Origin of the sequence: Phenylobacterium parvum, assembly GCF_003150835.1 — a bacterium.
In the GTDB taxonomy this organism is placed as follows: domain Bacteria; phylum Pseudomonadota; class Alphaproteobacteria; order Caulobacterales; family Caulobacteraceae; genus Phenylobacterium; species Phenylobacterium parvum.
Genome location: NZ_CP029479.1, coordinates 1,668,637 through 1,892,500 on the forward strand (window position 1 = coordinate 1,668,637; position 223,864 = coordinate 1,892,500).

Consider the following 223,864-nt stretch of genomic DNA (forward strand, 5'->3'; position numbering starts at 1 on the left):
TATTGGTCCACCGTCCAGGTGCGGCCTGCATGGGTGAAGCTGGGATCGATTTTCCCCGTCGCCTGGGGAAGGGCGTGGATACGGGCTCCCGAGGCGATCGGGCGGGTCTCGTAGACCGTCTCCATGGCCGGGTACCACCGGGCCTGCTGTTCGGGGCTCCAGAACAAAAGGTTCGGCGTGTCCGGCTTGAGCGCGACCTGGGCCATCGCCGGCGCGGCGAAAAGGGCGCCGGCCCAGAGGGCGGCGGCGAACAGACGCTTCATGTTTCCTCCACGGCCCGCGGCAGGCGCGAGCCCCTACTCCGTGCGGAAGCCTTCGTAGTCCCGGGCCGCCACCTCATCGATCCGGATTTTGTAGCCCTCGCCGATGTACGGCATGAAGACCCGGGGCTTACCGGGCACGTTCGCGCCCATGTACCAGGAGGCGGCGTCGAGATAGAGACTGCCCTCCGCCGCTTCGTTGACATGCGCCACCCAGGCTTCCTGCGCCGAGGGATCCGCCTCCAGGGTGCGCGCCTGGCGGCCGTTCGCCCAGGTGATGGCGTTGTCGATCCAGTCGATATGCTGCTCGATGGACGAGATCATGTTCGACAGGACCGAAGGGCTCCCGGGACCGGTGACGGTGAAGAGGTTGGGGAAGCCCGCGACCATCAGGCCAAGATAGGTCTTGGGTCCTTCCGCCCAGGCCTCGCCAAGGGTGCGCCCGTCCCTTCCGCGGATATCCATCTTCAGGAGGGCGCCGGTCATGGCGTCGAAGCCGGTGGCGAAGACGATGACGTCGAAGGGTGTTTCCCCCGCGGTGGTGCGGACGCCCATCTTGGTGATCGTCTCGATCGGCGTCTCGCGAAGGTCGACGAGGCGGACATTGTCCCGGTTGAAGGTGGCGTAATAGTCGGTGTCGACGCAGGGCCGCTTGGCGCCGATGGCGTAGCCGCGCGGCACAAGCCGCTCTGCGACCTCGGGGTCGCGGACCATCTGCCGGACACGGTCGCGGACATGCTCGCAGACCTCTTCGTTGAGGTCGGGCATCCGCATGAGGTTGGGAATGGCGAACAGGGACATCAGGCCCATGCCGTTCCAGAGGCCGGACTTCAGGGTCTCCAGTTCCTCGCCCTGGACGCGATAGTCCGGCGGCGGCGCGGGGAAGATGGACTGCCCGCTCCGCAGCATGTCGCGATAGCCGGTGAAACCCTCAAGGTAGCCATCCACCTCGGCGTCGCTGAGCGGCGAGTTGAGGGCCGGCAGGGAGAAGTTCGGCGTCCGCTGGAAGACGGTGACCTGGGCGGCGTCCCGGGCGATCAGGGGAATGGACTGGATGGCCGAAGAGCCGGTCCCGATGACCGCGACCCGCTTGCCGGTGAAGTCCACCCCCTCATGCGGCCAGAGCCCGGTCAGGTGGGTCTCGCCCTTGAAGCGGTCCGCGCCCGGGATGTCGGGGTTCTTGGGCACGGACAGGCAGCCCGTCGCCATCACCACCCAGCGGGCGGACACCTCATCCCCCTGGTCGGTGCGGACCGTCCAGCGCGCCGTCGCCTCGTCGAAAACGGCGCTTTCGACGCGGGTGTTGAAGTGGAAGGCCGGCCGGAGGTCGAACCGGTCGGCGATGTGCTCGGCATACCTCAGGATTTCCGGCTGGGGGGCGTACTTCTCGCTCCAGCGCCACTCGCGCGCCAGTTCCTCGGACCAGGTGAAGGAATAGAAGAGACTGGGAATGTCGCACCGGGCGCCGGGATAGCGGTTCCAGTACCAGGTGCCGCCGACGCCGCCGCCCGCCTCGAAGCCCTGGACGCTCAGCCCCGCCTCGCGGGCCTTGTGGACCATGTAGAGGCCGCCAAACCCGGCGCCGACCACCACCACGTCGACGCTAGAGCCCTTGAGCGCCGTCCTCGGCGCCGCATTCCCGGCCATGCCCCATCCTCCCCTGGAAACGGTTTCTTCTCTGCAAGATAATGAGGCGCCCTGCGGAGAGGTCCAGTGGTCTTCGGCGCCCGGGCCTTGCCTTGCCGGTCGATCCCATTAAGTCAGGCGCAAATCCTGACGCGGCGCCCGGGCGTCGCCCTACCCCGGAGTTCCCATGACCCTCGCCGGACGGCTCTTCTCGGGCGCGAGCCTCGCACTGCTCGTCGCCCTCTCCTCGCCCCAGGCCATCGCGGCTCCCGCCAAGGCGCCGGCGTCCCAGAACGCCGGCCAGCCCGCCACCGCCGCCGAGTTGGCCCGCCTGGTCGACATTCCCTATGAGCGCTTCACCCTGCCGAACGGCCTCCGGGTCCTCGTGCACACGGACCGGAAGGCTCCGGTGGTCGCGGTGTCCATCTGGTATGGCGTCGGGTCCAAGCATGAGCCGGCCGGCCGCACCGGCTTCGCCCACCTCTTCGAGCACCTGATGTTCAACGGCTCGGAGAACGCCCCCGGCGACTTCTTCAAGCCCCTGCAGGAGGTCGGCGCCACCGACTTCAACGGCACCACCTGGTTCGACCGGACCAACTATTTCCAGACCGTCCCCACCGGCGCCCTGGACCGCGCGCTCTTCCTGGAAAGCGACCGGATGGGCCACCTGCTCGGCGCCGTGACCCAGGAAAAGCTCGATAACCAGCGGGGCGTCGTCCAGAACGAGAAGCGGCAGGGCGACAACCAGCCCTTTGGCCTCGTGGACTACCTGATCAACCAGAACCTCTTCCCAGCCGGGCATGGCTATCGCCACAGCACCATCGGCTCGATGGCCGACCTGGATGCAGCGTCTCTGGACGACGTGAAGCGCTGGTTCACCGACAACTATGGCCCGAACAACGCCGTCCTGGTCCTGGCCGGCGACATCGATGCGCCCACGGCCCGGAAGCTGGTAGAGAAGTACTTTGGCGCCATTCCGCGCGGTCCCCGCGTCGCCCCGGTGTCCGACGGCCCGGTGACACTCAAGGCGCCGGTGAGCCTGGCGCACAAGGATCGGGTCGCGACCACCCGGATCTATCGCAGCTGGTCGACGCCGGGCCTCAACGACCTGTCGTCCGTCGCCCTGGAGGCCGGGGTCAGCGTCCTTGGCGGCCTGTCTTCGTCGCGCCTCGACAACGCCCTCGTGCGGGACGAGAAGATCGCGGTCTCGGTGACGGCCGACTATGGCGTCTTCCAGTCCGTGGGAGTCCTGACCCTCGCCGCCGACGTCCGCCCCGGCGTGTCTCCGGACCTCGTGGCCAAGCGGATGGACGAAGTCATTGCGGGCCTCGTCCGCTCTGGCCCGACGGCGGAGGAACTGGACCGCGCACGCCGGGTCGAGATCGCTGGCAAGATCCGCCAGACCGAGGCCGTCGGCGGCTTCGGCGGCAAGGCGGTGACCCTCGCCGAGGGTGAGCTCTACGCCGACGACGCGGCCCTGTACCGCAAGCGCCTGGACGCCTGGGCGGCCCTGACGCCGGGCGCCGTGCAGTCGGCCCTGCAGGCCTGGCTGAGCCGCCCGGTCCTGGCCCTCCGCGTCGATCCGGGCGAGCGTGACCTGGACGGCGGCACGCTGGGCGGCGACACGGCCGCCAAGGGCGCGGTGATCGACCGGACCGGCGTGGCCCAGGCCGCCGGTACGCCCCGCGCCGATCCTGTCATGCCGGGGGCCGGCAAGGTCCCGGCCCTGGACTTCCCGGACGTAGAGCGCGCCACCCTGTCCAACGGCATGCCCGTGGTCTACGCCCGACGCGCGAGCGAGCCGCGCACCCTGGTGGCGGCGACCTTTGACGCTGGCACAGCCGCGGATGGCGTGCGTGACTTCGGCGCCCAGTCCATGATGCTGCGAGCCCTGACCGAGGGCGCTGGCGGGCTGTCCAGCCGTGAGATCGCCGAGCGCAGCGAACTGTTGGGCGCCAGCGTCGGCGGCATGGCGGGACCCGACCGCTCCAACGTGGTCCTCGACGCCCTGACCCCCAACCTCGCCCCTTCCCTTGCCCTCTTCGCGGACGTCCTGCGACGGCCGACCTTTGAGCCGGCGGTCGTCGATCGCCTGCGCGGCCAGCAACTCGCGCGGATCTCGGCTGAGGCGAACAACCCCTCCGCCATCGCGGCGGCGGAACTGTCGAAGCGGCTCTACGGCGGCGCTCATCCCTACAGCGTCCGCGCCGGTGGGGCCGGCGACGCCGCCGTGGTGGGCCGGCTGTCCCCGGCGGACCTCAAGGCCCAGCACGACCGCTGGATCCGGCCCGACAATGGCCGCCTGATCATCGTCTCCGACCGCCCCCTGGCCGAGATCCTGCCCAAGCTGAACGCCGCCCTGGGCGACTGGAAGCCGGAGCCGGGCGCGACGCGGGGCGCCAAGGCCTTCCCGGCGCCGCCTGCGCCGGCGGGCAACCGGATCGTGCTGGTCGACCGGCCGAAGTCGCCCCAGTCGGTGATCGCGGCCGGACAGGTCCTCGACGCCCGGGGCGGCGACGACCTCCTCGCCCTGCAGGCTGGCAACGAGATCCTCGGCGGCGGCTTCCTCTCGCGCCTGAACATGAACCTGCGCGAAACCAAGGGGTGGTCCTACGGCGTCCGCTCGGGAATTCCCGAGACGGTCGAGCGGGTCGCCTTCCGCGTCACCGCCCCGGTCCAGGCGGACCGCACGGCGGATTCGGTGACGGAAATCCTGAAGGAAACCCGGGACTTCACCACCACCCGCGGCGCTTCCGCCGAAGAGCGGCAACTGACCGTCGACGGGGCCACGCGGGAACTGCCCGGCCAGTTCGAGCGAAGCGCCTCCGTGCTGAACGGCCTGTCGACCCTGACCGAGTTCAAGCGTTCGGACGACTGGTACGAGCGCCTGCCCGAGCGGTACGGGGCGATGACGGCGGCGGACATGGATGCGGCGGTGCGCAAGGCCGTCGATCCCTCGCGCCTGACCTTCGTAGTGGTGGGCGACGCCGCCGTGGTGAAGCCGCAGCTGGACAAGCTCGGCCTGCCGGTCGAAGTGATCGCCGCCCCGCCGGCGGCAAAGTAGGCCGGGGGGGCGGGTCCCGGCCCGCCCCTCAGCCCTTCGGGAGGTCCCCGGCGACGGCCGGGGCCAGCCGACGGGCGATATCCTCCACCCCCTGGGCGTTGGGGTGCATGCCATCGGGCAGGAGCTTGCCCGGCTGGCCCGCGACCCCCTCGAGGAAGAAGGGATAGAGCCGCGCCCCGCTGGCGCGGGAGAGGTCGCCGTATATGGGATTGAAGGCCCGGGCGTAGTCCTCGCCCAGGTTAGGCGCCGCCATCATGGTGGTCAGGGCGGCCGGGATCCCGCGTCGTTTCAGCTCCTCCAGCATGGCCTGCAGGTTGGCCCGGGTCTGGGCAGGGCTGAGGCCCCTCAGCATGTCGTTGGCGCCCAGTCCGATGATGACCAGGTCCGGCTTGCGCGGCAGGCCGTCGAGGGTGAATCCCAGGCGCGCCAGTCCGGCGGCGGTGGTGTCTCCCGAGACGCCGGCGTTGATCACCCGGGCCTTCACACCCTGGGCTTCGAGGGCCCGCTCAAGCGCCGGGGCGAAGCCCTGGGAGGGCTCCAGCCCGTAGCCGGCGAACAGGCTGTCGCCAAAAGCAACGATGATCGGACCCGTGAAGGCCGCCTCCGCGGCGGAGCCGGCCTGTGTCTGCGGCGCCTCGGCGGCGGGTGAACAGGCCAGGACGAACTGGCAAAGCCCCGCCATAACCACATATAGCCATGATCCTGACCGCACCGGACACCTCCACGCATGACCGCCCACGCCGCCGACACCGACCTGATGATCCGCGCGCGGGGAGTGACACTTTCGCTTGGAAGCACCGACATCCTCAAGGGCGTTGACCTCGATGCGCCTCACGGCCAGAGCCTGGCCGTCCTGGGACCCTCTGGTTCCGGCAAGTCGTCGCTGATGGCCGTCCTGTCCGGACTGGAGCGCGCCACCGCCGGAGAGGTCCGGATCGACGGCCAGGACTTCGGCCCCCTGGACGAGGATTCCCTGGCCCGGGCCCGGCGCGGACGGATCGGAATCATCCTGCAGGCCTTCCACCTGCTTCCGACCATGACCGCCCTGGAGAATGTCGCCACGCCGATGGAACTCTGCGGCGCCGCCGACGCCCGCGAGCGGGCCATAGAAGAGCTTGCCGCTGTCGGCCTTGCCGACCGCCTCAGCCACTATCCGACCCAGCTTTCCGGCGGTGAGCAGCAGAGGGTGGCCATCGCCCGGGCCATGGCGCCCCGCCCCGGCCTCATCTTCGCCGACGAGCCCACCGGCAACCTGGACGGCGCCACCTCGCGGCGTGTGGCCGACCTCCTGTTCGAGCGCCGGGCCGCCGCCGGCGCCACCCTGGTCATGATCACCCACGACCCGGCGCTCGCCGCCCGCTGCGACCGGATCGTCGAGATGGCCGACGGGCGGATCGTCTCCGACAGGCTCGCATGACCCCCGCGCCCGTCCCCGCAGCCGTCCCCGCAGCCGTCCTCTGGCGCATTGCGCGCCGCGACCTTTCTGCCTCCTTCCGGGGGCTCAGGCTCCTGTTCCTGTGCCTCTTCCTGGGGGTAGCCGCCCTGGCCGCCATCGGCAGCCTGACCGCCGCCATCACCGGCGAACTGACCAAGCGCGGCCGGGAGCTCCTGGGCGGGGACATCGAGGTCGCCCTGACCCAGAGGTACGCCACCGCCGCCGAGAAGGAGATCATGGCCGGCCTTGGGCGGGTCAGCGAGACCGTCCGGCTGCGGGCCATGGCGCGGGGCGGCTCCGGCCCGCCCATGCTGGCCGAACTGAAAGGCGTGGACGGCGTCTATCCCCTTTACGGCGAACTGACGGTCCGGACAGCTGCTGGCGTGCGCGCCGCGCCCCGGCCGGGACCCGGCGAGGTCCTGGTTGAACGGGGCCTGGCCGAACGCCTGGGCGTCGGCCCCGGGGATGTCGTCGGCTTCGGTCGGGCGGAGTTCCGGGTCGCCAGCGTCCTGGACACCGAGCCCGACCGGGTCGGCGAGGGATTCAGCCTGGGCCCCGCCGCCCTGATCCGGATCGAGGACATTCCCGCCACGGACCTGATCCAGCCGGGCAGCCTTTACCAGGCTAAGTACCGGGTGAGGTTGCCCGAAGGACAACCGCGCTCCGACCGACTGGCGGAGTCCCTCAAGCGCGAACACGGCGAGGCCGGCTGGCAGGTGCGCGACCACAGCCGCGCAGCGCCTGGGGCCAGCCGCTTCTTCGAGCGCATGGGCCAGTTCCTGGGACTGATCGGCCTGGCCGCCCTGGTCATCGCCGGGATCGGCGTCAGCAATGGCGTCTCCGGCTACCTGACCGCCCGCCGGGGCTCCATCGCCACCCTCAAGGTGCTCGGGGCCTCGGGCAGGGACATTGCGGGGATCTACCTTCTGCAGATCGGGGTGGTGGCCGGGGCCGCCATCCTCACCGGCCTGGCCGCCGGGGCCGCGGCGCCCCCTGTCCTCCTGTCGCTGATCGGCGACCGCCTGCCCGTGCGGCCGGAATTCTCACTGCACCTGGCGCCCCTGCTCCTGGCCGCCGCCCAGGGCCTGCTGATCGCCTTCATCTTCACCTGGCTGCCCCTCGCCCGGGCGGGGGCGACCCCACCCGCCGCCATCTGGCGGGCGGCGCTGGAGCCACCGGGTCGGCCCGCGCGGCGGGACCTCTATGTGGTGGGCGGAGCGGCCGCCCTTTCGGTGGTCCTTGCGCTTGCAACCGCCGACAGGCCGCTGTTCTCGGCCGGGGTGCTGGCCGCAGCCGGCGGCGCCCTCCTGTTCCTGCTGGCGGTCGGCGTCGGCGTGCAGGCGATGGCCCGACGACTGCCGCGCCCGGCCTCGCCCCTGCTGCGACTGGCCTTGTCCAACCTGCACCGGCCCGGCGCACAAACCCCTGCCATGGTGATCGCCATGGGCCTGTCCCTGACCCTCTTCGTCCTGATCGCCGCCATCCAGACCAGCCTGGACGCCGAGATCGCCAGGTCCGTCCCGGCCCGGGCCCCGGCCCAGTTCGTACTGGACGTGCCCTCTGCCGGCGCCGACACCTTTCGCAAGGCCGTAACGGACGCCGCGCCCGGGGCCGAGGTCGACCTCGTTCCCGCCCTGCGGGGCATGATCACGGCCTATGGGGACCAGAAGGTCCGCGATCTCAAGGAGATCCCACGCGAGGCGTGGGTGCTGCGCGGCGAACGCGGCGTCACCTACGCGGCGGATCTGCCCGCAGGCAGCCGCATCATGGCCGGGGAGTGGTGGCCGAAGGACTATGCGGGTCCTCCCCTCGTCTCCCTGGATGACGAGATCGCCGCGGACCTTGGCCTCGGTGTGGGCGATACGCTCACGGTCAGTGTGCTTGGGCGGGAAATCCCCGCGCGCATCGCCTCCCTGAGACGGATTGACTGGGACACCATGGGCTTCAACTACCTGATGGTCTTCCCGCCCAGCACCCTGGCCGGAGCGCCCCACACCCTGGCGGGCGCCCTCAGCCTGCCGCCCGAGCGCGAGACCGCCTCGGCCCGGGCCATCCTCGCCGCCTTCCCCGGTGTTTCAGTGATCTCGGTCCGTGAAGTCCTGGGGCAGGCCAGGACCCTGCTGGACCAGATGGCCCTGGCGGTCCTGGCGGCGGCCTCGGTGACCCTCCTGGCCGGCATGGCGGTGCTGACCGGCGCAGTCGCGGCCGCGCGCCAGTCGCGGACCTACGACGCCGTGGTGCTGAAGACGCTGGGCGCCACGCGCGGCCAGTTGCTCGGCGTCCAGGCCCTAGAGTACGCCGTGCTGGGTCTCTTGCTGGCGGCTGTCTCCCTGGCGGTGGGGCTGGGCGGCGCCTGGTGGATCATCGTCCAGGTCTTCGAGTTCACCTGGGCGCCAGACTGGGGGCGTGTCCTGGCGACCCTGGGCGCAGGCCTTGGGGTCACCCTCGTACTGAGCCTCGCTGGCGCCCTGCCCATCCTGTCGGCCCGCCCGGCGACGGCCCTGCGGACCGTCTAGGTCGATCTTCCCGGTAAAGGGGTGCAGAGATGAGCGACTTCTACGCCCGGGACCTGGCCGAGATACATGCCGAGGGGTTCGGCGCCCTCGGCGCAGCGGCGGCCCAGGTCGTCCATGAGGCCCTCGGGGACCGGATCAACGGCGCCCGGGTCGTCGACATCGGATGCGGCGCCGGGGCGCTTTCCGCGCCGCTCTCCGAAGCCGGCGCGGAAGTCTGGGGCCTCGACCTGTCGCCAGACCTCCTGGACATCGCCCGCCGCCAGGCGCCGGGCGCCGTCTTCCGGCAGGGCTCCCTGCATGAGGTGGACCTACCCCAGGCGGATGTCGTCTGCGCCATCGGCGAGGTGGTGAACTACCTGGCAGACCCGAGGGCGGGCGAGACGGGGTTGGCGGACTTCCTGCACCGGGCGTCCGGAGCCCTGCCCCAGGGGGGACTCCTCCTGTTCGACGCCGCCGCCCCCGGCCGGGGCGCCAGCCGCAGCTTCACCGAGGGCCCGGGCTGGGCAGTGGGCGCCGTCAGCGAGGAAGCCGGAGGGATCCTGACCCGCAGGATCACCACCTTCCGCGAGACCGGAGGGACCTGGAGGCGCTCGCAGGAGCTCCACCGCCTGGCCCTGCTGGCCCCCGACCGGGTCCTGGCGGCTCTCGATGCAGCGGGCTTCAAGGCGGAGACCCTGCCGGGCTACGGCGCCCTAACCCTTCCCCCCGGCCTGCCCGCCTATCGGGCGACAAGGCTCTGAGCCCCCGTTATCAGCCGGACGGCCGCGACTCCGTCCGAGAGAACAGCCAATCGCTGACCTTGAGAGCGAGGACCGCTCCAAGTCCCTGGCCCGCCAGGAAGCCCGGGACTGAGATCGGAGCAATTCCAGCGAAGGTATCCGTCAGGCTCCGGGCAAGCGTTACGGCCGGATTTGCGAAGGACGTCGAAGCCGTGAAGCCATAGGCGGCGGTGATATAGAGGGCCACGAGGGCCGCCACACGGTCGGGGGCGAGGCGACCGGCCAGCCGGATCACCAGGATGAGACCGAAAGTCGCCACGGCCTCCGAGAAGGCCTGGCCGGCGCCTGAGCGGAGCTTGTCCGAGACCTGCAGCAGGGGCAGGTCGAACATGGCGTGCGCCAGGAGGACCCCGGCGAAGGCGCCAATGAACTGGACCGCGACCCGCAGGAAGCCCTCGCGCGCACCGAAGGCCCCGTCGCGAATCGCAGATGCGGTGGCCATGGGGTTGAACTGGGCGCCAGATATCGGCCCGAGCAGGGTGATCAGGACCGCAAGGCCCGCGCCCGTGGACAGGGTGTTGAGCATCAGGGCGACGGCCATGTTCCCGCCGGAAAGCTGCTCACCCATGATTCCGGAACCCACCACGATGGCGAGCAGGAGGGCCGTTCCCAGCCCCTCGGCGGCCAGGCGGCGATGAAGATCAAAGGCGGGCGCCGTCACGGCGACATGTCCCGGTTAGGGTCACGGCGACCGATCCGGTCCAAAACGGCCTTGGCGTCAGGCCCTTCCAGATCCTCCGGCGGCAGGGCGAGGAAGGCCTCGACCCGGTCCCTGAGGCGACGGGCCGCCTGGCCAAAAGCCTCCGCGACCTCCGCCTCTGAACCTGACACCGCCGCAGGGTCCGGCACCCCCCAGTGCGCAGTGACCGGATGGCCCGGCCAGACCGGGCAGACCTCGCCCGCAGCATTGTCGCAGACGGTGAAGATGAAATCGATCGGCGGCGCCCCGGGTGCGGCGAACTCGTCCCAGGACTTGGAGCGGAAGTCCGCTGGATCGAGGCCGAGGGCCCGCAGGACCGGAAAGGCGCCCGGATTGACCCGTCCGGTCGGGAAGGACCCCGCAGAGTGGGACCGGAACCGGTCGCCGCCAAGGCTCCGGAGGAGGCCCTCCGCCATGACTGAACGGGCGGAATTGCCTGTGCACAGGAAGAGGACGTTTCGGCGTGCGTCATTCATCGGCGCTTCTCGACAAAAGGGTTGAGTGCGCCGGCGCTGGGGCGCAGGCGGGGGAGAGGTCCGCGCAGATCTCCGGGCGTCCGTCGCAGCAGTCCTCCATCAGGTAGGACAGGAGCCCGCGCATGGCGGCGAAGTCAGCGGAGTAGATGATCGAGCGCCCCTCCCGGCGCGAACGGACAAGTCCCGCGCCCGCCAGGATGGCCAGGTTGGAGGACAAGGTGTTGGGAAGGCTGCCCGTCGCCCGAGCGATCTCTCCGGCGGCCAGGCCCCCGGGGCCCGTCCGGACGAGCCGCCGGAAGACCTCGAGCCGGCCAGGATGCGCCAGTGCGCTCAGGGCGGCGACGGCGGAGGCTGAATGCGTCGGGTCACGATCGGTCATCGGTCGATGATAAATCGATAATTCTCGAATTGTCGAATCTAAATCCAGACCCCAGTCTGGAAGTCAGGAAGACAGCGCAAGGACGGCCCATGCTGACGCCCTCCCCCCTGACCACCGCCGACGCCTGGCTCGGCCGCGACATGGCGCGGCGCGAGGACTGGAGGCGGGTCCTGACGGGGTCGGAGGTGCAGGAACTGGTGGCGGCGCGGGCGACGGCAAGGGTCCGGACCGTTGATCGGGCGGATTGGACCAAGGCGGACTTCCCCCTTCCCAGCCTGGCCGAAGAGGTCCGAGGCTGGCTTGAGGACCTCGACCAGGGCCGGGGTTTCCTGCTGCTGAGGGGGCTTCCGGTCGGGGAGCTGGGACACGAGGCGGCGGCCGACATTTACTGGGGACTTGGCCTGCACATGGGCCGGGCGATCTCGCAGAACACGGACGGGGACCTGCTGGGGCATGTCCGGGACACAGGCGCCGACCCGAACGCCTACGGGGTCCGGCTCTACAAGACCCGGGCCGAGCAGGACTTCCATACCGACGGCGCGGACATCATCGGCCTGCTCTGCCTGCAGGGGGCGAAGTCGGGTGGGGTGAGCCGCATCGCCTCCTCGGCCGCCATCTTCAATCGGTTGCTGGAAGAGCGGCCGGACCTCGTCCCCGCCTTGTTCAGCACATTTCCCTTCGACACCCAGGGCCAGCACAGGCCCGGGACGCCCGCCTGGTTCGTCCGTCCCCTCTGTCGCCTGGTCGAGGGCCGGCTGAACCTGTTCTTCATCCCCTGGTACATCGGCGAAAGCCAACGGCACGAGGACGCCCCGCGGCTGTCCGCAGAGCAGCAGGCTGTACTGAGCTTCATCGAGGCCACAGCCAACGATCCCGACCACTACCTGGACATGGACTTCCAGCCCGGAGACATCCAGCTGCTAAAGAACGCCTCCATCCTCCATAAGCGCACCGCCTACGAGGACTGGGACGACCCGGTGCGCAAGCGCCATCTCCTTCGCCTCTGGCTGGTGCAGGAGAGCTTCAGCGCCGGCGACGCCAGCCTGCGCGAGGGGGTGCAGGCCCCGGGCTAGGCGGCGGCCAGGCGCTCGGCCAGGCTTCGCAGGGCGGGATCCCGCTTGCGGGCCAGGAGGTCGATCGCGGTCCTGCCGTCCGGCCCCGGAATGTCACCACGGGCGCCGAAGCCAATGACTGTTGCGAGCGCCTCTGCAGGGCTCGACTTGCGGATCATCAGATGCAGGGCGGTCAGGCCGTCCCGGCCCCGGTGGTCCGGGTTGGCGCCAGCCTCAAGGAGCCTCTGGGCGCTGTCGAAGTGGCTTGTAGCGACCGCCCATAGGAAGGGTGTCGCGCCATCCTCCGAGGTGGTCTCGTCGACAGGTGCGCCGCAAGCGAGCAGGAGATCGATGGCGGCCAGGTCAGAGCGCCAGGCCGCCGCGTAGAGACAGAAGCCGGGATCGGCGCCGCGCTCCAGAAGGAAGCGCGCGAGGTCAAGGTTCCGCCCGCGGCTGACTGCATGCCAGAGCGGCGTGGCCCGCCAGGCGCCCTCGCAGAAGGCCGGCTCATCGAGGCCGAGGCCGAAATCGAGGAGGACCGACGCGGTGGCGATACCCGCCTCGGCGGGCCGTTCCGGCGGTCCAGGCTCCACCATGCAAGCGAGGTGAAGCCAGTTCCGACCCCGGGGATCGCGATGCCCGAGCAGGTCCGGCTGGGCCCGGAGGACCTCGCCCACGGCGGCGGTCTTCCAGGTCCGGACAAGATCGCGCAGGCGGCTGGGGGTCATCACGGGAGGGCTTCGACGGAGACGTCGGCACATGCTGCGCCCGACCCACCCGTTAGGCAAGAGATCGGGGAAGTCATTTCTGGACGGCTGAGTACACAACGGCTAAGTAATAGAAAAACCGTGGGAAAATCGCCTTCAACACGACATGGTCGCTTGCTCCCGCCCTGCATTGGGCGGAACATGTCCCTCAACAAGCGGACCCGGAGTCCCGCCCTAGTGGCGCCGCCACGGAACAGCACGATCAGACGGGGGAGGAAGGCGCGTGACCGACAAGGCGCCGGAAGGGCCAGCGGGCGGAGCCCGCAAGAGGGGCGGCGTCTCCCGACGCTGGATCGTGATGGCGGGCGGGCCCCTTGTCATCCTCGCCGCCCTGGCCTGGTACATCCTGACCCTGGGTCGCTTCCAGTCCACGGACAACGCCTTCGTGCAAGTGGCCAAGACGCCCGTCGCCCCCTCGATCAGCGGCAGGGTGATCGAAATCTACGTCCGCGAGAACCAGGCGGTGAAGAAGGGGCAGGTCCTTTTCCGCCTCGACGCCCGGGACGCCCAGGCCAACCTCTCGGCCGCCGAGGCCCAGCTTGCCGGCGCCGAGCAGATGGTGGCCCAGCAGCGCGCGGCCTTCGGTCGCGAGCAGGCCAATGTGGCGGCTGCCCAGGAAAACCTGAGACACGCCGAGGCCGAGGCCGCCCGGCAGGCGGGCCTTGCGGCGGCCGGGGCCGGTTCCGTCCAGCAGGCTGACCAGGCCCGCCACACCGCCCGCCTTGCGCGCGAGCAGTTGAGGGCGGCCAAACAATCCGAAGCCGCAGCCCTCGCCGCCCTTGGCGGTGATCCCCAGGCCGGCTCCAGGGCCGCCTCGGTCCTGCAGGCGCGCGCCCAACTGGAGCGCGCGCGCCTCAACACCTCCTACACTGAGGTCACGGCGCCCTCCGACGGCGTGGTGGCCCGGGTCGACCAGCTTCCGGCCGGCGCCTACCTCAACGCCTCCCAGCCGGCCTTCTGGCTGCTCTCTGGCCGCCCCTGGGTGGAGGCCAACTTCAAGGAAAGCCAGGTGGCGCGGATGCGTGTTGGCCAGCCGGTGGAGATCGATATCGACGCCTATCCCAAGGGCCGTCTGAAAGGTCGCGTCGCCAGCTTCGCCCCCGGGACTGGCCAGGCCTTTTCCGCCCTACCCGCCCAGAACGCCACCGGCAACTGGGTGAAGGTCACCCAGAGGCTTCCGGTGCGCATCGAGTTCGACCAGCCCCCGCCCGACATGGCCGCCCGAGCGGGCCTGTCCGCCATGGTGAAGGTCGACGTACGGTCCGGCCGTGACGGGAACTAGGGCCATGCCGGACAGGCGTGACCCGCCGCGTCTTCAGCAGGGAGCCCTCGGGCTGGCCGCGGGCCTGCTGCTCCTGGGCGGCTGCGCCACCTCCACAGACACCTTTGTCGCCCCCCCTGGGACCCCGACCCCGACCGGCTACGCCATGGCCGGAGAACGCGCACCGCCACGGGTCGTCCTGGAGGCCGGCGCCCGCTCCAGGGACTGGTGGACAGCCTTTGGCTCGCCCAAGCTGGATGAGGTGATCCGCCTCGCCCTGGAGGGGTCCCCGGACCTCGCCGAGGCCCGCGCGACCCTGGACCGGCACACGGCCGAGGCGGAGGCCGCGCAGGCCCTGCTGAAGCCCCAGGTCGGCCTCAACGCCCGGGTCGAGCGCCAGCTCTTCAACAGCGAGGCCTTTGGCTTCAGCGGTTTCCCCAGCCGGACCTTCAACATCTTCAGCCTGGGCGGGCTGGTCAGCTACGACCCGGACCTCTTCGGTGTCGGGCGCGGGCGGGCCGCCGAGGCCGGCGCCATGGCCGAGGCGGCGCGTTGGGAGGCCGACGCCGCAGCCCTGGCCCTCTCCGCCAATGTCGCCATCGAAGCCGTCCGGATCGCCGGCCTGAACGCCCAGATCGAGTCCGCCGAAAGGGTGCTCGACGATGACCGCAAGCTGGTCGAACTCGCCCACAGGGCCGAGGCCCTGGGCGGCCTGTCGCGTTCCGGGCGGGTCGAGATCGAGGCCCAGCTGGCCGCTGACGAGGCGCTCATGCCGGACCTCTTCCGCCAGAAGGACCAGGCCCGGCGGCGCCTCGCCGTCCTGGCAGGGAGATCCCCCGCCGAGTGGACCCCGCCGGATTTTCTTCTTTCGGATCTCAAGCTGCCCGCCGCCCTGCCCGTCGCCCTACCCTCGGAGCTGGTGAAGAGCCGCCCGGACATCCAGGCCGCCGAGGCCGAGCTGCGCGCCGCCCGGTTCGCCGCCCGGGTGGAGCAGGCGGACTCCCTGCCCAAGTTCCGGATCTCGGGCGACTACGCCCAGACCTCGAATGCGCTGGAAGAGCTCTCGAGCTCGGACTCCAAGGGATGGAACCTGTCCGCCGGTCTGACCGCTCCGATCTACGACGGCGGCCTTGCCAAGGCCAACCGCAAGGCGGCCGAGGCGGACCTTCGGGAGGCCGAGGCGCGTTACCGCAAGACCGTGCTGGCCGCCTTCTCGCAGGTGGGCGGGCTGATGTCGTCCCTTGAGGCGGGCGAGACCGAGGTCGCCGCCTTCCGCCGGGCCGTGGACAGCGCCCAGCAGGACGCCGACATCACCCTCGCCGGAGTACGGCTGGGCGGCACGCCCCTCCTCAGGGCGATCGATGCCCGACGGCAGCTCAGCCTTGCGCGGCGGAGCCTGGCTGCAGCGGAAGCGCGCCGCCTGTCCGACATGATCGGGCTGTTTGCAGCCGCGGGCTCGGACTGGCGGTCGGCGACCGATGACTGACGCGCCCGACTTCCTCGAAAAGGACAAGGCGAACCGAATCCCCATCACCGGCGCCCTGATGCTGGCGACGCTGATGCATACGCTCGACAGCACGATCGCGAACGTGGCCCTGCCCAACATGCAAGGCAGCATCTCGGCCTCGCCCGAGCAACTGACCTGGGTGCTGACCTCCTACATCCTGGCGACGGCGGTCATGACGCCGCTGTGCGGCTGGCTGGCGATGAAGTTTGGGCGCAAACGGATGATCGTCCTGTCGATCATCGGCTTCACTGCAGCCTCGATGCTTTGCGGCATCGCCACCTCCGTGCCCGAGATGGTGCTCTTCCGGAGCCTCCAGGGCCTCGCGGGGGCCTCGCTGATGCCGCTGTCCCAATCCGTCATGCTGGACACCTATCCGCCGGAACAGATCCCCCGGGTCATGAGCCTCTGGAGCTCGGCGGTGATCCTGGGGCCGATCCTCGGGCCAATCGTCGGCGGGTGGATCACCGAGCATCTCGATTGGCGGTGGGTCTTCTTCATCAACCTGCCGCTTGGGATCATCGCCGTGCTGGGGGTCTCCAGGTTCATGGCTGACGACCCAGGGGGGCGACAACGGCCATTTGATTTTATTGGGTTTTCCGCCCTCATTACCTTTGTCGTTGGCCTTCAGCTCCTACTGGACCGCGGGCCTGGCCAGGATTGGTGGGAGTCTCCCGAGATCTGGACATGGGCCGCCCTTTCCCTCGCCGGGTTCTGGGTCTTCATCACCCAGTCCGCAACGGCGCCCCACCCCTTCTTCCACCGGGACCTCGCGAAGGACGGAAACTTCGTGGGCACGACCGTCTTCAGCTTCTTCGTGGGCGTGCTCCTCTTTTCCACCACCGCCCTGCTGCCCGTGCTGATGCAGAACCTGATGGGATACTCGGCCATGCAGACGGGCACGGCCAGCGTCAGCCGAGGACTGGGATCGCTCATGTCCTTCCTGATGGTGCCGTTCCTGATCCAGCGGCTGGGGGCGAGGACAGTGCTCCTGGCGGGCACGGTGCTGAGCATCGTCTCACTGGGGGCCATGTCCAGGTTCGACCTCTCGATGACGGACGGCCCGATCATTGTCAGCGGCTTCCTGCAGGGAGCGGGAACGGGGTTGCTGTTCGCCCCCCTCAGCACACTCGCCTATGTCACCCTCAGTCCGGTCCACAGGGTGGAGGGGACAATCCTGTCGACCATGGCCCGCAGCATGGGCTCCGCCGTGGGCATTTCGATCGTCCAGGCCATGGTCCTGCGGAACAGCGCTCTGGCGCACAGTGAACTGGCCGCAAGAATGGACCCCAGCAGCCCCGTGCTGAACGACATCCTTCCTGTTCCTGGGGCCCTGACCACCACGGCGGGGCTCACCCAGCTGAACGGGGAGGTCACCCGCCAGGCGATGATGATCGGTTATGTGGACGTCTTCAGCTGGATGACCCTGCTCACGCTGGCCATGCTCCCGCTGATCCTGATCCTCCGGCCTCCGCCCAAGGCGCCCATGGAAAAGATCACCCAAACTTCCGACTAGAAAAATGCGCGCCAGGCGTCATCTTGGACCAAACACCAAGGGGAGCCCAGGAAAGCCAAATGACCGAGACAGCGAGCCCGTCGACGGACCCCATTGTCCCGCCGGCGACGGCGACCGTTAGCCAGGCGCCCTACTCCGCCGCGTACACGCGCTACGCCATGCTCCTGCTGCTGGCGATCTACACGATCAACTTCCTCGATCGGTCCATCATCAACATCCTGGCTGAGCCCATCAAGAATGAGCTCAAGCTGGCGGACTGGCAGCTGGGGCTAATGAGCGGCCTTGCCTTCGCGCTGTTCTACACCATCCTGGGAATTCCGCTGGCCCAGCTCGCCGAAAGGCGAAACCGGCCCATGATCATTGGCGCCTCCGTAGCGGTCTGGTCCGGGTTCACGGCCCTTTCCGGAGCCACGACCAACTTCGTCCAGCTTGTCCTGTGCCGGATCGGCGTGGGAATCGGGGAGGCGGGATGCACGCCGCCAGCCCACTCCCTCATCGCAGACTATGTGCCCAAGGAGAAGCGGGCCTCGGCTCTGGCCTTCTACTCGATGGGCACGCCCCTGGGCGGCCTTCTCGGTCTGGTCATGGGGGGCCTGATCGCGGATGCGTACGGATGGCGGTTCGCCTTCCTCGTCGCCGGCGTCCCGGGGCTCCTGTTCGCCGCCCTCTGCTTCTTCACCCTCCGTGAGCCGCGCAAGATTCTCGCTGAACACAGCGCCCGGATCACCTCGGCCCAGGCCACCTTCCGCGAAACCCTGTCCTACCTGATGAAGAAGAAGACCTTCTGGCTGATCGCCCTCGGCGCGGCCATCAAGGCCTTCATCGGTTACGGCCACGCGCCCTTCACCGCCTCCTTCTTCCTGCGGGTTCACAGCGAGGAGATCGCCCGGCTGGCCTCGATGTTCGAGCTCAAGTCGGTTGGTTTCATGGGCCTGGCCCTGGGCCTCATGGGCGGAACGGCGGGGATGATCTCCGCCTGGCTCGGGGGGCAGATCGCTGATCGCTTCGCCAAGACCGACCTGCGGGGCTATGTCGTCGTGCCCGCCATCGCTTCCCTGCTGGCGGTTCCGATCTACATCATCGCCGTCAGCGTCCCCTCGGCCTCGGTCGCGCTCTGGATCCTGGTGATCAACGGCCTGCTGGGTTCGCTCTGGTATGGCCCTGTCTACGCCATCGGCCAGTCCATCGTGCCGCCGCACATGCGGGCCACCACCTCGGCCATCCTGCTGTTCGTGATCAACCTGATCGGCCTGGGCCTCGGCCCGACGGTCGTGGGGATCATCTCCGACATCATGGCCAACGGCGTGGGCCTCGGCTCGGCCCAGGGCGTGCGCTGGGCCCTGATGATCTCTACCTGCTTCGGCGTGCTGGCCTTCCTGCTCTTCTGGATGGCACGGAAGACCATCCGGGAAGAGATGGAGTCCTGAGGCTGGGCGCACTGGCGGGGGCTCAGGTCCCCGCCAGGGTCCCGTCGTCCGCCAGGGCGACAGCGACCGCCATCATGGCCTCGCCCGTCGGTTGGCCATGGAACCAGCCCGCATACTGGGCCGCCACGCAGAAGGCCCAGGCCATGAGCCTGGCCTCGGTCAGCCCCGCCATTCCCGCTACGACGCTGATGCGCGCCCGGACCCGATCCGGCGCGGCGATCTCCCCCGGCATCTCCGACGGAAAGAGCATGACGGCGTAGTCGCACGCCGGATCGCCCACCAATCCCTTCGGATCGATGGCCAGCCATCCCCTGCCGCGGCCGCCGTCCAGGAGGTTGCCATGATGAAGGTCGCCGTGAAGCGGGACCTCGATAGCCGTTGTGGCGAGGAGTTGCTCCAGGACCCCTGCAGCCCGGGCGTAAACGCCAACCCCGCCGACGTAGGCGGCAGCCTCCGGGAGGATGGAAAACCAGGTCGCCAGTGGAATTGGCGCAACCGGAAAGGGGCCCGCCGCCGCCTGGAGGGTCGCAACGCCCCGAGTCAGGATCCGGTAGGCCTCCGCTTCCCCGGCCCCGGCGGCGATCCTTTCCAGGCTGAGCGGGCCTTCCGCACGTTCCAGAAGAACCGCATCAGCCTCACGCTCCAGGACCTCGACGGCGCCCTCGCCGGCATAGCCCGCCAGGAAGGCCGAGCCGTTGACTTCCTGATCGGCCATGCAGGCCTTCAGCATCAGCGGCCGACCATCGCGGCGGACGGGCAGGAGGCGGCTCCAGGTGCTGGAAAAGGGCTCACCATCAGGCGCCAGGCGCCAAGTCTCGAGCCAGGGACGGAAGTCGGCAAGGGACATGCCCCTTGCTGCCGTGTGCGTGGATCGCCCTCAAGACCAAACAAAAGTTGACGGGGGCGTCACTTTCACTTTCCATACCGCTGCATAAAAAAGGACACACCGTGGCGCGGCTCCTGACCCTGATCTTCCAGAACCTCCCCTTTCTGTTCGGCCTGGGGTTCCTGACCCCGCTGGTCACCCAGGTGCTCGAACGGACCACCCCTTCAGTTTCCGGCGCCGCCTGGCCGCTGGTCGCCGGACTGGTGATCGGCGGGGGTTGGGGCGCCATCGCCCAAAAGACCGGACGATGGGTATGACCGCTTACTCAGATTTCACGGTCGAGGCCCTCCAGGCCCTGCCCGACCGGGAGCTGAACCGACTGGAGGCCGAGGTGGCGGGCAGCTTCATGGGCGGCCTGCCCTGGGGCTCAGTCCTGTGGGGCCTGGGAAACCTGGCGGTCTGGCTGTCGCTCTGGCCCCTGACCCTGTCCGGCCTGATGCCCCTCTGGGTGGCCTTTCCCATCGCCACCCTGAACGTGGCCCTCTGCTACCTGCCCTCGCATGAGGCCCAGCACCGGATCATCGCCCGGGAGGGCGAGCCCCTGTTCTGGCTGAACGAGCTGGTGGGCCACCTGTCGCCCATTCCCATGCTGCTGCCCTATGGTGTCGCGCGCCTGACCCACTACGAGCACCACCTGCACGCCAACCATCCCGACCTGGACCCCGACATACACACCAAGGCGCCGAACGCCTGGCGACACCTCCTGAACACCATCGCCCACCGACAGCCGGGGTCGGCGACCGGCGGGAACTATGGCAAGGCGCTGGCGCGGATCGGCACGGACGAGGCCCAAAAGGCAGGGCTCGTCGCCGCCCTCTACACCCTGGCCTACCACGCCATCCTCTTCGGCCTGGCCTGGTCGGGGTTCGCCATTGAGGCCGCCCTGATCTGGTGGCTGCCCCGCATCCTGGGGACGACCTACATCCAGTTCTTCCTGAGCTGGGCGCCGCACCATCCGGCGCACGAGATGGGCCGCTACCGCGACACCCGCGCCTTCCGCAGCCGGGTCGGCAACCTGATGTCTTCCGGGATGCAGTTCCACATCCTGCACCACCTCTATCCCCGCATACCGTTGCTCAGGCACGCCAGGGCCTACGAGGCTCTGAGACCCTTCCTGGTGGTGCGGGGCTGCCGGCTGGACGGGCTCTAGAGGCTGCGGGCCAGGGTGGCGGCGTCCTCCCGCCGCGACAAGGCCCACTCGCCCAGGCGACGGGCCCACCAGGCCTCTCCCCCATGCGACAGGCGAAGGCGATGCAGGACGCCGGTATAGCGGTGCAGGGCGTGCTCGGCGCTGACCCCGATGGCCCCATGGACCGCGTGGGCGACGCCGGAACAGACGAGCGCGGCCTCCCCGCAGCGCAGCTTGGCGACCGCCGCGGCGGCCCCGGAAACCTCGAGCGGGGCGCCCATCAGGGCCGTCTCCGCCGCCATCCGCGCCGCCATCACCTCTTCGGCCATCACCGCGATCTGGTGCTGGATCGCCTGGAACTTGCTGATCTCGCGGCCGAACTGCCGGCGGGTCGAGGCGTGGTCCAGGGTCATGGCCTGGAGGGAGTCGATCAGCCCGGCCATCACGGCTGCGTCCGATGCGGCGCACAGGGCGCGGGCCGTCTCGGCCGGGACCCCACCCGCAGCCAGCACGGGAGCTGCATCCGCGCAATCCAGGGCCTCCGGGTCGATGAGGCGGGCCAGCAGGGTCTGGACGATCGCGGACGGCGCAGCCTTGCGCCCGGTCTCGAAGGCCAGGGGGAAGAGGCCGGAGAGGTCCAGCCCGGCCCCGCCGTCCGCCTCGGGCCGCAGGACATCCAGGAAGCCGGAGGCGGAAAGCTCCGGCCAGGGGTCGGCGCCCAGGCCGTCCAGGAGCTTGCGGAAGGAGTCGAGGAACAGGTCGTCGCTCATGGCCTCACCTCAGTCCAAGCCCGCGGGCGATGATGCCCCGCAGGATCTCGCGCGTACCGCCGCGCAGGGAGAACGTCGGGCTCATGCCCGCCAGATAGTCGAGCGTTGCCAGGAGCGGGGCCGGGACCGGCCCTTCCACCGAAGCCAGGTGATCGGTGATAAGGGCCGGAATCGACTGCTCGAAGCTGGCCCCCAGGTCCTTGACCATGGAGGCCTCCACCACAGGACTTTCGCCCCGGGCCAGCTGGCCGGTCACCGCCAGGGACATGTTCCGCAGGGTGGCGAGCCGCGCCAGCATCCGGCCCGCCAGCTCCGCCTCGGACTCTGTGGGCCCGCCCCGCGAGCGGATGAAGTCCATCCATTCGTCGACCAGGACAGTGGACGAGTAGAGTCGCTCGGGCCCGCTGCGCTCGAAGGCCAGCTCGGCGTTCACCTGGGACCAGCCCTGGCCCTCCTGGCCAATCAGGGCGTCCTCGGGCAGGTCGACGTCCTCGAAGAACACCTCCGAGAAATGCTCGTCCCCCGCCAAGTCGCGGATCGGCCGGGCGGTGACGCCAGGGGTCTTCAGGTCGATCAGCAGTTGGGAGAGGCCCGCCTGACGGTCATCCGGTCCGCCGCTGGTCCGCACCAGGGCGACCATGTAGTGGGCCTTGTGGCCGTAGGTGGTCCAGATCTTGGAGCCGTTCAGACGCCAACCGGTGGCGGTACGCTCGGCCCGGGTGCGGACGCTGGCGAGGTCGGAGCCGGAATTGGGCTCGCTCATGCCGATGCAGAAGAAGGCCTCGCCCCGGCAGATGCGCGGGACGATGTCACGGCGCTGGGCCTCGGTTCCGTAGCGCAGGAGGAGCGGGGCGCTCTGTCGCTCGGCGATCCAGTGGGCCGCCACGGGGGCGCCCGCCGCAAGAAGCTCCTCGATCAGCACGAACCGGGCGAAGGGGCTGCGGCCGCCGCCGCCGAACTCCACCGGCAGGGTCAGGCCCACCCAGCCGCGGGCGGCGAGGTCGCGGGAAAAATCAGCGTCGAAACCCATCCAGGTCCGCGCCCGCAGGGCGCCGGGGACCCCGGCGAGGCGCTCGGCCAGGAAGGCCCGGACCTCTGCGCGGAGGGCTTCGTCCTCCGGACCGATGGCGGCCGGAACGAGGGGAGCTAGCACGTCGGATCTCCGGGTCAGGCCGAGGGCGGATTGGTCTCGAAGCCGGGGGCGGCCAGCAGGGCCTTCGACCAGGACCGGGCGCTGCGGGTCCAGACCTGCAGGGCGGGCGTCACGTCCTCCTGGCTCTCCAGCGCTCCGACCTTGACCGCGACCATGCCGTTGCCAAGGCGCGAGGCCAGGGGAGAGCCGCACTTCGGGCAGAAGCAGCGCTCGACGGATCCGCCGCTCTCGCCCTGGTCGGCGAAGACGGCGTAGGCGCCGGTCAGCCGGAAGGCGGCGCCCGGGACGATCGCGTTGACCGAAAAGGCCGAGCCGCTGGTCTTCTGGCAGTGGGTGCAGTGGCAGGCGACGGTCACGACGGGGGCGGCGTCGCACTCGAAGGCGACTTCACCGCAGAGGCACTTTCCACGCATGGCGGGATCTCCGGGTCCGGGGCGCAGGACAGCGCCCGATCCGATGTTTGACAGACCCCCGGCAGGGCCGCCAGTAGGTGACCAAGCGGCAGGCTGCAGGTTTCTGCACCTTTCAGCCGTCTGGGGGGATGACAATGGGCGGATACATCCAGGACCGGGTGGTGATGGTCACCGGCGGCGGCGGCGGCTTTGGTCGCCTGATCTGCGAGAAGGCCGCCGCCCTGGGCGCAAGAATCGTCTGCACGGATATCGACGAGGCGGGCCTGACGGGAACGGCGGCCTCGGTCCTGGCGGCGGGCGGACGCATCCTTCACCAGCGCGCCGACGTCACCGCCCTGTCCGATCTCCGGGCGGCGGTCACGGCGGGGGTGCGCGAGTTCGGCCGGATCGACGTCCTGGTGAACAACGCCGGGATCATGCCCCTGGCCTTCTGGCGCGACCACGAGGCGGCGGCCCAGGCCTGGTCACGATGTATCGATATCAACATCAAGGGCGTCATGAACGGCGTGATGGCGATCCACGACCAGATGATCGCCCAGGGCCAGGGCCAGGTGATCAACATCTCCTCCATCTACGGCAACTTCCCGGTGGCGGGGGCCGGGATCTACGGCGCGACCAAGGCGGCGGTGAACTTCCTGTCCGAGTCGCTGAGGGTGGAATCCCAGGGACGCATCAAGGTCACGACGATTCGGCCAACCGGCGTGCCTGGCACCGGACTGGGCGGAGGCGTCATCAACCCCGAGGCCATTGTCGGCATACTGGGCCAGAACACCGCCAGCTACCTGGGCGCCCTGCAGGGGCGGGCCAACACGCCGCTGGATCCCCGACAGGGCGACCCCGGGTCGGTCGGCTATCTCGCGCTAGACCCGGAATTCATCGCCGACGCCGTGATCCACGCCATCGACCAGCCCTGGGGCGTATCGATCTCGGACATCACGGTCCGAGCGACGGGCGACCAGTACATCCTCTAGTCGCGGCGCCGCCCCCGCGGGCGCCCCGGACTGACACCAAACTGTCATCAAAACGAAGCCTGAGCGTCACTTCCCATGCCTAGACAGGGGCCGACAGGGGCGTTCCGGCGACCGGCCTGAGAAGGTCGCCACTCCCCGTTTGCGCGCCAAATGTCGACACGGTGGAGCCCGACACATGACAGCCCTCGGTAAGCTGAAGACCCTCGCCCTCTGCGCCGCGGCCAGCGCCCTGCTGGCAGCCTGTGGGGGCGGCTCCGACATCGCCTCGCCGGGCGAAGGCCAGTTCGCCACCGGCGGATCCGGGGGCGGCGGAACCGGCGGCGGGGGCTCCGGCGGGGCTTCGGCGGATTGCCCAACCGGCTTCATCAACCTCGGCACGATCGCCAACGGGACCCTGAGGTCCTGCGGCATCCCTCGCCTCGTCACCGGCAACCTGACCCTGCCCTACCGGCCAGGCACGGCCTACCGGATCGACGGCAAGACCGAAGTGGGCCAGGACCTTGGCCCTGACGCCCAGAACCCCCGGACCGGGGTGACTTCGGGGATCCTGACCATCGAGCCCGGCGTCACGGTCTTCGGCGGCATCGCCGAGTATCTTGTCGTCAACCGCGGATCGCGGATGATTGCAGACGGCACAGCCTCGCGCCCGATCATCTTCACCAGCCTGAACGACCTCAACGGCGGCCCTGACCTGAAGGGCCAGTGGGGCGGCATCGTCATCGCCGGGCGCGCACCGATCAACCGCTGCCCGCCGACCGTGACCAGCTTCCCCGCCAACCCCACGAACTGCGAGTACCGGTTCGAGGCCATCCAGACCATCAACTGGGGCGGTAACGCGACCAACGACAACAGCGGCGTGCTCCGCTACGTCCAGGTCAAGGAAGCCGGCTACGAAGTGGCCCCCAACGAGGAGCTGAACGCCATCACCTTCGGCTCCGTGGGTAACGGCACGTTGGTCGATTTCGTCCAGGTCCATGGCGCAGCTGACGACGCCGTCGAGTTCTTCGGCGGTTCGGTCAACGTCAAGCACCTGGTGCTTGACCAGTGGGACGACGACGGCTTCGACACCGACGAGGGATACACGGGCGCCGCCCAGTACGTGATCAACTTCTCGGACGCGCCGACCGAAGAGGCCCGCTGCTTCGAGGCCTCGTCCGCTGGCTCGACCTCGGGCGGCCTTCCGCTCCTCCGCTCGCACCCGAAGATCTCGAACTTCGTCTGCCGGCTGGGCGTCGCCTCCTCGACCTTCGACTCCCGCCAGCACCAGGGCATCGTGATCAACAGCGGCACCCGCTTCGACTTCGTGAATGGCGTGGTCTACTCGGGCCATCCGTCCATTCCCTGCCTGGACGTCGACGGCTCCGCCACGATGGTCGACCCGAAGCCCACCTTCTCCTCGATCGCCTTCTCTTGCCCCGGCGGCCCTTTCCGGACCACGGACAACGACCAGCCGACCGCGCCGGAAGCGCTCTTCACCGCCGGCCCGAACAACATCGCTACGGGTTACACACCGACCTTCTCCCAGGTCTTCATCAACGGCAGCAACGAGAGCGGCCGGGTCGCGACGAACCCGACGCCCTTCTCCAGCTTCCTGCAGTCGGCGGGCTTCATCGCCGCGGTCTCCGGCCCGAACGACAACTGGTACGTGGGCTGGACCTGCGGACTGGCCGGCGCGGCCTCCTGCTGATCCGCGAAGACGTCTTGGGCGGCGGGCCTTCCCGCCGCCCCTTCCCCTTCCTTCCTTGAAGGCTGAACCCGATGAACCGCACCCTCCGCACCCTGCTGCTCGCCGGCGCCGCCCTGACCACGGCCCACTCCGCCTTCGCGCAGACCCCGCCGCCTGCGGGCGGGGCCGAGGTTGAGGAGATCATCGTCAACGGCAGGTTCATCCCCGATGTGATCCGCGACACGGCCGAGGTGGCCAACTTCCTGAGCGTCGAGGACGTCCAGAGGGCTGGCGACGACAACGCCGCCCAGGCCCTGACCCGCATCACCGGCATCTCCCTGGTCTCTGGCAAGTTCGTCTATGTCCGTGGCCTCGGTGAGCGCTATTCGCAGGCCCTGCTCAACGGCTCGCCCCTGCCCAGCCCCGAGCCCCTCCAGAGGGTGATCCCCCTGGATCTATTCCCCGCCTCCATCCTGGCGGGAACCGTGATCCAGAAGACCTATTCGGCGAACTATCCCGGAGAGTTCGGCGGCGGGATCATCGACCTTCAAACCGTCGGCGCGCCCGACGAAAGCTTCGTCAAACTGGGCGTCGGGCTGAGCGTCGACACCGAGACCTCCGGCAACCGGGGATTGACCTATTTCGGCTCTGAGACCGACTGGACGGGCTTCGACAATGGCGCCCGCAAGCTTCCGGTGGGAATCCGCCAGTTCGCCGCCAGCCGGCCGGTCGTTCCCGGAACATCAGCGGGAGGCCTGACCACCGACCAGTACAAGGCCGTCGCCCGCAGCTTCACAAACGCACCCCTGAACGTGCTGCAGCGCGCCCGCACCCCCGGCAACGGGAACTTCGACATCTCGGCGGGCCACAGCCTCGACACCGACTACGGTCGCATCGGCGCCATCGGCGTGATGAGCTACCGCAACGGCTGGCAGACCCGGAAGGGCGTGCGCCAGACCACCGTTCCCGACATCGGCGGCCTGGCCCTGGCGACGGACGCGACCTTCGAGGCCAACCAGAACGACATCGCGTGGAGCGGACTGGCCGGCCTGGCCTGGGAAATGGACGAGAACGAGGTCCGCTACACCGGCCTCTGGATCCGCTCGACCTCCAAGCGGGCCCGGATCACCTCCAACTCGGCCCTCTCCCAGGGCAACACCAACGTGAACGCCTACTACAGCGAGTGGTACGAGCGGATCCTCCAGCTGAGCCAGCTGTCCGGCAAGCACCGGATCGGCGACTGGGACCTCCAGTGGAGGGGCACCTATGGCCGCACCGCCCGCCAGGCGCCCTACGAGCGCATGTACCGGTACGGCCTCGCCGCCGACGGCTCCCGCACGGCCCTCCTCTCGGGCGCGAACCAGCTGGTCTCCTTCTCGGACCTCGACGAGAACATCGGCTCGGCCAACGTCGACCTCGCCTACGACCTGCCCGTGGAATTCGTCCGCCAGGCCCAGCTCAAGATGGGCGCCGCCTGGCAGAAGAACAGCCGCACCTCGGTGCGCCGGGACTTCACCTACGACCAGGGCCGCAACTGGGACCCGGCGCGGTACGCCGGCGAGCGGATCGACTATCTGGTCTCGGACCGCAACATCAACGACGACATCATCATGCTGCGGGAGCTGACCGGCTCCTCCCTGACCGGGGACGCAGCGATGTACGACGCGGGCCTGGAAGTCGCCGCCGCCTACATCCAGGTGGACAGCGAAATCCGCCCCCTGCTCCGCGGAAGCCTCGGCCTGCGCTACGAGACCGCTGACCAGTACGTGAAGACCCTGGACATTTTCAACGAGGCCGCCGGTCCGATCTTCAGCCGGACGGTCACCAAGGACTACGTCCTGCCTGCTGCGACCCTGACCTGGAACTTCGCCGAGGACCAGCAGCTGCGCTTCGGCGTCTCCAAGACCATCGGCCGGCCCCAGTTCCGGGAAATGGCGCCCCAGAGGTACCGCGACACCGAGACCGACCGGATCCTCACGGGCAACCCGTATCTTGAGGATACGATCTTCATCAACGTCGATGCGCGCTATGAGCGCTACTTCAGCAACGGCCAGTACGTCACCCTCGGCGCCTTCTACAAGAACATGGAAAAGCCGGTGGAGGCCCTGGCTGTTCTGGGCTCGGACGGCGCCTTCCGGCAGACCTTCTACAACGCGCCCGCGGCCGACATTTACGGCGGCGAGTTCGAGTTCAAGAAGTTCTTCGACCTGGATACCGGCAGTGGCTGGGTGGACGAGCGGCGCTGGCTCGTGGCGCTGAACTACACCTACACCGCCTCCAAGCTGAAGGTGTCGGACGGCGACACCATCATCCTGGACATCACCGGCATAGCCACGACCCCGCCGGCCAAGGACTACCTGACCGGGGGTGAGAAGCTGCAGGGCCAGTCGGATCACCTGGCGAACCTGCAGCTCGGGTTCGAGAATGAGGATGCCGGCTCCCAGGCCACGATCCTGGTGACCTACACCAGCGAGCGCGTGGCGGCCCGGTCGAGCAGCCTCGACCTGCCCGACCTCGTCCAGGATCCGGGCGTACGGGTGGACTTCGTCTACCGCCGGAACTTCGAGGTCCAGGGCCGCGAGATGACGGCCTCCTTCGAGGCCCGGAACCTGACGGGTACGGACGCCCAGGAGTACCAGGAAGCGGGTGGTCGTCGCTTCGACACCAACAGCTTCGATGTCGGCCAGTCTTTCTCGGTCGGCCTTTCGGCCAAGTTCTGAGGTGAAGGCGCGGCGGCGGGAAGCATCCCGGCGGCCGCGTCCTCTCCTCCGTTTTGACCCTATCGGCTGAGGTAGCGGATGTCCGCGATCCGGCGTGCGCCGCCAGAGCGTTCGATCTGCACCACCACATCGATCACGCGGGACACGTAGGCCTGGACCTTGTCCCAGCCCAGCTCAAGGCCTGAGGTCAGGGCCAACAGGCCAATCTGGTCGAGGGCGCCCTCGGGACTGTCGGCATGGATGGTGGTGATGGAGCCCGGGTGGCCGCTGTTGACCGCCCGCAGGAAGGCGAAGGCCTCCGATCCGCGAAGCTCGCCCAGGAGAATCCGGTCCGGGCGCAGGCGCAGGGCCGCGGTCAGCAGGGCGTCGGCGTCGACGCGGGCCTCGCCCATGTCGCCGCGGACGGCGATGAGCCCCACGCTGTTGGGATGATCGAGGCGGATCTCGGGGGCGTCCTCGATCACCACAAGGCGTTCGGAGGCGTCGATCTCCTTGACCAGGGCGTTGAGGAGGGTGGTCTTGCCGCTTCCGGTGCCGCCGGAGATGACCAGCGTCTTGCGCCGGCGAACGGCCTCCCGGAGGAAACCCAGGCGGTCGCCGGCGTCGAGCAGGGCGGCAAGTTCAGGCCCGCTGGAGTCCAGGCCGGCGCCGGCTGCCGGCCGCTCGAACAGCCCCGAGGCGGACAGGTCCTCAAGGCTCAGGTCGGAAATGAGGTGCTTGCGGATCGCCAGCACGGCGCCCCCACGGGTGGCCGGGGGCGCCACGACCTGGACCCGGGCGCCGTCGGGAAGCGTCGCCGACAGCAGGGGGTGCTCGCGGCTGACCCCCTGGCTGCTGTGCGCCGCGATCTGGCGCACAAGGCGCTGGAGGGTCATCTCGTCAAGGCCGGGAGCCGGCTCGCACCGCATGCCGCCGGCCGCAGTCTCCACCCAGACCTCGCCGGGCGCATTGACCAGGAGGTCCGTAACCTCGGGACGCGCCAGCCAGGGCGAGAGCGGCGCCAGGAAGGCGCCGAGGTAGACCGTGGCGTTCATCAGGGGACCACGGCCGAGAAGTCGAGGTCGCGGGCGACATAGACCTGGATGGCGGCGCCCTGCTCCACCCTCAGGGTGGCGGGGATGTCGGACCGACCCGTCGCGGCGACACCCTGTCCGAGTTGTCCCGGCCAGCCCAGAAGCAGGGTGGTGTTGCCGCCGCTTGAGCCGCTGTTGGCCGCCGCCGTCACGCCGGCGTTGAGCACGGTCAGCAGGATGGAGGCCCCGAAGCGCTCGATGAAGTGATTGTCCACCTCGCCCTCGACCCCTCCCCGGCCCAGCCGGTCGACGGCGGGCGAGGCGATGTCGATGCTCACGCCCGTAGGGCTGATGATCCGGCTCCACACCACGAAGGCGCGGGTCTGGCCCACCGAGGCCGCCGACTTGTACTGGCCGATCAGCCGCGAGCCGCGGGGGATCAGGACCCGCTTGCCGTCAAAGCTGCGGACGTCCCGGCTGACGACGCCGCGCACGGCGCCGGGCAGGTCGGAATTGATGGCGGATTCCAGGACGGCGGCGATGAGCGTTCCCTGGGGCACCACCCGGCCGAGGTCCTGCATCTGCATCGCCCGCGCGCCGGTTGCTGTCCCGCCCATGGTGCGTGCGGCGAACCGTTCCTCGGCGGACCCGGGAAGCTCGCCTGGGGGTGCGGCGCCCGGCGCGGCGCCCGGGGCGGCGGCCGTGGCGGCAGAGGCGTCCGGCGGCGCGAGGTCGACGACCAGGGTCGGGGCGCGGAGATAGGCGTCCTCGTTATTGGCGGCGGGAAGCGGGGCTCCCGGAGGCGACTCCGAGGCGGCGGGTGGAGGCGCAGCGACGGCCGTCGCAGGCGTCTCGCCTGCAGGCATGGGCGCCGCCGGCGCGGGAGCGGGCGACGGTGGAACCTGGGCCCGGGCGCCGCGGGAGGCGTTCATGCCATTGAAGACCAGCAGGCCGGCCAACAGGGCGCCGCCCATGCCGCCCCAGAAGACGACTGGGGAGTCCGGCGCGCGGACCCTGGGCATGGCCTCCCCGGCCTGGGCGAGGACCTCGCTGGCCGGCGCTGACGACGGCTTGGACTGTCTTGCGAACATCTTCATCTCCGCCAGAACGAACGGGGCTTTTCCGGGACCTGGCTGGTCTCGGACTGGCGAAAGCCTTCATTGAAGACCCGGGTGATGTCGCCGCCCCGCCTCAGGACAAAGCCCCGGGCGATGCGGTCCGCGACGAAGAAGCCGTCGCGAAGGCGCAGGTTGACCACCGACTCCGCGCCATCGGAGTCGATGGCGAAGACGGCCGGGAGATCCTCGTCGCTCCGGAAGGCGAAGTAGGTATCCCGTCCGTCGTCAAAGATGCGGACGGGAAGCAGGGCCCGGGAGCCCTGGAAGGCGTAGGCGGCGTTGCGGACCTCGGGCGGAGGGTCTGGCGGCGGCGCCGACTCCACCACGGCCACGGGAGCGGCGTAGACGAAGCGGACCGTGAAGGGCATTCCCCGGACCGGCTGGCCGAGCGCCGTCAGCTGGAAGTTGTACCGGCGAAGGTTGGTCACCACGGTCATGTTGGTCTGGGGCCGGCGGGCCATGGGCTTGAGGAAGAGGAGGTTCGCCCTGCGGTTGGGGGTGACCTGCCAGGCCAGACTGTCGCCGATGGCGACGTTCTCGATCCGCTCGGAAGGGTCGAACTCGACGGTCAGCTGATGACGCAGGGCGCCCTTCAGCTCGACCACGACAAAGGGATCATAGTCGACGAAGTGGATGCGGGGATCGCCTGCGCCGGGCCGCGGCGTCACGGCGTGGGCCGTCGCCGCGCTGAGGGCCAGACAGGCTGCGATCAGGATGGAGCGGAACATCATGCGCCTCCTCGCCGCCGCGGCACGACGGGCCTTCTGTAACTGCCTCCGAGGGTATCGGAGGGACGCGGACCGGCCGCGGGAACCGGTCCCGCGCGGACCGAAGCCCCCGCCGCGCCGAACTCCCGGACCCTCAGTTCGGTCCTCTGCGCCTCCTGGGCCAGCGCCTGGGACAGGCGGTCCGCCCGGGAGACCGGGAAGGACGATGTCGCCGGCTCGGTCCGGGGCGCCGAAGCCGCGGCCGGGGCTGCGGCGGTTCGGGCGCCAAGACCCATCCGGAGCCCCAGGGCTGCGACCCAGGCGGCGGCGACCAGGATTCCCTGCCCCACCGCGAAGACCAGGACGAGGGCGGCGAGGCTGGTGGCCATGCGTGGCTGGAGGGCCTGGGCCTCCCTCTGCTCGGCCAGGGCGGCCAGCCAGGGGCCCAGCACCACAAGCAGGAGGACCAGAAGCGCCCAGCCCACCATCAGGCTGAGGGCGGAACCCGCCAGGGCGCGGACCCATCCATAGAAGACGCCGCGGGTGACGTTCAGGAGGGCCAGGGCGATGAAGACCGGCCCCACGGCGGTAAGGACGCCGATGGCCAGCTTGGCGCCGCCCACCACGCCGACGCTCATCACCATGAGGGCGTCTGCGGCCAGGGACAGGGCTTCGGCCGACGCTGCGTCCGCGCTGGCGTAGCCCTTGGCGTTGGGGGGCGCCTTGACGCCGAAGGCGACCGCCGACCGGCGAAGCTCGTCATGGGCCAGGTCCAGCCCGGCGATGGGCCGCGCGGCCAGGCTCTGCCCTCCCCCGGCGGCGGTCCAGGGCGACGAGGCGGCGGCGGCGATCTGCACCGGCGCCCGATCAGCGAGGTCGAAGACCAGGGTCTGGAAGACCGACCAGTTGGTGACCAGGGCCAGGATGACGCCGATCCTGAGCGCTGCTCCGGGCGCCTCCGAGAGCCTCGCGCCCTCGGGAGCGAACAGCAGCCGCCATCCGATCAGGGCCACGTAGATGGTCATCAGGAGGGTCAGGGCCGCACCAAACAGGCCGGACCCGCGGGTCAGGGCCTCATAGCCGCCCTGGGCGTAGACCCGGGTCTGGCAGTCGATGGTGGCCATCACGCCCTCGATGGCGCCGACGTCCATGTAGGAAGGGCAGGCCTCGATCATGGGGCGGACTTTCCGGCCATGAAGGGCTCGAGCCAGGCCGTGGGCGCATCGCCCACCACCGCCCGCAGCTGGTCGAGTCGGCGCACGGACCGCTCGGTTCCGGCCAGCACCTGCAGGGGCCCGGACAGGCCGGACAGGTCGAGACGGGCGACGATGCTGTGGTCGCCGCGCTTGACGAGGAAGCAGCGCGAGGTGTCCGGCAGCGACCGGACCAGGGAGAACTCGTGCTCGGACAGGCCGAAGCCGTCGATGTATTCCTCGGGCCGGGCGCGCGGATTGGGGAAGAAGATCTGGGTCGCGGCCTGCTCGATGATCGCCGAGGCGATCCGGCTGTCGAGGGCGTCTGAGGCGCTCTGGGTACAGAAACCCACAAGGCCGTTGCGCTTCCGGATCGTCTTTTCCCAGTCCTTGATCCGACGGATGAAGACCGGGTCGTCCAGGACCTTCCAGCCCTCGTCGACGACGAAGATGGCGGGCGTGCCGTCCAGCCTCTGCTCCAGCCTGTGGAACAGGTACATCATGGCCGGGGTGCGGACTTCAGGGGCGTCCAGGACCCGGGTCATGTCGAAGCCGAGCACCCGGGTCTCGAGGCTGAGCTGGTCCTCGGCATTGTCGAACAGCCAGGCGTGCTCGCCACCCTCGCACCAGGGGCCGAGACGGAAGGCGAGATCCCCGGGTGTGGGCCGCCGGCCGCCCCGGAACAGCTCGCGCAGGAACCGCAGGCGACGGTGCGAAGGGGGCTGGGCGAAGTTGGCGTCGAGGGCGTCGGCGATCACCGCCCGGTCGTCGGCGCTGAGGGTCGAGCCATCCGCCGAGAGCAGCTGGGCGAGCCATTCGGCCAGGAAGGCACGGTTGCCCGGCTCGTCCGGCAGCAGCAGGGGGTTGAAGCCCGTCGGCTCGCCGGGCCGCAGCACGTCGTACCGCCCGCCAATGGCTCGGATGAAAGGCTCGGCGCCGCGGTCCTTGTCGAAATAGGCCACACGAGGGCGAACCCGCTCGGCCTGGGCCAGGAGGAAGGTCAGGAGGACCGTCTTGCCCGAACCGGAGGGCCCGATGCAGGTGAAGTTGCCAAGGTCGCCCTGATGGAAATTGAAGTGGTAGGGGCCCGAGGCGGTGGTCTCGAGGACGGAAATCGCCGGCCCCCAGTGATTGCCTTCGGCCTGCCCCGTCGGATGATTATGGAAGCTGGCCAGGCTGGCGAAGTTGGCGGCGGAGATCAGGCCCTTGCGGGCGATGAAGCGGAAGCCGCCCGGGAACTGGGCCCAGAAGCTGGGCTCCAGGTTGGCGTCCTCACGTACGGCCAGGACCCCGGCTTCCGCGAGGGCCGACTGGACGTCGGCGACCGCATAGTCGAGCTCGTCCAGCTCCCTGGCCTTCACCAGGATCGACAGGTGGTGCTCGCCATAGACCGCGCGCCCCGCGCCGACGTCGTCACGGGCCTGGGCAAGTTCCCCACGCAGGCTGAAGGCGTCGTCATCGGCGGCCTTCAGGCGTCGAAGGGCCACGCCCATCCGTTCCAGCGAAGCCTGGCGATCCTGGAAGGCGAAGCTCTCGGTCAGGACCATCTCGTGCGGCAGGCGAAGGACGCCGTCGAGCAGCCCCGGCGCCGTACGCGCCGGATAGTCCTTGAGCCCGACGACGGCGCCGAAACTGCGCTCGCCGCCATGGCCGGTCCCGAGCTCCAGGGCGTCCAGGCCAAAGGTCAGGCGACGCTGGCCGAGGGCCGAGGCGATGTCGCCGGAAGGCGCGAGCACGGGCCGCGCCTCTCCGTTCAGGAGCAGGGAGAGAAACTCGCAGGGCTCGGAAAAGCGCGCGCCGCCCGCGCCGTCGTAGACGCCGAGGGTCCGCGCACCATAGGGGGCCAGGGCGGCGGCGAAGGAGTCCCTCAGGGCGTGAAGTTCGCGCAGGTCGCGCGCCGACTCCGACTGCCGCTGGCGCGGCCCCCGGAGGATCCGCTCCACAAGGCCGGCCCGGCCCTGGGTCGGGCGCAGGACCAGGGTCAGGAAGATGTCGTTGACGAAGAGTTGGCGGGTCTCGAGCTGTTCACGCCACTTCCGGTCGAGGTCAGCGCAGAAGGATTCTTCCGGCGGCGGCGGAAAGTCCGGCGTCACACGCCGGCGGACCACATGGTGCCAGAGGGCGAGGCGCGAAGTCGCGGCGCTTCGAAGGACGGTCTCGCGGACGGACTTGCGATAGTTCAGGTCCTCATCCGAGGCGGTCTCGAAGGGGAAGCCGGCGATGTGCAGGACCTGGACGAGCAGGCCGTCCCGCGTCTCCAGGGTCTGGCCGTCGAGGTGCCGGGCAAAGGCGAGGCGGTCGCCAATGGCCGCCTCCCTGGGCGCCAGGAGGCTTGCCGCGCGGGTGGTGATGAACCTGTTCACGGCGTGTACGAGTTCCCGCCCCAGAAGCTGAAGTTCCGTATCCTCGGGCACGACTGGACCCGGGTGATCCAGATGTCGAAGAAGCGGGGCTCCCGGACCGACCCGGCATAGCCGATGGCGTGGATCACCAGGGCGGCGAGGAGGACCCAGAACGACTTCGTGATCAGGAAGAGCTCGCCCGTCACGATCAGGTTGAGGATGGCGTAGGTGTAGGTGACGCCGCCGATCATCTGCGGCCGCGTCAGGGCGGCGAAGACAGGGTCGGAGGACAGCCGGCTCATCCTACATGGCCCCGGCGAGGCTGCGGATGCCGGCGACGATGGAAACGGCGCCGAAGATGATGAAGGCCCCGACGATCACGATCACGCCCCGCCGCCACTCCATGCGCCCGGACAGCATCATGAATCCGACCGCGGCGATCGCGATCACGGCGGCGGTGGTGGCCACCGTGCCCAGGAGCGTGCCCTGCACCCAGGTGAGGGCCGCGATCAGCGGCGAGGAGCCGGCGGGATCGGCCTGGGCCTGGGCGAAGGCCGGGGTTCCGGCGATGGCGGCCGCGGCGGCCAGGGCGAGGGTCTTGCGGTTCATGGTCCTACTGGGCTCCGTAGGTCGGGACGCGGGGCGCGCCGAGGCGCGAGACGATGGCCTGAACATAGGCCCGGGTTTCCTGGTACGGCGGCACATCCCCGTAACGCTCCACAGCCTCGGGTCCGGCGTTGTATGCGGCAAGCGCCAGGCGAACGTCGCCAAAGCGCCTGAGCTGGCGGGCCAGGTAACCGACGCCGCCGTCGATATTGCTCCTGAGGTCGTCGGGGTCCACGCCCAGGTCCCGGGCGGTGGCGGGCATGAGCTGCATGACGCCCCGGGCGCCTTTCGGCGATACGGCGGACTGACGGAACCGCGACTCCTGCCAAGCCACTTCCGTCGCCAGCCGGGGATCGACGCCATGCCGAGCCGCCGCCTCGGCGATCAGGCCGGCGACAGCGCCCGCCGGCGCTGAATCCGGCCCGGGTGCGGGCGGTGTAATCGGCCGGGGACCTGCAGAAGTGAAGACCATGGGCCCGGAATAGGTTGTCACGGAACCGTCATCTCCGATCTCCAGAACCTGCGCCATGGCGGCGCCGGCGGGAACGCCGAGCGCGCCGAGCACGGCGCTGATGGCGATGACGCTGGTCCTCACGGGAGATCCTGCCTGCCTTGATCCTTGACCCGGAGAAAGGGTCGGGACCGACGATATCCCGAAACGGGCGAACGAACGATTACAAAGGATCAGTGACGATTGGATGACAAGTCCCCTCCCCGGTCAGCCTCCGACGTTGACAGGAAGCGCCGCCGACGCGCCCACTGTCGCCCGGAAAGAGGAGACGCGGAATGACAGATCTGGTCCTGCGGGAGACCCGCGGCGAGGCGGTCCACCTTGTGCTGAACCGGCCTGACAAGCTCAACTCCCTGAACGTTCCTCTGTTCCAGGCCCTGGACGCCCATGTGAAGGCGATCGCTGCGGACCCCACCGGCGTCGCGGCGGTGGTCATTCGCGGCGCAGGTCGCTGCTTTTCCGCCGGCCACGACCTCGGTGACATCGCCGCGGGCGAGCGGCTTCCAGAGCCAAACTACCAGTCGAAGGTCATCGAGCGGCTGGCGGCCCTGCCTCTTCCCGTCATCTCTGCGGTCCATGGCCACTGCTACACCGGCGCCCTGGAGCTGGCGCTGGCCGCCGACATCATCCTGGCCGCGGAAGGCGCCAAGTTCGCGGACACCCACGCCCGTTGGGCCCTGACGCCGGTCTGGGGCCTCAGCCAGCGCCTGCCCCGACGGGTCGGGACCGCGAAGGCCCGCGAGATGATGTTCACCTGCCGGACCTATTCCGGGCGGGAGGCGGAGGCCATGGGCCTCGCCAACGCCTGCCTGCCGGACGCGACCTTCCTCGAGGGCGTCGACGCCTGGACGGCCGAGATCGCCGCGAACTCATCCTTCAGTCACGCCGCCAACAAGCGACTGCTGGACCAGACGGACGGCCTGCCGCTGCCGGCGGGTCTGGCCCATGAAGTCTATCGCGGAGAAGGCGTCGGTCCCGATATGCGCGAGCGTATCGCGGCGTTCGCCGCCCGGAAGAGCTGAGAACCGCCTCAGGGCTAAGGGCCTGCCCGCTCCTCCCGGGACTTCGCCCCGTCAAGCAGCTGGGTGAAGCCCGCAGGGGCGTAGGGACCGATGCAGAGCTGTTCCAGGACGCCGATCCCCGTCCGGCCCTCGTTGTCCCGGGTGCGGACCACCTGCTGGGTATGCAGGTGCGAGTGCGCCAGGGGATCGAGCTGGCGGGGATCAAAGGACTCATGGCCGATGGCCAGTTCCCCCTTCCACATGCCCTGCCCCCACTCCGGGTGGGTGTAGCCCAGGCCCTTCATCTGGAACTTCAGGATCGGCTCCATGCTTATGGTGCGGACTGTCCCGTCATGGTCGACGAGGTCCACCTCGGCGTAGCGGGCCAGGCGCGTGCCCGGATGGTAGTCGACCCGATGCCGGGCGGTGGCCATGCGGTGATCCCGCCCGTCCTCGACCCCCGGAATGTCCGCCTCGCTGTCGTAGAGCGGCGCGGTGAAGCCCTCGCGGACCAGGGGGCGGCCCTGGGCGTCATCGAAGAAGATGGCGTGCGAGATGTGGTCGTCCCAGAAGAGGGGCGTCCAGAGGAAGAAGACGCTGGGGATCTCCTTGCGGGGCGCACCGCCGGTCTCAGGCTCGCCCACGTTCCGGACCCCCCAGGACCGGTCCTTGGTTCCCAGGCAGACCTCTGCATCCACCTCGATGCGGCCCTCGGGCGTCTCCACCCAGCCGCTCCAGCGGCCGAACTGGTCGAAGCGGGTGGCGTCCATCACCCGGCGGGTCCCGGACCAGAGGGTCTGCCGGGCCTCCTGGAGGCTGGCCGTCCGGGCCGAGAAGACGAGATCGCAGGACAGGCCGCTTTCATTCGTCTCCAGCACGACCCGGGTGCGGCGCATGGGCTCCAGAACCTCGAGGCGGAAGGGGCCCACGGACATGTCCGTCCGCTCGGCGGGCGCCCGGCGCGAGCCGTAGAAGCAGTACTGCCGCCCACCGGGAGCCACGACGCTGAAGGCGCCGTCCAGGATTCCCCGAAAGGGATAGACCGCCATGCCGACGCCGAAATAGTAGCCACCGTCCTTCTCATAAGCGTTGAACCAGGTGCGGTCGTAGACGTTACGGTCGCTGGTCGCCGGGTGGGCGATGGGCTCCGGGGTCTGGTGGATCGGGAAGTCGTCAAGTCGGTTCAGCATGGTCGGATCTCCTCGGAACGGCGCGGTTCAGGCCAGGCCCAGGGCCCGCTTCATCGCCTTCAGGTTGCCGCGGCAGAACTTCCCCATGGCCTCGGTCGCCGCCTCAAGCTGGGCGGGATCCCGGGGCTGGAACCGGACCCGCAGCACGATGGCGCAGGAGTCCCCGTCACCGGGCTCCACCGAGACGGTGGAGAAGTAGGCCTCCATGTCGGGCCGATCGAGGGTGTAGGTGTAGTGGTGCGGCCCCTCGTCGGTCATCAGCTCCGAGACGGTCCGGCCGCCGGGCATGGTCAGGGTGCGCACCTTGCCCTGGGGCGTGACCTCGGTGCTCTCGGCCTCCACCAGCGTCGCCCACTTCCGGATTCCTGAAAAGTCGCCGATGACGGCCCAGGCCGCATCGGCGGCCAGCGGAATGTCCTCGCGGACGGTCATTTCCTGCATGAAGTCCTCCCAGTGTTTCGGCGGACTGCAGCACATCCGGTTGCGGACCGGAAGCGAGGAAAGCATGGATCCGGTTCTGCCGGGCGCCCGGGGAGCCGCGGCGGCCTGGACCTATTCCGTCACGTTGTGCCAGGACTCGGCGATGCCGAAGCCCTCGCGGCCGTCCATCTCGAAGCGCGCCAGCCCCTCATTGACGAAGGTGGCTCCCCCCGGGAAGGGGATCTTGGTCGGGCACATGTTGATCACCCGGCCTTCGATGCGGACCTCCCGGCCCTTGCCGGTGCGTGCGACCATCGACACCGTCTCGTGCAGGATGGAGCCCGGCCGGAAGGTGGTCTCGACACGGACGTCCTCCAGCGTGTCCATGTGCTCGCCGTCCTGGATCCAGCCGGCGCCCAGCATGGTCCCGTCGGCGCGGCGGAAGCAGGACCCTCCCAGGGAGGTTCCGGCGCCGAAGTTCATGGAGAACCAGAAGACGAAGGGGTTGGGGGTGGCGGCGGTCGAGAGGGCGGGGCCTGCTGAGGCGGCGCCCGACGAACCGCTGGAAGACCCGCTCCAGTTACGCGGGCCCCAGGACTTATCGCGCACGCCAAAGCCGTCGAAGGCGATTTCCTCCCCGCCGATCGCCAGCCGCCCCGTCGCGCGCAGGCTCTGCTCGAAGTGGCCGTGGGCGCCCTTCGCCGCGAAGTGCGGCTCGGTCAGGGCCTGGACGTCCACCTGCATGGAGAGGTGCGCCGGAGTGTGCCAGCCCTCGGGGCGGAGCTTGGCGCGGGTCATCAGGATGGACCCGTCGGGGATGTCCTGGGCCGGGCCCTCGTAACTCACGGTCCAGCGGCGGAAGGGGTCCTCGCAGGCCAGGGCCAGGTTCCCGACCTTCAGGTCGCCGTCGTAGGCGGACAGGTCCTTTCCGATGTCCCGCCGGCCGTAGGTGAAGGCCACCCGGCTGCCGCCCAGGTAGACGGCGTGCAGGGCGTCCGCCCAGCCATTCCCGGGCCGGAAGCCCATGCGGGTGAACATGCCGACCCCGGTCTTCGGATCGACGAAGTTGAAGTAATAGCTCTCGCTCCAGGCCCGGTCCTCGCCGGTGGGATGCATGGCCTCGTCGGTGCCGGTGACAGTACTCATGCGGGATTTCCCAGTCGGGGGCCGCCAGGGTCCGGGCGGGGTCAGGGAGAGGATAGGTCCGGGGCGTGACCGGCTCAAGCCGGGGCCGGCCCGGAGCCCGTCACCGCCAGGCTAGGTCTCGGCGGCGAGGGTGCGGAGCGCGCGCTCGAATGCGTCCGCCGGGTGGCCCCCGGAGATGACGTACGTGTCGTTGATGATCAGGGTCGGGACCGAACTGATCCCCGCCTCGTACCACTGACGCTCCAGGGACCGGACGTGTTCGGCGAAGCGGCCCGAGGCCAGAATCTCGCGGGCGGCGTCGGGATCGAGGCCCGCCCGCCCGGCCGCCGCCGCAAGGACCTCGGGGTCGCCGGGATTCTCACCCCGGGTGAAATAGGCCTCGAACAGGGCGTGCTTGAGGGGCAGCTGGCGCCCCATCAACCCTGCCCAGTGCAGCAGCCTGTGGGCGTCAAAGGTGTTGTAGATCCGGCTTTCAGGAGTGGTGGCGATGGTGAAGCCCACCTCGGCGGCGCGGGCCCGGATCTGCTCCCGGTTCGCCGCAGACTGCTCCGGCGTCGCGCCATACTTCTCGAACACGTGTTCCGCCAGGTTCTGCCCACCGGGCGGCATGTCAGGATTGAGCTCGAAGGGCTGGAGGATGATCGTCGCCTCGACGAGGTCGCCCACACGCGACAGGGCCTCCTCGAGCCCGGCCAGGCCAATAATGCACCAGGGACAGGCCACGTCGGAGACGAAGTCGATCTTCATGGGCTTGGTCATGCCGTCGCCTCCCCGGCGGTGGAATCCCCGACTGCCCGCCAAGAGATAGCCGAGCCCCCGGGAATTCCAATTCCTCCGGCGCCTATTTCAGCGACGCCATGACCGCCGCGTTCGGCGCGATCCTGTTCGCCACGAGGCCCTGCCAGGCGGCGATAACCGCATCCGCTCCACGTTCGTGGCGGATTTCCAGGGCGCCCTTCAGCTCCAGCGACATGCGGGCGGACTCCGCCTGGGCGCGACGCATGATCTCGCCCGGACCCCAGTCGACGTCGCGCTTTGCGAACTGGGCCGGCGCGAAGAAGAAGGCGTGGGGCGTGGCGGAGGTCTCGGGCCGATAGCGGCCGGCGCCCCAGTGGGTCGCGCCGACGGCGCAGCTGAGCTTGAGCTGGTCGCCGAACCGCGCGTGGATGGCGCTGACGACCTCACCCGCGCCGGACATGTCGACAAAGGCGGTCGGGACCGAGGGGTCCAGGGCGGCGATGGCGTCGTAGGTCACGACCTCATCGCAGGTCCCCAGGCTCGTGACGAAGCCGACATTCCCCGGAGAGGTCAGGCCGACGACCCGGGGACGCCCCTCGCCGTGACGTGAGAGCAGGTTCGCCAGGCCCAGGCCGGTTTTGGACGAGGCGCTGCCGACCAGCACCTGCCGGGCGCTGAAGAAGGCGTTGTCCACCAGGTAGTCGTAGAGCACGTAGGAGGTCGAGAAGAGCGGGAAGAGGAGGCAGCGCTCGTCTTCCATAGCGGTCAGGGCGGGCGGATCCCCCTGGGTGCGCTGGTAGGTGTTGTAGATGGCCGGCAGGTCCGCGCGATGCGCCGCGCCGTCGACAAAGCTCCGGTCCGTGGCGCCGGCGGGCCGCATCACGACGTGGCTGGCCATGGGCAGGAAGCCCCAGATGCGCTCGCCCACGGCGACCTCCGGGGCGCGAGACGCGACAACGTCGGCGAAGCCCCAGACGGGCACGATCCCCCAGGGCTCCTCGACCGGAAAGAACCTCCAGTACCCGATCATGTCGCCGGAAAGGGCGTAGCTGACGTTGTTCGCGGTCATGGCGAACTTGTCGATGGCGACCAGGACCTCGCCTTCCGCCAACTCCGGGATCTCTGTGGAAACCGTCCGAGCTTCGGCGAAGGCCGAGCGACGCACCTGAACCTGGGTGATCATGTTGTGGGTTCCTGTTGGACGCGACGATCGCGCAAGGAGAGCATGAAGAAGAGTGTCCCCAGCACGACGAAGGCGGCGCTCCCGTAATGCTCCGGCGGATGGTGGCCGCTGTGGGAGCCCTTCCCGAACCAACCCGAATAGGCGCCCAGCGCCTGCATGAGGATGGTGAGCAGCAGCACCAGGGGCACAAGCGGGCGGTATCGCAGGGCGATGATGAGGATGAGGATCCCGAACGGGATCTGCATGGCCCCGTACCAGGCAAAGATCGCGATGATGGCCTCTGCGCGGGTCGAAAGGTCGACGCCGCCGATGACTCCGGCGCCACCGTCGGGGAGAAAGTAGTGGATCAGACCCGGAACGATGGTTGCCACGGAGGACAGGGCCAGGAACCAAGCGGAGCTGGGGGCGCCGTGGTAATCTGAATTGGTGCTGGGGGGGAGCAGGGCCATGGAAGCCGCCTCGTCAGTTCACGTCAAGAAAGGGAAGGATGTGGGCGAGCAGTTCTTCGGGCGCGTCTTCCTGGATGAAGTGGTTCGCCATGGGAATGTTCTGGTGCTTCTGGCCAGCCGCGCCCGGAATGTGCGCCTGCGCCCGCTTGTCCCATCCCTGGGCGACCGGATCGAGGTCGCCGAACAGGGTCAGGAAGGGGCGATCGAACTTCGCCAGCTTCGCCCAGGCCTCGCGGTTCAGGGGCGCGCCCGGATTGTCGACCTGCACGGCGATCAGCACCGGGAACTGGATGATCCCCGCTTCATAGTCCGTTGAAGGGAAAGGCGCCCGGTAGGCGGCAACCTCCCCCTCGGTGAGCTTGCGCTGCATGCCGCCCTCGAGCATCTGCCATGGAAAGGCGGTCGCCGCGCGCATCATGCCGACCCACATCTTCATGAAGTCGCTTTCGCCCTCGCCGAGGGGCAGGCCGGTGTTGGCGGCGATCACCCGGGCGAAGCGCTCGGGGTGCTGGGCCGCCAGGTAGATGCCGATCGTGCCGCCCCAGTCCTGGCAGAAGAGGGTGATATCCGTCAGGTCCATCTGGGTGAGCCACTTGCCCATCCAGTCGTAGTGCCGGGCCAGGGTGTAATCGCTCTTCTCCGCGGGCTTGTCCGATCGCCCGCAGCCCACGAGGTCGACGGCGATCACCCGCCGGCCCGTCGCGAGCAGTCCGGGGATCATGCGCCTGTAGAGGTAGGCCCAGGTCGGATTGCCGTGCATCAACAGGATCGGGGGCGCGTCGCGCGGACCTTCATCGATGCAGTGAATGCGGATGTCTGTCCCGTCCTCGTCCCGGACTGTCAAGTAGTGGGGCGCCCAGGGGAAGTCGGGCAGGTTCGCGAACTGGGCGTCGGGCGTGCGCAGGATTTTCATTGAGAGTCCCGAGTCTGGAGATTTGGCGAGGCAGGCGCGCGGGTCAGTTCGCCGCGGCGGAAAGCAGGAGAGCGATCTGGGCCACCGCGGCGGCGAGGGCGAAGGTCAGGCCCACCCAGATCCCCGGACCGGCAAGGGTCTTGATCATCGGACGGGTCGGGAAGTTGAAGGTCTGCGGCATCGCCGCGAACTTGAACGCATGGGCGCCGCCGAACCGGGGGTTGCAGATCAGGTGTGCGAGGTCCCGCCGGCTGCGGTAGCGGATGTAGCCCATCATCGACCACTCGGGGACTTCCTTGAGCCCCCAGGTGTCGACCATGCCGCCGATCCGGCGAGCGGCCAGGGCCGGATGCCCCCCGCGGGCGAACAGGGCGGGCATGAACATGCGCGTGTAGCCCGCCATGACCTGGCGCGCCGGCAGCATTTCGCCGGTCACCGGATCGGCGACCTCGACCTCCGACAGGCGAATGACGTTGAGCATGAAGAATTCGCGCCCATCATCTTCCTCGAGGAATTTCCGGATCACGGGCATTTCGTCCTGGTCGCCGCGCCCCACGTTGTTGGCGCGCATCTGCGCCATGAGGGTCTCGACCTCGGCCTTCGAGAGCGGGCCGCGCCAGTTGAAGTACCAGGCCAGGAAGATCGCATAGCCCAGCAGGGCGACGCCCCACACCCAGAAGCTCGTCATTGTCCGGCTCCCCCGCGCCCGCACTCCCGGTCAGGACCCGGAGGACCTCGACCCGCAGAATGTATTGACATTATGAATGCCATTAAATGCTGCGGAAGGTTTTGGCAACGGGCGGCGGCGGCCATGTCGGTCAGGCTTGGAGCCGGCGGAGCCATCGCGAATGAGAGCGAGAGGTCTCGAAGTCGGCAGGACCTGAATGAGCGAGATAAAATGAACTGGTTCATTTAATTCCCGGGGTGCTAGGCTGCGGCATGCCAAAGCGGAGTGAAGTCATGTCGGGTGCGGAGATTATCGACCGGGGTTTCGCCAAAAAATTCCTGCGCGCAGCGGACGCGCCCCTCGACTATGGGGTGTACCTGCTCTTTCACGACTGGTGGGCGGAAGCGCCGCAGAAGGCGATCGACTCCTACAGCCGGGAATTGGCTTCCATTCCTGAAGCTGCGCCCCTGCTCGCCAGTCGCTACATCTCCGAGCCCCTGTCGCTGGAACGCCTGGCGGAATGCGCTCCGGGCACACTCGGCCATGCCTACCGTCGCTTCATCCTGGACAACAAGCTCGAGCAAAACCTCGGGCGCAACTATCGCCGGTTCAATGAGGAACTGACGAGTTCCGGCAAGCTCGACCGGCTGCCGCCGGACCTCAGCTACATGATGGTGCGTGGATTTCAGATCCACGACTTCCTGCATGTCCTGACGGGCTATGAGGCGGACAACTGGGGCGAACTGGCCCTGGCCGCCTTCTACCTTGCCCAGCTTCGGTTCCCCTATCACGCCATGCGGGTGGCGGTGACCACCGCACACATGGCGTTCGTGCGGCCTGGCCTCATCGTCGACGCCATGGACGCCTTTGTGGATGGGTGGAGCTATGGCCGCAGCGCCCGCAACCTCAACTTCGAACGCTGGGAGGACGAGCTGGATACGCCGCTCGACCAGTTGCGGGCGAGAATGAACCTGAACCGGGAAAAGTTCGCCGTATAGCGAACCCATGGCCCGACCCCCGGCGACAGACGCGCAGAAAACGGTTGCCCGTCGCCAGATCCAGAAGGCGGCGGCAAGCTTCTATGCGGAGCATGGCGCCGCTGCGGTCACGGCCAGGGCGATCGCCCAGCGCGCTGGAGTCAGCGTCGGAAAGATCTATGCCCATTTCGGGAGCCTTCAAGCGCTCATGCAGTCGCTTTGGATGGACCCGGTCGAGACCATCAACGCCCAGCTGGAAGCCATGGCCGCTGAAATCGCGGATCCGGTACAGCGCCTGAAGGCCTTGCTTGAGGCCTATGTCGAGACCGCATTGACCCGGCCGCAGCTCTTTCGCGGCGCCTTCCTCTTCGTTCGACCGGATACACTGCCCAAGCCGGACCGCGCGCCCCTGGACTCAGCCCCCTTCGCGACCCTCCTGACCTCGACGATCCATGACGGCCAGAAGCTGGGGGTCCTGCGCGAGGGCGATCCCCGGGGCCTGGCCCAGCTTGCCTGGGCTGGGGTCCATGGATGCCTGGCCCTCCCGGTCAACTTTGATCGTCTTGACCTCGCCAGATCCCAGGACCTCGCCGGGCTGATGATCGACATCCTCGTACGAGACCTGTCCGTCGTCCATCCGCCCGAGCCTGCAGCCTAGCGGATCTGCGCACGCCGTGGGCTCGGCCGGCATCATCGCTGCCCGACAGGTCTACGTGCCGGCCTGGCGGCCCGGGAGGGACTCGAACCCCCGACCTTCGCTTTAGGAAAGCGCTGCTCTATCCTGCTGAGCTACCGGGCCTGGCCGGGCGGAGCGATGCCACGGGCGGCGGCTGGCGCCAAGCCCGGAAAGGCGATGGCCATCAAGGGGCGGCGCCTGGGTCCCGGCAGGCATAGTCCGTGGTTTCGCAGAGCGGCTGCGAGGTGGCGGCGCTCACGACGAAAACCTGGTCCCGGGCGGGGCGGAGGCTGCCTTCCGCGGGCTCGAAGAACCCCTCGAGGATCAGGCCTGGCTTGAGGCGGGAAGGATCAAACCAGAGGGTCGGACCGGGCATGACCGGCGTGGAGGCAAAGCGGCAGGGCAGATTGAAACTCACCTTGTCGCCCGTCTTCACCGATCCGCGCCAGACGGCGAGCGCCCTGCCCTCGACGCGGCAGGCGTTCTCCCGGGTGACCTTGTGGACGCGGCTGACCCGGACCTGGAGGTGGACGTCCGCGGAGGCCCGCGCCTCAAGGTAGACATAAGGCGGCAGGACGGCGCTGGCCGGCCAGGCCATGGCAAGGCCTGCAGCCAGCCCAATGGCAGCGGTGATACGGCGAAGTCCCATTGGGTCAGGTTCCTTGAGCGGCCTTCCGGGCGGCGAGGGCCGCCTTGGTAGCCTCGAAGCGCGCCCTGGTGATCTTGTATCGAGCATAACAGACAGCGGCGATCAGGCCGGGAATTGTCGCCAGGATTCCATCGACGAACACCAGGTTGAAGAGCACATCGTCAGGCACGGAGCCGGGCTTGGCCTTGGGCGGAAAGCTGATCGCCCAGAGAGCGAGGCCTGCGAGGGCCGCTCCCAGGGCCTGGTCGATCTTAGCGGCCAGGTTCCGGGTCGAGTAGAGGACACCCTCCTGACGCACGCCGTGGGCCAGTTCGTTTTCGTCGGCGATGTCTGCGAGGGCGGACATGACCGTGATGCTGAGGACACTGGCTCCGGCATTGCCGACCGACGAGAAGGCGATCAGCATCGGCGTCAGGCCCGGAGTCTCGGAGCTCAGCACGCCGGTCAGACCAAGGATCATCGGTATCGCAGGCCCGATGGAAAAGACGACGGCCCAGATGATCATGTTCAGGCGCTTGTCGAGGCGCTGGTGCATGCGTGCGGAGAAGAGGAATCCTGTTCCGTAACCGACAAAGCTACCGAAGATGAACCACTTCAGCTGCTCGCTGGTCAGTCCCCAGAAGAAAGTATTCACGTACAGGTTCAGGCCGCCTCGGACCCCAATCATCATCGACAGGAAGAAGAAGGCGATGAGCAACCACATGTAATTGCGGTTCCCCAGCGCCTTGCCAACATCCTTTAGGAACTCAAGAGGGCTGAAACGAGGAAGGTTCTCGGGCGCCTTCGGCAGGCGGGGAATCTGGTCCCGGGTGTACCAGGCCGAGGCCAGCAAAAGCACCATGGCGGCCAGCCCGCAGCCAACAGCGAAGGGTCCGTATGGCTCGGGATTCAGGAGGCCCCTCGGGTACTCCGGCGTGGCCTTGAAGACGAAGTGAAGGGCGAGAAAGTTCATCCCCGCACCGCCGGCCCAGGTGAAGAAATTGTTCCAGCTCAGCACCTTGGATCGTTCGATATAGTCCGTCGAGAGCTCGCCGCCGAGGGCCAGGTGAGGCGTGTTGAACAGGCTGATGGAGATCCGCATAAAGCTGACGGACAGGGCGAACCAAAGGAACAGAACAAGGTCAGAGGCCCCTGGCGGCGGATTGAAGACTGCGATCACGGACAAGGCGATGGGAACGGGCGCCAGGAAGAGGTAGGCGTGCCGCCGCCCGAACCGCCCACGGGTCCGGTCCGAGAGCGAACCGATGACCGGATCCGCAAAGCCGTCGAAGAAGAGGCTGGCGGAGACGGCCAGGCCCGCGAGAACCGCGTTCAGGCCGAGGATCTGGTTGTAATACAGCATGGCGTAGGAGCCGACCGTAGCCAGCACGATCGAGTCCCCGACGGATCCGATGCCGAAGAAGAATTTGGTGCGCAGGGGAAGCCGCTCGACAGAGCCGGCCTGGGCGCTGGACATGAAATCACTCCCTGAAATGTGGACCGCGCCCCGATTCATTGTCGGAACGTCGGCTAAGCCCGAAATCACACGTACGGCGGCCTTCAATTGCGCCGCATTGGCATCCAACGGGCAGAACGCCCCTAGGTCAACCTTCCGGACGGCGTGCTTTCCCCTGCCCCGGCCGGGGGCTAGGATGAGGGTCAGGATTCTGTTGCGCCCGGAAGGACCCGTCATGAACCAGGCTGCGCCCTTCGCCGTCGATGGCCCCCTGGCCCCGCCCCTCGCCCGGCTGCTCGCCTACTGGGAAGGCCTGAAGCGCGGACAGGCCGAGATCCCCTTCTGGGATGACCTTTCCGAGGTGAAGATCGAGGCCTCGGGGGCGGAGACCTTCATCCTGGATGTCTTCAGCCAGCCTGAACGCTTCCGGTTCAATGACCTCGAGGTCGCCCCGCCCGCCGTGGAGCGCGACCAGCTGCTGGGCCTCTTCCTGGACGACGTCGTCCTGCCTGAGGTCTTCGCCCTCCTGCGCGCCCAGGCCAGCGCCGCCACGGAACTGATGCGCCCGACCCTCTACCGCGCCGGCGGCCTTCAGCGGCTGCTGCTTCCCGCCTGGGGCGAGGGTCAGGTCCGCATGCTGGTGGGCGGTCTCGCCCGGGGCTAGGCGGGCCCCAGGACCTCCACCCGGACCTGCGGGCGAAGCCGGCGGATGTCCGCCCGGCGCGCCATCCCGGAACCCGGTGACAAGAGGGTGGCCGATGCCGCCGCAACCGCCGTGGCCAGGGCCGCTTCAGGACGCGAGCCGCGCGAAAGCTCCCAGACGAGGCCCGCCATGAAGCTGTCCCCCGCCCCCACGGTGGACACCGGCGTGATCGGCAGGGAGGGCGCGTAGGCTGCAAAGCCATCGCCCACGAGGAGCGCGCCTTCCGCGCCGAGGCTCAGGGCCACCCACTCGGCCTGTCCACCGGCGACGAGCGCCAGGGCGGCGTCCAGCTGCGCTGCGCGGTCGATGAGGTCCCGGCCCAGGCAGTCTCCGAGTTCCTTGCGGTTGGGCTTCACCAGCCAGACGCCCGCCTCCAGTCCCGCCTTCAGCCCGGCGCCCGAGGCGTCGAGGGCCAGTCGGACCCCCCGGCGGCGCAGCCGGACAGCGAGCCGGGTCAGGCGGCCCGGGTCCATACCCCCCGGCAGGCTGCCGCTGGCGACCAGGATGTCAGGCCGCGGCGCCATTCCGAAGACCGCCGCCTCCAGGGCCCTGACCTCCCCCGCGCCCAGCTTCGGGCCCGGCAGGACAAAGCGGAACTCGGCGCCGCGGGATCGGTCGAACACGGTGAAGCTCTGGCGGGTCTCCCCGGCGATCGGGACGACCACCGCCTCGAGACCCTCGGCCTGGAGGCGCGCCTGGAGCGACTGGCCCGAAGGTCCGCCCAGGGGCAGGATGCAGGGCGCCCGGCCACCCAGGCGACGGATCACCCGGGCCACATTGACGCCCCCGCCGCCGGCGTCCTGCCGCGGGGCGTCGCACCTCAGCTTGTTCTCCGGCTCCACGGCGTCGACCGCCGTCTGGAGATCAAGGGCGGGGTTTAGGGTCAGGGTCGCTAGGACGCCCGAGGGGCTGGTGGTCGACATGCCGCGGCTCCCGGCGGAAATCCGGCGCCCAGATGGCCTTGGGCGGGCGATTCCCGCCAGAGCCCGTTCCCCTCAGACGGAAAGCCGGGAGGGGCAAGACAGGCTGCAGGTTCATCACGTCAGAGCAGGCCGGGGGCGTGCAGCCAGGCCTTGATGTCGTGGTTGGACACCTTCAGCAGGTCCTTGGGAATCTCGGCCCGGATCCGCGAGCGCGCGCCCTCGGACAGGTCTTCGCGGATGGCCTTCAGGAGCCGGGGCGGAGCGGCGAGCACCAGGTGCTCGTACTCGCCCTTCTGCGCCTGCCGGTTGAGAAGGTCCGCCAGTTCCTTGGCGAAGGCCTTGCGGCGGCGGTCAGCGAGGCCATGCTGGCCCGTGCCGTGGCGCATCGCGGTGGCGCTCTCGAAGGATACCCCCGGGGGTCCCTGGTGGGCGTGGACCGTCGGCGGCTTCATCTCGCCCAGGGTGACCGGGTCGGAGTGGTCGCGGGCCCGCTCGATCCATCGGGCGCCGCCGCCCGCCGCGACGAGGATACGCGTGCGCTCAGATACGGTCATTTCCGGGTCTCCGTCTGTGGAGCCGCCGAAGCGGCGGGACTGGGTTCGGAGAAGGCGGCGGTCTCTCCCGGCGGCGTCACGTTGGGCGGCAAGCTCCGGTGACAGCCAGCGGCGGAGACCGACAGGCCGAGGGCCAGGGCCGCGGCGATGGCCCGGCCCCGCCTTGCACGATGGACGCCAGAATGTCTGCCGACGAACATGGACGCGCCTCCTCAGGTGGGGGCGAGTCTGCACGCCCCCCGGGGCCACGCCTTGATCTGCCGCAAAGCCGCCAGGCCGCCTCAGGGCAGGGGCAGGCTCTCCAGCCAGGCGGCGATGTCCTCGACATCGGCGTCGCCCATCTTCAGCGGCGGCATGTTGAAGTGACCGGTCTCGTCGATTTCGGTCAGCCGGGCCCGGAGGCTGTGGGCGCGGTAGCGCGCGGCGAGGTTGGCGAAGGACGGCGCCTTGCCGGGTTCCGCCTCGCCGGTGATCGCGTGGCAGGTCCCGCACCGGGCCTCGGCGGTCAGCTGGCCGCGGGCGGCGGAGGGGCCATCCCCTCCCGGTGTCGAGGCGCATCCGGCGGCCAGGAGAAGTGCAGCGCAGGGCGCGAGGACGAGCAGGGTCGGACGCATGGCTTCAGGTCTCCTTGGCGCCGGCGACGAGTTCGCCGATCCGCCGGATGAGGGCTTCGCGCGCCTCGGGGGGCATATCCTCGAGGCGTTCGTTGAGGTCGAGGATCAGCTGGGCCCGGGCGTTGTGCCAGTCCGGAGCGGCTGCAAGGCCAGGAGCGATCCGGGGCGGCGGGGCGGGTCCAGCCACGGCGCCGGCGGGGCTGAGCCGGTAGGCCTGGTCAACCTGGGGAATGATGACCTGCTCGCGGACCTGCCCGGCCTCGGCCAACCGCCGGGCCAGGCCCTCCAGGGCCGGAGGCTCTCCGTGGTCCAGGAAGATCGATCCGCGCACCGGGCCGCGCGCCTGGGCCCAGGACACGAGGCCGGCCGAGTCGGCGTGTCCGGAATAGACCTCGATGCTGCGAATTCGGGCCCGTACGCCGAAGTCCTCACCCTGGATCCGGACCCTGCGCGCACCATCGACCAGCAGCCTGCCGAGGGTGCCCACCGCCTGGTAGCCCGTGATCAGGACGGTAGCCTCGCGGTTCCACAGCAGGCGCTTGAGGTGGCGGCGGATCCGGCCGGCGTCGCACATGCCGCTGGCCGCCATGACGATGTGCCAGCCCCGGAGCTGTTCCAGCCGGTCGCTGTCAGCCGGATCGGGCGTGAACTTCAGCCGTCCGGCGCCGTGCAGGCAGGTGAAGGGATTGACCCCGGTCGCCCGGTTCCAGCCCCGCTGCCGGAACACCTCCGTCACTTCCGAGGCCATGGGCGAGTCCAGGAAGATGTCCCCCTCGGGCGCCTGGCCCTCGTCCATTATGGTCATGATGTCGGCCAGCAGTTCCTGCGAGCGCTCGACGGCGAAGGCCGGGATCAGCAGGGGTCCGCCGGCGGCATGGGCGGCCTTCAGTTCCTCCGCCAGCAGGGTGCGGCGGTCCTCGGGCGTCACGCGGGGACGTTCCCGGTCGCCATAGGTCGACTCCAGGATCAGGTGATCCACGCCCGCGGGTCCCTCTGGATCGGGCATGTAGTCGCGCCCGCCGGGGCCCAGGTCGCCTGAGAAGAGTAGGCGCACCGGCCCCTCACCGCCCTCGGCCTGGACCTCGACCGAGGCGCCGCCGAGGATGTGGCCAGCCTCCCACCAGATGGCCTCCAGCCCCGGCAGGACCTGGACCGCATCGCCCAGGCGGACCTTGACGAACTGGTCCATCACCCGGCGGGCGTCAGCCTCGGTATAGATCGGCTCGACCATCTCGCGCCCGCGCCGCTGGTTGCGGCGGTTCAGGTGGCGCACCTCGCTTTCCTGGATGCCGCCGGCGTCGGCCAGCATGATCCGGCAGAGATCGCGGGTCCCGGCCGTGGCGTAGACGGGACCCGAGAAGCCGGCCTTCATCAGCTTGGGCAGGAGCCCCGAGTGGTCGATATGGGCGTGGGTCAGGAGGACGGCGTCGATACCGCGGGGATCGAAGGGAAAGGGCGCATAGTTCAGGGCCTTGAGGGTCTTGGAGCCCTGGAACATGCCGCAGTCCACCAGCACCCGGAAACCGGGGCCGGAAAGCTCCGCGCAGGAGCCGGTGACGCATCCCGCTGCGCCGTGGAAGAGGAGATCAAGCGCCATGCTGCAGACCCGGCTCCCTGCCGGCCCCACGCCAGCGACCGCTCCAGCCTATCCGAGTTGGGGCCGCCCGCCACTCTAGGTAATTCCCCGTAGGGAACCGCCCCGTATAGGCCCGGCCGGCCCCGGGGCCTAGCCTGACTGCGTTGACCCTGAAGGAGCGACGCCATGGCCCTCGCCTACGACTACAAGGACGCCCACACCCCCCTCGCCGCCCCCCAGCGGGCCGTGGAGCCAGCGTCCACCCTGGTCCGCATGGGCCTGACCATGACCTTTGCGAAGGACGAGGAAATCTATGGCCAGGACGAGGACGCTGACCTGATCTACCGGGTCCTGGAGGGTGCGGTCCGGACCACGCGGGTCATGGCCGACGGCCGCCGCCAGATCGGCGACTTCTACCTTGCCGGTGACATTTTCGGCCTCGAGACGGGTCCCCGCCATCGGTTCGCCGCCGAGGCCGTGCGGGACAGCGCGGTCCTCGTCGTCAAGGCCTCGGCCCTGCGCGCAGCCGGCGGCGATATCGAGCGGCTGGGCTGGGAGACCACCCGGCGGGAGCTGGAGCGGGCTCAGGAGCATGTCCTGCTTCTCGGCCGCAAGACCGCCTGCGAGCGGGTCGCCAGCTTCCTGAAGGACCTGTCCGACAAGGGCGGAAGCCCCGCCGTCGTCGACCTTCCGATGGGCCGCCAGGACATCGCCGACTATCTGGGCCTGACCATAGAGACCGTCTCGCGCATGCTGTCCCAGCTGCAGTCGGGGCGGATCGTGTCTTTCTGCGCCACCCGGCAGTTCCGGGTGGTCAACCCCCAAGGCCTTGCCCGGCTTGCGGATCAGGCCCAATGAAGACGGGCCGGTCCTGACCGGCCCTGGCCCCTCATGGGCCCCAAGGAGGCGACATCATGAGTTTCCGGTCCCTGCTCGTCCACGCCCAGCCGGGCGAAGGCTCGAAACTTCGCACCGAGGCGGCCGCCGCCCTGGCGATCCGGCTCGACGCCCTCCTGATCGGCCTGGGCGCAGAGGCCATCCCGCCTATCGCCACCACCGATCCGTACGGTTTCGGCACCGGCCAGTGGACTCCCCTGCTCTATGAGCAACAGTCCCGGAACCTGGAGGCCGCCAAGGCCGCATTCGCCGCACAGACGGAAGGGGCGAAGACGGAATGGCGCTCGGTGGGCGACCTGCCCACACCGGCCATGGCCCGCGTCGCCCGCGCGGTGGATCTGGTGGTGACTGGCGGCCCGACCGGCTCGGGCGACATCTACAACACGGCCAGCACGGCTGAACTGCTGATCAGCTCGGGACGGCCCATGCTGGTGGTCCCGCCCCACGGCGGCCGCCTGGAGACGCGCCGCATCATGGTGGCCTGGAAGGACACCAGAGAGGCCCGGCGCGCCGTCTCCGACGCCCTGTCCTTCATGCACATGGCGGACGAGATCCTGATCGTCGCCCTTGGCCCCAAGGAAGACCAGGACGCCCTTCGCGCCCAGGCCGAAGACGTGGCGGGCATGATCTCGCGTCACAGCATGGCCCGGCCCCGGACCCATGTGGCGGTCTCAGGCGCCGATGACGTGCAGGTCGACCTCCTGTCCCAGGCGGACCGGATGGACGCCGACCTCATCGTGTCCGGCGCCTACGGGCACAGCCGGGCCTACGAATGGGTGCTGGGCGGCGTGACCCGCCACCTGCTGCATGCCTGCGAGCGGTTCGTCTTCCTGAGCCACTAGGCGGCCAAAGCGCATTCCCTCGACGACGGCCGAGGGCTAGGACTCCGGGTCATGGACTCGGAAATCCAGAGAGAGATCGAGGGCGAGCCCCTTCGGAGACGGTGGCTGGCCTACGGACTTGCGGCCGCCGCCGTCATGGTGGTGCTGATGGCGAGGGTGGCCTTCACGCCCCAGCCGATCAGTCGCCTCGAGCTTTTCCTGCTCGCCCCCGCCCTGCTCGCGGCCGCCATCCCCGGAGGCGCGGGCCCCGTGGCCCTGGCCAGCATTCTCGGCCTCGCCGGATCCCTCGTCCTCGCGGGCGGCCGTCCGGTGATGGACGGCCAGGAAACGGTCGGCCTGGTCCTCTACCTCGCCGCCTCGGCGGCTATCGCCGCGGCGGCCTGGCGGCTGCGGCGGATGTCGCTCACCGCCCGGGCGATGCTGGCCGTATCCCGACAGCGCCAGGACCACCTCCAGTCCATCCTCGACACGGTGCCGGAAGGCATGATCGTGATCGACGAGATCGGAACCATCCGCTCGTTCAGCGCCGCGGCCGAGCGGCTCTTTGGCTGGACCTCCGCCGAGGCCGTCGGCCGGAACGTGCGCATGCTCATGCCCGACCCCTACCGGGCGGGTCATGACGGCTATCTGGGCCGCTATCTCGAGACCGGCGAGCGGCGGATCATCGGCATAGGTCGGGTGGCCGTGGGCATTCGCAAGGACGGCTCCACCTTCCCGATCGAACTGGCGGTCGGCGAGATGCGGACCGGCAAGAAGCGCTTCTTCACCGGCTTCATCCGCGACCTGACCGAACCCCAGGCGGCGGAGCGGCGCCTGCAGGACATGCAGTCGGAACTGATCCACGTCTCGCGCCTGACCTCCATGGGCGAGATGGCCTCGGCCCTGGCGCATGAACTGAACCAGCCCCTTTCGGCCATCGCCAGCTACATGAAGGGCTCGGTGCGCCTGCTGGACACCGGTGAGCCGGACCTGGAGCGGGTGCGGTCGGCCCTGACCGCAGCGGGTGACCAGGCCCTGCGGGCCGGCGAGATCATCCGGCGCCTCCGGGCCTTCGTCGGCAAGGGCGAGGCCGCCATGCGGATCGAGCCCTTGCCCAAGCTGATCGAGGAGGCCGGCGCCCTGGCCATGATGGGCGCCCGGGATTCCGGGGTCCGCCTAGAGTTTCGGCTTTCCCCTGACGCGGGGCTCGTCCTGGCGGACAAGGTCCAGGTCCAACAGGTGGTGCTGAACCTGATGCGCAACGCGGTGGAGGCCATGGGCGCCTCTTCGGTGCGCGAACTCACGGTCGAGTCTCGCCTCCTGAAGGAGGGATGGGTGGAGGTGCAGGTGTGCGACACCGGCGCGGGCCTGGCCCCGGACGTCCTGGAGCGCCTTTTCCAGCCCTTCATGACCACCAAGGCTGAGGGGATGGGCGTGGGCCTGTCCATCTGCCGGACCATCATCGAGGCTCATGGCGGGGAGATCAGCGCCCGGAACCGGCCGGAAGGTGGCGCCGTCTTCCGTTTCACGTTACGCAGCGCAGAGCTGCCGCTGCCAGGCGAGATCGACGCATGAGCTCCTCCTCCGCCCTCGTGCATGTCATCGACGACGATGAGGCGATCCGCGAGTCCCTCGCCTTCCTGCTCGGCACGGCCGGGATGGACTGCCGGACCTGGGAATCCGCCCTGGCCTTCCTTGAGGACGCGGCCCGGGCCACCGGCGACTGCATCGTGACGGATGTCCGCATGCCGGGCATGACCGGCCTCCAGCTGGTGGCGGAGCTCAAGACCCGGGGGGTCAACACGCCGGTAATCGTCATCACGGGCCATGGGGACGTTCCCATGGCGGTGGAGGCCCTGAAGCGCGGGGTGGCCGACTTCCTCGAGAAGCCCTTTGACGACGAGGTTCTGCTGGCGGCCATCGCAGAGACCCTCCGAAAGTCCGGCGACCATACAGCCGCCGGCGACGGCAACGCCTTCTCAGCCATGCTGGCCTCGCTGTCTCCCCGGGAGACCGAGGTCCTGCAGGGCGTGGTGGTGGGCAAGGCCAACAAGGTCATCGCCCGGGAACTGGGGATCAGCCCGCGGACGGTGGAGGTCTACCGGGCCAACGTCATGACCAAGACGGGCGCACGGAGCCTCTCCGAGCTTGTCCGGATGTCGATCCTCGCCGGCTTCTGAGTCCTTGCGCTGGATCAAGGCGGCGATCGCCGCCGGGCCGGAACATGCCGCAAGTCCACAAACCCGGGCGCCGAATGCCGCCAGCTGCTTCCACTCTTCCGACCCTTGTGCTCGTGGACGACGATGTCGCCCTGAGAAGCGCGCTGAAGTTCGCGCTGGAGCTGGATGGCTACCGGGTGCAGGCCTATGCCTCCGGCGAAGACCTGCTGGCGGCGGACCTGCCCTCGTGCAATGTCTGCCTGGTGCTGGACGAAAACCTCCCCGGCATGGGCGGGCTGGATTCCCTTGAGGCCCTCCGCGGCAGGGAGGTGAACCTGCCGGCCCTGCTGATCACCAGCCATCCTGGCCCCGGCCTGCGCCGCCGGGCGGGGCGCTTGCGCGTGCCCATTGTCGAGAAGCCACTGCTGGACGACGTCCTTGTCCGCAACATCCGCAAGGTCCTAGGCCAGCCTCCCGCCGCCTGAGACCCGCTTCGGCTGTGGGAGCGCCGCCGAATTGCCTCCCCGGGGGCGACCGCCTATAGCTGGGTCCTGCCCCGATCTGCGGACACCTGAACATGCCGCCCTCCGGCGCCCCTGAACCCGACCCCAGAGCCCTGATCTCTCAGCCCGCCTACCGGCTGGCGGCCCTGGATTCTGACTTCCTGCTGGGCGAGAGCATGCGCGGCGTGCGCTTCCTGCTCGAGTATGAAAAGGCCGACCAGACCCTGAAGTCGTGGGGCATCCGCTCCACCATCGTCGTCTTCGGCTCGGCCAGGGTCCGCGAGGACGACCCCGGGGACAAGGGCCGCTGGTACGCCGAGGCCCGCGCGTTCGGGCGGATCGCCGCCGAGCGGGGCGGCGCTCTCGATGGCCCCACCGGCGCAGGTCCCCGCGACAATGTCATCGCCACCGGCGGCGGCCCCGGCCTGATGGAAGCCGCGAACCGCGGGGCGGCCGAGGCGGGGGCCCCCACCATTGGCTTCAACATCTCCCTGCCCCACGAGCAGTTTCCCAATCCCTGGATCACCCCGGGCCTGGCGTTCCGCTTCCACTACTTCGCCATGCGCAAGATGCACCTGGCCATGCGCGCCAACGCCCTGGTGGCCTTCCCCGGCGGCTTCGGCACCCTGGATGAGCTGTTCGAGATCCTCACCCTGGTCCAGACTGGCAAGGGGCCGCGGGTGCCGATCGTCCTGTTCGACGAGACCTACTGGCGCAGCCTGGTGAACTTCGACGTCCTGTCGGAGCGCGGCATGATCGATCCCAAGGACCTGGAACTGATCCGGTTCGCAGACACCGCCGAGGCGGTCTGGCGCGAGGTCAGCGCCGGCGTCCTTGCTGCCGAAGGCGGGATGAGGCCGTGAACGGCCCCGCGCCACAGCGCTCGCCCCTGCGTGAGCTCCGGGACTTCCTCGCCTCGGCCCTGGCGGGCCTGGGCGTCCTGCGCCGTCGCCCGCCCCCCCTGCCGGAGGTCCCGGCCGTGAATGGCGGGGAGAAGCGCCCCGTGCAGACGCCCCCGGAGCCTACTTCCGGGACACCGTGAAGCGAGCCAGTTCCTTGCGCGGGGCGTCCCACTCGGGATCCAGCTCCGCCGCCTTGGTGTAGTCGAGCCAGGCGGACCGAATATCGCCGACGCGTTCATGGGCGATGGCGCGGTTGTAATGCGCCTTGGCGGGTTCGGAGACACCCAGCTCCAGGGCCCGGTTGATGTCCGCCAGGGCGGCCTCGGGCGCCTTCAGGCCAAGGCGCGCCGCACCGCGGTTGACCAGCGCCTCGCCCATTTCCGGCTGCCGCTTGAGGGCGGCCTCGAAGTCCCTCAGGGCGGCCGGGTACTCCTGGCGGCGCAGCTTGAAGACTCCGCGGTTCACCAGGGTCCCGGCCCTGTCCCGCGCATTGAGGGCCTCGGTATCAAGGGCGAGGGTGCAGAGCTCTTCGAACTTGCGGTCCAGCTCCCCCGTCACCGCGGCCTCGGAGCAGGCCTGGGCGAAACCGCCGCCCAGGACCGTGATGGCGGCCTGGGCCGACCCGGCCACCCCGCTGGCCAGCGCGGCGCCGAGGAAGGCGCCCATGTATCGATTCCACATGCGAAACTCCTGGCTCCAGGGGCGCCCTAGGCGCGGGACCGCCCGATCTCTCGCCAGAGGATATAGGTGCTGCTGGCGGCCACCACCATGGCGCCGACCAGGGTCAGGACCGCAGGGGTCTCACCCCAGACCAGAAAACCGATCAGGCCCGCCCAGACCAGCTGGGTGTAGTCGAAGGGCGCCACCACGGCGACGGGCGCCCTGCGGATGGCCTCGGTCAGCAGGAGCTGACCGGTCCCCCCGATCAGGCCGGCGGCGATGAGAAGGAGAAGAACACCCGGACTGGGCATGACCCATCCGAAGGGCAGACTGGCCAGGCCCGCCGCTGTCCCGGCGAGGGTGAAGTAGAAGACGATGGTGGGGCCGGGCTCCGTCCGGCTGATCTCCCGGATGGCGATCATGGCCCCTGCCGATCCCACGGCGGCGGCGATGGCGAAGAGCACCCCTACCCCAACGAACTGCCTCGGGTCGGGATGGACCATGATGAGCACGCCGACGAAGCCGACCGCCACGGCCAGCCAACGGTGAATTCCCACGGGCTCCTTCAGGATCAGGGCGGACAGGGCGACCATGAACAGGGGCGCCGAGAAGGAGATGGCCGTCGACTGGGTCAGGGGCAGGAGGCTGACCGCCGTGAAGCCGCAGATCATGCCGGTCAGGCCGACAGCGGACCGGGTCAGGTGCGCGCCGGGCCTTCGGGTGCGCAGGACCCCAAACCCGGAGGTCCGCCAGATGTAGAGCATCACCGGGATGAAGGCGAAGGCGTTGCGGAAGAAGATGATCTCCAGCACCGGGACGCCGCGCTCGGCGCACGCCTTCACGATCGCCGCGAGGACCGCCATGAGGGCCATGGCGAGAACGCGCAGGAGGATGCCCAGGGCGGGGCTCTGGGCGACCGGGCGGGGCGCCGAAGGGTCCCCGGCGATGGGGGCCGGCTCGGTCACGGTTCAGATCCGTAAAGGGCCTCAGCCCATGGGGTAGAGGATGTCCCGGGTGACCTCGTCGATGGCCTTGAGGACCTCGGGCGACAGCACGACGTCTGCGGCGGCGAAGATGTCGTCCAGCTGGTCCTCACGGGTCACGCCGACGATGGTCGAGGCGACGAAGTCATGCTGCTTGGACCAGGCTGTGGCCAGGGTGACGAGGGACATGCCCGCCTCGGCCGCGATCTTCGCCAGGCGCTCGGTGGTGGCCAGCGACTTCTCATTGACGAAGCGGCGCGCCATCGTCGCCTGCCGGCCGCCGATCTCGAGATAGCGGCTGAAGCGCGCGCCGGCCGGCAGGGCGCCGCCGTTGTACTTGCCTGACAGCACGCCGCCCGCCAGGGGCGAGTAGGGAATGGAGCTGACCCCTTCCTGCCGGCAGACCTGGGCCAGCTCGTCCTCAAAGCGGCGGTTGTTCAGGCTGTGGTTGTTCTGGATGGTCTCGTAGCGGGCGAAGCCCTCACGCTCGGAGGTCGAGAGCGCCTTCATCAGGCCCCAGGAGGTCTCGTTCGAGCAGCCGAGGACCCGCACCTTTCCGGCGCGGACCAGTTCGTCCAGGGTCTCCAGGGCGTCCTCGTAGCGGGCGCCATGGTCAGGCCAGTGGGTCTGGTAAAGGTCGACATAGTCGGTGCCGAGACGCCGCAGGCTGTCCTCGATGGCCCGGGTGATGTTGTGCCGGTCCAGCGCCGTCATGCCGGCCCGCTGGGAGCCCTTGATCCAGCCATGGCTGGGGCCGCAGACCTTGGTGGCCAGGATGATCCCGTCCCGCCGCTTGGTCTTCATCCAGCGGCCGAAAATCTCCTCGGTCAGGCCGGCCCAGGACTCCTGTGGCGGCACCGGATAGTTCTCGGCGGTGTCGAAGAAGTTGATCCCCGCCTCGAGGCTGCGGTCGAGAATCCGGAAGGAGGTCTTCTCGTCAGCCTGGGAGCCAAAGGTCATGGTCCCCATGCAGATCTTGGAAACGACGATCGGGCTGCGGCCCAGGCGCTGATGCTGCATAGCGGTCTCCCCTGACACGGCGCGGGCCTGATCGCCCGTCTGTCCGACCCTCGGCTGATAAGCGCGCGCCCGTAGGGTGGCAAGCCTCGCAATCGCAGTCGGAGGCGCTAAGATGCCCTCGGTTCCTGAGCGAGAGGGGCAAGGGCATGAGCGCGGACTACGGGGACAACCGGCCGGACCTGTCGGCCTTCTGGATGCCTTTCACCGCCAACCGGCAGTACAAGGACGCGCCGCGCCTCCTGGCCGAGGCCAGCGGCATGTACTACCGCACGGTCGACGGCGATGAGGTCCTGGACGGCACCGCCGGCCTCTGGTGCTGCAACCTGGGCCATGCCCGGGAAGAGATCACCCAGGCTGTCTCCCGCCAGCTGGCCACCCTGGACTTCGCCCCGACCTTCCAGATGGGCCACCCCCTGCCCTTCCGGCTCGCGGCGGCCCTGTCGGAGTTCGCCCCCCCCGGCCTCGACCGGATCTTTTTCACCAATTCGGGGTCGGAGTCCGTCGACACCGCCCTGAAGATGGCCCTGGCCTACCATCGCGCCCGCGGCGAGGGGCAGAGGGTGCGGCTGATCGGTCGTGAAAAGGGCTATCATGGCGTCGGCTTCGGCGGGATTTCCGTCGGCGGCCTGGTCAACAACCGCAGGACCTACCTCACCCTGCCGGGCGCCGATCACATCGCCCACACCTTTGATCCCGAGCGCAACGCCTTCTCCCGCGGCCTGCCGGACCATGGGGCCGAGAAGGCGGACGAAGTGGAACGGCTGGTCGCCCTGCACGGGGCCGAAACCATAGCCGCCGTCATCGTCGAGCCCGTGGCCGGGTCGGCGGGCGTCCTGCCACCGCCCAAGGGCTATCTCGAGCGCCTGCGCGCGGTCTGCGACCGGCACGGCATCCTGCTGATCTTCGACGAGGTCATCACGGGTTTCGGCCGCCTGGGCGAACCCTTCGCCGCCCAGGCCCTGGGCGTCACCCCGGACATCATGACCACCGCCAAGGGCATCACCAACGGCGCCCTGCCCATGGGCGCGGTCTTCGCACACCGGAAGGTGCACGACGCCATCGTCCAGGGCCCGCCGGCGGCCATCGAGTTCTTCCACGGCTACACCTATTCCGGGCATCCGGTGGCCTGCGCCGCCGCCCTGGCCAGCCTGGAAATCTACCGGCGCGACGGCCTGTTCACCCGGGTGAAGTCCCTGGCCGGCCTGTGGGAAGACCGTCTCCACGCCCTGCGCGGCAAGCCGAACGTCATCGACATCCGCAACATCGGCCTGATGGGCGCCATCGAGTTGTCGCCCCGCCCCGACGCGCCGGGCGCCCGGGGCTACGAGGTGCTGGTCAGGGCCCTGAAGGCAGGGCTGCTGGTGCGGGCGACGGGGGACATCATCGCCCTCTCTCCGCCGCTGATCATCAGCGAGGATGAGATCGGCAAGCTGTTCGAGATCCTGGGCGGGGTCCTCGACGGCGTCGCCTGAACCCGGACCCGGGGCCGGTTCGCCGAAGGTTGACATAAAGACATAAAGATATCTTTATGCGCTCATGCTGAGCGCCCCCCGCACCGTCGATGTCCTGCGCGCCGCCGGGGAGCCCTCGCGTTTGAGGATCCTCGCCCTGCTGGCCCAGGAAGAGCTGGCGGTCCTGGAGATCTGCAAGGTGCTGGACCAGAGCCAACCCAGGGTCTCGCGGCACCTTCGGCTCCTGGCGGAAGCGGGCCTGGTGGAACGGTTCCCGGACGGCGCATGGGTGTTCTACCGCCCCTCGGGAAGGAGCGAGGCCCGCACCCTGGCCGACCAGGTGCTCGCCGCCCTCGACCCTTCCGACGCCGCCCTGGCCAGGGACGCCGAGCGGCTGGAGGCTGTCCGGACCGAGCGCCGGGCGGCGGCGGACCAGTACTTCGCACGCAATGCCTCGACCTGGGATGAAATCCGCTCGCTGCATGTGGCCGAGGACCGGGTGGAGGCCGCCATCCTGCGGGCTGCGGGCCCGGGCCCCTTCGGGCGCCTGGTGGACCTGGGAACCGGCTCTGGCCGGATGCTCACCCTGTTCGGAGACAGGGCCCGGTCGGGAATCGGGCTCGACCTTTCGCAGCAGATGCTCAACGTCGCCCGCGCCCGGGTCGAGGCGGCGGGCCTGGACTCGGTCGAGCTTCGGCATGGCGACATCTTCGCCACCCGCCTTCCGGATGGCTGCGCCGACCTCGTGGTCGTGCATCAGGTCCTCCACTACCTGGGCGACCCCGCCGCTGCGGTGCGCGAGGCGAGCCGGCTGACCGGCCCGGGCGGACGCCTGGTCCTCATCGACTTCGCCCCCCACGCCCTGGAGATGCTGCGCGAGCAGCACCAGCACCGGCGCCTTGGATTCTCCGCCGCCGAGATGAAGCGCTGGCTGTCCGCCGCCGGCCTCCGCCAGGTGGAGCTGGAAACCCTGCCTCCGGCTCGCGCCGAGGGCCTGACCGTCTGTGTCTGGACCGCTCAAAGGAGCCCTGCATGACCGAACCCGCCCTCGGGCCCATCGCCCGCGCCGGGGCCGGCCTGGCCCAGCCTCCCCGCGTCTCCTTCGAGTTCTCGCCGCCCAAGACCGAGGAGGCCGAGGTCGCCCTCTGGGAGGCGATCCGCCGCCTCGCCCCCCTGAACCCGGCCTTTGTCTCGGTGACCTACGGCGCCGGGGGCTCGACCCGCGACCGCACCCACCGGACGGTCAGCCGCATCCTGGCCGAGACGCAACTGGCCCCCGCCGCCCACCTGACCTGCGTCGACGCGAGCCGCGCCGAGGTGGACGACGTGATCCGAGACTATTGGGACGCCGGGGTCCGGCACATCGTGGCCCTGCGCGGCGATCCGCCCGGCCAGATCGGCGGGGTCTATGTCCCGAGGCCTGACGGCTACGTGAACGCCACCGAGCTGACCGCGGGAATCCGCGCCATCGGCCCCTTCGAGGTCAGCGTCAGCCTCTATCCCCAGACCCACCCCGAAAGCGGATCGGTCGATCACGACATCGACGTCCTGAAGGCCAAGATCGACGCCGGGGCGACGCGGGCCATCACCCAGTTCTTCTACGACACCGACGGCTTCCTCCGGTTCATGGACCGGGTCCGCAAGGCCGGCGTCACCATCCCGATTTCGCCGGGCATCATGCCGGTCTCGAACTTCAAGGGCCTGAAGCGCATGGCGGGGCCCGTCGGCATCCCCCTGCCCGGCTGGCTGGGCGCCCTGTTCGAGGGCCTGGACAAGGACCCGGAGACCCGCCGAATGATCGCCGCCGGCGTCGCCGCCGAGATGTGCGTGAAGCTGGCCGAGGAAGGCTATTCCGACTTCCACTTCTACACACTGAACCGGGCCGACCTGGTCTACGCCATCTGCCGGATCCTCGGCCTCCGGGAGACCGCCGAATGAGACTCGCCCTGCTCACCGGCCTGCTGGCCGCCGGCGCCGCCATCGCCGCGCCCACAAGCCCGCCGGAGTGGAGCGCCCCGACCGATCCCTTCCGGGTGGCCGACAACCTCTACTACGTGGGTACGGCGGGGATCTCGGCCTGGCTCATCACAACGCCCAAGGGGCACATCGTGATCGACGGGGCCATGCCGACGAGCGCGCCCCTGATCCAGTCCAGCATCCGCCGGCTCGGCTTCCAGCCGAAGGACGTGAAGATCCTCCTGAACACCCACGCCCACTTCGACCACACGGGCGGGCTGGCCGACCTCAAGCGCGACACCGGCGCCCGCCTGCTCGCCAATCCCGCTGACCGGAAGGCCCTGGAGACCGGGACCTATCCGGGCTGGGAAGAGAACCGCGGACTCGACTTCGCCCCCGTCAAGGTCGATGGCGACCTCAAGGATGGGCAGCCTGTCCGCCTCGGCGACGCAGTCCTGACTCCCCGCTTCACCCCGGGCCATTCCCCCGGCTGCACCACCTGGACCTTCCAGGTGAAGGACAAGGGCCAACCTCTGAACGCACTTCTCTACTGCTCCACCTCGGTGGCGGCCAACCGGCTTGTCTCGCGCGAGCGAGGGCCACAATACCCAGGTATTGTCGGGGACTACCGCCGGAGCTTCGCCCTGCTGAAGACCTTCAGGGCCGATGTCTTCCTGGCGCCCCACGCCGAGCAGTTCGGACTTCCGGAAAAGCGCGCGCGGCTGAAGGCGGGCGGCGCCAACCCCTTCGTTGACCCTGGCGAACTGGCCCGTCGGGTCGCCGCCAGCGAGGCCGACTTCAACCGTGAACTGGCCCGCCAGGAGGCCCGAGCGAAATGACCCGCGCAGAGCGCATCGCCGCCCTCAAGGCCGCCTCCCGGGAGCGCATCCTGGTCCTCGACGGCTCCTGGGGCGTCATGATCCAGAAGCGCGGCCTCGACGAGGCTGACTACCGGGGCGACCGCTTCGCCGGCCATCCCGGCCAGCTGAAGGGCAACAACGACCTCCTCTGCATCACCCGTCCGGACATCATCACCGAGCTGCACGACGCCTATTTCGGCGCCGGGGCGGACATCTCCGAGACCAATACCTTCTCGGCCACCACCATCGCCCAGGCGGACTACGGCCTGGAGGCAGCGGTGCGGGACATCAACCTGGAGGGCGCCCGCCTGGCGCGGGCCTCCGCCGACCGCTGGACCGCCGCCGAGCCGCACAAGCCCCGCTTTGTGGCCGGCTCCATCGGGCCGCTGAACAAGATGCTGTCCATGTCGCCGGACGTGAACGACCCCGGCGCCCGCTCGGTCACCTTCAAGGAGGTCTACCAGGCCTATCGCGAGCAGGTCATCGCCCTGAACGAGGGCGGGGTCGACCTCTACCTGGTCGAGACCATCACCGACACGCTGAACTGCAAGGCGGCCATCAAGGCCATCCTGGACCTCGAGGACGAGGGCTACGAGCCCCTGCCGATCTGGATCTCGGGCACCATCACGGACCGGTCGGGGCGCACCCTCTCCGGCCAGACCGTCGAGGCTTTCTGGAACTCCGTCCGCCACGCCCGGCCCTTCGCCATTGGCCTGAACTGCGCCCTGGGCGCGGACCTGATGCGCCCCCACATCGCCGAGTTGTCCCGGGTGGCCGACACCCTGGTCAGCGCCTATCCCAACGCGGGCCTGCCCAACGCCATGGGCGAGTATGACGAGCAGCCCCACGAGACCGGGCACTCGCTGCACCAGTGGGCCGAGGACGGCATCGTCAACATCGTCGGCGGCTGCTGCGGCACGACGCCGGAGCACATCGCCCACGTGGCCCGGGCGGTGCAGGGCCTCAGCCCGCGCAAGCCAGCCGAGCGCCCGCGCGCCATGCGCCTGTCCGGGCTGGAGCCCCTGGAGCTGTCATGAGGCCGACCTTCGTCAACATCGGCGAGCGGACAAACGTCACCGGCTCCGCCCGCTTCTGCAAGCTCGTCGCCGAGGGGAACTATCCCGAGGCCCTGTCCGTCGCCCGCCAGCAGGTAGAGGCCGGCGCCGCCATCATCGACGTCAACATGGACGAGGGCCTGCTCGACTCCGTGCGGGCCATGACCACCTTCCTCAACCTGATCGCCGCCGAACCCGACATCGCCCGGGTGCCGGTGATGATCGACTCCTCCAAGTGGGAGGTGATCGAGGCCGGCCTGCGGTGCGTGCAGGGCAAGGCCATCGTCAACTCCATCTCCCTGAAGGAGGGCGAGGCGGCCTTCCTGAAACAGGCCCGGGCGTGCCTGCGCTATGGCGCAGCGGTGGTGGTCATGGCCTTCGACGAGAAGGGCCAGGCCGACACCCTGGCGCGCAAGACCGAGATCTGCGCCCGCGCCTACAAGACCCTGGTGGACGAGGTGGGCTTCCCCCCCGAGGACATCATCTTCGACCCCAACATCTTCGCAGTCGCCACCGGGATCGACGAGCACGACAACTACGCCGTCGACTTCATCGAGGCGACGCGGTGGATCAAGGCTCACCTGCCCCACGCCCGGGTCTCGGGCGGAGTCTCCAACGTCTCGTTCAGCTTCCGGGGCAATGAGCCCGTGCGGCGGGCGATCCACGGGGTCTTCCTGTACCACGCCATCGGCGCGGGCCTGGACATGGGCATCGTCAACGCGGGCGACCTGCCGGTCTACGATGACATCCCAACCGAGCTGAGGGACGCCGTCGAGGACGTCATCCTCAACCGGCCCCGGCGCGACCCGGCCCTGTCCAACACCGAGCGGCTGGTGGAACTGGCGCCGGCCTACAAGGGCGGCAAGACCGAGGCCAAGGGCCCCAACCTGGCCTGGCGCGAGGCGCCGGTGGCCGAGCGCCTGGCCCACGCCCTGATCCACGGGGTCACCGATTTCATCGAGGCGGACGTGGAAGAGGCCCGGCTGGCGGCGGGGCGGCCCCTGGAGGTCATCGAAGGCCCCCTGATGGACGGCATGAACCGGGTCGGCGACCTGTTCGGCGCAGGCAAGATGTTCCTGCCCCAGGTGGTGAAGTCGGCGCGGGTCATGAAGCAGGGCGTGGCCTGGCTCCTGCCCTTCATGGAGGCCGAGAGCGCCGGCCAGGAGCGCCAGAGCGCGGGCCGGATCCTCATGGCCACCGTCAAGGGCGACGTCCACGACATCGGCAAGAACATCGTCGGCGTGGTCTTGCAGTGCAACAACTACGAGGTCTTCGACCTGGGCGTGATGGTCCCGGCGGACCGCATCCTTGACGAGGCCGAGCGACTGAAGGTGGACATGGTCGGCCTGTCCGGCCTGATCACGCCCAGCCTGGACGAGATGGTCTTCGTGGCCTCGGAAATGGAGCGGCGGGGCTTCCGCATGCCCCTGCTGATCGGCGGCGCCACGACATCCAAGACCCATACGGCGGTGAAAATCGCCCCCGCCTACCCCTCGGGCTCGACCACCTACGTCCTCGACGCGAGCCGTGCCGTGGGGGTGGTCTCCGCCCTCCTCTCCCCCACCGAGCGCGACCGCTTCACCACCGAGACGACGGCCGAGTACGCCCGGGTGCGCGAACAGTTCGAGCGCGGCCAGGACAACCGGGGCCGCATGACCCTCGCCGACGCCCGCAGGCGCGCCTTCGCCACAGACTGGAGCCGGACAGTCCCGGCGAAGCCATCCTTTACGGGGCTCCGGACCTTCGAGGACTGGGACCTGACGGACCTGGCCGAGCACATCGACTGGACCCCCTTCTTCGCCAGCTGGCAGCTCTTTGGCCGCTTCCCGGCGATCCTCGAGGACGAAGTCGTCGGTCAGGCCGCGCGGGACCTCTATGCCGACGGGCGGCGGATGCTCGACCGGATGATCCAGGGCCGCTGGCTGACGGCCAAGGCGACGGTCGGATTCTGGCCGGCCAACGCGGACGGCGACGATATCCTCATCTACGCCGACGAGGCCCGCACCGAGGTCGCAGGGCGCTTCCACACCCTGCGCCAGCAGATGGTCCGCAGCGAGGGCGACCGGGCGAACCTGGCCCTCTCCGACTTCATCGCCCCGGTCGGCGGTCCGCCGGACTGGCTCGGCGGCTTCGCAGTCACCGCCGGCCATGGCGAGATCGAGATGGCCGAGCGCTTCCGCCGCGACGGCGACGACTATTCCGCCATCCTGGCCACCTCCCTGGCCGACCGCCTGGCGGAGGCCCTGGCCGAGGCCCTGCACCGCAAGGTCCGCACCGAGCTCTGGGGCTATGCGTCCGATGAGGTCTTCGACCTGGAGTTCCTGATCGGCGAAAAGTATCGGGGCATCCGGCCTGCCGCCGGCTATCCGGCCCAGCCCGACCACACCGAGAAGGCCGAGCTCTTCCGGCTCCTGGAGGCGGCGCCGAGGACGGGGATCACCCTGACGGAGAGCTTCGCCATGGACCCGCCTTCCAGCGTGTCCGGCCTCTACTTCAGCCACCCGGAAAGCCACTATTTCGGCGTCGGTCGGATCGATCGCGACCAGGTGGAGGACTACGCGCGCCGCAAGGGCTGGGACCGCTCCACGGCGGAACGCTGGCTGGCGCCGATCCTCAGCTACACGCCGGCGGGGTGACCGTGGCGGCGGCGAAGTCCCGGGACTTCAACCGCCTCTGGGCGGCGCAAGCCATCTCGGCCTTCGGCGCCCGCATCGCCCGGGAAGGCCTGCCCATCGCCGCCATCACGACCCTGGCCGCCTCTCCCGCCTCGCTGGGCCTGCTGTCGGCCCTGACCGGGCTCGCCTCCCTCGGGCTGGGCCTGTCAGCAGGCGGGTGGGTAGACCGCCAGCCGCGGCGCCGGGTCCTCGTCGCCATGAACCTGGTCCGGGCCGCAGCCCTCGCCGTCATTCCCCTGGCGGCCCTGGCGGGGTTCCTGACCCTACCGATGATCCTGGCTTCGGGAACCGTCATCGCAGGCGCCAGCACCGTCTTCATCATGGCCGAGCACGCCATTCTGCCGGGCCTCGTGGCGAAGGAGCACCTACTGGGCGCCAACGCCCGCCTTTCAGCTACGGACTCCGTGGCGGAGATCGGCGGGCCCGCCCTGGCCGGCGTTCTCTTTCAACTCCTGACCGCGCCCCTGGCCGTGGCGGCGACGGCGATGACCTGGCTGGGATCCGCCTTCCTGGTGCTTCGGATCCGTGGCGAGCGGCCGCCCGTTCCGGAGGCGAGCGGCGCCGAGCCCGGCCTGTCTGTCCTCTCCGGCTTCCGGACCGCCTGGGCGGACCCCGAGGTCCGGGTCCTCTTCCTCATCCAGCTCGCCTGGGGCCTGACCGGCGGCGTCTTCGGCAGCCTCTACGTCCTGTTCGCGCTGAAGACGCTGCACTTGCCGACGGGCCTGTTGGGCCTGGCCATCGCCTGCGGGGGCCTCGGCGCCCTGGCCGGCGCGGCGGCGGGCCCGGCCCTGGAGCGGCGGCTGGGCGCCGGCCGGACCCTGACCCTGGTCCTGCTGCTGGGCGGGCTGGTGAACCTGGCCATCGGCCTGGCGCCCGCCGGCGTCCGGGGCGGCATGACGGCGCTGGTCGCCACCCGGTTCCTGGGCGACCTCTTCGGGGTGACCGCCATGATCCTGATGTCGAGCCTGAGGCAGGCGCGGATCGAGGCCGATCACCTGGGCCGGGTGTCAGGGGTGTTCGAGGCAGCCGCAGGCGGAATGGCGGTGGTCGGCGCCCTCGGCGGGGCCCTGCTGGCGGAGGCGGCGGGCGTCCGCACGGCCATGCTGGCGGCGGCCATCCTCAGCCTCGCCCTGCCCGCCCTGTGCGCCGCCAGCCCCCTGGCGCGGGCGCGGCTTCCGGTGAGCGGGTGAGCCCAGCCTCGAGACGATTTGGAACTGACGACATCGGCTGAAGGGGATGTCGGCGACTTGAAGTTGAAGACCACAACCTCTCGAAGGCGCTCCACCTTCGGGCTCTGACACTAACCACCGAGGTCCGATGTCCCTTGCCCTCGCCAAGGCCGCGTCGCCAGGCACAACGCCGCTTCGCGGCCTTCGCGCATCAAGCGCTCGGCCGCCAGGTCGTCGGTTTCGATCCGCATGAGCTGAAGAACGCCCATCATCAATGCAAACACCGCGCCGGCCCGGGACGTCCGATCGCCAGCGTCGCCGCCCTCCGGCAGCAGATCGGCAATAAGCTGGATGAGACGGCCAGACTGAATTCCGAAGCGCGCACGGGTGTCGAGACCTTCCCGAGCAATCTCAGGCGCCAGCGAAGCCGCGGTGCAACCCATGCCAACGGAAGATCGGTGGCGCTCGCGCAGGTAGGTCGCGATCAGGGTCTCAAGCTTGCGATCGCTCGGCGCCGCGGCGAGTACGGTTTCAAAATAGCCGATGGTGCTTTCGGCTGCGACTTCGACGGCGGCTGCGACGAGGTCCGCGCGGGATGAGAAGTGAGCGTAGAAGCCACCGTGGGTCAGACCGGCATCAGCCATCAGCGCCCGCACGCCGACCGCAGCGATGCCCTCGCGTCGAAACCGCTCGGCGGCGTTCTTGAGGATGGCTTCGCGGGCCCTCTGTTTGTGCCCCTCTCTGTAGCGCGCCACGTCGATCCTCTGTCAGTTCAACCGTCGCGATAACGCGGGGCGATCTCACCACTCATCGCCTCGCGCAGGTAGGCCCTTCGCATGGCTTCGACATCGCGCCAAGGATCGGGGGATGCAAGCGTGGGCGTGATTACCTCTTCGCCGAGAGCCACACCCGCCAGCGCCGCATCAACTAGCGCTTCAGGAGTGATGTAGGCTTGGTCTGGAAAGACCGAGTCGCTCAGCCCCTGCGACGAAAAGAACTCTGTTCGCACCGGGCCTGGAAGCACGGCATGAACACCAATGCCGGCGCCTTCGAGTTCCAGGCGAAGCGAGCGTGTGAAGTTCAGCACATACGCCTTCGAGCCGCTATAGGCGCCGCCGCCTGAGCTCGGCATCAGCGCCATGATCGAGGCTATGTTGACGAGTGTCCCTCCGCCGAGACTTCGAAAGCGGGCGATTGCCGCCAGCGACAGGCGCGTCAGCGCGATGACGTTGACTCGGATCAACGCCTCCTGCGCATCAGGCGGAACGATCGACGTCGGCCCGAGGGCGCCCACGCCGGCATTGTTTACAAGAAACGAGACCGGAATTTCGGCAATGCGGGCTTCGACATCGGCCAGGTCGTCCGCCCTTGTGAGATCCGCGACAAGCGTCGTCACGTCGACGCCGGCATCCGCCTGCAGTCGCTCGGCAAGGGCCCGGAGACGATCGCCGCGGCGCGCCACGAGGAGCAGGTCGTAGCCTCGGCTTGCGAGGCGGGTTGCAAATGCGGAACCGATGCCGGAGGAGGCGCCGGTGACAACGGCGATGCCCAGGTGACCCATGATGCGTTCTTGCTATTCGTGCGTGCGGGGCGAGGCGCGGTTCTCTTCGCGCCAGCGAACCTCGTCCGGTGTGCCGGCGCGGGGTGGGTAGAAGCCGTTGATCGACCAATAGTCGAAGGGCGTCTCATCGACGTGGAATTCCCAATCCAGCCCACGGTCAGCAACATAAGGCTTCAGGATGGCGTTGATCCTGTCGATGAAGCGGCGACTGGCCTCGAGCGAAGGGAAGCTCCGGGCAATATGCTCCATCACGATCCGGACGAACTGTCCGGCAGGCTTTCCGCCGACGAAAAACTGCGTCGGATCGACCGGTTCAAAGATGATCCCGACGTAGAACCGGGGCATCACTGCGCCGTAAACGGCCGTAAGGCTTTCAGCGAGTTCCGCCTTATCGGTTTCGGAGAAGGCGCCGGGCGGGTGGTAGATCTTCCAGAGAGGCATGCGTTTTCAGGCTCCGGGAAAAACGGATGACTAGTACAATTACAACCGTAATCTTCTTGAGCCTGAAAGGTATGTCAATCGTAATTTAACGAGGCATGCGATCGACAGGCGGATTCATGGCCCGCGCCCAAGCGGGGCTCGCCAAAGGCGTGTGGAATGAGCAGGCCGCTGCCTGAGGCCGTGGCGGAGCTCAGCCTCGCCCTGCCGGCCCTGTGCGCCGCCAGCCCCCTGGCGCGGGCGCGGCTGCCCTCGGCCTGACAGCCAACGCTCGGCCCCCGTAGACCCCCTCCGGCCCGCTTCGCGGTCCACCTCCCCCTTGGGGGAGGAATTACAGCGCCCAATTGCTCCCCCAAGGGGAGCTCCGGGCGAAGCCCGGTGAGGGGGTCAACCGAGCTTCGAACCCTACCGCGAGAACTTCTGGAACTTGATCCGGTGGGGGATCAGGCTGTCGGCGCCCAGGCGGCGCTTCTTGTCCTCTTCGTAGGCCTCGAAGTTGCCCTCGAACCACTCGACATGGCTGTCGCCCTCGAAGGCCAGGATGTGGGTGGCCAGGCGGTCGAGGAACCAGCGGTCGTGGCTGATCACCACGGCGCAGCCGGCGAACTCCTCCAGGGCCTCCTCGAGGTTCTGCAGGGTCTCGATGTCCAGGTCGTTGGTCGGCTCGTCGAGCAGGATGACATTGCCGCCGGTGGTCAGGGTCTTGGCCAGGTGAACGCGGTTGCGCTCTCCGCCGGACAGCTGGCCCACCTTCTTCTGCTGGTCGCCGCCCTTGAAGTTGAACGAGCCGACATAGGCCCGCGTGTTGATCTCCCGCTTGCCCACCGCAAGGATGTCGAGGCCGCCGGAGACCTCCTGCCAGACGGTCTTGTTGGGATCGAGGGCGTCCCGGCTCTGGTCGACATAGGCCAGCTTGACGGTCTCACCCAGGCGGAAGGTCCCCTCGTCGGGCTGCTCCTGGCCGGTGATGATCCGGAACAGGGTGGACTTGCCGGCGCCGTTGGGACCGATCACGCCGACGATGCCGTTCGGCGGGAGTTTGAACGAAAGGTCCTTGAAAAGAACCTTGTCGCCATAGGTTTTTGAAAGGTGGGAAGCTTCCAGCACCACATTGCCCAGGCGAGGGCCGGGCGGGATCTGGATAGCCGCGAAGGTCTGGGCCTGGCGGGAGCTTTCCTGTTCGGCGACCATGCGCTCATAGGCGGCGAGACGGGCCTTGGACTTGGCCTGGCGGGCCTTGGCGCCGGACCGCACCCACTCCAGCTCGCGGGTCATGGCGCGCTGGCGGGCCTCGCTCTCGGACTGCTCCTGGACGATGCGCTTGGTCTTCTGCTCCAGCCAGCCGGAGTAGTTGCCCTCGTATGGAATGCCCTTCCCGCGGTCGAGCTCCAGGGTCCACTTGGTCACCTGATCGAGGAAGTAGCGGTCGTGGGTCACCAGGATGACGCAGCCAGGGAAGGCCTCCAGGTGGTGCTGCAGCCAGGCCACGCTTTCGGCGTCGAGGTGGTTGGTGGGCTCGTCCAGCAGCAGCATGTCGGGCTTGGACAGCAGCAGGCGCGCCAGGGCCACGCGGCGCTTCTCCCCGCCTGACAGGTTGTCGACCGGCCAGTCGTCCGGCGGGCAGCGCAGGGCGTCCATGGCCATCTCGACCTTGGAGTCGATGTCCCACATGTCGCCGGCGTCGATCTGTTCCTGGAGGGTGGTCATCTCCTCCATGAGTTCGTCGGTGTAGTCCTCGCCCAGCTGGCCGGCGACCTCGTTGAAGCGGGCGACCAGGCGCTTTTCCTCGCACCAGGACTCCACGTTCTGACGGACGTTCAGGGTGGAATCCAGGTGGGGCTCCTGCTCGAGGTAGCCCATCTTCACGCCGTCGGCCGCCTTGGCCTCGCCGCTGAACTCCTTGTCCAGGCCGGCCATGATCTTGAGCAGGGTCGACTTACCCGAGCCGTTGACCCCGACCACGCCGATCTTGGCGTCCGGGTAGAAGGACAGCCAGATGTTCTCGAACACCTTCTTGCCGCCGGGAAAGACCTTGGTCAGGCCCTGCATCTGGAAAATGTACTGCTGCGCCATGGGGCGTACGGGCTCGCGGATCGAGGAGTGGGGAGGCCCGCCAGATAGCCCCACGGCGGGGCCGGCGCAATGGGAGGGGTCCCACGGAGATGCGCCCGGGGAAGGGCTCGTCTAACCTGTACTTCCTGAGGGGCCCACGCAGGCCCAGTCGCGAGGAGACCGCCCGTGATCGCCACGGCGCCCGCCGATCCACCCGTTCTGTGCACCCGGGCGCTCTCACGGACCTATGGCGACGGGTCCGCCGCCGTGCATGCCCTGCGGGAGATCGACCTTGAGATCGGGGAAGGCGAACTGATCGTCCTGCTGGGGCCTTCAGGATCGGGGAAGTCGACCCTGCTCAACATCCTGGGCGGCCTCGACCGGGCCACCTCCGGCGAGGTGCGGTTCCGCGAGACGGAGCTCACGGCCCTGGACGACCGAGCCCTCACGGCCTTCCGCCGCCAGAGCGTCGGCTTCATCTTCCAGTTCTACAACCTGATCCCCAGCCTCACGGCCCGGGAGAACGTGGACCTGGTCCGCGAGATCGCAGACTCGCCCCTTCCGGCCGAGGAGGCCCTGGAGCTGGTGGGCCTGGCTGGGCGCATGGATCACTTCCCGGCCCAGCTTTCCGGCGGCGAACAACAGCGCGTGGCGGTGGCCCGAGCCCTGGCCAAACGGCCAGCCCTCCTGCTCTGTGACGAGCCGACCGGGGCCCTGGACCTCAAGACGGGGATCCGGGTGCTCGAGGCCCTGGTGGAGATCAACAGCCGCTATGGTTCGACCACCCTGATCGTCACCCACAATGCCGACGTCGCCCGGCTGGGAGACAGGGTGATCCACTTCCTGGACGGGCGGGTCCGCGCCATCGAGACCAACGCCGCCCGCGCACGGCCTTCGGACCTGACCTGGTGAGGCGGGGCCTGCACCCGCTGGACCGGAAGCTCCTGAGGGACGTCTGGCGCATGCGGCTGCACGCCGTCGCCATCGCCCTGGTCCTGGCCTGCGGGGTCTCCATCCTTGTCATGGCCGCGGGGATGCGCGCCTCGCTCGATCAGACCCGGCGCGACTATTACGCCGCCTATCGCATGATGGACCTCGCCGCGGCTCCGGTACGGGCGCCGGACCGGGTTGGCGACGCCCTCGCCAGCCTGCCCGGCGTGCGGGCGGTGGAGACACGGGTGACGGGCTTCGCCCTCCTGGACATTCCCGGGCAGGTCGAACCGGCCTCGGCTCGGCTCGTCTCCCTGCCCGTCGAAGGGCGGCCCCGCGTCAACGACCTGGCCATGACCCGCGGCCGGTGGCCGGATCCGGACCGGCCGGACGAGGTGCTTGTCAGCGAGGCCTTCGCCAACGCCCTGGGCCTGCAGCCGGGCGGGTCGCTGTCGGCGGTCGTGCATGGCCGACAACGGAGGCTGGAGGTCGTCGGGATCGCCAACAGCCCGGAGTTCGTCTTCGTCGCAGCGCCAGGGGAGATGTTCCCGCAACCGGAGCGGTTCGGGGTGGTCTGGATGGGGCGAAGGGCCCTGGCCCGGGCCTTTGATCTGGAGGGCGCCTTCAACGACGCCGCCTTCCGCCTGGACCCTGGCGCCGACCCCGCGCGGGTGATCCGGGCGATCGACGCCCTGCTCGCCCCTCATGGATCGGGGGGCGCCTTCGGGCGCGACCGGATGATGTCCGACCGGTACCTGAGCGAGGAACTCCGGCAACTGTCGACCATGGCGATCTTCCTGCCCGCCATCTTCCTCCTGGTGGCGGCCTTCCTGGTCAACATCGCCCTCGGCCGGATGATCGCCACCGAGCGATCGAACATCGGGCTGCTGAAGGCCTTTGGTTACGGCGACCTGGCGGTGGCCAGCCACTACGCCCGCAGCGCCCTCATGATCGGGGCCCTGGGCGCCCTGCTGGGGACCGGAGCGGGACTGGCCCTGGGGGTCAAGGTCGCCGAGCTGTACCGGGCCTACTACCACTTCCCGAACCTGGCCTTCACCCTCTCTCCCGCCCTCATGGCCGGGGCCTGGGCGGCGGCCCTCCTGGCCGTTGGCGCCGGGGCTGCGATCGCCGTCCGCCAGGCCGTGCGCCTGCCACCCGCCGAGGCCCTCGCTCCGCCGCGCCCGCCGGCCTACACGCGCTCGAAAGGCTGGCCGGCCGCCCTGGTCCTGCGTCTCGACGCCAAGTCCCGGATCATCCTTAGGCGCATAGGCCGTTTTCCGAGGCGGGCCCTGAGTACGGCGGCCGGCATCGCCATGGCCATCGCCCTGCTGGTCGTCGCCGGCGCCTTCCCGGCGGTGATGGACCGCCTGCTCTCGGTGCAGTTCTCGGAGGCCAACCGTCAGGACGTCACCCTGACCTTCGCCCAGCCCCTTGGCTCTGGAAGCTTCCACGCCGTCGCCCGACTGCCTGGGGTCCGGGCGGCGGAACCCTTCAGGGGTGAGGAAATGCGTTTCCGGAGCGGGGCGCGGGAGGTCCGCGAGGTGCTCATCGGGCTGCCGGTCGACGCCCGCCTCAGCCGACCCGTGGACCGGACGGGACGGGCCGTCGATCCGCCGGCATCCGGCATCGCCCTGTCGCGCGCCCTCGCCCGCCGCCTTGATGTCGCGCCGGGCGATGTGGTCGAGGTGATCCAGGTTTCAGGGCGCCAGGTCCGGACGCCGGTTCGGGTATCCCGGATCGTGGATCCCCAGGTCGGCTCGGCGGCCTACATGAACCTCGAGGCCCTTGGCAGACTGGTGCGCGAGCCAGACCGGATCTCCGGCGTGCATGTCCGGCTCGATCCTGCCCGCTACGCCGAGTTCAACGCCCGCATCAAGGCCACTCCGGCCCTGGCGGGCGCCAGCTTTGTCCGCCAGGCCGAGGCCTCGATGCGCCGGGCCTACGACCAGGGCGTCGGCGTGATGACCTCGATCTACATGGTCTTCGCCGCGGTGATGGCCGGAGGCGTCGCCTTCTCCGCCTCGCGGGTGACCCTGGCGGAGCAGGAGCGTGACCTCGCCACGCTCAGGGTCCTGGGATTCACCCGGGGTGAGGCCTCCTACATTCTGATGGGTGAACTGATGGTCCTGTCCCTCCTAGCGATCGCGCCGGGCTGCCTGCTGGGGACCGGGCTGTGCATCGCCCTCATGCGCCTCTTCCAGACCGACATGTACAGCTTCGACTTCGTCTTCAGTCCGGGCGGGTATGGATTCGCCATCGGATTCACCCTCTTGTGCGTAGGGGTGACCGGGCTGATCGTGCGGACGGGGGTGGACCGCCTCGACCTGGTGGCCGTCCTCAAGGCCCGGGACTGAACCCATGACCACCAGACCCATCTCCCGACTGTCCCTCGCCTCAGGGTTCTGGCTGGCGGCCGGGCTCGCCCTGGTCCTTGGGATCGCCTGGCTGGCCTGGCCCCGCCCCCTGAAGGTGCAGACCGAGCCGGTCGACCGGGGGCCTGTCGCCATGACCCTGGTGGACGAGGGAAAGACGCGAATCCACGACGTCTTCACCCTGGTCGCGCCAGTCGGCGGCGACCTGCGACGCATGACCCTTCACGCCGGCGACGCCGTGGCCCGCGGGCAGGTCGTTGCCACACTCGGCCCCGCGGATCCGTCCCTGCTGGACGCCCGGACCGCCGCTGCGGCGAACGCTGCGGTGAGCGCCACCCGGGCGGGCCTGGCCTCGGCCGAGGCCGACGCGGACCTGGCGCAAAGGGACCAGGCGCGGGTGGCGCGTCTGGCGGCCCAGGGCTACGCTTCGCGGGCGGCGCTGGACGCCGCTGACGCCGCCCTCCGCGCCGCCCGGGCGCACGTCGCCGCCCGCAAGGCCGAGCTCGCCGGCGCCCAGGCCCAGGCCAGCCAGCCGGCGGCGGCCAGCCGGGGGGAAACCGTGGTCCGGAGCCCGACCGGCGGCCGGGTCCTGAGGATCCTACAGGAGAGCGGCGGCGTGGTGGCCGCCGGAACACCCCTGGTGGAGATCGGCGACCCCGCGGGTCTGGAGGTCGTCGCCGATTTCCTGTCGCAGGACGCCATGCAGGTGCGCCCTGGCGCGCGCGCCGTGCTTGAGGGATGGGGCGGCGATCCGCCTATCCCCGCAAGCGTCCTGAGGGTGGAGCCCTACGCCCGGACGCGGACCTCGGCCCTTGGAGTGGAGGAGCAGAGGGTCGGCGTCATCCTGCGGCTGTCAGACCCGGCTTCGGCCCCTTCCCTCGGGCATGGCTTCCGCGTCGACGTCCGGGTCACCTTGAGCGAGGTCACCGACGCCCTGCGCGTCCCCGCCGACGCCCTCGTCCGACAGGGGGACGGCTGGGCCGTCTATCGGGTCCAGGGCGGCCGCGCCCGGCTGACGCCGGTCCGGATCGGGATCGGCGATGACCGCCATCGGGTGGTGCTGGGCGGTCTCTCCGCCGGTGACCAGGTGGTGCTCTATCCTGCTGCGACCCTCAAGGACGGAGCCCGGGTGAGTTCCTGACCTCCGGCCACCTCCCGGAGTGATCCGTCAAGAGACTGTCACCCAAGGGTCGCCGATGTGTCGCAGGCCCTCCCTAGGTTCCGCCCCACTCGGCCGGGTGAACGGTCGGAATCGGGGACCACCATGAAATCAGCTCTCATCTCGGGCGCCTCCGCCCTCGCTCTTGTTCTCGCCGCCTCCACCGCCAGCGCTGCGGATGACTCCGCGACGGTCGACGAACTGGTCGTCTACGGCAAGGGCGAGAGCCGGCAGGTCCAGGCCCTCACCGTCGAGGAAATCGAACGTGCCGCGCCTGGTTCCAGCCCCATCAAGATGGTCGAGAAGCTGCCCGGCGTGAACTTCCAGGCCGCGGACGCCTTCGGCGCCTACGAGTGGTCGACCCGGATCTCCATCCGGGCCTTCAACCAGAACCAGCTGGGCTTCACCCTCGACGGCGTCCCGCTCGGCGACATGAGCTATGGCAACCACAACGGCCTGCACATCAGCCGGGCCATCGCCACGGAGGACCTCGCGGGCGTGGAACTGGCTCAGGGCTCCGGCGCGCTCAGCGTCGCCTCCACCTCGAACCTCGGGGGCGCCCTGAAGTTCACCAGCCGGACGCCGACCGCCGACATGGGCGCCGACGTCGGTCTCACGGTGGGCTCAAGCTCCATGCGCCGGCTCTTCGTCCGCGCGGACACCGGCGAGCTGCCCGGCGGCGGCCGTGGGTCGATCAGCTACGCTGACCAGAAGGCGGACAAGTGGAAGGGCCAGGGTGAGCAGAAGCAGAAGCAGATCGACCTGAAGTTCGTCCAGCCGATCGGCGACTTCACGGTCACGGCCTTCTACAACTACTCCGAGCGGCGCGAGAACGACTACCAGGACCTGTCCCTGGACATGATCTCCCGTCTCGGCTCTGATTGGGACAACAATACCGGCCGCTGGGCCGAGGCCGTCCAGATCGCCCGCGCCTACCAGACCGCCTCGAACTATGCCGGCCCGAACCCCATCCTTGACGGGAACGGCTGCTACACCGGGTCCGGTGCGAACCCCTACCCGGGCAAGGTCAAGTGCGTGGATGACGCCTACTACGACGCTTCGGGCCTGCGCGACGATACCCTCTGGGCCCTCACCACCGCGGGTCCCGTGGCCGGGATCGACCTGACCGCCACCGTCTATGGCCACACCAATGACGGCCAGGGCATTTGGTACACGCCCTACGTGGCCTCGCCGAACAACAACGTCCCCGGCGCCACCAGCCAGAACGCCCCGATCTCGACCCGGACGACCGAGTACACCATCGACCGGATGGGCCTGATCCTCGGCGCCGCCTTCGACCTGGGCGACCACCGGATTTCGGTCGGGGGTTGGCTGGAGTCCAACGACTTCAGCCAGTCGCGGCGCTTCTATGGACAGAACCTGGCTTCGCCGTCCTCGTCCCTGAGCTTCTTCTCCGGGCCCTTCTTCACCCAGTGGTCGGGCGACTTCGAAACCGACACCCGGACCTTCTACATAGAGGACGCCTGGACCGTTTCCGACCAGCTCAAGGTCAACTTCGGCTTCAAGTCGGTCAGCGTCGAAAGCAGCACCGTGACGGTGGTGGGTTCGCCTGTGATCAATGGATCGATCACTTCCGAGGAGTCCTTCCTTCCTCAGGCTGGCTTCACCTGGTCCCTTTCCGACGACAGCGAACTGTTCGCGAGCTATGCGAAGAACATGCGGGCCTTCGCAGCGGCAAGGACCGGCCTGTCGCCCTTCGCCACGACCCAGCCCGGCTTTGATGCGATCCGCGGAAAGCTCCAGCCGGAAACGTCCCAGACGCTGGAAGGTGGCTGGCGTTACCGTTCAGGTAATTTCCAGGGCGTAGCGGCCCTGTACTACGTCAAGTTCGACGATCGCCTGATCGGCACCTCCGCCGGCGCGGGAATCGTCGGCAGCCCGACCATCCTCTCCAACGCCGGCAGCGTGACGGCCAAGGGCTTCGAGGCGGCCGGAACGTTCGAGGTGAACGACGACTGGAGCCTCTTCGGTTCCTACGCCTACAATGACAGCACCTATGACGACGACATCCGGAACGCCGCCGGCGCCGTGACCCAGAGGATCAGCGGCAAGACCACGGTGGACTCGCCCAAGCACCTCTTCAACGCCGAGGTCAGCTTCGATCGTGACGGCTGGTTCGCCGCCCTGAACGTGCATTACGTCTCGGAACGGTACTTCACCTACACCAACGACAAGTCGGTCCCGTCCACCACCACCGCCGACCTGTCCCTTGGCTACCGCTTCCAGGGTGAGGGCCTGACCGAAGGCCTGGAGATCCAGGCCAACATCACGAACCTGACGGACGAGAGCTACGTCTCGACCATCGGTTCCAACGGCTTCGGCTACGCGGGCGACAACCAGACCCTGCTGACCGCAGCGCCTCGCCAGGCCTTCGTAACGGTGCGCAAGCGCTTCTGATCCTCTTCCCGAGGCAACCCCGACTGGCCCCGCCGTTACCGGCGGGGCCACTTTTTTTGTCGTGGGAGCTGAGTTCGGGAAGCCCCCCTTGCGCGCTGAGGGGACCCTTGTACGTGTGGAGGGTGAATCTCGGCAGGAGTGACCGGATGCCCCTCCATCGACTGATCCGCCTATCGGCCACCCTGGCCTTCGGGCTCGTCCTGCAGGCCTGCGCGGGCAAGGCGCCGCCGAGCCTCGCCCTCATGCCCGCGCCGGAAGCCTTCGACAGCGGGGCCTTCGACCGGGCGGCCGACGATCGCCCCGTCGGTGAGATCCCTGATGGGGGCCTTCTCTACGCCACTGGACGGAAGAAGAGCGAAGGCAACGCCCCGGGGGATTTCTACACCACCGAGCGTAGTCTCGTGGTCCATCTTGGCGAGGCCCGGGTGAGCGTAAGCAATCCGAGCATCACCTGGCGACAGGCGCGCGACATGGCCCTGCTCAAGACCCAGTCCAAGGAATACCCCATCGTCGTTTCCGGGGTCACGGAGTATGGCGTCCTCGACCGGTCCCTGACGCCCTACGTGGACGCAGGCCAACAGGCCGCGCCGCCGGCCGAGGCGACGGCGCGGTTCGCCGCCGAGGTGAACCGAAGGCTGGAGCGCACCCGCCAGAAGGACGTCTACATCTATGTCCACGGCTACAAGGTAACCTTCGACAATCCCGTCCTGGTGGCGGCGGAGATGTGGCACTTCATGGGCTACGAGGGCGTCTTCATCGCCTATTCCTGGCCCGCGACGCCCCAGGCCACGGCCTATGTGGGCGACGTCGACACCGCCATGGGCATGGCCCGGAACCTTCGGGAACTGGTGCACATGATCGAGACCGAGACCAATGCCGAGCGGATCCACATCATCGGCTACAGCGCCGGAACCCGACTGGTGAGCCGGACCCTCGAGCAGATGGCGCTGATCAACCGGGGACAACCGGCGGACGGACCTCGCTATGGCTCCAAGCTCGAGAACGTCTTCCTGATCTCCAGCGACGTCGACCGGTCCGTCTTCGGCGCCTACATGGCGGACGGGATCCTGGACGTCTCCCGGCACCTGATCATCTACGTCTCGAAGAAGGACGAGGCCCTGCGGATCTCGGAGGAAATCACGGGCCACCAGCGCCTGGGAGAAGCCCTGGACCCCGATAAGGTCCCTTCGGCCTTGGCCGGCCTGCTCAAGGATCGCCGGGACCGGATCTCCTACATCGACGTCTCCGATGCGCCAGAGATAGAGGCCGGAAATGGGCACGGCTATTTCCGCGGCAGCCCCTGGGTGTCGAGCGACCTCATGATGAAACTGATGTACCGCCTTCCGCCGGAAGTCAGGGGTCTGGTCCGGGATCCATCGACTGGAATCCTCTCCTTCCCGGCCGACTATGACCAGCGCATGCGCCGGGCCCTGCAATACGTGTCTTCAGGGCGCATCCAGGAACCCTGAGAAACCTCAGGGCGTCATGCAGTGCCGGGTGACGGCAAGGATATCGAGAAGCCCGGCCTGGCCCGCCAGGACGACGGTCGCAATGGCTAGGAGCAGGGCGAGGGTCCGGACTCTCCGGCGGCGCGCGGGAAATGAAAGCCAGGACAGCAGCCGACCTGGAGGGGTCGGCCTCGGTCCCGCCGTGGCGGGATGAAGGACCGACCAGGACTGGGAGATATCGATCGTGTCCCGGGCCAGGAGAACCAGGCAGAAGAGCGCCACGAAGCCAGGCTGGAGGCCCGCCTCGCCCCGCGCAGGACAGACCTCTCCCGCGGAACGGAAGACCGTGTAGAGACCAAACAGCACGACCATGCAGGCGCTGTTCAGGAGCAGCCAGAAGACGCGTACGGCATCGATCGCGTCCGCCTGGGGGTCTGCGGTCTCGGGGGACGCGCCGGGTCGACCACCGCTGGGCCAGGACAGGAAGAGCGTGTTCGCCAGCAGGAAGAGCGACCCCGCCAGCACGAACCAGGTGAATCCCACCTGCTCGAAGGCTTCTGCGCTCAGGGCCTGGGCCATCAGGAAGATGGGCGCCATGGCGAGCAGACCCCGGACGAGGTCGAGCAGGAAGAGCGGAGGCCGGACCTCCACCAGCCCGTTACGCCTGTAGATGACGTCGAGATAGCGATCAGTCTGGTAGTGGAAGAGGCTCAGGGTGACGACGAAGGAAAAGGTCACCAGGGCGTGCAGCGCAAAGCGCGCCGGGTCAAAGCTGAGGCCGACAAGCCCGGAATGGACCTTGTCGTAGGCTCCGGTGAAGACGAGGCCGAAACTGAGGCCGAAGACGACCGCATAGAGCGATCGCAGGTTGTCCACCGACCGGTCCGATTGCCGGCGGAACGCCTCTTCCTGACTGTTCATGCGAAGCCTCAAACCCTGAGCCTGATTGCCACCGGCGAGGCGCCGCGGCAAGACGCAGAGCCCGAGAGCCGGCGAAGGTTTCCCGAACCCGGACCGGGCCGACGGTTTCCGGACCTAGCCGTCATCCTGATCTGAGTGGGCGCCCGCGCCGCCGCCCGCCGGACCCATGTAGCCCTGGGCGCCGTCCGCGCCTTCCCACCAATAGGCGGGGCGCTTCCGGGCGCCGGTCAACTCCTCGTTGAGGGTCGCGGCGTCCAGCAGACGGCCTCCGATCATGACCTTGCTGACCTTGTCGGAGTTCCGGATGTCCTGGGTCGGATCGGCGTCGAGTACGACGAGGTCGGCCAGCTTGCCAGGCTCCAGGCTTCCGATGTCGCCGTCGTAGCCCAGGCTGCGCGCCGCCTCGATCGTGCCCGTGCGCAGCGCCTCGACCGGAGTCATGCCGCCGCGGACGAAGGACCACAGCTCCCAGTGCGCGGCGATGCCCGGCTCCTGGCCGTGGGCCCCGATCGAGACCGGCACGCCGCGGCGCGCCAGCTTGGCGGCCTCGCGGGCGCTGTCGTCGTCCTTGTAGTCGCCTTCAGGCGCAATCTCGCGGCGGGCGTTGGCGGCGGTCAGGATCGCCGCCGGTTCATGCTTCTGCAGCAGCGGATGCTTCCACACCTCGGTGTGAGAGCGCCAGTAGGGGTCGCCCGCCGGGCCGCCATAGGTCACCACTAGGGTCGGGGTGTAACCCGTCTTCGACTGGCTGAAGAACTGCAGCACATCCTCGTAGATCACGCCGAGGGGCAGGTTGTGCTCCACCGTGGTGTTGCCGTCGGCGATCAGGGTCATGTCGAAGCCGAAGAGCGAGCCGCCCTCGGCCACCGAACGCATCCCCTCGGCCAGGGCCGCCGCCGTCACCTGCTGGCGCTGGTCTCGCCGGGGCTGGTTGTAGTTCTTCAGGCTGTGGGCGCCCTGGGCCTTGAGGCGGCGGACATGGGCGAGCGCGTCCTCGTAGCTGTCGATCTGCGCATAGACTCCGGCCTGGCGAGCGCCATAGACGATCTCTGCGGTCGAGAAGGTGCGCGGACCGAGGATCGCGCCAGTGCGCGTCATCTCGAGAGCCGGGAAGACTGTGCGGGCGCTGCTCGAGGGATCGTGCCGGGTGGTCACGCCCAGGGCCAGGTTGACCATTTCCGCCCAGTTGGCCTGGGGGGTGATCTCGTCGATCCCATAGGGTCCGTGGGCGTGGGCGTCGATCAGGCCCGGGATCACGGTCTTGCCCGTCGCGTCGAGGGTCGGCGTGCCGGGCGGGATCGCCACCTCGCCGCGCCGTCCGACAGCCTTGATCCGGTCGCGCTCGACCAGCACCACGCCATCCTCGATGACGCCGCCGTCCGCACCCTTCATGGTGACCACACGCGCACCGACGATTGCGATCCGGCCCGTGGGCTTGTCCGCGGTCATCCGCATCGAGAGGGAGACACCGGCCTTGGGCGGCTCGAACTTCGGGGCTTTGGCGCCCTTTGCCAGCGGGGCGTCGGCGAACATGGCGGCCCGGTCGGCGCTGAACACGGTCGGACCAAGAGACCAGTTCAGGCGCTTACCGCCCTCGCTCCAGTGGATCCAGTCGGCCCCGTCGCCGCTGACCTTGACGACGGGAAGCGCACCGCCCTTGGGGGACAGCGAGACTTCCTGTGCGCCCGGCGTCATGGGGGTGACGTAGGCCTGGTAGTTCTGGCGGAAGGCCAGGAACCGGCCGTCGGGCGAGACCCGGTAGTCATTGACGAGTTCCCCGCGGGCATGGACGCGGCGCGCCTCGCCGTTCAGGTCAACGCTGACCAGTCGGCTTTCCTTGGGATCGCCCTCCATCACGAAGATGCGGTCACTGGGGACGCCGAACTGGGCGTTTCCACCACTCTCGGTAACCCGGGCGATCTCGCCGCCGGTCGCTGCAACCCGGTAGACACCGGTCTCGGCCGATCCGCGTGGGCTGGAGAGGTAGCCGCCGCGATCCTTCTCGAAGACCACGATCCCGCCATCGGGGGAGAACCGCGGCCGGGCGTAATGGCCTGCCGGCGTCAGGGCCGTGGATTTGCCGCCGGTCGCCGCAATGATGCGGACTTCGCCCAGGCCGGCGTCAGTCCAGCGGACATAGACCAGCTTACGGCCATCGGCCGACCAGGAGGGATAGGCCTCCATCGCCGCATCGTCCCGGGTCAGGCGACGCGGCTCGCCGCCCGTCATCGGCTTGATCCAGAGCTTGCCGAGGGTCTCGAACACCACCGACCGGCCGTCGGGCGAGACGCTGGCCCCGCGCGGCATCTTCGTTTCGAACACGTCCGGCGCCACGGCGACCGGCGGGCGCGGCGGATCGATCAGGCCGCGCGTGTCGGAGATCCTGAAGGGAATGACCCTGCTCGTTCCGGAAGCCAGGTCGATCCGGTTCAGCTTGCCGGCGGCCCAGACCACGACACTGGCCGAATCCGGGGTCCAGGCCAGGTTGGGATACACGCCCGTCACGGCCCAGGTTTCCTGCATGTCCATGTCGAGCGCGTCGTAGACCTTTCGGTCCTCGCCCGTGGCGAGATTGCGGACATAGAGCCGTGGCTGGGTCGCCTCGCGGCGGACATAGGCGATCCACTTGCCATCCGGCGAGGGGGTGGGACGCACGGCGCCGCCTTCACCGCCGATTACGCGCTCGGTCTTGCCGGTCGAAAGGTCGTAACGGTCGATAGCGAACAGCTGGGTATTGCTGTTCTGGGCGTACTCGAAGATCGGGCCCGGCGTGGTGTTGAGCGTAAAGTAGACGTGGCGACCGTCTGGGGCGAAGATCGGCTCGCCCAGTTCCTTCTGGTGCTGTTCGCTGGGGCGCTTGACCAGCAGCACCCCGTCCCCGCCGGAGACATGGTACATCCACACCTCGCCCGTACCGAGCGAGCGCTGGGTGGTGAAGTGCTTCTTGGCGACGATGTACTGGCCGTCCGGGCTCCAGCTGGGCTGGTTCATCAGGCGGAAGCTTTCCTGGGTCAGCTGGCGCTTGTCGCTTCCGTCGCGGTTCATGATCCAGATGTTGTCGCCGCCGCCCCGGTCCGAGGTGAAGGCGATCCGCCTGCCGTCGGGGGAAAAGCGCGGCTGGGTCTCGTAGGGCAGGCCCTCCGATATCCGGGTCGGGACGCCGCCGCTGATCGGCAGTGTGTAGATGTCGCCCAGGAGGTCGAACACCAGGGTCCGCCCGTCGGGGCTGACGTCCAGGTTCATCCAGGTGCCTTCCTCGACCGCAATCGGGACCTCGCGCACCTTCATCCCGGGCGGAGCGGCGACGTCCCACTTGGGCGCATCCTTGGCCTCCTGGGCGTGAGCGGCGGCCGGAAGGGCGGCAGCGAGGCCAACCGCCAGGGCGAGACGCGAAGCGGTGCGGGCAATGGTCTTCATCGGTGGAATCTCCCCGAGGCTGGCCGAGGACTCTCGGCCAGGCGCTGGAACTGTCAATGCGCCCTTCGGCGAAGGTCGCTTCCACCGGACGCCGTCAGATCAGAACCCGACCCAGAGCGCCCTCCGCCAGCGCTCGCAAGGCGCTGGCGGAGCGGCCTTTGGGATTATTGAGCTCAGCGCCCGGTCGGCACGTCCTTGAAGGGGACGTCCTTGTCGAGCCGGATGTCTCCGGGCAGGCCCAGGACGCGCTCGGCGATGATGTTTCGCAGGATCTCGTCGGTGCCGCCGGCGATGCGCAGGCCCGGGGCCATCATCAATGAGCCGTGGAAACCGCCCGACAGGGGGGCGAGGTCCGGGTCATTGATGATCCCGTACTGATCCAGCATCTCCACCGCCTCGTTGGCCAGGTCCTGCATGAGGGTGGCCGAGACGATCTTGCCGATGGAGCTCTCCGGTCCCGGGGTCTGGCCTTTGGACAGGGCGGTCATGGTCCGGTTGCGGGCGTGGCGCAGGCCCTCGGCCTGGACATACCAGTCCGCCAGCTTCTCGCGGACCGCGCCTTCCTGGAGCAGGGGGGCGCCGTCGGAACCGGTGGTGTCGCGCGCCGCCTCGAGGAACTGGGACCAGCCCGCCCCGGTGGCGCCGCCAACGGCCAGGCGCTCGTTCATCAGGGTGACCAGGGAAACCTTCCAGCCGTCGCCCACGCCGCCCAGGCGCTGGCTGTCCTTGACCCGGACGTCGGTGAAGAAGACCTCGTTGAAGCCCGAGCCGCCGGACATCTGGTGGATCGGACGGACCTCGACGCCGGGGTCCTTCATGTCCACCCAGAACATGGTCAGGCCCTTGTGCTTGGGCAGGTTCGGGTCGGTGCGGACGATGACAATGCCGAAGTCCGAGAACTGGGCGCCGGTGGTCCAGACCTTCTGGCCATTGATGATCCAGTCGCCCGAGCCGTCCGGCGCCTTCTCGGCGCGGGTGCGGGCCGCCGCCACGTCGGAGCCGCCGCTGGGCTCGGAGAAGAGCTGGCACCAGATCTCCTCGCCGCGGATGGCCGGCGGGCCGAAGCGGTCCTTGGTGGCCGGGTCGGCGAAGTTCATCACCGTGGGCACGCACATGCCCAGGCCGATCTGGAACGGGTTGGAGGGGATTGGGTAGCGCGCCTCTTCCTCACCGAAGATCACGCTGTCGATGGGCGTGCCGCCCTGGCCGCCCCACTCCTTGGGCCAGGTGATGCAGGCGAAGCCGGCGGCGGCCTTCTTGGCCTGCCAGGCCTTGGCGGCGGCGAGGTCGCCCCCGCCCTCCCCGTCATCGTTCGCGTCGCGGGTGCGGGGCGCGTTGGCCTCCAGCCAGGTCCGGACCTTCTGGCGATAGGCGGCTTCTTCGGGCGTATCGTTGAAATCCATGATCGGTTTCCTTCTCAGGCGGCCGCGTTGCGGCGTTCGAGGTGGCTGACGAGACGGTCCTTCCAGACCCGGGGGGCGCCGGCGACCAGGGAGAGCTGGCGCGAGCGGCGATAGTGCAGGTGGCAGTCCACGGCCCAGGTGAAGCCGATGCCGCCGTGGGTCTGGATGTTCTCCTTGGAGCCGAACCAGTAGGCCTCGGAGGCCGCGATCCGGGCGGCGCTGGCGGCCACCGGCAGTTCCGGGGCGTTGGTGTTGAGGGCCCAGGCCCCGTAGTAGGCGTTGGAGCGGGCCAGCTCGTTCTTAACGTACATGTCGGCCAGCTTGTGCTTGATGGCCTGGTAGCTGGCGATGGTGCGGCCAAAGGCGAAGCGCTCCAGGGCGTATTCCTTCGCCATCTCCAGGGCGCGGTCAGCGCCGCCGGTCTGCTCGAAGGCCAGGAGGACCGCGGCCCGGTCCAGGACCTGCTCGACCAGGGACAGGCCCTCGCCCGCACCGCCAAGGCGCTCGGCCGGGACCTTGTCGAAGACCAGCTTCGCTGCATCCCGCGAGGGATCCAGGGTGGAGAGGGTCTCGCGGGTCACGCCGGCGGCCGACAGGTCGACCAGGAACAGGCCCGGCTGGCCGCCTTCCTTGGCGAGGACCAGGACATGGGTGGCGATCCCGCCGTCGGTGACGGGGATCTTGGTCCCGGAGAGACGGCCGCCCTCGACCGTGGTGCGGATGGCGGACGCCGCAAGGGCGCCAGGGCCCTCGGAGGTGGCCAGAGCGCCGATGACGTCGCCGGCGGCGATGCCCGGCAGGACGGCGGCCTTCTGGGCCTCGGAGCCCGCGAGCATCACGGCCTCGGCCAGGACATAGACGGTGGACGCGAAGGGGATGGGCGCCACGGCCCGACCCAGCTCCTCGGCGATGACGCAGAGCTCAAGACGGCCAAGGCCCAGGCCGCCGTGCTCCTCGGGAATGGCGGCGCCCAGCCAGCCCTGGCCGGCGACAGCCTTCCAGAGCTCGGCATCCCAGGTCACCGAGGGATCGTCGATCACCTTGCGGACCCGGCTCGTCGGGCAGTTGGCCTCGAGGAAGCGCCTCGCCTCGTTCTTGAGGAACTTCTGGTCCTCGGAGAAATCGAAATTCATGGGCTCGCACGCCTCCCTGCGCCGGTCCGGTCTCTGGTCAGCAGGGAACATAGTCCCCGCCACCGGACGGCGGAAGACTGACCTCGCGTCAGGAGCGGTGGCGACCGATCAGGAGAGCCGGGCGAGAGCCGCCTGCAGGCGCTCGCGAGCCGCCTCGGCGTCGGCCAGGCGCTCGCGGTTCTCCTCCACGACCTCCTCCGGCGCCCGGGCCACGAAGTCCGGGTTGTCCAGCTTGCGGCGGGTCTGCTCGGCGGTGGCGGCCAGGGCGGCCACTTCCTTGGCCAGGCGGGCCTTCTCGGCAGCGAGGTCGATGAACTCGGCCACCGGCAGGGCCAGGGTCGCCCCCTGGACCACGAAGGGAATGGAGCCGGCGGGCGCTTCGGTCACGACACGGACGTCCGAAACCCGGAGCATCTGGCCGATCACCGGGGCGTAGGCCGCCAGTATGGCCGACTGGGCGGCGTCCGCCTCGACCACCAACAAGGAGGGCCGGGCGCCGAGGGGCACGTTGAGTTCCGAGCGCACCGAGCGGCCCTCGGCGATGGCGGCGATGACCAGCCCCACCTCGGCGGCTGTGGCCGGATCGGGCGCCAGGGCCGACAGGTCCGGCCAGCGGGCCGCAATCAGCAGGGGCTCTGCGCGGGCGGCGCCCAGGTCGGCGGTCTGGTCCCACAGCTCCTCGGTCAGGAACGGCATGACCGGGTGCAGCAGCTTCAGGATGACGTCCATCACCCAGGCCGCTGTGGCGCGGGTCTCGGCCCGGGCGTCGACGTCCTCGCCATTCAGGACGGGCTTGGACAGCTCGACATACCAGTCGCAGAAGGTGTTCCAGATGAAACGGTAGAGAAGGTTGGCCGCCTCATCGAAGCCGCAGCTGGCGATGGCGTCGGTCACCGCGGCGGCGGTGCGGGACGTCTCGCCGACGATCCAGCGGTTGACCGCCCCCTTCACCGCCGAAGGGTCGAAGCCCTCGGCGCGGACGCAGCCATTGACCTGGCAGAACCGCGCAGCATTCCAGAGTTTGGTGCCGAAATTCCGATAGCCTTCAATGCGCTGGGTCGAGAGCTTGATGTCCCTTCCCTGCCCCGACATGGCCGTCAGCGTGAACCGCAGGGCGTCCGCACCGTAGGTGTCGATGAGGTCCAGGGGGTCCATGACATTGCCCTTGGACTTGGACATCTTCTTGCCGGAGGCGTCGCGGACGAGGGCGTTGAAGAAGACCCGCCGGAAGGGGACCTCGCCGGTGAAATGCAGGCCCAGCATCATCATCCGGGCGACCCAGTAGAAGATGATGTCGAATCCGGTGACCAGGGTATGGGTCGGATAGAACCGCTTGAGGTCAGCGGTCTCGTCCGGCCAGCCCAGGGTCGAGAAGGGCCAAAGTCCCGAGGAGAACCAGGTGTCCAGGACGTCCTCATCCTGGCGCAGGGCCGTCTCGGCGCCGTAATGCGCCCTCGCGGCGGCCAGGGCCTCGGCCTCCGTCTCCTCGACGAAGACCGCGCCGTCCGGTCCGTACCAGGCCGGGATCCGGTGACCCCACCAGAGCTGGCGCGAGACGCACCAGGGCTCGATGTTCCGCATCCACTCAAAGTAGGTCTTGGACCAGGCGGCCGGCTCCAGGACGGTGCGGCCGTCCTCCACCGCGGCGATGGCGGGCTTGGCGAGGGTGGCGGCGTCCACGAACCACTGGTCGGTCAGGTAGGGCTCGACAACAACGCCGGAACGGTCGCCGTGCGGCACCACGTGCCGGGTCGGGTCAATGCCGCGCAGCAGCTCCAGGGCCTCGAATTCGGCGACCACCATCTTGCGGGCGACAAAGCGGTCGAAGCCCCGGTACGCCTCGGGCGCGGCGTCGCTGATGCAGCCGAAGTCGTCGAGGATGTTGATCATCTCCAGGCCGTGGCGCTTGCCGACCTGGAAGTCGTTGAAGTCGTGCGCCGGAGTGATCTTCACCGCGCCGGAGCCCTTCTCGGGATCGGCGTAGTCGTCGGCCACGATCGGGATCAGCCGCCCGACGATGGGCAGGCGTACCCGCTTCCCCACGAGGTGGGCGTAGCGCTCGTCCTTGGGGTTCACCGCCACCGCGGTGTCGCCCAGCATGGTCTCCGGCCGGGTGGTGGCCACGACGATCTCGCCTGAGCCATCCTCCAGCGGGTAGGCGAAGCGCCAGAAATGGCCGTCCACTTCGCGCTGCTCGACTTCCAGGTCCGATATGGCGGTCTGCAGGTGCGGATCCCAGTTCACCAGCCGCTTGTCGCGGTAGAGCAGACCCTGCTTGTGCAGGGTGACGAAGACCTTGCGGACGGCGGCGCTGAGCCCCTCGTCCAGGGTGAAGCGCTCGCGGCTCCAGTCACAGGAGGCGCCCAGCCGGCGCAACTGGCGCGTGATGGTCCCGCCGCTCTCGGCCTTCCAGGTCCAGACCCGCTCGAGAAAGGCCTCACGGCCCAGGTCGCGTCGCCCGATGTTGCCCTCGGCGGCCAGCTGGCGCTCCACCACCATCTGGGTAGCGATGCCGGCGTGGTCCGTACCCGGCAGCCAGAGGGCCGCCTTGCCCCGCATGCGCTCGAACCGGATCAGGACGTCCTGGAGCGTGTTGTTCAGGGCGTGGCCGATGTGCAGGGAGCCCGTGACATTGGGAGGCGGGATGACCACCGAAAAGGGCTCGGCCGACGGATCGTCGGTCGGCGAGAAGGCGCCGGAGGCCTCCCAGCGGGCATAGAGCCGGGGCTCTGCGGTCTTGGGGTCGAAGGTCTTGTCAAGCATGGCGTTTTCCGGGGCGGACCCGTAACGGAAGAGCCGGCCGCGTCAAGTCAGGTCCGTTGTTTCGAAGGTATGGCGAAGAGATCCCCAAGGAACGCCCCTCCCCTCACCCTGCTGCATCCGCAGGGCGCCAGGGTATGGGACCTAGCGGGCCCGTCCGCCCCGGGAGATTCGTTCGATCTCGGCCTGGACCTGGGCCTCTACAATGTCGGGCAGGTGATCATCCAGCCATTGCTTGAGGAGCGGGCGCAGCAGTTCCCGGACCACGTCCTCGAGGGTCCGCAGGTCATGCGGCATGAGAAGCGAGGCGGACAAGTGGCCGAAGGCGGCGGCGGCGGCCGCTGCGGTCGGGTCTGATACAAGGGCGGGTGCGGGGCGAAGCGGTTCGATATCTCCAACCGGATCCACACGGTCCGTCAGTTCCAGAACATCTTCGGGCTCGGGTTCTGGCTCTGGCTCTGGCTCCGGAAGCTCGTCCTCGTCCTCAATCTCAGGTTCCGGCTCAGCAGCGCGCGGGGGCGGAGGAACATCCTCCCTTTCGACATCCTCCGACTGCTCGACATCATCTTCCGAGATGATGCGGCGGATGGAGGCGAGGATCTCCTCCATTGTCGGTTCTTTTTGCGACTCGTCGGACATCCGCCACCGCGATTCGGGAAAGGGCCAGCCTCTGAAGGAGGCTAGGCGCACAGGACTTAACAGGCAATTCCCGGCGGACAAGCGCGGGTCACAAGACCGTAGATAACCGATTCCCCGCAGAAACGCGCCGGGGCGGGGTCACCCCCGTACGATCAGGACCTACTTCTGGACCGGAGCGACTTCCGGCGCGGTCCTCGCCGGGGGCGGCAGGGGAACCGGGCGATCCGGGATCTCGGCCGGCTTGGGCACCAGAACGCCGTCGATGCCCGAGATCGGCACCTCCCAGGGAACCCATCCCCAGGTGACCCTCAGGTTGCGGAAGTTTGCGGCCGGGTCATAGCGCGGGATTTCCGGGACAAGGTATCCAGCCTGGAGCCGTCCGACCTGCGCAAGCACGCCGGCAGCGGCCACGTACTCATCCCGTCGGGCGCTGATCTGGGCCAGCTCCGCAGCGCGGAGCTCCTGCTCGGCGTTGAGGACGTCGATGGTGGTCCGAAGCCCGACCCTCTGCTCCTGGACGACGCCCTCGGCGGCGATCCGGGCGGCCCGGACCTGCTTGTCCGTCGCCTCGATATTGCTCCGGGAGGCCTGCAAGGCGCTCCAGGACTGGGTGATGGCCTGGCGGACCGAACGCCGCGCGTTCTCGATACCCAGCCGGTCAACCGTGTTCCTCTCGCTGGCGGCCCGGACCCGGGACAGGGTCTGCCCACCGGTGAAGAGCGGGACGGTCACCACCGCGGAACCGGAAAGGGCTCGGGAATAGGCGTCGGTATGGAGCGGGCTGACGAGACCGGAGTAACCCAGCTGTCCCTGCAGGGCGATGGTGGGCATCTGCTCGGCGCGGGCGCCGGCCACGCGAGCCCGGCTGGCCTGCTCGGCATACTCTGCGGCGCGGATGATGGGGCTTCCGGACTCGGCGAGGTCCCAGGCCTGTTCGATGGAAGCCGGCAGGATCGTTCCGATGGGCGGCTCGGGCGCAAGGTCGCCCGGCGCCTGCCCGACAACGGCCTCGTATGTGGCTCGGGAGGTCGCCAGGGTGGCCTGGGCGGAGTTCAGAAGCGCCACGGCCGCGGCCAGGCGGGCTTCGGACTGGGCGACATCCGTTCGCGTGATCTCGCCCACTTCAAACCGGGCGCGCGACTCATCCAGCTGGCGCTGGAGGACCGCCACGTTGGTCTGGCGAATTCGGAGGGCCTCCTGGTCACGCCGGACATCGACGTAGGACTGGATCACCTGGCCAAGGATCTGGGCCTCCACGCGTCGCAAGGTCTCACGGCCCGAAAGGCTGTCAGACTCAGCCGCAGAGACCGCCGACGACACGCGGCCGCCAGTGTAGATGGGCTGGGTGAGGGACAGGACGGCGGACCCGGAATTGCTTTCGATGTCCACCTGAGGGCTCGTGCCCGGAAGTGTCGTCTCGGTCCAGGTGGCGCGTCCTGTCGCGGACAGGGTGGGCCGGTACCCCGAACGGGCCTGGTACCAGTTTTCGTCGAGCGCGCGCAGCTGGGCCCGCTGGGCCTGCAGGGTCGGGTTGGAAGCATAGGCCATGGCGATGGCCTCAGCCATGGTCTCAGCCGAGGCCCCTGCGGCCGAAAGCGTGAGTCCCGCCAGAGAGACCGCAGCCAGCCAGCGGCTGCGACGACGCATGATCATCTCGTATCCCCAAGTACCGGACGCGCGAAGCGCCCGCCTATATGACCGGCGTTTCCTCCGGAGGCCAGTGGACCTGACCTTAAGGTTTATTCACCCGGGTCTTACGATCCGGTTTCCGGCGAAGGAATCAAAAGGCGAAACCGGGCTGGGACTCTAGTCCCGGGAGATAGGGCGGAGCCGCGTCAAAGCCTTCGCGCCGGCCAATCCCCTCTGCGGTCCGGACATGCAGGACGGCGCGCCCGGCGGGCCCGTGTCGTTCGATAACGGCGGCGCGCCCCCCGACCGCGACGGCGTCGAGCCAGGCTGCAGGAACCTCGGAAACGGCCCCTTCGGCAATCACCAGGTCGTAGGTCCCGGGCGGCGGACGATCCAGGGCCTCGCCGTCGAAACGGGTCACGACCAGCCCGCAGGCCTCAAGAACGACCGCGGCGTACGGCGCGGCTACAGCGAGGGCGGTCTCACCAGCGGCGGGGGCAGCCATCTGGAGGAGCTTGGCGATGTCGCGAGGCCGCAGGAGCCGGCGTCCTGGCGCGTACTCGGGCTCGACATCCGCGTAGGCAAGGTAGGCGCGCCCCTCTGGAAGGAGGGACTCGCGGGGGATCCGGCGCATGGCGTCCTGGATCCTGAGGTCGGTCACATCGGCGGTCCGGACCTGGCTCTCCACCATGTTGAGGCGGGCTTCAGCGGTATCGTCCATGACGTCTCCGGTGGGCGCAAAACAGGAAGTCTGACGCCAGCCGACAGGCCAGGCGGGACGGACGGCTTATAGAGCGCGGCGCGACGCCAAGGCAATGCGGACCCTCTCGGAGATTGCCCCGGCGCCCGCCTTCTGTTAGCGAACCCTCGCCCGGCGCGGACCGGTGTGGCCTGATGGCGGAGTGGTGACGCAGCGGACTGCAAATCCGTGCACCCGAGTTCGATTCTCGGTCAGGCCTCCAGACTTTCCCTTCACAGAACACCGGACCGATCTCCTGTCCCGGCCCATTGTCTCGCTTCAACTGGCGGGAGCTGTTCAGTTTTGGCGCAGAAATTGCGGCGTTACCCCAAACGGCCATAAGGTTGGATCGGATTGGGACACCCGATCCTTAACCCGTCGTTTGGACCGGGGGGATAATCTGGCGCAAGCTGGACTGGGGCAGGAATGCGCAAGAACGCCAATGTTGACCGTACAGTGCGCGACCTTGGGCAGATTGAAAAATCGGCTTCGACAAGCCGTGTGCTGAACCTGCTGGCGGTTTCGAGCGCGTCCCGAAATGACCCGGGGTACTCGGAGCAACCCTTCTTCACCTCGCCTCGGCTGAATGAGAGCCTCATAATCAAGCACCGGGTCCGGGCTGACGAGGCCGGGGTTCTCCCGAAGGATAGGGTCAGCGGGACCAAGGTCATCCTGCCGTTCGAGCGGACGGACCTTAAGATCGGCGGCCGCTCCTTCTTGATCGAGCAGAAGGGCTGGCGCGACGTCGTCAATGACATCAGCGGCGCCTACCGGAATCCCGAACGCGACATCCTCGTGCTGCTCGCCCTGAACGACCTTCCCTCCCTGGACCCCTTCCTGGTCCGGGAGCAGCTCAAGCGACGGGGTCTGGCGGTGGCGCCCTGCTACTTCAGGATATCGGAAGCCGACGTGACACGGATGCAAAGCTTCGTCGGCAAGCAGGTGGAGATCCTGCTCGATATCTCGCAGCGTAACCGGATGGATGGTTCGAGCTGGTCCAACCGCATGATCAGGGCCCTCCTGGCGCCTACGCCAGGCGACTCGATCCACCCCATCCGCCTGGCCCTGCGGCTGGATCCCGAGGACTTCGAGGAGGGGATCTTCGCCTGGAAGGGCTTCGTCTATTACCAGTGGCTCCTCGGGGAGCTTCGCCCACAGCTCGGACCCTTCCTCAGGGAAATCCTGGTCATGAAGACCCATGGGTTCCGCGACCGGGAGATGAGCCTGGCGCTGGACCGCGCACGCCGTCGACTGGTGGACAGGGTCAACTCCGTCATGGAGGAAGTGGTTGGCGCCGTGAGGGTCTATGAGGCGGCGTTCAACGATCTGACCCGGAATGGCAAGCCTCTCGCATTCGCCAACTTCCTGAGGCGCACCCCGGAAATGTTCATCCTTCTGGGGGAGAGGATCGGCGCCCTTTCCCACGTGGCGAGTTACTGGCAGTTCCGGTTCCCGGAGGGCGCGTTGGAGCCCATCCAGATGGAGGAACTGTTTGAGATCGTTCGTGATTTTGAATTCACACTCGGTGGCGAGGCCTGAGCCCGAGACTCCCGGAAGGTCGCCGGGCCTACCTCCTACAAGACAGAATTTTTGGGCGTCCTTAAGGATTCATCCCCTATAGGAGGCTCAGGAAATCCGGGAAGGGCAAGGTCATGCGTCAGGCGTCCACCGATCGGTCGGTGCGCAATCTCGGGGCGCTGCAGCGGACAGCCTCAACGAGCCGCGTCCTGAATCTCGTCGCCATCGCCAACGCCCACAAGGGCGATCCCGCCTATCATTCCAGGCCGTTCTTCAACACGCCGCTCCTCAATGAGTGCCTCATTCTGAAGCACCGCATCCGTGTGGACGAGCGTTATGTCTTCGACGACGAACGCCAGAACTCCACCAAGATCATTCTTCCCTTCGAGCGTTCCGACCTGCGGATGGGGGGGCGGTCCTTCTTTGTCGGTCAGCGCGGTTGGCGTGAAATCGTCCGAGAGACCGCCGGCGACGCGATGGATGTCGAGCGAGACCTCCGTGTCCTCAGTGTGATCGACGAGATCCCATCGCTGGATCCCTTTCTCCTGCGGGAACACCTGAACCGCCGGGGAATCCACATTTCGGCCTGCTACTTCGCCATCTCCGAGGCCGACCTGGCGCGGATGCAGGATTTCGTGGCGATGGAGATCAACAACCTGATCCGGCTGACCTACGCCACCGCAGGCGAGGGCTCCAGCTATTCCAGCAAGCTCGTCCAGGTCCTTCTCTCGACGGAGATCAACGAGCACCTTGAGCCGCTCCGCATCGCCCTGAGACTTGAGGGTGAGGACTACAGGGAGGGGGTCTTCAGCTGGAAGGGCTTTCTCTATTACAAGTGGGTTCTCAACGATCTCTGGCCGAAGCTCGTCGATGTGCTTCGTGAAATGCCGCAGATCCGGGTGACGGGGCACAAGGACCCCGAACTGATGGCGTACATCGACCGGACACGTCGCCGGCTGATAGACACTGTCGACCACAAGCGTCGTGAGGTCACCGAGGCCCTGGATGTCTATGACCGCGCCTTCGCCGACCTGACCAAGAACGGCAAGCCGCTGGCCTTCCGCAACTTCCTCCTCCGGGCGCCCAAGATGTTCCTGATGCTCGGCGAGCGGATCGGCGTGATCTCCCACATCACCAGCTTCTGGCGCTATCGGTTCCCCGACGCCCGTTCGCTGGCCGCGCCCATCGACGAAGTCCTGGATATCCTCAAGGACTTCGAACAGAACATCACCACGGTCGAATCCTGAGAAGGCGGCGCAGATGGAGTGGATCGCAGGCGTCCTGACCCAGAGCGCCGGCCTCCTCGCCGGCTTCGTCTTGGCAGTTCTCCTGGGCGGCCTGCTGATCTACGACCTGACCCAGCAGAAGCACTCGGTCCTCCGCAACTTTCCCGTGATCGGGCACCTGCGGTACGGGTTCGAGCAGCTTGGCGAGTACTTCCGGCAATACTTCTTCGCCGGGGACCGCGAGGAAATGCCGTTCAACCGGGCGACCCGGTCCTGGGTCTACCGGGAGGCCAAGAACGAAGGCGGGGCGATCGGCTTTGGCTCCACCAACGACCGGGGGGAGCCTGGCTCCATCCTGTTCGTCAACCACCCCTTCCCCGTCCTCGAGGATGACCGCCTCCCCACCCCGCCCCTATTGATTGGCGAGGGAGCCTGCGACAATCCCTTCCTCGGCAGGTCGGTCGTCAACATCTCGGGGATGAGCTTCGGGGCCATCTCGAAGCCCGCGGTTCAGGCCCTGTCCCGGGGCGCCGGGATGGCGGGATGCTGGATGGACACCGGCGAAGGGGGCCTGTCGCCCTACCACCTTGAAGGCGGCTGCGACCTGATCATGCAGGTCGGGACGGCGAGGTACGGCCTCCGCAACGCCGACGGCTCCTTCTCCCCCGAGCGGGCGCGGGAGATCGCAAGGTCGGTCAAAGCCTTCGAGATCAAGCTCAGCCAGGGCGCAAAGCCAGGCAAGGGCGGCGTGCTTCCGGGCGCCAAGGTGACCTCCGAGATCGCCAGGATCCGCGGAATCCCTGAGGGCCAGGACTCCATCAGTCCCAATCGGCACCCCGACATCGCCAATGTCGACCAGCTCCTCGACCGGGTCTGCAGCCTGCGGGACCTGACGGGCCGGCCGGTGGGCGTGAAAACCGCCCTGGGCGACGACACCTTCATGACCTCCCTGTGCGAGGCCATCCTGCGCAGGGGCGCCCAGGATGCGCCGGACTTCCTGACAATTGACGGTGGCGAGGGCGGCACCGGGGCGGCGCCCCAGACCCTGATGGACCACATGAGCCTGCCCATCGCCGAGGCCCTTCCGATGGTGATTGATGTCCTCCGCGAAGCGGGCCTGAAGGACAGGGTCCGGGTGATCGCCTCAGGCAAGCTGGTCACCCCGGCCCGCGCCGCCTGGGCCCTCTGTACAGGTGCGGATTTCGTCCACTCGGCCCGGGGTTTCATGTTCGCCCTTGGCTGCATCCAGGCCATGCGCTGCCACACCAACACCTGTCCGACGGGCGTGGCGACCCACAACCGCCGGCGTCAGCGGGGGCTGGTGGTCGAGGACAAGGCCACACGGGTCCTGAACTATGTGAACAGCCTCAACCGCGAGATCGACATGATCGCCCACTCCTGCGGCCGCCGTCACGCGCGGGAGCTGGGCCGTGAACATGTACGGATCGTCGAGACGGCGGGCCGCAGCATCCCCCTCAACGTCCTCTATCCGGAAGAATGAAGCATGCTGACCGAAGTTGACCGCCTCCTCGTTGCGACCCCGGACGCCGCCGCCGCGGCGGCGGCCTGGAGCGCCGTGCTCGGTGCAGAGGAGGTGATGGCGGGACCGGCTTCCGGCCTGGGCGCGAGTCGCCGGGTCCTCAGGGCCGGACGGTCGGACATAGAATTCCTCCAGCCGGACGGGACAGGGCCGATCGCCGACGCCCTGGCCCGGCGGGGCCGCGCCCATGTCTGGGCGGCGGGCGCCGCCTCGCCGGATCCGGGGGCCGTCGCCCAGACCGCCCGCGCCGCTGGCGCCCGGGTCCAGGACGAAGAGGGGCGGGTTCAAGTCGAACTCGAGATCGAGGGCGCGCCCATCCGCTTCGTCATCTCGCCCGAGGCCGAGCGAACCCCGGCCGGACGGCTGGACTTCCTCTACGAGGCCACGGTCCTCGCTGCGGACCAGGCTGGGGCGGTGGGGAAGATCCGCGACGCCTTCGGCCTCGACGAAAGCGTCTTCACGACCATCACCTCCGAGATGTTCGGCTACACCGGGGTGCTCACCCTGTTCCAGGCGGGTCGCCTGCACCGTTTCGAGGTGATCACCCCCATCGACCGGGACAAGACCATGGGCCGCTACCACGCACGGGAGGGCGCCTGCTTCTACATGGGCTTCGCCGAGGCGTCGGATGTCCTGGACATCGAACATCGGATCCCGGCCGGCGGGGTGACGGTTGACCGTCCCGAGGGACGGCGGCCCGACCAGTCCCCGGACCAGGTCTGGATCCACCCGCCCACCCTGGGGGGCGTCATGCTGGGCGTCTCGCGCCCCTCCATGGCGTGGATGTGGTCGGGACACCCCGAGAGGGTCACCCCCCTCTGAGACCCGTCCAGCCGAGTTGACTTCCCGTGCGCCGGACAGCCTGATTGAGGCTGGAGCGGCGGTGACCGCAAAAGGGAGGACAGGATGACGGACTGGAGGATCGCCGACGTCTGGGAGGCCATCGCCCGGAAGACCCCCGACCGTCCCGCCCTCGTGCAGGGCGACCGGGTGGTGTCGTGGGGGGGCTTCGACGCCCGCGCGGACGCCCTCGCCGCCCGGCTTGTCGCTGCGGGGGTCAGCCCCGACGCCAAGGTGGCCGCCTATCTCTTCAACGGCCCCGAGTATCTCGAGGTCTACTTCGCCGCCTTCAAGGCGGGCCTGGCGCCGATCAACACCAACTATCGCTACGGTGGCGAGGAGCTGGTCTACCTCTTCGACAACGCCGACGCCGAGGTCGTGGTCTTCCACGCCGGCTTCACCGACACCCTGGAGGCGATCCGGCCGCGCCTGTCGAAGGTCAAGCTCTGGATTGCAGTGGCGGAGGCCGGACACCGGGCGCCCGCCTGGGCGGAGGATTACGAGACGGTGGTCTCAACACCGGCCGCGGGACGGCCGGTCAGGGCGCCCTGGGGCCGCTCTGGGGACAATCTCCTGCTGCTCTACACCGGCGGCACCACAGGGATGCCCAAGGGCGTGATGTGGCGGCAGGACGACCTCTTCAACGTCCTCGGCTCGGGCGGCCAGGCGGCGCGTGGGGTCGAGCCGATCAGTTCGGTCCAGGAGGCCGCAGACCGTCTTGACCCCCACGGGCCAAGGCCCCCCATGACCCTGGTCTGCTGTCCCCTGATGCACGGGACTGGGCAGTTCTCGGCCTTCATCACCCTCAACCAGGGCGGCGCCGTGGCCACCCTGCCCTCCCGCGGGTTCAGCGCCATCGAGCTCTGGAATGAGGTCGAGCGCCTGAGGGTCGACGGCGTCGTGATCGTCGGCCTCGCCTTCTCCACCCCGATGCTGGAGGCGCTGGAGGCCGAACCTGGCCGTTGGGACCTCTCGAGCGTGCTGTCCATCAGTTCGTCCGGCTCCATGTGGAGCCAGGAGAACAAGCGGGGCCTGCTCAGCCATTGCGCCAACGCGACCATTTTCGACTCCTTCGGGTCCTCCGAAGCGGTCGGCCTGGGCGCTTCCACCTCAACCCCCGGCGCCGAGGCGGCCACCGCCGCCTTCATGCTGGGCCCCACCTGCGCGGTCTTCACGGAGGATGGACGCCGGGTGGCCCCTGGCTCCTCAGAGCGCGGACTCGTGGCCGTCAGCGGCTTCCTGCCGATGGGCTACTACAAGGACCCGGAAAAGAGCGCCCGGACCTTCCTGACCTTCGAGGGCATCCGCTGGTCCGTCCCCGGCGACTGGGCCGAGGTCAACGCGGACGGCTCCCTCAAGCTTCTTGGCCGGGGCTCACAGTGCATCAACACCGGCGGCGAGAAGGTCTTCCCCGAAGAGGTGGAGGAGGCGCTCAAGACTCACATCCACGTCCGGGATGCGGTGGTGGTGGGCGTCCCTGACAGCCGCTTCGGCGAACGCATCTGCGCGGTGGTGGAACCCGACGGCGAGGCGGAACTGGAACTCGCCGATCTCTCCGCCCACGTCAGGAGCCGGCTGGCCGCCTACAAGGCGCCAAGGGAACTGGTGGTGGTCGACAGCATCGGACGGGCGCCCAACGGCAAGGTCGACTACAAGGCCTCACGCGCACGGGCCCTGAAGGCGCTGGGCCTGGAGGGCTGATCCGCCGATGGACCCTATCGGTCGAGCTTGGCGACCATCTTGTTGAGGCTGTCGAGGATTTCCTGGCTGGCCGCTTCATCCAGTCCGGTGCGGTGCAGGAGCTTCATCGAGGCGATATGCACCTGGACCGCCTGGCGCTTCGGGCGAGCGCCTTCACCGGCCTGATCAATGAGTTCGCACAGCGACCTCGCCACCTCGGCCAGGGCCGGATAGGTAAGGACGGCGCACAGGTTGATGATGTCCGTCGACAGGCGGTACATCTGTTCGGGGTCGTGGGACGGATCCGCGAAAAGCGCCTGAATGTTCTCGAGGCAGACATCGATCTGATCGAGGCAGACTTCCGTCTGGGCCGCGATCATGGCCTCGCCCCGCTTGAGCGCCTCGCTCACATGGATACCGCCGGGTTCCCGGATCATGTTGGCCAGCCGGGTCTTGACCCGGAACTTGCGGACGGTGCTCACGCGGTAGTCTCCTGGACTTCGGAACTGGGCTCGTTGCCTGCGACGGCCTCGGCGGCGGCGGCGGTTTCCGCGTCTTCCTTGCGCCGACCGACGCCGAACTCCGCAGGAGGGCCTGCCTTACGGAATCTTCGATCGGGTCCGATGTAGTTCTCGGTCTCGATGAACATCCGGGTCGACTGGGCGACCCAGATGATCCTCTCCAGGATGATCTTGGGGGTGATGGGCTTGGCGATGATGAAGTTCGCGCCGCAGTCGCGCGCCTTTGTGACCTGGCTGCGACGGGTGTGCGCGGTCACGATGATGGCCGGGGTCAGGCGGGCCTGCTCGTCGGCGGAGCGCCTCAGCCAACTAATGAACTCGTAGCCATCGACGCCGGGCATCTGGGCGTCGGTGAGGATGAGGTCGAAGACGGCGTCCGCGCAGGCTTCCTTGGCCTCGTCCACGCCGACGGCGCGCTTGAACTTGCGCATCCCGAACCCATCCAGGACTCCGCACAGCAGCTCGATCGCCTGGGGATTGTCGTCAACCACCAGGACGTTTGCGCTCGACAGGTTGATCCGGGCGGATCCGTTCATCGGCAGGTCTCCGTCGCCCCTTCAGGCGGCTTCCCGGTTGCAGGATGGCCCGCGCGCGTAAATTGTTGGTTCCGCATCTAGGTTTCCCATCGCTTAACCTTATCGCACGTTTCCGGAACGAGGCTAACCGGGTTAGACCCACCTGTCTCTTCTCCCGGGGAATTCGCGTGCGCAGTCTTGTCCTGATTTGTTTTCTCCTGGCCCTTGCCGGACCCGAATTCGCCAGGGCCGAGCAGTCCCCCGAGGCGGATGTCAGTCGGGTTGCGTCCAACCCCCGGTTCAAGGCGGCCCAGAAGGTCCTGATGTCCGAGCATGGCCGGACCGTCGCGGACATCATCCGGTTGACCGAAATTCCCGCGCCTCCCTTTGGCGAGGCGAGGAGGGCCGCGGAGGTGCGCAAGGATTTCGAAGCGCTTGGCCTCAAGGACGTGGCGATCGACGCCGAAGGGAACGTCACCGGCGTTCGGCCCGGGCTGCGCACGGCGGGCCGGGGCCCGTTCCTGGTCGTGGCCGCGCACCTCGATACCGTCTTTCCCGAGGGAACGGATGTCCGCGTGCGCCGGGACGGATGGAGGCTCGCGGCCCCGGGCGTAGGGGACAATACCCGCTCGCTCGCCACCCTTCTCGCCTGGATCCGCGCCCTCGACGCCGCGGGCCTCAAGACTGACTCCGATATCCTCTTCGTCGCCAATGTCGGCGAGGAGGGACAGGGCGATCTTCGCGGGATGAAGGCCCTCTTCGGCAAGGGCTCCTATGCCGGCAGGATCTCCGCCTTCTTCTCGGTGGATGGCTCGGACCCGGCTGGGGTGGTCACCCGGGGGGTCGGATCCAACCGCTATCGCGTGGTCTTCTCCGGGCCCGGCGGGCACAGCTACGGCGCCTTCGGGATCGTCAACCCGATGGCCGCGATGGCGGGCGCCATATCCGGCCTCTACGCCCTGACCCCGCCCGCCTCGCCCAAGACCACCTACTCCGCCAGCGTCGCCGGGGGCGGCACCTCGGTGAACACCATCCCCGCCTCGGTGTTCGTCGAGGTGGACCTCAGGTCCGAGGATCCCAAGGCCCTGGCGGAGCTGGACCGGGGGTTCAGGTCGGCGGTGGACCGCGCGGTCGCTGCGGAGAACGCCGCCCGCTCCACGGCGCTCGGACCCGTGAAGGCGGAGCTCAAGGTCCTGGGCGAGCGTCCGGCCGGGATGACGGCCTCGGACAGCCGCCTTGTGCGGATTACCCGCGCGGCCATCACGGCGCAGGGCTTCACCGCCGAGGAGGAAGCCTCCTCGACGGATTCCAACATTCCCATGAGCCTTGGGATCCCGGCGGTGACCATCGGCGCCGGTGGCCGCGGGGGCCGGGCCCATGCGCCGGACGAGTGGATCGACGTCGAACCCGTGGAAATGGTTCGCGGCATGTCTGCGGGCCTGTTGGCCATTGTCGCCCAGGCGGGCGTGCGCTGACCCTCAGAGACCCAGCACCAGGCGGGCCATGATGTCCCGCTGGATCTCGTTGGATCCGCCGTAGATCGAACCCGCCCTGTTGTTCAGGTAGCGGGCCATGCCGGTCAGGCCATGCTCGGGGCCCACGAAGTCCTGACCCGCATCCGGGGCGCGGGCCGCCTTCTGGTCAACGGCGGCGTAGGCGGCGATTCCCTCGACCATCAGCTCATCCAGCTTTTGCATGGTCTCGGTGCCCTGGGTCTTGAGCATGGACGAGGCCGGGCCGGGATTCCGGCCAGAGGCCAGCTCGGCGAGGACCCGGTGCTCGGTCATCTCGACGGCATCGAGCGTCACGCCGATGGCGGCAAGTCGGGACCGGAATCCGGCGTCATCAATGAGGGCGCCGCCGGCATCGCTGCGTTCCTCGCGGGCCAGGGCCTTCAGCCGCTCGTGGCTGACCCGAAGCCCAGCCGCCGAGCCGCCACCCCGCTCGAACTCCAGGAGGTACTTCGCCACCGTCCAGCCCTGGTTCTCCTCGCCCACCCGGCCCGAGACGGGAACGCGGACATTGTCGAAGAAGACCTGGTTGACCTCGTGCTCTCCGGCCAGGGTGACGATTGGGCGGACCGAGACGCCTGGGGTCTGCATGTCGAGGAGAAGAAAGGTGATCCCGGCCTGGGGCTTGCCCTCCGACAGGGTCCGGACGAGGCAGAACATGCGGTTCGCCCAGTGAGCGTGGGTCGTCCAGATCTTTGTCCCGTTCAGGACATAGCTGTCCCCGTCCCGGTCCGCCCGCAGTTGCAGGGCCGCAAGGTCCGATCCTGCGCCTGGCTCGGAATAGCCCTGGCACCAATAGTCTTCGCCCGAGAGGATTCGGGGCAGGTAATGCGCCTTCTGGGCGTCCGTCCCGTAGCCCATGATGACCGGCCCGACCATCTTCAGGCCCATGGGCGCCAGGCTGGGCGCGCCGGCCAGGGCGCATTCGGCCGCAAAGATGTATCTCTGCATCTCGTTCCATCCCGTGCCCCCGTACTTCACGGGCCAGGCCGGCGCGACCCAGCCGCGCGAGTGCAGGACACGCTGCCAGGCGAGGCTGTAGGTCCGGTCCATGAAGACGCTGGTGGCCCTTCGCCCGGCCCGCCTGAGCTCGGGCGTCAGGTTGGCCTGAAGGAAGGTCCGGACCTCGTCCCGGAAGGCGAGGTCATCGGGGGACAGGTCCAGGTGCATCACGACGTCTCCGGTCTGAAGCGGGAGAGTGGGACCGCCGACGCAGGGGAAATCAAGCAGCCAGGTGGGTCAACCTGCCCGCTGCAGCTCCTGCTTCACCCGCTCGGCGAGGGTCTTGATGTCGATGGGCTTGGCCAGGAAGGAGACGTTCGTCTCGCCCTCCAGCAGGTTGGAGAACTCGGCCTCCGCGTATCCGGAGATGAACATGACCGGAGCGCCGGCCAGGTACTCCCGCGCCGCCTTCAGGAGTTCCGGTCCCTGCATGCCCGGCATGACGACGTCGGAGATCATCAGGTCAATCTCGCCGGCATGCGCCTCGGCAAGGTCCAGGGCCTCCTCGCCGCTGGCGGCCTCGATGACCTCGTATCCCCGGGCCCGGAGAAGCTTGGCGGCGACGCTGCGCACGGCGTCCTCATCCTCGACGAACAGGATCCGGCCGGCGCCGGACAGGTCGCGGGCCGCCGGGCGGGCTGGACGGGGCGGCGGCGGCGCCATCACAGCCGCGACGTGGACAGGCAGGAAGATCCGGAAGGCCGCCCCTTCTCCAGGCCGGGAGTCGACGGCGATCCAGCCGTCAGACTGCTTCACGATCCCATAGACGGTGGCGAGACCGAGGCCCGTGCCCTCTCCCACCGGCTTGGTGGTGAAGAAGGGGTCGAAGATCTTGTTCAGCACCTCAGGCGGGATGCCGGCGCCGTCGTCGGAGACCTCGATCAGCGCCTGCTCGCCCACCGGGTCCGGATAGCCGAGGGCCTGGGCCTCCGCCGCCGTGACGCGGGCCGCGCGGATGCGGACGGTCGAGCCCCCATGAACGCGGATGGCGTCCCTCGCATTGACCACGAGATTCATGACCGCGGTCTCGAGCTGCCCCCTGTCGGCCCGGACGGTCGGGAGGGTCCGGCCGTACTCCGTGACCAGGGCGATGTCCTCCGGCAGGACACGACGAAGCAGGACCTCGAACTCCGAGATCAGTTCCCCGAGGTCGAGGCTTTCGCGCTGGACGGTCTGCTTCCGGGAGAAGGCGAGGAGCTTGCGCACCAGATCGGCCGCCCGGGTCGAGGTCTGGCGGATCTGGTTCAGGCCCTCATACGAGGGATCGCCCACGGGATGTCGCTGGGACAGCTCATCCAGCTGCATGAAGATGGCCATCAGCAGGTTGTTGAAGTCGTGCGCCACGCCGCCGGCAAGTTGCCCGATCGCCTGCATCTTCTGGCTCTGGGCGAGTTGGAGTTCGATCTGCTTTTGCTCGGACACGTCCACCAGGAAGGCCACCCAACGCTCTCCGGACGGCGAGAGATAGAGATGGACGATCCGGGCGGGGTCCGCCGCCAGGCGCATCTCGACAGCCTCCAGCTGTGACCTCCCGGACGCCAGCCTCTGTTGGGCCTCAGTGCGGGAGGCGGTGTCGAAGAGCTCGCCGAACTCGATCCCCGCAGGTGGCGCGCCGGCGATCGCCGCCAGGGTGGGGTTGGCCTCGAGGATCTGGGCCTCGAAGGGATTTCCTCCGCCAAGAAGGACCGCGCCGAAGGGTGCGGCCGCCGCGAAGGCGTCCAGGGCGTCCGGGGTGGGGACCGGCGCAGGCGCCGCCGGCGTCTCGGCGCCCGAGCCTAGGGAGAGCGTCGGCGCCGTTGCGGGGGCCAGGCGCACAAGGAACCGTCGGGCGCCCGCTGAGCTGACGACGGCGGGACGCTCCTGCCCTCCGGACTTGAGGGCCGCACGGCCAATCCGGCCCCTGCGGGCCTCGGTGAGGGCCTCGAACAGGCCTGGGGCGGCGCTGGAGCTGCGGGGCAGCCGGCTCCCCGGTCCGACAGTTTCAAGCCAGGCGGGATTCGCCGAGCGGATGCGTCCATCCACTGCAGCGATCGCGGCCGGCTCTTCAAGTGCGCCCACAAGCTGGTCGTCAGAGGCCTCGGCGCCGGACGGCGACGACCGTCCCGAACGGAAGACCAGGAATCCCAGGGCGACGAAGCCGGTGAGCCCGGCGAGAAGGAGTACGCTCGCCGCGGTTTCGGGACCGGACATCAGGACGGTGGACGCCGCAAGGACGACCACCCCCGCGAACATGACGAGGACCAGGACGTCGATTCCGTCCATTCCAAGCGCGCGACGTCCAGGACCGGTCATGCTCCCGCCTCCCGTTGGCCAGGCCGAATCACCTGCGCCCCACAGAGAGGGAGCCCGACAAGGGTTTCAGAACGATTGAGGGCCGCAAGGCAGGTCAGCGGGCGAAGGAGAAGCGGCGCCGATTGGCCAGGACGAAGCCGATGACCTTAGCGACAGCCTCATACTGCGCGATCGGGATCTCCTCGTCGATCTCGACTGCGGCGTAGAGCGCCCGGGCAAGGGGCGGGTCCTCGATCACGGGCACGCCGGCCTCCTCGGCGACCGCGCGGATCCTCAGGGCGAGGGAGTCGAGTCCCTTGGCGACGCAGGTCGGGGCCGAGGCTTCCCCCTCCTCATAGGACAGGGCGACGGCGTAGTGGGTCGGGTTCATGATGACGACCGTGGCGTTGGGAACCGCCGTCATCATCCTCTGGCGCGACCTCTGGATCCGGATGGCCCTCTGCCGGGCCTTCACGTGGGGATCACCGTCGGTCTGCTTGAACTCTTCCTTGACCTCTTCCCGGGTCATGCGCTGCCGGCCCAGGAACCTCTGGCGCTGGATGATCCAGTCCACCGCGGCGACCGCGACCAGGAAGGCCGCCACCAGGAAGGCGAGGTTCTTCAGGATGTCCATGCTCAGGGGCATGAGGGCCAGGACGTCGACGGCGGGGAGCTGCTGCATCTGGGCCCAGTGCGGCCTCAGCACCGCGTACCCGATGACCGCCACGCAGCCCAGCTTCAGGAACGACTTGGCGAACATGATCAGGGCGTCGACCCCGAAGAGGCGCTTGAAGCCGTTGATGGGCGAGACCTTCGAGAACTCGAACTTGAGAAGCTGGGGCGACCACATCAGGCCTGTCTGGAGGACGTGCCCGAGCACCCCTGCGACAATGGCGGCGCCGGTGACCGCCAGAAGGATGGGCGCGACCGAGCCGGCGACTTCCCAGCCGAGCCCGATGGTCCCGGCCGGCGTGAGGTCAATCTCATGCGGGCTCTCGACAAGGGGCGTCAGGGCCAGCAGGAGCTGGTGGCTCAGGAGACCACCGGCGAAGGCCAGGACGCCGGCCACGGCGGCGAAGACCGCCACCTGGGGAAGGTCGAGGGTCTTGGGAACGTCGCCCTTCTCCCGGGCCTGTTCAAGCCGGCGGCCTGTCGGTTCCTCTGTCTTCGAGGCTGAGTCGTTTTCCTCAGCCACCGCCGACCCCCGCGAAGCTTCCGAGAAGGCCGCCGTACCCGTTCAGCCAGACCATGCCGATCAGCCCCAGACTGAGGGCAAGGATCGCCAGGGAGAGGAGGACCATCAGGGGCGAGGCGACGAAGAAGACCTGGAACTGCGGCATGATGCGGGCCGCGAGGCCGACGGCGACGTTGAACACAAGGGCCAGGACCAGGACCGGGGCGCTGAGCTGGACGCCCATGCGAAAGGCGTCCGAAAGCGTGCGGATCGCCAGCTGTCCCGAATCGGCGACCGAGGCCGCCGAACCAAAGGGGAAAATCTTGTAGGAGTTCACCATCGCCCCGAGGAAGAGGTGATGCAGGTTGGTCGAGAAGATGAGGATCAGGCCGACCAGCCCGATGAAGGTGCCGACGGTCGTCGAAGGCTCGACAACCCCCGGGGCGGAGGTCTGGGCGAAGGACAGGGTCGACTGGATCGAGATGATTTCCCCGGCCACGGAGAGCGAGGCCATGAAGAGCCTCAGCACAGCGCCGATCATGAGCCCGATGAAGATTTCACGGACCACGTGCAGGGTCATTGTCCCAAGGTCGGCGGGAACCGGCGGCAGGACGGGCAGGACCACAGGTGCGAGGACCAGGGTGAGGAGAAGGGCGAAGGCCAGCCGGATTCGCACCGGCACCGCCTGGTCCCCGATCGCCGGCATGGTCATGATCATGGCCGCCAGGCGTGTGAACACCATGGCGCCGGCATAGACCTGCTGCACGGAAGCGTAGGGCTCCACTGGGCCTACATCGCTGCGATGCGGGCGGCGATCTGGGCCATGAAGCCCGACATGAGGGCCCCCATGATCGGCAGGAAGATCAGCAGGGAGACGAAGACTGCGACGATCTTGGGCGCAAACACCAGGGTCGCCTCCTGGATCTGGGTCAGGGCCTGGAAGAGGCCGATCACCACCCCGACCACAAGTCCGACGATCAGCATGGGGGCCGACAGCTGGATGGTGAGCCAGAGGGCGTTGCGACCGATGTCGAGGACTTCCGCGCCGTTCATGGCCTTACTCCGTTGAGAATCCGCTCCCTTAAGGGGTCAGATCGGCATCCTCATGATTTCCTGGTAGGCGCTGATGACCTGGTCCCGCACCGCCATGACCGTCTCGAGGCTGGTCTCGGCGGCGGACACTGCGGTGGCGACATCGATCAGCTGGGCCTTGCCCTGGGCGTGGGCCACGATCTGCTGCTCGGCGGACTTGGAAGCGCCGATGGCGTTGTCCACGACCCCGCGGACCATGGCGCCGAAGTCCGCGCCGCCCGCGGCGGCGCCGGCGGCATCCGGGCCGGTCCCGCCAATTCCCTTCTGGGCTGCGGCATAGGCCTTGGCGACGCTGAGGGCAGTGATCATTCAGCTTCTCCCCATTACTTCCGGATGAGATCCAGGGTGCGGGATTCCATGGCTCGGGCGGTCTCGATCACCGTCAGGTTGGCCTCGTAGGCCCGCTGGGCGGCCCTCATGTCGAGGGACTCGATGAGCGTGTTCACGTTCGGCATCTTCACGTAACCCTCGGCGTCCGCCGACGGGTGACCGGGATCGTACTCGGTCTTGAAGTCGCTCTGGTCGGGGGCCACCCGGACCATCTTCACGCCCTGCCCGCCATCCGTGCGCACGGGCTGGAACACCGGGACCTGCCGGCGGTAGGGGTCGCCGCCGGGGGTCCGCGACGTCGAGTTCGCGTTGGCGATGTTCTCGGCGATGATCCGCATCCGCGCCTGCTCGGCGCGCAGGGCGGTCGCGGCGATGGCCTGGGCGGCGTTCGAGGGCGGGCGGACATCAGCCATGGTTCAGGTCCTATCTGCCGGGGGCTCGGGCAGCCATACGGATCATGGAGACCGACTTCTGGTAGAAGCCGATGGCCGCATCGTAGTTCAGCCGCGAGTCGGCCATGCGCAGCATCTGGTCCTCGAGGGACACCTGGTTGCCGTCGAGGGTGGTCACGGCGTCCGGCGAGCGCTCCGCCCGGTAGCCGCGCGCAGCCGCGATATCTTCCGGGCCCGACGGGCGCTGGTGCGCGGGGTGGGTGACCGACATCACGGTGATCGAACCCGGCCCCGACGAAGCGCCCGGGCCGGCGTCCGGGCCCGTCACGCGAAAGCGGAACGGCGCGAGGTCCTTGGGGCGATATCCAGGCGTGCTGGCGTTGGCGACATTCTCCGCCACGAGCCGCTGGCGCTCGGTGAAGTAGGTCATCCGGCCGCGGAGCATGCCGAGGAGCGGGATGGAGGAGATATCCATGCGATCTCGGTAAACAAACAGGGTTAATTGGTCGTTAACACCCTGGAGGCAGGTTCTCGCCATGGATCCGATCACGCTGGCCCGGGCGACCTTCGCCCTCCTCTTCACCCTCGGGCTGATAGGCATTGCCGCCGTTCTCCTTCGGCGCTTCGGTCCGGGCGGCGTGTTCAGGATCAGCACGCCGGGACGCGAACGCCGGCTGAAGGTGGTCGAGACCCTGATCCTCGACCCGGCGCGCCGACTTGTCCTGGTGGAGTGTGATGGAGAAACCCGGCTCCTGATGCTGGGAGACGGACGCGAGCTGTCCCCGCCCCCGCGCGCGCCTGAGAGGAACGGATGACCCGCAAAGCGCCCTCCGAACGCCAACCCAGCGCTTTGGCTGCGGACCTTCGCCACGCGGCGAAGCTCTCCCTGTTGGCTGCGGCAATTGGCCTGGTCCTGCCGGCCGCCGCCCTCGCCCAGGCTGTCAACATCGATCTTGGGACAGGGGCGGGCCTGACCCAGAGGGTCGTGCAGCTGATCGGCCTCCTGACCGTCCTGTCACTCGCACCCTCGATCGTGATCATGACGACCTCCTTCGTCCGGATGGTCGTGGTCCTTTCGCTGCTCCGGACCGCTCTTGGGCTCCAGCAGAGCCCCCCGAACGCCGTGCTGGTAAGCCTCGCCCTCTTCATGACCGCCATTGTCATGACGCCGACCTTCCAGAAGTCCTACGACCTCGGAATCCAGCCGCTGATGAACAACCAGATGGAGCTTCCCGCGGCCATCGAGGCGGCGAGCGGTCCGGTGAAGACCTTCATGCTCAGCCAGGTCGACCGCGAGGACCTGGCCCTCTTCATCCGGCTCTCCAGGATCGAGCGGCCGGCGACGGCCCAGGACGTCCCGATCCGCGTGGTGACCCCGGCCTTCATGATCTCGGAACTCAAGCGCGCCTTCGAGATCGGCTTCCTGCTGTTCGTGCCCTTCCTGGTCATCGACCTGGTCGTCGCTAGTGTGCTGATGAGCATGGGCATGATGATGCTTCCGCCTGTGGTGGTGTCCCTGCCCTTCAAGCTGATCTTCTTCGTCCTGGTGGACGGATGGCGGCTCGTGGCGGGTAGTCTGATCGAAAGCTTCCAGCGCGCCTCAGGCGGATAGCTGGGGAACGCCCGGCCAGATCCCCGACGCCGGCCTTAGGCCGGCCGCGGCGGCGCGGGCGGACGGGCCGGAGCCGGCGGCCTGGGGGGCGCCGCAGCGGTCGTCGCAGGTGCAGGAGCGGGCCGCTGTGTCGTCGCCAGGGCCGGAGCCGCAGCCCCCGGAGCCGGGCGGGTGAACCGGGCGCGCATCTTCTCCACCCAGCCGGAGAAGGCCTCGTTGTCCGCCGTGACCTTGCTGAAGTCGGCGGCCCCAACCTCGGCGCTCTCGACCCCGGTCAAGCCAACCTTCAAGGCCTCGGGGTTGCGCGCCTGGTCGATGAAGGCGTCGTAGCGGCTCCGGAGGCGCGCCAGGGCCGCGTCGTCGCCCGACAGGCTGTAGGCGATGCCGGCGCGGAGCAGCTTGCCCTCCTCCTCGGCGCTGAGCGGACCCGGCCGCCTCCAGCGATCGCCCAGGCTGCGCTCGAAGGCTGCAGCGGCGACGGGCCAGTTCTTCTGGCGCCAGATGATCTCGGTCTTCAGGTCCTGCCCCTCGGGGGTGGCGTCCCTCTCCAGCAGTTCCACGGCGTCGTCAGGGCGATTCAGCGCGATCAGGGCGCGGGCCTCGACCCGACGCCGTTCCATCTGCATGGGCGGCGGCAGGAGCGTCGTCCTGGAGTTGTTGATGGCCTGCAGCGCCAGCTCGGGCTTGCGATCCATGAGGTAGATGAGGGCGAGGTCCGTCGCCACCTGGGCCCGGGGTGCTCCGTCCAGCCGGTTCTCAACCTGGTACTTCAGGAGTTCAGCGGCCTGCTCAAGGAGGTCGACATTCACCAGCCTTCCGACGAGGCGGCGAACCATCATGTCGCCATCTGCGCCCAAGGGGGTCAGTTCCTTGAAGTCGAGGAAAAGGGCCAGCGCCTGGACGGGCTGGAGGCCATCGGCGATCCCGTCCATGAAGAGGGACCGGAAGGCCTGGTTGAGATCCGCCTGGAGTTGCACCGCTTCGGGCAGGTCGGGAAGGGACCGGCCCGCCGACCGCAGGGTCTCCAAGGCCTCCCTGTAGCGCCCCTGGCTGAGATAGATGCCGCCGAGGGTCCGGATGACCTCCAGTTCGGTCCCGTCCCCGCGCCAGCGGTATCGAAGCGCGCTGATCGCGTCTGCAGCCTGGATCGGGGTCACCTGCCCACTGTCGAGGCGGATGCGGGTCGCCCGAAGGGCGGCGGGCGTCGCCAGGGCGTCCATCGGTGCAGTGGCGACGGCATCGTAAATCCGGACCGCCCGGTCCTTGGCCCCCTGGGCCTCGAGAAGGCGAGCCTGCAGAAGACGGACCGAGAGGGTCTCCTCGGCGCCGGCGCGATCCTCGAGGGCGAGGCGGATGGCCTTGTCCGCCCCCTCGTAGTCGCCCTGGGCCAGGGCCGCCTGCCCCTCGGCGCGGGCGAACCGCGACTTCCAGACTGGCGAGAACTGGTTGAAGGCTTCGGCGCCCGCAGCAAACTCGTTCCGGGTCTCGGTCCACTGTCCGAGCTGGGCGGAGATGTAGGCCCGCCAGAGCGACGCAGAAGGATCGGAGGCCAGGATCGGCGCAGAGAAATCGGTCGCGGCCTCCGCGTACCGGCGGGACATGACCCGGGCAATTCCCCTCAGTCCCCGGAACTCCGGATTCTCGAGGACCTGCGGCGATTTCCGCGCCATGTCGTTGAGGACGCCGATCGCCTCGAACCCGAGTTCGCTGCCCACCAGGAAGCGGGCCAGGGCGAAACGATTGGCGGTCGGGGCGTCCTTGCCCTTGCCGGACTCCTCGGCGGCCTCGGCGAAGAGTGAATTGTAGCGCGCCAGGAAGCCTTCCGGACCGGTCTTGGGCCATTCCACCTGATCAATCAGGGCCGGCATGATGGCCGGCCGGGGCGCATCAAGGCCAGCGTCCTCGGGAGCGGAACCCACCGAGAGCGGCGAGAGGGCGAGGCCTTCGGGACGCCCGATCCGGACAATGTCGCCGTCCTGGGTGACGGCGAGGTCCGGCACGAAGGACTCCAGCGCGAGCCCCTGCGACGACGGCAGGACGTTGACCTGGGCGAACTCGCGGCGAAGGGGCGCGCCCTTGGCGGGGCCCAGGGCCGTGACGACCGTGATCCGGTCGCCCACCACGGGATCATCGATCCTGAGCACCCGGGTCGCGCCGGCCACGGCGCTCTTCAGGGCCGCCGGACCGCCGGCTTCGTCACGGACGACCCTGACCACCGACCCCTGGGGCGACGGCGCGCGCCCAAGGGCGATATTCCAGGTCGATCCCGCGGAGTCCGCCCGGAAGGGTGTCCCCGGCGGTGCATCGATGCGCACGGCGGCGTAGTCAGGACCTGTAAAGGTCTCCGCCGCGGACATCTGGCGCAGGCCCCGGGGAAAGGAAGAAATGTCCAGCCGAGCCGGGGCGTCAAAGACGATCCAGATCGATCCACCCCGCCGGAAGACCGCCGCACCCGCGGGATTTGCAAACGGGAAGCTGAGGACCGCCTGCCCCTGACCAAGGGCGATCTCGCCCTTCACGACCCCACCCCGGGGAAGGGGATCGGGCCGGACAAGCGCCGCCGGGGGCGACGGCTCCATCGCCGCGGTCTCGACCGCCGATGGCTCACCTTCGGGAGGCGCGGATTTCTGGAAGACATTCACCCAGACGGCGCCGTCCGCCGATCCGGAGGTCAGATCCGCATCCTCCGCCAGGGTGAGGACGAGCTGGGTCCGCGGGCCCGCCTGCCCGACACGGGCGGACTTGATCCATTTTGGCGGTGCGGTCCGGAACCGGGAAAGGTCAGGTCGGGCGCCGGCCGGGAAGGTGACCGTGAGGGTGACTCCCTCGCGCCGGGTGGACACGCCGGGGCCGAAATCCAGGCGCGTGAACTCCGCCGCCTCACCGATCCGGACACCCGGAAGCGCGGCGGCGGTCTGGGCGCCGATGGGCGTAGCGACGGCGGCGGCCAGGGCCATCGCCGCGACGCCCGATCCGAGGGATCGGCGCAGGGTCATGGATCAGGCCGGTCCAGGCGGGGCGCCGGGGGCGGCGGCCTGAGGTCTGGGCGCGGCGGGAGCTGGCGTGCCCGCAGGGGCCGCGGCGGGCGCTGCCGCTCCGGAGGCTGCGGCGGCCGTGCGGACCGGCGCGAAGCGGTTGGCCAGGGATTCCGTCAGCCGCTTGGCTTCCGCCGGCGGCATCTGGGCGAGGATGAGGCCGAGGGACTTCTCCTTCATCTTGGCCGCGATCGGCAGCCGCACGGCATCGGTCAGCAGCATCATCCGGGGCGCCGCGTCCTTGGGCTTCATCGACTCGAAGACCTTGACCATGCGGGCGACCTCGGCGGCTTCCTGCTCATCGCCGATCTTCAGTAGCCCCTGGATGTCGGACTTGATGCCGTTGAGGGTCTTCACCTTGGCGTCGAGCTTGGCCTCGGCGGCGGCCAGCAGGGCGAGCTGGGTGTTGAAATCCGCCTCCCTCTGGTCCAGCTGGCCACGCCTTTGGCCCAGGCTCTGCAGGATCTGGAGCTCTGCAGGCGAAAGGCCGGCTTCCTTGGCGAGCTCAGCGGCGGTCGGGGCGCAGACAAGAGGCTTGGCCGGCGCGGCGGGTGCGCCCCCCTCCCCCGCCTTGGCCTCGCCGGACTTGCCGTCCGCCGGCTTGGCCTCGCCGGGCTTTGCGGCGGGCGCACCCGCCGCCTGGCCTGCGGCGCCCTGGGCGAAGGCCCTGGCGCCTGTGAACAGGTCCTGGGCGCCGTTGACCCCCGAAAGCGCATTGAGGGCGAGGACGCCCGCGGCGGCCACGCCGACCAGGGGAAGGATTCGGGGAAGACCGCTCATCGTCCGGCTCCCCCGAGGGCGGACCGGGCCGGCGCAGAGGCGCCAAGGAAGAGTTCGTCTTCGAATTCCGGACGGCGGCGGGTGCTGGCGACGGGCCGGCGGGCGGAAGGCTCGGCGACCGGACGGAGGGAGGGCTCGACGGCGTCCCGGCTCCGGGCGCGGGCCTCGCGGCTCTGGGCCAGGAGGGATCCGAGGTTGCGGCTCAGGCGCTCGATGTCGGCCTCGGACGCATGGGGATCCCGCGGATCTACGGCCAGTCCGGCCCGCGCTCCAGCCTCGAACTGCTGGTCGAGCTTGGAGGCCAGGATCCGGGCCCGCTCGATCCGGCTGACCAGGACCTCGGCCATCTCGTCGCTGGCGGCCTTGAGATCGGCAAGGCCGCGCTCCGCGCGCGCCGCTGCAGCGTCGAGGTCGGCTACGGCCTTGGCGAAGCCCATCTGGCCCTCGCGCAGGACCTTGAGCCTCTGGTTCAGGCGCCATCCCATCCAGAGCGCCCCGCAGAGCAGCCCTGCCAGCAGCAGGTTGAGGACGATGGAAATCATGAGTTGGTCATCTCCTGCACGGCCCGGCGGGCGGTCCGGGTGAGGGGCGCCTCAACCCGGACGGCGATCTGGTGATTCCGGCGCCCCATCCGGGCGGTGGTCAGGTGGACGGTCCCCGCCCTGAGCTCCACCGGCTTGTCCGGCGTGGCGTTGAGCATGAGGGTATCGCCCACCTTGAGGTTGAGGACGGTCTGGAGGGGGAGCTGCTGCTCATCGAGGACCGCCCGGATATCCATCTGGGTCGTCCAGAGTTCGGTCGCCAGGTGGCCTTCCCAGATGTTGTCCCGGCCGAACTTCTCGCCCATGAACTGCTGGAGCAGCATCTTCCGGATGGGCTCGAGGGTCGCATAGGGCAGCAGGAGCTCGATCCGTCCGCCGCGGTCCTCCATGTCGATCCGCAGCTTGACCAGGATGGCCGCATTCGCCGGGCGCGCGATGGCCGCGAAGCGGGGGTTGGTCTCCAGGCGATCAAGGGTGAAGTTCACCGGGGTCAGGGGCTCGAAGGCCAGCTTGGCGTCGCCAAGGACGACCTCGACCATCCGCTGGACCAGGACGCGCTCTATGGTCGTGTAGGGCCGCCCTTCGATCCGCATGGCGGCCGTGCCCCGCCGCCCGCCCAGCAGGACGTCGACGATCGAGTAGATCAGGTTCGAATCCACCGTCAGCAGGCCGTAGTTCTCCAGCTGCTCGGCCTTGAAGACCGTCAGGATGGCCGGGAGTGGGATGGAGTTCAGGTAGTCGCCGAACCGGATCGAGGAAATGCTGTCGAGGCTGACCTCGACATTGTCCGAGGTGAAGTTGCGCAGCGAGGTCGTCATGTACCGCACCAGGCGGTCGAAGACGATTTCGAGCATCGGCAGGCGCTCGTAGGACACGAGCGCAGAGTTGATGATGGCGCGGATCCCGTTCCGCTCGGAGGCGTCATCGCCGGAGAGATCGAAACCGAGAAGGCTGTCGATCTCGTCCTGGTTCAGGATGCGTTCGGCGCCGGAGATTCCATCAGAGGAATCGCTCCGCCCCCAACCCTCCTCTGCGCCTGTCGAAATGTCGTCTGTGTCCGCCATGGTTCACCACCCAGCAGGCCGGGGCCTAGCTGATGAGCATCTCCTCGATCAGGACCGATTTCACCTTCGCCGGAGCGATGACCATGTTCACCCGCCTTAGGATCTCGCCCTTCAGCTGGTAGCTGCCCTGGGAACCCTGCAGGTCCTCGGGACGGAGCTCACGCAGGAAGGTCTGGAACATGTCCTGGAGCCTCGGCATGGCCGGCTGGATGAGATCCGCCGTCTCCTGGTCCGGGGCCTCGAGGGTCACCTTGAGCTTGAGGTAGGTGGGCCGGCCATCGCCGGCCTGCATGTTCGCCACCATGTTGGGCAGGGCGCAGAAGACCACCCCGTCGGGCCCCTCGGAGAGGACAACAGCCTTGTCCCCTGCGGCGGCGTCGCCTTCCTTCTTCTCGCCCTCGCCCTTCTTCTTTTCCTTCTCGCCGCCCTTCTTCTCTTCGCCCTTCTTCTCGCCCTTGGCCTCTGCCGCCGGCGGTTTCTTGAAGAACACGAAGTAGGCGCCGGCGCCTCCGCCGACCAGCACAAGGGCGGCCGCCGCGGCGATGATGATCAGCTTGAGGGGCGGCTTCTTCTTGCCACCACCCTCTTCGCCGCCCTCAGCGCCTTCGAGGTCGACCTCTTCCGACTCGGAATTCTTGGGGGGCTTGGCCACGGCCGCGACTCCAGGGGATCCTGGGAACGACCATGGGCAGGTTTAGTTAACGATCCGTTTTTAACCTTGGGGTCGCGGGCGAAAAACGACCCGGCAATTTTGGCCATCCCCTCCCAATTAACCATTTTATTCTCTGTTTTTATTGAGTTTTTAGGTTGGCCCGAGGCTTGCATGGTGAATACCGGCCCGAGGGGTCGGCTTAACCGGATGCAGAGTCGATGGATAACGCACTCTATGTGGGACTCTCCCGCCAGATGACGCTCCGGCGTCAGCTGGACATTGTCGCCAACAACATCGCCAACGCCGACACCACCGGCTTCAAGGCCGAACAACCGCTGGTCAGGACCGAGCCCCGCGCCCCGGCCCGCACAGTGGACGGCCCCAACCCCATCAAGTTCGTGATCGACGGCGGCCTCGCCCGGGACTTTTCCCAGGGCGCTCTGCGCACCACGAACGCCGCCTTCGACCTCGCCATCGACGGGCCGGGATTCTTCAGGATCCAGACGCCGAATGGCGAACGCTTCACCCGGGACGGCCACTTCCGGCTCGACGACACGGGCAGGATCGTCACCCAGGCAGGCCAGCCGGTCCTGGATTCCGGGGGTGCGGAGGTGGTGATCGACCCCAAGAAGGGTATCGTCGAGATCGCCCGCGACGGTTCGATGAGCCAGGGCATTGAGCAGGTCGGCCGGCTGGGCGTGTTCGCCTTCGCCGACCTCTCCGTCCTGGAGAAATCCGGCGACAACCAGTTCCGCAACACTTCCAACCAGCAACCCGAGCCCGCGCCCGGATCCCTGCTCCGCCAGGGCATGCTGGAAGGGTCCAACGTCAATCCCATCCTCCAGGTGACCGACATGGTCGAGGTGACCCGGGCCTACGAGTCCCTGGCCCGGATGATGGAGTCCACCCAGGAGCTGTCCCGGCGCACCGTCGAGCGGCTCGGACGCGTCGAGTAGAAAGGCTGAATTCCCATGCAAGCTCTCCGCACCGCCGCCACCGGCATGGCCGCCCAGCAGCTCAACGTCGAGGTCATCTCGAACAACATCGCCAACATGAACACGGTGGGCTTCAAGCGACAGCGCGCCGAGTTCCAGGACCTGCTCTACCAGACCCTGGAAAGGGCCGGCTCCCAGTCGTCTGACCAGGGAACCGTCGTCCCGACGGGCCTCCAGGTCGGCGCGGGCGTGAAGGCGGGGTCGATCTACCGCATCACGGAACAGGGGGCGATGACCCAGACCGGCAACAAGCTGGACGTCGCCATCCAGGGCCGCGGGTACCTCCAGGTGCTGATGCCCACGGGCGAGCTCGCCTACACCCGGGCGGGGAACCTCTCTCTCAATGACCAGGGCCAGCTGGTGACCGCCGACGGCTACCAGATCCAGCCGGCCATCGTCATTCCGCCTGACGCCATTGACGTCTCGATCTCCAAGTCCGGCCAGATCCAGATCATGCAGGCCGGCCAGACGGCGCCCTCCGTCGCCGGGACCCTCGAACTTGCGACCTTCGTCAACGAGGGCGGCCTCGAGGCCATCGGCGATAACCTCTATCTCGAGAGCGGCTCCTCCGGGGCCCCGACCCTGAGCGTCCCCGGGGTCGATGGCACCGGCGTCCTCCTGCAGGGCTACACCGAGGCCTCCAACGTCGACGCCGTGGCCGAGGTCACCGCCCTGATCGTCGCCCAGCGCGCCTACGAGATGAACTCCAAGGTGATCACTTCGGCCGACCAGATGCTGTCCACCGCCAACCAGGTGAAGAGCTGATCCCATGCGGCGCCTGATCGCCCTGGCCGTTTCGGCCCTGCTCCTCCTGCCGGCCGCCGCCTTCGCGGGTGCGACGGTGTCCCTGCGCGCAGATCCTTCCGATGCCGACGGGATCGTGACTCTCGGCGATCTCTTCGACGGCGCGGGGTCGGCCTCCGGGGTGCGCGTGGCGGCCCGGACCGGGACGAGCGTCGTCCTCGACGCCACTGCGGTGCAAATCCTCGCCCGGCGCAACGGCCTGGACTGGGACAATGCCAACCGTCTCCGCCGCATCATCGTCCGGCCTGGCGTCGCCGAGCCCGCCGCCGTGGCGCGCGGGAAATCGGTGCAGGCCCTGGCCTACGCCCGGAATGTCGCGACGGGCGAGGAAATCCGCCCGGAGGACCTGGTCTGGACCCGCGCCGTCGCGGCCCCGGCGGACGCGGTGCGGGACGCCGACGGCGCCATTGGCATGGTTGCACGGCGCCCCCTCCGGGAAGGCGCCCTTGTCTCCGCCCGGGACGTCAGCGCCCCGGTGGTGATCCAGGCCGGCGACCTCGTCACGGTTACCTACCAGGCCGGCGGGGTCTCCCTGGAGCTTCAGGTCAAGGCCTTGGGGGCCGGCGCCGTCGGCCAGGTGATCCCCCTCCAGAACCTCTCCTCGCGAAAGACCCTCCAGGCGGTGGTCACCGGACCTGGCCAGGCCATGACGGGGCCTGACGCCCCGACCGGCCAGGCCCTGGCCGCCACCCGCATCGCCCACCGTTGATCCTGACAAGAGACAGGTCCCGCCCCATGAGACTCGCCGCCGCACTCCTGCTCGCCGCCCTTCCCCTGGCCGCCTGTTCGACGGTTAAGGATGCAGCCCTCGGGCCCAGCCTTACCCCGTCGGCCTATCCGGTGACGCCCCAGGAGCGGCGTCCCGATCTGGGCATGATGCCGCCCCAGCCCGAAGTGACCCCGGCCTCGGCGAACTCGCTCTGGCGCAGCGGCGCCCGCGCCTTCTTCATCGACCAGAGGGCCAGCCGGGTCGGCGACATCGTGACTGTCCAGATCGCCATCAACGACTCGGCGAAGACGTCGAACACCTCGGTCGCAAACCGCACGTCCAGCGCCAACTCCGCAGTGTCGACCCTGTTCGGCATGGAGAACAAGATCGGTCGACTCCTGCCCCCGGGGAATGACTTCAGCAAGGCCTCGCCCTTTGACACCGAGTCCACTTTCTCGAACTCCGGATCGGGCAGCGTGAACCGGGCGGAGGCCATCTACCTGACCGTGGCGGCGGTGGTGACCGGCATCCTGCCCAACGGCAACCTCATCATCGAGGGCACACAGGAGGTGCGGACCAACGCCGAACTCCGCCAACTGACGGTCTCGGGCATGATCCGGCCCGAGGACATCTCCTCGGCCAACACGATCCGGCACACCCAGATCGCCGAGGCGCGCATCAACTACGGCGGGCGGGGCGACATCTCGGCCATGCAGAAGACCCCGGCGGGCCAGTCGGTGGTCTCGCGGATCTGGCCGTTCTAGGCGGCGGGCTCAGGCCCGCAGGCCGCCTGCCGCCGAAAGGCCGGAGCCCAGCACGCCAAAGGCCGCGGCGGCGATGCCCGCCGCATCCAGGCCGGCCTGGGCGTACATGGCCTCGGGCTTGTCCTGGTCCTGGAAGATGTCGGGCAGGGTCAGGGTCCGGATGCGAAGGCCCCGGTCGAGGGCCCCGCGCGCAGCCAGCATCTGGAGGACGAAGGCGCCAAAGCCGCCCATGGAACCCTCCTCGACCGTGACCAGGGCCTCGTGCTCCCGCGCCAGGCGCAGGACCAGGTCCTCGTCGAGGGGCTTGGCGAAACGCGCATCGGCGATGGTGGCCGAGACGCCCCGCGCCGCCAGCAGGTCTGCGGCCTTGAGGCATTCGCCCAGCCGGGCGCCAAAGCTGAGAAGGGCCACGGTCGAGCCTTCCCGCACGATCCGGCCGCGGCCGATCTCCAGGGGCTCCGGCCGGGCCGGGATCTCGACGCCGAGGCCCTCGCCGCGGGGATAGCGGAAGGCCGAGGGGCGATCGTCGATGGCCGCCGCCGTGGCCACCATCCGCGCCAGCTCGGCCTCGTCCGCCGCCGCCATCAGCACCATGCCGGGCAGCGCGCCCATGAAGCCGATGTCGAAGGATCCGGCGTGGGTGGGGCCGTCCGCGCCCACCAGGCCGGCCCGGTCCATGGCGAAGCGGACCGGCAGGCGCTGGATGGCCACGTCGTGGACCACCTGGTCGTAGCCCCTCTGCAGGAAGGTCGAATAGATGGCCGCAAAGGGCTTCATCCCGTCTGCGGCGAGGCCCGCCGCAAAGGTCACGGCGTGCTGCTCGGCTATGCCGACGTCGAAGGTCCGGTCGGGGAAGCGCTTGCCGAACAGGTCCAGGCCCGTGCCCGAGGGCATGGCCGCCGTCACCGCCACGATGCGCGGGTCGGCCTCGGCCTGGGCGATCAGGGCGTCGGCGAACACCCGGGTGTAGGAGGGCGGCGCGGGCTGGGCGGGCTTGGCCTGCCGGCCGGTGACCACGTCGAACCGGGCGACCGCGTGCAGCTTGTCGTCTGCGCTCTCGGCCGGGGCGTAGCCCTTGCCCTTCTGGGTGACCACGTGGACCAGGACGGGACGGTCTCGGATCTCACGGGCGTTCTGGAGGATGGGGACCAGGGCCTCCATGTCGTGCCCGTCGATCGGGCCGATATAGTAGAAGCCCAGCTCCTCGAAGAAGGTCCCGCCGGTCACCATGCCGCGCGCGAACTCCTCGGCCTTGCGGGCCGCCTCCTGGAGCGGACGCGGGAAGGCGCTGGCGACCGACTTGCCCAGCTTGCGCAGCGACTGGTAGCCGCCCCCAGACACCAGCCGGGCCATGTAGGCGCTCATGCCCCCCACCGGCGGGGCGATGGACATGTCGTTGTCGTTCAGGATGACGGTCAGCTGTCCCGTGGTCTCGCAGGCGTTGTTCATCGCCTCGTAGGCCATGCCCGCGCTCATGGAGCCGTCGCCGATCACCGCCACCACGCTGTTGTCGCGGCCACCGGCGTCGCGGGCGGCGCAGAAGCCCAGGGCGGCGGAGATCGAGGTGGCCGCGTGGGCGGCGCCGAAGGGGTCGTAGGGGCTTTCGGCCCGCTTGGTGAAGCCGCTCAGCCCGCCGCCCTGGCGCAGGGTCCGGATCCGGTCGCGCCGGCCGGTGAGGATCTTGTGGGGATAGGCCTGGTGGCCGACGTCCCAGATCAGGATGTCCTCGGGCGTCTGGTAGACATGGTGCAGGGCGACGGTCAGCTCGACCACGCCCAGGCCGGCGCCGAGATGGCCTCCGGTCTGCGAGACGGCGTCAATGGTTTCGGCGCGCACCTCATCCGCCAGCTGGCGCAGCTGTGCGACGGAATACCCACGGATGTCGGCGGGCGAGGACACGGTGTCGAGGAGCGGGGTCACGGGCGGCATGTCGTCTGCTTTGCTCGCAATCAGCTTCGCCGATCAAGCACGAAATCCAGGCAGGCCAGGAGGCCCCCCGCGCGGTTGCCGAGGGGATCAAGCTGCGCCCGCGCCTGAGAGGCGACAAGCTCCAGCCGGGCGCGCGCGTCGTCCGCCCCCAGCAGGGTCACGAAATTCACCTTTCCGCGGGCGGCGTCCTTCCCCGTGGCCTTGCCCACCACTGCGGCTTCGCCCTCGAGATCCAGCAGGTCGTCGACGATCTGGTAGGCCAGGCCGAGGTCATGCGCGAAGGCCAGGAGGGCGTGCCGCTCACGCTCGCCTGGATGCGCCAGGGCGAGGGGCAGCTCGAAGGCGGCGGAGATCAGGGCCCCTGTCTTGAGCCTCTGCATCCGGGCCACGGCGCCCAGGTCCTCGCCGACGCCGGACAGGTCGATCATCTGCCCGCCGCACATGCCCCGGGCGCCCGAGGCCCTCGCGAGCGCGACGACAAGGTCCGCCCTCACCCGCCCGTCCGGATGGGTCTCGGGACCGGCGAGGATCTCGAAGGCCAGGGCCTGCAGGGCGTCGCCCGCCAGCACGGCGGTCGCCTCGTCGAAGGCCCGGTGGACGGTGGGCCGGCCCCGCCGGAGGTCGTCGTCGTCCATGCAGGGCAGGTCGTCGTGGACCAGGCTGTAGGCGTGGATGCATTCCAGGGCGCAGGCGGCGCGATCGAGTCGTTCGGGCCCGACGCCCAGGAGACCGCCAGCCTCGAAGACCAGGAAGGGCCGCAGCCGCTTGCCCGGCCCCAGCACGGCGTAGCGCATGGCCTCGGCTAAGCGCGCCTCGGGTCCCTCAGCCGCAGGAAGGAGCCGCGCGAGCGCCAGGTCCGTCCGGGAAGCCGCGGCCGAGAGCCGGCGTTCGGTTTCGGGGTTCACTCGAACCGGGCGGGTTCGGAGGCGACCGCGCCGCCGGCGCCGACGACGATCTTCTCGACCTTCAGGCGGGCCTGCTCCAGCCGGGCCTCGCAGTGGGCCTTGAGAAGGGCTCCGCGCTCGTAGAGGGCGATGGAGTCCTCAAGGGGCGCCTGCCCGGTCTCGAGCTGGCTGACGATACGCTCCAGCTCGGCCAGGGCCTGCTCGAAGGAGAGATTTGCGATGTCTGCGGCGTCCGCCATGGGAATCCCCGTCGGTAAGGCTTGGAAACTAGACATCCCGACCTTCCGCCGCAATGAGGGGGCGGGACTTCCGGCCTCGAATGAGCACGCCTATGCCCTCGGACATGATCCAGATGCACCTTCGCCGCGCCGGGCCGGCTGACGCCGAGACCCTCGCCCACCTCGGTCGCGAGACGTTCGTGGAGACCTTCGGGCATCTCTACCCCCATGAGGACCTGGCGGCCTACCTGGCCGGGGCCTACGACCTGGAGGCCACACGGGAGGGGCTGGACGACCCGTCGCAGGCAAGTTGGCTGGTCGAGACCCCGGCCGGTCAGGCCGTCGGCTACGCCACCGCCGGCCCATGCGGCCTTCCTCATCCCGAGATTCAGGAGGGCGCCCTGGAGCTGAAGCGCATCTACCTGGCCCGCCCGGCCCAGGGCGGGGGCGTCGGGGGAAACCTCTTCGACGCGGTCATGGACTGGATGGCGAAACAGTCGCCGCCGGACCTCTGGATCGGAGTCTGGTCCGAGAACCTCGGCGCCCAGAGGTTCTACGCGCGTCGCGGATTCCAGAAGGTCGGCGAGTATGGCTTCCATGTCGGACGCACCGTCGACCGCGAGTTCATCCTGCGCCGCCGCCCGGCCTTCTGAGGCTTCGCGCACTGGACAGCCGGCCCCCGGGGCCTCACATTCGGACTTCAGATATCCGTTCGGCCCGCCAGGGGACGCCCACCATGTTCATGCGTTTCTTCACCGAGCTCCGCGAGGCCAAGGTCCCCGTGACCCTCAAGGAGTACCTGATGCTCATGGAGGCGATGGATAAGGGCGTGATCGACCGCAATGTCGATGACTTCTACTACCTCGCCCGGTCCGCCCTCGTGAAGGACGAGAAGAACCTCGACCGGTTCGACCAGGTCTTCGGCCATGTCTTCAAGGGCTTCGACAAGCTTGAGGGCCTTGGCGTCTCCGACATCCCCGCGGAATGGCTGAAGAAGATCTCGGACCAGTTCCTCACGGACGAGGAGAAGGCCCAGATTGAGGCCATGGGCGGTTTCGACAAGCTCATGGAGGCCCTCGCCGAACAGATGCGCCAGCAGCGCGAGAACGGCGACGACGGCGAAGGGGAAGGCAAGGGCAAGGGCAAGGGCGGACAGGGCCCCAATGGCGACTCTCCCTTCGGCGCCAACGGCTACCATCCCGAGGGCGTCCGCGTCGGCCAGGACAAGGGCCGCCATGGCCGGGCCGTGAAGGTCTGGGACAAGCGCGAGTACAAGAACCTCGACGACAGCGTCGAGCTGGGCACCCGGAACATCAAGGTCGCCCTGCGTCGCCTGCGGAAGTGGACCCGGGACGGCGCCGCCGAAGAGCTGGACATGGACGGCACGATCCGCGGGACGGCAGAGAAGGGCTATCTCGACATCAAGCTAAGGCCCGAGCGTCGCAACAAGATCAGCGTCCTGATCTTCTTCGATGTCGGCGGCTCGATGGACAGCCACATCAAGGTCTGCGAGGAGCTGTTCAGCGCTGCGCGCACCGAGTTCAAGAACATGGAGTTCTACTACTTCCACAACTGCCTCTACGAGAGCGTGTGGAAGGACAACCGGCGTCGCCACGCCGAGAAGATCCCGACCTGGGACGTGCTCCACAAGTTCAGCCGCGACTACAAGGTCATCTTCGTCGGCGACGCCACCATGAGCCCCTACGAGATCACCTATCCGGGCGGCTCGGTGGAGCACTGGAACGAGGAGCCCGGCGCGATCTGGGTCGACCGCGTCACCCAGACTTTCGAGGACGTGGTCTGGCTCAACCCGACCGCCGAGCGACACTGGGACTACACGCCGTCTGTGGAGGTCATGCGCCAGCTCGTCGGAGACCGCATGTTCCCGCTCACCCTCGAGGGCCTCGAGAAGGCCATGAAGGAACTGGCCCGCTAGGGGATCGAACCTGACGCCTGGAACCGCCGCTGTCGCGCCCAAGGCGGACTAAGCAGGGCCACGCTTCCGCCCCAACGCGGAGCTCGGCAGGGTCGCAGGGGGGGGTAGCAGCCATCCGCCGTTAAACCGACGGAGTTCGGTATCGCGCCTGAAGCCGACATTCGCTTCGTCCAAGCAACGCAACGTTCAAGGATCGCGAGAGCCTAGCGTGTTGACGGTACGTCGAACGCCGAAAGGTTCTGACGACGGCTAGGGCATTAGGCGAATGGTTGGCGTCAGCAGGTTGTCGTGGGAGCGTTGCTCCTACTCGAGACCGGCGAATTGTCAGGAACTCTGGCCCACCACCGCTGGCCCCGCACGACTCGCCTGAGTGAGGCCAACCGATCGACAGATGAAACACCGAGGTTTGCTCTGATCCCGTTTCATACCATAGGTGGCGGACACGGCACGACACGCAAGAGGCACCATGTCCAGCATTCCACAGACCTATACGATTTCCGACTTCATCGAGTGGAATACGAAGAAGCAACTCATCCTGTCTCCTGACTTTCAGCGAGGTTCAGTCTGGTCGCCTACAGCGAAGGTCTTTTTGATCGACACCATCCTGAATGACCTCCCAATGCCGCAGATTTTCTTGCGGACGAAGATCGACCCAGCGACCCAGACGACGGTACGTGAGGTTGTCGACGGGCAGCAGCGTTTGCGGTCCATTTTTGAGTTCGCTTCGGCGAAGTTTCGGCTCACATCGAAGGCACCGAAGTTCAAAGGGAAGGCCTATGCGGACCTCGACGTCGAGGACCAGGAGCGCTTTCTGTCCTACAAGGTGCCGGTCGTTCAGTTGATCAATGCAAGCAACGCCGACGTCTTGGAGGTGTTCGCACGTCTAAACTCCTACAGCGTCAAGGTGACACCTGCTGAACTACGTCACGCAGAATATTCGGAGCCGGTGAAGTGGGCCATTGCCGACGCCGCCCGCGATTGGTCAGTGCTCTGGGATAACTACGGCGTAGTGTCATTGAGGGACAGCGTCAGGCTGAAGCACACATCCGTGATGGCTGAGATGTTCATTATCTTGGATATAGGGTTCGGCGACGCTGGTGAGCCCGCTATCAATAGCTATTACAAGTCGCGAAAAATGAAAGACGAGTTGCACTTTAAGCCCCTACGAGAGCGAGTGGATTGGATCGTCAAACATATTGTGGAGCAGTTCGGCGAAGACTTCGCATCGACGACGTTCTTCGACAATCCGAACTTCTTGGCGCTGTTCGCGGCGATTGCGTATCTTAAGGGATGGCTGCCTACGAGCAAGGTGACCGAGGGATTGGAGATAGTGCCGGGTCCGATTGCCTGGGAACGCGGCAAAGGTGTCATGACGGCCTTGGCCCAGAGCATGGAAGACGACGAGGAACACCCGGTCTACGCCGCGTTCGTCAACGCGTCCGCCAGTTCAACGCACCGCGTCGCCTCCAGGAAAGTGCGCTTCCAAATGCTGGTCGGAGCGCTGGCTTCGAATGCAGCTTGAGAGACATACATGGCGACTTGAAAACCGGTTAGATGCCCTCACAGGCAGCTTGAAGCCTTTCGAGGGCAAATCCCTCTCTGCCGGTGACACTTTCGTGGTCGAGCGCATCATCATTCAGATGCAAATCGAGTGGGAGCATTTTGTTCGCGCGCTGATCTTGGATAGCGCGACAGGACGCCATTCGACGCGGTCTGGGCCGGTAGCATCAACGCTGCCGGTGAAGATCCGCAACCGCGAACACGCGGGCCACGTTCTGATCGCCCAGTATAAGAAGCGTACGAACGAGCCGGATTGGTACCTTCCCGACGATGCAATCGCGGCGGCAGGCAAACTGTCACTGACCAACGAGAAAAAGATCGCCGCGGAACTGGGCGTCACACCGTGGGGCCTCAGTGATCTCAGGCATCTGAGGAATTTTATCTCGCACCGATCTGGACGGTCGGCGATCAACCTTCGCAACGCGACAGCCGTCGCCAAGGCGGACCCGATCATCCCGACTGCGCTCTGTTACGAATACGCACTTGGGGGGATGCGGAGATATGAAAGCTGGGCCGGATTCATGAAGGGCGTCGCGAAGCGGCTGGTCGATTAGATTTGCACCGGCGAAGCAGACCTTTCTAGAGTCCGCTGGGAGTAGCGCAGCGACGTCAGCCAGCTTCGCTTTCGATGTCTGCAATGGGTCGATACTCCCCGTTGGCTTCGGGTCCAGGAGCAGACCTTTGGGTTTTCGTCCGCTAGGTGCGACCTGCGGGCGTCAAACGTCAGATTTTGACCACCAGGGCCTGTTCCCTTCAGAACCTAACCGTCCAGTGGGTCGAACGAGGCCCGAGTTCAGAAGTCGAGATCCTGTTTCGATCCGATAGCCGGTTCCCAATCCTCGGAACAGGATCGAGGTCGGCGTCGACGGGCCCTCAGCCCGCGACTGCGCCCTCCCCGGCGGCAGGACCCTGACGATCGACTCTGCCAGGGCCGGGTTTCTGACCCGGGGACATCCGCGCAGACTTGTCGCAGACCGGGACTCTGTTAGACCCGATAGCCATTAGGTTTGATTTCATATTGCGGGAGGGTCCGCCGCTGGTTTCTCCGGTGCGGGCATATTCAGATTGAGCAGGGACGAAACGCCCCCGGAGATCTTGCCTGTCGCCCCGTCGGACGACTCCGGATTGGCCAACGCCGCCACCTCCCCAGCCGACCCTGAAGCGGAAGCCCGGGAGGCCGAATACGAGCGCTTCGTCTGGGACAATCTGAAGCGCAACTACATCGGCAACTACCTCCACGGCATGCTGGGCATGACGGGCTTTCGCCTGATCAACGCCCCCACCTTCATGCCGGTCTACATCCACCTGATCTCCGGATCGAACACGGTGGTCGGCCTGTCCCAGGCGCTGCAGCAGGTGGGCGGCATCATCTCGCCGATCTTCGGCGCCACGGCCATCGAACACCGAAAGAAGGTCATGCCCGCCGCCCTCTGGATGGGCGGTCTCGGCCGCGTCCAGATCGTCGGCATGGCGGCGGCCGGCTGGTTCCTGCAGGGACAGTCCCTGGTCTACGCCATGCTGGCCCTGCTGTTCCTCTTCGGCGTCTTCATGGGCGCCCAGAGGGTGGTGTTCGGGATGCTGATGGCCAAGGTCATCCCGCTCAGCCGCCGTGGAAGATTGCAGGCCTGGCGCAACGCCACGGGCGGCCTGATCGCCGCCATCCTCGCCTGGGCTGCAGGCAAGTACATCATCGAGCCGGACTTGTTCGGACACGGCTACTCCGTGACCTTCATGCTCGCGGCCGTCCTGACCAGCCTCGGGCTTTGGGCCCTGCAGCTCCTGCTCCGCGAGCCCGAACCCCCCAACCTGCCGGCCAAGGCCCGCTTCCGGGACAGGCTGCGCGACTTCCCCGCCCTGATCCGGTCGGACCCCGGCTATGCGCCCTTCCTCCTGGTGCAGATGCTGGCCACCGCCAGCCGGATGGCCGTGCCCTTCTACGCCATCTACGCCACCTCCTCGACGGGACTGTCGGTCGCGATCCTGGGCCTTCTGGCCCTGGCCTACCTGGGCGCCGACACCCTCTCCAACCTGCTCTGGGGCTATCTTGGGGACCGCACCGGCTTCCGTCTGGTTCTGCTGGTCTCCATCAGCATGTGGATCGGAGCCACCCTGATCCTCCTCGGGTTCCACAGTCCGGCAGCCATCTTCATCGCCTTCTTCGGGCTCGGGGCCGCCCAGTCCGGCTACATGATGGCGGCCCAGACCATGATCCTGGAGTTCGGGAACCGAGAGGAAATGCCCATGCGGATCGCCATCTCCTCGTCCGCCGAAGGCATCACGGCCTCGATCAGCCCGATCGTCGGCGGCCTGGTGGCGGACGCCTTCGGCTATCCGGCCGTCTTCGGCATCTCCATCGCCTTCCTGGCCCTCAGCCTCCTCTTCCTGGTGCTGAAGGTCCAGGAACCCCGGAACCGGCGACTGGCCGGGGTCTGAGCTGAAAAAACGAAAGGCGCCTGCCGGGAGGCCGCTGCCCCCCTCTCCGCGCTTCGCGCAGAGCTCCCCCTTGGGGGGGCAATGAGCGCCCTAATTCCTCCCCCCAGGGGGAGGTGGACCGCGCAGCGGGCCGGAGGGGGTCAACGGGCTCCCCCTCTTCACCCAGCGTCGGGCAGCCTCAGGCGGTAGACGCCCTTGAAGGTCTCGGGATCGGCGGGCTTGCCGTGGCGCAGGATCACGATCCGCCCCTGGCGGGCCAGCCCCTTGGCCGCCCCCCGGACATGCCCCGTCAGGCGCCGCCAGTTCTCGGGGTCGGCGGCCCGGGCGACCTCCTCGGAGGACGCCGACTTGCCGGGCGGCAGGGCGGAGACCACCTCCAGGATCACCGCCTCCATGTCCACGGCCATGGTCAGCCGCCCCGCTTCAGGGTCTCGCGGGAAATGATCACCTGCTGGATCTGGCTGGTGCCCTCGTAGATCCGGAAGATGCGGACGTCGCGGTAGAAGCGCTCGATGCCGTAGTCGGCGATGTAGCCGGCGCCGCCGAAGATCTGCACCGCCCGGTCAGCCACGCGCCCGACCATTTCCGAGGCGAAGTACTTGGCCGCAGCGGCCTCCATGGTGACGCTCTCGCCGGCGTCGCGCTTGCGGGCGGTCTCCAGGGTCAGGGCCTTGGCGGCGAGGGACTCGGTCTTGGAGTCGGCGATCATCCCCTGCACCAGCTGGAACTGGGAGATGGCCTGGCCGAACTGCTTGCGCTCGGAGGCATAGGCCACGCAGTCGGCGATCAGGCGCTCGGCCACGCCGACGCAGACGGCGGAAATGTGCAGCCGGCCGCGGTCCAGCACCTGCATGGCGACCTTGAAGCCCTCGCCTTCCCCGCCCAGGCGGTTCTCCACAGGCACACGCACGTTGTCGAAGATGACGTCGCAGATGTGGGCGCCCTGCTGGCCCATCTTCTTCTCGGGCTTGCCCACCGACAGACCGGGCAGGTTCCGCTCCACCAGGAAGGCCGAGACCCCGCCGCCGCCAGGCTTGGAGGGGTCGGTCCGGGCCATGACCGTAAACAGGTCGGCCTTGTTGGCGTTTGTGATGTAGCGCTTGGCGCCATTCAGCACATAGTGGTCGCCGTCACGGACGGCCCGGGTCTGGACGGCGGCGGAGTCCGAGCCGGCCTCGGGCTCGGTCAGGGCGAAGGAGGTGATGATCTCGCCCGAGGCGATGCCGGGCAGGTACTTCGCCTTCTGGGTGGCGTTGCCGAACATGACCAGGCCCTGGGCGCCGATGCCGACATTGGTCCCGAAGGCCGATCGGAAGGCCGGGCTGGTCCGCCCCAGCTCCAGGGCGACAAGGACCTCCTCCTCCATGCCGAGGTCGAGGCCGCCGTATTCCGCCGGGATGGAGAGGCCGAAGAGGCCAAGGGCCTTCATCTCCTCGATAACGTCGTCAGGAATGGCGTCGTTCTCCGACACCTGCGCCTCAAGCGGGCGAAGGCGCTCGGTGACGAAGCGGCGGACGGTCTCGACGAGCTGGTCGCGGGTATCGGCGTCAAGGGCCATGGCGGTCTCCCAGGAATAGGCGTCCCTTCTAGTGCGACCTGCCGATCCGGGCCAGCACGGAAGACGGGCCGCAGCCGTTGGAATTCCGACGGTTCCGCACTAAGTTGACGCCTGCGTCATGAATTGAGGCCCGGAATGCGCCGGGCATGCGATGCGGGAGAGATACACCATGAGCGACGGCAACCTCGATCTCGCGGCCGACCACCGCGCCCGGGCCCAGGCGGTTGACCTGGCTGCCTTCAGCCCGGCCCAGCCCGATCTCTTCCAGAACGATGTCATGTGGCCCTATTTCGAGCGCCTCCGGAAGGAGAGCCCGGTGCACTTCACGCCGGACAGCGACCACGGCCCCTACTGGTCGGTGACCAAGTACAACGACATCATGGCCGTCGACACCAACCACCAGGTGTTCTCGTCAGAGGGCGGCATCACGATCTTCGAGCAGATCGGCGGCGAGGGCCCCCTGCCCATGTTCATCGCCATGGACCCGCCCAAGCACGACATCCAGCGCAAGACGGTGACCCCGGCGGTCTCGCCCACCAATCTCACCCTGCTTGAGCCCCTGATCCGCGAGCGGGCGGGCCAGATCCTCGACAGCCTGCCCGTCGGCGAGACCTTCGACTGGGTCGACAAGGTCTCGATGGAGCTCACCGCCATGACCCTCGCCACCCTCTTCGGGGTGGACCAGGCGGACCGTCGCAAGCTGACCTACTGGTCGGACGTGGTCACCGCGGCGCCCGGCCACGGCCTGATCGACACGCCCGAGCAGAAGATGCAGATCTTCGTCGAGTACCACGCCTACTTCACTGAACTCTGGAACCAGAGGGTCAATGCCGACCCCACCGGCGACCTGATCTCCATGCTGGCCCATGGCGAGGCGACCCGGGACATGAGCCCGCGGGAGTACTTCGGTAACGTGGTCCTGCTGACCGTCGGCGGGAATGACACCACCCGCAACACCATCACCGGGTCGGTCTACGCCCTGAACAAGAATCCGGACCAGTACGCCAAGCTGCGCGCCAATCCGGACCTGATCCCGTCCATGGTCTCCGAGACCATCCGCTGGCAGACCCCGCTGGCCCACATGCGCCGGCGGGCCCTGGCGGACTACGAACTGGGCGGCAAGCTCATCCGCAAGGGCGACAAGGTCGTCATGTGGTATGTCTCCGGCAACCGCGATGAAGAGGTCATCGAGAACCCAGACGCCTACATCATTGACCGGCCCCGTCCGCGCCAGCACCTGTCCTTCGGCTTCGGCATCCACCGCTGCGTGGGCAACCGACTGGCCGAGCTCCAGCTGCGGGTGATCTGGGAAGAGATCCTGAAGCGCTTCCCCGAAATCGTCGTCGTGTCCGAGCCCAAGCGGGTCTTCTCGACCTTCGTGAAGGGCTACGAGTCCCTGCAGGTGGTGATCCCCCGCCGGCTCTAGGATCAGGCCGGAGGCCAACAGCCCCTCAGCTGACCCCCTCCGGCCCGCTGCGCGGCCCACCTCCCCCTGATGGGGAGGAATTACACAGCCAATTGCTCCCCCAAGGGGGAGCTGCCGGCGAAGCCGGCTGAGGGGGTCAACGGAGGCCCAGCTCACCCTCGGCGCGGCGTTCAGCCCAGCTTGCGCCGGAAGAGGCTGTTCAGTCGCTCCCAGTGCCGCTCTGCGGCGCTCTTGTCGTAGACCGGGCGCTGGGGAAAGGCGAAGCCGTGCTTGGTCCCGGGGTAGACTTCGACCTCGGCGTCGACACGGTCGGCCTGCAGGGCCTCCGACAGGGCGGCGATCGTCTCCGGCGGCGCCCAGACGTCCTCCTCGGCGCAGGCGAAGTAGTATTCCGCCCGGCCCTCCCGCGCGGTCCTGTGCGGGCTGTCTGGAAACTCCGTGACCAGATGGGTGCCATAGATGGAGGCGGCGGCCAGCACCCGCTCCGGATGCCGCGCGGCCAGGCTGGCGGCGTAGCGGCCGCTCATGCAGTAGCCCACGGTCCCCACCCGGCTGTCGTCGGCCGCAGCATCCGCCGCGGCGTAGGCCAGCAGGCCTTCTGCATCGGACATGACAAGGTCGATGTTGAGGCTGTTCATCAACTGGAACATCTGCTTCCGAGCCGGATGGTCAGGGTCCGGCGGGATTGGCCCAATCTCCATGACGCCCTCCCGGTAGTAGAGGTTCGGGAGCATCACGTAATAGCCGCTGCTGGCGAGGCGGCGGGCCATGTCGCGCAGTTCCTCGCGGATCGCCGGCGCATCCATGAAGAACAGGATGACGGGATGCGGGCCGTCGCGGTCCGGATGGACGACAAAGGTGGTGGTCGCACCGTCGCGGGTGGCGATCTCGACCTGGTTCTCGATCATGGAAGACTCCCGGCCCACGCGTCAGGGCAGGAGGACACAGGACCTCGCCAGGGAGACCCGCGTCAACTCCCGCCTGCGGGCGAAGATCTTCATCGCATCGGTCGTGGGGTCCCGGCTGGCCTGCCAGACACCAAGGTCGCCATAACGGGTCATCAGCAGCAGGCGCCGGGCGCCCTGGCTGCGGTCGGGCTCGGACTCCTCGGCGAGGAACAGTCCAAAGATCCGGGCGTCGAACCGGGCCTCGAAGTCCGGCCAGGCCTCGACGGATAGGGCGACGAATTCCTCCACCGCCCCGGCGTCGATATTGAACCAGTTATGGACATAGATTCCGCCCGGGGCCGGCGCCGCGCCAGGGGCGGGCCGCGCCGTCGGCGATAGCCGGGTCCGGAGCGCCGAGGTGACGCCTGGGGCCCGGGTGACGGCAAGGGCGGCCTCGGCCTCAAGGGCTGGGAACAGCGCCAGGACGGTGTTGGAGGGATAGCCGAGAAGCGGTGCGAAGACGGCCGCCGGGGCAACCGGCGCAACCGCGAGGCCGCGCGCGACGGACTGCACGGCGCCGGCTTCGCGCCCCGTAGTGAGCTCGAAATAGTCGTACACGGCCTTCCCCCCGGCGCGTCACAGCCCCCCGCTGGACGCAGCCGCCGGGAAACTGTGACCAAGCCCCGCAGGACTCAAGCAAAACCTTTGTTTCTCAGAAATTCGCCCTCTGTGAGATGCCGCCGTCGACGACCATGTTGATGCCCGTGGTGAAGGCCGACCGGGGGCTGCAGAGGAAGACCGTGGCGGCGGCGATCTCCTCGGGGGTCGCCATGCGGCCCGTCGGATTGCGCTTGAGCATCTGCTCGAAGAAGGCCGGCATGGCCGCCTTGACGTTCCCCCAGACGCCGCCCTCGAAGAAAACGGTGCCCGGCGAGACCACGTTGCAGCGCAGACCCTTGGGCGCGCCCTCCCGGGCGACCCCCTTGGCGAAGTGGATCTGGGCCGCCTTCATCGCCCCGTAGGCGGAAGGCGCGGCGGCCTCTGCGGCGGAAATCGAGGAGATCAGGACCACGGCGGCGTCGCCGGTCTTGCCGGCGGCGGCCTCCAGGTGGGGCCGGGCGGCGTCCAGGGCGTTCACCGCGCCCAGGATGTCGATCTCGAACATGGCCTTCCAGTCCTCAGGCCGGGCGCCCTGGACCAGGGCGCTGGCGTTGGAGACCAGGATGTCCAGGCCCCCGAGCGCCTCGGCCGAGGCCCGCACGAAACCCTGCAGGGCGGCGGCGTCGGCGATATCCACCACCTGGCCGAAGGCCTTGACGCCCTTCGCCTCCAGGGCGCTCACCGTGGCGGCGACCTCGTCCGCCTTGCGCGCGCACACGGAGACGTTGACCCCCTCGTCAGCGAGGAGGTCAGCGATGGCCCTGCCGATGCCGCGGGTGGCGCCCGTCACGATGGCGTTCTTGCCCTTGAGTCCCAGATCCATGTCGCTCTCCCTCTGGGGCGCGCATTCCTTGTGGCGCGGCCCGGTCCAGGCGCTATGTAAACCCGCCGCCCGGGAAAGCCGAGATGCTCGACCAGTTTGATCCCCGCCTAGATGCAGAATTTCCGCCGGTGGACCGGCAGGCGCTGCGCGCCCGGCTGGCGCCCCTCCTGCCGGCCGGCGGCTATCTCGACGGCGCAGAGGCCCTGCGCGCCTACGAGAGCGACGGTCTACCCGCCTACAGGTCGCTTCCCGCCGCTGTTGTCTTGCCGGAGACCCTGGAGCAGGTCAGGACCGTCATGAAGGCCTGCGCTGAACTTGGGGTCCCGGTCGTGACCCGAGGCGCCGGCACGGGCCTGTCGGGCGGCGCCCTGCCCTTTCCCGGCGGCGTCCTGCTGGTCATGTCCAAGTTCTCGAAGATCCTGGAGATCGACCCTGTCGCCCTCACGGCCCGGGTGCAGCCGGGGGTGCGCAACCTCGCGGTCTCAGAGGCGGCGGCGCCCCATGGCCTGTTCTACGCCCCGGACCCCTCGTCCCAGCTCGCCTGCTCGATCGGCGGCAATGTGGCCGAGAACGCCGGCGGGGTGCACTGCCTGAAGTACGGCCTGACCGTGCACAACATCCTGGCGGTCCAGGTGGTCACCCTGGATGGCGAAGTCCTGACGCTCGGGGGACCGGCGGCGGATGCGGCGGGCCTGGACCTCATGGCCCTGTTCACGGGCTCTGAGGGCCTGCTGGGGGTGGTGACCGAGGTGCTCCTGCGCCTCCAGCCCCTGCCGGAGACCACGCGCCTCATCCTCGCCGCCTTCGACGACGTGGGCCGGGCCGCGCAGGCCGTGGCCGCCATCATGGCCGCGGGGGTCGTGCCGGCGGGGCTCGAGATGATGGACGGGCCGGCCCTGCGGGCGGCCGAGGACTTCGCCCGGGCCGGATACCCCAAGGACGCCGCCGCCATCCTCCTCTGCGAGATCGACGGCCAGGCCGAGGACGTGGCCGAGGAGATCGAGCGGGTCTCCGCCCTCCTGCGGGAGTCCGGCGCTGCCGAGGTCCGCATCGCCCGCGATGAGGATGAGCGCCGGCGCTTCTGGGCGGGCCGCAAGGGCGCCTTCCCCGCCATGGGGCGGCTGGCGCCCGACTACTACTGCATCGACGGGACCATCCCCCGGAAGTCCCTGCCCTTCGTCCTGGCCGAGATGGGGCGGCTGGCGGATGTTCACGGCCTGGGCGTGGCCAACGTCTTCCACGCCGGCGACGGCAACCTGCACCCCCTGATCCTCTACGACGCCAACCTTGACGGCGACCTGGCCAAGGCCGAGGCCCTGGGCGGCGCCATCCTGGAGCTCTGCGTCTCGGTGGGCGGCTCGATCACAGGGGAGCACGGGGTCGGCCGGGAGAAGATCAACCAGATGTGCGTCCAGTTCAGCGAGGCCGAGGTCAACGCCTTCCACGCCCTGAAGGCCGCCTTCGACCCGCAGGGCCTGCTAAATCCCGGCAAGGCCATCCCCACCCTCGCCCGCTGCGCCGAGTACGGCGGCATGCATGTCCACAACGGAGCCCTGCCCTTTGCCCACCTCGAGCGGTTCTGACGCCGACCGGACGGCCGAACTCGCCGGGGCGGTGAAGGCCGCCGCCGCGGAGGGCCGCGCCCTGGAGATCCGCGGGGCGGGCACGCGCGCGGGCCAGGGCCGCCCCGTCGCGGGCGATCCCCTTGACGCCGCCGCCCACCGCGGCCTGGTCGACTACGATCCCGCCGAGCTGGTCCTCACCGCCCGGGCCGGGACGCCGCTGGCCGAGATTGAGGCCCTTCTTGAGGCGAATGGCCAGATGCTGGCCTTCGAGCCGGCCCGCTTCGGTCCGGGGGGAACCCTGGGCGGGGCGGTGGCCTCCGGGCTCTCCGGTCCCCGGCGTCCCTTCACAGGCGCCCTGCGCGACTACGTCCTCGGCGTCCGGGTCCTCAATGGCCGGGGCCAAGTGCTGAGGTTTGGCGGCACGGTCTTCAAGAACGTGGCGGGCTTCGACGCCTTCCGCCTCATGGCCGGCGCGCACGGGACCCTCGGCGTTCTCCTCGACGTGTCGCTGCGGGTGGTTCCCCGGCCCGCCGTCGAGGCCGCCCTGACCCTGGACCTTCCCGGCGAGGAGGCCCGGCGCCGGGTGGCCGAGCTGATGCGCCATCCCCTGCCCCTCTCCGGCGCCTTCCATGATGGCGAGAAGCTGCACCTGCGCCTGTCCGGCGGTCGCGCCGGGGTGGAGGCCGCAAAGGTGCGGATCGGCGGCGAGGCGGCGGACCCGTCAGGCTGGGCGGGGATCCGCGACCTGTCCCACCCGGTCCTGGCCGGCGGCGAAGGTCTCTGGCGCATCGCCCTGCCCCGGACCGGGCCGGCGGGCGGCTTCCAGGACCTGCCCTGGGACCAGGCCGGAGGCGTGCGCTGGCTGAGGGCGGCGGCGCCATCGCCCGGCGACTGGGACGCCGCGGCCCGGCTGGGCGGCCACATCCAGAGGCTGCGGGGAACCGCCGACCCGGCCTTCCAGCCCCTGTCGCCGCCGCTCCTGGCCCTGCACCAGAGGATCAAGGCGGCCCTGGACCCGGACCGGATCCTCAATCCCGGCCGAATGTATCCGGAGGTCTGAATGCGCACCCGCCTGACCGATGCGCTGGCCGGCGAGGCCCGGCAGGTCGCCGAGACCGCCCTGAGGGCCTGCGTCCACTGCGGCATGTGCAACGCCACCTGCCCCACCTACCAGCTGACCGGCGAGGAGCTGATGGGGCCCCGCGGCCGCATCTACCTCATGAAGCAGGCCCTGGAAGGCGAGCCGGTCACCGACCTGACCCGCGAGGCGCTCGACGCCTGCCTGGGCTGTCGGGCCTGCGAGACCACCTGCCCGTCCGGGGTCGAGTACCACCGGCTCTTCGAGGTGGGGCAAGCCTCCGTGCTGGAGGCCGCGCCCCGCCCCGTCGCGGGGAGGCGGACCCGGGCGGTGATCCGCGCCCTGGCCCTGTCGCCGGCCTTCGGCCTCCTCTCCAGCCTGGGCCGGACCCTGCGGCCGGTCCTGCCCCGCATCCTGAGGGACAGGGTCCCGCCCGCCCCGGGAGCCACGGCTCGGCCCCCCGTCCGGCACGTCCGGCGGATGGTCCTCCTGACCGGCTGCGTCCAGTCCGGCGCGGCCCCCCACTTCAACGCCGCCGCCGCCCGGATCCTCGACCGGTTCGGGATCAGCCTGGTGGAGGCGCCGCAGGCCGGGTGCTGCGGGGCCGTCCCGGGCCACCTCGACGCCCGTGAGCAGGCCCGCATGCTCGCACGACGCAACCTGGACGCCTGGGCCCCCCTCCTGGACGACGGCGCCGAGGCGGTGCTGGCGACGTCCTCGGGCTGCGGCGCCTACCTGCACGACTACCCTGACCTGTTGAGGGACGACCCCGCCTATGCCGACCTCGCCCGCCGCCTGGCGGACCGGGTGCGCGACCCCATCGAGGTCCTCGAAGCCCTGCCCCTGGAGGCCGCCGCGCCTCCCGCACGCCCGCGGATCGCCATCCACGAGCCCTGCTCCCTCCAGCACGGTCTGAGGCTGGCTGGGCGGATACCCGCCCTCCTGCGCCGCCTGGGCTACGAGCCCCTGCCCGTCGCCGACGGCCACCTGTGCTGCGGCTCCGCCGGCGCCTGGTCCCTGCTGAACCCCGAGATGGCCGGGCGGCTGGCCGAGGGCCGGGTGGCCGCCCTCACGGCCCAGGCGCCCGACGCGGTCTTCACGGCCAACATCGGCTGTTGGATGCACCTGTCTGCGCACGCACCCACTCCCCTTCGCCACTGGCTGGAGGCGATCGAGGACGTCCTGCCCCCGGCGCGTTGACAGGGCCCCGCCCCAGTCGTCTCATGCCTGCGAGGGACGGCGCGAAGGCCGTCGCGATGGGAGGAGATCGCCATGGCCGACTTCGGCGCCCAGGACAACGCCGCCTTCCGGGCCGAGGCCCGCGCCTGGCTTGAGGCCAACTTCCCCCCTTCCCTGAAGAACCGGCATGACATCGCCGCCTCCGAAGCGCCCGTGCCCGTTGAGGGCGACTATGCCATTTGGAAAACCCGTATGGGCGAGAAGGGCTGGGGCGTCCCGACCTGGCCGGCGGCCTACGGCGGTGGCGGGCTGTCGGCGACTGACGCCCGCACCCTTCGCGAGGAGATGGCCCGCATCGGCGCCTGGAACCCCATCGGCGGCATGGGGGTGATGATGTTCGGCCCGACCCTGCTGGAGTACGGGACCGAAGAACAGAAACAGCGGCACATTCCGCCCATCGTCCGGGGCGAGCTTCGCTGGTGCCAGGGCTATTCCGAGCCGGGCGCAGGTTCGGACCTGGCCTCGCTCCAGACCCGGGCCGAGGACAAGGGCGATCACTTCCTGGTCAACGGCCAGAAGATCTGGACCTCGGGCGCCCAATACGCCGACTGGTGCTTCTGCCTCGTGCGCACCGACGCCAGCCGGAAGCACGAGGGCATTTCCTTCGTGCTGATCGACATGCGCACCCCGGGCGTCGAGACCCGGCCCATCCTGCTGATCTCGGGCTCCTCGCCCTTTTGCGAGACCTTCTTCACCGACGTGAAGGTGCCCAAGGCGAACCTGGTCGGCCCCCTGAACGGCGGCTGGACGATCGGCAAGCGCCTGCTCCAGCATGAGCGCAACAGCCTGTCCGGCGGCGGCGACGGCCGCCCGCGTTTCGATACGGGCCACCTGCGCGACGTGGCCCGTCGCTATTTCGGCCAGGAAGAAGACGGCCGGCTGGCCGACCCCGACTTCCGCGCCCGGCTGACCCGGCACGACATGGACGCCCTGGCCTACGCCCTGACCCTGCGCCGGGTGGCCCTGGAAGCGAAGAGCGCCAACGGCCCGTCGGCGGCGACCTCCATCATGAAGAACGCCAACTCGCGGATCATGACCGACCATTGCGAGATGATGGTCGAGGCCATGGGCCTGGCCGGCGCCGGCTGGTCAGGCGAGGACTTCACCGAGGAAGAGCGCGAGGCCGGGCGCCTATACCTGCGCATCAAGTCCAGCACCATCGCCGGAGGCTCCTCCGAGGTGCAGAACAACATCATCTCCAAGCGCATCCTGGGCCTGCCCGACCCGAGCAGCCATACCTATTGAGGGACACGACAGGGAGGGATGGTAGGCCGGCTGGGATTCGAACCCAGGACCATCCGATTAAAAGTCGGATGCTCTACCACTGAGCTACCGGCCCCCGCGCGGCGCAGGACGCGCCGGACGAAGCGGCGCGGACCATAGGGCCGGCGCCCGGCCGGGGCAAGGCTGGCGCAGGGACTCGCCAGGAGACCCCAACGGCGCCACACTGAACTCATGCGCGCGATCCTCTTCCTTCTGGTTCCAGCCCTCGCCCTTGGCGCCTGCGCCACCGTCCCGACGCCAGGCGCCCGCGACCTCCAGGAAGGGGCGGATGTCACCACCGCCGGTCTCGGCAACGCCCTCGCCACCCCCCTGAAGGACGTCAACATCGTCCGCGACGAGATCCCCCTGGTCCTGCAGGAGGCCGCCAAGGCGCCCTATGCGCGGCCCAATCCCATGACCTGCGCCCGGATCACCGCCCTCCTCCTACCCCTCAACGGCGCCCTGGGCCCCGACCTCGACGACATGAAGATCGACGAGGACAGCCTGGGCGAGATGGGCGGGGAAGCCGCGCTCGACGCCATCGCCGACTTCGCCGCAGGTTCCATTCCGTTCCGGAGTTGGGTGCGGAGGTTCTCCGGCGCCGAGAAGCACCAGAAGCGGGTGCGCGCGGCCATCGCCGCCGGCGAGGTGCGGCGGGCCTATCTCAAGGGCCTGGGCGAGCAGTTGAAGTGTGCGCCGCCCGCCACGCCCAACCGTCGCAAGCCCGCTGCGAAGTAGCCGGGCCTAGCCCGCCCCGCGCACGGCCTGCCGGGCATGGAAATCCCGGCGGAAGACCTCGAAACGTCCCTCGGAGATCGCCGCCCGCATGGCCGCCGTCAGGGCCTGGAAGAAGGCGATGTTGTGCCAGGACAACAGGACCTGACCGAGGATTTCCTCTGCCTTAACAAGATGATGCAGGTAGGCCTTCGCGTAATCCCGGGAGGCCGGGCAGTCGAGGGTTTCGTCCAAGGGACTATCGTCCTCGGCGAAGCGGGCGTTCTTCAGGTTGACCGGTCCCTCCCAGGTCCAGGCCTGGCCGTGCCGGCCCGATCGGGTGGGCAGGACGCAGTCGAACATATCGACCCCGCGGGCGACGGCCTCGACCAGGTCCACGGGCTTGCCCACGCCCATCAGGTAACGCGGGCGGTCCTCGGGCAGGAAGCCTGCAGCATAGTCCAGCACCTCGCACATGGCCGCATGGCCCTCGCCCACCGCAAGGCCGCCAATCGCATAGCCGTCGAAGCCGGCCTCGATCAGTCGCTCAGACGACTCCCGTCGCAGGTCGGCGAAGGTTGAGCCCTGCTGGATGCCGAACAGGGCCTGGCGTTCGCGGTGACCGAAGGCGGCCTTGGAGCGTCGCCCCCAGCGGTCGGACAGGCGCATGGCCGCCGCCGCCGCGCCCTCCTCGGCCGGCCAGGACACGCACTGGTCCAGCTGCATGACGATGTCGGCGCCCAACCGGTCGGCCTGGATCTCGATCGAGCGCTCGGGCGTGAGGACGTGGCGCGAGCCGTCGATGTGGCTTTTGAAGGTGACCGCCTCCTCCGTCACCTTCGAGATTCCCGACAGGGACATGACCTGGAAGCCGCCGGAATCCGTCAGGATCGGCCCCTCCCAGCGCATGAACCGATGCAGGCCGCCCAGTCGCTCCAGGCGCTCTGGGCCGGGCCTCAGCATGAGGTGGTAGGTGTTGCCCAGGATAATGTCCGCTCCGGTGGACATGACCTGGTCCACCGTCAGCGCCTTCACAGTGGCGGCGGTGCCGACAGGCATGAAGGCAGGCGTGCGGATGTCGCCGCGGGCGGTCTTCAGGACACCCGTGCGGGCCGCGCCATCGCGCCCGGAGATTTCGAAGGGAAAGGCGCTCACCCGGCCTTCCAGAGCAGGCTGGCGTCGCCGTAGGAATAGAAGCGGTAGCCCGAGGCGATGGCGTAGGCGTAGGCCGCCTTCATGACATCCAGTCCCGACAGGGCGCTGACCAGCATGAACAGGGTCGACTTCGGCAGGTGGAAGTTGGTCATCAGGGCGTCGGCGATCCGGAAGCGGCGCCCCGGCGTGATGAAGATGTCGGTCTCCCCGGTCCAGGCCTCCAGGCGCCCGTCGTCGGATGCGGCGCTCTCCAGAAGGCGAAGAGAGGTGGTGCCGACGCAGACCACCCTTCCCCCGGCGGCGCGGGCGGCGTTGATCCGCATCGCCGTGTCCGCCGTGATCTCTCCCCATTCGGCGTGCATTCGGTGCTTGGAGAGATCCTCGGTCTTCACGGGCAGGAAGGTGCCCGCGCCCACATGCAGGGTAACCCTGGCGAGGTGAATCCCCGAAACCTGAAGGTGTTCAAGGAGTTCCGGGGTGAAGTGAAGACCTGCGGTCGGAGCCGCCACAGAGCCCTCCCGGCGGGCGTAGACCGTCTGGTAGTCGCTCTGGTCACGGGCGTCCTGCTTGCGCCTGGAGGCGATGTAGGGCGGCAGGGGCATTTCCCCGACCCGGTCGACCGCCGCGTCGAGCTCGGGGCCGGAGACGGCGAACTCGAGGGTGAATTCACCGGCCTCGCCCTTCGCGGTGACCCGGGCGGCAAGATCCCCGAACCAAAGCTGGTCTCCGGCCGCGATCTTCTTTCCGGGCCGCATGAGGGCGCGCCAGGCGCTCTCGCCCGCCCGCTGGTGAAGGGTGGCCTCGACAGCGATGTCTGATCCGGCGCGGAGCCGACGGCCCTTGAGGCGCGCCGGGATGACCCGCGTCTCGTTGATCACCAGGATGTCGCCCGCGCTCAGCAGAGACGGCAGGTCCCGGACACGGTGGTCCAGGAGAGCGCCGTCAGGACGCACCTCCAGGAGACGGGCGGAGTCACGCGGTTCCGCCGGCCGCAGGGCGATGCGGTCTTCCGGAAGCTCGAAGTCGAAATCCGAGAGCTGCATGGGCGGGGCAGATGCCTGCGCCTGTCCTCTAACGTCAAGCCGCTCAGGCGTCGGCGGCCACCTTCATGGAGACAATCTTGCCCGGCGCACGGGGCGGTTCGCCCTTGGGCAGGGCGTCAATGTGCTCCATGCCCTCGGTCACGACACCCCAGACCGTGTACTGGCCATCCAGGAAGGTGGCGTCGTCGAAGCAGATGAAGAACTGGCTGTTGGCCGAGTTCGGGTTGTTGGTCCGCGCCATGGAGCAGACGCCGCGCACGTGCGGCTCGCGGGAGAACTCCGCCGGCAGGTTGGCCTTGGAGGAACCCCCGGTGCCCGATCCATTCGGGCAGCCGCCCTGGGCCATGAAGCCGGGGATCACCCGATGGAAGAGGATGCCGTCGTAGAAGCCCTCTCGCGCCAGTTCCTTGATCCGCGCCACATGCTGGGGCGCCAGGTCGGGGCGGAGGTTGATGGTGACCCGGCCGGTTTCGGTCTCGAGCAGAAGGGTGTTTTCGGGATCCATTACTTCACCTCCGAGGGAATGCTGATGGCGCAGGCCGTGAAGTCGGCTCCGCGGCTGGCGCGGACCCGGGCCACCTCGGCGGCGAACCAGGGACTGCGGGGGTCGATGACCTTGACCTTGGGCCGGGAGGCCGCAGGCATGTCGGCCAGCACCTGGACCCGCGTCATGACGTCCTGGGGCGGATCCACGGGCTCGCCCGGCTTGATGGCGCGGACCACGTCCAGCCCGGCGATGACGCGACCAAAGGCGGTATAGCGCTTCTCCAGGGAGGGATAAGCCTGGCGCATGAGGAAGAACTGGCTGTTGGCGCTGTCCGGCGCCTCTCCGCGGGCCATGCCCGCCACCCCGGGGCAGTAGAGGGCCCAGCCCGAGATGCGGCCATCCGCCGTCATGGGCATGAGCTGGGAGCTCTGGGTCATGACCGGCAGGGGACCGATGAAGCCGATTTCGGCCACCGCCTGGTCTGCGACCTGGACGAAGGGCGTATCGGCTCCACGGCGGAAGGTGAACTCGGCCGCCAGGTCCGGCAGGTCGCTGCCGCCCGTACCATTGTCCTTGGGATCGCCGGTCTGCGCCATGAACTGGTCGATGACCCGGAAGAAGCTGCGTCCGTTGTAAAGTCCCTGGCGCGCCAGCTCCCGCACCCGGACCACGTGGGCCGGCGCAGCGAGCGGGACCAGCTCCACCAGGATGAGGCCCTTGCTGGTGTCGATGACCAGGACGTTCTGGGGATCCGGGGTCCGGAAGTCAGACGCCAGGGGCGGTGCGGGCGCTCCCGCCGGTGCAGGAGCAGGCTTCTGGACCGCCTGGGCGGCAGGGGCCAGGGCGAGGAGGATGGCGGCCGTCGCGAGGCCGCGCCGGACGAGACGGTTCAACGTCCCACCTTGGCCAGGAGCGCTTCCTTGACCCGCGGGCTGACGAACTTGGTCACATCGCCGCCCAGGGTCGCGATCTCCTTGACCAGCTTGGAGGCGACGGCCTGATGACGGGGGTCGGCCATGAGGAAGACGGTCTCGATCTCGCGGTCGAGCTGTTGGTTCATGGCCGTCATCTGGAACTCGAACTCAAAGTCGGCGACCGCGCGCAGGCCGCGCACGATCACGCTGGCGCCGACCTCCCGGGCGAAGTGCATGGTCAGCCCTTCGAAGGGCTGGACGACGATCTCGGCATTGCCCTTCAGGGAGGCGGCCTCGGCCTCCACGATGGCGACCCGCTCCTCGAGGGAGAACATGGGCCCCTTGCCGGTGTTGATGGCCACGCCCAGCACGAGACGATCCACCAGCTTCACCGCCCGACCAATGATGTCGGTGTGGCCATTGTGGATTGGATCGAAGGTGCCCGGATAGAGGCCCACACGCATCGCCATCGAGGTTTCCCCAACTTGAACCCGTCCTCGCCTTTCGCCGGGTTGAGGGGGTCTGGCAAGAAAAAGTTTCCGGTGGGCTCTTCCCGGGTGCGGTCAGGCCTGCGCTTCGGGCTCCGGCGCCTCGTCCTCGCTGCCGCCGGGGTCAGCAAGGCGCTCGACGGACACGACATGCTCTTCCTCGGTGGTCCGGAAGATGATGACGCCCTGGCTGTTGCGCCCGACGACCCGGATCTGGGCGACGGGCGTCCGGATCAACTGGCCCTGGTCGGTCACCAGGAGGATCTCGTCGTGCTCCTCCACCGGGAAGGAAGCCGTCAGACGACCACCACGACGGGACAGGTCCTGGGCCAGAAGCCCCTGCCTGCCCCGGCCCGTGCGCCGGAACTCGTAGGCGGAGGACCGCTTGCCGAAACCTTCGGTCGAGACGGTGAGGATGTGCTCCTCGGCGGCGCCCAGCTCGGCGATGCGCTCCGGGCTGAGGGCCGCGAGGCCCGAGACGGCCTCATCCTCGACCTCGTCCTCGACGACGGGTGCGTCGTCGACCTCGCCCCCTTCGCCCGAGGCGGCCCTTCGCATGGCGTTGGCGTGGCGGATGTAGGCCGCCCGCTCTTCGGCGGCTGCCTGCACGGTCCGGAGGATGGCCATGGAGATGACCTGGTCGCCCTCAGCCAGGCGGATTCCCCGGACGCCGGTAGAGTCACGGCCGGCGAAGACACGCACCTCGTCCACGGCGAAGCGGATGCAGCGCCCCAGGGCGGTCGTGAGGAGGATGTCGTTCTCCTCTGCCCGGCAGAGGGCGACGCCGACGATGGAGTCCCCCTCATCGAGCTTCATGGCGATCTTGCCGTTGCGGTTGATCTGGGCGAAGTCGCTCAGCCGGTTCCGGCGGACATGGCCCGACCGGGTGGCGAACATGACGTCAAAGCCGCCCCATTCCGCCTCGTCCTCCGGCAGGGCGACGATGGAGGTCATCGTCTCGCCCGGCTCGATCGGGAAGAGGTTCACGAAGGCCTTGCCACGGGCGGTCGGCGCCCCGACAGGCAGCCGCCAGACCTTGAGCCGGTAGACCTTGCCCCCCGACGAGAAGAACAGCATCGGCGTGTGCGTCGAGGCCGAGATGACGCGGGTGACGGCGTCCTCGTCCTTGGTCGCCATGCCCGAACGGCCGCGTCCGCCCCGGTGCTGGGTCCGGTAGGTCACCAGCGGCGTGCGCTTGACGTAGCCGCCGTGGGTGACGGTGATGACCATCTCCTCGCGGGCGATGAGGTCCTCGTCCTCGAGGTCGCCGCCGCCATCGACGATCTGCGTCCGGCGGGGGATGGCGAAGTCCGTCCGCACCTGCACGAGTTCGTCACGGACGATGCTCATCAGGAGCTCACGGGATTCCAGGATGGCCAGCAGGCCGGAGATGCCGCCGGTGAGTTCACCGGCCTCCTCGAAGATTTCGTCGCGTCCCAGGCCGGTGAGGCGGGAGAGCGTCAGGGCCAGGATGGCCCTGGCCTGGTCATCGGTCAGGCGGATCTTGTCGCCGTCCACCACGAGGGAGCGGGGGTCGGCGATCAGCTCGACCAGGGGCAGCATGTCGCCCGCCGGCCAGTCGCGGGCCACCAGGCGCTCCCGCGCCTCGGAGGGATCCTTGGACGAGCGGATGATCTGGATGAACTCATCGATATTGGCCACGGCGATGGCCAGGCCGACCAGGACGTGACCCCGGTCACGGGACCGGGACAGCTCATGCCGGGTCCGCCGCAGGACGACTTCCTCGCGGAAATCCACGAAGGCCTGCAGCATCTCGCGCAGACCCATCAGCTCAGGGCGGCCGCGGTTCAGGGCCAGCATGTTGACCCCGAAGGAGGTCTGCAGGGGCGTGAACCGGTAAAGCTGGTTGAGGACCACGTCGGCGGAGGCGTCACGCTTGAGCTCGACGACGACCCGCATGCCCTGGCGGTCGGACTCGTCGCGGAGGTCGGAGATGCCCTCGACCCGCTTGTCCCGCACCAGTTCGGCGATGCGCTCGACCAGGACCGCCTTGTTCACCTGGTAGGGAATGGCGGTGATGACGATGGCTTCCCGTTCCTTGCGGACCTGCTCGATGGCGGCCGTTCCCCGCATGACCACCGAGCCCCGGCCGGTCATCAGCGCTGTCCGGGAGGCCGATCGGCCCATGATCTCGCCGCCCGTGGGGAAGTCGGGGCCGGGAACGATGTCCAGGAGTTCGTCGAGGGGGATGTCCGGCCGCTCGATCAGAGCCAGGGCGGCGTCGACGATCTCGCCCAGGTTGTGCGGCGGGATATTGGTGGCCATACCGACGGCGATGCCGCCAGCCCCGTTCACCAGGAGGTTCGGGATCCGGGACGGCAGGACGACAGGTTCCTTTTCCTTCCCGTCGTAGTTGTCCTTGAAGTCGACCGTATCGAGGTCAAGATCGGCCAGGAGGGCGGTGGCCGCCTTGGTCATCCGGCATTCGGTGTAGCGCATCTGCGCCGGGGGATCGCCGTCCACCGAGCCGAAGTTGCCCTGGCCGTCGACCAGCAGGAGACCCATGGAGAAGGGCTGGGCCATGCGGACCAGGGCGTCATAGACCGACTGGTCGCCATGGGGGTGCAGACGGGCCAGGACGTCGCCCACCACGCGGGCCGACTTGGAATAGGGACGGTCCGGGCTCATGCCCAGGTCGTTCATGGAGAACAGGATCCGCCGGTGGACCGGCTTCAGGCCGTCACGGACGTCCGGAAGGGCGCGGCTGACGATCACGCTCATGGCGTAGTCGAGGTAGGAGCGGCGAAGCTCGTCCTCGATGGCGATCGGCGCCACGCCGGGCGCGCGTCCGTCTTCGGACGGGGGGGAACCGGTGCTGCTCAACGGGGGGACTGGCCCTTAGAATCAGGCGGGAAATGGCCTGAATTTCTTTACCATTTTCACGCCAGCGGGCCAACCGAAGCGGCGGCTTCCGTCGCCCCCGCCAGGGGCGGGAGCTTGGGGCCGAAGCCTTTGGCCTAGAAGGGGATTTCGTCGTCCAGGTCGGCCGAGAAGTCCTCACGCGGGCCGGAGGGCTGGGCGCGGGCCCCGGACTGGAAGCCGCCGCCGTAATCGCCGCCGCCTTCGCGGCCGCCGGCGTCATCACCCCGGCCGTCCAGCATGGTCAGCTCGCCCCGGAACTTCTGGAGGACGATCTCGGTGGAGAACTTCTCCTGCCCGGACTGGTCCGTCCATTTGCGGGTCTGGATCGAGCCCTCAATGTAGACCTTGGAGCCCTTGCGCAGGTAGTTCTCGGCCACCTTGACCAGGTTGTCATTGAAGATGACCACCCGGTGCCACTCGGTCTTTTCCTTGCGCTCGCCGGTGCCGCGGTCGCGCCAGGTCTCGGAGGTGGCGATCCGGAGGTTGGCGACCCGGTCGCCGGAGTTGAGGCTGCGGATCTCGGGATCGGCCCCGAGATTGCCCACCAGGATGACCTTGTTGACGCTGCCCGCCATGCGACTCTCCATCAGCTTCCGTAGATGCGGGCCGTGACCCTGCGGTCAGGCTAGCCGAGGGCCGTCGGCGGGGCAATGCGAATGTTCCGCCTATGTTCCGCCGGAGGCGGGGTCATCCACAGGGGATTTCAGCCGCCGGGCGCCATCGGCATGGCCCCGGGAAGGACAAGGCGCCCATCGCCCGACCGGACCAGGGCCAGGAAGCGGTTCCCCTCCCAGGAGGTCGAGGTGTAGATCCCGGCCGGAACCAGGAAGAGGAAGTTGCCCTGGTAGGCGCCGGCGATGTTGGTCTGGTTGCCGCCCATGTTGAGGAAGCGGATGCGCATGGCCTCGAGGGCGGCGGCGCAGTGCTCGAGGTCCGGCTGGGCGGTTGGCAGGGGGTTGTACTTCAGCCCCTGCTGGGTCGGCTGGACATGATAGCAGGTCCCCGGTGTGCCGGGCGGCTCGATCCGCTTGGCGCAGGCCGAAAGGGCGGCCAGGGCGACAAGGGCGACAAGGGTGATGGGCGCGCGCATGGCCTGAGCCTACATGCTGGCGCCATCGGGGGCGAGCCCCTTCCCTGCCCTCAGCCGGCCCCGGGGAAGGTGCAGTTGGGTCCCTGCTCCAGGAGCAGGCGGAAGTTGCGGTTGTCTCCCGAGACTTCGACCTTTCCCGGAACCAGGCGGAGGGTCTGGCCGCCCCAGCGCCCGTAGGCCGCCTCGCCCGGGCGCTCGCACTGACCGGCGAACAGGGTCTGTACGCAGGCGGCCTGGGTCATCTCGCCCGGCAGGCGGCTCCAGGCGCTCCCGCCATGCCGCCAGCACGGGGCGACAGGCGCCGACGCGGCCGGCGCGGCGGCGGGCGGCGGCGGCGATGGGCGCAGGACCTCGACCGGCTGCGGCGTGTCCGTGGGAGGCAGGGGGGTGAGGGCCGCCCCCGCTGCGCCGGCGCCCAGAGCGCCGGAGGCATCGATCCCGACATCCAGCGCCCCTGAGGCGACGCCATTGCGACGGGCGCAGTCCTCGAGCGGCAGGTCGCCGACAAACTGGCCGTCCACGTAGCAGCGCAGGGGCGTCCCGGCGGCCAGGCGGGTTTCGGCGCGGGGACCGGCCTCGACCACAAGGCCGCCTTCAAGCGCCGGCGGAGGCCCGCTTCCCGGACGTCCGAGAACGAGAAGAAGCCCGGCGCAGGCGAGGCCCGCCGCGAGGGCGACGGCGGCGCCGATCAGCACCGGTCGCTTGAACCTTGGGACGGGGCTCGGTTCCATACTGTCTCGCTAGTGCCCAGCCCGTCTGGATGCAAGCCGCCTGTCCGACGGGAACCTTCAGCCAGATCCCGTCAGCTTGGCCAAGGCTTCCTGGTAGTTGGCGATCTGCTTCTGCATGTAGGCCGGAACCGCGGCGGCCGGCGCAGACTGGGCGGCCTTGACCGAGGACGGCGTGGCGGCGTCCTTCAGGTCGCGATAGGCGGAACGGACCACGGTGATGGCGGCGGCGAGCTCTGCGGCGGAGTGGCCGATCTCGGCGGCGTTCTCGAGGTTGATCTTGCCGTTCAGCTTCAGCCCGAAGATGGGATAGCCGCCGTCCGCCGGCGCCATCTTGCCGCCCTTGGCGACCGTGGTGGTGCGGAGCACGCCTTCGGGCAGACCCAGGCCCCTGAGGGCGTCCTTGCCCTCGGGCCCGGCGATCAGCTCGACCACGTTCCGCGCCGTGAGGGGCCGGACCTGAAGCCGGCGGCCGCCGTCGACGGTCATGACCCGGACATCCGCCTGGCCCGCAAGGGCCCGACCCATGCGCTCGGCGAAGGTGGTCAGCGTGTCGCCCTCGCGGACAGTGATCGTCGTCTTCTGGCCATTCAGGCGGCCCCGGACCTGCAGTTGGTCACCGACGCGTACGGAACTCACGGCGTCGAGGCGAAGGGAGTCCGCCGCGTTCACGGCCCCGGTGGGGAGGCCGAGACGGTCGAGGATGCTGGCGCCGCCCGGATCGACGGCGATGGCGGAAGGGGCGACGAAGCCGTCCTTGCCGCTGAAGCGGCGCGACCAGTCAATGTTGCCGTTGGAGGGATCGATCTCGGCAACGAAACCGTCGACCGTGCCGATCTTGTCGAGGGAAGGCAGGTCGGCCCTGGTGGTCCCGGTCAGGAAGACCCGGTCAGCCTTGATCGAGACGCCGGTCACGGTGTCCTCGCCGGTCCCACCGAAATAGGTGAGGCGATCCCGTCCGGAGGGATTGAGCGACGTCGAGAGCCGGGCGACGAAGCCATCCTTGCCGCCGGAATAATCCCTGACGACATTTCCTGCAGACAGGTCGCCGGACCAGGCGTTGCCCGCGACGATGATCCGCCCGCCCGCCATCCCCAGGCCGGTCAGGTCGCCGCCTCCTAGGCTCCCGATGTTTCGGGTCGCCGCGAGGGCGGGAGCGCCACCGGAGAGGTCGAAGCGCCGGATCACGCCAAACCCGCCGTCGTTGGAGGCCAGGTAGAGATTGTCGCCGTCGATGAAGAGGCCCCGGGCGACATCCTTGCCGGTGTCGCCGGCGATCGCGGCCGCTGAATAGGTGACGGTGTTGTTGGCGCCGGTCTCGTAGGTCTCGAGGAAGACATCGGACTGTCCGAGGCCCGAGAGGCCGGACCTGCCGCCGGTGGAGTTCCCGGCCACATAGAGCTTGCCGGCGGAGTCCCAGGCCAGGTGGGTCGCCTCGTCGTCGCCCACGGACCCCCGCCGTTGGGTCCAGGCCTCCTCGCCCGCGGCGTTGTAGACGGTCACGAAGCTGTCTGAGACGCCGCCCTTCAGCTCTGTCACGGAGCCATTGGTCGCGCCCTCGAGCTTGCCCTTGATCTTTCCGGCGATGGCGATGCGTCCGTCGTCGGCGACCGCCATCGACAGGCCGGACGCCTCATCCGAAGCGCCGAGGTCGCGGGAGAACAGGAGCTTTCCCGCCGAGTCGAACTTCTGCAGCACCACGTCCCGGTCACCGCGGATCTTTTGCCCGCCCAGTTCGCCCGTGACGTCCGACAGCACCAGGACCGAGCCGTCGGAGAGGGTCTGCATGGAGCGGACGGAAGCCAGGGCCGCATCGAGGGTTTTCGACCAGACCTGTCCGGCGACCTTTGGCGCAGGGGTGTTCAGGGGATCGGGCGGAGCCAGGGACTCCGCGCCGGTCTGGAGCTTCAGCATCTGGTTGGTCAGAACCGCGTCCTGGGTGGAAGGCTTGCCGTCGGGATCGGGGTTCCCCGCCTTCTGGGCGATGTAGATGGCCGGAACCGTGGCGGCCGGGGTCAGGGTCACCGCCTCCGAGCTGTCCATCTTGAGGTTCAGGGCCCAGGAATCGGGCGTCTTGCCCAGGGACACCGTCTTGCCCCCGACCGTGGTCGTCCTCTCCTGGCCCGGTATGCGCCGGGTCTCGAAGCGGGTGGCCAGCCCCTCGGCCTCGAGCTGGGCGTTCACCTCGCTCACGAAGCGCGGGAGGGTGCGCTCGGACGGCGGCACGGAGGACAGGTCGACGCCGATCGTATGCGTCTGGTTGATCCGGGCGATCGACAGGGTGAAACGGACATCCCCCTGGAGAGCATCGCTGGCGGCGTTGAGGTCGGACGCCACGAGGGGCGGGGTCTGGTAGGCCGTCGCCGCGACGCGACCGGCGGCGGCCGCGCGGGTGGACGCGTTCACCTCTCCCTGGACCAGGCGAAGGCGATCAAAGCGCGAGGACTCGACATAGCCGAGAACCTCCTTGACCCCGCGCTGGAACACCTTCTGCAACTGGGCCGCTTCGGACGCGGTGACGCCCTTGGCGCGCGCGTTCTCCGCCAGCTGGGAAAGGGTGTTGAGGCCGTTGTAGAGGGCGAAGAGCTTCTTGTAGTCGCTGCTGGCGTTGGGAAGGTCCAGCTGGGCGGCGTCTTCGTTGACCAGGCTCCCCCCGGACATGGCCTGCTTGGCGGCCTTGCCGAGAAGCTCGGGCGTGTTGGCCGGGTTCGGCCGGGCGGTGAGAGACCAGGGCGCTATCGGCGCATAGAGCCGGCTGGTCAAGGCCGTCCCGGCGCCGGCGCCCTTGCCGGCGTAGAGCCCGCCCAGGAGGTCCGCAGAGAGCCCGGCCGCGGAGGACGACAGGGACGCGCCTCCGGACAGCCCTGACTGGAAGAGGGACGAAACGCTGCCGGCCGGGAGGTTACGGATCGAGGTCAAGACCTTGGCCCTTCGGGCTCACGGGGAGCCCCCGCAAATGTCAGCCTAGAGCCCAAGCCTTAAGGACTCCTCACCCCCTAGTTGCCCCGGAACAGGGACAGGATGATGTTCGGGGCCTGGTTGGCGATGGAGAGGGCCTGGGCGCCCAGCTGCTGCTGGACCTGGAGGGCCTGCAGGCGTGCGCTTTCCTTGGCCATGTCGGCGTCGACAAGGTTGCCGATGCCCGCCTCGACCGCATCGGTCAGCTTGCCCACGAACTTGTTGTGGCTCTCGATCTGCTTCAACTGGGCGCCCAGGTCCGCAAGGGCCAGGCTCACATTGCCGATCGACGCCTGGAGCCGGCTGAGCACGCCGGCCGCCAGGGTGGCCGTCGTGATCGAAGAGGTCGTCGCCACGGTGATGATCGCCTGCCCCGGCCTGAGATCCTGGTTCGACAGGGTCACGGTGGTCGAGGCGCTGGCGTCGGCCAGGAACTGCAGGCCGCCCGGCAGCGAATTGTTCAGGAGGTCGGCGCCGTCAAATGAGGCGTTTCGGATCACCTGGCTGATCTGCGCCAGCAGGGCCTTGAAGTCGGCGTCGAGGGCGTTGCGGGACACGGCGGTCAGCGAGGCGTCCTGGGCCGCGACCACCTTCTCCTTCATCTGAACCAGGAGCTCGGAGACGGTCTGGCCGGCGGTAAGCGCGATGTCGCCGATCGACTGGGCGCGGTCGAGGCCCATCTTCACCGCGGCCAGGCCGCCGACATCGGCGCGCTGGTTCTGGGCGATGGCCCAGATCGCCGAATTGTCCTTGGAAGTCGAGATCCTCAGCCCGGTGCTGATCTTGTTCTGGACGCCGCCCAGATTATCGGTTGTCGCATTCAGGTTCTGCAAGGCGGCCATGGCTGCCTTGTTTGTGTTGATGTTCAGCGACATCCCGCCCTCCTTGGCGATGCTGCGGACCGTCCGCGTGGGCGCGACTCGGACCGCTTGAGCCTTTCTAGACGCACCCTTGTCGCTGAATCATGGTTTGCAAATGGTTAATGGCGGAACGCACCGCGCCGCCGCCGGCGGGCCGGGGCGGTTAAGGGTCGTCCTGAGGTCGACAGCGGACCTGTCAGGCGGTGGCGCGGATGATGACTCCGGCCGAGTATCTCTGCTCACTCAGCATCTTGACGATCTCTTCCATCGGATACTGCGAGACGATTTCACCGGTGCGGCGATCAATCGTCTTGTAGACGTAGGAACTGCCCCTGGGCTCAATGACCAGGCGTAGATCGGCGGCGGGATGCGGCGTGAACTTGGGTGCAGACGTCTCGGCGCGCTCGTTCTGTGCGGCGGGCGGGGCCTGCTGCTGGCTCGTATTGAGCTCGGGCGGGACCGGGACGAAGTTGATCTTGTTTTCCATGGCTCCTGTCTCCGACGGTTTGAATGCGTCGGGAGGGAGACGGCGCCCGGGACGGCGACCAGCGCCGCCCCGGGAGCGTCACGCGGCGCCTGGGCGCCGCGCGACCCGTCCACCTAGCGGAAGAGGCTGAGCAGCGAGGACGGCCCCTGGTTGGCGATCGAGAGCGCCTGGAAGCCAAGCTGCTGCTTGGTCTGCAGGGCCTGGATCTTGGCGCTTTCCTTCGCCAGGTCGGCGTCCACGATGTTGCCGACACCGGCGTCGATGGCGTCCTGAAGCTTGTTGACGAAGTTCAGGTGGGTCGCCAGCGACCTGGAGCCCGAGCCAAGCTTGGCCAGGGCGAGGGACACGTTCTGGATCGAAGTATTCACCGCGGCGAGGGCGGTGTTCGCATTAGCCGTCGTCGTGATGTCCTGCGCCGCAGCCACGGTGACGTTGGCGCCGCCGAGGGCGAGGGACTGAGCCTGAACCGTGATCTTGCTCGAGCCGGATTCGTCGGCCAGGGCCTCGATGTTGGTTGCACCAGAGTTGATCAGGTTCTTGCCGTTGAAGCTCGAATTGTTCACCGCCTTCGTGATCTGGTCACGCAGCGAGACAAAGTCGGCGTTCATGGCGTTGCGGGAGGACGTGTTCAGCTGCGTGTCCGCAGCCGCCAGGGCCTTCTCCTTCATCTGGTTCAGGAGGTCGGAGATGGTCTCTCCGGCCGCAGTCGCCACGTCGACGGTCGACTGGGAGCGCTGGAGCGATTCCCGGACGGCGTTCAGGGCCTGGGAGGAGCCGCGCTGGTTCTGGGCGATGGCGAAGATGGCGCCATTGTCCTTGGCCGACGCGACCTTCTGGCCGGTGGAGATGCGGGTTTGGGAAACGCTGAGTTCGGACTGGGTCCGGTTCAGGTTCTGGATCGCGAGCATGGCCGCGACATTGGTGTTGATGCTGGCAGACATTGGCCAACCCTTCTTCTGAGGTTTCCGGCCATCATTTTGATGGCGGGGAGCGTTTTGCTCCGGTGGGAACCCTGCAAGGATCGGGCCTGCTCAGGCCACAAAGGGGAACACCTTAAATTATTGCTTTTATTGTATTAATTCCCTGTTAGCCATGCCGTGGTGGGCAGAAAGTTCCGGGAACGGGGCAAGTTTTGCCGGGCCCGCCAGGCAGTTTCAGCCCAGCGTGCATCAAAAGGGGGGACCAGGCGGACCGAAAACGGCCCGCCTGGCCCTGCGTCCTAGCGGAAGAGGCTCATCAGCTGGCTCGGCCCCTGGTTTGCGATCGACAAGGCCTGGATGCCGAGCTGCTGCTTTGTCTGCAGAGCCTGGATCCGGGCGCTTTCCTTCGCGAGGTCCGCGTCCACGATGTTTCCGATACCGGCGTTCACGGCGTCCTGAAGCTTGTTCACGAAGGTCAGGTGGGTCGACAGGGCCCGGGCCCCCGTTCCCAGCTTGGCCAGGGCGAGGGACACGTTCTGTAGCGACACGTTCACCAGGGAGAGCGCAGCGGAGGCCAGGGTGATCGTGTTGACAGCGGTGGTCGCAGTCACGGTCACATTGGGTCCGCTCAGAGCCAGCACCTGCGCCTGTACGGTCAGGAAGCTCGTGCCCGTCTCGTCCGCCAAGGCAGCCACGTTCTGGGCGCCACTCCTGATAAGGTTGCCCCCGTTGAACCCGGCGTTGTTGACGGCCTTGGTGATCTGATCCCTCAGGGAGATGAAGTCAGCGTTCATCGCCGCCCGGGAACTTGTGTTCAGTTGCGCGTCCGCCGACGCAAGTGCCTTCTCCTTCATCTGGAGCAGAAGGTCGGAGACGATTTCACCGGCTGAAGCCGACACATCCACCACGGATTGACTTCGCTGGAGGGACTCCCTCACAGCGTCGAGTGCGCGGGAGGTGCCCCTCTGGGTCGTCGCAATGGCGAAGATTGCGCCATTGTCCTTGGCGGTGGCCACCTTGAGGCCGGTTGAAATCCGCTGTTCAGCGCTCCTCAGTTCCGCTTGTGACGCATTCAGGTTCTGGAGCGCCAGCATGGCGCTCACGTTCGTGTTGATGGATTGAACACCCATTGTCGTACCTTCCATTCTGGTCGGGGATTTTCGTCCGGCGTTTTGCGGACGCGCGATTCTTCGCGTCGGGATCCACGCAAGCGCCGGGCCAGTCGCAATTGTGGCGCGACAGCCTTCCGGGTGTTGATTTTACTTGTTTTTCAAGCCGGCGCGGGCCCGAGACCCCTGTGGAGACGGGCGCAAAGTTCGCCGCCCCGGCAGCATCCGCCGGGCCAATCCTGCCGCCCCGGGGGCAAAGGCCCCTAGACGGGTTCCGACGCGAGGAGGTTGTCGAAGTAGGCGATGGTCCGGGTCAGGCCCTCGTCCAGCTCGATGGTCGGCTTCCAGTCGAGAAGCTGGCCGGCCAGGCTGATGTCCGGTCGCCTCTGGCGCGGGTCGTCCGACGGAAGGGGCATGTGCACCAGGCGTGAGGAAGACCCAGTCAGGGCGATGACGCGCTCGGCGAGGGCGCGAATGGTGAACTCCCCCGGATTGCCCAGGTTGACCGGGCCGGTGACGTCATCGGGGGTGTCCATCAGGCGAAGGACGCCCTCGACCAGGTCGTCGACGAAGCAGAATGACCGCGTCTGGAGCCCCTCGCCATAGAGGGTGATGTCCTGGCCCTGGAGGGCCTGCACGATGAAGTTGGAAACCACCCGGCCGTCATTGGGATGCATGCGGGGGCCGTAGGTGTTGAAGATCCGCGCGACCTTGATCCGCAGCCCGTGCTGGCGGTGATAGTCGAAGAAAAGGGTCTCGGCGCACCGCTTGCCCTCGTCGTAGCAGGAGCGGATGCCGATCGGGTTGACGTTGCCCCAATAGTCCTCGGTCTGGGGATGCACGGCGGGATCCCCATAGACCTCGCTTGTGGAGGCCTGGAAGATCTTGGCGCGCCGGCGCTTCGCCAGGCCCAGCATGTTGATCGCCCCATGGACGGACGTCTTGGTCGTCTGGACCGGATCGAACTGGTAGTGCACCGGAGATGCCGGACAGGCGAGGTTGTAGACCTCGTCGATCTCGGCAAAGAGCGGAAAGGTCACGTCATGGCGCATCAGCTCGAAGGCGGGATTGCCGAGCAGGTGGGCGACGTTTCGTCTCGAGCCCGTGTAGAAGTTGTCGACACACAGGACCTCATGTCCGGCCTCAAGGAGGCGCTCGCAGAGGTGTGAGCCGATGAACCCCGCGCCGCCGGTGACCAGGATGCGTTTCATTTTGGGGACCGAAGGCTCCGCGCTGGGGGTCGGGAATCAGGCCGCCGTTTCGGCCCGCGCGCTCAGACCCTGCATGATCATGCGGTTGACGTCGATGAGATCCTGGATGTCCTCGTCGCCCCGGATCACTTCGCTGGTGTACTTGCTCACCCAGATCGAGAGGGAGATGATCCCTGCCCGGAGCTCAGGGGGAAGCTGGTTGCCTTCGGCGCCACAGTCCGCCGCAAGGACGGACCACATGCGTCGGTTCCAGTCGAGCGCGCCCGCCCGGCCGACGAAATCCTTGGGATCGAGCTTTGAGGCGTCTACGAGCGCGAGCGTGACCTGGGCGAACAGGCGGTACTCGGTCTCGCGGGGCGTCTCAACCCTCGTCGCGGCCTTCTGATACGCCTGCAGGGACATTCCCCAACCTCACGTCCTCGTACTCGATAAGCTTCCGGCACCCCAGGAGGGCTTTGTAATAGTCGCGCTGCATGCAGCAACGCGAAATCGTTACGCACTCTGCAAGAATCTGTGGGTTTCGAATTACGCCCATGAATTCGCTCAGCTTCTGGACGAATTCATCATAGTATTTCGACGCATCCGAGGGATCGAGGTACATCATCATGACGGGCAGATAGATGCGCCGCGCCGGGGTATTCGCGTTCTCAGGCTGAAGGATGTCTTTTTCTCGAAGAACGGAGGCTTTGTTCTGGAGGATCAACACCCCACGACGGTCGCCATTCTGGACAACAGCCCCATTGAGAACGAATTTTTCCCCGGGCTTCAACGAGAGCTTGAGAGGCAATTGGCGTTCCCCGACGTGTCTGAGCCCCCTGGGCCGCGACAACGAGAGCAGACCCTAGGAGGCGACAGGTTAACGATATCCTTCCATCGTGAACGATCATGGTTAATCCGACGTTAACCCGGGGACTCCAGACTGAAGTGGCCTGCAGACTGATGGAAGACCCCATGTCGGACACCGCAGCGCCTGCGCGCGCCCTGAGAAACAGCGCCGCAAACCTCATGGGGTCGAGCGCGTCCGCCAACGCCCTGCGGGCGATCCGGCTGGGCCTGGCCGACCAGAAGTCGCTGAAGATTGCGCCCCTGCTGGAGAAGGCGGTTCGGGAAATCCGGGGACACCGGCCCGAGAGCGCCGCCGAACTGGCGCTGGAAGCCCTGCAGATCGACGAACGCAGTGGGCTGGGCTGGCATGTTCTCGCCATCGCACAGGAAGGTCGGGGAGATTTCGTGAACTCCCTGAGCTGCTACGAGGCGGCCGTCGCCCTGCTGCCCGGCGACCAGGAGATCCTGATCAACCTGGCTCGACTGGCGTTTCGCATGGGGATGCCAGAGACAGCAGAGGGCCTGCTGAGGCACGTCCTGGCGATGACGCCGGATCATGCGGAGTGCGTGAACAACCTGGCCCTTGCGGTCCAGGCCCAGGAGCGGACGGCGGAAGCGATCGAGATCCTGCGGACCTTCCTGGCCAGCAGGCCCGGACACGCCAACATCTGGAACAGCTTGGGAACCATGGTCGCAGACCAGGGCGATCCCGAGAATGCGGAGATTTTCTACCGTGAAGCGCTGCGCCTGGACCCCAAGCTCGCACGCGCCCGATACAATCTTGGCAACCTCTGGCTGACCCTTGGCCGGGCGGAAGACGCCCTCCGCGAGGTCGAGAACGCCCTGCGCTCTCCATTGGCGGCCGATGAGAAGGCGATGATGATCCTCACAAGGGGACTCTCCCATCTGACCTTGGGCCGGATCGAGACGGGGTGGCGGGATTATGAGGCCCGGAATGACAGCCACTTCCCGGATGGAACCCAGTTCGCGCTGGAGGCTCCGCGCTGGAAGCCCGGGCAGTCGCTGGCCGGCAAGTCACTGATGATCGTGGGCGAACAGGGACTGGGGGATGAAGTCGCGTTCTCGAACATTGTCCCCGACGTGCTGGACCTGCTGGGCGATGAGGGACGACTCTTCATCGCCGTCGAGCCCCGGCTTGTCGCCCTTTTTGCCCGCAGCTTCCCAAAGGCGGACGTCATGGCCCACGCGACCGTCAAGGTCGCGGGCAGGACCATCCGCGTCGTCCCGGAGCTTGAACGTATCGGCGGGGTCGACCTGTGGACGCCCCTGGCCTCGCTCTTCCAGGACGTGCGACCTTCAATCGACAGCTTCCCCCAAAGGGTCGGGTTCATTACCCCCGACCCCGGCCGCGTGGCGCACTGGCGCGAGGCCCTTTCCCGGCTCCCGGCGGGCCCAAGGGTGGGCCTGCTTTGGAAGAGCGCCGTCCTCGCGGCTGGCCGGCACCGCTTCTTCTCCTCGTTCGAGGCGTGGGAACCGGTCCTGAGAACCCCCGGCGTTGTCTTCGTGAACCTTCAGTATGGCGACTGCACCCACGAGTTGCAGCTTGCCCGGGAGCGCTTCGGAGTCGAAATCTGGAATCCGCCGGGGATCGATCTCAAGAAGGACCTGGATGACATCACAGCGCTTTCCATGGCGCTGGACCTCGTGATCGGATTCTCGAACGCGACCTTCAATCTCGCCGCCGCCGCCGGGGCGCCCGCCTGGCTGATTTCGGCGCGGGGCGCCTGGACTGCACTTGGGACGGATCGCTACCCCTGGTATCCGCAGGTGCGCCTCTACCGCCCGGACGCCTTCGCGGCCTGGGAACCCGTGCTCCAGAGGGTTGCAGATGATCTATCCGGGATGCTGCAACCGGATCCGGAGTGATGCGGCGGGACACGCCCCATGAAGGCCGCAAGGCGCTGGCCGAGGCCCGGCGGCTGGAGGCCAAGGGGGATCTGACGGGCGCCCTTTCAGCATACCAGGCGGCGCTGGACGAGCGGCCCGACGATCCTGCAATCCTGACGGGCATCGGAAGACTTGCGCTGGCCCTGGACATGGCGCCTGCAGCCGAGAGCGTCCTGAAGCGCAGCCTGGCCTACCTGCCCGGTGAACCGGAGGCGACAAGCCTGCTTGCGAGGTCCCTCTCAGCCCAGGGCCGGTCAGGACAGGCCATTGATGTCCTTAGCGAGCAGGTCCTGGCCGATCCGCTGGATGCGCGCATCTGGAACCAACTTGGACTGCTGGTCGCCGAACAGGGGAACTTGGCCTCCGCTGAAACCTTTCTCGGAGAAGCCCTTCGGCTTAAGCCCAACCTCACGCCCGCCCGGTTCAATCTTGGCAACCTGCAGATGTCGAGCGGGGACGCCACGGCCGCGCTTGCGACCTTCCTCTCGATACGGGAGGGCGGGCTTGCGGCCAGGGAGAGGGCCATACTGAACTTCTCCCGGGCCTGCGCCCGACTTCGCCTCGGGGATCTCGCCCGCGGATGGAGGGACTATGCGGCCCGGAATGATCCGGCGTTCCCCGGAGCTGCGGCCTTTGACATCCCTGGCCGGCGCTGGCGGCGGGGCCAGCCCCTCTCCGGTCTGGACCTCCTGCTCGTGGGTGAACAGGGGCTCGGGGACGAGGTGCTCTTCGCCGGCCTGGTCCCGGACCTGTTGGTGAGGCTGGGCCCGGAAGGCAGCCTGTCCCTGGCTGTCGAACCCCGCCTCCAGCCTCTGTTCCGCAGGGCCTTCCCTGCGGCGCAGGTCATTTCCCATGCCACGGTCGAGACCGGCGGAAGGAAGATCCGGCGCCTCGCGACGCCGGTGAAGTCTGCCGCCTGGGCGCCCATGGCGGACCTCCTGCCCGAGTTTCGTCCTCAGGCCGACGCCTTCCCGGAACGGGTCGGCTACCTGCCGCCCGACCCGGACCGTGTCGCCTTCTGGCGTCGGGCTCTTGGGGCGGAGCTGCCCGGGCCGCGGGTCGGCCTGCTCTGGAAGAGCGGGATGATGACCGCCGGGCGGGCCAACGCCTTCCCTTCATTTGAGGCCTGGGAGCCTGTGCTCAGGACGCCGGGCATCGCCTTCGTCAACCTCCAGTATGGGGACTGCGGGCCGGAGATCGCCCTGGCGGGGGAACGCTTTGGCCTGAAGGTCTGGACACCGCCGGACATCGACCTGCGCAACGACTTGGAGGACCTGAGCGCCCTGTCCTGCGCGCTTGACCTCGTGGTCGGCGTCTCCAACGCCACGTTCAACCTGGCCGCCGCGGCGGGGGCGCCCGCATGGCTGGTCGCCGCCCCGGACGCCTGGACGACGCTCGGGACCGACCGCTACCCCTGGTATCCACAGGTCAGGGTGTATGCCTGCGCCCTCCCCGGCGACTGGGCTCCCGTGATGGAGGCCATCGCCTCAGACCTCCGGCAGAACGATTTCGCCGCCCGCACCTGAGGCCGGTCCCCGCCCCCGGACGAAGCGGCTTGAATGTCTCCGGCCAGTCTTTAGTGTGCCCTGAGGATTGAAACATTTGTTCGGGCGCCCCCCGCAGGGCGGCGCTCCCGGGGAGCCCAGATGAGCCAGCGTTTCGAAGGCACCGACAATTACGTCGCCACAGATGACCTCAAGGTGGCCGTCAACGCCGCCATCGCCCTCGAGCGTCCCCTCCTGATCAAGGGCGAGCCCGGCACCGGCAAGACCGTGCTGGCCTACGAGGTCGCCAAGGCCCTCGATGCCGAGCTGATCACCTGGCACATCAAGTCCACCACCAAGGCCCACCAGGGCCTGTACGAGTACGACGCCGTCACCCGTCTGCGCGACAGCCAGCTGGGCGACGAGCGAGTCAAGGACGTCCGCAACTACATCAAGAAGGGCAAGCTCTGGGAGGCCTTCACGGCCCCGAAGCGACCGGTCCTGCTGATCGACGAAATCGACAAGGCGGACATCGAATTCCCGAACGACCTCCTGCAGGAGCTCGATCGGATGGAGTTCTACGTCTACGAGACCAACGAGACCATCCGCGCCGAGATCCGGCCGTTGGTGATCATCACCTCGAACAACGAGAAGGAGTTGCCCGACGCCTTCCTGCGCCGCTGCTTCTTCCACTACATCCGCTTCCCCGAGGCCGAGACGATGAACGACATCGTCGAGGTGCACTATCCGGGCATCAAGCAGAAGCTGGTCGCCGAGGCCCTGCGGATCTTCTACGACATGCGCAAGGTGCCGGGCCTGAAGAAGAAGCCCTCCACTTCCGAGCTGCTGGACTGGCTGAAGCTCCTCATGGTCGAGGACATCAGCGACGAGATGCTGAAGGAACGGGACCCCACCAAGCTGATCCCGCCCCTGCATGGCGCCCTCCTGAAGAACGAGCAGGACGTGCAGCTGTTCGAACGCCTGGCCTTCCTGGCCCGCCGCGAGAGCGGCCCGCCGCGCCCCGGCCAGTAAGCCGCCGCGCCGACCCCGATTGAAGACGCCCCGGCCGCAAGGCCGGGGCGTTTGTCATTCCGGATATCCGCGAAGGCGTCAGGCCTTCTGGACCTCGACGATCTTGTAGGTCAGGGGCTGGCCGTCCTCATCCGTGACGGTGACGTACTCGCCCACCACGAAGCGATGGTCCCCAAGCCGGTGGACCGGTTCGTCGTCGTCGCTGGACGCCTTGTCGTAGTCGAAGAACCAGTTCGCGCCGCGGCGGGCCAGGCGGCCCATGACGGCGTCCTCGTCGGGGGCGAAGCGGCGCACGGAGCACTCGGCGCGGGTGGCGGCGTAGGCCTCGGGGTCGAGGCGCCCATCCGCAGTGAGCGGGGCGGTCAGGGTGTAACCCCGGCGGTCGTCGCCGCCGAACTCGGAGCCCGGATTGCGGGCGAGCCGCATGACAATGCGCGACAGGGACATGCGCGAAACCTCTAATGCGAAAGGAAGAGAGACGGCTGGTCCGCCGCGAGCAGGGAGCGCGTGGTACCCCCGAAGATGAACTCCTGCAACCTCGGGTGCCCAAAGGCCCCGGCGACAAGCAGGCTGGCCCCGACGCGCTTGACGGCGCCCAGGAGGAGCCCGGCGGCCTCGCCCTTCTCGCCCAGGACCTCGATCTCGGCATTCACGCCGCGGGCCGCATAGTAGGCCTGGAGCCGTTCGGGATCGAAGTGCCGCGAGCTCGCCTTGGGGGCGGCGAGCAGGACCACCCGCGAGGCCTTTTCCAGCAGGGGCAGGGCGAGGCGGGCGGCCCGGCTGGCTTCCTTGCCGCCGTCCCAGGCCACGGCGACCACGCCGCCCACCTCAAAGCCCTTGCGGGCGATCAGGACCGGCCTCTGCTCGTCAGCGACGATCTGCTGGAAGCACTCTGCGAGGGGGCCGCGCCCCCGGGCCGGATCGTCCCCAAAGATCACCAGGTCCGAAAGCCGGGCCTCGGCGGACAGGGCGGCCCAGACGGGGCTGTTGAGGGCGGCGAACGTCTTCTTCCCGTAGGTGCAGGCCTCGAAGGCCGCGCGGGAGCGGGTCTCGCCCGTGGCCGCCGCCTGCCGCAGGGTCTCGATGGCGGTGGTCTGGACGCCGCCGAGATAGCCCTCGCCCAGCCAGGGCATGATGTCGGCCACATCAGCCGGCGCAAAGACGGCGGACACCTCGGCCCCGAAGGGATCGGCCGCGCGCACGGCGGCGTCCAGGACGGCCACGTCACCCTCGACACCGGCCAGCGGCGCCATCACTCTCGCCCAGCTCATCGCAATCTCCCTGGTTCCTGTGGACCCTAGGCCAGAAGCCTGCGCACCGACATTGATCTTTCTCAAGGCCCGGTGCACCTGTCGGGCATGGGCCCGACAGGAGATCAGCCTTGAAGCGCGCCGCCACAAGCCCTGTCCGGGCCTGGCAGCGCATGCTGTCCGGGCGTCGGCTGGACCTCCTCGACCCCTCCCCCGTCGACATCGAGATCGAGGACATCGCCCACGGCCTGGCCCGGGTGGCGCGTTGGAACGGCCAGACGACGGGCGAACATGCCTTCTCCGTGGCCCAGCACTCCCTGGTCGTCGAGGAGATCTGCGTCCACCTGAGGCCCGACCTTGACCCCCGCTGGCGCCTCGCCGCCCTGCTGCATGACGCCTCGGAGTACGTGATCGGCGACATGATCAGCCCCTTCAAGGCCGCCCTGGGCTATGACTACAAGGCCGTGGAGCACAGGCTGGAGCAGGCCATCCACATCCGCTTCGGCCTGCCCGCCCGGACGCCGGCGGACATCCGCAAGCTCATCAAGTCGGCGGACCGGGCCTGCGCCTTCTTCGAAGCCATCCAGCTGGCCGGGTTCGGCCGGGACGAGTCTGTTTCGCTCTTCGGCGCGCCGCCGGCCGGCTACCACATCGAGATCGAACCCCTGGCTCCCGGCCCCGCCCAGGCCCGCTATGTCCAGCGCTTCCACCTCTTGTCCGAGGCCGCGGGCTTCACCCCCGCGCCCGCGGTCCTGACCTAGGGCCGGCGCCATGTCCCAGCGCATCGTCATCGGCCTGTCGGCGGTGGTCGCCGCGGTCTCAGGGGGCGAGGCGCGCGTGCTGACCGTGCGGCCTGCCGGGCAGGCGGCGGCCCTGCCCTTCGGCCCCTTCGACCCGGTCGCCGACCGGACCTTCGAGATCGCCCTGAGGACCTTCGTCTCGGCCCAGACAGGCTTTGACCCAGGGTATGTCGAGCAGCTCTACACCTTCGGGGACAAGGGCCGCGACGCGCCCCTGGCCGCTGTCGACGGGTCGGCGGCGGCGCGGGTGATCTCGGTGGGCTATCTCGGCCTGACGGCGCGGGCGGACACGACGGCCCTGGAGGGCGCATCCTGGTCGGCCTTCAACAGCTTCTTTCCCTGGGAGGACTGGCGCGAGGGCCGGCCCTCGGTCCTGGCCGGGATCGAGGCGGCGTTGCGGGCCTGGGCCGGACCCAGCCAGGCCCGCCTGGCCCGCGTGCGGCTGCTCTTCGCCCTGGACGAGGCGCCCTGGAACGAGGAGCGGGCGCTGGAGCGCTATGAACTGCTCTACGAGGCCGGCCTCGCCCCCGAGGCGGCGCGGGACCGGGGCGAGACCCCTGACCCCGCCGTCGCACGGCTGGGTCTGGCCCTGGGAGAGCCGATGATCTCGGACCACCGGCGCATCCTGGCCACCGCCCTCTCCCGCCTGCGGGGCAAGCTGAAGTACCGCCCGGTGATCTTCGAGATGATGCCCGAGGCCTTCACCCTCTCCGCCCTCCAGAGAGCCGTCGAGGCCGTCGCCGGGGTGGCCCTGCACAAGCAGAACTTCCGCAGGGCCCTCGAGCGGTCCGGCCTGGTGGAGGGCCTGGGACGCCTGGACCAGGACACCGGCGGCCGACCTGCCGAGCTGTTCCGGTTCCGGCGGGAGGCCCTTTCCGCGCGCCCCGCCTCGGGCCTCACCCTGCCCCTGCTGCGCGACTGACCGCCAGCCCTTGGCCGCGGGCCCGCGCTCGCCTAACGATGGGAAAACGGAGGAAGCCCCCATGACCACCGCCCGCCAGGTCCACCTTGTCCGCCGCCCCGGCGGCATGCCCGTCCCCGAAGACTTCGCCATCGTCGAGGCGCCCCTGGCCGACGCCGGCGAGGGCGAGATCCAGGTGCAGGGCCTGATCCTGTCGGTCGATCCCTACATGCGGCCCCGCCTGAACGCCGACCAGAAGCTGGGCGAGGCCATGGCCGGAGGCGGGATCGGGCGCGTGGTCCAGTCCCGCAACCCGAAGTTCCGGGAGGGCGAGATCGTCCGGCATGGCCAGGGCTTCTCGGAGCGCTTCAACAGCGACGGCCGCGGCGTGCAGGTCCTGAACCCCGACCCCGACCTGCCCCTCAGCGTCTACATGCACGCCCTGGGCGGCACCGGCATCACGGCCTATGGCGGCCTGCTGGAGACCGGCGCCCTGAAGGATGGCGAGCAGGTCTTCGTCTCCACCGCCGCCGGCGCGGTGGGCTCGGTCGCCGCCCAGATCGCGAAGATCAAGGGCTGCTACGTGATCGGCTCCACAGGCTCTGACGACAAGAAGCGCTGGCTGCTGGAGGAAGCGGGCCTGGACGCCGCCATCAACTACCGGTCGGAGAACCTGCGCTCCGCCCTGAAGGCCGCTGCGCCGAGGGGCATTGACGTCTATTTCGAGAATGTCGGCGGCGCCCACCTGGACGCCGCCCTGGCCTGCATGAACCTGCGCGGCCGTATCGCGGTCTGCGGCATGATCTCGACCTACAACGGCGAGCGCGAGGGCGTGCGGAACCTGTCGGTACTGATCTACGGCCGGATGCGGATGGAGGGCTTCGTGGCCTCCGACTTCCCCCACCTCCAGGAGCAGTTCCAGGCCGACATGACCGGCTGGCTGAAATCCGGCCGCATCCGCTACCAGGAGACCGTGCTGGAAGGCTTCGAGCGGGCGCCCGAAGCCCTGATCGGCCTCTTCGAGGGCCGCAACGCCGGCAAGATGCTGGTGCGGGTCTAGGTTACTCGGCGGGCGTCCGGGCGGCGGCGTCGCGGGCGGCCCAGCGGGCGCGGAGGCTCTCGCTGGTCTCCCGGCTTCCGTCGGGGCTCCAGCCCGGCGGGCCGAAGAGGTAGCCAGCGACCTCCCTCAGCGACCGGGCCGAGGCCAGGTCGCGCCCGATGGCGATCCACTCGTGGAAGGCCACGGTCAGGAGGTTGAAGCTGCCCAGGTTGCGGATCAGGCCGTAGCGCGGCTTCTCCTCGTCCAGCTCGGCCTGGAAGGTGCCGAACATCTTGTCCCAGATGATCAGGATGCCGGCATAGTTCCGGTCCAGGTACCGGGGGTTACGCGCATGGTGCACCCGGTGATGCGAGGGCGTGTTGAACACCGCCTCGAACCAGGCCGGCATGCGCCCCACCGCCTCGGTATGAATCCAGAACTGGTAAACGAGGCTGATCCCCTGCTGGATGAAAATCTGCGCCGGCGAGAAGCCCAGGAAGGCCAGAGGCAGCCAGAGGAGCCAGGTCCCCGCCAGTCCTCCAGTCCAGGTCTGCCGGAGCGCGGTGGACAGGTTGTAGTGCTGGGAGGAGTGGTGGTTGACGTGCGCCGCCCACCAGAACCGCCGCTCGTGGCTCAGGCGGTGGAAGGCGTAGTAGATCAGGTCCTCCAGGAAAAAGATCGCCACCCAGCCCCACCAGGCGTCGAAGGGGACGGTGAAGATGCGATGTTCCCAGACCCAGACCGTGGCGGCGAAGATCAGGCCCGCGGTCAGGAGGGCGGGGATCCCGCGCAGCAGGCCCATGGCCAGGGAGGCCAGTGTGTCCCGGGCCTCGTACTCGGCCTTGGCCAGGCGCAGGCGACCGAGGCCGATCTCCAGCAGGATGGCCAGGATGAAGAAGGGGATGGCCAGCTTGACCGGGTCGAAGGGGGCTTCCAGCATCACACGGTCTCCGGGGACCAGCCCGACAGGGCGGGGCGGGCGAGGCGCGGGCTGACGCCGCCCAGGCGAAGATGCAGCCGGCCGTCACGGACCGGCGCGGCGGCGGCCTCGGCCCAGGGGAGGTCCCGGGCCACCCAGGCGTCGCCGAGGCGGAACAGGTAGAGGGCCCTGTCCCCGGCCCGGGCCAGGGCCGCGGCCCCGTCGGCTGCAATCCAGACCCGATCGATCCGCGCCTCGGGATAGTCCTCCGATAGAAGGGTGCGCGCCGAGGTCTCGTCCAGCGGCGGGGTCGCCCGGGCCAGGCGCGCGACCGCCGCCAGGGCGACGATCACCAGGACGGCGGCGCCGGACACTGCAAGCTGGGTCAGGAAGGGGGGAATGGAAATGGCGGGCTCCTCTTCCGCCCAAGAGTCCGGCAAGCCGCCAGGAGCGTCAAGCTGAACGGCGCGCCACCTTGACGCCTTGGGCCGGGTCGCGCTGTCCTGCGGTCATGGACGCCCTGACCGACTTCATCCGCCGCCTGCCGAAGGCCGAGCTCCACATGCACGTCGAGGGCTCACTTGAGCCAGAGATGATGTTCGACCTGGCCCGCCGGAACCGGATCGCCCTGCCCTTCCCCAATGTCGAGGCCGTCAGGGCCGCCTACAGCTTCAGCCGCCTGCAGGACTTCCTGGACATCTACTACCAGGGGGCGGCCGTCCTCCGGACCGAAGAGGACTTCCACGACCTTGCCCTGGCCTACTTTCGCCGGGCGGCGGCCGATGGCGCCGTGCGCTGCGAGATCTTCTTCGATCCCCAGACCCACACCGACCGGGGCCTGCCCTTCGGCGTGGCCATCGAGGGCCTCCTGTCCGGCATGGCCGCCGCCGAGACCGAACTGGGCCTGTCGACGGGGCTGATCCTCTGCTTCCTGCGCCATCTGCCCGAGGACGCGGCCCTGGACACCCTCAAGGCCGCCGAGCCCTGGCTGGATCGCCTTCTGGGTGTGGGCCTCGACTCCTCCGAGGCGGGGTTCCCGCCCTCGGGTTTCCAGAAGGTCTTCAAGGCCGCCGGCGAGCGGGGCCTGAAGCGGGTCGCCCACGCCGGCGAGGAGGGCCCGCCCGCCTATGTCGCCGAGGCCCTGGATCTGTTGAAGGTCGACCGGATCGACCATGGCAACCGGGCCCTGGAGGATGACGACCTGACCGCACGACTGGTGCGGGAAGGCCAGGTCCTGACCGTCTGCCCCCTTTCCAACCTCAAGCTCTGCGGCGTGCCCTCCCTGGAGGTCCATCCCCTGAAGCGGATGCTGCAGCTGGGCCTGAAGGCCACCGTGAACTCGGACGACCCGGCCTATTTCGGCGGCTACCTGCTGGACAACTGGGTGCAGACCGCGCGGGCCGTGGGGCTGGAGCGCGAGCACCTGGTCACCCTGGCCCGGAACAGCCTGGAGGGCGCCTTCTGGACCGAGGCCGAGGGGGCGCCCCACCTGGCCCGCCTGGACGTCGTCGCCGCCGGTCAGTGATCCCCGGCCATCATGTCGCGGGTCATGACCCAGCGCCCATCGAGCCAGTCGACGATCTCGCGCGCCGCGGGATGGTCGAAGGCTGAGTAGCGGGCCCTCAGCCGCGCCTGCACCTCGGGGTCCATCCGGTCACGGCCGGTGTCGTTCAGCAGGATCAGGTGTCGACGCACCAGGTCGGCGAGGTCCGGCCCAAGCACCGCCTGCGCCGACGCCGCCAGGGCCGCGCCGTAGTCGTAGGCGTCGCCCAGGCGGTAGCTCTCCGGCAGGGTGAGGGCGGGAAGCAGGGTCAGCTCGGGCTGCAGGGCGGGGTTCACCGCGTGCGCAGACAGATGCTCCCCGATGGCGGCCGGACGCCCCGTAAAGGCCCGCAAGTACAGGAAGGGCGACATCCGGGGGCCGTCGTTGACCGGATAATTGTCCCAGAGGAAGGGGCGGCGGCCCAACTGCTGGGTCACCCGCGCCAGGTGATTCACGCCGTAGGCCCGGCTGCATACCTCTTCGCCGGTCCAGAAGACCTCGATCCGGCGGTCGAGGGCCGCGCCGAGGGTCTCAAGGTACCCTTCAGGCCGCGCGCCGAAAGCCATGTCGAGGGCAGGGTCGTCGGTGTAGTAGGTGGGACAGAACACCACCCGCGTGGCCTTCGTCCGCCCGGCGATCCAGTGGACGATCTCGGCCTGAGCCTCCGCCAGGCCCGGCAGGTCGCCGCGCATGTCGTCGAACAGGACGCCCAGGTCCTGGACACCCAGGTCATCCAGGAAGGTCAGCTTGTCGGCCAGGGCGGCCTTGGTCTCCGCCCCGAAGTCGCGCCACACCTCGAAGGGGCTCAGGCCGACGCCGAACCGGACGCCGGCGTCGCGGCAGGCGGCGGCGAAGGCGGCCAGGGCCCCGGTCTCGGCTTCCGGCGGGGTCTCGCGCCACCTGCGGCGCAGGAAGGCGTCCGCCTTGGGGGCGTACATGAAGAACCGGTATCCGGCCCCGGCGAGGCGCCGCATCACCCGCTCCCGGGCCGTCCAGTCCCACGGCAGCCCATAATAGCCCTCGATCAGCCCCAGTTCCGGCGTCATCGCCTCGCCCCGCTCTTCCCGCCCCGTCCCGCCGTGCTATTCAGTGCGCCCCGGTCCTGACGGACCCGGATCGGAGCGGAGAGACATCTTGCACGCAGCGGTCATCGCGGCCACCGGCCTTTTCACCCCCGCCGAGCGGGTCACCAACGCCGAACTGGTCGAGGCTTTCAACGCCTTCGTCGCGATCCACAACGCACGGAACGCAGACGCCATCGCCGCCGGCGAGATGGAGGCGCTCGCCCCCTCGTCCGTCGAGTTCATCGAGAAGGCCTCGGGCATCAAGTCCCGCTACGTGATGAACCGGTCCGGCGTTGTCGATCCTGAGGTCATGCACCCCCTGATCCCCGAGCGATCCAATGACGAGTTGTCGGTCATGGCCGAGATCGGCGTGGCGGCGGCGAAGGACGCCATCGCCCGCTGGGGCAAGGACGCTTCGCAGATCGACGCCGTGATCTGCGCCGCCTCCAACATGCAGAGGGCCTATCCGGCCATGGCCATCGAGATCCAGCAGGCGCTGGGCATCGAGGGCTTCGGCTTCGACATGAACGTGGCCTGTTCCTCCGCCACCTTCGGCATCAAGACCGCGGTCGACTACATCGCCTCGGGCTCAGCCCGGGCCGTGCTGGTGGTCAATCCCGAGATCACCTCCGGCCACCTGAACTTCCGAGACCGGGACAGCCACTTCATCTTCGGCGACGTGGGCACGGCCGTGATCGTCGAGCGCGCCGACCAGGCGACCGGGGGCTGGGACATCCTCGGGACCCGGCTGAAGACGGTCTTCTCGAACAACATCCGCAACAACTTCGGCTTCCTGAACCGCACCGCCCCCGGCAGCGAAGGCGCCGCCGACAAGCTCTTCGTGCAGGAGGGCCGCAAGGTCTTCCGCGAGGTGGTGCCGATGGTCGCCGAGATGATCATCGCCCACGCCGCCGACCTGGGGATCGACCCCACCGCCCTGAAACGGCTCTGGCTGCACCAGGCCAACATCAACATGAACGACCTGATCGGCCGCCGGGTCCTGGGGCGCGATCCGACGCCGGAGGAAAACGTCATCATCCTCGATGAGTTCGCCAACACCTCGTCGGCAGGGTCGATCATCGCCTTCCACCGGGCCCACGAAGACTTCACCTCCGGCGAGACGGGGCTGATCTGCTCCTTCGGCGCCGGCTACTCGGCCGGAACGGTCTTCGTCCGCCGCCGCTAGACGGGACAACCGCCCCTCCGCCGCCCCCCTCGCCGCGCATCGCGCGGAACTCTCCCTTGGGGGAGCAACTGTGTGGATTGTCACCGGACTGGCGGAGTCCCGCCTGACGACGCCCTGCGCTACTGGGGGACCTGGTCCGGTCGGACCAGGATCACGGGCATGGGCGCGGCCTTGTGGGCCGCCTTCCAGTCCATGGCCATCCTGACCCGCGAGCCCACCGAGGGGTGGGTGTAGAAGAGGACCTCCTCCAGCCACCCGGGGGTCGCCGCCCGGTACTCGATGGTCTTCACGAGGGCCCGGGCGAGTCCGTCGGGCTCGCGGGCGCGCTCCAGAGAGAAGCGATCGGACTCAATCTCGCCGATACGGGTCAAGCTCGCGGTCACCGGGGTGGACGCCAGGCCCAGGACGAGGAGCAGGGCGGCGATCACCGGATATCCCGCCGGGTCCGCCAGGTCCCGGACGCCGGGTGCGCCCAGCAGCCGGGCGGCGAAGGAGAACAGCCGGTCGACAAGGAAAAGGCCCAGGACCGCCAGGAGGGACAGGACAATGGCGTTGCGCCACACGTGACCAAGGACGTAGTGCCCCATCTCGTGGCCCACCACGGCGCGGACCTCCGGGATATCCGCGTCCTTTTTGAACATCACGTCGCTCATGGCGATCCGTGCGCTGCCCATCAGGCCCGAGACGTTGGCCGTGTAGCGGTTGGACTGGCGCGAGCCGTCATAGATGAAGATGCGGTCGGACGGGACGCCGTTGGCCTTGGCCAGGGCGACGACCGCATCCCGGACCGGTCCAGGCGGCGCTGGCTTGTACTGGTTGAAGAGGGGATCGATGAGCACCGGCGCCACCACCATCATGACCGTGAATGCGCCGGCCACGAGTGCACCCGACCAGGCCCACCAGAACCGGGGCGACCGACGGATCAGGGCGTAGAGGGCCACGCCCATCGGGACGGTGAACAGGATCCCGAGGACGGAGACGAGGGCATACTCCGCAAGCCAGCCTGAGAGGGCCTGGCTTGTCAGGCCGTAGCCCTTCTCACGGGACCAGTCGGCATAGATGGACCAAGGGAGGTTCAGGATGGCCTCGATGCCGAAGGAAAGGCCAAGGACCAGGGCTGTAAGCCGGAGAGGCCCTATCCCACGGGCCTCCAGCCGGTCCCGCAGCCGGACGAGAACACCAGACCTCAGGATCACCATGAGCACGGCCAGGCCCACCAGGGTGGTCCAGAGCAGGATCCAATGCCCACCCTGGGTGTAGGCGGTCGCCCGAGCGTGGCTGGCCGCGTCGAGGGTGGCCAGATAGGTGGCGGTGGCGGTGGCGGGGTCAAAAACGGTCATCTGTTAGCCCTCTCCGACCTCAGCGGTCCTTCTCGCGTTCCCCAAGGGCTGCTTGGGCCGCGGCGAGGCGGGCGATCGGCGTCCGGAAGGGCGAGCAGCTGACATAGTCCAGCCCGATGGCCTCGCAGAACTGGATGGAGGCCGGGTCCCCGCCGTGCTCGCCGCAGATGCCGAGCTTGACCCCCGGACGCACCGCCCGGCCCCGCTCTGCGGCGATGCGGATCAGGTCGCCGACGCCCTCTTGGTCGAGGCTGACAAAGGGATCCTTCTCGAAGATGCCCTTCTCCAGGTAGGCGTTCAGGAAGCGACCGGAGTCATCCCGGCTTATGCCGAAGGTGGTCTGGGTCAGGTCATTGGTCCCAAAGGAGAAGAACTCGGCGGACTCCGCCAGGTCGGCGGCCCTCAGGGCCGCGCGGGGCAGCTCGACCATGGTGCCGACCGCATAGGGCAGCTCCACGGCCCGCTCGGCCATCACCGCCTTGGCCACCCGGTCGGTGAGGTTGCGCAGGAAGCGCATCTCCTCGCCCTTGGCCACCAGGGGATGCATGATCTCCACGATCGGCGCGGTGCGGCCGGCGCCCGCGATCTCGCAGGCCGCCTCGAAGATCGCCCGGACCTGCATCTCGTAGATCTCGGGATAGGAGATGCCGAGACGGCAACCGCGATGCCCCAGCATGGGGTTGGTCTCATGCAGCTCCCGGACCCGGCGCCACAGCTTGTCGGCGTCCAGCCCACCCGCCTCAGCCACCGCCCGGACATCCTCCTCAGTCTGGGGAAGGAACTCGTGCAGGGGCGGGTCGAGGAGGCGGATTGTGACGGGCAGCCCGTCCATGATGTTGAAGATCTCGACGAAGTCAGCCCGCTGCATGGGCAGGATCTTCGCCAGGGCGGCGCGGCGACCGGCCTCGTCGTCGGCCAGGATCATCTCCCGGACCGCCTGGATGCGGTGCTCGTCAAAGAACATGTGCTCGGTCCGGCACAGGCCGATGCCCTCGGCGCCGAACTGGCGGGCGGTGCGGGCATCGAGGGGCGTCTCGGCGTTGGCCCGCACCCTGAGGCGGCGGAACCCGTCGGCCCATCCCATCAGGGTGGCGAAGTCACCGGTCAGCTCAGGCTCGATCATCTGGACGGCGCCCGAGAGGACGTCGCCCCGGCTGCCGTCAACCGTCACAACCTCGCCGGCGTGAATGGTCCGGCCGCGGACGTGGAACACGCCGGCCTTCTCGTCGATCCGGATGTCCCCTGCGCCAGAGACGCAGGGGCGTCCCATGCCGCGGGCGACCACTGCGGCGTGGCTGGTCATCCCGCCCCGGGCGGTGACGATGCCGCGGGCGGCGTGCATGCCGTGGATGTCCTCAGGGCTGGTTTCCTCGCGGACCAGGATCACCGCCTCGCCCGCACCGCCGCGGCGCTGGGCCTCGTCGGCGTCAAACACCACGGCGCCCGTCGCAGCGCCCGGCGAGGCCGGCAGGCCTGTCGCCACGACATCGCGTGGGCTGGCGGGATCGATGGTCGGATGCAGCAGCTGGTCGAGGCTGGCGGGATCGACCCGCATGACCGCTTCCTCCCGGCTGATCAGGCCCTCGGCGGCCATGTCGACGGCCATCTTCAGGGCGGCCTTGGCGGTGCGCTTTCCGTTGCGGGTCTGCAGCATGTAGAGCCGGCCGCGCTCGACCGTGAACTCCACGTCCTGCATGTCGCGGTAATGCCGCTCGAGCCGGGCGACCACGTCCCGGAACTGTTCGAAGACCTCGGGCAGGGCCTCTTCCATGGAGGGGGACCGGTCGCCCATCTCCTCGCGAGCGGCCCGGGTCAGGGCCTGGGGCGTGCGGATGCCGGCCACGACGTCCTCACCCTGGGCGTTGATCAGGAACTCGCCATACAGCCGGTTCTCACCGGTCGAGGGATTGCGCGTGAAGGCCACCCCGGTCGCGGAGGAGTCTCCCATGTTGCCGAAGACCATGGCCTGGATGTTCACCGCCGTGCCCCAGCTTTCGGGGATGTCATGCATCCGGCGGTAGAACTTGGCCCGCTCGTTCATCCAGCTGGCGAAGACGGCGCCGATGGCGCCCCAGAGCTGGGCCTTGGGATCCTGGGGGAAGGGCTCGCCCAGCTCCTCCTCGACGGCGGCCTTGTAGTCAGCGACCACCTTCTCCCAGTCCCCGGCGGACAGGGCGGTGTCGACCGTGACGTCCAGCCGGTCCTTGTGGTTGTCCAGGATCTCCTCGAACAGGTGATGGTCCAGGCCCAGCACCACGTTCGAATACATCTGGATGAAGCGCCGGTAGGAATCGAGGGCGAAGCGACGGTCGCCCCCCAGGGCGGCCAGGCCCTCGGCGGTGGCGTCGTTCAGGCCCAGGTTCAGGACCGTGTCCATCATGCCCGGCATGGAGGCGCGCCCGCCCGAACGCACGGACACCAGCAGGGGGGCCTCAGGATCGCCGAAGCGCTTGCCGGTCAGGGCCTCCACCCCGGCCAGGGCCGCCTCGACCTGGGCGCCCAGGACCTCCGGATAGCTCCGTTCATGGGCGTAGAAGTGGTTGCAGGCCTCGGTTGTGATGGTGAAGCCCGGGGGAACCGGCAGGCCCAGGGCCGACATCTCGGCAAGGTTCGCGCCCTTCCCGCCCAGGAGGTTGCGCATCGAAGCGTCACCCTCGGCCGCTCCGCCCCCGAAGGCGTAGACCCAACGCGTCTGACCGGGCATGCGCCCCCCCTAGCCGTTGACCAGGCCGAAGTCGGCGACTTCGGACATGGCGGCGCGGACCTGCGCCAGAAGTTTCAGGCGGTTGTCCCGCGCGCGGGGATCCTCGGCGTTCACCAGGACCTTCTCGAAGAAGGCGTCGACTGGGGCCCGCAGGGCCGCGAGGGCCCGCATGGCGCCGGCGAAGTCCTCGGCGTCCGACAGTTCCGCCACCCGCGGGGCCGTCCCCGCCACGGCGGCGACCAGGGCGGTCTCCTCCTCGGGGGCGTCCGGCAGGACGGCGGCCGGTCCGGTCGGCAGGGGTCCCTTCTTTTCCTCAGCCTTGAGGATGTTGGTGGCCCGGCGATAGCCCGCAAGCAGGTTCGCCCCGTCCTCGGTCGTCAGGAAGTCCGACAGGGCCTCGACCCGGGCGTTGATCCGCACAAGGTCGTCGTCGCCCAGGGCGAAGACGGCGTCGACAAGGTCATGCCGTCGTCCCTGTTCGCGAAGCGAGACCTTCAGGCGATCGGCCAGGAAGTCGAGCACCTCGGCCGACACTTCCGGATAGGGCCGGAAGCGGTAAAGGACCTCGCCCTCGGGGGCCTCGCCGGCGGCGGCGCTCCGGTCGAAGCGGATGTCGAAGTCCGCGTCGATCGCCACGACCATGGGCTCACCCTCAAGGAGCGCGTCCTCGAACTCCTCGACATAGGTCTGGAAGACCTCAGAGTCCTCGCGGGGACGCGGGCCCAGATAGCCCGTGGTCCGGCGAGTGGAGGCGTAGAGCGCACGGCCGGGATCGACGAAACAGCGCAGGGACCGGTACCAGTCGGCGACGAGCTCCCGCACCGGAGCCCGCACCTCGGAGGTGAGCAGGATGCGGATCACCCCCAGGGCTGCGCGCCTCAGGGCGAAGGGATCCCGCGAGCCCGTGGGCTTCTCGTTGATGGCGAAGAAGGCGGTCAGGGTGTCCAGCTTCTCGGCGAGGGCCACAGCCATGGTGACAGGGCGGTCCGGGACCTCGTCCGAGGGTCCCACCGGCCGATAGTGGTCGCGGATCGCCTCGGCGGTTACCGGGGTGAGCTTTTCCTCAAGGGCGTAGTAGCCGCCCATCAAGCCCTGCAGCTCCGGGAACTCGCCCACCATGCCGGTCGTCAGGTCGGCCTTGCACAGCTTCGCCGCCAGGGCGGCCTTGGTCGCATCGGCGCCGACCCGGGGCGACAGGGCGCCGGCCAGGTGCTCGAGCCGTTCGACCCGTTCGGCAAGGGTGCCCAGGCGGGCGTGGAAGGTCACGGACTTCAGCTTCTCGAGGCGGGACTCGAGGCTGACCTTGCGGTCTTCGTCCCAGAAGAAGCGGGCGTCCGAGAGCCGGGCCGACAGGACCTTGGCGTTGCCCGCGGCGATGGCCGCGCCGCCATCCGGCGCCTGGATGTTGGAGACAGTGATGAAGTGCGGCGCCAGGCGTCCCGTGGCCGGGTCCTTCACGGCGAAGTACTTCTGATGGTTCCGCATCGAGGTTCGGATGACCTCGGGCGGCAGGGACAGGAAGTCGGGGTCCATGTCGCCAAGGACCGGCACTGGCCATTCCACCAGGCCGGCGACTTCATCGAGCAGGCCCGCGTCCTCGACCAGCTCCAGGCCCCGATCCGCACAGAGCCGCCGGCATTCGGTGAGGATCCGAAGCTTGCGCTCCTCGGGATCGAGGATGACGAAGCGCTTCTCCAGGCCTGAGCGATAGGCGGCGAAGGTCCGGACCCGGAGGGGGCGCTGCGGCGCCATGAACCGGTGTCCGAGAGTGAAGTCCACGGAGGGGACTCCGTCCACGTCAAACTCGACCCGGGCGCCTTCGAAGAGACAGAGGATGTGCTTCAGGGGCCGGACCCAGCGAAGCGAGCCCGTTCCCCAGGTCATGGACTTGGGCCAGGGGAAGCTGCGCACGACGTCCGGCACGATCTCGGCGATGACCTGGGCTGTCGGACGGCCCGCCGAGCTGAGTTCCGCGAACCAGACCCCGTCGCGTTCGACAAGCTGGTCGCGGGTCAGGCCGGTGGAGCGGAGAAAACCCTCCAGCGCCGCCTCGGGCGCCGAGGTCCTGGGACCCTTTCGCTCTTCCCTGCGGTCCGGCTGGGCCGCGGCGAGTCCTTCAGCCACCAGGGTGAGGCGGCGGGGACCGGCATAGGCGCGCAGGGACTTCGGCTCCAGCCCGGCGGCGGCCAGGCGCTCGCGCACCATGCGGTCCAGATCGCGGGCGGCCTGGACCTGCATCCGCGCGGGGATCTCCTCGGAGAAGAGCTCGATCAGCAGCTGGGGCATGGTCAGAGCCCCTCCGCCGGGGCGTTGCGGCCCTCGTTCGCCACCCAGGCCTCGGCGCACATCTTGGTGAGGTCGCGGATCCGGCCGATGTAGCTCTGGCGCTCCGCCACGGCGATGGCGCCGCGGGCGTCCATCAGGTTGAACAGATGGCTGGCTTTGAGGACGTGGTCGTAGGCTGGCAGCACCGTCGCCTGGCCCTGGGGGCCCCGGCCCTGCAGGAGCCTCGGGACCTGGGTCTCCATGTCCTCGAACTGCCGCTTCAGCGTCGCCACGTCGTAGAGATGGAAGTTGGCCTCGGACTGCTGGCGCTCATTCTCCATGAAGACGTCGCCGTAGGTCATGGGCAGGGGGCCGTCCGGGTCGTTGAAGGCCAGCTGATCGAAGCGATCGACGCCCTGCAGGTACATGGCCAGGCGCTCAAGCCCGTAGGTCAGCTCCCCGGCGACCGGCGAGACGTCGAGCCCGCCCACCTGCTGGAAGTAGGTGTACTGGGTCACCTCCATCCCGTCGCACCAGACCTCCCAACCCAGGCCCCAGGCCCCGACTGTGGGGTTCTCCCAGTCGTCCTCGACAAAGCGGATATCGTGCAGGCGCGTGTCCAGGCCTATGGCGTCCAGGCTGCCCAGATAGAGCTCCTGGAGGTTGTCGGGGTTGGGCTTCAGGATCACCTGGTACTGGTAGTAGTGCTGGAGGCGGTTGGGGTTCTCGCCATAGCGGCCGTCGCCAGGCCGGCGCGAAGGCTGGACATAGGCCGCCCTCCAGGGGCGCGGACCCAGGGCGCGCAGTACAGTGGCCGGATGCAGGGTGCCCGCGCCAACCTCGACATCGTGAGGCTGCAGGATGACGCAGCCCTGGCGGCTCCAGTAGTCGTGGAGCTTCAGGATCAAGGCCTGAAAAGACAGCGGTTTTTCAGAGGGCATGAGGCAGGCTTCGCAGGCGCAAAAACAAGCGCGGACCATAGGGCGGGCGGCCCCCCGCTTCAAGCGCGCCTGAGGCGATCGCGGCGCGCCGGTCAGGCGGCCGGAGCCAGGATCACCCTGTCCAGCACATGCACAACGCCGTTGGCGGCGTTGACGTCAACCTGGGAGACCCGCGCCCCGCCGATGGTCGGCGGCTGGTCACCGGAAAGCTGGACGGCCTCACCGCCAAGGGTCGGGGCGGTGGTGACGGCGCCCTTGAAGGTCTCGAAGGGCACGCGGGCGTTGATGAGATGCCTCAGGACGAGCTTTTGCAGCTCGGGCCTGTTGGCTTGGGCGAGCAAGCGGTCGACCTCGCCTGCCGGCAGTAGGGCGAAGGCCGCGTCGCTCGGCGCCAGGACCGTCACGGCCGGCAGGCCCTTCACGAAGGCGGTCAGGCCCACGAGGTCCGAAGCCTTCAGGAAGGTGGTGAACCGCCCCGACGCCTTGAGGGTGTCGATCACGTCGCCCGACGGGGTGAGGGCCGGAGCGGCGGGCGCCGCCGGGGCGAGAGGCGCCACGGGCGCGGCGGGGGCCGCAGGGGTCTGGGCGACCGCGACGCCGGCGGACAGGAAGAGGACGGCGAAAGCGAGGGGGAGCTTGGTCATGAAGGCCTTCGGGGCTTGCGGAAACGGGGCCGGAGCTCGCCGGCGCGCCGACTTAGTCCATCCCCCCCGCTTATGGCTACGGGCCTGGGCGGAGCGCGGGACGCGATCACGCCGTCGTGATCCCGACGCCCTGACCTCGACCCTCCCGGGCTCGCGACGGGCGACAGGCGCCTGAATCTGCACCATGCCCACAGCCGTGGCGCCCATTTTTTAGCCTTCAGCAAGAGAACGCCTGTTTTTGCGGCGCCAGTCATCCCCTGGGCGGAGCCACCCCACCTACCGTGACCTTCGGTTCAGGCGCCATTCCGGCGCGGGGCCGTTCCATCGGGAACAGAGCGGGAGCGACGGGATGAAACTGATCATGGCGATCGTCAAACCCTTCAAGCTGGACGACGTGCGCGAAGCCCTCGTGTCGTCCGGCGTCGAGGGGCTCACGATCACGGAAGTCAAAGGTTACGGACGTCAGAAGGGGCAGACCGAGATCTATCGAGGCGCTGAGTACCAGGTGAACTTCATCCCAAAGGTGAAGCTCGAGGCGGTCGTCGATGACGCCGCCGCCGCCGGCGTGGTCGAGACCATCAAGACCGCCGCCTCCACCGGCAAGATCGGGGACGGGAAGATCTTCGTCATCGATGTCGCCGACGCCGTGCGTATCCGCACCGGCGAAACCGGCGCCTCTGCGCTCTGATCCCTCCAGGAAGGAACACGAAATGAACGGGTTCAAACTCAAGGGTCTCGCCGGGCTGATGCTCGCAGCGACCCTGGCCGGAGCGCCTCTGGCGACCCCGGTCCTCGCCCAGGAGACGACGCCTGCGGCGGCGGCCCCCGCTGAAGCAACCGTTGCGCCTGCGCCTGCGCCGGCCGAAACGGCGGCGCCCGTCGCCGCCGCCCCCGCGGAAGCCGCTCCCGCCCCTGTCCCGGACAAGGGCGACACCACCTGGATGCTGGTCTCCACCGTCCTCGTCCTGCTGATGATCCTTCCGGGCCTCGCCCTCTTCTACGGCGGCCTCGTTCGCCAGAAGAACATGCTGTCCATGCTGATGCAGGTCGGCGTGGTGACGGTGATCGGCATGATCGCCTGGATGTTCTGGGGCTACAGCCTCGCCTTCACCGACGGCGGCGCCCTCGACAAGTTCGTGGGCGGCGGGGGGCGGTTGTTCCTGAAGGACGTCACCCCCGCAAGCAATGTGGCCACCTTCTCGACCGGGGTCGTCATCCCGGAGCTGGTCTTCATGGCCTTCCAGATGACCTTCGCCTGCATCACGGCGGCCCTCGTCCTGGGCGGTGTCGCCGAACGGATGAAGTTCGCCGCGGTGGTCGTGTTCGCCATCCTCTGGCCGCTGCTCTCCTACTATCCCCTGGCCCACATGGTCTGGTGGTGGGCGGGTCCTGACGCCGTCGCCGCCGCCCCGACAGACCCGATCCAGTCCGGCCTGCTGTGGGGCTTTGGCGCCCTCGACTTCGCCGGCGGCACCGTCGTCCACATCAATGCGGGCATCGCCGCCCTGGTCGGCGCCCTGATCCTCGGCCCCCGCAAGGGCTTCGGGACCGAGCCCATGCCGCCCCACTCCCTGACCCTGACCATGACAGGCGCGGGCCTCCTGTGGGTGGGCTGGTTCGGCTTCAACGCCGGCTCCAACCTGGAAGCGAACGGCTACGCCGCCCTGGCCATGGTCAACACCCTGGTGGCGACCGCTGCGGCGGGCCTCTCCTGGGTGGTCACCGAGTGGGTCACCCGCAAGCGCGCAAGCGCCCTGGGCCTGGCCTCCGGCCTGGTCGCCGGCCTGGTCGCCATCACCCCGGCGGCGGGCTTCGCCGGCCCGGTCGGTGCGGTTGTCCTTGGCCTCGTGGTCTCGCCGGTCTGCGTCTTCTTCTGCGCGAAGATCAAGAACGCCCTGAAGTACGACGACAGCCTGGACGCCTTCGGCATCCACGCCATCGGCGGCATCATCGGCGCCATCGCCACCGGCCTGCTGGTCAACCCCGACTGGGGCGGCGCCGGCGTGGTCGACTACACGACCTGCGCCGCGGACGGGGACATCTCCACCTGCGACACGGCCGCCTATGTCCTCTCGACCCAGGTCATGGCCCAGGTGAAGGCGGTCCTCGTGGCCATCGCCTGGTCGGCGGCCGCCAGCGCCATCGTCTTCTTCGTGATCAAGTACACGGTGGGCCTGCGCTCCACATTGGACAGCGAGGAAGAGGGCCTGGACATCTCCGAGTTCGGAGAGCGGGCCTACCACAACTGATCCTCCCCTCAGTCGTGGCGGAGCGGGGACCCCTCGGGGTCCCCGTTTTCGTTTCAGGCGTCGGGTTCGAGGGGCGCCCCCAGCCGACAGGCGCGAACCCACCAGCCGGGCTGCGCACGGGCAAGGCCTTCCGCCAGGCGTTCGGCCGACTCCGGATCGGCGCAAAGGGCGAAGCAGGTCGCCCCGGACCCGGAAAGTCGCGCCAGCAGGGTCTCGGGAGCGTCGCGCAGGCGCTCCAGCACTGCGCCGATCAGAGGAGCCACACTGAGGGCGGGCGTCTCGAGGTCGTTGCGCAGGGCGCCCAGCCAGCGCGCCGCAGCCTTTGCATCCGGGAGCCGCCCGGGGTCCGGGACGGGATCGGGGCTGTCAACCGCCGCCGCCCGGTCAAAGGCCCGATAGACGGCGGCCGTGGAGCAGGCGACGCCGGGGTTGACCAGAACCGCCGGGAGGCCGGGGAGAAGGGGCGCAGGCGCCAGCACATCCCCCCGCCCCCTCGCCGTCACAGGACGGCTGGCGACGCAGGCCGGGACGTCTGAACCGAGTTCCGCCCCAAGGGCCTCCAGCTGCGGACCCCCCAGGCCGCCGCCCCAGGCGGTGTTGAGCAGCCTCAGGGTCGCCGCAGCGTCGGCCGAGCCGCCGCCCAGCCCCGCCGCCACCGGCAGGCGTTTCTCCAGGACGAGGCCTGGCAGGTCGCCTTCGCGGCCGAGCCGCCGGGCAAGGCTGCGCGCAGCCCTGAGCACCAGGTTGTCCTCATCCGTCTCGAGGCCTGCCGCAAAGGGGCCGGCGACCTCGAGGGCCGCCCCCCCCTTCCCCACTGCGGAGACCTGGTCGCCGACGTCGGCGAAGACCATCAATGTCTCGAGGGGATGGAAGCCATCGGCAGCCTTCGCCCCGACATGCAGGTAGAGATTGACCTTGGCCGGCGCGAAGGCGCTTGCACCCATGGCGGCGGTCAGGGCTTGCGGGCGGCCGGGGTGGGGGCGGGCGGCAGGCCCTGGGCCAGCTTGCGTTCCGCCTCGGCCTTGATCTTGGGGTCCGGGTCCAGGGTCAGTACGCGCTTCCACTGGAAGCCGGCTTCGTCTCTACGGCCGACCCGCCAATAAGCGTCGCCGAGATGGTTGTTCAGCTCGGGGTCGCCAGGCTCAAGCTCCACCGCCCTTTCAAGGGTCTCCACCGCCCGAGGGAAGTCTCCCAGGCGGAAATAGGCCCAGCCCAGGCTGTCGACCATGGCGCCGGAGCGCGGGTTCTGGCTCACCGCCCGCCGCACCATCTCCAGGGCCTTATCGAGGTTCTCGTTACGGTCGATCCAGGTGTAGCCCAGATAGTTCAGCAACTCCGGCTCATCCGGGTTCAGGGCCAGGGCGGCCTTGAGGTCGGCCTCAGCCTCGGGCCACCGCCCCGCCCGCTCCCGGGAGACGCCGCGGGCGTAAAGGAGCCGCCAGTCCGGCGCTGCGCCGCTGATGAGGGGATCCAGCACGTCTGCGGACTCCGAGAACTTCTCATTGGCCCTGAGAAGGTCGGACAGGTTGATCGCCGCCTCGACGTCTCCCCCGGCGGCGGCGGCGCGCGCCAGTCGCAGGGCCGTCTCGGGATCGCCCGCGCGCTGGTGGCTCCAGGCCAGCTTGGCCTGGGCGGCGACGAACTCGGGTGCGGCTGCAGGAACCCGCGCATAGGCGGCGCGGGCCTCTTCCACCAGGCCGTAGCTCTCGAGGAGATCGCCCACGAGCAGCCAGGCAGGATTGTTTCCGGGATCCAGCCGGAGGGCCAGGCGGAGATAGGCCAGGCCCATCTGGTCCTGGCCGGCGGCGATCAGCGTGGCCGCAACCGGGATCAGGGTCTGGGCGGCGCCCTGCCGCAGGCTGGGCTGGACCTCGGCCTTGCCCGCCGCCGCCCGTTCCCGGGCCGCCCGGACCGAGGCGTTCCGAGGATCGGTGGCGAGAAGACGGTCGTAGAGGGCGACGGCCTCTGCGCCGCGCTTTCGCCTCTCGAGGAATCCGCCGTAGGCCAGGACAGAAGCCTGCCCCGGAGAGTCCCCGCCGGAGAGAACCTTGAAGTTGGTCTCCGCCTCATCAAGCCGGCCAGCCCTCTCGAAGAGTCGCGCCTGGGCGAGGAGGCCGAAGACGTCGACGATCCGATCCCCTGGCGACTGTGGCCGGACCAGGACGCCCTCGCGATCCCCGGCCATGGCGGCCGCCCAGGGGGCGAGAAGGGCCATGGCGGACCGGTGCGGAAAAACCGCCCCCTCTGGGGCCAGCAGGGTCCCGGCCGACCCAACACGGCCGGTGGACATGCCCTCGACGGCGCGAACAAGGCGGCTGAGCGAAAGGTTGGGCGCCGAGGTGGCCTCGGAGGTGGGGGCGATCCGCGCTGCGGTGGTGACGTCCCCAGCCAGGAGGGCGGCGACGAAGCCGCGTTCATCGATGACGCCGGCGGCGTCGGGATCAAGGGCCCGGACCGCCCCGTAGTATCGGGCGGCGTCGGCGTTACGCCCGGCGTTGAGGGCCGCCCGTCCCGCCAGGAACTGGCCATAGGGCGAGGCGCCGGTTCCCTCCGCCGGCCCTGCGGAGGGACCGGGGGCGGTGGCGCAAGCCGCAAGGGCGAAGAGCGCCCCTGCGATCGCAAGGCGAGACGCCGCTCGGAACAGGACCTTGGGTCTCCAGACAGCCATGGAGCGGGTGTTCACCTGTTCGCTCCCCCCGGCAAGCCCGCCTACATGTTCGGGTAGTTGGGCCCGTCGCCGCCCTGGGGCGTCGTCCAGGTGATGTTCTGGGAGGGATCCTTGATGTCGCAGGTCTTGCAGTGGACGCAGTTCTGGAAGTTGATCTGGAACCGCGGGTTCGACCCATCGTCCTCCGTCAGGACCTCGTAAACCCCCGCCGGGCAGTAGCGCTGGGCCGGCTCGGCGTACTTCGGCAGGTTGACGCTGATGGGCGTGGAGGCGTCGGTCAGCTTCAGGTGCGCCGGCTGAGCCTCGTCATGATTGGTCGAGGCCAGGAAGACTGACGACAGCTTGTCAAAGCTCACGACGCCGTCGGGCTTGGGATAGGCGATCGGCTGGTAATCCTTGGCCAGTCCCGTGGACTCGGCGTCGGACTTGCCGTGCTTGAGGGTCCCGAAGAAGGAGAAGCCCCCAAGCAGGTGGGCCAGGGTGGCGTCCACCCCGCCCAGGAGCAGGCCGGGAAGGGTCCCGAACTTCGACCAAAGCGGCTTGAAGTTGCGGACCGCGTGCAGTTCCTTGGCGATGGACGAGGCCTTGTAGGCGGTCTCGTACTCCACCAGTTCGTCACCGCCGCGACCAGCCTGGATCGCGCCGAAGGCCGCCTCGGCGGCCAGGACGCCGCTCTTGACCGCGTTGTGGGAGCCCTTGATCCGCGGAACGTTGACCATGCCCGCCGAGCAGCCCAGCAGGGCCCCGCCCGGGAAGTAGAGCTGCGGCAGGGACTGCTCCCCGCCTTCGGTGATCGCCCGGGCGCCATAGGCGACCCGTTCGCCCCCCTCGAGGTACTGACGGATCGCCGGGTGGGTCTTGAACCTCTGGAACTCGTCAAAGGGCGAAAGGTAGGGGTTCTTGTAGTTCAGGTGCACCACGAAGCCGATGGCCACGTAGTTGTCCCCAAAGTGGTACATGAACGAGCCGCCGCCCGTCTTGTTGTCCAGGGGCCAGCCAAAGGTGTGCTGGGTCAGGCCGGGCTGGAAGGCCGCGTCCGGAACCTTCCAGAGCTCCTTGATGCCGATGCCGTACTTCTGGGGCTCGCGTCCCTTGTTCAGGTCGAAGCGCGCCTGCAGCTGCTTGGCCAGGGAGCCCCGGACGCCCTCGCCGATCAGGGTGTACTTGGCGTGCAGCTCGATACCCGGCTGGTAGTCGGGGCCGGGCTGGCCATCCTTGCCAATGCCGAAGACACCGGCGACCACGCCCTTGACCGAACCGTCCGCGTTGAAGACGAGCTCGGAGGCCGCCATGCCGGGATAGATCTCCACCCCAAGGCCCTCGGCGTACTGGGCGAGCCAGCGGCACACATTGCCCAGGCTGGCGATGTAGTTGCCGTGGTTCAGCATCCACTTCGGGAAGGGCGCCCAGCTGACGTCCAGCTCACCGGCCGGACCCAGCATCAGGAACTTGTCCTTGGTCACCGCCGTCTCGAGGGGAACCCCCAGTTCCTTCCAGTTGGGCAGGAGCTCGGCAATGCCGCTGGGGTCGATGACCGCCCCGGAGAGGATGTGGGCGCCGACCTCGGAGCCCTTCTCGAGGACCGCGACGGAAATCTCGGCCCCCGCCGCCTCGGCCATCTGCTTGAGGCGGATCGCCGCCGCCAGGCCGGACGGGCCGGCGCCGACGATGACCACGTCGTATTCCATAGCCTCGCGTTCGAGGGTCTCGCTCATTTTGCAAGCTCCGGTGCGCCGGTCGCCCCGCGCCCGGCCTTGTTCCCTTGTGGCCTTATCAATAGCTTACGCAAGGTGGGTCAAGGGCGAATGCCGCCGGTCCCACCGCCAGCCCGGGGAATCCACCGCAGATGAGCCGCCTGTCAGGCCCCGCCGTCGCCGAAAGCCTGCTCGCCTTCTGGGCCGAGACCGGCGTCGACGCCGCCTTGCTGGAAATACCGACGGATCGAATCGCCGAGGGCCAGAAACCCCTCGCCGCCCCCCGCCCCGCTCCGGCGACGCCCCTGCGTACTGCGGCCCCGGCGGCCCCCCGCCCCCTGGCCCTGGAAGCCGCGCGGGAAGCTGCGGCGGCCTGCCAGGACCTGGAGGCCCTGGCCGCCGCCATCGAGGCCTTCGAGGGCTGCCCAATCCGCTTCGAAGGCGCAGCGAGCCGTTCCGTCTTCTCCCGCGGACCGGCGGACGCCCCTGTGGTGGTGGTCGGAGAGGCCCCGGGCGCCGAGGAAGACCGGCTGGGGCGGCCCTTCGTGGGCAAGGCCGGCAAGATGCTGGACAGGATGCTGGAGTCCATCGGCCTCGCGGACCGGGCCTTCATCACCAACACTGTCTTCTGGCGGCCGCCCGGGAACCGGACCCCCTCCCCCGAGGAACAGGTCGTCTGTCGTCCCTTTGTCGAGCAGGCCATCCGGCTGGTGCGGCCGCGGATGCTGCTTCTGGTCGGCGCACCGGCCACCCGCTGCCTCCTGGACCAGGCCGAGGGCATCAACAAGCTGCACGGCCGCTGGTTCGAGTGGCGGACAGCGGAAGGCGACCTTGAGCTGCCGGCCCTGCCGACCTTCCATCCCGCCTTCCTCATGCGGCAGCCGACCGCAAAGGCCATGGCCTGGTCGGACCTGAAGCTGTTTGCCGAGCGGCTGAACCGTCCGGCGCGGCCCTGAGGTCAGCCGGCGACGCGCAGCCGTGCCGCGCCCCTGGACGCCTGCGAGAGCGCCGCCTGGGGGCTGACCCCGGCCGGGACAGCCGCAAGGCGCGACCGGGAGGTCACCAGCCCAAGCGGCGGCGAAAGAAACCCAAGGCCGGGGGGCGCCGGCGCGGTGAGGGCGAGTCCCCGGTGCAGGCCCTCGCTGGCGGCGAGTTCCCGGCCCAGGCGGTCGAGGCCGAAGGCGTCAAGGCGCAGGCGGGGAGTCGCCAGGAGGATCAGGTCGCTCCGCGCTTCCTGCACAGCCACCCCCAGGCCGCCCAGGATCCGGCGCGCGCCCGCCGCCTCGCAGAGGGCGAACAGGTCCCGGTCCTCCTCAGCGGGCTCCAGGACGAGGACGTCGCGGACCAGACCGGTGATGGCGGCGGGGACCAGGTCGGAGAGGAGCCCTGCAAGCTCGCCGCTCGCCTCTCCGGCGCTTGTGATGACACTCAGCATTCCGCCATCAGCCGGGACCTGAGGAACAGGTCAAGGCCGCACGGGCCCCGGGGATGCAGAAGCCCGGGACTTCCTGCTAGGCTCAACGCCGGATTCCACCGCAGGGAGCGGAAGGTGATTTCAGGGAGGTTCAGACCCGGGGGGATGGGCGGGCTGGGCGTCGGCCTGGCGCTCGGGCTTCTGCTGGGCGCCAGCGCCGTCCGGGCCGAAGCCCCGTCTCCCGCGGCGGATTCCGCCTTTGTCGCCCTCTCCTCCAATGAAGAGGCCTATTGCAACCGGATTGGCCTGATCCGCTCGGCGCGCTCACGGGTCGATATCCAGACCTACATCCTGACCCCCGACATCACGGGCTCGGGTCTGGTGCGCGAACTCGAGGCCGCCGCGGGCCGGGGCGTGGCGATCCGGCTTCTCCTGGACGACTACGGCTCGCACGAGGCCAAGGGCCGGCTCGACGCCCTCCGGCGCATGCCGGGGGTCGAGATCCGCTATGTGAACGCCTCCCGGCGCCAGGGGCTCGGCCGACGGATCGACTACCTTGTCGATTTCCGCCGCCTGAACCGGCGGATGCACAACAAGTCCTTCATCGTCGACGACCAGACGGCGATCGTCGGCGGCCGGAACATCGGCGATGTCTATTTCCGGACAGGCGCCTTCGCCTTTGCTGACCTCGACGTTGTGGTTGAGGGCGCCGCCCTGGCGGATCTCCGCAAGGTCTTCGACGCCTACTGGAACTCGACCGTGGCCCTGCCGCTGGACGAGGTGGCCCCCCTGGCCAGGAACCCGCGAACGGCCCGCGACCCCTTCCCCGAGCGGGCGCCGGCCTGCCCCGCCGTGTCGGAGTCGCCGGCCGCCGCCCTGCAGCCAACTGCGGCGACGGTGCTCTCCGACCCGCCCTCAAAGATCGGCGGCGACAGACAGGACGCGCCCGCCCTCGATCCCATCCGGGAACAGATCCGGCGGGAGATCAGCACGCCGGGCCACGCGCTCTACATCATCTCGCCCTACTTCATTCCGAGCGATGGATGGGTTGCGGAACTGGTCGCCCTCCAGGCCCGCGGCGTGGATGTCCGGATCCTGACCAATTCCGCCAGGGCGACCAATTCAACACCGGTGCACGCCGCTTATTCCAAGTACCGACGGGAACTGACCCAGGGCGGCGTCCGGCTCTTCGAGTTCAAGCCGACCGCCCTGCCCGTGGAGGAACCTGACCTGGAGTTCGGCGCGGTCCGGTCGCGCTCGACCCTCCATGCCAAGACCTTCTCGGTCGATGACGAAAGGATCTTCGTGGGATCGTTCAACTTCGATCCCCGTTCCGTGGAACTGAACACGGAGATGGGCCTGATCCTGCGAAACCCGCAGGCGGCCGGAGCCATCAAGACCTTCTTCGAGACCGGACTGTCGTCAACGGCCTACGAGGTCCGGGCCGCGGACAAGGGTCTGGTCTGGGTTGACCGCAGCGAGGGCGCTGAAGTCGCCCTCAAGCGTGAGCCCGGCCTCAACTTCCTTCACCGCGCCTGGCTGAAGATGCTGTCCCTGGCGCCGATCGAGCACCTGCTCTGAAGCCAGACGGTCAGACCGCCCGCTTCAGGACTTCCGCCAGCCGCTCTTCCTTGAGCTTTTCAGCCACGAGGAAGGCCAATTCAAGGGCCTGCTCGCCGTTGAGCCGCGGGTCGCAGTGGGTGTGGTAGCGATCCGCCAGATCGCCCTCGGAGAGGGCGCGGGCGCCGCCGAGGCACTCGGTGACATTCTGCCCGGTCATCTCCAGGTGGACGCCGCCGGGATGCACGCCTTCGGCCCGGCAGATCTCCACGAAGCTCTTCACCTCCGAGAGGATCCGGTCAAAGGGCCGGGTCTTGTAGCCGGTGGCCGCCGTCAGGGTGTTGCCGTGCATGGGATCGATCGCCCAGACGACCCGGGCGCCCGCGGCGCGGGTCGCCTTCAGGAGGCCCGGCAGGCGGCCGGCGATCTTGTCGTGGCCAAAACGGCCATACAGGGTCAGGCGGCCCGGCTCGTTGTCCGGGTTCAGGATCTCGATCAGGCGCAGGAGCTCGTCCGCCTCGAGGGTCGGGCCGACCTTCATGCCGATCGGGTTGCGGATGCCGCGGAAGAACTCCACGTGGGCGCCGTCGGGCTGGCGGGTACGCTCGCCGATCCAGAGCAGGTGCGCCGAGGTGTCGTACCAGTCGCCGGAGGTGGAATCGACGCGGGTCATGGCCTCCTCGAAGCCCAGCAGGAGGGCCTCGTGGGAAGTGAAGAACTCCACCCTGTGCAGGTCGGGGTGCGACTCCGGCGTCACGCCGATGGCGGCCATGAAGGCCAGGGCCTCGGAAATCTTCTCGGACAGGGCGCGGTAGCGGGCGCCCTGCGGACTGTCGTCGACAAAACCCAGCGTCCAGCGATGGATGTTGTGCAGGTCGGCGTAGCCGCCGCCGGCGAAGGCGCGCAGCAGGTTCAGGGTCGAGGCCGACTGGCCATAGGCCTGGAGCAGGCGCTGGGGGTCCGGGGTCCGCGACGCGGCGTCGAAGTCCATGCCGTTGATGATGTCACCCCGGTAGGACGGCAGGGTTACGTCTCCAACGGTCTCGGTGGCGGAGGAGCGTGGCTTGGCGAACTGGCCGGCCATCCGGCCGACCTTCACCACGGGCTTGCCGCCGGCGAAGGTCAGGACCACCGCCATCTGCAGGATCAGGCGGAAGGTGTCGCGGATGTTGTCCGCATGGAACTCCTTGAAGCTCTCGGCGCAGTCACCGCCCTGCAGAAGGAAGGCGCGGCCGGCCTCGACGTCCGCCAGCAGGGATTTCAGCCGGCGGGCCTCTCCGGCGAACACCAGGGGCGGCATGCCGCGCAGGGTCTGCTCGACCGAGGCCAGGGACTGGGCGTCAGGATAGTCCTCCGGCATGTGTTTGCCGGGAAGTGACCGCCAGGTGGAAGGGCTCCAGGAAGGGCTCATCTTTCAACTCCACGCCCGCATCTGCGGGCGCGGCGTTCTAGCCGGAACGGCGTCAAACGTCGATAGGCCGGGCGCGCAGGACCAGGATGCAGGCCAGGGCGGACAGGGACCCGAGGGCCAGCCACCACTCCTGCCAGACGCCAAAGCTGACCGCCCCGAAGGCCAGGTAGGCCGCCGCCGTCGCAGTGGCGGCGGCGGCGGCGGGTGTCCGGCGCGGCCGCGACAGGCCCGAGAAGATCGACGCCCAGACGATGGCGGCGGCCACGGCGCCGATCAGCCCCAGCTCCATCCAGACCTGCAGCGCCGCGTCGTGGGGATGGAGCTGGATCCCGGGCCCGAAGGCGCGGCTGGCGTCCAGCCCCCACCCTGGCAGGGGGCGGGCCAGGATCCAGTCCACGGCCTTGCGCCAATAGCCCAGGCGCTGGAGCCAGGATTCGGAGAGATAGGGGGCCAGGCGGGCATCGAGCCCCAGGATGAAGGCGCCCTTGGCGATCGCAGGGGCAAGAAGGAAGGCGGCGGCGCCCAGGCCGGCGAGGATCCGGGGCGCCCGGACCGGGAAGGCCAGCACCATCCCTGCCGCCAGGACGGCGCAGGCCAGGGCCAGGAAGGGGGCGTCGTAGCCGAAGGCCAGTGCGGGGACGACAATCCCCACCCCCAGGAGAAGGGCCAGTCCCCACCGCACACGGCCAGACACCGCCGCCAGGGCCGGCGGCGCCAGGAGGGTCAGGACGTACAGGCCCTGGGCCACGTTCTTGATGGCGAAGTCCGGACGCACGGTTTCGCCGAGAGTTGTCAGAAGCACCTTGTAGGCGGCCGCCCCCGTGGCCGCCTCAGCCAGGAGGAGGACGGCCAGCAGGGCGGTCATCCCCGCCAGGAGCTTCACGAGCCCGGGCAGGCGCACCTCCGGGACCGCCCGGGCGGCGCTGACGGCGCTGCCGTAGAGGGCCAGCATGAAGACCAGCTTCAGCCCGGTCTGTCCCTCGAGGTCCGCCGCCCGCCAGGGGCTCCAGAAGATGGAGGCGCAGGCCCAGACCAGGGCGGTGAACAGGGCCAGCAGCAGGGCCCGGTCCTCGCTCCGGACGCGGACGGAGGGAAGTGTCAGCAGGCCGGCCAGCGCGACGGCGGGCGCAAAGCCCAGGGCGCCGACCCAGCCCAGCAGGGGCGTCAGGACAAGAAGCCCTGCAATCACCCCGGCCGTCCAGCGGCCAGGCGATGTCGCCGAAACGGGCAAGTTCAGGCCGGGGACCGGGCGACGGGCTCGCTCAGGGTGACGAGTTCCTCGGCCAGGGTGGGATGGACGGCGCAGGCGGAGTCCCACTGGGCCTTGGTCACGCCCAGCTTGAGCGGCACGGCGGCCATCTGGATGATCTCCGGGGCGTCCGGGCCCACCACATGGCAGCCCAGCATCCGCTGGGTATCGGCGTCCACCACCAGCTTGACCAGGGCCTGCTCCTGGCCGCCGTAGAAGGTCTCCTTCATGGGCCGGAACCGGGACCGGTAGATGTCGATGTTGGCATAGGCGGCGCGGGCCTCGGCCTCCGTCAGGCCCACCGTGCCGACTGGCGGCTGGCTGAATACGGCCGAGGCCACCGCTTCATGGTCGAAGCGGGTCGGCTGGCCATAGAACTCCGTCCGGGCGAAGGCGGCGCCCTCGCGGATGGCCACCGGGGTCAGGTTGATCCGGTCCGTGACGTCGCCGACGGCCCAGATGCTGGGGACCGAGGTCTTCGACCAGGCGTCGACCCGGATCTCGCCGTTCGGGCCAGTCTCCACGCCCGCAGCTTCCAGGCCGAGCCCGCGCGTGTGGGGCTTGCGGCCTGTCGCCAGCATGACCTGCCCGGCCGGCAGGACCTGGCCGTCGGAGAGGCGGCACTGCAGGTCTCCCGGACGACCGGCGATCTCCGTTGGATGCGCCCCGAGGATGAGCTTCACCCCCCGCCTCTGGATCTCGGCGGCCACGTGGGAACGGATGTCCTCGTCGAAGCCGCGCAGCACCTGGTCGCCGCGATAGACCAGGGTCACGTCGACGCCGAGCCCGTTGAAGATGCCGGCGAATTCCACGGCGATGAAGCCCCCGCCGACGATGACCATGCGCTCCGGCAGGGCGGGAAGATCGAAGGCCTCCTCGGAAGTGATGGCCAGGTCTGCTCCCGGCAGGTCCTCGGGCCTCCAAGGCCGGCCGCCCGTGGCCACGAGGATGCGTTGGGCGGTCACCGCCCCACGCCCCTCGACCTCAAGGCTGTTGGCGCCGGTCAGGATCGCCCTGCCCTCAAGGATCTCGGCGCCCGACCGGGTCAGGTTCGCCACGTAGAGCCCGGACAGCCGGGCGATCTCGCGGTCCTTGGCCTCCCGGAAGCGGGACCACTCGAAGGTCGCCTCCGAGGCGGACCAACCGTAGCCCTCGGCGATGTGGGCGTAGTGCGGAAACTCCGAGGCGTAGACCATGAACTTCTTGGGCACGCAGCCGCGGATCACGCAGGTGCCGCCGACCCTGTACTCCTCGGCCACCGCCACCCTGGCGCCCGAGGCGGCGGCCAGCCGCCCGGCCCGGACCCCGCCGGACCCCGCCCCGATGACAAAGAGATCGTAGTCGAACTGGCTCATGATCGGGCTCCCCCTGCGGCGGCGGCGCGACCCTAGAGCAAATCGGGTCGCTGTTGAATGCCGGCGGCGCCGGGCCTTGACCCCTGGGAAGGTGAGGCGCAAGCCCTGTCCATGGAACTCGCTGAACCAGTCCCGCCCGCCGCCGCGTCACCGCCCCCGCAGGACCCGTCGGACAGGGCTTTCTTCGGTCACCCGCTGGCCTTCGGGCACATCTTCGCCACCGAGGTCGGGCTCGCCTTCGCCTACTACGGCCTCATTTCGATCCTGACCCTCTACATGTCGACCCACCTCTTCCTGCCAGGCACAGCTGAGGGGGTGATCGGGTTCGGTCCCTTCAGCCGGATGATGGAGACGGTGTTCGGCGCGACCAGTCCCCTGGAGCTGGCCTCGGCCACCTTCGGCCTGGTCACCGGGATCTTCTACGCCACGCCGCTCATCGGCGGCCTGATCGGCGATCGCTGGCTGGGGACGCGGACCTGTATCGTCGCGGGGCTGCCGATCCAGACCTTGGGCTACGCCCTCCTGGTCTTCGAGCCGACCTTCCTGATCGGCATGGCCCTGATGGTGGTGGGCGGGGGCCTCGTGAAGTCGAATCTGCTCGGCCAGGTCGGCGCCCTTTACGGCCCGGAGGATCCGCGCCGGACCCGCGCCTTCGGCCTCTTCCTGATCGCCGTGAACATCGGCGGATTCATCACCCCCCTGGTGGTGGGAACCCTGGGCGAGAAGGTGAGCTGGTCCTCAGGCCTGGCAGCCGCCGCCGTGGGCATGGCCCTGTCCATGCTGGCCTACCTGTCCGGCGCCAGGCACTTCCCCGCCCGCCGCAGCGTCCAGCCGGCTGCGGCCGCAACAAAGGCGTCGGCGGCCCCCGGTCCGGCCCAGGGATGGGTCGTCGCAGCCCTCCTCCTGGTGCTGGTGGGCTCCATGCTCAACATCGGCGCCTACAACCAGGCCTTCAACATCTTCCCGGTCTGGGCCCGCGAGCATGTCGACCGACAGATCGGCGGCTTCGAGGTGCCGGTCACCTGGTTCTCCACCCTCGACGGCATCCTGACCATCGTGGCCACAGCCCTGGCGGTGAAGATCTGGGCCTGGCAGGCCCGAGGCGGGCGCGAGCCGCGCGAGACCTCCCGCCTGATGGTCGGATGCGCCCTGACCGCATGCGCCTTCATGGTCCTGGCCCTGTCGGCCGCAGCTTTTGGCGACGCCAAGGTCCACATCCTCCTCCCGATCCTGTTCTTCATGCTGGCCGACGCCGCCCTGCCCTGGGTGGATACTGTGATCATGGCCCTCTTCACCCGGGTCGGGCCGGCCGGCCTGGCGACCAGCCTTCTGGGCGTCTACTACCTTTCCTTCACCGGCGGGAACCTGCTGGTGGGCCGGCTGGGCCAGGCCTACGAGCACATGGCGCCCTCCGCCTTCTGGGGACTGCACGCCGCCATGGCCGGCGCGGGCCTGATCTGGCTGGCGGTGCTCGGCGGCTGGATGAACCGGGTCTACGACGCCTCGATGAGGGCGCGGGCAGGCCAGACCTAGGGCTCAATCTCCACGACGCCGGCGTCCGTCGCCACGAGGGCGAGGTCGGCGAGGTCCAGGAAGAGGCCGTGGTCCACCACGCCGGTCACCGACTTGAGCGCCGCCGCCAGGGCCGCCGGGGCGTCGATGCGGCCACAGGCGATGTCGTAGATGACGTTGCCGCCGTCGGTCAGGACCGGCGATCCGTCCTTCAACCTCTGGCGGGGGGCCGCGCCGATGTCGCACTCGGACAGGGCGTCGCAGATCCGGTCCAGGGTGGTCCGGTGCCCGAAGGCCACCACCTCCACCGGCAGGGGAAAGGCGCCCAGGCGGGGAACCCGCTTGCCGGCGTCAGCGATGACGACGCAGCGGCGCGACGCCTCCCAGACCAGCTTCTCGCGCAGCAGGGCCGCGCCTCCGCCCTTGATCAGCGAGAGGGCCGGGCCGATCTCGTCGGCGCCGTCCACGGTCAGGTCGATGGGGCCGGTCTCGCCCAGCTCCGCCACCCGGATGCCCAGCTCCTGGGCCAGGGTCGCGGTGGACCGGGAGGTCGCCACGCCCACGATGTCCAGCTTCCGGGCGCCCAGGGCGCGCACGAACCAGGCGGCGGTGGAGCCGGTACCCAGGCCCACGACCATGCCGGGTTGGACAAGGGCGGCGGCGGCCTCGCCCGCGGCGCGTTTCTGGTCTTCGGCGCTCATGAGCCGCCCTTTTCCTTCCTCGCCGCCTTCTCGGCGGTCTTGCGGGCGCGGAAGGCGGCAGCCCAGCCGGCCTTGTTGCTCTGCTCGCCCCGCGCCACGGCCAGGGCGTCGTCGGGCACGTCGCGGACGATGACCGAGCCCGACCCCGTCATGGCGCCTGCGCCAATGGACCGCGGCGCGACAATGGCGGTGTTCGAGCCGATGAAGGCGCCCGGGCCCACATGGGTCTCGTACTTGTCGAAGCCGTCGTAGTTGCAGAAGATCGTGCCGGCGCCGATGTTGGCCCCCGCCCCCACGGTGCCGTCGCCCAGGTAGGACAGGTGATTGGCCTTTGCGCCCTTGTCCAGGCGGACCTTCTTGACCTCGACGAAGTTGCCGATGTGGACCTCCTCGCCGATGTCCGCGCCCGGGCGGAGGCGGGCGTAGGGGCCGATCAGGGCGCCGGGACCAACCCGGGCGCCCTCCAGGTGGCTGAAGGCCCGGATCACCGCGCCGGTCTCGATAGTCACGCCCGGTGCGAAGACCACGTAGGGCTCCACCTGCACGCCGGGCTCGATCCGCGTGTCCCAGGAGAAGTGCACGGTGTCGGGCGCCGGCATGACCACGCCCTCCGACAGGAAGTGGGTCCGGCGACGCTGCTGGAAGACCGCCTCTGCCTGGGCCAGCTGGGCGGGGGTGTCGGCGCCCATGACGGCGGTCTCGGGGGCGTAATGAGCCCGGGCCTTCCGCCCTTCCGCCGCGGCGATGGAGACCACATCGGTCAGGTAGTACTCGCCCTTGGCGTTGGCGTTGGTCAGCCGCGAGAGCCAGTCGAACAGGCGGGCCCGGTCGGCGCAGAGCATGCCCGCGTAACAGGTCCGCACCATCAGCTCCGCCGGCGAGGCGTCGCGGGCCTCCACGATGCGCCGGACCTCGCCCTCGGCGCTGGACAGAATGCGTCCGTACAGCAGGGGGTCGGCCGGCTCGAAGCCCAGCAGGGCCAGGTCCGTCCCCTCCGCCCTCAGGCTGAACAGGGGGTCCAGGTCCTCCGGCGCCAGCAGGGGGCAGTCGCCATTGACCACCATCACGTCGCCATCGAAATCCGCCAGGGCCGATCCAGCGGCAAGGACGGCGTGACCGGTGCCCAGGGGCGGGTCCTGGACCGCCGCCGCCCCGGGGCCGAGGCGGGCCTCGACCAGTTGGCGGACGGCGGGGCTGTGGGTCCCGACCACCACGACCACGCGCTCGCAGCCGGTCTCCAGGACGGTGTCGATCACCCGGTCCAGCAGGGTGCGCCCGCCGACCTTGTGCAGCATCTTGGGGATGGGGGACTTCATCCGGGTCCCCTGCCCGGCGGCGAGGATGACGGCGGCGCGGGCGGTCATGGCGGAAACCCCGGAATCGCAGGCGAGATTGCAATCATGGCGGCTTTAGCCGAAACCGCCAGCGGAGTCCCCGCCCCCCGAGCCCCCATTCCCAGGAGCGTCCATGCCGCCCGCAGCCCAGCCCCTGGCCGGCGCCGTCATCGCCTTCGACCTCGACGGGACGCTGGTGGACTCGGCCCCGGACCTGGTCGGAACCCTGAACCACCTCCTGGCCGAGGAGGGGATCGCCCCCCTGCCCTTCGACCAGGGCCGCAGCCTGATCGGGCATGGCGCCCGGCGGCTGATCCAGCGCGGCTTCGAGGCGCAGGGCCTGGCTGTCGAGGGCGCCGACCTTGAAGCCCTCTTCGAGCGCTTCATCGCCCACTACAACCTCCATAGCGCCGACCTGACCCGACCCTTCCCAGGCGTGCCGGAGAGCCTGGAGGCCCTGCGCGCGGCCGGCGCGCGGCTGGCCGTCTGCACCAACAAGCTGACCCGCCTGTCCACGCCCATCCTCGAGGCCCTGGACCTGGCCCGCCACTTCGACGCCGTGATCGGCGCCGACCTCGCCCCGGCGCCCAAGCCGGACCCCCGGCACCTGCAGCTGGCGGTGGAGGCGGCGGGAGGCGACCTCCGCCGGGCGGTCATGGTGGGCGACGCCGGCACTGACGCCGGCGCGGCGCGGGCGGCGGGGACGCCCCTGGTCCTGGTCAGCTTCGGCTACACGGAGATACCCGCCTGGGAGCTCCGCCCCGACCGGCTGATCGACCATTTCGACGAGCTGGGGCCCGCCTGCCTGGAGCTTCTGGCGCCCGCGTGAGTCCCGGCCTATCCTGCCACGCGAGGCCCCGCCGCGTTCGGGACGGGGCCCTGGGGGAACGACCATGCCGGGATCCATCATCGGGCGCCTCTGCGCGCTCGCCTTCATCGCCCTTGTTTTGGCGACAGGCCCGGCCCGGGCCGCAGAGGTCCACCCCGGACAGGCCGTCTACGACCGCGCCTGCGCCGCCTGCCACAACGCCCCCGAGCCCGGCGGCCGCGCAGCGCCGGTGGCCAGCCTCAGGCAGATGGACGCCCGCACCCTGCGCACCGCCCTGACCACCGGCGTCATGAAGGGGATCGGCGACAGCCTCGCGCCGGACGACCTGCGGGCCGTGGTCGACTACCTTGCCGCCAAGCCCAAGCCTGTCTCCGACGACTGGATCGACGGCGCGCGCTGCCCCGCTGACCGCCGCACGGTGGACGTGAACGCCCCCATCCCGTCCGGCGGCTTCGGCGTCAACGCCGACAACCGCCGCCGCCTGACCGCCGGCCAGTCCGGCCTGACCACCGCCTCCCTAGCCCGGCTCAAGCCTGCCTGGACCCTGGCCATCCCGAACGCCACGACCATGCGCTCCCAGCCCGTCCTGCTGGGCGCAACCCTGTTCTACGCCGCCAGCCAGGCCTCGACCCTCCTGGCCATCGACGCCGGGACGGGGTGCATCAAGTGGGCGGCCAGGACGCCGTCCGGCATCCGCACCAGCCTGGCCCTGGGCCGCCTCGGCAAGTCCGGCCCCCTGGCCGTGGTGGGCGGTGACGAGGGCGGCCACCTGCAGGCCTGGGAAGCCGAGACCGGCAAGCTGATCTGGCGGGCCGATCCCCGCCACGACAAGGGCGGCGTGCTGACCGGCGGCCCGGTCTTCGCCGGCGAAAGGCTCATCGTGCCGATCTCGGCCCTGGACGTGGCCCAGGCCATGCGGCCCACCTTCGCCTGCTGCTCCACCCATGGCGCGGTCAGCGCCGTGGACGTAACGAACGGCAAGGTGCTCTGGACCTGGCATGCGACGCCGGACGCCAAGCCCCTGGGCGTGAAGAACAGCGCTGGCGTCGAGATGAAGGGCCCCTCCGGCGCGCCCGTCTGGTCCACCCCGGCGGTGGACCTCAAGCGCGGCCTGGTCCTGGCCTCGACTGGCGAGAACACCTCGCCGCCCGCCACCGGGACCTCCGACTCCATCATCGCCCTGGACCTGGCCACCGGACGCCAGAAGTGGGTCTTTCAGGCCCTGGCCAACGACGTCTGGAACATGTCCTGCCCCTCAGGCCGGGAAAGCCGGCGCAAGCCCGGCCCAAACTGCTTCTTCTTCGAGGGCGACAGCGTCCTTCGCGACCATGACTTCGGCGGCGGCCCCGTGCTCTTCCAGGCCGGCGGCAGGACCCTGGTCCTGGCGGGCCAGAAGTCCGGCGACGTCTGGGCCCTGGACCTGAAGACCGGCCGCAAGGTCTGGAGCGACAAGTTCGGCCCGGGCACGCCCCTGGGCGGGGTGCACTGGGGCATCGCCGCCGACGAGACCCGGGTCTTCGCCCCCATCGCAGACCCCGGCGTCCCCGAGCCGGTCAGCGCCTCGGGGGTCCACGCCCTCGACGCGGCGACGGGCAAGCGCCTGTGGTCCTGGCGGGCCCTTCCGGACTGCAGCGAGGCCCGCAAGGCCCGCGGCCCCGGCTGCGAGCGGGCCGGCATCTCCGCCCCGCCCCTGTTGGTGGACGGCGCCGTCATCGCCGCCGGCCTGGACGGACGCCTCTGGGTGCTCGAGGCGACCTCCGGCAAGGTGCTGGCCAGCCTCGATACGGCCGGGCCCCGGGACAGCGTGAACGGTCTTCCCGCCCGCGGCGGCTCGGTGGACTCCGGCGGCCTCTTCGCCGGCGGCGGCATGGTCTTCGTGGGCTCCGGCTACGCCGCCTTCGGCCAGCCCCCCGGCAACGCCCTGATCGCCTACCGCCCCGAGCCCTGACGGAGGGGCCGGGGCCCGCTTGCAGCCGGCAGGCGGGCAGGCTATAGCCGCAACCCTTCCGGCGGATGCGTAGCTCAGCGGTAGAGCACCTCGTTCACACCGAGGGGGTCACAGGTTCGATCCCTGTCGCATCCACCAGGGTTTCCCCGCCTCAGCGATCCATTGACCCACCCCGCGCCCCGGCGGAGGATGGGGGATACCCACGTCTCAAATCGAGGCCACGCCCCATGCGCCATGAGGTCCAAGTCGAGGTCCTGGAGGAACTGCTCGCTCAGATTCGCGAGGGGCGGAACGCCGACGCCGGGGCGGTGCGGGCCTGCCCGGCCTCCACCTGGACCTGTCCGGACCGGCTGGCCCTGGAGCGGCGGGAGCTGTTCGACGGCCAGCCCCAGCTGGTGGGCCTGTCGGGGGACCTGCCCTCGCCCGGCAGCTTCCTGACCACCGACGACCTTGGCCCGCCCGTCCTGGTGGTGCGCGGCGACGACGGCGGGGTGCGGGCCTTCGTCAACGCCTGCCGGCACCGGGGGGCGATCGTCGAGGCCGCCCGGCGGGGAACGAAGCCGCTGTTCTCCTGCCCCTTCCACGCCTGGTCCTACGACGCCCGGGGCGCCCTTCGGGCCGTACCCATGGCCGAGCAGTTCGGGCCGCTGGAGACCGGTCGGCTGGGCTTGGTCCCCCTGCCGGCGGCGGAGCACTGCGGGATGATCTTCGTCCACCCCCAGGCGGACGGGGTGATCGACGCCCCGGCCCTGCTGGAGGGCCTGGAGGACGACTTCACGGCCTTTGGCTTCGCCGAGCACCGCTTCGCCCTGGAGGACCGGCTGGAGCTGGAGCTGAACTGGAAGCTGGTCACCGACACCTTCGGCGAGACCTATCACTTCAAGCGCCTGCACAAGGACACCCTCGCCCAGACCTTCGAGGGCGACGTCCTCAGCTACCGGACCTGGCGGCGGAACCACCGGATGGTGCTGGGCAAGCAGGCCATCCGGGAGATGGCGGCTCGGCCGAGGGCTGAGTGGCGGGTCACCGAGGGCGGCTTCCCGGTCTACTTCCTGTTCCCCAACGTGGTGATCAACGTCAGCGAGGGGGCGATCGCCGTGGTGCGGTCCCTGCCCCACCCCACGGATCCCGGCCGATGCACGGCCCAGATCAGTTACTACGCCTCCCACCGCGCGCCGGAGGACATGGAGTCCTTCCGGCAGGGCTTCGGCAATGTGGTGGTGCACGAGGACCTGGCCGCCGCCGCCGGCATGCAGCGGGCCCTGGCCTCGGGCCGGATCGACCCGGTCCTGTTCGGCCGCAACGAGCCGCCCCTGCACCACTACCACCAGACCTTCAGGCGGGCCCTTGGCCTTCCGCCGCTGGAGGCGGTGGGCTGAGGCCTAGCGCCGGCGGGTAGGGATTGTCGCCCCCATCTGCCTCCTGTCAGCGGGATGCGTTGGAGAAGGCGTTCTCAGACATCCCACACCCCCTCAAGCGGCTTCGCCGGGAGCTCCTCCTCGAGGGAGCCATTGAGCGCTGTCATTCCTCCCCCAAGGGGGAGGTGGCGCGCGAAAGCGCGACGGAGGGGGTCTGCCGAGACGGGGATTGACCCCCTCACCCGGCTTCGCCGGGAGCTCCCCCTTGGGGGAGCAATTGGCTCGGTATGGGCGCCGGGGTCCACAGCCGGGCTACCGGCGGCGCATTCCCTGCGACATCCGCCCAAAGGCGAGGAGCATGGCCCCCTGCAGGGGGTGGGGCGCCCCGGAGTCCTTGAGGGCGCGGCGCATGCAGGAGAGCCACTGGCGGGTCTCCAGGGGGCCGATGTCGAAGGCGTGATGGGCCGACATCAGGCAGGGGCGGCCGGGATGCCGGGCGTGGAAGACCTGGGGCCCTCCCAGCCATCCGCTGAGCCAGTCGGCGAGGCGATCGCGAGAGACGGAAAGGTCCTCGCCGTGCAGGCCGCGGACGCCCTGCGCATCGGGGTCGGAGTCCATCAGGTCGTAGAAGGCGTCGACCAGACGACGGACGCCCGCCTCGCCTCCCATCAACTCGAAGGGCGTGACGACAGGGGCGGCGGAGGCGGCCGGGGCGTCAGTCGGGGCGTCAGTCGGGGCGTCGGTCATGGCGTCATGAGGCGGCGGCCCGGGACACGACGCCTTGATGCGGATCAACGCCCCTACCCTGAGGGGCGCGGCGCTGGTAGGTTCACACCCTCAGTTTCCGGAGCCCGACCATGATCCGCAACCCCGGCCCCGTCGCCCTTTCGGCCGTCAGCCTTCTCGCCCTCGCCGCCTGCCAGACCGGTCCGGACGGCCTCACCTCCCCGAAGGCGGCGGTGCGCGGCTTCTACGGCCCTTACAAGGGCGATTTCCGCCAGGCCGAGACGGCGCGTCTCAGCAAGAGCCTGGCGGCGGAGGTCGAGCGGGCCAGGGCCAACGAGGTCGAGTCCGCCGCGCGGACCAAGGCTGGGCCCAACCCCACGGACAAGCCGAACATCCTGGAAGGCGAGATCTTCGCCGGGCTCTACGAGGGCTACACCAGCTACCGCATGGGGCCGGCCCGGGTGATCGGCGACCGCGCCTCCGTGGCCGTGACCTTCACCAACAAGGGCTACAAGACCCGGTGGACCGACGACGTGAAGCTGGTCAACGACAACGGCTGGAAGATCGACAACGTCCTCTACACGGGCGGCTGGACCGGCCAGACCAGCCTTCGGGACAACCTCCGCCAGTTCAACGCCCTGCCGGTCGCGCCCTGAGACGCCTCCTGGGGCGCTTCCTCCCCGTCAGGCGGCGAGAATGAAGTCGCCAGCTGACAGGATGGGTTTCGCCGTCCCGAAAGTCGCCAGGGCGATGGCCGCGGCGCCGCCCAGGCCGTCGGGGTCGTAGTAGAGCGTCCCCGTGGTGGTGTCGTAGACGAGGCGGTCGTCGGCGTCATGTGCAGCCGTGACCCCTGCGCCCGACCAGAAGAGGCCCAGGCCCAGGGGGCCCGCCGCCGCACCGGCCAGGCCGGCGAAGACCGCCCTGCTGAGATGGATCTTGTCCACGCCGACGGCGAAGTCGGTGATGAGGTCGGCGCCGGCGTCCGGCAGGCTGTCGAAACGGAAGACGTCGTAGCCGGCGCCGCCGGTCAGCCGGTCCGTACCCGTCCCGCCCGACAGGGTGTCGTCGCCCGTCCCCCCCGAGATTGTATCCGCCCCGCCGCCGCCGGTGATCAGGTTGGAGCCCCCGCCACCGGTCAGAAGGTTGGCGACGGCGTTGCCGGCCAGGTTCACGAGCCCGGTGGACATCAGGGTCCCGTTCTCGATCTCCGCGCCCAGGGTGAAGGTCGCCCCAGTGGTCGACAGCAGGAACTGGATCGTGTCCACGCCGGCGCCCGCCGCCTCGACCACCTGGTCCAGGGCGTCGTCCAGGACATAGACGTCATCGCCGGCGCCGCCGACCAGGGTGTCGGCCCCGCCGCCGCCCGTGAGGGTGTCGCCGCCATCGCCGCCATCGAGCCGGTTCGCGAGGGCGTTACCGGTCAGGACATTGGCGAGGCCGTTGCCGGTCAGGTCATGGGCGACGGTGTTCACCAGGATGGCGTTCTCGACATTGGCGGCCAGGACATAGGTTCCCCCGGCGCTCGTGACGGCCACTCGCACCTGGTCAATGCCGGCGCCTGCAGCCTCCACAACGGAGTCCGAAAGACTGTCGATTACGTAGACGTCGTCGCCGGCGCCGCCGACGAGGGTGTCGGCCCCGGCGCCGCCAGACAGGGTGTTGGCGGCCGCATTGCCCGTCAGGACATTGGCGAGTCCGTTGCCGTTCAGGCTGAAGGCGAGGTTGCCCAGGAGCCGGGCGTTCTCAACCTGGTCAGGCAGGGTCCAGCTTCCGCCGGTGAGGTTGATGCCGACCTCGGCCAGGTCCACGCCGCCCCCGGCGGCCTCGACCAGGGTGTCGCCGATGGAGTCGACGACGTAGGTGTCGTCCCCCGCCCCCCCGGTGAGGGTGTCGGAACCCGCACCGCCATCCAGCCGGTTGGCGGCGGCATTGCCGGTCAGCACGTTGGCGATGCTGTTGCCGTTGATGTTGAAGGCGACGGCCGAGACCAAGGTCGCGCTCTCGACATTGCCGCCAAGATTGTAGGTTCCACCCGCCGTGCCGATGCCGATGGCGACGTGGTCCCACCCCTCGCCGAAGCCCTCGACGACCAGGTCCCCCGTGGAGTCCGCCATGTAGGTGTCATTTCCGGCGCCGCCCGACAGGGTATCTGCGCCGGCGCCGCCGTCCAGGACGTTGGCGGCGAGATTGCCCGTCAGGCTGTTGGCGAGGCCGTTGCCCGTCAGGTTGAACGCCACCGTGCTGATCAGCACGACGTTCTCGACCTCGGCCCCGAGGGTGTAGGCGCCGCCGGCGGTCGCGACGGAGAGCTGGACCGTATCTGTCCCGCCCCCCGCCGACTCCGCCACCTGGTCGGAGAGGGAATCGACCAGGTAGAGATCATTGCCGGCGCCTCCGACCAGGGAATCCGCGCCACCGGCGCCCACCAGGGTGTCCGCGCCAAGGTCACCCACCAGGGTGTCGGCGGATGCAGTGCCCGTCAGGCGGTTGGCGAGGGCGTTCCCGGTGAGTGCGAGGGCGACCCCGCCGGTCGCCTCGGCGTTCTCGACATTGGCGGCCAGGGTGAAGCTGGCGCCGGCCTGGGTGATGCCGACGCGGACAAGGTCCGTACCGGCGCCCGAGGCCTCGACGATCAGGTCGGAGGCGCTGTCCACCAGGTAGACGTCATCGCCCGCGCCGCCGGCCAGGGTGTCGGCGCCTGCACCGCCCGACAGGGTGTTGGCCATGAAGTTGCCCGTCAGGACATTGTCGAGGCTGTTGCCGGTCAGGCTGAAGGCCACCGTGGAGGTGATCTGCGCGTTCTCAAGGAAGGACGGCAGGGTCCAGCCGCCGCCCGAGGCTGCGATCGCCACATTGGCGGTGTCGATTCCCTCGCCTGCAGTCTCGACAATGACGTTCGTCGCACCGAGGACCACGTAGAGGTCGTCGCCGGCCCCGCCCGCCAAGGTGTCGGCGCCCCCGGCGCCATTCAGGGTGTCCGCACCGGCCCCGCCGTCCAGCCGGTTGGCGGCGGCATTGCCGGTGAGACGGTTGGCCAGGGCGTTGCCGGCCAGGTTGTAGGCGACCGTGCTGGTGATCATCGCCTCCTCGACCTCGGCCGCAAGGGTCCAGGTCCCCCCGCCGTGGTGATGGCGACCTGCACGAGGTCGGTCCCACCCCCCGCAACCTCGACGACGGAATCGGAGAGGGAGTCGATGGTGTAGATGTCGTTGCCGCCGCCCCCGACCAGGGTGTCCGCACCGGCGCCCCCGTCCAGGCGGTTGATGGCGGCGTTACCGGTCAGGCGGTTGTTGAGGGCGTTTCCGGTCAGGTTGTAGGCGAGGGTCGAGACGATCTCGGCGTTCTCGAGATTGTCGCCCAGGTTCCAGGTCCCGCCGCTCAGGTTGACCGCCACCTGGACCAGGTCCGTCCCCTCGCCGGCCAGTTCGGTGACCCTGTCGGCCCCGGTGTCCACCACGTAGACGTCGTCGCCTGAGCCGCCAGCCAGGGTGTCGATCCCCCCGCCTCCGACCAGGGTGTCGTTCCCGGCGCCGCCGTTCAGGATGTTGGCGGCGGCGTTGCCGGTCAGCCGGTTGGCGACAGCGTTGCCGTTCAGGGTGAAGGCGACGGTGCTGACCAGGGTCCCGTTCTCCACCTCGGCGCCCAGGGTGTAGCTTCCGTTCGCGACGGCGATGGCGACATTGATGGTGTCCGTTCCACCGCCCGCGGCCTCGGTCACGAGGTCGGCAGCCCCATCGACGAGATAGAGATCGTCCCCATCGCCTCCGGACAGTGTGTCTGCCCCGGCGCCGCCTGCAAGGGTGTCGGCCCCACCGCGGCCTTCCAGGAGGTTGTCGGCGCTGTTCCCCAGGAGGGAGTCCGCCCCAGAGCCGCCGATGGCGTTCTCGATCAGGGAGCGGGGGTCACTGGCGTACTGATAGGCGTTGTAGACATTGCCCTGGGCCACCCGGCCATAGCCGAGGTTGGCGGTCTGGGCGGCTGACAGGGAGGAACTGGCCCCTGGGTTCAGGTCAACCCGGAGGGAGGTGGTGTAGGCCGAGAAGTCGTAGGTGTCGCGGCCGCCTCCGTCCCAGACCGTCATGAAGATGCGATTGCCAGCCGGTGCGCCCTGCAGGGCCCCGTTCAGGGTCATCGCGCCGGTCGTCGGCGACCAGGCATAGACCGTGTCGCCCGACTGGGTGGTGAAGTCCGCGCCGTACATCGCCTGGAGTGCGGCGATGTCGTTCATCATGTAGGTGGTCGGGAAATCGACAGGTCCGTTCGTGTAGCCGGTCATGGGACCGCCGGGAAAACTGCGGTAGCTCATGAGGGTGAACTCAAGCGCGTCCCGGCTGCCCGGCAGGGCGATGCGCGCGGGCCCGCCCACCTCATGGGGATGCTTCAGGCCCAGGGCGTGGCCGATCTCGTGAAGCATGGTGGCGTAGGCGTAGTTCCCGGGCAGGGCGTTCCGGTAGTCGTACTGGACGCCGAACCAGACATCCCCGCCGACACCGCCGACGCTGGCGATCGGGTAGTAGGCGTAGGCCGTGCCCGTTCCCGGATCGGAGGTCTGGCCGATCCGCATGTCCGAGATGTCCGTCCCGTTGTTGACGAACTGGGCGTTGGTATAGCTGGCGACCAGGTTGAAGGCGTTGATCGCGGCCTGCCTCTGCAGGGCGCTGACGGAGCTGAAGTACTGGACGGCGGCAGGATTGGGATAAGCCGGATAGTCAGACGCAGAGTCCGGGAAGCTGAAGCTGATCACCCCGGTCCACTTGTAACCGGACAGGAGACCATCGACCTGGGCGTCGCCCGTGGCTCCCTGAGTCGTCTCTAACGCCACGCCACTACTCCCGCCGCCGTTCCCCGAAGATTCGGCGCAAAGGATGCGGCGACAGGCTTAACAAGCCGGCCAAAGGAAGCCGTAAATTCCCGTTAACCCTGAAATATCAGGGTCTTGAGAATCCTGCGCGGACCTTGGGCACGACGCCGGCCACCGACAGGAGGCTTTCCACGCAGTCCCGGATGGAGTCGTCCAGGGGGCGGAACTCGATCCCCGTCACGGCGCGAATCCGGTCATTTCGCAGGTCGGCCAGGGCCCAGACCGCGCGCAGTTCCGCCTCCCGGGCCTGGATGCGTTCGGGGAAGGGATCTGTGACCTGGGGCGTATCGTGGCCGATCTCCGGCAGGAGGCGGTCGATGTCGGCGCAGATGTCCTCGACCTTCCGCATGTCGGTGGACCAGGCGATGAACCGCTCGCCATTGGCGACCTCGGTGCTCTCCAAAAGGCCAATGTGGGCCAGGGCGTCGTCGCGGACGTCGACCGTCATCCAGGGACGGTAGGCTCCGTTCTGGAAGTACTTGCCCAGAAGCATGGTCTCGATGTTGTGCTGCCAAGGGCCCATGTCCTTCTGGTGGGCGGACAGGATGGGGCCGACATTGTCCCCGGGGCAGCAGGTGATGGCGTCCCAGCGGCCGCTGGACTCGGCCGCGTCAGCGAAGGCCCGCTCCGCATGGAGCTTGCCCATGGAATAGCCCTGCCCACGATCCGGGGTCCGCTTGGGGTTGGACTCATCCGGATAGCGGTCCTCGTAGAAGACCGGTCGCCGGGCCACCTCGAAGATGTCGGCCTCCGAGATCACGGCGGCGATCGACGAGGTCAGGACCACGCGGGTGACCGAGCCTGAAGCCTCGACGCTACGGATGATGTGGTCGCAGACCCGGGCGACGTAGGCCGGATCGTCGTAGGTGCTGACGTGGGCGATGTGGGCCACCCCGTGGCAGCCCCGGAAGATCTCGTCGTAGCAGCCGTCCTGGTCGAGGTCGGCGGCGTGCAGGGTCAGCCGGCCGGAGGCATATCCCGGCATGGCCTTGAGGAAGGCGGTCCGCTTGGGGGCGTCCACGTCGCGGACGCAGGCCCGGACCCGGTAGCCGCGGTCAAGAAGCAGCTGGACGGTCCAGCCGCCCAGGAATCCCGCCGCCCCGGTAACGGCTACGGTCCCGCGCTTCGGAATGGGCGCCATGTCTTCCTCCCCTGTCTTGTCCGAACGACAGGAAGGACTCCGGCGCGTCGCCTGTCAAATCAGTCCGGCGGCGCGGACACCGAGGACGAGAAGGACGAGAGCGAAGGCCGACACCAGACCAAGCCCCAGGCCATCGATCAGGCCCGGGCGACCCTCGATCTCCGGCGGCGTACGCAGCGCCAGTTCCCGGACGGCGAGGAAGAGGGGAACCGCGAAGGCCATGGCCACGGTCCAGCCCAGGACGGGGTAGAGCCAGACAAACTTCATCCGGCGGCGGCGACCTTCGATGACCATCCAGATGGAGGCCGTCCACCCGACGATCAGGATGTCGAAGGCGATGGAGCGCGCGCCGGGGTTGGCCACCGTACCGCGCAGGAAATCGGCAAACCCGCCAGCGGCGGCCGGACCGAAATAGGCGAGGTTCTGGCTCCAGGTCAGGGCGAGGCCCGCAAGGCCAAGGACCAGATAGACCAGGGCGAGGCGACGGCTTTGCATGGGAACCTCCCGGTTCAGCGCACGTAGCTGGCGCCATTGATGTCGAGGACGGCGCCCGTCATGGACGCCGGCGCCTCCAGGGCGAGGAAGGCGACGGCGGTGGCCACCTCCCCCGGGTCGGCCACTCGCCCAAGGGGAATGTCGGCCAGCAGGCCCGGGCCGCCACGACTGGCGAGATAATCCTCGGCCATGCCGGTCATCGTGAACCCCGGACAGACTGCAAACGCCAGCACGCCACGGGCCGCGTAGCCCCGGGCGATGGACTTGGTCATGGCCACCATGCCGGCCTTGGAGGCGGCGTAGTGCCAGTGCTGGGGAGAGTCGCCCCGATAGGCCGCCCGGCTGGCGACATTGACGATCCGCCCGCCCTCGGGCCGGTCGAGGAAGTGGCGGACGGCGAGGCGCGAGAGGTCCGCCGCCGCGCGAAGGTTGACCTGAAGGGTCCGGTCCCAGGCCGCCTCCCACTCCGCATCCGGCAGTTCGATCGGCGCCGGCTCAAAGACCCCGGCGTTGTTGACGAGGACGTCGATGCGACCGTCGAGGCGCTCCAGGGCCGACTCCCACAGGCGGGCGCCGGCTCCGGGGGCCGAGAGGTCTTCCGCCAGGATGGCGTCGCCGGCGGTCCGGCCATGACCGACGACACGGACGCCCCGGGAGGCCAGGACCTGGGTCACGGCGACCCCTATGCCCCGGGTGGAGCCAGTGACGAGGATGTGGGGACCGGGAGCGCTCATGCCTCCAGCCTAGACCCCGCCGGGGCGGGCGACAAACGCCTTCGGGTCAGCGCGGGAGGCGCGAGGTCCCCATCAGGAAGGCGTCCACGGCGTGCGCGCACTGCCGGCCCTCGCGGATCGCCCAGACCACCAGGGACTGACCGCGCCGCATGTCGCCGCACGAGAAGATCCCGGGCGTCGAGGTCTGGTAGGACACCGTATCGGCCCGCACCGCGCCGCGGACGTCGAACTCGACCCCCGCCTGCTCGGTGAACCCGGACTTCCGGGGGCCGACAAAGCCCATGGCAAGCAGCACCAGGTCCGCCTTCAGCTGGAATTCGCTGCCCGCGACCTCCTGCATTTGCTGGCGGCCGTCGGGGCCCGCGACCCACTCCAGGCGCACGCACTCCAGGGCTTCGATCCGGCCGTTGGAGCCAATGGCGCGCTTGGTGGCGACGGCGAACTCGCGTTCGCAACCTTCCTGGTGGCTGGAGGAGGTGCGCAGGCGCAGGGGCCAGTCCGGCCAGGTCATGGCCTTGTTCTCGCGCTCCGGCGGCTGCGGCATGATCTCCAGCTGGGTCACCGTGGCGGCGCCGTGCCGGTTGGAGGTGCCGATGCAGTCGGAACCCGTGTCGCCGCCGCCGATCACCACCACGTGCTTGCCCGTGGCGGAAATGGCGCCGGTGGGCGCGGCGCGCAGCTCATCATCGCCGGCTACGCGCTTGTTCTGCTGGGTCAGGAAGTCCATGGCGAAGTGGATGCCGCCCAGCTCGCGGCCCTCGATCGCCAGGTCGCGGGGCGCCTCTGCGCCGCCGGCCATGACCAGGACCTCATAGTCGTCCATCAGGCGCTGGACCGAGACGTTCACCCCGACCTCGAAGCTGGTGCGGAAGATCACGCCCTCCGCCTCCATCTGGGCGACGCGCCGGTCGATGAGGTGCTTCTCCATCTTGAAGTCGGGAATGCCGTAGCGCAGCAGTCCGCCGATCCGGTCGCTCTTCTCGAACACCGTCACCGCGTGGCCGGCGCGGGCCAGCTGCTGGGCGCAGGCCAGGCCCGCCGGGCCCGAGCCGACCACCGCCACCCGCTTGCCCGTGCCGCGCGGGGCCATGTGCGGCGTGATCCAGCCCTCTTCCCAGCCGCGGTCGATGATCTGGCACTCGATCGTCTTGATGGTGACCGGCGTGTCCTGGATGTTCAGGGTGCACGAGGCCTCGCAGGGGGCGGGGCAGATGCGGCCGGTGAACTCCGGGAAGTTGTTGGTGGACAGCAGGTTGTCCAGGGCGGCCTTCCACTGCTCGCGGTAGACGAGGTTGTTGAAGTCCGGGATCTGGTTGTTCACCGGGCAGCCGTTGTGACAGAACGGAATCCCGCAATCCATGCAGCGCGAAGCCTGTGCGACCAGCTCCTGGGTCGGAAGCGGATTGACGAACTCGCGATAGTTGCGGAGCCGCTCCTGGGGCGGCTGGTAGTCGCGGTCGCGGCGGGCGACCTCCAGGAAACCGGTCGGCTTTCCCATGTCTCGACTCCTTACTCTGCCGCGACCGCGGCGCCGGCCCGGCGGGCGGCGGCGAGGTCGGTGAGGGCCCGGCGGTAATCCTTGGGCATCACTTTCCAGAACTGACCCAGGGAAGCCTCCCAGGTCTCGAGGATCTGCGCGGCCCGGCGCGAGCCGGTGTGCAGCAGGTGGCGCTCAATGAGGATCCTCAGGCGCTCGGCGTCATGCGCCAGCATGTCCCCCATGCCCGAGTCGTCCACCGAGGGTGAACGCTGGCTCGGACGGCCCTCGTCGCCGCCGACCGACGGATCGATGCGCTCCAGGTCCACCATGGCCGCGTTGCACAGCAAGGGGAACTTCTGGGCGGGGTCATAGACATAGGCCACGCCCCCGGACATGCCGGCCGCGAAATTGCGGCCCGTGTCGCCCAGGACCACGACCACGCCGCCGGTCATGTACTCACAGCCGTGGTCGCCCACGCCTTCCACCACGGCCACCGCGCCGGAGTTGCGGACAGCGAAGCGCTCGCCGGCCACCCCTTCGATGTAGGCCTCGCCGGCGATGGCGCCGTAGAGGACGGTGTTGCCGACGATGATGTTGGCGGTGGGGTCACGCTGGGCCGAGGGCGGCTGGCGGACGATGACCCGCCCGCCTGAGAGCCCCTTGCCCACGTAGTCGTTTCCGTCGCCGGACAGTTCGAGGGTCAGGCCACGGGCTGCGAAGGCGCCGAAGCTCTGGCCCGCCTGTCCCGTGAAGGAGAGGCTGATGGACCCGTCGGGCAGGCCGGCGTGGCCATGGCGGCGGGCAATCTCACCCGACAGCATGGCGCCGACCGTACGGTTGATGTTCCGGACGGCGTAGGTCGCCCGGACCGGGCCAAGGCCCTCCAGGGCTTCGGCGCCGTCGCGGATCAGCTGCTGGTCCAGGGCCCTCTCAAGGCCATGCTCCTGGCGGTCCTGGTGGTTCAGCACCGCCCGGTCCCGGGCGGCGCCGTCGTGCAGGATGCGCGACAGGTCGACCCCGGCGGCCTTCCAGTGGTCGACGGCCGGCTGCATGTCGAGCCGGTCCACCCGTCCCACCATCTCCGAGACCGTCCGGAAGCCGAGCTCGGCCATGATCTGGCGAAGCTCCTCGGCGACGAAGAAGAAGTAGTTGATGACGTGCTCGGGCTGGCCGGTGAACCGGGCGCGCAGGACCGGATCCTGGGTGGCCACCCCCACCGGGCAGGTGTTCAGGTGGCACTTGCGCATCATGATGCAGCCGGAGGCGATCAGGGGCGCCGTCGCGAACCCGAACTCATCCGCGCCCAGCAGGGCCGCCACCGCCACGTCCCGGCCGGTGCGCAGGCCCCCGTCCGCCTGGACGGCGATGCGCGAGCGCAGGCCGTTGAGCAGGAGGGTCTGCTGGGTCTCGGCGAGGCCGATCTCCCAGGGCGAACCGGCATGGGTCAGGGAGGTCAGGGGCGAGGCCCCCGTGCCGCCCTCGTAGCCGGAGATGGTGACGTGGTCGGCCCTGGCCTTGGCGACGCCGGCCGCGACCGTGCCCACCCCAACCTCGGACACCAGCTTCACGGAGATGCGGGCCGCCGGGTTGACGTTCTTGAGGTCGTGGATGAGCTGGGCCAGGTCCTCGATCGAGTAGATGTCATGGTGCGGCGGAGGGCTGATCAGGCCCACGCCCGGCGTCGAGTGCCGGACACGCGCGATGTTGGCGTCGACCTTGTGGCCGGGCAGCTGGCCACCCTCGCCGGGCTTGGCGCCCTGGGCCATCTTGATCTGGATATCGTCGGCGTTGACCAGGTACTCCGCGGTCACGCCGAAGCGTCCGGAGGCCACCTGCTTGATGGCTGAGCGCAGGGAATCCCCGTTCGCGAGCGGCTTGAACCGGTCGGCTTCCTCGCCGCCCTCGCCGGTGTTCGACTTGCCGCCGATCCGGTTCATGGCGATGGCCAGGTTGGTGTGCGCCTCGCGGCTGATCGAACCAAAGCTCATGGCGCCGGTGGCGAACCGCTTGACGATCGCGGATGCCGGCTCGACCTCGTCAAGGCCCAGCGGGGTCTCCGCATTGCGGAAGCGCATCAGGCCACGGAGGGTCAGGTGGCGCTCGGCCTGGTCGTTGATGGACTGGGCGAAGGCCCGGTACTCGTCAGGCAGGTTGCCGCGGACGGCGTGCTGCAGGCGCGAGACCGACTCCGGCGTCCAGGCGTGGGACTCCCCGCGCAGGCGGTAGGCGTAGGTCCCGCCCACATCCAGCATGTCGGCGTAGATGGGAGAGTCGCCGTAGGCGTCCCGGTGACGGCGGACGGTCTCCTCGGCGACCTCGACCAGTCCCGCGCCCTCGATCGTGGTGGCGGTGCCGGTGAAGTAGGCCTCGATGAACTCGCTCGACAGGCCGACGGCGTCGAAGATCTGGGCGCCGCAATAGGACTGGTAGGTCGAGATGCCCATCTTGGACATGACCTTCAGTATGCCCTTGCCGACCGCCTTGATGTAGTTCTTGCGGACCTCGTAGGCGGCCTCGGGCAGGCTGTTGCTGACCCGGATGTCCTCGAGGGTCTCGAAGGCCAGGTAGGGGTTCACGGCCTCGGCGCCATAGCCGGCCAGGACGCAGAAGTGATGCACCTCGCGGGCTTCACCGGTCTCGATGACCAGGCCGGTCTGCATGCGCAGTCCCTGCCGGATCAGGTGATGGTGAACCGCAGCGGTCGCCAGGGCGGCCGGGATCGGGATCCGGTCGCGGGACGCCTCGCGGTCCGACAGGATCAGGATGTTGCTGTCGGCCAGGACCTGGTCGGTGGCCGAACGGCAGAGGCGCTGGATCGCCGCCTCCAGGCCCGCCGCCCCTTCCGAGGCCGGCCAGGTGGCGTCGAGGGTCGCAGTACGGAAGGCGCCGTCGAGCAACTGGTGGATCGACCGGATCTTGGCCAGGTCCTCGTTGGTCAGGATCGGCTGGGCCACCTCAAGCCGCTTGTGGGCGCCGGCCTGGCGTCCCAGAAGGTTGGGGCGCGGGCCGATCATCGACACCAGGCTCATGACCAGTTCCTCGCGGATCGGGTCGATCGGCGGATTGGTCACCTGGGCGAAGTTCTGCTTGAAATAGTCGTAGAGCAGCTTGGAGCGCTTCGACAGGACGGCGATCGGGAAGTCCGAGCCCATCGAGCCGATCGGATCGTCACCCGACCGGGCCATCGGCTCCAGGAAGTGGGAGAGGTCCTCCTGGGTGTAGCCAAAGGCCTGCTGGCGATCGAGCAGGCTGGCCGGATCGGCCGGCGGCGGCGGCTCCACCGGGGTGACCTCAGCCAGGTCCTCCAGCTTGAACTGGGTGCGTGACAGCCACTCCTCGTAGGGCTCGGCCTCGGCGAGGGTGCGCTTGATCTCCTCGTCCTCGATGATCCGCCCCTGCTCGAGGTCGATCAGCAGCATCTTGCCCGGCTGCAGCCGCCACTTGCGGACGATACGTTCATCCGGGACCGGCAGGACGCCGACCTCGGACGCCATGATGACATTGTCCTGGTCGGTGATGATGAAGCGCGCGGGCCGCAGGCCGTTTCGGTCAAGGGTGGCGCCGATCTGGCGGCCGTCCGTGAAGGCCACGGCGGCGGGGCCGTCCCACGGCTCCATGAGCGCAGCGTGGTACTCGTAGAAGGCCCGGCGCTTCGGATCCATCAGCGGGTTGCCCGCCCAGGCCTCCGGGATCAGCATCATCACCGCCTGGGCCAGCGGGATGCCGCCGGCGATCAGGAGTTCGAGGGCGTTGTCCAGGCAGGCCGTATCCGACTGGCCGTGCGGGATCAGCGGCCACATCTTGTTGAGGTCCGGCCCCAGGAGATCGCTCTCGAGGGTGCGGCGGCGGGCGTTCATCCAGTTCACATTGCCCCGGACCGTGTTGATCTCACCGTTGTGGGCGATGAACCGGTAGGGGTGGGCCAGCTTCCAGGACGGGAAGGTGTTGGTCGAGAAGCGCTGGTGCACGAGCGCCAGGGCCGAGACCGTGCGCGGATCGCGCAGGTCGCGGTAGAAACTCCCCACCTGGTTGGCCAGCAGCAGGCCCTTGTAGACCACCGTCCGGGTCGAGAACGAGGGCAGGTAGAGCTGGGTAAGATTGGGCAGGCTCTTCTGGATCGCCAGTTCGGCAAGCGGGTTCTGGAGCTGCTTGCGGATCGTCAGCAGCTTGCGCTCGAAGGCGTCCTGGTCACGGACGTTCGGGCCCATGCCGACGATGGCCTGGCGGATGACCGGCATCTGGGCCAGCACCGCCTCGCCCAGGCCTGTGGTGTCGGTGGGCACGTCGCGCCAGCCCAGCAGGACCTGGCCCTCGACCCTCAGGAAGTGCTCGAACTGCTGGATGGCGACGTCGCGCGTCTCCTGGTCCTGCGGCAGGAAGCACATGGCCACGGCGTAGCGGCCCGCCTCGGGCAGGTCGACGCCCGCCTCCCCGGCCCAGTCGCGCAGAAGGGCGTCCGGAATCTGGATCAGGATCCCGGCCCCATCCCCGACGAGGGGATCGGCGCCCACGGCGCCCCGGTGGTCGAGATTGATGAGAATCTCCAGGCCGCTGGCCACGACATCATGCGATTTGCGCCCTTTGATATTGGCGACAAACCCCACCCCGCAGGAGTCATGCTCGTTGCGCGGATCGTACAGACCTTGCTTTTCCGGAGCCCTCATGGCGAACCCCACTCCAATCGCTTCAAGGCGCACGCGAACGCGGCCCAAAGGGCCGTTTTCACGCGCATAACCGCGTCGCATTACCGGCTGGGCGCAGGCTTGTCGACGCCTGCAACGACGTCAGGGCGAAAGATTCTGCGGCGCCGCAACATCGAGCATGTCGGCGTTCGCCCGTGCGGCCGTCGTGCACCCGGTCAGGATCATGGCCGTGGTGAGTTCTGAGCGCATGACGCCCAGCATCCGTGAAACCATCGCCTCCCCGCCAGCCCCGAGGGCCCACGCCCAGGGACGGCCCACCAGGCAGGCCCTGGCGCCCAGCGACAGGGCCTTCAGGACGTCCAGTCCCGAGCGGATCCCGCCATCCATCAGGATTTCCAGGTCGCCGCCGACCGCATCGGCGATCCGCGGCAGGGCGGCGATGGACGATGAGACCCCGTCCAGCTGCCGGCCCCCGTGGTTGGAGACCACCAGGCCCTGCGCCCCGGCACGTACGGCGTCCCGGGCGTCGTCGGGATCGAGGACGCCCTTGATGACGATGGGCCCGTCCCAGATCTCGCGGACGAAATCCAGGTCCTTCCAGGTGACCGAGCGGTCGAAATTGCGGGCGATCCAGGCCAGGAAATCGTTGACCCGTCCCCCTCCCTGGACCGCCGCCTGGACGCTCCCGAGGGTGTGGGGGCGCCCCTGCGTGAAGAGGTCCCAGGACCAGGCGGGGTGGGTGGCGCCCTGCCAGAGGGTGTTGATCGCCGCAGGCAGGCCGCTGAGGCCCGTGAAGCCCGACCGGACATCCCGGTAACGGGCGCCGGGAATGGGGAGATCGACGGTAAAGACCAGCACCGGGCAGCCAGCGTCCTTGGCCCGGGTGATCAGGTCGCGCATGTAGCCGCGGTCCTTCAGCATGTAGAGCTGGAACCAGGGCGGGGTCCCGGCGGCGGCCACCTCCTCGATCGAGCAGACCCCGACCGTGGAAAGGCAGAACGGCACCCCGGCGCCCGCCGCCGCCCGGGCGGCCTGCACCTCGCCGCGGGCGGCGTACATGCCCGCCATCCCGACCGGGGCCAGGGCCAGCGGCATGGACAGGGTCTGGCCGAAGAGGGTGGTGGAAAGGTCCACCTTGGACATGTCCCGCATGACCCGCTGGCGAAGCGCGATGGCCTCCAGGTCGCGGACGTTCCGCCTCAGGGTCTCCTCGGCGTAGGACCCCCCGTCGATGTACTCGAAGAACATGGGCGGCAGCCGCCGGCGGGCGCGCTCGCGATAGTCCGACATGGAGGCGGGTTTCATGGCGCAGCTCCCCCTCATTGGGCCCCGGCCCCGCCGGGACCGGATCAGGCCGCCGCCGGACGGGGCGGCGCGTTCATCACGATCCAGACCTGGTAGGCCCGCGCCAGAAGTTCGCCCTGCGCCGAGAACAGCGCAACCCCCGCGGTCTCCTTGCGGCCGGAACGCTCGAGCGGCCAGGCGGTGACGATGCAGGCCTCGCCCGCCCTGGGGTGGCGGAGCACTTCCCCCGTCATGGTGCCGAGAAGGGCGCCGTGACGCCCTTCGCGGACGACCCAGGCGAAGAAGCCGGGGCAGTCGAGCGCCGCCCAGATCACCGGGGTCGGAATGAGGCCGCTGGCGTCGGCGAAATTGGGGTGGGGGGTCCAGGTGCAGGCGAGATGCCCCTCCGGAGCCCCCTCGACCTGACCGGCAAAGACCCGGAGGCCGTCGCCCTCGGCCCTTTCAGGACCACAGGAGAAGCAGATGGGGTGAAAACGCTGTCCGATGCCGATGTGCCGGGCTTCCGCGACGACTGCGGCCTCCCAGGTCGGCGGTGACGGGACTTCGGGCAGGGCGTCCGGGGTCGCGGGGAGCCCCTCGCCGATCACTTCGCCCGCCTCACTCTTCAGCATCTGGTGGCCAGCGTCTCCCAACAGGTCCAGGGGCGCATCCAGGGGAATCCGGGCCTTCAGGACTGCGGTGGCCGGTCCGGGAATGCCCTCGGCCAGCAAGCCGGCGCAGTAGCCTCCGTTTCCGGATGACGGGGGGCCGCAGAAACGCTGGGCGATGACAATGCCCGACATGGGTGCTCCGATGAAATTCGACGCAGGGAAAGGAGGCCTGAAGGGGGCCGGATGCAATGCCGACGGTTTTCCCCCAATCCGTAGCGGGACGGAAGCCGATTCTGTGGCCGGCCCCGTTGGAGGCCGCGCCAGTCCGCGCTAGATAACGGGCATCGCCCCCTGAGACGAGGAACGACCATGACCAACCAGATCGCGCGCCCCTGGGCCCTGATGCGTCACCACGCCGGCTGGGCGGACGTCTTCCTCATCGAAAGCGAGACGGCGGACTCCATCACCGGGGTCTATCCCGACCGCGAGACGGTGGGACCGCCGGTGAACTACAGCGTCCGGGCCGTCCTGGCGCGCTTCGAGACCCTGGAAGCGGCCCGCGCCGCCCGGGAGGGCGCCGTTCTGGAGTGGCGCAAGCATGACGCCGGCGTCCGTGAGGCCGAGGACAAGCTCCGGGTCGCCGAGAAGGCCCGCGAAGACGCCTGGCTGAACTGCCTGAAGGGCGCGTCGGGCGCCTAGCGCAGGCGGAAGCCGCGGGAGGCGGCGTAACCCACCGCCACCCCGATCAGGACCCCAACCGCCAGGCGCCAGAGCGGCGCCCGGACGAGGCCCTCCACGGGGCCCCGGAAGCGGCGGACGCCTGTGATCATCGGTCGGACGAGGTCCTCCCTTCGGCGCACGGCATGGTAGACGATGGCCGCCAGATGCAGGACGACCAGGCCCTGCAGGAGCCTGAAGGTGAGTTCGTGCCATTCGGCGATCTGGCGTGCGAGCTCAAAGTCTATGCCGTCAGACAGCGGACCGCCCTCGAACCCGTCCTCGTCGATGGCGAACAGGCCCAGGATCACCTGGAGCCCGACCAGGCCCAACAGGGCCAGGACAGACAGCGCACCCAGCGGGTTGTGCCCGGCGTGCTCGCCCACTGTCCCTTCGCGGGAAGCCGCAATATACCGGCGAATGGCGCCCGGGCCCCTGACGAAGTGGGTGAACCGCGCGGTTGATCCGCCGGCGAGGCCCCACCAGACCCGGAAGGCCAAGAGACCCAGGATGGCGTAACCGGCGCCCCGGTGGACCGTCATCTGTTCCTCAGCCGTCAGCCAGGCCACCAGGATCAGGATGACCAGGGCCCAGTGGAACAGGCGGGTCGGGCCGTCCCAGACACGGGTGGTCGGTTCACTCATGGGCTCAGACCCTGGCTGTCCGGGATTCAGTCGGCCTTGAACTTGTCGTGGCAACCCTTGCAGGTCCCGCCGACCACCCGGACCTGGGCGCGGGCGCCGGCGACATCCCCGGCGCGGGCCAGGGCTTCGAGCTTGGCGGCTTCCGGCTCCAGGCGGCGCGCAGCGGCGGCGAAGCCGGCGGCGTCTTTCCAGACCTCGGCCTTGGCTTCGGTCTTCACGCCGGACTCCGGCCCGGTGCCCTTGGGAAACCAGGTGGTGATCTTGGGGGCCAGCCCACGAATTGTCGCGGCGTTCGCAGCGATGGCGGCCATGTCCGGCGCGTCGGCCTTCAGGCCGTCGTTCATTGTCTTCATCGCCTTGCCCATGGTCTTGAAGTTGGCCTCACGGGCCTCGATCACGGACTTGGCGTTGACGGCCGCCACGGCTCCGCCGGCCAGGCAGACGCCCGCAACCAGGGCCATCACGGTCAGGGACTTTCGGGGCGTGCGCATCTTGGTAGGACTCCGGTTCGCGAAAGGGGCCAAGACCATCTTGTGCAGGACTTTGGCGCGCCCGGTCAATCCGCCCGGTCAATCCGCCCCGTCAGTGCGTGACGCCCCGCCCCGTGAAGACCTCCCGAAGGGTCAGCAGGATCACAGCGACATCAAAGCGAAGGGAGCGACGGGCCAGATACTCCGCATCGAGCTCCACCTTCCGGTTCAGGTCGATGACGTCGCGCCCGTTGACCTGCGCCCACCCGGTCAGTCCGGGTCTCAGGACCTGGACGCCCAATCGCGTGCGCATCTCGATGAGGTCGTCCTGGGTATGCAGGGCGGGGCGGGGCCCCACGAGGCTCATCTGGCCGATGAAGATGCTCCAGAGCTGGGGCAGTTCGTCCAGGCTGGTCCGACGAAGCCAGCGCCCGGCCGGGGTGATCCACCTGTCGGGATCCTGCAGGGCCTCGGTCGCCACGTCCGGCGCATCGGTGCGCATGGTGCGGAACTTCGGCATGAGGAAGAGCCGGTTGTCGGCCCCAAAACGCCGGGACCAGTGCAGGGCCGGGCCCGGACTGTCCAGGCGGACGACCAGCCCTATCCCCAAAAGGACGGGCCAGAGCAGCAGGAGCCCCGCCGCTGCGGCGGCGATATCCAGCCCGCGCTTCAGCACCCGGGCCTCCAGACCCGGGCTTCGCCCGTCTCGCCGAGGGCGGCGGCGGTCCAACCGCAGATCGCCTTCAGGTCAGCGTCCAGGCCTTCCGGCGCCGAGGCGACGACCAGGGCGCAGCCATTCATCTTCAAAGGGTCCCGCAACGGACGCAGCCGGACCTCGGCGACCAGCAGGTCCCTGCAGTCCCCGACGTCCCGGAGAAAGGCGTCAAAGGTCTCAAGGTCCTTCAAGGGTAGCCAGATCATCACCACCGCGTCGGGCCGGTGCGCCTGGATCCGCCGCAGGGTCTCCGCGCTGCGGGCATAGTCATCGCCGCGCTCGAAGGGGGGATCGATCAGGATGAACCGGGCGCCCTCCCCCGCCGCCAGGCCAGGCGCGCCCTCGAAGCCGTCGGCCTCGCGCACCTCGATGCCGCGCCGCCCGGCCAGGGCCGCCTTCAGAGCCTGGGCCTCGCGGGGGTTGAGTTCGAAGGCCGTCAGCTTGTCACGGGGACCGAGGCGGTCGGCGACGAGCCGGGGAGAGCCCGGATAGAGCCGGGCGCCAGGACCGGGATCGAGGTCCCGGACCGCGTGGCGAAGGGCCAGGACAGGTTCCGGCGGCCCGGCGTCGTCCATCAGCCGCGCCACGCCCTTCTCCGCCTCGGCCGACCGGCGGGCCTCCGGGGCCGAGAGGTCGTAGATCCCGCGCCCCCCGTGCGTGTCGATCACGGACAGGGGAGCGCCGCGGGCCTGCAACCTCGCCAGCACCGCAAGCAGGGCGGTGTGCTTGACGAGGTCGGCGAAGTTGCCGGCGTGGAAGGCGTGGCTGTAGTTCATGGGCGTCTCGCGCCGCTCCCCGTGCGCAGGGTGAAACCCAGTCGCACTGTCCTGGGGGCGGACAGGCTCACCGCGCCGTCGCCGGCGAGGGCGGTCTGGACCTTTGCGTCGGAAAGGTTGTCGACCGCGAGATAGACTTCGGTCTCCGGGGTCAGGCTCCAGGCGGCGCGGGCGTCCAGGGCCAGGGCGGCCTTGAGCCGGCGGGTGTTCAGGTCGTCGTCAAACCGCTCGCCCTCATGGCGGAGGGACAGGCTGAGGACCGCCGGCTCCACAGGACGCCAAGTCGCCCCCGCCGTGGCGGTGAACCTCGCGGTCTGGGCGGGACGGAGGCCAGTCAGCTGGGGTGCGGCAGAGCCGCCGTCCACCTCAGCGTCGGTCCAGGCCGCTGCGGCGCGCAGGTCCACCGGCCCGACAGTCCCGCGGGCTTCCGCCTCGAGGCCCCAGGCGTCGATGCCGCCGGCGTTCCGTCTCTGGCGAAGGGTCCCTCCCGCCGGGATGAAGCCCGCGACCGGGAAGACGCCGGGTCCGGTCGCCAGCGTGACGTTGGTGACCGGATCCGACAGGCGGTTGAAGAAGGCGCCCGCGCTCCAGGTCCATGCGCCGGCGTCGCCCTCCAGCCCGATGTCAGCGCCCGAAAGGGTCTCCGGGCGCAGGGCCGGATTGGCCTCGGTCACGTCATTTCCCACCCTGAAGGGGCGGTGGAGTTCGTTCAGGGTCGGCGGACGAAACCCCGTATAGGCGGCGGCCCTCAGGGCGAGGCCCTCCGAGAGGTCCAGCCGCGAGCCGAACCGCAGGCTGCCGCGAACCCCTGAAGTGTCCGGGGCCCGGCTCTCGAGGGTCACCGCCCCGGTCGCGAGGTCCCGTTCGCGCCGCAGGGCCTGCCCCTGCGACCAGGCGTCGATGCGCACGCCGCCGGAGTGGACGACCCGCTCACCGACCCAGGCGCCTTCCAGGTATAGCCCGGCGACCGACGTCCGGCCGCCGCTCTCGCGCCCGCGCGTGAAGGCGCCGGACTGGTAGCGGAAGCGCTCGTGGGCGCGCCCTTCGGCCAGACGCGCATCCGCTCCCGCCTCAAGGGACCAGGCCCCCGGATTGACACGCCAGGCGGCGTTCACGCCCCATCCGAGAGCCGGGGTCGAAAACTGGTCCGAGGCGGGGGTGGAGGTCGCCCTGCCCGCAGCGACGCTGACCGAGGTGTTCTCGAGGTCAGAGGCGCGGACCCAGGCCTGGAGCCGCCAGCCCGATCCCGCCTCCAGGTTCGCCAGGGTCAAGGCCCCCGAGGCGCCCTCGGACCGTGAGGCGGCGCCCGCCAGGCCGGACTCCCGGTCCTCCCGCCAGGCCGAAAGGCTGACGGCGGCGGCGGCGGGGCCTAGGTCCCGCTGGAGCCGGAAGGCTCCACCGTAGGACGCCAGGTCCACGGGTCGGTCAGCAGCCCCCCGGGCGTCCCCACGGACAGGTGTAAAGCGGGGGCCACTGGCCGCCGAACCTGAAAGCGTGAGGCCTGTCTCCGAGACGGCGAACGCGGCGCGCGACTGCCCGTGGTCGCCCGCAGAGAGGTCGCCCCGAAAGGTACGGGACTCCGACGACAGCTCCGTGAGGGAGACCACGCCGGTCAGGGCGCCTGCGCCCCACGCCCCAGCCCCGGCGCCGCGGACTACGTCGATCGTGGCCAGGCGTTCCGTCGGGACCGCCGACCAGATGACCCAGCCCCCGAAAGGATCATTCAGCGGCGTCCCGTCCAGGGTGACCAGGGCCCGGCCGGCGCCAGACGGCGCGATGGACCTGAGGGACAGGCCCTGGGTGGTGGGATTGGCGGCTTCCGAGCCGTTGCGCCGGAAGAGGCTGACCCCCGGGACCTGCTTCAGGACTCCGTCAGGACGGACAGCGCCGGCAAGATCCTCTCCCTCCAGCCGCAGGCGCGAAAAGACGACCGCGCCCACGGGCGGCGGCAGGTTGACCGGGCGGACCACCACCACCTCGACTTCGGGGGGCGGGGGAACGGCGTCGACAGGCGAAAACATGGCGATGTGAATACACGGCGCGAAGGGCGCGCACGAGGGGCCCGGAAACGAAAACGGCCCCGCCGGGAAACCGGAGGGGCCGTAGACGGTCTGGGTGCGGGGACAGGATTTGAACCTGTGACCTTCAGGTTATGAGCCTGACGAGCTACCGGGCTGCTCCACCCCGCGGCAAACGGCTCCGCTATAGCGGAGGGGGATCGGAATTGAAGGGTGACTGTTCATCCGTTCGGCAGACCTGGCGGCGACCTACTCTCCCGCGCCTTAAGACGAAGTACCATCGGCCCAGAGAGGCTTAACGACCGAGTTCGGAATGGGATCGGGTGGGGACCTCTCGGCATAACCACCAGGTCAACGAAACGGATGAAGAGAAGACATCAGGCCGAAACCACGGCCATCAAAGCAAATCATGAGTTCAACTAAGAACGATCAAGCCGATCGAGCGATTAGTACCGGTAAGCTCCATGCGTCGCCGCACTTCCACACCCGGCCTATCAACGTGGTGGTCTACCACGACTCTCGGCGAAGCCTTGTTTTGAGGTTAGTTTCCCGCTTAGATGCTTTCAGCGGTTATCTAGTCCACACTTAGCTACCCTGCTGCGCGGCTGGCGCCACGACAGGTCCACCAGAGGTGTGTCCATCCCGGTCCTCTCGTACTAGGGACAGATCCTCTCAAGCTTCGTACACCCACGGCAGATAGGGACCAAACTGTCTCACGACGTTCTGAACCCAGCTCACGTACCACTTTAATCGGCGAACAGCCGAACCCTTGGGACCTGCTCCAGCCCCAGGATGTGATGAGCCGACATCGAGGTGCCAAACTTTGCCGTCGCTGTGGACGCTTGGGCAAAATCAGCCTGTTATCCCTAGAGTACCTTTTATTCGTTGAGCGATGGCCCTTCCATGCAGAACCACCGGATCACTATGGCCGACTTTCGTCTCTGATCGACTTGTCAGTCTCTCAGTCAGGCGGGCTTATGCCATTGCACTCGACGAGCGATTTCCGACCGCTCTGAGCCCACCATCGCGCGCCTCCGTTACACTTTGGGAGGCGACCGCCCCAGTCAAACTACCCGCCACGCCATGTCCCAAACCCGGATAACGGGTCCTGGTTAGACGTCAACAGCAACAAGGGTGGTATTTCAAGGATGGCTCCACCAGAGCTGGCGCCCCGGTTTCATAGCCTCCCACCTATCCTACACATGTTGCAGCTAACGCCAAGGCGAAGCTGTAGTAAAGGTTCATAGGGTCTTTCCGTCTGACCGCGGGTACCCCGCATCTTCACGGGGAATTCAATTTCGCTGAGTCTACACTGGAGACAGTGGGGAAGTCGTTACGCCATTCGTGCAGGTCGGAACTTACCCGACAAGGAATTTCGCTACCTTAGGACCGTTATAGTTACGGCCGCCGTTTACCGGGGCTTCAATTCGGAGCTTGCACCCCTCCTTTTAACCTTCCGGCACCGGGCAGGCGTCAGACCCTATACGTCGCCTTACGGCTTCGCAGAGCCCTGTGTTTTTGATAAACAGTCGCTACCCCCTGGCCTGTGCCACTCTCAACTGGTTGCCCAGAGGAGAGTCACGCTTATCCCGAAGTTACGCGTGCAATTTGCCGAGTTCCTTCAGCATAGTTCTCTCAAGCGCCTTGGTATGCTCTACCAGTCCACCTGTGTCGGTTTCGGGTACGGTCTCCGTTGGAGTTATTTCCAGGAACACCTTCACTGCCAGGACAATCCAATAAGCCCTGACAATTTACGGCATTCGTCACTTCCAACTGGCCCAGGAATATTCACCTGGTTCCCATCGACTACGCCTTTCGGCCTCGCCTTAGGGGCCGGCTAACCCTGCGCAGATTAGCTTTACGCAGGAACCCTTGGACTTTCGGCGAGAGTGTCTCTCACACTCTTTGTCGCTACTCATGTCAGCATTCTCACTTCCGATACCTCCAGCCAGCCTCACGACTGACCTTCACAGGCTTACGGAACGCTCCGCTACCGCGTGCTTGCGCACACCCATACCTTCGGCGAACGGCTTGAGCCCCGTTACATTTTCCGCGCAGGATCGCTTGACCAGTGAGCTGTTACGCTTTCTTTAAATGATGGCTGCTTCTAAGCCAACATCCTGGTTGTCAAAGCAATCCCACATCGTTTCCCACTTAGCCGTTACTTGGGGGCCTTAGATGATGGTTAGGGTTGTTTCCCTTTTCACGACGGACGTTAGCACCCGCCGTGTGTCTGCCAGATAGTTCTCTTGGGTATTCGGAGTTTGGTTAGAATTGGTAGATCTCGCGACCCCCGCATCCATCCAGTGCTCTACCCCCCAAGGAATTCGTCTGACGCACTACCTAAATAGTTTTCGCGGAGAACCAGCTATGTCCAGGTTTGATTGGCCTTTCACCCCTATCCACAAGTCATCCCAGAATT

General features: G+C 68.7%; 201 protein-coding genes, 5 tRNA genes and 2 rRNA genes (2 of these 208 running past the window's edge). 80 read left to right on the plus strand and 128 right to left on the minus strand.

Annotated elements, in window-relative coordinates:
- Both HYN04_RS07995 and HYN04_RS08000 read right to left on the minus strand, forming a co-directional pair.
- Positions 1-263, minus strand: the beginning of a protein-coding gene (locus HYN04_RS07995) for a serine hydrolase domain-containing protein (RefSeq protein ID WP_110450275.1). The gene continues 925 nt to the left of window position 1, outside the view; 263 of the gene's 1,188 nt are visible here — the first part of the coding sequence; it begins with the start codon at positions 261-263; its stop codon lies beyond the left edge, outside the window.
- A 33-nt stretch (positions 264-296) separates the two neighbouring features.
- Complete coding sequence (locus tag HYN04_RS08000; RefSeq protein WP_110450276.1) at positions 297-1,907, minus strand: flavin-containing monooxygenase; 1,611 nt, start codon at positions 1,905-1,907, stop codon at positions 297-299.
- 166 nt (positions 1,908-2,073) lie between these two features.
- Between HYN04_RS08000 and HYN04_RS08005 the strand changes: the two genes are divergently transcribed.
- Positions 2,074-4,950, plus strand: coding sequence for a M16 family metallopeptidase (locus tag HYN04_RS08005; protein ID WP_110450277.1), 2,877 nt, complete (start codon positions 2,074-2,076; stop codon positions 4,948-4,950).
- A gap of 28 nt (positions 4,951-4,978) precedes the next feature.
- On the opposite strand, the gene HYN04_RS08010 is transcribed toward HYN04_RS08005, so the two are convergent.
- Positions 4,979-5,662 (minus strand): arylesterase, encoded by a 684-nt coding sequence (locus tag HYN04_RS08010; RefSeq protein ID WP_199285936.1) that lies wholly within the window; start codon positions 5,660-5,662, stop codon positions 4,979-4,981.
- Between the two features lie 15 nt (positions 5,663-5,677).
- On the opposite strand from HYN04_RS08010, the gene HYN04_RS08015 reads away from it, so the two are divergent.
- The 3 genes from HYN04_RS08015 to HYN04_RS08025 are packed head-to-tail and all read left to right on the plus strand — an operon-like array spanning position 5,678 to position 9,641.
- Positions 5,678-6,367, plus strand: coding sequence for an ABC transporter ATP-binding protein (locus tag HYN04_RS08015; RefSeq protein WP_110450279.1), 690 nt, complete (start codon positions 5,678-5,680; stop codon positions 6,365-6,367).
- Positions 6,364-8,901, plus strand: coding sequence for an ABC transporter permease (locus HYN04_RS08020; RefSeq protein ID WP_110450280.1), 2,538 nt, complete (start codon positions 6,364-6,366; stop codon positions 8,899-8,901). Before HYN04_RS08015 ends, HYN04_RS08020 begins: the two co-directional genes overlap by 4 nt.
- A 29-nt stretch (positions 8,902-8,930) precedes the next feature.
- Entirely contained in the window at positions 8,931-9,641 is a 711-nt protein-coding gene (locus HYN04_RS08025; RefSeq protein ID WP_110450281.1) for a class I SAM-dependent methyltransferase, read from the plus strand.
- Positions 9,642-9,651: 10 nt separating this feature from the next.
- Here HYN04_RS08025 and HYN04_RS08030 read toward each other — a convergent pair whose 3' ends face one another.
- From HYN04_RS08030 to HYN04_RS08040, 3 genes are read right to left on the minus strand one after another with little or no spacing between them, the layout of a single operon-like run.
- The gene (locus HYN04_RS08030) at positions 9,652-10,341 is read right to left on the minus strand and encodes an aquaporin (protein WP_110450282.1); all 690 of its coding nucleotides are present in this window, start codon (positions 10,339-10,341) and stop codon (positions 9,652-9,654) included.
- Entirely contained in the window at positions 10,338-10,856 is a 519-nt protein-coding gene (locus HYN04_RS08035) for an arsenate reductase ArsC (RefSeq protein ID WP_110450283.1), read from the minus strand. Before HYN04_RS08035 ends, HYN04_RS08030 begins: the two co-directional genes overlap by 4 nt.
- Positions 10,849-11,235: an ArsR/SmtB family transcription factor gene (locus HYN04_RS08040; RefSeq protein WP_110450284.1), complete on the minus strand. Its 387-nt coding sequence runs from the start codon at positions 11,233-11,235 to the stop codon at positions 10,849-10,851. The genes HYN04_RS08035 and HYN04_RS08040 overlap by 8 nt, the downstream gene beginning before the upstream one ends.
- An 89-nt stretch (positions 11,236-11,324) precedes the next feature.
- Here HYN04_RS08040 and HYN04_RS08045 point away from each other — a divergent pair, with 89 nt between their 5' ends.
- A complete protein-coding gene (locus tag HYN04_RS08045) occupies positions 11,325-12,308 on the plus strand; it encodes a TauD/TfdA family dioxygenase (RefSeq protein ID WP_110450285.1) in 984 nt (327 codons plus the stop codon).
- On the opposite strand, the gene HYN04_RS08050 is transcribed toward HYN04_RS08045, so the two are convergent.
- Positions 12,305-13,015, minus strand: coding sequence for an ankyrin repeat domain-containing protein (locus HYN04_RS08050; RefSeq protein ID WP_162599595.1), 711 nt, complete (start codon positions 13,013-13,015; stop codon positions 12,305-12,307). The genes HYN04_RS08045 and HYN04_RS08050 overlap by 4 nt on opposite strands.
- Positions 13,016-13,277: 262 nt before the next feature.
- On the opposite strand from HYN04_RS08050, the gene HYN04_RS08055 reads away from it, so the two are divergent.
- From HYN04_RS08055 to HYN04_RS08070, 4 genes are read left to right on the plus strand one after another with little or no spacing between them, the layout of a single operon-like run.
- On the plus strand, positions 13,278-14,336 hold the full coding sequence (locus tag HYN04_RS08055; RefSeq protein ID WP_110450287.1) for an HlyD family secretion protein: 1,059 nt from the start codon (positions 13,278-13,280) through the stop codon (positions 14,334-14,336).
- Positions 14,337-14,340: 4 nt separating this feature from the next.
- Positions 14,341-15,801 carry an efflux transporter outer membrane subunit gene (locus HYN04_RS08060; protein WP_110450288.1) on the plus strand — a complete coding sequence of 487 codons (1,461 nt, stop codon included), beginning with the start codon at positions 14,341-14,343 and terminating at the stop codon, positions 15,799-15,801.
- On the plus strand, positions 15,794-17,335 hold the full coding sequence (locus HYN04_RS08065) for an MDR family MFS transporter (RefSeq protein ID WP_110450289.1): 1,542 nt from the start codon (positions 15,794-15,796) through the stop codon (positions 17,333-17,335). The genes HYN04_RS08060 and HYN04_RS08065 overlap by 8 nt, the downstream gene beginning before the upstream one ends.
- A 59-nt stretch (positions 17,336-17,394) precedes the next feature.
- The gene (locus tag HYN04_RS08070; RefSeq protein WP_110450290.1) at positions 17,395-18,762 is read left to right on the plus strand and encodes a spinster family MFS transporter; all 1,368 of its coding nucleotides are present in this window, start codon (positions 17,395-17,397) and stop codon (positions 18,760-18,762) included.
- Between the two features lie 22 nt (positions 18,763-18,784).
- Here the strand turns inward: HYN04_RS08070 and HYN04_RS08075 are convergent, their stop codons facing one another.
- Positions 18,785-19,609, minus strand: coding sequence for an aminoglycoside phosphotransferase family protein (locus tag HYN04_RS08075; protein WP_110450291.1), 825 nt, complete (start codon positions 19,607-19,609; stop codon positions 18,785-18,787).
- 101 nt (positions 19,610-19,710) lie between these two features.
- Between HYN04_RS08075 and HYN04_RS08080 the strand changes: the two genes are divergently transcribed.
- Together HYN04_RS08080 and HYN04_RS08085 are read left to right on the plus strand one after the other, a co-directional pair.
- On the plus strand, positions 19,711-19,905 hold the full coding sequence (locus tag HYN04_RS08080) for a hypothetical protein (protein ID WP_110450292.1): 195 nt from the start codon (positions 19,711-19,713) through the stop codon (positions 19,903-19,905).
- On the plus strand, positions 19,902-20,798 hold the full coding sequence (locus HYN04_RS08085; protein WP_110450293.1) for a fatty acid desaturase: 897 nt from the start codon (positions 19,902-19,904) through the stop codon (positions 20,796-20,798). Before HYN04_RS08080 ends, HYN04_RS08085 begins: the two co-directional genes overlap by 4 nt.
- Here the strand turns inward: HYN04_RS08085 and HYN04_RS08090 are convergent.
- From HYN04_RS08090 to HYN04_RS08100, 3 genes are read right to left on the minus strand one after another with little or no spacing between them, the layout of a single operon-like run.
- Positions 20,795-21,547, minus strand: a complete 753-nt coding sequence (locus HYN04_RS08090; protein ID WP_110450294.1) for an acyl-CoA dehydrogenase family protein — start codon at positions 21,545-21,547, stop codon at positions 20,795-20,797. The two genes, HYN04_RS08085 and HYN04_RS08090, sit on opposite strands and share 4 nt — an antisense overlap.
- 4 nt (positions 21,548-21,551) lie before the next feature.
- A complete protein-coding gene (locus HYN04_RS08095; protein WP_110450295.1) occupies positions 21,552-22,700 on the minus strand; it encodes an acyl-CoA dehydrogenase family protein in 1,149 nt (382 codons plus the stop codon).
- 14 nt (positions 22,701-22,714) lie between these two features.
- Positions 22,715-23,113: a GFA family protein gene (locus HYN04_RS08100; RefSeq protein ID WP_110450296.1), complete on the minus strand. Its 399-nt coding sequence runs from the start codon at positions 23,111-23,113 to the stop codon at positions 22,715-22,717.
- A gap of 134 nt (positions 23,114-23,247) precedes the next feature.
- Between HYN04_RS08100 and HYN04_RS08105 the strand changes: the two genes are divergently transcribed.
- From HYN04_RS08105 to HYN04_RS08115, 3 genes are all read left to right on the plus strand, one after another.
- Positions 23,248-24,084 carry an SDR family oxidoreductase gene (locus tag HYN04_RS08105; protein WP_110450297.1) on the plus strand — a complete coding sequence of 279 codons (837 nt, stop codon included), beginning with the start codon at positions 23,248-23,250 and terminating at the stop codon, positions 24,082-24,084.
- Positions 24,085-24,259: 175 nt separating this feature from the next.
- On the plus strand, positions 24,260-25,771 hold the full coding sequence (locus HYN04_RS08110; RefSeq protein WP_110450298.1) for a hypothetical protein: 1,512 nt from the start codon (positions 24,260-24,262) through the stop codon (positions 25,769-25,771).
- Between the two features lie 71 nt (positions 25,772-25,842).
- On the plus strand, positions 25,843-28,470 hold the full coding sequence (locus HYN04_RS08115; protein ID WP_110450299.1) for a TonB-dependent receptor domain-containing protein: 2,628 nt from the start codon (positions 25,843-25,845) through the stop codon (positions 28,468-28,470).
- 59 nt (positions 28,471-28,529) lie between these two features.
- Here HYN04_RS08115 and virB11 read toward each other — a convergent pair whose 3' ends face one another.
- Genes virB11 through HYN04_RS08155 form a run of 8 tightly spaced genes read right to left on the minus strand, consistent with a single transcriptional unit; the run spans position 28,530 to position 36,044 of the window.
- Positions 28,530-29,504 carry a P-type DNA transfer ATPase VirB11 gene (gene virB11 / locus HYN04_RS08120; RefSeq protein WP_110450300.1) on the minus strand — a complete coding sequence of 325 codons (975 nt, stop codon included), beginning with the start codon at positions 29,502-29,504 and terminating at the stop codon, positions 28,530-28,532.
- On the minus strand, positions 29,504-30,574 hold the full coding sequence (locus HYN04_RS08125; RefSeq protein ID WP_199285937.1) for a TrbI/VirB10 family protein: 1,071 nt from the start codon (positions 30,572-30,574) through the stop codon (positions 29,504-29,506). Before HYN04_RS08125 ends, virB11 begins: the two co-directional genes overlap by 1 nt.
- A gap of 2 nt (positions 30,575-30,576) precedes the next feature.
- Positions 30,577-31,329 (minus strand): TrbG/VirB9 family P-type conjugative transfer protein, encoded by a 753-nt coding sequence (locus HYN04_RS08130; protein WP_162599596.1) that lies wholly within the window; start codon positions 31,327-31,329, stop codon positions 30,577-30,579.
- The gene (locus HYN04_RS13770; protein WP_110450302.1) at positions 31,329-32,483 is read right to left on the minus strand and encodes a TrbL/VirB6 family protein; all 1,155 of its coding nucleotides are present in this window, start codon (positions 32,481-32,483) and stop codon (positions 31,329-31,331) included. Before HYN04_RS13770 ends, HYN04_RS08130 begins: the two co-directional genes overlap by 1 nt.
- A complete protein-coding gene (locus HYN04_RS08140; RefSeq protein WP_199285938.1) occupies positions 32,480-34,864 on the minus strand; it encodes a VirB4 family type IV secretion/conjugal transfer ATPase in 2,385 nt (794 codons plus the stop codon). Before HYN04_RS08140 ends, HYN04_RS13770 begins: the two co-directional genes overlap by 4 nt.
- Positions 34,861-35,145 (minus strand): VirB3 family type IV secretion system protein, encoded by a 285-nt coding sequence (locus tag HYN04_RS08145; protein ID WP_110450303.1) that lies wholly within the window; start codon positions 35,143-35,145, stop codon positions 34,861-34,863. Before HYN04_RS08145 ends, HYN04_RS08140 begins: the two co-directional genes overlap by 4 nt.
- A gap of 1 nt (position 35,146) precedes the next feature.
- Positions 35,147-35,452 (minus strand): TrbC/VirB2 family protein, encoded by a 306-nt coding sequence (locus tag HYN04_RS08150; RefSeq protein WP_110450304.1) that lies wholly within the window; start codon positions 35,450-35,452, stop codon positions 35,147-35,149.
- 4 nt (positions 35,453-35,456) lie between these two features.
- Positions 35,457-36,044 carry a lytic transglycosylase domain-containing protein gene (locus tag HYN04_RS08155; protein ID WP_277870380.1) on the minus strand — a complete coding sequence of 196 codons (588 nt, stop codon included), beginning with the start codon at positions 36,042-36,044 and terminating at the stop codon, positions 35,457-35,459.
- Between the two features lie 191 nt (positions 36,045-36,235).
- On the opposite strand from HYN04_RS08155, the gene HYN04_RS08160 reads away from it, so the two are divergent.
- On the plus strand, positions 36,236-36,982 hold the full coding sequence (locus HYN04_RS08160; protein ID WP_110450305.1) for an enoyl-CoA hydratase/isomerase family protein: 747 nt from the start codon (positions 36,236-36,238) through the stop codon (positions 36,980-36,982).
- A 14-nt stretch (positions 36,983-36,996) separates the two neighbouring features.
- On the opposite strand, the gene HYN04_RS08165 is transcribed toward HYN04_RS08160, so the two are convergent.
- The 8 genes from HYN04_RS08165 to HYN04_RS08200 all read right to left on the minus strand — a co-directional run bounded on the left by HYN04_RS08165 (position 36,997) and on the right by HYN04_RS08200 (position 43,688).
- On the minus strand, positions 36,997-38,151 hold the full coding sequence (locus tag HYN04_RS08165) for an Rv3169 family protein (protein WP_110450306.1): 1,155 nt from the start codon (positions 38,149-38,151) through the stop codon (positions 36,997-36,999).
- 27 nt (positions 38,152-38,178) lie between these two features.
- Positions 38,179-38,658: an SRPBCC family protein gene (locus tag HYN04_RS08170; protein WP_110450307.1), complete on the minus strand. Its 480-nt coding sequence runs from the start codon at positions 38,656-38,658 to the stop codon at positions 38,179-38,181.
- Positions 38,659-38,703: 45 nt separating this feature from the next.
- Positions 38,704-39,717 carry a DUF7064 domain-containing protein gene (locus HYN04_RS08175; protein ID WP_110450308.1) on the minus strand — a complete coding sequence of 338 codons (1,014 nt, stop codon included), beginning with the start codon at positions 39,715-39,717 and terminating at the stop codon, positions 38,704-38,706.
- Between the two features lie 111 nt (positions 39,718-39,828).
- Positions 39,829-40,476: a DsbA family oxidoreductase gene (locus tag HYN04_RS08180; protein ID WP_110450309.1), complete on the minus strand. Its 648-nt coding sequence runs from the start codon at positions 40,474-40,476 to the stop codon at positions 39,829-39,831.
- A gap of 82 nt (positions 40,477-40,558) precedes the next feature.
- Positions 40,559-41,638, minus strand: coding sequence for a DUF2855 family protein (locus HYN04_RS08185; protein WP_110450310.1), 1,080 nt, complete (start codon positions 41,636-41,638; stop codon positions 40,559-40,561).
- Complete coding sequence (locus HYN04_RS08190) at positions 41,635-42,087, minus strand: hypothetical protein (protein ID WP_110450311.1); 453 nt, start codon at positions 42,085-42,087, stop codon at positions 41,635-41,637. The genes HYN04_RS08185 and HYN04_RS08190 overlap by 4 nt, the downstream gene beginning before the upstream one ends.
- Positions 42,088-42,100: 13 nt before the next feature.
- A complete protein-coding gene (locus HYN04_RS08195; RefSeq protein WP_110450312.1) occupies positions 42,101-43,000 on the minus strand; it encodes a haloalkane dehalogenase in 900 nt (299 codons plus the stop codon).
- 43 nt (positions 43,001-43,043) lie between these two features.
- The gene (locus HYN04_RS08200; protein ID WP_110450313.1) at positions 43,044-43,688 is read right to left on the minus strand and encodes a hypothetical protein; all 645 of its coding nucleotides are present in this window, start codon (positions 43,686-43,688) and stop codon (positions 43,044-43,046) included.
- 272 nt (positions 43,689-43,960) lie between these two features.
- Between HYN04_RS08200 and HYN04_RS08205 the strand changes: the two genes are divergently transcribed.
- The gene (locus HYN04_RS08205; RefSeq protein WP_162599597.1) at positions 43,961-44,665 is read left to right on the plus strand and encodes a Coq4 family protein; all 705 of its coding nucleotides are present in this window, start codon (positions 43,961-43,963) and stop codon (positions 44,663-44,665) included.
- 7 nt (positions 44,666-44,672) lie between these two features.
- Positions 44,673-45,302 (plus strand): TetR/AcrR family transcriptional regulator, encoded by a 630-nt coding sequence (locus tag HYN04_RS08210; protein WP_110450315.1) that lies wholly within the window; start codon positions 44,673-44,675, stop codon positions 45,300-45,302.
- 64 nt (positions 45,303-45,366) lie between these two features.
- Here HYN04_RS08210 and HYN04_RS08215 read toward each other — a convergent pair.
- The 3 genes from HYN04_RS08215 to HYN04_RS08225 all read right to left on the minus strand — a co-directional run bounded on the left by HYN04_RS08215 (position 45,367) and on the right by HYN04_RS08225 (position 47,425).
- Positions 45,367-45,443: transfer RNA gene (locus HYN04_RS08215), tRNA-Arg, on the minus strand.
- A 61-nt stretch (positions 45,444-45,504) separates the two neighbouring features.
- Positions 45,505-45,969, minus strand: a complete 465-nt coding sequence (locus tag HYN04_RS08220; protein WP_110450316.1) for a hypothetical protein — start codon at positions 45,967-45,969, stop codon at positions 45,505-45,507.
- Between the two features lie 4 nt (positions 45,970-45,973).
- Positions 45,974-47,425, minus strand: coding sequence for an MFS transporter (locus HYN04_RS08225; RefSeq protein ID WP_162599598.1), 1,452 nt, complete (start codon positions 47,423-47,425; stop codon positions 45,974-45,976).
- Between the two features lie 214 nt (positions 47,426-47,639).
- Here HYN04_RS08225 and HYN04_RS08230 point away from each other — a divergent pair, with 214 nt between their 5' ends.
- Positions 47,640-48,068, plus strand: a complete 429-nt coding sequence (locus tag HYN04_RS08230; RefSeq protein WP_110450318.1) for a PAS domain-containing protein — start codon at positions 47,640-47,642, stop codon at positions 48,066-48,068.
- Here the strand turns inward: HYN04_RS08230 and HYN04_RS08235 are convergent.
- From HYN04_RS08235 to HYN04_RS08250, 5 genes are all read right to left on the minus strand, one after another.
- Positions 48,065-49,030, minus strand: coding sequence for a 1-phosphofructokinase family hexose kinase (locus HYN04_RS08235; RefSeq protein ID WP_110450319.1), 966 nt, complete (start codon positions 49,028-49,030; stop codon positions 48,065-48,067). The genes HYN04_RS08230 and HYN04_RS08235 overlap by 4 nt on opposite strands.
- A gap of 119 nt (positions 49,031-49,149) precedes the next feature.
- The gene (locus HYN04_RS08240) at positions 49,150-49,584 is read right to left on the minus strand and encodes a baeRF12 domain-containing protein (protein WP_110450320.1); all 435 of its coding nucleotides are present in this window, start codon (positions 49,582-49,584) and stop codon (positions 49,150-49,152) included.
- Positions 49,581-49,784, minus strand: coding sequence for a hypothetical protein (locus tag HYN04_RS13460; RefSeq protein WP_162599599.1), 204 nt, complete (start codon positions 49,782-49,784; stop codon positions 49,581-49,583). Before HYN04_RS13460 ends, HYN04_RS08240 begins: the two co-directional genes overlap by 4 nt.
- Positions 49,785-49,865: 81 nt before the next feature.
- Positions 49,866-50,198, minus strand: a complete 333-nt coding sequence (locus tag HYN04_RS08245; protein ID WP_110450321.1) for a c-type cytochrome — start codon at positions 50,196-50,198, stop codon at positions 49,866-49,868.
- A 4-nt stretch (positions 50,199-50,202) separates the two neighbouring features.
- A complete protein-coding gene (locus HYN04_RS08250) occupies positions 50,203-51,795 on the minus strand; it encodes an MBL fold metallo-hydrolase (RefSeq protein WP_110450322.1) in 1,593 nt (530 codons plus the stop codon).
- Positions 51,796-51,960: 165 nt separating this feature from the next.
- On the opposite strand from HYN04_RS08250, the gene HYN04_RS08255 reads away from it, so the two are divergent.
- From HYN04_RS08255 to HYN04_RS13465, 7 genes are all read left to right on the plus strand, one after another.
- Complete coding sequence (locus HYN04_RS08255; RefSeq protein ID WP_241962592.1) at positions 51,961-52,632, plus strand: helix-turn-helix domain-containing protein; 672 nt, start codon at positions 51,961-51,963, stop codon at positions 52,630-52,632.
- A gap of 56 nt (positions 52,633-52,688) precedes the next feature.
- Positions 52,689-53,513 carry a universal stress protein gene (locus HYN04_RS08260; protein ID WP_110450323.1) on the plus strand — a complete coding sequence of 275 codons (825 nt, stop codon included), beginning with the start codon at positions 52,689-52,691 and terminating at the stop codon, positions 53,511-53,513.
- A gap of 51 nt (positions 53,514-53,564) precedes the next feature.
- Positions 53,565-55,067, plus strand: coding sequence for a sensor histidine kinase (locus HYN04_RS08265; protein ID WP_110450324.1), 1,503 nt, complete (start codon positions 53,565-53,567; stop codon positions 55,065-55,067).
- Positions 55,064-55,672 (plus strand): response regulator FixJ, encoded by a 609-nt coding sequence (gene fixJ / locus HYN04_RS08270; RefSeq protein ID WP_110450325.1) that lies wholly within the window; start codon positions 55,064-55,066, stop codon positions 55,670-55,672. The genes HYN04_RS08265 and fixJ overlap by 4 nt, the downstream gene beginning before the upstream one ends.
- Before the next feature lie 74 nt (positions 55,673-55,746).
- A complete protein-coding gene (locus tag HYN04_RS08275) occupies positions 55,747-56,136 on the plus strand; it encodes a response regulator (RefSeq protein ID WP_162599600.1) in 390 nt (129 codons plus the stop codon).
- A gap of 92 nt (positions 56,137-56,228) precedes the next feature.
- The gene (locus HYN04_RS08280; RefSeq protein ID WP_110450327.1) at positions 56,229-57,017 is read left to right on the plus strand and encodes an LOG family protein; all 789 of its coding nucleotides are present in this window, start codon (positions 56,229-56,231) and stop codon (positions 57,015-57,017) included.
- Positions 57,014-57,196 carry a hypothetical protein gene (locus HYN04_RS13465; protein WP_162599601.1) on the plus strand — a complete coding sequence of 61 codons (183 nt, stop codon included), beginning with the start codon at positions 57,014-57,016 and terminating at the stop codon, positions 57,194-57,196. The genes HYN04_RS08280 and HYN04_RS13465 overlap by 4 nt, the downstream gene beginning before the upstream one ends.
- Here the strand turns inward: HYN04_RS13465 and HYN04_RS08285 are convergent.
- Genes HYN04_RS08285 through HYN04_RS08295 form a run of 3 tightly spaced genes read right to left on the minus strand, consistent with a single transcriptional unit; the run spans position 57,177 to position 59,719 of the window.
- On the minus strand, positions 57,177-57,737 hold the full coding sequence (locus HYN04_RS08285; protein WP_110450328.1) for a tetratricopeptide repeat protein: 561 nt from the start codon (positions 57,735-57,737) through the stop codon (positions 57,177-57,179). The two genes, HYN04_RS13465 and HYN04_RS08285, sit on opposite strands and share 20 nt — an antisense overlap.
- 26 nt (positions 57,738-57,763) lie before the next feature.
- Positions 57,764-58,681: a DMT family transporter gene (locus tag HYN04_RS08290; protein WP_199285939.1), complete on the minus strand. Its 918-nt coding sequence runs from the start codon at positions 58,679-58,681 to the stop codon at positions 57,764-57,766.
- 21 nt (positions 58,682-58,702) lie between these two features.
- Positions 58,703-59,719 (minus strand): aldo/keto reductase, encoded by a 1,017-nt coding sequence (locus tag HYN04_RS08295; protein WP_110450329.1) that lies wholly within the window; start codon positions 59,717-59,719, stop codon positions 58,703-58,705.
- A 146-nt stretch (positions 59,720-59,865) separates the two neighbouring features.
- Between HYN04_RS08295 and aptA the strand changes: the two genes are divergently transcribed.
- From aptA to HYN04_RS08330, 7 genes are all read left to right on the plus strand, one after another.
- Positions 59,866-61,191, plus strand: a complete 1,326-nt coding sequence (gene aptA / locus HYN04_RS08300) for an omega-aminotransferase AptA (RefSeq protein ID WP_110450330.1) — start codon at positions 59,866-59,868, stop codon at positions 61,189-61,191.
- Between the two features lie 64 nt (positions 61,192-61,255).
- Positions 61,256-62,206 (plus strand): ArsR/SmtB family transcription factor, encoded by a 951-nt coding sequence (locus HYN04_RS08305; protein WP_110450331.1) that lies wholly within the window; start codon positions 61,256-61,258, stop codon positions 62,204-62,206.
- Positions 62,203-63,108, plus strand: coding sequence for a methylenetetrahydrofolate reductase [NAD(P)H] (metF, locus tag HYN04_RS08310; protein WP_110450332.1), 906 nt, complete (start codon positions 62,203-62,205; stop codon positions 63,106-63,108). Before HYN04_RS08305 ends, metF begins: the two co-directional genes overlap by 4 nt.
- The gene (gene bla / locus HYN04_RS08315) at positions 63,105-63,965 is read left to right on the plus strand and encodes a subclass B3 metallo-beta-lactamase (RefSeq protein ID WP_110450333.1); all 861 of its coding nucleotides are present in this window, start codon (positions 63,105-63,107) and stop codon (positions 63,963-63,965) included. Before metF ends, bla begins: the two co-directional genes overlap by 4 nt.
- Positions 63,962-65,023 carry a homocysteine S-methyltransferase family protein gene (locus tag HYN04_RS08320; protein ID WP_110450334.1) on the plus strand — a complete coding sequence of 354 codons (1,062 nt, stop codon included), beginning with the start codon at positions 63,962-63,964 and terminating at the stop codon, positions 65,021-65,023. Before bla ends, HYN04_RS08320 begins: the two co-directional genes overlap by 4 nt.
- Complete coding sequence (metH, locus tag HYN04_RS08325; protein WP_110450335.1) at positions 65,020-67,677, plus strand: methionine synthase; 2,658 nt, start codon at positions 65,020-65,022, stop codon at positions 67,675-67,677. The genes HYN04_RS08320 and metH overlap by 4 nt, the downstream gene beginning before the upstream one ends.
- 2 nt (positions 67,678-67,679) lie before the next feature.
- Entirely contained in the window at positions 67,680-68,906 is a 1,227-nt protein-coding gene (locus HYN04_RS08330; protein WP_162599602.1) for an MFS transporter, read from the plus strand.
- A gap of 110 nt (positions 68,907-69,016) precedes the next feature.
- Here HYN04_RS08330 and HYN04_RS08335 read toward each other — a convergent pair whose 3' ends face one another.
- The 4 genes from HYN04_RS08335 to ettA all read right to left on the minus strand — a co-directional run bounded on the left by HYN04_RS08335 (position 69,017) and on the right by ettA (position 72,957).
- Entirely contained in the window at positions 69,017-69,640 is a 624-nt protein-coding gene (locus HYN04_RS08335; RefSeq protein WP_162599603.1) for a TetR/AcrR family transcriptional regulator, read from the minus strand.
- 17 nt (positions 69,641-69,657) lie between these two features.
- Positions 69,658-70,446 carry an SDR family NAD(P)-dependent oxidoreductase gene (locus HYN04_RS08340; protein ID WP_110450338.1) on the minus strand — a complete coding sequence of 263 codons (789 nt, stop codon included), beginning with the start codon at positions 70,444-70,446 and terminating at the stop codon, positions 69,658-69,660.
- A gap of 12 nt (positions 70,447-70,458) precedes the next feature.
- The gene (locus tag HYN04_RS08345; protein WP_110450339.1) at positions 70,459-70,887 is read right to left on the minus strand and encodes a tautomerase family protein; all 429 of its coding nucleotides are present in this window, start codon (positions 70,885-70,887) and stop codon (positions 70,459-70,461) included.
- A 402-nt stretch (positions 70,888-71,289) separates the two neighbouring features.
- Complete coding sequence (gene ettA, locus HYN04_RS08350; RefSeq protein ID WP_110450340.1) at positions 71,290-72,957, minus strand: energy-dependent translational throttle protein EttA; 1,668 nt, start codon at positions 72,955-72,957, stop codon at positions 71,290-71,292.
- Positions 72,958-73,122: 165 nt separating this feature from the next.
- Here ettA and HYN04_RS08355 point away from each other — a divergent pair, with 165 nt between their 5' ends.
- From HYN04_RS08355 to HYN04_RS08375, 5 genes are all read left to right on the plus strand, one after another.
- A complete protein-coding gene (locus HYN04_RS08355) occupies positions 73,123-73,848 on the plus strand; it encodes an ABC transporter ATP-binding protein (protein ID WP_162599604.1) in 726 nt (241 codons plus the stop codon).
- The gene (locus tag HYN04_RS08360; protein WP_162599605.1) at positions 73,845-76,220 is read left to right on the plus strand and encodes an ABC transporter permease; all 2,376 of its coding nucleotides are present in this window, start codon (positions 73,845-73,847) and stop codon (positions 76,218-76,220) included. The genes HYN04_RS08355 and HYN04_RS08360 overlap by 4 nt, the downstream gene beginning before the upstream one ends.
- Positions 76,221-76,224: 4 nt before the next feature.
- Complete coding sequence (locus HYN04_RS08365; RefSeq protein ID WP_110450342.1) at positions 76,225-77,379, plus strand: efflux RND transporter periplasmic adaptor subunit; 1,155 nt, start codon at positions 76,225-76,227, stop codon at positions 77,377-77,379.
- Between the two features lie 123 nt (positions 77,380-77,502).
- Positions 77,503-79,815 (plus strand): TonB-dependent receptor, encoded by a 2,313-nt coding sequence (locus HYN04_RS08370; protein ID WP_110450343.1) that lies wholly within the window; start codon positions 77,503-77,505, stop codon positions 79,813-79,815.
- Between the two features lie 146 nt (positions 79,816-79,961).
- On the plus strand, positions 79,962-81,284 hold the full coding sequence (locus tag HYN04_RS08375) for an alpha/beta hydrolase (RefSeq protein WP_110450344.1): 1,323 nt from the start codon (positions 79,962-79,964) through the stop codon (positions 81,282-81,284).
- Positions 81,285-81,290: 6 nt separating this feature from the next.
- Here HYN04_RS08375 and HYN04_RS08380 read toward each other — a convergent pair whose 3' ends face one another.
- The 8 genes from HYN04_RS08380 to HYN04_RS08415 all read right to left on the minus strand — a co-directional run bounded on the left by HYN04_RS08380 (position 81,291) and on the right by HYN04_RS08415 (position 93,886).
- Complete coding sequence (locus tag HYN04_RS08380) at positions 81,291-82,184, minus strand: hypothetical protein (RefSeq protein ID WP_110450345.1); 894 nt, start codon at positions 82,182-82,184, stop codon at positions 81,291-81,293.
- Between the two features lie 114 nt (positions 82,185-82,298).
- Entirely contained in the window at positions 82,299-85,601 is a 3,303-nt protein-coding gene (locus tag HYN04_RS08385) for an amidohydrolase family protein (protein WP_110450346.1), read from the minus strand.
- Positions 85,602-85,774: 173 nt separating this feature from the next.
- On the minus strand, positions 85,775-87,004 hold the full coding sequence (locus HYN04_RS08390) for an acyl-CoA dehydrogenase family protein (RefSeq protein WP_110450347.1): 1,230 nt from the start codon (positions 87,002-87,004) through the stop codon (positions 85,775-85,777).
- Between the two features lie 14 nt (positions 87,005-87,018).
- Positions 87,019-88,137: an acyl-CoA dehydrogenase family protein gene (locus HYN04_RS08395; RefSeq protein WP_110450348.1), complete on the minus strand. Its 1,119-nt coding sequence runs from the start codon at positions 88,135-88,137 to the stop codon at positions 87,019-87,021.
- Positions 88,138-88,245: 108 nt separating this feature from the next.
- Positions 88,246-90,900, minus strand: a complete 2,655-nt coding sequence (locus tag HYN04_RS08400; RefSeq protein WP_110450349.1) for a valine--tRNA ligase — start codon at positions 90,898-90,900, stop codon at positions 88,246-88,248.
- A 141-nt stretch (positions 90,901-91,041) separates the two neighbouring features.
- Positions 91,042-91,536: a DUF2497 domain-containing protein gene (locus HYN04_RS08405; RefSeq protein ID WP_110450350.1), complete on the minus strand. Its 495-nt coding sequence runs from the start codon at positions 91,534-91,536 to the stop codon at positions 91,042-91,044.
- Between the two features lie 159 nt (positions 91,537-91,695).
- On the minus strand, positions 91,696-93,183 hold the full coding sequence (locus HYN04_RS08410) for a TolC family outer membrane protein (RefSeq protein WP_241962593.1): 1,488 nt from the start codon (positions 93,181-93,183) through the stop codon (positions 91,696-91,698).
- Positions 93,184-93,316: 133 nt separating this feature from the next.
- Positions 93,317-93,886, minus strand: coding sequence for a protein-L-isoaspartate O-methyltransferase family protein (locus HYN04_RS08415; protein WP_110450352.1), 570 nt, complete (start codon positions 93,884-93,886; stop codon positions 93,317-93,319).
- Between the two features lie 167 nt (positions 93,887-94,053).
- Between HYN04_RS08415 and HYN04_RS08420 the strand changes: the two genes are divergently transcribed.
- The 6 genes from HYN04_RS08420 (at position 94,054) to HYN04_RS08445 (ending at position 100,729) form a co-directional block, all read left to right on the plus strand.
- Positions 94,054-94,127, plus strand: a tRNA-Cys gene (locus tag HYN04_RS08420).
- Positions 94,128-94,330: 203 nt separating this feature from the next.
- Positions 94,331-95,443, plus strand: coding sequence for a hypothetical protein (locus tag HYN04_RS08425; RefSeq protein ID WP_162599606.1), 1,113 nt, complete (start codon positions 94,331-94,333; stop codon positions 95,441-95,443).
- Between the two features lie 113 nt (positions 95,444-95,556).
- Positions 95,557-96,669 (plus strand): hypothetical protein, encoded by a 1,113-nt coding sequence (locus HYN04_RS08430; protein ID WP_110450354.1) that lies wholly within the window; start codon positions 95,557-95,559, stop codon positions 96,667-96,669.
- A 13-nt stretch (positions 96,670-96,682) separates the two neighbouring features.
- Positions 96,683-98,149 (plus strand): FMN-binding glutamate synthase family protein, encoded by a 1,467-nt coding sequence (locus HYN04_RS08435; RefSeq protein WP_110450355.1) that lies wholly within the window; start codon positions 96,683-96,685, stop codon positions 98,147-98,149.
- Positions 98,150-98,152: 3 nt separating this feature from the next.
- Positions 98,153-99,010, plus strand: coding sequence for a VOC family protein (locus tag HYN04_RS08440; RefSeq protein ID WP_110450356.1), 858 nt, complete (start codon positions 98,153-98,155; stop codon positions 99,008-99,010).
- Positions 99,011-99,094: 84 nt separating this feature from the next.
- A complete protein-coding gene (locus HYN04_RS08445) occupies positions 99,095-100,729 on the plus strand; it encodes an AMP-binding protein (protein WP_110450357.1) in 1,635 nt (544 codons plus the stop codon).
- Positions 100,730-100,743: 14 nt separating this feature from the next.
- Here the strand turns inward: HYN04_RS08445 and HYN04_RS08450 are convergent, their stop codons facing one another.
- Positions 100,744-101,190 (minus strand): hypothetical protein, encoded by a 447-nt coding sequence (locus HYN04_RS08450; RefSeq protein ID WP_110450358.1) that lies wholly within the window; start codon positions 101,188-101,190, stop codon positions 100,744-100,746.
- Complete coding sequence (locus HYN04_RS08455; protein WP_110450359.1) at positions 101,187-101,765, minus strand: response regulator; 579 nt, start codon at positions 101,763-101,765, stop codon at positions 101,187-101,189. The genes HYN04_RS08450 and HYN04_RS08455 overlap by 4 nt, the downstream gene beginning before the upstream one ends.
- Positions 101,766-101,932: 167 nt before the next feature.
- Here HYN04_RS08455 and HYN04_RS08460 point away from each other — a divergent pair, with 167 nt between their 5' ends.
- The gene (locus HYN04_RS08460; protein WP_241962594.1) at positions 101,933-103,219 is read left to right on the plus strand and encodes a M20/M25/M40 family metallo-hydrolase; all 1,287 of its coding nucleotides are present in this window, start codon (positions 101,933-101,935) and stop codon (positions 103,217-103,219) included.
- A gap of 3 nt (positions 103,220-103,222) precedes the next feature.
- Here the strand turns inward: HYN04_RS08460 and HYN04_RS08465 are convergent, their stop codons facing one another.
- The 8 genes from HYN04_RS08465 to HYN04_RS08500 all read right to left on the minus strand — a co-directional run bounded on the left by HYN04_RS08465 (position 103,223) and on the right by HYN04_RS08500 (position 109,991).
- Positions 103,223-104,425 (minus strand): acyl-CoA dehydrogenase family protein, encoded by a 1,203-nt coding sequence (locus tag HYN04_RS08465; RefSeq protein ID WP_110450361.1) that lies wholly within the window; start codon positions 104,423-104,425, stop codon positions 103,223-103,225.
- A 69-nt stretch (positions 104,426-104,494) separates the two neighbouring features.
- Entirely contained in the window at positions 104,495-106,549 is a 2,055-nt protein-coding gene (gene cckA / locus HYN04_RS08470; RefSeq protein WP_110450362.1) for a cell cycle histidine kinase CckA, read from the minus strand.
- A 94-nt stretch (positions 106,550-106,643) separates the two neighbouring features.
- Positions 106,644-107,723, minus strand: coding sequence for a flagellar biosynthesis protein FlhB (gene flhB, locus HYN04_RS08475; protein ID WP_110450363.1), 1,080 nt, complete (start codon positions 107,721-107,723; stop codon positions 106,644-106,646).
- On the minus strand, positions 107,716-108,486 hold the full coding sequence (gene fliR / locus HYN04_RS08480) for a flagellar biosynthetic protein FliR (RefSeq protein WP_110450364.1): 771 nt from the start codon (positions 108,484-108,486) through the stop codon (positions 107,716-107,718). Before fliR ends, flhB begins: the two co-directional genes overlap by 8 nt.
- A gap of 5 nt (positions 108,487-108,491) precedes the next feature.
- Complete coding sequence (gene fliQ, locus HYN04_RS08485) at positions 108,492-108,755, minus strand: flagellar biosynthesis protein FliQ (protein WP_110450365.1); 264 nt, start codon at positions 108,753-108,755, stop codon at positions 108,492-108,494.
- A gap of 36 nt (positions 108,756-108,791) precedes the next feature.
- Positions 108,792-109,103 (minus strand): flagellar hook-basal body complex protein FliE, encoded by a 312-nt coding sequence (gene fliE / locus HYN04_RS08490; RefSeq protein ID WP_110450366.1) that lies wholly within the window; start codon positions 109,101-109,103, stop codon positions 108,792-108,794.
- A gap of 14 nt (positions 109,104-109,117) precedes the next feature.
- Positions 109,118-109,537, minus strand: a complete 420-nt coding sequence (gene flgC, locus HYN04_RS08495; RefSeq protein WP_110450367.1) for a flagellar basal body rod protein FlgC — start codon at positions 109,535-109,537, stop codon at positions 109,118-109,120.
- Between the two features lie 10 nt (positions 109,538-109,547).
- Positions 109,548-109,991, minus strand: a complete 444-nt coding sequence (locus HYN04_RS08500) for a flagellar basal body rod protein FlgB (RefSeq protein ID WP_110450368.1) — start codon at positions 109,989-109,991, stop codon at positions 109,548-109,550.
- Between the two features lie 61 nt (positions 109,992-110,052).
- Here HYN04_RS08500 and HYN04_RS08505 point away from each other — a divergent pair, with 61 nt between their 5' ends.
- On the plus strand, positions 110,053-110,331 hold the full coding sequence (locus HYN04_RS08505; RefSeq protein ID WP_110450369.1) for a FliO/MopB family protein: 279 nt from the start codon (positions 110,053-110,055) through the stop codon (positions 110,329-110,331).
- Positions 110,328-111,128, plus strand: a complete 801-nt coding sequence (fliP, locus tag HYN04_RS08510) for a flagellar type III secretion system pore protein FliP (protein ID WP_110450370.1) — start codon at positions 110,328-110,330, stop codon at positions 111,126-111,128. Before HYN04_RS08505 ends, fliP begins: the two co-directional genes overlap by 4 nt.
- A 35-nt stretch (positions 111,129-111,163) precedes the next feature.
- Here the strand turns inward: fliP and HYN04_RS08515 are convergent, their stop codons facing one another.
- Genes HYN04_RS08515 through HYN04_RS08535 form a run of 5 tightly spaced genes read right to left on the minus strand, consistent with a single transcriptional unit; the run spans position 111,164 to position 117,201 of the window.
- Positions 111,164-114,124 (minus strand): tetratricopeptide repeat protein, encoded by a 2,961-nt coding sequence (locus HYN04_RS08515; RefSeq protein ID WP_162599607.1) that lies wholly within the window; start codon positions 114,122-114,124, stop codon positions 111,164-111,166.
- Positions 114,125-114,127: 3 nt separating this feature from the next.
- A complete protein-coding gene (locus HYN04_RS08520) occupies positions 114,128-114,943 on the minus strand; it encodes a MotE family protein (RefSeq protein WP_110450371.1) in 816 nt (271 codons plus the stop codon).
- Positions 114,940-115,485, minus strand: coding sequence for a DUF6468 domain-containing protein (locus tag HYN04_RS08525; RefSeq protein WP_110450372.1), 546 nt, complete (start codon positions 115,483-115,485; stop codon positions 114,940-114,942). The genes HYN04_RS08520 and HYN04_RS08525 overlap by 4 nt, the downstream gene beginning before the upstream one ends.
- Positions 115,482-116,549, minus strand: coding sequence for a flagellar motor switch protein FliM (gene fliM, locus HYN04_RS08530; RefSeq protein ID WP_110450373.1), 1,068 nt, complete (start codon positions 116,547-116,549; stop codon positions 115,482-115,484). The genes HYN04_RS08525 and fliM overlap by 4 nt, the downstream gene beginning before the upstream one ends.
- A gap of 25 nt (positions 116,550-116,574) precedes the next feature.
- Positions 116,575-117,201, minus strand: coding sequence for a flagellar basal body-associated FliL family protein (locus tag HYN04_RS08535; protein WP_110450374.1), 627 nt, complete (start codon positions 117,199-117,201; stop codon positions 116,575-116,577).
- Positions 117,202-117,419: 218 nt separating this feature from the next.
- On the opposite strand from HYN04_RS08535, the gene flgF reads away from it, so the two are divergent.
- From flgF to flgH, 4 genes are read left to right on the plus strand one after another with little or no spacing between them, the layout of a single operon-like run.
- Positions 117,420-118,157 (plus strand): flagellar basal-body rod protein FlgF, encoded by a 738-nt coding sequence (gene flgF / locus HYN04_RS08540; protein ID WP_110450375.1) that lies wholly within the window; start codon positions 117,420-117,422, stop codon positions 118,155-118,157.
- 15 nt (positions 118,158-118,172) lie between these two features.
- A complete protein-coding gene (gene flgG / locus HYN04_RS08545; protein ID WP_110450376.1) occupies positions 118,173-118,961 on the plus strand; it encodes a flagellar basal-body rod protein FlgG in 789 nt (262 codons plus the stop codon).
- Positions 118,962-118,965: 4 nt separating this feature from the next.
- Complete coding sequence (flgA, locus tag HYN04_RS08550) at positions 118,966-119,709, plus strand: flagellar basal body P-ring formation chaperone FlgA (RefSeq protein WP_110450377.1); 744 nt, start codon at positions 118,966-118,968, stop codon at positions 119,707-119,709.
- 26 nt (positions 119,710-119,735) lie between these two features.
- Positions 119,736-120,473 carry a flagellar basal body L-ring protein FlgH gene (gene flgH / locus HYN04_RS08555; protein ID WP_110450378.1) on the plus strand — a complete coding sequence of 246 codons (738 nt, stop codon included), beginning with the start codon at positions 119,736-119,738 and terminating at the stop codon, positions 120,471-120,473.
- A 9-nt stretch (positions 120,474-120,482) separates the two neighbouring features.
- On the opposite strand, the gene dxs is transcribed toward flgH, so the two are convergent.
- From dxs to HYN04_RS08570, 3 genes are read right to left on the minus strand one after another with little or no spacing between them, the layout of a single operon-like run.
- On the minus strand, positions 120,483-122,402 hold the full coding sequence (gene dxs / locus HYN04_RS08560; protein ID WP_110450379.1) for a 1-deoxy-D-xylulose-5-phosphate synthase: 1,920 nt from the start codon (positions 122,400-122,402) through the stop codon (positions 120,483-120,485).
- Between the two features lie 20 nt (positions 122,403-122,422).
- Entirely contained in the window at positions 122,423-123,307 is an 885-nt protein-coding gene (locus HYN04_RS08565; RefSeq protein WP_241962595.1) for a polyprenyl synthetase family protein, read from the minus strand.
- A complete protein-coding gene (locus HYN04_RS08570) occupies positions 123,304-123,546 on the minus strand; it encodes an exodeoxyribonuclease VII small subunit (protein ID WP_110450381.1) in 243 nt (80 codons plus the stop codon). The genes HYN04_RS08565 and HYN04_RS08570 overlap by 4 nt, the downstream gene beginning before the upstream one ends.
- 80 nt (positions 123,547-123,626) lie before the next feature.
- Between HYN04_RS08570 and HYN04_RS08575 the strand changes: the two genes are divergently transcribed.
- From HYN04_RS08575 to HYN04_RS08595, 5 genes are all read left to right on the plus strand, one after another.
- The gene (locus HYN04_RS08575) at positions 123,627-124,178 is read left to right on the plus strand and encodes a GNAT family N-acetyltransferase (RefSeq protein WP_241962596.1); all 552 of its coding nucleotides are present in this window, start codon (positions 123,627-123,629) and stop codon (positions 124,176-124,178) included.
- A gap of 83 nt (positions 124,179-124,261) precedes the next feature.
- Complete coding sequence (locus HYN04_RS08580; protein ID WP_110450382.1) at positions 124,262-125,461, plus strand: vWA domain-containing protein; 1,200 nt, start codon at positions 124,262-124,264, stop codon at positions 125,459-125,461.
- Positions 125,462-125,927: 466 nt separating this feature from the next.
- Positions 125,928-126,983, plus strand: coding sequence for a DUF262 domain-containing protein (locus HYN04_RS08585; RefSeq protein WP_110450383.1), 1,056 nt, complete (start codon positions 125,928-125,930; stop codon positions 126,981-126,983).
- The gene (locus HYN04_RS13470; RefSeq protein ID WP_162599608.1) at positions 126,973-127,575 is read left to right on the plus strand and encodes a hypothetical protein; all 603 of its coding nucleotides are present in this window, start codon (positions 126,973-126,975) and stop codon (positions 127,573-127,575) included. Before HYN04_RS08585 ends, HYN04_RS13470 begins: the two co-directional genes overlap by 11 nt.
- A gap of 541 nt (positions 127,576-128,116) precedes the next feature.
- Positions 128,117-129,454, plus strand: coding sequence for an MFS transporter (locus HYN04_RS08595; RefSeq protein WP_241962597.1), 1,338 nt, complete (start codon positions 128,117-128,119; stop codon positions 129,452-129,454).
- 158 nt (positions 129,455-129,612) lie between these two features.
- Here the strand turns inward: HYN04_RS08595 and HYN04_RS08600 are convergent, their stop codons facing one another.
- Both HYN04_RS08600 and HYN04_RS08605 read right to left on the minus strand, forming a co-directional pair.
- Complete coding sequence (locus tag HYN04_RS08600) at positions 129,613-129,861, minus strand: DUF3253 domain-containing protein (RefSeq protein ID WP_110450385.1); 249 nt, start codon at positions 129,859-129,861, stop codon at positions 129,613-129,615.
- 2 nt (positions 129,862-129,863) lie between these two features.
- Positions 129,864-131,012 carry an acyl-CoA dehydrogenase family protein gene (locus HYN04_RS08605; protein ID WP_110450386.1) on the minus strand — a complete coding sequence of 383 codons (1,149 nt, stop codon included), beginning with the start codon at positions 131,010-131,012 and terminating at the stop codon, positions 129,864-129,866.
- 169 nt (positions 131,013-131,181) lie between these two features.
- Here HYN04_RS08605 and HYN04_RS08610 point away from each other — a divergent pair, with 169 nt between their 5' ends.
- A complete protein-coding gene (locus HYN04_RS08610; protein ID WP_110450387.1) occupies positions 131,182-132,438 on the plus strand; it encodes a cytochrome P450 in 1,257 nt (418 codons plus the stop codon).
- A gap of 170 nt (positions 132,439-132,608) precedes the next feature.
- Here the strand turns inward: HYN04_RS08610 and HYN04_RS08615 are convergent, their stop codons facing one another.
- The 3 genes from HYN04_RS08615 to HYN04_RS08625 form a co-directional block, all read right to left on the minus strand.
- Positions 132,609-133,346, minus strand: coding sequence for a dienelactone hydrolase family protein (locus tag HYN04_RS08615; protein ID WP_110450388.1), 738 nt, complete (start codon positions 133,344-133,346; stop codon positions 132,609-132,611).
- 21 nt (positions 133,347-133,367) lie between these two features.
- On the minus strand, positions 133,368-133,943 hold the full coding sequence (locus HYN04_RS08620) for a hypothetical protein (RefSeq protein ID WP_110450389.1): 576 nt from the start codon (positions 133,941-133,943) through the stop codon (positions 133,368-133,370).
- 94 nt (positions 133,944-134,037) lie between these two features.
- The gene (locus tag HYN04_RS08625; protein ID WP_110450390.1) at positions 134,038-134,808 is read right to left on the minus strand and encodes an SDR family NAD(P)-dependent oxidoreductase; all 771 of its coding nucleotides are present in this window, start codon (positions 134,806-134,808) and stop codon (positions 134,038-134,040) included.
- Positions 134,809-134,891: 83 nt separating this feature from the next.
- Between HYN04_RS08625 and HYN04_RS08630 the strand changes: the two genes are divergently transcribed.
- From HYN04_RS08630 to HYN04_RS08645, 4 genes are all read left to right on the plus strand, one after another.
- The gene (locus tag HYN04_RS08630; RefSeq protein WP_110450391.1) at positions 134,892-136,391 is read left to right on the plus strand and encodes an FAD-linked oxidase C-terminal domain-containing protein; all 1,500 of its coding nucleotides are present in this window, start codon (positions 134,892-134,894) and stop codon (positions 136,389-136,391) included.
- On the plus strand, positions 136,369-137,433 hold the full coding sequence (gene glcE, locus HYN04_RS08635; protein WP_199285940.1) for a glycolate oxidase subunit GlcE: 1,065 nt from the start codon (positions 136,369-136,371) through the stop codon (positions 137,431-137,433). The genes HYN04_RS08630 and glcE overlap by 23 nt, the downstream gene beginning before the upstream one ends.
- On the plus strand, positions 137,434-138,651 hold the full coding sequence (glcF, locus tag HYN04_RS08640) for a glycolate oxidase subunit GlcF (protein ID WP_110450393.1): 1,218 nt from the start codon (positions 137,434-137,436) through the stop codon (positions 138,649-138,651).
- Between the two features lie 72 nt (positions 138,652-138,723).
- Entirely contained in the window at positions 138,724-139,935 is a 1,212-nt protein-coding gene (locus HYN04_RS08645; RefSeq protein ID WP_110450394.1) for an acyl-CoA dehydrogenase family protein, read from the plus strand.
- Positions 139,936-139,954: 19 nt separating this feature from the next.
- Here the strand turns inward: HYN04_RS08645 and HYN04_RS08650 are convergent.
- Positions 139,955-140,029: transfer RNA gene (locus HYN04_RS08650), tRNA-Lys, on the minus strand.
- 116 nt (positions 140,030-140,145) lie between these two features.
- Here HYN04_RS08650 and HYN04_RS08655 point away from each other — a divergent pair.
- Entirely contained in the window at positions 140,146-140,691 is a 546-nt protein-coding gene (locus HYN04_RS08655; RefSeq protein WP_110450395.1) for a hypothetical protein, read from the plus strand.
- Positions 140,692-140,697: 6 nt separating this feature from the next.
- On the opposite strand, the gene tgt is transcribed toward HYN04_RS08655, so the two are convergent.
- The 17 genes from tgt to flbT all read right to left on the minus strand — a co-directional run bounded on the left by tgt (position 140,698) and on the right by flbT (position 157,787).
- Positions 140,698-141,822 (minus strand): tRNA guanosine(34) transglycosylase Tgt, encoded by a 1,125-nt coding sequence (gene tgt / locus HYN04_RS08660; protein WP_110450396.1) that lies wholly within the window; start codon positions 141,820-141,822, stop codon positions 140,698-140,700.
- Positions 141,819-142,865, minus strand: a complete 1,047-nt coding sequence (queA, locus tag HYN04_RS08665; RefSeq protein ID WP_110450397.1) for a tRNA preQ1(34) S-adenosylmethionine ribosyltransferase-isomerase QueA — start codon at positions 142,863-142,865, stop codon at positions 141,819-141,821. Before queA ends, tgt begins: the two co-directional genes overlap by 4 nt.
- A gap of 43 nt (positions 142,866-142,908) precedes the next feature.
- Positions 142,909-143,370, minus strand: a complete 462-nt coding sequence (locus tag HYN04_RS08670; RefSeq protein ID WP_110450398.1) for a peptidylprolyl isomerase — start codon at positions 143,368-143,370, stop codon at positions 142,909-142,911.
- Positions 143,370-144,245 carry a peptidylprolyl isomerase gene (locus HYN04_RS08675; RefSeq protein ID WP_241962598.1) on the minus strand — a complete coding sequence of 292 codons (876 nt, stop codon included), beginning with the start codon at positions 144,243-144,245 and terminating at the stop codon, positions 143,370-143,372. The genes HYN04_RS08670 and HYN04_RS08675 overlap by 1 nt, the downstream gene beginning before the upstream one ends.
- Positions 144,242-144,730, minus strand: coding sequence for a pantetheine-phosphate adenylyltransferase (gene coaD, locus HYN04_RS08680; protein WP_110451358.1), 489 nt, complete (start codon positions 144,728-144,730; stop codon positions 144,242-144,244). The genes HYN04_RS08675 and coaD overlap by 4 nt, the downstream gene beginning before the upstream one ends.
- A gap of 99 nt (positions 144,731-144,829) precedes the next feature.
- Positions 144,830-147,496, minus strand: coding sequence for a DNA gyrase subunit A (gene gyrA / locus HYN04_RS08685; RefSeq protein WP_241962720.1), 2,667 nt, complete (start codon positions 147,494-147,496; stop codon positions 144,830-144,832).
- Positions 147,497-147,732: 236 nt separating this feature from the next.
- Positions 147,733-148,212: a single-stranded DNA-binding protein gene (gene ssb / locus HYN04_RS08690; RefSeq protein WP_110450400.1), complete on the minus strand. Its 480-nt coding sequence runs from the start codon at positions 148,210-148,212 to the stop codon at positions 147,733-147,735.
- Between the two features lie 128 nt (positions 148,213-148,340).
- Positions 148,341-148,727 (minus strand): hypothetical protein, encoded by a 387-nt coding sequence (locus HYN04_RS08695; RefSeq protein WP_110450401.1) that lies wholly within the window; start codon positions 148,725-148,727, stop codon positions 148,341-148,343.
- Positions 148,728-148,777: 50 nt separating this feature from the next.
- A complete protein-coding gene (locus HYN04_RS08700) occupies positions 148,778-149,458 on the minus strand; it encodes a hypothetical protein (protein WP_110450402.1) in 681 nt (226 codons plus the stop codon).
- A 57-nt stretch (positions 149,459-149,515) separates the two neighbouring features.
- The gene (locus HYN04_RS08705) at positions 149,516-152,374 is read right to left on the minus strand and encodes a hypothetical protein (protein ID WP_110450403.1); all 2,859 of its coding nucleotides are present in this window, start codon (positions 152,372-152,374) and stop codon (positions 149,516-149,518) included.
- 77 nt (positions 152,375-152,451) lie between these two features.
- Complete coding sequence (locus HYN04_RS08710) at positions 152,452-153,288, minus strand: flagellin (protein ID WP_110450404.1); 837 nt, start codon at positions 153,286-153,288, stop codon at positions 152,452-152,454.
- Between the two features lie 181 nt (positions 153,289-153,469).
- Positions 153,470-153,760 (minus strand): flagellar protein FlaG, encoded by a 291-nt coding sequence (locus tag HYN04_RS13685; RefSeq protein WP_110450405.1) that lies wholly within the window; start codon positions 153,758-153,760, stop codon positions 153,470-153,472.
- A 113-nt stretch (positions 153,761-153,873) separates the two neighbouring features.
- Entirely contained in the window at positions 153,874-154,701 is an 828-nt protein-coding gene (locus tag HYN04_RS08720) for a flagellin (protein WP_110450406.1), read from the minus strand.
- Between the two features lie 278 nt (positions 154,702-154,979).
- Positions 154,980-155,810, minus strand: a complete 831-nt coding sequence (locus tag HYN04_RS08725; RefSeq protein WP_110450407.1) for a flagellin — start codon at positions 155,808-155,810, stop codon at positions 154,980-154,982.
- A gap of 242 nt (positions 155,811-156,052) precedes the next feature.
- Positions 156,053-157,000, minus strand: coding sequence for a UDP-glucuronic acid decarboxylase family protein (locus HYN04_RS08730; RefSeq protein ID WP_110450408.1), 948 nt, complete (start codon positions 156,998-157,000; stop codon positions 156,053-156,055).
- Between the two features lie 36 nt (positions 157,001-157,036).
- Entirely contained in the window at positions 157,037-157,402 is a 366-nt protein-coding gene (gene flaF / locus HYN04_RS08735; protein WP_110450409.1) for a flagellar biosynthesis regulator FlaF, read from the minus strand.
- Positions 157,362-157,787: a flagellar biosynthesis repressor FlbT gene (gene flbT, locus HYN04_RS08740; RefSeq protein ID WP_110450410.1), complete on the minus strand. Its 426-nt coding sequence runs from the start codon at positions 157,785-157,787 to the stop codon at positions 157,362-157,364. The genes flaF and flbT overlap by 41 nt, the downstream gene beginning before the upstream one ends.
- Positions 157,788-157,951: 164 nt before the next feature.
- Between flbT and HYN04_RS08745 the strand changes: the two genes are divergently transcribed.
- The 3 genes from HYN04_RS08745 to HYN04_RS08755 all read left to right on the plus strand — a co-directional run bounded on the left by HYN04_RS08745 (position 157,952) and on the right by HYN04_RS08755 (position 162,249).
- On the plus strand, positions 157,952-159,712 hold the full coding sequence (locus HYN04_RS08745) for a tetratricopeptide repeat protein (protein ID WP_241962599.1): 1,761 nt from the start codon (positions 157,952-157,954) through the stop codon (positions 159,710-159,712).
- Positions 159,712-161,259, plus strand: coding sequence for a tetratricopeptide repeat protein (locus tag HYN04_RS08750; RefSeq protein ID WP_110450412.1), 1,548 nt, complete (start codon positions 159,712-159,714; stop codon positions 161,257-161,259). The genes HYN04_RS08745 and HYN04_RS08750 overlap by 1 nt, the downstream gene beginning before the upstream one ends.
- Before the next feature lie 120 nt (positions 161,260-161,379).
- Positions 161,380-162,249, plus strand: a complete 870-nt coding sequence (locus HYN04_RS08755; RefSeq protein ID WP_110450413.1) for an AAA family ATPase — start codon at positions 161,380-161,382, stop codon at positions 162,247-162,249.
- A gap of 78 nt (positions 162,250-162,327) precedes the next feature.
- Here the strand turns inward: HYN04_RS08755 and HYN04_RS08760 are convergent, their stop codons facing one another.
- Complete coding sequence (locus HYN04_RS08760) at positions 162,328-162,696, minus strand: hypothetical protein (protein ID WP_110450414.1); 369 nt, start codon at positions 162,694-162,696, stop codon at positions 162,328-162,330.
- An 11-nt stretch (positions 162,697-162,707) separates the two neighbouring features.
- Positions 162,708-163,520, minus strand: coding sequence for a universal stress protein (locus HYN04_RS08765; protein WP_110450415.1), 813 nt, complete (start codon positions 163,518-163,520; stop codon positions 162,708-162,710).
- A 152-nt stretch (positions 163,521-163,672) separates the two neighbouring features.
- On the opposite strand from HYN04_RS08765, the gene HYN04_RS08770 reads away from it, so the two are divergent.
- From HYN04_RS08770 to HYN04_RS08780, 3 genes are all read left to right on the plus strand, one after another.
- Positions 163,673-164,260, plus strand: a complete 588-nt coding sequence (locus HYN04_RS08770; protein WP_110451359.1) for a YfbR-like 5'-deoxynucleotidase — start codon at positions 163,673-163,675, stop codon at positions 164,258-164,260.
- A 10-nt stretch (positions 164,261-164,270) separates the two neighbouring features.
- Positions 164,271-165,221, plus strand: coding sequence for an NUDIX hydrolase (locus HYN04_RS08775; protein WP_110450416.1), 951 nt, complete (start codon positions 164,271-164,273; stop codon positions 165,219-165,221).
- A gap of 61 nt (positions 165,222-165,282) precedes the next feature.
- Positions 165,283-166,260 carry an NADP-dependent oxidoreductase gene (locus HYN04_RS08780; RefSeq protein ID WP_110450417.1) on the plus strand — a complete coding sequence of 326 codons (978 nt, stop codon included), beginning with the start codon at positions 165,283-165,285 and terminating at the stop codon, positions 166,258-166,260.
- Between the two features lies 1 nt (position 166,261).
- On the opposite strand, the gene HYN04_RS08785 is transcribed toward HYN04_RS08780, so the two are convergent.
- The gene (locus tag HYN04_RS08785) at positions 166,262-167,179 is read right to left on the minus strand and encodes a sterol desaturase family protein (RefSeq protein WP_110450418.1); all 918 of its coding nucleotides are present in this window, start codon (positions 167,177-167,179) and stop codon (positions 166,262-166,264) included.
- Positions 167,179-167,598 (minus strand): hypothetical protein, encoded by a 420-nt coding sequence (locus HYN04_RS08790; RefSeq protein WP_241962600.1) that lies wholly within the window; start codon positions 167,596-167,598, stop codon positions 167,179-167,181. Before HYN04_RS08790 ends, HYN04_RS08785 begins: the two co-directional genes overlap by 1 nt.
- A gap of 71 nt (positions 167,599-167,669) precedes the next feature.
- Here HYN04_RS08790 and HYN04_RS08795 point away from each other — a divergent pair, with 71 nt between their 5' ends.
- Positions 167,670-168,683 carry an adenosine deaminase gene (locus HYN04_RS08795; RefSeq protein WP_110450419.1) on the plus strand — a complete coding sequence of 338 codons (1,014 nt, stop codon included), beginning with the start codon at positions 167,670-167,672 and terminating at the stop codon, positions 168,681-168,683.
- On the opposite strand, the gene HYN04_RS08800 is transcribed toward HYN04_RS08795, so the two are convergent.
- Positions 168,677-169,747 carry a beta-N-acetylglucosaminidase domain-containing protein gene (locus tag HYN04_RS08800; RefSeq protein WP_110450420.1) on the minus strand — a complete coding sequence of 357 codons (1,071 nt, stop codon included), beginning with the start codon at positions 169,745-169,747 and terminating at the stop codon, positions 168,677-168,679. The two genes, HYN04_RS08795 and HYN04_RS08800, sit on opposite strands and share 7 nt — an antisense overlap.
- 88 nt (positions 169,748-169,835) lie before the next feature.
- On the opposite strand from HYN04_RS08800, the gene HYN04_RS08805 reads away from it, so the two are divergent.
- Positions 169,836-170,951, plus strand: a complete 1,116-nt coding sequence (locus HYN04_RS08805) for a beta-ketoacyl-ACP synthase III (protein ID WP_110450421.1) — start codon at positions 169,836-169,838, stop codon at positions 170,949-170,951.
- A gap of 119 nt (positions 170,952-171,070) precedes the next feature.
- Here the strand turns inward: HYN04_RS08805 and HYN04_RS08810 are convergent, their stop codons facing one another.
- The 5 genes from HYN04_RS08810 to HYN04_RS08830 form a co-directional block, all read right to left on the minus strand.
- A complete protein-coding gene (locus HYN04_RS08810) occupies positions 171,071-172,291 on the minus strand; it encodes a M48 family metalloprotease (protein ID WP_110450422.1) in 1,221 nt (406 codons plus the stop codon).
- A 19-nt stretch (positions 172,292-172,310) separates the two neighbouring features.
- The gene (gene ppdK, locus HYN04_RS08815; protein ID WP_110450423.1) at positions 172,311-174,995 is read right to left on the minus strand and encodes a pyruvate, phosphate dikinase; all 2,685 of its coding nucleotides are present in this window, start codon (positions 174,993-174,995) and stop codon (positions 172,311-172,313) included.
- Positions 174,996-175,004: 9 nt separating this feature from the next.
- Entirely contained in the window at positions 175,005-177,281 is a 2,277-nt protein-coding gene (gene glyS, locus HYN04_RS08820) for a glycine--tRNA ligase subunit beta (protein WP_110450424.1), read from the minus strand.
- A gap of 2 nt (positions 177,282-177,283) precedes the next feature.
- Entirely contained in the window at positions 177,284-178,201 is a 918-nt protein-coding gene (locus HYN04_RS08825; RefSeq protein WP_110450425.1) for a glycine--tRNA ligase subunit alpha, read from the minus strand.
- A gap of 92 nt (positions 178,202-178,293) precedes the next feature.
- On the minus strand, positions 178,294-178,845 hold the full coding sequence (locus HYN04_RS08830; protein ID WP_110450426.1) for a fasciclin domain-containing protein: 552 nt from the start codon (positions 178,843-178,845) through the stop codon (positions 178,294-178,296).
- A gap of 349 nt (positions 178,846-179,194) precedes the next feature.
- Between HYN04_RS08830 and HYN04_RS08835 the strand changes: the two genes are divergently transcribed.
- Positions 179,195-179,533, plus strand: coding sequence for a P-II family nitrogen regulator (locus HYN04_RS08835; RefSeq protein ID WP_110450427.1), 339 nt, complete (start codon positions 179,195-179,197; stop codon positions 179,531-179,533).
- A 22-nt stretch (positions 179,534-179,555) separates the two neighbouring features.
- Entirely contained in the window at positions 179,556-181,094 is a 1,539-nt protein-coding gene (locus HYN04_RS08840; protein ID WP_110450428.1) for an ammonium transporter, read from the plus strand.
- Positions 181,095-181,147: 53 nt separating this feature from the next.
- Here the strand turns inward: HYN04_RS08840 and HYN04_RS08845 are convergent, their stop codons facing one another.
- Genes HYN04_RS08845 through HYN04_RS08855 form a run of 3 tightly spaced genes read right to left on the minus strand, consistent with a single transcriptional unit; the run spans position 181,148 to position 185,477 of the window.
- A complete protein-coding gene (locus HYN04_RS08845) occupies positions 181,148-182,038 on the minus strand; it encodes a 4-(cytidine 5'-diphospho)-2-C-methyl-D-erythritol kinase (RefSeq protein WP_110450429.1) in 891 nt (296 codons plus the stop codon).
- An 8-nt stretch (positions 182,039-182,046) separates the two neighbouring features.
- Complete coding sequence (locus tag HYN04_RS08850) at positions 182,047-183,777, minus strand: tetratricopeptide repeat protein (protein ID WP_241962601.1); 1,731 nt, start codon at positions 183,775-183,777, stop codon at positions 182,047-182,049.
- Between the two features lie 26 nt (positions 183,778-183,803).
- Positions 183,804-185,477 (minus strand): electron transfer flavoprotein-ubiquinone oxidoreductase, encoded by a 1,674-nt coding sequence (locus HYN04_RS08855; protein ID WP_110450430.1) that lies wholly within the window; start codon positions 185,475-185,477, stop codon positions 183,804-183,806.
- A 131-nt stretch (positions 185,478-185,608) separates the two neighbouring features.
- Between HYN04_RS08855 and HYN04_RS08860 the strand changes: the two genes are divergently transcribed.
- On the plus strand, positions 185,609-186,412 hold the full coding sequence (locus tag HYN04_RS08860; protein WP_110450431.1) for a uracil-DNA glycosylase: 804 nt from the start codon (positions 185,609-185,611) through the stop codon (positions 186,410-186,412).
- Positions 186,413-186,414: 2 nt separating this feature from the next.
- On the opposite strand, the gene HYN04_RS08865 is transcribed toward HYN04_RS08860, so the two are convergent.
- Positions 186,415-186,891 carry a hypothetical protein gene (locus tag HYN04_RS08865; RefSeq protein WP_110450432.1) on the minus strand — a complete coding sequence of 159 codons (477 nt, stop codon included), beginning with the start codon at positions 186,889-186,891 and terminating at the stop codon, positions 186,415-186,417.
- Positions 186,892-187,035: 144 nt separating this feature from the next.
- Here HYN04_RS08865 and HYN04_RS08870 point away from each other — a divergent pair, with 144 nt between their 5' ends.
- Positions 187,036-188,451 carry a phospholipase D-like domain-containing protein gene (locus tag HYN04_RS08870; RefSeq protein ID WP_110450433.1) on the plus strand — a complete coding sequence of 472 codons (1,416 nt, stop codon included), beginning with the start codon at positions 187,036-187,038 and terminating at the stop codon, positions 188,449-188,451.
- Positions 188,452-188,461: 10 nt separating this feature from the next.
- Here the strand turns inward: HYN04_RS08870 and HYN04_RS08875 are convergent, their stop codons facing one another.
- The 3 genes from HYN04_RS08875 to gor are packed head-to-tail and all read right to left on the minus strand — an operon-like array spanning position 188,462 to position 192,445.
- Positions 188,462-189,841: a class II 3-deoxy-7-phosphoheptulonate synthase gene (locus tag HYN04_RS08875; protein ID WP_110450434.1), complete on the minus strand. Its 1,380-nt coding sequence runs from the start codon at positions 189,839-189,841 to the stop codon at positions 188,462-188,464.
- 52 nt (positions 189,842-189,893) lie between these two features.
- Entirely contained in the window at positions 189,894-191,030 is a 1,137-nt protein-coding gene (locus HYN04_RS08880; protein ID WP_110450435.1) for an O-antigen ligase family protein, read from the minus strand.
- A gap of 44 nt (positions 191,031-191,074) precedes the next feature.
- Entirely contained in the window at positions 191,075-192,445 is a 1,371-nt protein-coding gene (gor, locus tag HYN04_RS08885) for a glutathione-disulfide reductase (RefSeq protein ID WP_110450436.1), read from the minus strand.
- 111 nt (positions 192,446-192,556) lie between these two features.
- Here gor and HYN04_RS08890 point away from each other — a divergent pair, with 111 nt between their 5' ends.
- Positions 192,557-193,978: a peptide MFS transporter gene (locus HYN04_RS08890; RefSeq protein ID WP_162599609.1), complete on the plus strand. Its 1,422-nt coding sequence runs from the start codon at positions 192,557-192,559 to the stop codon at positions 193,976-193,978.
- Here HYN04_RS08890 and rpiA read toward each other — a convergent pair.
- Positions 193,975-194,658: a ribose-5-phosphate isomerase RpiA gene (gene rpiA / locus HYN04_RS08895; protein WP_110450438.1), complete on the minus strand. Its 684-nt coding sequence runs from the start codon at positions 194,656-194,658 to the stop codon at positions 193,975-193,977. The two genes, HYN04_RS08890 and rpiA, sit on opposite strands and share 4 nt — an antisense overlap.
- The gene (gene glmU, locus HYN04_RS08900) at positions 194,655-196,022 is read right to left on the minus strand and encodes a bifunctional UDP-N-acetylglucosamine diphosphorylase/glucosamine-1-phosphate N-acetyltransferase GlmU (RefSeq protein ID WP_110450439.1); all 1,368 of its coding nucleotides are present in this window, start codon (positions 196,020-196,022) and stop codon (positions 194,655-194,657) included. Before glmU ends, rpiA begins: the two co-directional genes overlap by 4 nt.
- Positions 196,023-196,125: 103 nt before the next feature.
- On the opposite strand from glmU, the gene gph reads away from it, so the two are divergent.
- The 4 genes from gph to HYN04_RS08920 all read left to right on the plus strand — a co-directional run bounded on the left by gph (position 196,126) and on the right by HYN04_RS08920 (position 200,148).
- The gene (gene gph, locus HYN04_RS08905) at positions 196,126-196,821 is read left to right on the plus strand and encodes a phosphoglycolate phosphatase (RefSeq protein ID WP_110450440.1); all 696 of its coding nucleotides are present in this window, start codon (positions 196,126-196,128) and stop codon (positions 196,819-196,821) included.
- A gap of 64 nt (positions 196,822-196,885) precedes the next feature.
- A complete protein-coding gene (locus HYN04_RS08910) occupies positions 196,886-198,769 on the plus strand; it encodes an outer membrane protein assembly factor BamB family protein (protein WP_110450441.1) in 1,884 nt (627 codons plus the stop codon).
- A 63-nt stretch (positions 198,770-198,832) separates the two neighbouring features.
- A tRNA-Val gene (locus HYN04_RS08915) sits at positions 198,833-198,907 on the plus strand.
- Positions 198,908-198,996: 89 nt separating this feature from the next.
- On the plus strand, positions 198,997-200,148 hold the full coding sequence (locus HYN04_RS08920) for an aromatic ring-hydroxylating oxygenase subunit alpha (protein ID WP_110450442.1): 1,152 nt from the start codon (positions 198,997-198,999) through the stop codon (positions 200,146-200,148).
- A gap of 291 nt (positions 200,149-200,439) precedes the next feature.
- On the opposite strand, the gene HYN04_RS08925 is transcribed toward HYN04_RS08920, so the two are convergent.
- A complete protein-coding gene (locus HYN04_RS08925) occupies positions 200,440-200,874 on the minus strand; it encodes a group II truncated hemoglobin (RefSeq protein ID WP_110450443.1) in 435 nt (144 codons plus the stop codon).
- A 110-nt stretch (positions 200,875-200,984) separates the two neighbouring features.
- On the opposite strand from HYN04_RS08925, the gene HYN04_RS08930 reads away from it, so the two are divergent.
- Positions 200,985-201,509, plus strand: a complete 525-nt coding sequence (locus tag HYN04_RS08930; RefSeq protein ID WP_110450444.1) for a hypothetical protein — start codon at positions 200,985-200,987, stop codon at positions 201,507-201,509.
- Positions 201,510-201,536: 27 nt separating this feature from the next.
- Here the strand turns inward: HYN04_RS08930 and HYN04_RS08935 are convergent, their stop codons facing one another.
- From HYN04_RS08935 to HYN04_RS08975, 9 genes are all read right to left on the minus strand, one after another.
- The gene (locus HYN04_RS08935) at positions 201,537-203,933 is read right to left on the minus strand and encodes a beta strand repeat-containing protein (RefSeq protein WP_110450445.1); all 2,397 of its coding nucleotides are present in this window, start codon (positions 203,931-203,933) and stop codon (positions 201,537-201,539) included.
- Positions 203,930-205,675 carry a M10 family metallopeptidase gene (locus tag HYN04_RS08940; RefSeq protein ID WP_110450446.1) on the minus strand — a complete coding sequence of 582 codons (1,746 nt, stop codon included), beginning with the start codon at positions 205,673-205,675 and terminating at the stop codon, positions 203,930-203,932. The genes HYN04_RS08935 and HYN04_RS08940 overlap by 4 nt, the downstream gene beginning before the upstream one ends.
- 106 nt (positions 205,676-205,781) lie before the next feature.
- Positions 205,782-206,855, minus strand: coding sequence for an NAD-dependent epimerase/dehydratase family protein (locus HYN04_RS08945; RefSeq protein ID WP_110450447.1), 1,074 nt, complete (start codon positions 206,853-206,855; stop codon positions 205,782-205,784).
- A gap of 54 nt (positions 206,856-206,909) precedes the next feature.
- The gene (locus HYN04_RS08950; RefSeq protein WP_110450448.1) at positions 206,910-207,350 is read right to left on the minus strand and encodes a DUF2834 domain-containing protein; all 441 of its coding nucleotides are present in this window, start codon (positions 207,348-207,350) and stop codon (positions 206,910-206,912) included.
- Between the two features lie 14 nt (positions 207,351-207,364).
- Complete coding sequence (locus tag HYN04_RS08955) at positions 207,365-208,084, minus strand: SDR family NAD(P)-dependent oxidoreductase (protein WP_110450449.1); 720 nt, start codon at positions 208,082-208,084, stop codon at positions 207,365-207,367.
- Between the two features lie 46 nt (positions 208,085-208,130).
- Entirely contained in the window at positions 208,131-209,582 is a 1,452-nt protein-coding gene (locus HYN04_RS08960) for a glutamate synthase subunit beta (RefSeq protein ID WP_110450450.1), read from the minus strand.
- 11 nt (positions 209,583-209,593) lie between these two features.
- The gene (gene gltB / locus HYN04_RS08965) at positions 209,594-214,228 is read right to left on the minus strand and encodes a glutamate synthase large subunit (RefSeq protein WP_110450451.1); all 4,635 of its coding nucleotides are present in this window, start codon (positions 214,226-214,228) and stop codon (positions 209,594-209,596) included.
- A gap of 120 nt (positions 214,229-214,348) precedes the next feature.
- Entirely contained in the window at positions 214,349-215,512 is a 1,164-nt protein-coding gene (locus HYN04_RS08970) for an L-lactate dehydrogenase (RefSeq protein WP_110450452.1), read from the minus strand.
- A 44-nt stretch (positions 215,513-215,556) separates the two neighbouring features.
- Positions 215,557-216,294, minus strand: a complete 738-nt coding sequence (locus HYN04_RS08975) for a hotdog family protein (RefSeq protein WP_110450453.1) — start codon at positions 216,292-216,294, stop codon at positions 215,557-215,559.
- Between the two features lie 177 nt (positions 216,295-216,471).
- Between HYN04_RS08975 and HYN04_RS08980 the strand changes: the two genes are divergently transcribed.
- On the plus strand, positions 216,472-216,801 hold the full coding sequence (locus tag HYN04_RS08980; RefSeq protein WP_110450454.1) for a hypothetical protein: 330 nt from the start codon (positions 216,472-216,474) through the stop codon (positions 216,799-216,801).
- Here HYN04_RS08980 and HYN04_RS08985 read toward each other — a convergent pair.
- From HYN04_RS08985 to HYN04_RS09020, 8 genes are all read right to left on the minus strand, one after another.
- Positions 216,798-217,463 carry a cytochrome b/b6 domain-containing protein gene (locus tag HYN04_RS08985; RefSeq protein ID WP_110450455.1) on the minus strand — a complete coding sequence of 222 codons (666 nt, stop codon included), beginning with the start codon at positions 217,461-217,463 and terminating at the stop codon, positions 216,798-216,800. The genes HYN04_RS08980 and HYN04_RS08985 overlap by 4 nt on opposite strands.
- 26 nt (positions 217,464-217,489) lie before the next feature.
- Positions 217,490-217,954, minus strand: a complete 465-nt coding sequence (locus tag HYN04_RS08990) for a c-type cytochrome (protein WP_162599610.1) — start codon at positions 217,952-217,954, stop codon at positions 217,490-217,492.
- 91 nt (positions 217,955-218,045) lie between these two features.
- Positions 218,046-218,609, minus strand: a complete 564-nt coding sequence (locus tag HYN04_RS08995) for a sugar transferase (RefSeq protein ID WP_479684820.1) — start codon at positions 218,607-218,609, stop codon at positions 218,046-218,048.
- On the minus strand, positions 218,603-219,424 hold the full coding sequence (gene rlmJ, locus HYN04_RS09000; protein ID WP_110450457.1) for a 23S rRNA (adenine(2030)-N(6))-methyltransferase RlmJ: 822 nt from the start codon (positions 219,422-219,424) through the stop codon (positions 218,603-218,605). The genes HYN04_RS08995 and rlmJ overlap by 7 nt, the downstream gene beginning before the upstream one ends.
- A complete protein-coding gene (locus HYN04_RS09005) occupies positions 219,421-221,445 on the minus strand; it encodes a TonB-dependent receptor (protein ID WP_110450458.1) in 2,025 nt (674 codons plus the stop codon). Before HYN04_RS09005 ends, rlmJ begins: the two co-directional genes overlap by 4 nt.
- 91 nt (positions 221,446-221,536) lie before the next feature.
- Positions 221,537-221,613 (minus strand) — tRNA-Met (locus HYN04_RS09010).
- A gap of 65 nt (positions 221,614-221,678) precedes the next feature.
- Positions 221,679-221,793, minus strand: a 5S ribosomal RNA gene (gene rrf, locus HYN04_RS09015).
- 74 nt (positions 221,794-221,867) lie between these two features.
- Positions 221,868-223,864: ribosomal RNA gene (locus tag HYN04_RS09020) — 23S ribosomal RNA — on the minus strand (it continues 790 nt past the right edge of the window).

Excerpts from the sequence above, each read along its gene's own strand:
- HYN04_RS08000 (WP_110450276.1), bottom strand. The coding sequence starts at position 1,907 with ATGGCCGGGAATGCGGCGCCGAGGACGGCGCTCAAGGGCTCTAGCGTC.
- HYN04_RS08005 (WP_110450277.1), top strand. The coding sequence starts at position 2,074 with ATGACCCTCGCCGGACGGCTCTTCTCGGGCGCGAGCCTCGCACTGCTC.
- HYN04_RS08015 (WP_110450279.1), top strand. The coding sequence starts at position 5,678 with ATGACCGCCCACGCCGCCGACACCGACCTGATGATCCGCGCGCGGGGA.
- HYN04_RS08020 (WP_110450280.1), top strand. The coding sequence starts at position 6,364 with ATGACCCCCGCGCCCGTCCCCGCAGCCGTCCCCGCAGCCGTCCTCTGG.
- HYN04_RS08025 (WP_110450281.1), top strand. The coding sequence starts at position 8,931 with ATGAGCGACTTCTACGCCCGGGACCTGGCCGAGATACATGCCGAGGGG.
- HYN04_RS08035 (WP_110450283.1), bottom strand. The coding sequence starts at position 10,856 with ATGAATGACGCACGCCGAAACGTCCTCTTCCTGTGCACAGGCAATTCC.
- HYN04_RS08040 (WP_110450284.1), bottom strand. The coding sequence starts at position 11,235 with ATGACCGATCGTGACCCGACGCATTCAGCCTCCGCCGTCGCCGCCCTG.
- HYN04_RS08045 (WP_110450285.1), top strand. The coding sequence starts at position 11,325 with ATGCTGACGCCCTCCCCCCTGACCACCGCCGACGCCTGGCTCGGCCGC.
- HYN04_RS08050 (WP_162599595.1), bottom strand. The coding sequence starts at position 13,015 with ATGACCCCCAGCCGCCTGCGCGATCTTGTCCGGACCTGGAAGACCGCC.
- HYN04_RS08060 (WP_110450288.1), top strand. The coding sequence starts at position 14,341 with ATGCCGGACAGGCGTGACCCGCCGCGTCTTCAGCAGGGAGCCCTCGGG.
- HYN04_RS08065 (WP_110450289.1), top strand. The coding sequence starts at position 15,794 with ATGACTGACGCGCCCGACTTCCTCGAAAAGGACAAGGCGAACCGAATC.
- HYN04_RS08070 (WP_110450290.1), top strand. The coding sequence starts at position 17,395 with ATGACCGAGACAGCGAGCCCGTCGACGGACCCCATTGTCCCGCCGGCG.
- HYN04_RS08075 (WP_110450291.1), bottom strand. The coding sequence starts at position 19,609 with ATGTCCCTTGCCGACTTCCGTCCCTGGCTCGAGACTTGGCGCCTGGCG.
- HYN04_RS08085 (WP_110450293.1), top strand. The coding sequence starts at position 19,902 with ATGACCGCTTACTCAGATTTCACGGTCGAGGCCCTCCAGGCCCTGCCC.
- HYN04_RS08090 (WP_110450294.1), bottom strand. The coding sequence starts at position 21,547 with ATGAGCGACGACCTGTTCCTCGACTCCTTCCGCAAGCTCCTGGACGGC.
- HYN04_RS08100 (WP_110450296.1), bottom strand. The coding sequence starts at position 23,113 with ATGCGTGGAAAGTGCCTCTGCGGTGAAGTCGCCTTCGAGTGCGACGCC.
- HYN04_RS08105 (WP_110450297.1), top strand. The coding sequence starts at position 23,248 with ATGGGCGGATACATCCAGGACCGGGTGGTGATGGTCACCGGCGGCGGC.
- HYN04_RS08110 (WP_110450298.1), top strand. The coding sequence starts at position 24,260 with ATGACAGCCCTCGGTAAGCTGAAGACCCTCGCCCTCTGCGCCGCGGCC.
- HYN04_RS08115 (WP_110450299.1), top strand. The coding sequence starts at position 25,843 with ATGAACCGCACCCTCCGCACCCTGCTGCTCGCCGGCGCCGCCCTGACC.
- virB11 (WP_110450300.1), bottom strand. The coding sequence starts at position 29,504 with ATGAACGCCACGGTCTACCTCGGCGCCTTCCTGGCGCCGCTCTCGCCC.
- HYN04_RS08125 (WP_199285937.1), bottom strand. The coding sequence starts at position 30,574 with ATGTTCGCAAGACAGTCCAAGCCGTCGTCAGCGCCGGCCAGCGAGGTC.
- HYN04_RS08130 (WP_162599596.1), bottom strand. The coding sequence starts at position 31,329 with ATGTTCCGCTCCATCCTGATCGCAGCCTGTCTGGCCCTCAGCGCGGCG.
- HYN04_RS13770 (WP_110450302.1), bottom strand. The coding sequence starts at position 32,483 with ATGATCGAGGCCTGCCCTTCCTACATGGACGTCGGCGCCATCGAGGGC.
- HYN04_RS08145 (WP_110450303.1), bottom strand. The coding sequence starts at position 35,145 with ATGAGCCGGCTGTCCTCCGACCCTGTCTTCGCCGCCCTGACGCGGCCG.
- HYN04_RS08150 (WP_110450304.1), bottom strand. The coding sequence starts at position 35,452 with ATGAACCGCAAGACCCTCGCCCTGGCCGCCGCGGCCGCCATCGCCGGA.
- HYN04_RS08160 (WP_110450305.1), top strand. The coding sequence starts at position 36,236 with ATGACAGATCTGGTCCTGCGGGAGACCCGCGGCGAGGCGGTCCACCTT.
- HYN04_RS08165 (WP_110450306.1), bottom strand. The coding sequence starts at position 38,151 with ATGCTGAACCGACTTGACGACTTCCCGATCCACCAGACCCCGGAGCCC.
- HYN04_RS08170 (WP_110450307.1), bottom strand. The coding sequence starts at position 38,658 with ATGCTTTCCTCGCTTCCGGTCCGCAACCGGATGTGCTGCAGTCCGCCG.
- HYN04_RS08175 (WP_110450308.1), bottom strand. The coding sequence starts at position 39,717 with ATGAGTACTGTCACCGGCACCGACGAGGCCATGCATCCCACCGGCGAG.
- HYN04_RS08180 (WP_110450309.1), bottom strand. The coding sequence starts at position 40,476 with ATGACCAAGCCCATGAAGATCGACTTCGTCTCCGACGTGGCCTGTCCC.
- HYN04_RS08185 (WP_110450310.1), bottom strand. The coding sequence starts at position 41,638 with ATGATCACCCAGGTTCAGGTGCGTCGCTCGGCCTTCGCCGAAGCTCGG.
- HYN04_RS08190 (WP_110450311.1), bottom strand. The coding sequence starts at position 42,087 with ATGGCCCTGCTCCCCCCCAGCACCAATTCAGATTACCACGGCGCCCCC.
- HYN04_RS08195 (WP_110450312.1), bottom strand. The coding sequence starts at position 43,000 with ATGAAAATCCTGCGCACGCCCGACGCCCAGTTCGCGAACCTGCCCGAC.
- HYN04_RS08200 (WP_110450313.1), bottom strand. The coding sequence starts at position 43,688 with ATGACGAGCTTCTGGGTGTGGGGCGTCGCCCTGCTGGGCTATGCGATC.
- HYN04_RS08205 (WP_162599597.1), top strand. The coding sequence starts at position 43,961 with ATGTCGGGTGCGGAGATTATCGACCGGGGTTTCGCCAAAAAATTCCTG.
- HYN04_RS08210 (WP_110450315.1), top strand. The coding sequence starts at position 44,673 with ATGGCCCGACCCCCGGCGACAGACGCGCAGAAAACGGTTGCCCGTCGC.
- HYN04_RS08220 (WP_110450316.1), bottom strand. The coding sequence starts at position 45,969 with ATGGGACTTCGCCGTATCACCGCTGCCATTGGGCTGGCTGCAGGCCTT.
- HYN04_RS08225 (WP_162599598.1), bottom strand. The coding sequence starts at position 47,425 with ATGTCCAGCGCCCAGGCCGGCTCTGTCGAGCGGCTTCCCCTGCGCACC.
- HYN04_RS08230 (WP_110450318.1), top strand. The coding sequence starts at position 47,640 with ATGAACCAGGCTGCGCCCTTCGCCGTCGATGGCCCCCTGGCCCCGCCC.
- HYN04_RS08235 (WP_110450319.1), bottom strand. The coding sequence starts at position 49,030 with ATGTCGACCACCAGCCCCTCGGGCGTCCTAGCGACCCTGACCCTAAAC.
- HYN04_RS08240 (WP_110450320.1), bottom strand. The coding sequence starts at position 49,584 with ATGACCGTATCTGAGCGCACGCGTATCCTCGTCGCGGCGGGCGGCGGC.
- HYN04_RS13460 (WP_162599599.1), bottom strand. The coding sequence starts at position 49,784 with ATGTTCGTCGGCAGACATTCTGGCGTCCATCGTGCAAGGCGGGGCCGG.
- HYN04_RS08245 (WP_110450321.1), bottom strand. The coding sequence starts at position 50,198 with ATGCGTCCGACCCTGCTCGTCCTCGCGCCCTGCGCTGCACTTCTCCTG.
- HYN04_RS08250 (WP_110450322.1), bottom strand. The coding sequence starts at position 51,795 with ATGGCGCTTGATCTCCTCTTCCACGGCGCAGCGGGATGCGTCACCGGC.
- HYN04_RS08255 (WP_241962592.1), top strand. The coding sequence starts at position 51,961 with ATGGCCCTCGCCTACGACTACAAGGACGCCCACACCCCCCTCGCCGCC.
- HYN04_RS08260 (WP_110450323.1), top strand. The coding sequence starts at position 52,689 with ATGAGTTTCCGGTCCCTGCTCGTCCACGCCCAGCCGGGCGAAGGCTCG.
- HYN04_RS08265 (WP_110450324.1), top strand. The coding sequence starts at position 53,565 with ATGGACTCGGAAATCCAGAGAGAGATCGAGGGCGAGCCCCTTCGGAGA.
- fixJ (WP_110450325.1), top strand. The coding sequence starts at position 55,064 with ATGAGCTCCTCCTCCGCCCTCGTGCATGTCATCGACGACGATGAGGCG.
- HYN04_RS08275 (WP_162599600.1), top strand. The coding sequence starts at position 55,747 with ATGCCGCCAGCTGCTTCCACTCTTCCGACCCTTGTGCTCGTGGACGAC.
- HYN04_RS08280 (WP_110450327.1), top strand. The coding sequence starts at position 56,229 with ATGCCGCCCTCCGGCGCCCCTGAACCCGACCCCAGAGCCCTGATCTCT.
- HYN04_RS08285 (WP_110450328.1), bottom strand. The coding sequence starts at position 57,737 with ATGTGGAATCGATACATGGGCGCCTTCCTCGGCGCCGCGCTGGCCAGC.
- HYN04_RS08295 (WP_110450329.1), bottom strand. The coding sequence starts at position 59,719 with ATGCAGCATCAGCGCCTGGGCCGCAGCCCGATCGTCGTTTCCAAGATC.
- aptA (WP_110450330.1), top strand. The coding sequence starts at position 59,866 with ATGAGCGCGGACTACGGGGACAACCGGCCGGACCTGTCGGCCTTCTGG.
- HYN04_RS08305 (WP_110450331.1), top strand. The coding sequence starts at position 61,256 with ATGCTGAGCGCCCCCCGCACCGTCGATGTCCTGCGCGCCGCCGGGGAG.
- metF (WP_110450332.1), top strand. The coding sequence starts at position 62,203 with ATGACCGAACCCGCCCTCGGGCCCATCGCCCGCGCCGGGGCCGGCCTG.
- bla (WP_110450333.1), top strand. The coding sequence starts at position 63,105 with ATGAGACTCGCCCTGCTCACCGGCCTGCTGGCCGCCGGCGCCGCCATC.
- HYN04_RS08320 (WP_110450334.1), top strand. The coding sequence starts at position 63,962 with ATGACCCGCGCAGAGCGCATCGCCGCCCTCAAGGCCGCCTCCCGGGAG.
- metH (WP_110450335.1), top strand. The coding sequence starts at position 65,020 with ATGAGGCCGACCTTCGTCAACATCGGCGAGCGGACAAACGTCACCGGC.
- HYN04_RS08340 (WP_110450338.1), bottom strand. The coding sequence starts at position 70,446 with ATGGGTCACCTGGGCATCGCCGTTGTCACCGGCGCCTCCTCCGGCATC.
- HYN04_RS08345 (WP_110450339.1), bottom strand. The coding sequence starts at position 70,887 with ATGCCTCTCTGGAAGATCTACCACCCGCCCGGCGCCTTCTCCGAAACC.
- ettA (WP_110450340.1), bottom strand. The coding sequence starts at position 72,957 with ATGGCGCAGCAGTACATTTTCCAGATGCAGGGCCTGACCAAGGTCTTT.
- HYN04_RS08365 (WP_110450342.1), top strand. The coding sequence starts at position 76,225 with ATGACCACCAGACCCATCTCCCGACTGTCCCTCGCCTCAGGGTTCTGG.
- HYN04_RS08370 (WP_110450343.1), top strand. The coding sequence starts at position 77,503 with ATGAAATCAGCTCTCATCTCGGGCGCCTCCGCCCTCGCTCTTGTTCTC.
- HYN04_RS08375 (WP_110450344.1), top strand. The coding sequence starts at position 79,962 with ATGCCCCTCCATCGACTGATCCGCCTATCGGCCACCCTGGCCTTCGGG.
- HYN04_RS08380 (WP_110450345.1), bottom strand. The coding sequence starts at position 82,184 with ATGAACAGTCAGGAAGAGGCGTTCCGCCGGCAATCGGACCGGTCGGTG.
- HYN04_RS08385 (WP_110450346.1), bottom strand. The coding sequence starts at position 85,601 with ATGAAGACCATTGCCCGCACCGCTTCGCGTCTCGCCCTGGCGGTTGGC.
- HYN04_RS08390 (WP_110450347.1), bottom strand. The coding sequence starts at position 87,004 with ATGGATTTCAACGATACGCCCGAAGAAGCCGCCTATCGCCAGAAGGTC.
- HYN04_RS08395 (WP_110450348.1), bottom strand. The coding sequence starts at position 88,137 with ATGAATTTCGATTTCTCCGAGGACCAGAAGTTCCTCAAGAACGAGGCG.
- HYN04_RS08400 (WP_110450349.1), bottom strand. The coding sequence starts at position 90,900 with ATGCTTGACAAGACCTTCGACCCCAAGACCGCAGAGCCCCGGCTCTAT.
- HYN04_RS08405 (WP_110450350.1), bottom strand. The coding sequence starts at position 91,536 with ATGTCCGACGAGTCGCAAAAAGAACCGACAATGGAGGAGATCCTCGCC.
- HYN04_RS08410 (WP_241962593.1), bottom strand. The coding sequence starts at position 93,183 with ATGCGTCGTCGCAGCCGCTGGCTGGCTGCGGTCTCTCTGGCGGGACTC.
- HYN04_RS08415 (WP_110450352.1), bottom strand. The coding sequence starts at position 93,886 with ATGGACGATACCGCTGAAGCCCGCCTCAACATGGTGGAGAGCCAGGTC.
- HYN04_RS08425 (WP_162599606.1), top strand. The coding sequence starts at position 94,331 with ATGCGCAAGAACGCCAATGTTGACCGTACAGTGCGCGACCTTGGGCAG.
- HYN04_RS08430 (WP_110450354.1), top strand. The coding sequence starts at position 95,557 with ATGCGTCAGGCGTCCACCGATCGGTCGGTGCGCAATCTCGGGGCGCTG.
- HYN04_RS08435 (WP_110450355.1), top strand. The coding sequence starts at position 96,683 with ATGGAGTGGATCGCAGGCGTCCTGACCCAGAGCGCCGGCCTCCTCGCC.
- HYN04_RS08440 (WP_110450356.1), top strand. The coding sequence starts at position 98,153 with ATGCTGACCGAAGTTGACCGCCTCCTCGTTGCGACCCCGGACGCCGCC.
- HYN04_RS08445 (WP_110450357.1), top strand. The coding sequence starts at position 99,095 with ATGACGGACTGGAGGATCGCCGACGTCTGGGAGGCCATCGCCCGGAAG.
- HYN04_RS08455 (WP_110450359.1), bottom strand. The coding sequence starts at position 101,765 with ATGAACGGATCCGCCCGGATCAACCTGTCGAGCGCAAACGTCCTGGTG.
- HYN04_RS08465 (WP_110450361.1), bottom strand. The coding sequence starts at position 104,425 with ATGCACCTGGACCTGTCCCCCGATGACCTCGCCTTCCGGGACGAGGTC.
- cckA (WP_110450362.1), bottom strand. The coding sequence starts at position 106,549 with ATGACCGGTCCTGGACGTCGCGCGCTTGGAATGGACGGAATCGACGTC.
- fliQ (WP_110450365.1), bottom strand. The coding sequence starts at position 108,755 with ATGAACGGCGCGGAAGTCCTCGACATCGGTCGCAACGCCCTCTGGCTC.
- fliE (WP_110450366.1), bottom strand. The coding sequence starts at position 109,103 with ATGATCACTGCCCTCAGCGTCGCCAAGGCCTATGCCGCAGCCCAGAAG.
- flgC (WP_110450367.1), bottom strand. The coding sequence starts at position 109,537 with ATGGCTGATGTCCGCCCGCCCTCGAACGCCGCCCAGGCCATCGCCGCG.
- HYN04_RS08500 (WP_110450368.1), bottom strand. The coding sequence starts at position 109,991 with ATGGATATCTCCTCCATCCCGCTCCTCGGCATGCTCCGCGGCCGGATG.
- HYN04_RS08505 (WP_110450369.1), top strand. The coding sequence starts at position 110,053 with ATGGATCCGATCACGCTGGCCCGGGCGACCTTCGCCCTCCTCTTCACC.
- fliP (WP_110450370.1), top strand. The coding sequence starts at position 110,328 with ATGACCCGCAAAGCGCCCTCCGAACGCCAACCCAGCGCTTTGGCTGCG.
- HYN04_RS08515 (WP_162599607.1), bottom strand. The coding sequence starts at position 114,124 with ATGACCCTGCGCCGATCCCTCGGATCGGGCGTCGCGGCGATGGCCCTG.
- HYN04_RS08520 (WP_110450371.1), bottom strand. The coding sequence starts at position 114,943 with ATGAGCGGTCTTCCCCGAATCCTTCCCCTGGTCGGCGTGGCCGCCGCG.
- HYN04_RS08525 (WP_110450372.1), bottom strand. The coding sequence starts at position 115,485 with ATGATTTCCATCGTCCTCAACCTGCTGCTGGCAGGGCTGCTCTGCGGG.
- fliM (WP_110450373.1), bottom strand. The coding sequence starts at position 116,549 with ATGGCGGACACAGACGACATTTCGACAGGCGCAGAGGAGGGTTGGGGG.
- flgF (WP_110450375.1), top strand. The coding sequence starts at position 117,420 with ATGGATAACGCACTCTATGTGGGACTCTCCCGCCAGATGACGCTCCGG.
- flgG (WP_110450376.1), top strand. The coding sequence starts at position 118,173 with ATGCAAGCTCTCCGCACCGCCGCCACCGGCATGGCCGCCCAGCAGCTC.
- flgA (WP_110450377.1), top strand. The coding sequence starts at position 118,966 with ATGCGGCGCCTGATCGCCCTGGCCGTTTCGGCCCTGCTCCTCCTGCCG.
- flgH (WP_110450378.1), top strand. The coding sequence starts at position 119,736 with ATGAGACTCGCCGCCGCACTCCTGCTCGCCGCCCTTCCCCTGGCCGCC.
- dxs (WP_110450379.1), bottom strand. The coding sequence starts at position 122,402 with ATGCCGCCCGTGACCCCGCTCCTCGACACCGTGTCCTCGCCCGCCGAC.
- HYN04_RS08570 (WP_110450381.1), bottom strand. The coding sequence starts at position 123,546 with ATGGCGGACGCCGCAGACATCGCAAATCTCTCCTTCGAGCAGGCCCTG.
- HYN04_RS08575 (WP_241962596.1), top strand. The coding sequence starts at position 123,627 with ATGAGCACGCCTATGCCCTCGGACATGATCCAGATGCACCTTCGCCGC.
- HYN04_RS08580 (WP_110450382.1), top strand. The coding sequence starts at position 124,262 with ATGTTCATGCGTTTCTTCACCGAGCTCCGCGAGGCCAAGGTCCCCGTG.
- HYN04_RS08585 (WP_110450383.1), top strand. The coding sequence starts at position 125,928 with ATGTCCAGCATTCCACAGACCTATACGATTTCCGACTTCATCGAGTGG.
- HYN04_RS13470 (WP_162599608.1), top strand. The coding sequence starts at position 126,973 with ATGCAGCTTGAGAGACATACATGGCGACTTGAAAACCGGTTAGATGCC.
- HYN04_RS08600 (WP_110450385.1), bottom strand. The coding sequence starts at position 129,861 with ATGGCCGTGGACATGGAGGCGGTGATCCTGGAGGTGGTCTCCGCCCTG.
- HYN04_RS08605 (WP_110450386.1), bottom strand. The coding sequence starts at position 131,012 with ATGGCCCTTGACGCCGATACCCGCGACCAGCTCGTCGAGACCGTCCGC.
- HYN04_RS08610 (WP_110450387.1), top strand. The coding sequence starts at position 131,182 with ATGAGCGACGGCAACCTCGATCTCGCGGCCGACCACCGCGCCCGGGCC.
- HYN04_RS08615 (WP_110450388.1), bottom strand. The coding sequence starts at position 133,346 with ATGATCGAGAACCAGGTCGAGATCGCCACCCGCGACGGTGCGACCACC.
- HYN04_RS08625 (WP_110450390.1), bottom strand. The coding sequence starts at position 134,808 with ATGGATCTGGGACTCAAGGGCAAGAACGCCATCGTGACGGGCGCCACC.
- HYN04_RS08630 (WP_110450391.1), top strand. The coding sequence starts at position 134,892 with ATGCTCGACCAGTTTGATCCCCGCCTAGATGCAGAATTTCCGCCGGTG.
- glcF (WP_110450393.1), top strand. The coding sequence starts at position 137,434 with ATGCGCACCCGCCTGACCGATGCGCTGGCCGGCGAGGCCCGGCAGGTC.
- HYN04_RS08645 (WP_110450394.1), top strand. The coding sequence starts at position 138,724 with ATGGCCGACTTCGGCGCCCAGGACAACGCCGCCTTCCGGGCCGAGGCC.
- HYN04_RS08655 (WP_110450395.1), top strand. The coding sequence starts at position 140,146 with ATGCGCGCGATCCTCTTCCTTCTGGTTCCAGCCCTCGCCCTTGGCGCC.
- queA (WP_110450397.1), bottom strand. The coding sequence starts at position 142,865 with ATGCAGCTCTCGGATTTCGACTTCGAGCTTCCGGAAGACCGCATCGCC.
- HYN04_RS08670 (WP_110450398.1), bottom strand. The coding sequence starts at position 143,370 with ATGGATCCCGAAAACACCCTTCTGCTCGAGACCGAAACCGGCCGGGTC.
- coaD (WP_110451358.1), bottom strand. The coding sequence starts at position 144,730 with ATGCGTGTGGGCCTCTATCCGGGCACCTTCGATCCAATCCACAATGGC.
- gyrA (WP_241962720.1), bottom strand. The coding sequence starts at position 147,496 with ATGAGCGTGATCGTCAGCCGCGCCCTTCCGGACGTCCGTGACGGCCTG.
- ssb (WP_110450400.1), bottom strand. The coding sequence starts at position 148,212 with ATGGCGGGCAGCGTCAACAAGGTCATCCTGGTGGGCAATCTCGGGGCC.
- HYN04_RS08695 (WP_110450401.1), bottom strand. The coding sequence starts at position 148,727 with ATGCGCGCGCCCATCACCCTTGTCGCCCTTGTCGCCCTGGCCGCCCTT.
- HYN04_RS08700 (WP_110450402.1), bottom strand. The coding sequence starts at position 149,458 with ATGGAACCGAGCCCCGTCCCAAGGTTCAAGCGACCGGTGCTGATCGGC.
- HYN04_RS08710 (WP_110450404.1), bottom strand. The coding sequence starts at position 153,288 with ATGTCGCTGAACATCAACACAAACAAGGCAGCCATGGCCGCCTTGCAG.
- HYN04_RS13685 (WP_110450405.1), bottom strand. The coding sequence starts at position 153,760 with ATGGAAAACAAGATCAACTTCGTCCCGGTCCCGCCCGAGCTCAATACG.
- HYN04_RS08720 (WP_110450406.1), bottom strand. The coding sequence starts at position 154,701 with ATGTCTGCCAGCATCAACACCAATGTCGCGGCCATGCTCGCGATCCAG.
- HYN04_RS08725 (WP_110450407.1), bottom strand. The coding sequence starts at position 155,810 with ATGGGTGTTCAATCCATCAACACGAACGTGAGCGCCATGCTGGCGCTC.
- HYN04_RS08730 (WP_110450408.1), bottom strand. The coding sequence starts at position 157,000 with ATGAAACGCATCCTGGTCACCGGCGGCGCGGGGTTCATCGGCTCACAC.
- flaF (WP_110450409.1), bottom strand. The coding sequence starts at position 157,402 with ATGTCCCTGCAGGCGTATCAGAAGGCCGCGACGAGGGTTGAGACGCCC.
- HYN04_RS08745 (WP_241962599.1), top strand. The coding sequence starts at position 157,952 with ATGTCGGACACCGCAGCGCCTGCGCGCGCCCTGAGAAACAGCGCCGCA.
- HYN04_RS08750 (WP_110450412.1), top strand. The coding sequence starts at position 159,712 with ATGCGGCGGGACACGCCCCATGAAGGCCGCAAGGCGCTGGCCGAGGCC.
- HYN04_RS08755 (WP_110450413.1), top strand. The coding sequence starts at position 161,380 with ATGAGCCAGCGTTTCGAAGGCACCGACAATTACGTCGCCACAGATGAC.
- HYN04_RS08760 (WP_110450414.1), bottom strand. The coding sequence starts at position 162,696 with ATGTCCCTGTCGCGCATTGTCATGCGGCTCGCCCGCAATCCGGGCTCC.
- HYN04_RS08765 (WP_110450415.1), bottom strand. The coding sequence starts at position 163,520 with ATGAGCTGGGCGAGAGTGATGGCGCCGCTGGCCGGTGTCGAGGGTGAC.
- HYN04_RS08770 (WP_110451359.1), top strand. The coding sequence starts at position 163,673 with ATGCTGTCCGGGCGTCGGCTGGACCTCCTCGACCCCTCCCCCGTCGAC.
- HYN04_RS08775 (WP_110450416.1), top strand. The coding sequence starts at position 164,271 with ATGTCCCAGCGCATCGTCATCGGCCTGTCGGCGGTGGTCGCCGCGGTC.
- HYN04_RS08780 (WP_110450417.1), top strand. The coding sequence starts at position 165,283 with ATGACCACCGCCCGCCAGGTCCACCTTGTCCGCCGCCCCGGCGGCATG.
- HYN04_RS08785 (WP_110450418.1), bottom strand. The coding sequence starts at position 167,179 with ATGCTGGAAGCCCCCTTCGACCCGGTCAAGCTGGCCATCCCCTTCTTC.
- HYN04_RS08795 (WP_110450419.1), top strand. The coding sequence starts at position 167,670 with ATGGACGCCCTGACCGACTTCATCCGCCGCCTGCCGAAGGCCGAGCTC.
- HYN04_RS08800 (WP_110450420.1), bottom strand. The coding sequence starts at position 169,747 with ATGACGCCGGAACTGGGGCTGATCGAGGGCTATTATGGGCTGCCGTGG.
- HYN04_RS08810 (WP_110450422.1), bottom strand. The coding sequence starts at position 172,291 with ATGACCGTTTTTGACCCCGCCACCGCCACCGCCACCTATCTGGCCACC.
- ppdK (WP_110450423.1), bottom strand. The coding sequence starts at position 174,995 with ATGCCCGGTCAGACGCGTTGGGTCTACGCCTTCGGGGGCGGAGCGGCC.
- glyS (WP_110450424.1), bottom strand. The coding sequence starts at position 177,281 with ATGCCCCAGCTGCTGATCGAGCTCTTCTCCGAGGAGATCCCCGCGCGG.
- HYN04_RS08825 (WP_110450425.1), bottom strand. The coding sequence starts at position 178,201 with ATGCCCTCTGAAAAACCGCTGTCTTTTCAGGCCTTGATCCTGAAGCTC.
- HYN04_RS08830 (WP_110450426.1), bottom strand. The coding sequence starts at position 178,845 with ATGACCAAGCTCCCCCTCGCTTTCGCCGTCCTCTTCCTGTCCGCCGGC.
- HYN04_RS08835 (WP_110450427.1), top strand. The coding sequence starts at position 179,195 with ATGAAACTGATCATGGCGATCGTCAAACCCTTCAAGCTGGACGACGTG.
- HYN04_RS08840 (WP_110450428.1), top strand. The coding sequence starts at position 179,556 with ATGAACGGGTTCAAACTCAAGGGTCTCGCCGGGCTGATGCTCGCAGCG.
- HYN04_RS08845 (WP_110450429.1), bottom strand. The coding sequence starts at position 182,038 with ATGGGTGCAAGCGCCTTCGCGCCGGCCAAGGTCAATCTCTACCTGCAT.
- HYN04_RS08855 (WP_110450430.1), bottom strand. The coding sequence starts at position 185,477 with ATGAGCGAGACCCTCGAACGCGAGGCTATGGAATACGACGTGGTCATC.
- HYN04_RS08860 (WP_110450431.1), top strand. The coding sequence starts at position 185,609 with ATGAGCCGCCTGTCAGGCCCCGCCGTCGCCGAAAGCCTGCTCGCCTTC.
- HYN04_RS08865 (WP_110450432.1), bottom strand. The coding sequence starts at position 186,891 with ATGCTGAGTGTCATCACAAGCGCCGGAGAGGCGAGCGGCGAGCTTGCA.
- HYN04_RS08870 (WP_110450433.1), top strand. The coding sequence starts at position 187,036 with ATGGGCGGGCTGGGCGTCGGCCTGGCGCTCGGGCTTCTGCTGGGCGCC.
- HYN04_RS08875 (WP_110450434.1), bottom strand. The coding sequence starts at position 189,841 with ATGAGCCCTTCCTGGAGCCCTTCCACCTGGCGGTCACTTCCCGGCAAA.
- gor (WP_110450436.1), bottom strand. The coding sequence starts at position 192,445 with ATGAGCCAGTTCGACTACGATCTCTTTGTCATCGGGGCGGGGTCCGGC.
- HYN04_RS08890 (WP_162599609.1), top strand. The coding sequence starts at position 192,557 with ATGGAACTCGCTGAACCAGTCCCGCCCGCCGCCGCGTCACCGCCCCCG.
- rpiA (WP_110450438.1), bottom strand. The coding sequence starts at position 194,658 with ATGAGCGCCGAAGACCAGAAACGCGCCGCGGGCGAGGCCGCCGCCGCC.
- glmU (WP_110450439.1), bottom strand. The coding sequence starts at position 196,022 with ATGACCGCCCGCGCCGCCGTCATCCTCGCCGCCGGGCAGGGGACCCGG.
- gph (WP_110450440.1), top strand. The coding sequence starts at position 196,126 with ATGCCGCCCGCAGCCCAGCCCCTGGCCGGCGCCGTCATCGCCTTCGAC.
- HYN04_RS08910 (WP_110450441.1), top strand. The coding sequence starts at position 196,886 with ATGCCGGGATCCATCATCGGGCGCCTCTGCGCGCTCGCCTTCATCGCC.
- HYN04_RS08920 (WP_110450442.1), top strand. The coding sequence starts at position 198,997 with ATGCGCCATGAGGTCCAAGTCGAGGTCCTGGAGGAACTGCTCGCTCAG.
- HYN04_RS08925 (WP_110450443.1), bottom strand. The coding sequence starts at position 200,874 with ATGACCGACGCCCCGACTGACGCCCCGACTGACGCCCCGGCCGCCTCC.
- HYN04_RS08930 (WP_110450444.1), top strand. The coding sequence starts at position 200,985 with ATGATCCGCAACCCCGGCCCCGTCGCCCTTTCGGCCGTCAGCCTTCTC.
- HYN04_RS08935 (WP_110450445.1), bottom strand. The coding sequence starts at position 203,933 with ATGATCACCAGCACGGTCGCCTACAACCTGGCCGGCAACGCCCTGGCC.
- HYN04_RS08945 (WP_110450447.1), bottom strand. The coding sequence starts at position 206,855 with ATGGCGCCCATTCCGAAGCGCGGGACCGTAGCCGTTACCGGGGCGGCG.
- HYN04_RS08950 (WP_110450448.1), bottom strand. The coding sequence starts at position 207,350 with ATGCAAAGCCGTCGCCTCGCCCTGGTCTATCTGGTCCTTGGCCTTGCG.
- HYN04_RS08955 (WP_110450449.1), bottom strand. The coding sequence starts at position 208,084 with ATGAGCGCTCCCGGTCCCCACATCCTCGTCACTGGCTCCACCCGGGGC.
- HYN04_RS08960 (WP_110450450.1), bottom strand. The coding sequence starts at position 209,582 with ATGGGAAAGCCGACCGGTTTCCTGGAGGTCGCCCGCCGCGACCGCGAC.
- gltB (WP_110450451.1), bottom strand. The coding sequence starts at position 214,228 with ATGAGGGCTCCGGAAAAGCAAGGTCTGTACGATCCGCGCAACGAGCAT.
- HYN04_RS08970 (WP_110450452.1), bottom strand. The coding sequence starts at position 215,512 with ATGAAACCCGCCTCCATGTCGGACTATCGCGAGCGCGCCCGCCGGCGG.
- HYN04_RS08975 (WP_110450453.1), bottom strand. The coding sequence starts at position 216,294 with ATGTCGGGCATTGTCATCGCCCAGCGTTTCTGCGGCCCCCCGTCATCC.
- HYN04_RS08980 (WP_110450454.1), top strand. The coding sequence starts at position 216,472 with ATGACCAACCAGATCGCGCGCCCCTGGGCCCTGATGCGTCACCACGCC.
- HYN04_RS08985 (WP_110450455.1), bottom strand. The coding sequence starts at position 217,463 with ATGAGTGAACCGACCACCCGTGTCTGGGACGGCCCGACCCGCCTGTTC.
- HYN04_RS08990 (WP_162599610.1), bottom strand. The coding sequence starts at position 217,954 with ATGCGCACGCCCCGAAAGTCCCTGACCGTGATGGCCCTGGTTGCGGGC.
- rlmJ (WP_110450457.1), bottom strand. The coding sequence starts at position 219,424 with ATGAACTACAGCCACGCCTTCCACGCCGGCAACTTCGCCGACCTCGTC.
- HYN04_RS09005 (WP_110450458.1), bottom strand. The coding sequence starts at position 221,445 with ATGTTTTCGCCTGTCGACGCCGTTCCCCCGCCCCCCGAAGTCGAGGTG.